This is a genomic window from Apibacter sp. HY039, assembly GCF_004023655.1.
GTDB classification, from domain to species: Bacteria; Bacteroidota; Bacteroidia; order Flavobacteriales; family Weeksellaceae; genus Apibacter; species Apibacter raozihei.
Map to the genome: position 1 here is coordinate 1 of NZ_SAYM01000003.1, position 230,686 is coordinate 230,686.

Genomic DNA, 230,686 nt, shown 5'->3' on the forward strand with positions numbered 1-230,686 from the left:
TGGGTGATTACGCCAATAAACTGACTCATCACCCGGCCGTACTGCCGGAAGGAAAATGTGATCCTCTTACCCAGATGGCGGCGGGAGTTTTCCAGCGGATAGGCTTTTGATTCGGAAAATTCGTCGGGGTCGGCGGTAAGCTCAAACTCGTGGTGTCCGCTAAAGGACTGCTTCAGCTCCAGCTTCAGGTTGGTCTGGTTGAAATAATCCACTCCCTGTATCTGTACGCTTATGCTGACCAGCGAGCTGTTGCCGTACTGGCTGTCTTTGTTTCCTCCGTAGCGGGCATAGTAGCTCCCTTTGTTTAACTGCTCTATCTCTTGCTGGGTATAGAGTTTAAAGTTTGAATATTCCTCTGAAGAATCTGTTTCTTTAAGACGTTTGCGTGAAATTTCATCTGAATTCATAAAGATACCGTATAAGTTACAACTTTTAAACAATAACAAAGCAAAAATACGAGAAATAATTACTAATTATATTAATAGGTGGTTAAAATTATCTATATTATTAAATTTATACTACTAAAATAGTATATTTTATGTTTATTGTGTTTAATCTGTTAAACAAACTAAAGGTTAGGTTTACCTAGAATTTCTACCTGCAAGGTGCCTCAGGGAATGTGTGGATAGATGGTTTCCATAAATCGAAACTTCTGGCATTTTTTTCGCAGTAAATAAATAAATAATTAGGTAACTTATGCCAGAAATTGTAGTAAAAAGGGTGTATGAGCCTTACGATCCGGAAGACGGGTACCGTATTTTGGTGGATCGTTTATGGCCCAGAGGAATAAAAAAAGAAAATTTGCCCTACGATATGTGGGCGAAAGAGGTAACTCCTTCGTCAGGATTGCGCAAATGGTTTCATTCAGATCCGGAGCATCACTGGCCGGTTTTTGTTTCTCATTACCGGGAAGAGCTCAGTCAGTCGGATGCGGTAGAGAAACTTATGCCTCTGCTGGCTTCTTATCCTAAGATAACCTTACTGTATGCTTCTAAAAATAAAGAGCAAAACCATGCTCTGATTCTCAAGGATTTTTTAGATAAAAAAATGAAAGTGTAATCAGTTTCTGAGCTGACGGGCAAACTTATAGGCATCGGAAATATCGATGTCCTCATCGTCATGATGAGAATTGCCACGAAATTTAAATTCCAGTATCTTATCATTTTTGATATAGGTGCGGGTTTCCAGAATACGGCTGATACGAGACGAATCCGGCTCCTGGGTTTTTTCGTTTATCTCAAAGGCTTTGTCGTAATTATAAATAAAGATAAGTTTACCTGAGAAGAAAAAATATTCGGTAATGTACCTGCCTATGAAGCTGTGCGTATCGGCTACTATCTTTTTAAGTTCTCCGTTTTTAAAGTAGCCGGATAAAAGAATCCCTTTGTAATGTTTTTTAATGATTTCGTACTCCTGATCTGCATTAATTTCTTTTACCAGCCTCTTAATTTCGGAAATTTTTTTCCTCTTTTTTTGTTCTTGTGTTGCAGAAATAAAAACGAGTCCGATCAGTATAGGTATAATAATTTTTTTTAAAGGTGTTTTACGATATTTCATACGGTTTGATATTAGTTATTCATTGATTCGGGTAGGAGTGTCTGCTCCGGAAATAATGGATTGCGCACTTAGGGCAATCGCTTTAACAATTTCACTCATATTGGAAAGATCCAGGGTATCGATTTCATCGTTTACCTGATGGTAGTAGGGTTCGTTATCCATTTTTGAGGTGCTGATAGTGTGGGCCGGTACTCCCAGATAGGCCAGAGTGGCATTGTCTGAACGGTAAAAAAGTTTTTCTTTTCTATATGGATCCGGGTAAAAACTAAAAGGGGTACCGGATAGGTTTTTTTGAAGAATTGTGCCGAAATCCGATTTTTCATAACCGGTAATAAAGGCTGAATTTTTCCCCCATTTGCTATCCGTTCCAATCATTTCAATATTAAACATAGCAGTAATTTGGTTAGGATCGTATTGTTTTGAAAAATACCGGGAACCTAATCCGCCTTCCTCTTCACCGGTAAAACAGACAAAAATAAGAGTTCTTTCGTTTTGGTTCAGTTTTTTAAAATATTCAGCAAGAAGCAGTACTGCAGCAACCCCGGAAGCATCGTCATTTGCTCCGTTGTAAATAGAATCAGTTCCCATTTGAGGGGAACGCATGCCCAGGTGATCATAATGAGCCGAAAAAATAACGTATTCATTTTTTCTGGATTTACCCTCCAGTATACCTATCACATTGGTAAGCGTTCCTTGCGGATAACGTTCATAACTGAATGTTTGAAAATAGGAGTCTGAGGTATAGGGAGTCAGTCCGGTTTTTTGAAAACGGGAAGCAATAAAAGCCGCGGCACTGTCAATTTCCGGAGTGAATATTTCCCGGCCTTTCATATCATCAGAAGCCAGTACTTTTATAATGGATTGTATCTTGCTAGCGGAAAACAGGGTGTCTGTAGTCTGCGCCTTTCCTAAAACCGACAGGCAGACCAAAAAAAGGATTTTCTTCATATAGAGTCTTTTACATCCATCTTTTTAATTAATATGAAATTCCGAAGGCTGTAAAATTTATCGGAAGCTGTCCAGTGGATGTCTTTTAGTTTATTTCCGAGCAATGGCCAGTCTTCATTATTTTTCAGCGATTCAATCATTTTTTCGTCTTTGGAAATATTAGCATAATAAATCCTGTACCAGTTAAGATCTTCAGTAAGGGTATCGTTTTTAATCTGTTCTTCAATGGTGGAAAACAGATCCTGAGGAATATTGTAATCTCCCTTGCAGCCGAAATTACCAATGTAAACTTTCCACATTTCACCATCAATTTCCCATTCTTCAATACCTATATGCTCATGTTCGTCCACCTGCCAGAAAGCAGATAAAAAAACATGCAGAGAGTTGGCAGCAAAATTCTGGAAAGCATCCTGAGTAGCGGAAAGCTCGTCTTTACCTACTCCTGCAAAGCTTTCGTATATCACTTTTTTATCTCCTAAGAGAAGAGTGATATCCAAACGTATGCTGGCTCCGTTTTCGTATTCTTTCAGATTTTGTGTAGCAGCACTCATGGCAGGCAGCTGTTCGTCAACCAAAAGCCATCCTTTGTACTCTAACGTATTCAAATCGTGAGCCTTTAATATGTTTCCTAAAATTTCCTGAGCCGTCATTTAATATATTTTTTTCAAAAATACGCATTTTCTTTGCCCTGAGTGCAAATTTTCCTTTCAAATAAATCTTAACCAAATCGCAACAAAACTGTAACAACATTGTTACGAAATACCTTTAGTATTGCATAAAAATTACATAATGAAAAAGATAATTCTTTTACTATCAGGAGCGGTTATGATGTTAACTGCCTGTAACCAAGACAAAGAAGGTAAGGCTAAGCTTTCAGGAGCAGGAGCAACCTTTCCGGCTCCTTTTTACAATATTGTTTTTAAAAATTATTCGGAACAATCGGGGAACGAAGTTACGTATGGAGCTACCGGAAGTGGAAGCGGAATACGGAGTTTGAAAGATCGTACAGTAGATTTTGGTGCTACGGACGTATTTTTATCCGATGATGAGCTTAAGGAAATGGGAGGAGAGATTGTTCATATCCCTACGGCTTTGGGTGCAGTGGTTTTATCTTACAACCTTCCGGACGTAAAAGGATTAAAACTTACCGCTGAACTTATTTCTGAAATATACAGAGGAAAAATAAAAAACTGGAATGATCCTAAAATAAAAGCCATCAATTCGGAAATCACTTTCCCTGATTTGGCAATTACTCCGGTATACCGTTCAGACGGAAGCGGAACAACCTATGTGTTTACCGACTATATGTCTAAAGCGGATGAGTTATGGAATAAAGAAATAGGAAAAGGAAAATCATTGGAATTTCCGGCAGGTATAGCTGCAAAAGGAAATCCGGGAGTTGCCGGAATCATATCAAAAACTAAAGGTTCTATCGGATATATCGGTTCTGAATATGCATTGGCACTCAACATACCTAGTGCTTCGTTAAAAAATTCTTCCGGTAAATTCGTGGAAGCTACTACTGAATCAATATCTGCGTCTGCAAATGTAGATTTACCAGCAGATACCCGTGTAATGATTACCAATTCTTCTTCAGCAGATGCATATCCTATCAGTACGTTTACCTGGATCATCCTGTTTAAAGAACAATCATATAACAACCGTACCGAAAATACCGCTAAAGCTTTAGTAGGACTTCTTGATTACGTAATCGGAGAAGAAGGTCAGAAAGTGGCGGCGAAAACTCATTATGCACCTCTTCCACAGAAAGCGGTTGAGTTAAATAAAACCAATATCAAATCTATCACTTTCAATAAAAAAGCAATTAATCCATAATAAAACAAAAACTATCTATAACTGTCAAGTTCTGATATAATGAAAGATAGATTATTTAAAATAGTATTATTTTTAGCCTCGTTTCTCATACTGCTGTTAACTGCGGGTATTGTATACGCTTTAATCAGCCAGAGTTTACGAACATTTTCCGAAATAGGATTTTTCAAATTTCTTACTTCAGATTCCTGGAATCCTAAAACAGATAAATATGGTGCTTTATCATTTATATCAGGAACCCTTATGACCTCTGTACTGGCTTTAGCTTTCTGTGTATTGTTTTCTTTACCGGTGGCTTTGTTTAACGGGGAATATTTCCGGGGAAAAAAGATATCGACAGTAGTCAGTTCAATAGTGGATCTGCTTGCAGGTATTCCCTCCATAGTTTACGGATTATGGGGGTTTTATGTAGTTTGTCCTGTTTTGGTTGATTTAGGGGTCAGCGATACCGGTTTTGGTGTGCTACTGGCATCTATTGTGCTGGCTATTATGATTATTCCTTATGCATCGTCTCTAAGTGCGGAATTTATTTCTATGGTTCCCAATGAACTTAAAGAAGCAGCTTACAGCCTTGGAGCCACCCGCCTGGAGGTAGTTACCCGGATAAGTCTTCCGGCTGCAGGTTCAGGCATTCTTACTTCCTATATATTGGCATTGGGAAGAGCCTTGGGGGAAACCATGGCCGTAACTATGCTGATTGGTAATACAAATGCCATTCCTACCGGAATAACAGGTACTGGAAATACCATGGCCAGTATTATTGCCAACCAGTTCGGTGAAGCAGACGGTCTTAAATTGAGCTCGCTGATTGCGATTGGCCTGTTATTGTTTTTGATAACGGCTGTCATCAATTTTATAGCTAAATACAGTATGAAATTAATTAACAAAGCTTAAACCATGTTTACATCCAGTATAAAATACAGGGAACTGAAAAGCAAATTTTTCTTTTATATTATTTGTATTTTCTCTTTTCTGGCTATGGTTCCTTTATTTTTAATTCTTTGGGAACTTTTAAAAAAAGGATACCGGCAATTTAACCTCAGCTTATTTACCGAAACGGCTCCGACTTCTATGGATGCCATGCTGGCAAAAATGAGCGATGATTTAATTCCCGGCGGTATATTAAATGGAATTACCGGGACACTTTTAATTTTAGGTATTGCCATTGTCATATCTATTCCTATAGGGATTTTTGCAGGGGTTTACCTGGCGGAAAAACAAAACAGTTTTTTTGCTAACCTGATTCGTAATTTAACAGATTTGCTTCAGGGAATACCCTCTATTGTTGTGGGTATTATCGTGTATATCTGGGTAGTACGTCCGATGCATTCCTATTCGGCATTAGCCGGGAGTGTGGCTCTGTCCATTATGATGCTCCCTATGATTATCCGTTCTACCGAAGAAAGTATCCGGATGCTTCCCGTTACTCTTAAAGAGGCAGCACTGGCCCTGGGTGGTTCGTATGTAAATGTGGTATTTAAAGTATTAATACCCTCTGCCTTTGGAGGCATGTTCACAGGGATATTGCTAGCTATTTCACGGGTAATGGGTGAAACGGCACCACTTTTGGTTACCGCATTAGGTGCCTCTATAGTAAACTGGGATTTTACTAAACCCACCAGCTCCATACCTCTGTTAATATGGGAATTTTATAATGATCCTAATTTATCAGACCTGGTCTGGTCTTCATCTTTATTGTTATTATTAATTATTTTGGTTATCAACCTAACAGCAAAAAGTATTTCTAAAAAATGGAAAATTCAGTAATTAATCATGATACGCCGATTCTGGAATTAAAAAATGTATGCGTTTCTTATGTTCCGGGAAAAAATGCCGTAGAAAATGTTAATGCCGTAGTGAACAAAAATACAATTACTGCAATCATGGGGCCTTCGGGATGCGGAAAAAGTACGCTTTTAAGAGCCATTAACAGAATGCATGAATTATATCCCAGCATAAAAACAACCGGAGAAATTATTCTTAAAGGTGAAAATATCTTTGATATGAATCCTATGAAAGTAAGGCGAATGGCCGGAATGGTTTTTCAAAGACCTAATCCATTTCCTACGATGAGCATTCTGGAAAATGTGCTGGCGGGATATAGTTTAAACGGTATTAAACTTAAAAAATCGGAAAAAGAAGAAATTGTTGAAAAAAGTTTGCAGGATGTGGCATTGTGGGATGAAGTTAAAGACTCCATTAATAAAAGGGGAACTTTTCTATCCGGTGGCCAGCAGCAGCGTTTGTGTATTGCCAGAGCACTGGCATTGAAACCGGAAGTTCTGTTGATGGATGAACCTACGTCTGCTCTTGATCCGATATCAACTAACCGTGTGGAAGAATTGGTGTTGGAACTTAAAAAAGAATATACTATATTGGTGGTTACTCACAATATGTCTCAGGCTGCCCGAATTTCCGATAATTCTATGTTCATGTATTTAGGTGAACTGGTAGAATACGATTCAACCAGACAAATGTTTACCAAGCCTAAACATAAAAGAACCGAAGATTATCTTACAGGAGTATTTAGTTAATTATAAAACAAGTTGATAGTATGCCGACAAATATAAAAATTAAACAGTTAGAAATTCTGCAAAACGATTTTGAATTGATATCCAAAACGGTATTAACTCAGATTCAGATTACCAAAAAACTTTTGGATAACCACCAGATCAATGAACTGTACGAAGAAGGACGGGAAAATGAAATTATTATTGACCGGCTGGAGATGAAAATACGTGAGGAAGTGGTATTCACGATATTTACTTTTAATCCGCTGGCGGAAGACCTTAGAAGAATTATAGCTTATCAGGATATGACTACCAATTTGGAACGAATCGGTGATATTCTTTTAAACATCATTCATTTTATCAAGGATTATAATGATAGTGCCGTTACCAATTTTTCGGAATTTAAAAAAGAGCTCAGCAAAATGCTGGAAATTGTGAGTGAAATGGTTCGGAATGCTCTGATTTCATTTACAGCTCATGACAATGTGTTGGCCTATAAAATTATTAGAGAGGATAAAAAGGTGAATACCTTATTTCATAAAATAAATAGTAACTTACAGGAAACTTTCTCCGATAAAATCCTGGCCAGAACCGATATTGAAAATCTTTTGATTATAAATTCTATTAATCAGAATCTTGAGCGTATCGGTGACGGTGCAACCAATATTGCCGAATCAGCCATTTATTTGACTGAAGGAAGAGATATAAGACATAAAAAATAACCTAGAAAGAGCATTATGGAAACTGTTCCCACTATACTGATTGTTGAAGACGAAACCGATATTCGTGAAATTTTACAGTTTAATCTGGAAAGTGAAGGTTTTAAGGTGGATTTAGCGGAATCTGCGGAAGAGGCTCTGGAAATATTTGATTCCAGTCATGAGCTGATTCTTCTGGATGTTATGATGGAAGGAATGTCCGGATATAAAATGGCCGAAAAATTAAGAAAATCTAAAAATCAGGTACCAATTATTTTTCTTACCGCAAAAAATACGGAAAATGATATGTTAACGGGTTTTTCAATCGGAGGTGATGACTACATTACCAAACCTTTTTCAATCAAAGAGGTAGTGGCCCGGATCAAAAGTGTGCTTAAAAGATCGGATAAGCCGGTACTTGTTGAAAAGGAGAGCAATATGGTAACGATTGATGGTCTGGAAGTAAATCTTGAAACTAAACAGGTTACAATTGATAAAAACACGGTTGATTTAACTAAAACAGAATTTGAAATTCTTGTTTTCCTGCTTAAAAATGAAAATAAGATTCATTCACGTGCAGAGATACTGAATAAAGTATGGAGGAACAATGAGTTTGTACTGGAACGTACTGTGGATGTGCATATTGCCAGACTCAGAAAAAAGATTGGTAGCTATGGTAAGCTGATCGTTAACAAAACGGGATACGGATATAGTTTTTCAATGAAATAAAATATTTTAATTGTACTTAAGAACCTAATTTAATGAAATTATCTTATAAACAGCGCATATTCTTTTACTTTTTTGCCATTTTTGCCCTATTCACTATAATTCTGGTGCTTTTTGAAAGAAAAAAAGAAAAAAATTATAAAACCCAGACAATCGAAACAACATTAGAGAGTTATGCTAATGTTATTAATTCGTATATTCTTCACGAAAAGCTTCTGGAAGGAAATTCAGACAGATTACAGGAATTGTCTCAATTGTTGCCCAAGCAGATAAGAATAACGGTGATCAGTAAAAAAGGAGATGTATTGTTCGACAATGATGTACAAAACGTTAAAACACTGGAAAACCATCTCAGAAGGCCCGAAATTCAAAAAGCTATTTTTCAGGGGAAGGGATCTAATGTACGCATGTCAACTTCTACACGGGAGGAGTATATGTACTATGCTTCATCATACAACCAGTATTTTGTTCGTGTAGCACTACCTTATAATATTCAGACGGAAAAATTTTTTAAAGCAGACAATGTTTTTTTATACCTGACACTGGGTATGTTTATCATTGTTCTTTTTTTATTGAATTTTGTATCTGATCGTTTTAACGAATCTATCATTCGCTTAAAGAATTATGTTATTGATGTTAAAAATGGAAAAAGCATTCCTGAAAATGTTCATTTTCCTGATGATGATTTGGGGGAAATAGGAACGGAACTTGCGGCTATTGTTAAACAGAAAGAACAAAGCAAACAGGAGATTGAACTGGAGAGAGAAAAATTAATCCTTCACTTTCAATATGTGAATGAAGGTGTCTGTATTTTTAATCCGGATTTAAAAAGTATATATTCAAATTCGCAGTTTATTCAATATTTAAATTTTATTGTAGATGATCCGATTCTTGATGTAAGTTTACTATTTGATCATGAACTATTTTTTCCAATCAAAGCCTTTATTTTAGACGAAAATAATAAGGAAAATCATTTTTTAGTACAGATTAATAAGGGTAAAAAAGTTTTTTCATTGCAAACCATTAAGTTTGAGGACCAAAGCTTTGAAATAATTATTAAAGATATTACCAAATCGGAAAAGACGCGTTTGATTAAGCAGGAAATGTCTAATAACATCACTCACGAACTTCGTACTCCTGTGGCGAGTATACGGGCTTATCTGGAAACTCTGGAAGAACAGGATCTTCCGTTGGATAAACAAAAACAATTTATAAACCGAGCATTTTTACAATCGGTTCGCTTATCTCATTTAATTGATGATATTAGTTTAATCAGTAAAATGGAAGAGGCTGGAAATTTGTTTAAAAAAGAATTTGTAAATATATCTCAGCTAATCAATGAAGTAAGAATAAATCTGATGGATGGCTTACTGAGACATAAGATAAAACTTAAAATTTCTATTGATGAACATTTGAAGGTTAATGGGAATTATACTTTGTTGTATTCTGTTTTTCAGAATCTTATGGAAAATACAATCAATTATGGTGGAGAAAATATTGAAATTCACATCAGTAATTATATGGAAGATTCCAATTTTGTGTATTTTTCTTATTATGATACCGGAGAGGGAGTGGAAGAAAAGCATTTAAATCGTCTTTTTGAAAGGTTTTACCGTGTTAATGAAGGGAGAACCCGTAATAGCGGGGGAACAGGATTGGGACTTTCTATAGTTAAGAATGCAATATTGTTGCATAACGGTGAAATTCACGTTAAAAAGCATAATCATGGAGGTTTGGAATTCTTATTCACATTGAAAAAGTAATTTTTTATTTGTTAAATTTATATTTTAAAAGGCTGTGTTTCACAGTCTTTTGTTTTTTAGTCAAAAAAATAGTATCTTATTTTTTGTAACCAAATCTTTATCTTTTTGTAATGACTAATTAATATAGTACGTATTTCTTTGCATAAAAATTTACAATGCAGAAGACAAAACCCATTCTTTCTTTTCTATTAATTATTTATTCAGTTTTTTTATATTCTCAACAAGGTGTACGTGGTAAAGTAACAGATAATACGAATCGTGCAGTTACCGATTGCAATATTTTTGTTCAGGGAACGGATTATTTTACACAAGTAGATGGTTCTGGTAATTATCAGCTGGAAATAGAGCCTGGAGAATATACACTGGAGTTTACATCTTCGACATTTAAAGAAGTAACGGAGAGAGTTACTGTTACTAAAGAACAATATACAATTCTTCCAGTAAAATTGGTTCAGGAAAGTCAGGAAAAAGTTCTTCAAAAAGTAGTGGTTACCGGTCAATCAGCATTAAATACGGAAACAGGTTTGGTTTCATTGCAAAAAAAGTCCGTTGAAATTACTGAGAATGTATCTTCTGCACAACTTAGCAAGCAAGGAGTTGGCGATGTTGCTTCTGCTGTGGCTAAAGCAACTGGTACGTTTAAACAGGAGGGCACAGGAACTATTTTTATCAGAGGGTTGGGAGACAGATATAATTCAACAACTTTAAACGGTCTTCCGATTCCCTCCGACAATCCGGATATGAAAAACATTGATTTGTCTATTTTTAAGACAGGTATTGTTGAATACATTAGTTTAGAAAAGGTTTTTTCATCACCCATGTTTGGAGACGTAGCTGGCGCTAATATCAATATTGTCTCTAAAGAGCCTAAAGCAAAAGGTTATGTAAAATTAGGACTGAACTCCGGAGTGAATACTCAGGCTATAGCTCAGGATAAATTCTGGCAAAAAGACGGAACTAATTTCTGGGGTTTTAAGAATACCCATATACCTTCTCAGGCTCTATCCGGTTATAATTTCTCAACTTCATGGAATTGGAAGAATATTAGAAATCCATTTGATTCAGGATTAAATCTGGAGGCAGGAAAAAGCTTTTCTTTAGGCTCGGAAGGTAAGTTATCTTTATCTGCAACTTTATCTTTTGATAATGATTATGTGTATAGTAAAGGTATAGAAAAAACCTTAAATGCTCAGGGAAATGCACTTAAAGATTTAACTTCCGAAAAGTATGAATATTCAACCAATACGACCGGTATGGCCAATATCATATATAAAATCAATCAAAGAAATAAAATCAGTTACCATTCATTATTTGTAAACTCTTCGGATCAGACCAACCGAGTTATGAAAGGGTATATTAAAGATCTGGCAGAAGATGCAACGGGAGTTATACGGAGAGCAGAATATAAATTATCGTCTTTATGGGTAAACCAATTGCTGGGTAGTCATAAATTTAAAGATAGAGTAGAGGCTGACTGGAATGTTGCATACAATATATTAGATAGTAAAAATCCGGACAGACAGCAAACAACAACGAAAACATCTGAATTATCAGGAAATCCCATATTTATCAGTAATTCAGATTCAGATCAGAACCGATATTTTGACAAGCTTAAAGATAATGAATTCACAGGCGGGGCATCACTTTATTATTTTTTTGGAAGTGATAGAGAAAACAAAATAAATCTGGGATATCAGGGGAAAAGCAAGGAAAGAAAATTTGAAGCTACACAAATTAATTTTAAAATTCCTACCATGGAAATGTTTGCTGATGTGAACAATTTTGATTCTTTTTTTAATCAGTCGGGATTTGAGTCCGGTTCTTTTATCATGAGAACATTCAGAGGAAATATATTTACCCCGGGAGCATTAAATCCCAGTGAGTTCAAAGGAACACAGATCACTCATGCAGGATTTGTTAATATTATTTATAAACTTTCAGATAGATTCACGGTTCAGGCAGGTGCAAGAGCTGAGAATGTTAATCAAAAGATTAACTGGGATACCAACCTAAGTGTGAGTACTGAAGATATGAAGCTAGAAAAGACCAAATTCCTGCCTTCTTTAAACTTAAAATACTCATTAACTCCCAATCATAATTTACGTATGGCTTTTTCGAAAACATATACTATGCCTCAGTTTATAGAGGTGGCACCATTTTATTATGAAGATGTTACTGAAATACGAATGGGAAATCCGTATTTATATCCATCGGATAATTATAATTTTGATTTGAAATGGGAACTTTTTCCTAAATCGGGAGAGGTGCTATCTTTAACTGCATTTGGAAAATATATTAAAAATCCAATAGCTAAGCTAACCTTATCATCTTCAGCTAATGAGATATCATATGCCAACGTTGGCGATAATGCCTATGTTTATGGAGCAGAGATAGAAATTCGAAAGGATCTTATAAAATTTTCAACAGGTAAAATATATAGTTTTCTAAATGCAACTGTAATGAAAACCCAATCTGATCTGAATTCGGAAAAAATTGAAAGGGAAACAAACGGTTTTATTAATGCGTCTTTTGATAAAAAAAAGGATGATTTACAGGGTGCAGCTAATTTTTTAGCTAATGTTAATCTGGGATATAACCAGCAAATGGGAAGAATGTCTATGGATATGGTTATTTCTTATGCTTATGTAGGAAGTAACATTTATGCCTTAAGCTATAATCTCACAGGAAATCTTGTTGAACAGGAGCTGCATTTACTGGACGCTACTCTTAAATTTAATTTATCTAAAGATACATCCTTAGGATTTACAGCTAAAAATCTGTTAAATCCTAAATATGAAAGAAAACAAAAAACCATTGCCGGAGATATAACTCAGAGATCATATGATAAAGGACGATATTTCGGATTAAGTTTATCACAACAATTTTAAGCTAATTAAATAAAAATAAATCAAAACATTATGGCAAGTAAAACTATTATCAAATTTTTATTGGGTTTAGGAGCAGTTTCGTCAACAATTATATCATGCGGAAGCGATGATAGTAAAAATGAAAACACTGCCACTCCACAATTGGTGACTATAGACCCATCTAATTTTAAAGGAGAACTAAAGTCCGGACAACAAGCAAAATTAGATCCATCTAAAGTTTATAAGCTGACCGGAGGATTTACGATAAGAGATGGTGCGTCTTTGGAAATACCAGCGGGTACTCGAATTGAAGCAACCGGAGGAACATCATCCTACCTTGCTGTTGCTCAGGGGGGTAAAATTTTTGTTAACGGAACGGCTTCTGCACCGGTAGTCTTTACTTCAGGTAATACGACTCCGGCAGGTGGTGACTGGGGAGGTCTGGTTTTATGTGGTAGAGCTCCTATCAATGTAGGTAATGGAACAGCAACTTCTGAGGTAGCTTCTTTGACATACGGAGGAACCAGTGTTAGTGATAACTCAGGCTCTATTAAATATTGCCGAATTGAATATTCGGGAGCTGCTTTTAATTCAGAAAAGGAATTTAATGGCTTATCTTTATTTGGAGTAGGTAACGGAACAACCATTGATTATGTACAAATCTATCAGGGAAATGATGACGGTATTGAATTTTTTGGTGGAACTGTTAATGCTTATCATATTGTTTCTAATGGTAATGAGGATGATGCTTTTGATTATACGGAAGGATGGACAGGTACCAGTGAATATATATATACGACCCGAAGAACCGATGGTACGGGTAATCGTGGAGTAGAAGCTGATAACAGTCAGGTTAATGAACTAGCGGCTCCCGTTTCAAATCCTACAATTAAAAATGCTACATTTATAGGGGCTACAGCAGGAAGTGAATCGCAAGCTTTAAAACTCAGATACGGTACTAAAGGAAGTTTCGAGAATATCGTTGTATCCGGATTTTCAACCGGAGTGGATATTGAACATGATTCTACTTTGGACAATGTAGCCAATGGCTCATTAAAAATAACCAAAATAAGATTTGATAATATTACAACAGAGTCCAGTGGAAAAAAATCAGACAAAACTGTAGTAAATGTTACGAATGCATATACTGTTGATAATACAGCAACCGGAGCCGGAAATGGAACAGCTATTCCTACCTGGGCGCAAGGATGGACAGCAAATTTATAATTTTCATAATACATACATTAATTCAAAAACATTAAAAGCGGTAATTTATTACCGCTTTTAATGTTTTTCGTACTAAAATTTATCTGTTAATTTTATTTTCAATATTTTCAATTTCTTTTAAAAGAATCATGTCCAATTCATTTATTCTATCTCTTACTTCATCCAATTTACCAAGCCTTAAATAATAAGTGATTAGAAATTCAATATATTTTCTTGTTTCGGAAACATAAATTTGAAGTTGAATATCATTTTTTACAGTTTTAGAAAATTCATATATAGCTTTTTTAAATACTTCGAATTCATCATCTAAATTATTATTATAATTATTCATAAAATAGTTTTTTTAATTTTTGTCAAAATTATAGAAGGTTAACCATATATGGTGACAATAATTATACCATATTAGGTTTATTGTTATTATTTTGATAATACTCAAATTTAAAAAAACTATGATTTTTTTAATGTTATAATATATTATTTATCATTAAAATCTAGTTAGTTTTGTCTTATACATAAAAATACATTATTTTTGCCGTTACTTAATAGTTTAATACTAATTAATGAATTTATTAAATAGCACCCCTGTTATAACTGATCAAACATATATAAGAAGTTATAAACTTTTTGTAGATTTTTTTTCAAAAAAAAATCTACATTCTTTGATATATTTACTAAAGTTAACAACTTAAATTATAAAAAATGAAAAAAAGTAACTTCTATTATATTGTTATTTTGTCTTTGTTTATTTTATCATCTTGTGCTTCCAAAAAAGAAATGTATTATTTTCAGGGAGATGAAATTTTGTTAAAAGATGTGTATAAATATACACCTACTTTAAAACCGGATGATTTACTCGTGATTACGGTTTCTGCATTGGATCTAGAATCAACATTACCATTCAATCAACAAAATGCATACAATTATAATAATGTGACCGAAAGTGTTACAACAACAAATCCTAGACTAAAAACCTACTTGATAGATGAAAATGGAGATATAGATTTTCCTGTATTAGGGAAATTAAAATTAGGAGGATTAACTAGAAATGAGGCTATGGATTTTATGAGAAATAAATTATCTAAGTACATAAAAGATCCATCAGTCAATATTTCTATAACAAACTTCAGAATAACTGTTTTGGGAGAAGTTACCAAGCCAGGAACTTATACATTAGCCAATGAAAAAATTACTATTTTAGAAGCTTTAGGGTTAGCTGGAGATTTAACTATTTATGGAAAAAGAAAGGATATTATAGTTGTAAGAGAGATTGATGGTAACAAAACATTTACACATGTCGATTTAACATCTAAAGATATATTTCGTTCTCCAGTCTATTATTTGTCACAAAATGATGTGGTGTATGTTCATCCCAACAGTGCAAAAAGGACATCTTCTGCTTATAGTGCAACAACATCAGTTTTTGTTTCATTGGCAGGTGTAATAATTTCAGTGATTTCCGTACTTACCCGTTAATAAAATTTATGAAAGACTCTAACACAGAATATCCAGAAGAAAGTAATATTGATATCAAAGAGGTTTTATATCAATATCTTATATATTGGAAATGGTTTGTCGTATCTATAGTATTAATGTTGTCAATATCATTTTTTTATCTGAAATTAACACCAAAAAAATATAAATCTGAATCTAAAATATTGTTAGATTTAGATTCAGACAATGGTTCATCCTTATTAGGATTACAAGATTTAACAGCTCTTACCGGAGCAAATGGTTCAAAAATAGAAGATCAAATAGAGGTGCTTAAATCCAGACGGTTAATGACAAAAGTTATAGATTCTTTGGACTTAAATGTTCATTATTTCCAGAGAAATAGCTTAATAACTAATGAAATTTATAAAGAAGAATCACCAGTTACAGTTCATTTTTTAGATTCTAAATCCAAATATTTGATAGATTCATTATATTCATTTAATATTAAAGTTAAAGATGCGAAAACTTTTACCTACGAAGTAAATGATTTATCAGATGAAAAAACAGCCTTTTTTGATAAGCCTATAAAATTTTCATTTGGACAGATTATTTTCCAGTATAATCCTTTGTTGAAAGAAGCAGTTGAGAAAAATAATAAGTTAAGAATATCTGTTTTCCCAATGAACTCAACAGCTTTACATTACATTAGTCAAATCAACGTTAAAGCTAATACTAAAAATGGTAATATAGTTAACTTGGAAATGGAAAATATACTTCCTAACAATTCAAATAAAATTATTGATTTGTTGGTTTCTCAGTATGAAAAAGATATTATTGAAGATAAAAATAAAGTTGGTATAAATACTATTAATTTTATTAATGATCGATTGGATTTAATCTCTAAAGATTTAAGTACAACGGATCAAAGTATGGAAAAGTTTAAATCCAAAAAAGCTATTACAGATATTGCTACAGAAGGTCAAATATCTGTTCAGCAATCTTCTAAAATTGATGATCAGCTAAAACAATATCTAATTCAGTTAAGTCTGGTTAACTATATGGATAACTTTATTAGAAATAATAGAAAGTCTTTGGTACCTAGTAATATTGGATTGACAGATCCTTCAATTGCACAAGCAACACAGCAATATAATCAATTAGTACTGGAAAGAGATAATCTTTTAAAAAGTTCAACAGAAGAAAATCCTATAATTGTAAATTTGGATAGCAGGTTAAAAGAATTTAATAATAATTTAATATCAAGTCTTAGAAACTATAAATCAACAACAGAGTTAGCTATAGGAAATTTAAAGTCTCAATTAGGAGAAGTAAAAGGAAGTATTTCTGAATTACCTTCAAAAGAACGTGGATTTAGAGATATAGCAAGAAAACAACAGACAATTGAAGCTCTATATCTTCTATTGTTACAAAAAAGGGAAGAAACTGAAATATCAACAGCTTCTACCCCAAATGTAGTAAAAGTGGTCGACAAATCTTTTTATACAGACAGAGCTGTTTCACCTAAAAAAAACTTAGTCATATTATTTAGCTTAGTTTTGGGAGTGCTTATACCTGTGTTTATACTTTATGTTAGATTTATATTAGATAATAAAGTTAAATTTAAGAAAGATATTGAGAAGGTAATTACTAATATTCCTATAAGTGGATATATACCTCATTCTAAAGATGAGCTGATTGATATTAATAGTGCAAACTCACCATCTGCAGAAGCTTTTAGAGTATTAAGAACTGACATAAATTTTTTACTTCCGGGTGATAAAAATAATTCAAAATGTATTTACATAACCTCTACTATTAGTGGAGAAGGTAAAACATATGTAGCTGTAAATTTAGCTTATACGTTAGCACTAACAAATAAAAAAGTACTAATTATAGAAGCAGACATAAGAAAGCCTAAGGTCAGAGAATATTTAAAAATTAAAGAAAATCCTAACGGTATAACTGAATATTTATCTGAAAATATATCTAATCTTAATGATAATATTATTGCAGTAAAATATCCTCAAAGTGAATCTATTAAAATAGATATCTTTCCCTCAGGAAGAAAGGCTCCTAATCCTTCTGAATTATTTATGAATGGACGTTTTAAAGATATTGTAGATTACGGACTTGAAAATTATGATTTTGTCATTGTTGATACAGCACCTGTTAGTGCAGTAACTGATACTTTACTAATTAATGATTACGCTAATCTGTTGCTTTATGTTGTAAGATCCAATTATTTAGATAAAAAATTACTCGAAATACCAGAACAATTATATAAAGATAAAAAGCTCAAAAATCATAAAACGGCTATACTCATTAATGATGTTGATATGAAAAATGGATTTAATTATGGATATGGATATGGGTATGGATATAGCGATGAGGATAAAGACGTTGTCTGGTATAAAAAAATATTTAATTTTAAAAATAAAAGTCGCTAATTAATATTTTTTACTACTATATATTATCTCAATGCAAAAAATATTAGTAACAGGAGCTGATGGTTTTATTGGTTCTCATTTAACTCAAAGTTTGTTAGATGAAGGATACGTAGTTGTTGCTTTATCTTATTATAATTCTTTTAATTATAGAGGATGGCTGGAACATATAGTACATCCTAATTTAACAATCATTAGCGGTGATATAAGAGATCCTAATTTTTGTAGAAATATAATGGTAGGAATTGATACTGTATTTCATTTAGCGGCATTAATAGGGATACCGTATTCCTATATATCTCCGGATAATTATGTAGATGTAAATATTAAAGGTACGTTGAATATTTGTCAGGCTGCCAAAGAAACAGGAGTGAATCGATTGTTAGTTACATCTACCTCAGAAGTATATGGCTCGGCAAAATATGTACCTATTGATGAAAATCACCCTAAACAGCCTCAATCTCCATATTCCGCTTCTAAAATAGGGGCAGATTCTCTGGCATTAAGTTTTTATTATTCGTATGACCTTCCTGTAACTGTTGTTAGACCTTTCAACGTATATGGTCCGAGACAATCAACCAGAGCCATAATTCCTACAATAATTACTCAAATCGCATATGGTAAAAGTACCATTCAATTGGGTGATTTATCTACGAGTCGTGATTTTAACTATGTAAAAGATACGTGTAAAGGATTTATACAATTAGCTAAATGTAATGAGGCCGTAGGTCAAGAGGTTAATATTTCCAGTAATACTGAAATAGTTATTAGAGATATCGTTTATTTGATTAGTACTATTATGGATTATAAAGGTACGATAACTGAAGATACTGAAAGACTAAGACCTAAAAATTCTGAAGTTTCAAGGTTGAAAGGCGATAATGGAAAAATACATTCATTGACGGGTTACACACCTGAATATGATATTCAATCAGGTATAAAAAAAACAATAGAATGGTTTTCCGATAAAAATAATTTAAAAATGTTCAATCCAAATATTTATAATGTTTGAAAGTTTTAAATATTTTATTAGAAAACTGTATGATTCAGATCAGTTTATACCTTTGCATCAGCCTGTTTTTTTTGGAAATGAAAAAAAATATCTAATTGATTGTGTTGACTCTACTTACGTATCTTCAGTAGGTAAATATGTAGATTTATTTGAAACAAAAATTAAAGAATATACGGGTTCTAACGAAGCTGTAGCATGTGTAAATGGCACAAGTGCCCTGCATTTAGCTTTAATTGTGGCAGGAGTTGAAAAAAATGATGAAGTACTAACTCAGGCATTAACTTTTGTTGCGGGTGTAAATGCCATTAAATATGTAAATGCAGATCCAGTATTTATAGATATTGATAAAGATACTTTAGGAATGTCTCCATTAAAACTGGAAGACTGGCTTTCAAAAAATACCTTATTTAAAAATAAAGTTTGCTATAATAAAAATTCAGGAAAGCGAATCAAAGCTTGTATTCCTATGCATACATTTGGGCATCCGGTTAAAATTGATGATATATATGATATTTGTAAGTCTTATAATATTGAGCTAATTGAGGATGCGGCAGAAAGTATTGGAAGTTTTTATAAGGGTAAACATACCGGAACTTTTGCAGAAATTGGAGTGATAAGCTTTAACGGAAATAAAACTATAACTACCGGAGGTGGCGGAATTCTTTTGCTTAAGAATACTGCATTAAGTAAATATGCAAAACATATGAGTACTCAGGCTAAAGTTTACCATCAGTGGAATTTTGAACACGATTCTATCGGATATAATTATAGATTACCAAATATAAATGCAGCTCTGGGATGTGCACAAATGGAAAACCTGGATAAAATTGTTTCTTATCAAAGACTGCTTGCTAATAAATATAAAGATTTTTGTAAACAAAATAATATTAATTTTGTAATTGAACCTAATAATAGTAAATCAAATTATTGGTTAAATGCATTTATTTTAAATAATATAAAGGAAAAAGAAGATTTTCTTAAATTTACAACTTCAGCCGGAATCATGACAAGATCAATATGGAAACCGATAAATCAGCTTGATATTTATAAAAATTGCCAATCAGGAGAATTAATCAATACTCTTTGGGCATACGAAAGAATTGTTAACGTTCCTAGTAGTATTAAGATTTAAAATATATTGATCTAAAAAAGATAAGATTATAATATAGTGAGTGTAAAAAAGAATGATAAAATTTTAAATATACCTGTTATTATTATGGCAGGGGGTGAAGGTTTACGTTTAAAACCTTTAACTAATATTTTACCTAAGCCTTTATTACCTTATGGAGATTCTACAATAATCGAAAATATTATGAATCGATTTATAAAATTTAATTGTAAAGAATTTTACTTATCGGTAAACTATAAAGCTGAGATAATTGAATTTTACTTTAGTAACCTAAAAAATAAAAATTATTCGATACATTTTGTATTTGAAGAGAAGCCTTTAGGTACTGCGGGAAGTTTGTCATTGTTAAAAAATCAATTTAAAACATCCATATTTGTTACCAATTGTGATGTATTGATAGATGAAGATTACTCTGAAATTTACAAATCTCATAAAAATAAAAACTATGAGTTGACAATAATTGCTACATCCAAATCAAATATCATTCCTTACGGAGTTGTTAATCTTGATTCAAATGGTAATTTTGCAAATATTATTGAAAAACCCCAGACAACATATATAATTAATTGTGGAATGTATATTCTGGAACCTCATTTATTGAATGAGATACCAGATAATATGTTTTATCACATTACAGAATTAATTCAAAATATAAAAAATCGTAACGGTAAAATAGGTGTTTTTTTAATCGATGAAAAAAACTGGATTGATGCCGGAAACATTGAAAATTTAAACTTTTCAAAAGTTTAAATTCATGAATAATAAACGATAATTAGAAACAAAAATAATAGTTATGCTAAATAATAAATCTATATTAATTACAGGAGGAACCGGATCTTTAGGAAAAAAACTTACAGAAAGAATTTTTAAACAATATCCGAATGTTAAAAGACTGGTTGTATTTTCGAGAGATGAACAGAAACAATTTCAAATGGCTCAGGAATACAGTGATTCCAAATATTCAGCCATACGATTTTTTATAGGAGATGTTAGAGATAGAGAAAGATTAGTAAGAGCAATGAATGGGGTAGATTACGTTATACATGCAGCAGCTATGAAACATGTCCCGATCGCAGAATATAATCCGGATGAATGTGTAAAGACTAATATAGGTGGTGCTGAAAATGTTATATATGCGTGTTTAGAAACTGGAGTTCAAAAAGTAGTAGCATTATCAACAGACAAAGCGTGTGCACCTATAAACCTATATGGAGCAACTAAACTTACTTCAGATAAATTATTTGTTGCTGCTAATAATATTAAAGGTACTAAAAATATTAAATTTTCTGTTGTACGATATGGAAATGTAATGGGTTCTAATGGCTCTGTAATACCATTTTTTTTAAATAAAAGAAAAGAAGGTTTTTTACCTATTACAGATGAAAATATGACAAGATTTAATATATCATTAGATCAAGGAGTTGATATGGTCTTACATGCATTAGAACATGCTTGGGGAGGTGAAATTTTCGTACCCAAAATTCCATCTTATAGAATAACTGATGTGGCAAAAGCTATAGCTCCTGATATTGAACACAGAACTATTGGTATAAGGCCTGGAGAGAAAGTACATGAAGAAATGATTACCTCTTCAGACTCATTTTATACCTATGATTTAGGGAAATATTATACTATTTTACCAAGTGTTCCTAATTGGAATTTAAATGACTTTATTTTAGCATTTAAGGCTGTAAAAGTAGCTGATGGTTTTAACTATAATTCTGGAAATAATACAGATTGGGAAACAGTTGAAAACTTAAGAAATTTGATAAAAGAACATGTTGATTCTGATTTTAAATTATAACTTCTATAATGATTCCGTTTTGTAAATCAAAAATTGGTATTCTAACTACATTTATTTTGCTTTGTCTTTGTTGCAAATCAAGTGATGACTTTCAAATTGAAAAATTGAAAAATTTTGAGATTACAGATATAGAGGTATTGCCTAATACTAAAGAATTAGTAATGCAGCAAACTGAACCTTGGGAAGATCTTTTGCTTGGCTATTATAAGGTTTTAAAAATATCAGATGATTTATGGTATATGTGGTATCAAGCATGGGAAAATTTAAAAAATACGGATTATGGAAGTAAATTGTGTTTTGCATATTCTACTGATGGAAAAAATTGGATTAAGAAAATTCCGGATGGGAACTTTGAAGACAACATTATTGTAGGCAGAAATAGTAGTTTAAAGCAAGGATGGGTGGAAATTGATGTTTTTTTTGATAAAAATGACAAAAAATACCCATTTCGGGCATTATATAACAAAAAAACAGATGTATTACAACAGACATTTATGTCAAAATCAAAAAATGGATGGGAATGGGTTGATGAAATAAAAGTTTTTGAAACATACCATGATTCACAATTTTCAGTTAAGGTTTTAAGTAACGGTAATTATTTGGTTTTATTAAGACTATGGAGTGGAGAATTATATACATCTAATAGAATTATAGGTTCAGCCATAATTACACCTGAAGGAGATATTTATAATAGTCCTAAAGAGTTACTATCATCTAATATTGAAAATTTTTCACATTTATATACTAGTTCTGCTCATTTTTTTAGTGATGATAATTTTATAATGATACCGACAGTTTATTCAAATAACGATAAAATTAGTATTCGTACAGCTTATTATCTTAATGGAAAAGCTTATCTGAATAAAACTGATATTACAGATGCGCTTTATCAGAAACAAGAGATAGGTTGGGGTAATGTTTGTCCAGGCCTTATAAGTACGGGAGAAGAAAATACATATTGGATGTATTATTATGGAAGAGTGGGAACACATAATAACGTTAAAAATTATACAACATATTATTATAGGATAAAAGTTAAAACAGTTAAAAAATAAAATAATTATAATAATGAATATAATTCCCTATGGAAGACAAAATATAACAGAAGATGATATACAGGAAGTTATAACAGCTTTAAAATCAGACTATCTAACTCAAGGTCCAAAAATTTTAGAATTTGAAAAAAAATTTGCAGATTACGTAGGTAGCAAATACGCTGTAGCTGTTTCTAATGGTACTGCTGCTTTACATTTATCCGTTATGGCATTAGGAGTCAATAAAAATGACAAAGTAATTACTACGCCAATAACTTTTGCGGCATCTGCCAATTGTATTCGATATTGTGAAGGAGAAGTAGTTTTTTCTGATATTGATCCAAAAACTTATTTGTTGGACTATGATAAGGTTGAAAAGCTTGTAAAAAGTTCCCCTAAAGGAACGTATAAAGGTATTATTCCTGTAGATTTTGCAGGCAGAGCTGTCGAATTGGAAAAATTCAGAAAACTAGCAGATGAATATGGATTATGGATTATTGAAGATGCTTGTCATGCACCTGGAGGATACTTTTCCAAAACTACCGGAAGTTTAGAAAAATGTGGTAATGGGTTAAATGCAGACGTAGCTATTTTTTCGTTTCACCCAGTTAAACATATAGCTTGTGGAGAGGGAGGTATGATTACAACAAATGATCTGGAAATTTACAATAAGCTATTAACTTTAAGAACTCATGGAATTACCAGAGATAGTAATTTATTTCAGAATTCTTTGCAATTTGCTAATGGTGAGCAAAAAAGTGAAAATTATCCGGGATGGTATATGGAGATGCAAACCTTAGGCTATAATTATCGATTAACTGACTTTCAGTCAGCATTGGGAATCAGCCAGCTTAATAGAGCAGATAAAGGTTTGGATAAAAGAAAAAAAATAGCAGAAATTTACCATAATGCTTTCAAAGATGAAAACTATATTTTGGGTCAGTCAGGACTTGTAGAAGGCCATGCTTATCATTTATACATTTTGGAGGTTAAAAACAGATTAGGATTGTACAATTATCTTAAAGAGAATAAGATTTTTGCACAAATTCATTATATTCCCTGTCATCTAATGCCTTACTATAAATCTTTAGGTTGGAAAGAAGGAGATATGCCTTATTCGGAAAACTATTATAAAAATTGTCTAAGTATACCTATGTATCCTACACTAACGGATGAAGAACAAAACTACGTGATAGATAAAATTAAAGAATTTTATAATGAGTAATTTGGCTATTATTCCTGCAAGAGGAGGAAGTAAAAGAATTCCGAGAAAAAATATCAAAAATTTTTTAGGAAAACCAATTATTTCTTATTCAATCAGGTCTGCAATAGATAGTAATTTATTTGACGAAATAATGGTTTCAACAGATGATAGCGAAATTGCTGAAGTTGCTCAAAAATACGGGGCTAAAGTACCTTTTATGAGATCTGAAGAAAACTCTAGCGATTATTCAACTACAATGGATGTGTTGAAAGAGGTACTCGATAATTATGAATTAATAGGAAAAAAATTTGATCATGCCTGTTGTATATATCCGACCGCTCCATTAATTAAAAAAGGTGATTTAATAAAAGGATATGAAACATTACAAAAAGGTATATTTGATTCAGTTTTCCCTATAGTATCTTTTAGTTATCCGGTTTGGAGAAGTGTGAAAATAATTGGTGGAAAAACTAAAATGATTTGGCCTGAATATAGTAACTCACGTTCACAAGATTTAGACTCTGTATACCATGACGCCGGACAATGGTATTGGTTTATAGTAAAGAAATTTTCTCATACTTTATTTATGGAAAATACAACTTCAATTATATTATCAGAATTAAGTGTTCAGGACATAGATAATGAAACAGATTGGAAACTAGCTGAACTTAAATATAAATTAAATAATGATAAGTAAGAAAATTTATATAAGAGTGGATGGTAATACTCAAATTGGTTTAGGACATTTATTTCGATGCTTAGCTTTAGGTGAAATTTTAAAACCTTATTTTGAAGTTACTTTTTTTTGTGAAAAAATTCCTGATTTATTAATCAGTCAAATAAAAAATAAAAATTTTCATTTTTTTTTAATAAAAAGCGAAAATGAATTTTTATCTAAACTTAATGGAAATGTAATAGCAGTTTTGGATAATTATTTTTTTAATACAGAATATCAAAAAAAAATTAAAAATTTTGGATCTAAACTAGTATGTATTGATGATGTTCATGATAAAGAGTTTTATTCGGATATTGTAATTAACCCATCTGAAGGTGTTTCTAAAAATGACTACTCCGTTCAAACTTATACAAAAATGTTTTTAGGATTTCAATATGCTTTATTAAGAAATGAATTTTTACAATTCTCTGGTGAAAAAAAGGCATTTCCTGATAATAATAATATATTTTTATGCTTAGGGGGAGGAGATATAAACAATATAACTTTAAAAATTTTAAAGAAACTTATCAGTTTTGAAAAAATTAATATTTGTGTTGGAGCAGCGTATCTATATTTAAATGAATTGGATGATTACATTAAACAAAATAATTTAGAAAATAGAGTTTTAATTTATTCAAATATTAGCTCGATTGAAATAATTAAAATAATGACTGAAAGCAAAATTTCAATTTGTTCTCCGAGTACGGTAGCCTTAGAATATTTATCTGTTTGTAAGGGCAAATTATATTTAGTCAAAACAGCAGATAATCAAAAGGATTTTTATGAATATTCGATAAGAAATAATTTAGCTGACTCAATTGATAATTATTTTATAGGGAACCATTTTGAACCCAATTATCAACTTCAAGATTATTTCTTTGATGGTAAACAGCAGGAAAGGTATTTTAATATATTTAATAATTTAATTCATGATTAATTTTAGGTTAGTTAATGAATCCGATATCGAACAAATCAGAAAATGGAGAAATTCGGATTTAATTAAAAATGTTTCTTATAATAGAGCCTATATATCTCAAGAAAATCAAAAACTTTGGTTTTCCAATTTAGAAAATAATAAATCTCAAATTCATTGGATAATAACTAATAATTTGAAATCAGTAGGTTATGCATGTCTGAAAAATATAGATTACAATAATCATCGTTGTGAGTTTGCTAGCTTATATATTGGAGAAACTGAATATTTACACTCAGGGATTGGAGCAATTGTTGAATTTAAAATTTTAAATTATATTTTTGAAGATCTGGAAATGAATAAAGTTTCATGCGAAGTCCTGAGTTTTAATAAAAAAGTTATACAATTACATAAAAGATTTGGATTTATTACTGAAGGAATTTTAAAAGAGCAATACATTTTAGATAATCAATTTGAAAATGTACATTTATTAGCATTATTTAAAAAAGATTGGGAAAATAAGAAGGCATATATAGGTAAATTATTAAAAATTTAAATAATAATCTAAATAATTATATTTGCAAAGTATTACTTTATTTTAAAATTTACCTTATTTAAGATTTAGAATATAATATTTTGAATAATTCTTAAAAATAATATTATAATTATTTAAACTTTAAGAAAATACGCTGAATCAAAATTTAATGAAAATATCAAAATTTAATAAACAATCAGTTTTTGTGATTGCTGAATTATCCGCTAATCATGGTAATGATATTAGTGTTGCTAAAGAAACTATTAGAGCGGCTAAACGAGCTGGAGCTGATGCGATTAAGCTTCAGACATATACTGCTGATACTATAACTTTAAATAGTAAAAAAGACGATTTTAGGATTAAAGGAACAATATGGCAAGACCAGTATTTATATGATTTATACAAAGAAGCATATACACCTTGGGAATGGCATAAAGAATTGTTTGATACGGCAAAACAGGAAGATTTACTATGTTTTTCTTCTCCCTTTGACTTTTCAGCAGTTGATTTTTTAGAGGAATTAGATTGTCCTATTTATAAAATTGCTTCTTTTGAAATAACTGATATACCATTAATAAAATATACAGCTTCTAAGGGTAAACCTATGATTATATCTACGGGAATTGCAGAGTACGAAGATATTAGATTAGCTATTGAAACTTGTCATTCGGTAGGGAATAATGATATAACTTTATTAAAATGTACCTCATCTTATCCGGCACCAATCGACGAAGCTAAACTTACTATGATTCCTAAGCTTGCTGAAGAATTCAATACAAATGTAGGACTATCTGATCATACTTTAGGAATTACTGTTCCTATAGTTTCCGTAGCACTTGGAGCCAAGGTCATTGAGAAACACTTTATATTAGATAAAAGCATAGGAGGCCCTGATGCCTCATTTTCTTTGGATGAAATTGAGTTCACTACAATGGTTAAATCAGTTAGAGAAGCAGAGTTATCTTTAGGCAATAGTGATTTCTCTTTGACTGACAAACAAATTAAAGGTAAAGATTTTTGTAGATCACTGTATGTGGTTGAAAATATGAAAAAAGGCGATGTTATCACAAATGATAATGTTAAATCCATACGGCCAGGATATGGTTTACATCCAAAATTTTTACCTGAAATTTTAGGTAAGACAGTTAATCAAGAGGTTGAAAAAGGTACGAGGTTTAGTATCAATCTAATATGATTTCAATGATTTTAAATTATTTAAAACGACATAAATCATTATTATATTTTATTTGTCTTAATTATTTGGATAAAGGATTAGCATTCTTACTTCCAATATTTATTTTATATTTCACAAAAAATATATCTGCTTACAATGATATAGAGTATATATTTTCTATTGCTAATATCTTAGTAGTACTGTTAGATTTAGGAGGGAAAATTTATATGATGTATGGCTATTCTAATCAAAAAGATAAAAATTGTTTTCTACAAGGAGTAAAAGGTTTTTATTACATTATAAATACAATTTATATTTTAATTGTTTTTGGTATTTTTATTACCTGTCAATTGACTGGTTTTATGAAAATTATTATATTTTTTATAAGTATTAGAAGTTTATTTTTATTATTTATAAATTATTTTTCTATTTATTTTAGATTAATTGATAAACCACAAAATATTATTTATTTTTCTTTAATTATAAATTTATTGACAATTTGTGTGCTAATTTTCTGTAATAAAATAATATCTGATACATATTTTTTATACTATTTTTTTTCGATTCAATTTTTGTTTGTTATTTCTTTAGCTTTTAACGGATGGAAATACCTCAATAAAAATATGATTAAATTTAGTGTTAATTATTTAAAAAATTCTTTAAAATTTGCTTGGCCGATTATCTTAAATCTACTTATAGTAACCATGATTAACAACTATGGTAAAATTTATATATTTAATCAGTTCTCAGAAAAGCAAATGTTTGTCTTTTCATATTTGTTACGAATATCAATGATTGTTCAGATGGTTCATAGTTCAATTGTTGCTTTTTATTCTAAAAGTATTTATTTAGATAAAAATAATAACATTAATTTTAAGATCTATAAATTATATACTTTTTGTTTAATTTTTTCATTTCTGTTTTGTTATATAATTATAATTACAATGAATAGCATTAAATCGTTACCTAATGTTCCATTAAATCATTTATCAATTATTTTGTTGATATATATATTTATTTGGTGTCAACAATCATATTTTGAGCAGTATTTAAATAAAAAGAATAAAAATAGATGGGTTCTTTACATTTCGGGAATAGCAATGCTATTTTATGCTATTATGTTATTTACAAATCCATTCAGATTTATTATTACAATTGATTATATAGCTACTTGTATGCTTTTATCATCAATTATTGCATTATTAGGAATGCTTTATTGTCTAAACAAATTAAAACTATTTAGAATATGAATATTTGTTTTATAGCTAATTATAACAAAACACAATTCTTTTTTGAAATAGCTAAAGTTCTTTCAGAGAAATATAATATTAATATATATTGGATTGTTGTTAATAAATCGAACAAAAAATATTTAGAGACGTATACTAATAATATTTTATATTTATCTAAAAGTGTAATTTTAGATACTAAAAATACTGCTATTGATGATTTCAAAGTTAACGAACTTGTATACGGAGATAGAATATTGAAATTCTCTACTAATAAAGGTATTGATTTTCTGACAAAAATACAAAAACCCGTTTATGATTTCATTAAAGATAATCGCATTCAATATATTTTTGGAGAATTAACATGGGCACATGAATTACTTATTTTTAGGATATCTAAATATTGCCAGGAATTGAAATGTAAATTTTTAAATCCACACACTATTAGAATTCCTGGAGGAAGGTTTGCCTTTTTTGAAGATGAATTTCAATCGAAAATATTTGAATTTGATTTAAACTATGAAAATAAACAATACCCAGTTGATACTTTTATTCCAAAAAAGCCCGATTATCTACAATTAAATGATAAAATATTAAAAAAGAAAAATTCTTTGAAAGGTCGAATTAAAAGGATTAAAAAGTTTATTACTTCAGAAAATTTAAATTCAGATGATATAACATTACCTGAAAAATGGAAGTTAAATAGATTTTTTACTCCTTTTATAGAAGAAGTAAATAAAGAAACATATAAATTTATACAAAAAGTTGATTTTGATTCTATTAAACAAAAAAAATTTATTTTATTGACCTTGCACAAACAGCCTGAAGCATCTGTAGATGTTTTGGGCAGATATATGGAAGATCAGTTTATTAACATAACTAATATATGGAAACAATTGCCAGAGGATTGGCTGTTGGTGATTAAAGAACATACCAACGCGATAGGGGATAGATCATGGAAGTTTTATAATAAATTGATAAAATATAAAAATCTGGTATTTATTGATGAAAAAACTGATTCGTATAAGTTATTAGAATATTGTCAGGCCGTTGTTACTGTTTCAGGAACCATTGCCTATGAAGCGGCTTTATTGCAAAAGAAAGCATTAGTTTTATGTGAGGTTTTTTTTTACTTATCGTATGTTAAAAAAATAACATTAGAAGATTTTAAGTACACTAAAAATATTTTAGATTTATTAAATACTATTCCCGATAACAAAGATGATGAAAGAATAAAAAAATTCATTTATGCTAATTCCTTTGTCGGAATTATAAGTGATCCTGTAAGTAATCCAAAATGTATGGAAAAAAATAATATTGATAATATTGTAAAAGCTATTAATATAATTTGTGAAAAAAATAATTAAATTATATTTATTTATTGTTTGTTTAGATTCAATAATTGTTTCAAATGCTTTTGGAAATATAAGATTAGCACATTTAATATTTCCAATTCTATTTTTTTGTTTATTACTAAAAACGAAAGTATTTATACCTAAAGTTTTTGTTCGGAATTTTATATACTTATTATTATTATTTTTAATAAGTATTTCTGTCAATTTTTATATTAATTTAGATATTTCTGTTAGCTTATTTTTTAGTCTTTTATTTAACATATTATCATTTTTTATATTAGTAATATCATTTTACAATTTGAATAAAAAAAATAGCATTGAAATTATAAAATCAACTATTGAATTTCAAATATATTTTTCATTTGTTATATGCTCAATACAATTTTTATTAACCTATTTAGGCTATTACAAAATGCAGGGATATGGGGAATTTGGTTTTATGAATTTAGGTAGAGCTGCTGCATTTTTTATTGATCCTAATTGGTTATGTAATTGGATCACAATATTATATTTGATATATTTTCTATTAGTAAAGAACAAAATTATTAATTCAAAAAAATTTAAAACCGTTACTTGTCTGTTAATTGCAATTTTATTATTAACTCAATCCAGAGTTGGTTTTCTATCTGTGATTTTAGGAGCTCTAGTTATCAACTATGGAGATCGAAGCTTAGGAAAGAAAATATTTTATAGTATAATTGCTCTATTTATTTTATATGTTTTCTTTTATTTTTTATTACCATATCTTCCTTTTAATATTTATTATGACTTAGTAGATCTCGAAAGAAATCCGAGATTGCATGATTTTTATATTGTGTCAGAAAATATGGAAAATAAAGAATGGTTTGGGCACGGTTTAGGTACTATTGGTCAGTTAAATGATTCTTATAATTATTTAGAATGGAGTAATGCAATTAATGTATTGCCTGTTCAAATTTATTATGAATTTGGTATTTTTGGTTTAGTAATTCTTTTATTAAATATTCTATTAATAATAAAATATTTATATTCAAATTCATTAAGAATAGTATTTTTATTTTTATTATTTTATACAATATTCCATAATCCTACATACAAGCAATATTATTGGGTATTGTTGTCTATCATAGTTTATATAGATATTAAATTTTTTAATAAAATTAATTTTATTAAATCTAAATAGCAATTTATTTTTGAAGTATTAATGATTATTGATCAATAAATTATTTATGAAAATAGCAATAGTAGAAGCAATAGGAGGACATGGTGGAATGGATTATTACGATTATGGTTTAGCTATGGGTTTAGCTGCAAACAATTGTCAAATTTGGATTTATACATGCGATAAAACAAAGCTAAGAAATTTTAAAAATGTCAATACAATTATAGAGTTTAAAGATTTATGGAGTAATAATTTTGTTGTTAAAGGCTTTAAATATCTAAAATATCATTTTAGCTCATTTCATAAATGTAAGTTGGATAAAATAGATATTGTACATCTTCATTTTTTTACTTTTAGAGTAATTGATTATTTAATATTACTGAAAGCTAAATATGATGGCTTTAAAGTTGTTGTGACTGTTCATGATGTAAACTCATTTGATAACAGCTCGAATAATTACATTGAAAAAAAGTGTTATAAATTAATAGATGGAGTAATTTTTCATAATAATTTTTCGTATGAAACATTTAAGAAAAAAAACATTTTAATTCATAATTATGCTATTATTCCACATGGAAATTATATCCCTTTCATTAATAGTATATCACATATTGAAAATAAAGTTTTTACAATTTTATTTTTTGGACAAATAAAAAAAGTGAAAGGACTTGATATATTATTAAATGCTGTGAAAAAAATTAAATCTAAAGGGTATAAATTAAATTTAATTATTGCAGGAAAGCCATGGAAAAGTGATTTAAATGATTATACAGAAATGATTAAAGATTTAGATATTAATGATATGGTAACTACTAACTTTCGTTATATTGAAGATAGTGAAGTAGCTGAATTTTATTCAAAGGCAGATTTGATAATTCTGCCTTATAGGAGAATTTTTCAGAGTGGAGTGTTATTATTATCTATGAGCTATGGAAAACCTGTATTATGCTCAAATTTGCAAGCGTTTAAAAACTTGATTAAAAATAAAGAAACTGGTTTTTTATTTAAAAATGAGGATTCAGATGATTTAGCCGATGCTATAATTTGTATTATGGATAATCCAAAACTTTTGAATGAAGTATCTATAAATGCTTATAATTACATAAAGAAGTATCATAATTGGGAAATAATAGGAGAAAATACATCAAGTTTTTATAAAGAATTACTAAATAAATGATTGAATGAATATAGCAATAATAGGAACGAGAGGAATACCTAATCATTATGGAGGATTTGAACAGTTTGCAGAATATTTATCATTAGGATTGGTAAAAGCATGCCATCAGGTTACAGTGTACAATTCACATAGCCATCCCTATCAAGGAAAAGAATGGCAGGGAGTAAGTATTGTTCATTGTTATGATCCAGAAGATAAAATGGGGACCGTCGGACAATTTATATATGATTTTAATTGTATTAAAGATACGCGAAAAAAGAATTTTGATATAATTTTACAGTTAGGATATACCAGCAGTTCTATTTGGGGGTGGATGTTGCCCAGAAGTAAAAGTGTTGTAACTACCAACATGGATGGCCTTGAATGGAAACGAACAAAGTATTCAAAAAAAGTTCAGAAATTTCTTCAGTTTGCCGAAAAGTTAGGTGTTAAATATAGTGATTTTTTAATATCAGATTCGATAGGTATACAAGATTATTTAAAAGAAAAGTATAATAAGAATTCATTATATATACCTTATGGAGCAGATTTATTTGATAGTCCAGATGATTCTTGCATAAGTCAATTTAATATTTCCAAATTTAATTACAATATGCTAATTGCTCGTTTAGAACCTGAAAATAGTGTAGATACAATTTTAGAAGGTGTAGCTAAAGCAAAAAATAATTATCCGTTTTTAGTAATTGGCAAACATGAAACCAAATATGGAGAATATTTAAAAAATAAATTTCAAGAGCACTCTAATATAAAATTTTTGGGAGGAATATATGATATTAATATTTTAAATAATTTAAGATATTTCTCGAATTTATATTTTCATGGTCACACAGTTGGAGGAACAAATCCATCATTATTAGAAGCAATGTCTTCAAAAGCTTTAATTTGTGCACATAAAAATATATTTAATTATTCAATATTGGATCAAGATGCAGTATATTTTGAAAATTCCGAAGATGTATGCCGTATTATTTTAACAATTAATAAAATAAATTATGAAGACAAAATAAAATCTAATGAACAAAAGATAAACGATAAATATAATTGGGATATTATAGTTGAAAAATATATTAACCATTTTAATCAAATTTTAAGATAAATTAATTAAATCTAATTAATATCCTATATTAGTAATTAAAAAAATTATTGCCAGATAAAGTATAGATTGATATTTTATGTTTTATGGAGATCAAATTAAATAAACAATTTATAAGCTTTTTAAGGCCTGAACTCATAATAGTTTATAGCTTTTTGTTTTGGATATTAATGTTTGTAATTGCTCCTGTTGATATTAAAGCTAGTATAGATAGTATTTCTTTAATTTACATGATAGTTTCTTATTTAGCTCTATTTTTAGGAACACAAATCATTTCAATACCTAAAAATGATGTAAAGAACCATAATAAATATTTAAAATGCTTCATTTCAATTAATAATCTAAAAAAAATATATTGGATTTCTTTTTGTTTGGGAATTACTGGATTTATTTTTTACTACATAGATTTATTTTTTTATAAGAATGTTTCTTTTCAAAATAATATTTTGCAAAATATTTACTTGAGAAGATCTTCTGATGGGTCAATTTTTTCTACATTGGCAAATCTTTCAATGTATTATTCCTATATTCCTATTACCATAGATATACTATGTAAAAATTTTCACTTATTTAAAATTAAAATTTTTTCATTTCTATTATTTATTTTGCTACCTGTTAGCAATTTATTTTTCGGTTCCAGGTTTGGTATTATAGTTCCATTTATCTATTTAATTATTGTATTTTTTAGTTCATATTCAAATTATAAGTTAAATTTATATAAATTGTTAATAGGGGGAATAATCATAACTTTTTCTTTTTTTTATGTAGTTGGCTTTTTTTTTATTAATCGTATTGAAAATATGAACAAGGAGCCTATTGACGCATTAAATGGAAAAGCATCAGCTTTTTCAGAAAAAGTTCCTGTTACAAAAAAATTTCAAAATCTAATTATTAAATCAAAAGGGACTTTATGGTATCCGTTCTTAGTAGGATATGTAAATTCTTCACAATATACTATTCATGCTGTATTCGAATTTTCTCAAGTAAAAAACAATGTAGATAACAATAATATACAATACATGTATGGGAAGGCTACTTTTCCAGTTTTTTACAAAATATATTATAAATTATTTAGAATTTCTGAAAATTATAAAGATATTAATACCGAAGTCAATAAGGCAAATGCGAGATTAGGTGTCTGGTCAACATTTTTCTTTTATTGGTATTTAGATTTTGGATGGTTTGGTATTATATTATTTATTTTTTTAGGAGTTATATTTAAAAAGTTTTGGTTTGAATTATATATTCATAATAATTTATTATATTTACCGCTGATTTGTCTAATATCTATTGTAGTTTTTTTAATGTTACAATTAAATTATATTTCTAATATAAATCAATATGTATTTATATCTTTCATATCTTTACCTTTATTTTTTAATGATAAATTTTTTATAATACTATCATATTTTTATAAAAAAATCATTTAAATTATTAATATTTTATAATTTATCTATTAATAAATAATTTGAAGACTTAAATAGAATTAGAATTTGCTATTGAATTATAAAACTTTTAATTTAAAATTATACAATTTAGTTTAATATAAATATTAATATGATACCTGCTCAAGAACAAAATTATAAAACTTGTTTTCCTAAAACCATTAAATATTTAATCTTATTTAACTCCCTAAATGCTTTGCTCGTCTATGTTTCAGATATAATATGCATTAATTAAAAATATTATTAATAAATATTATTTTAAATAGCTTAACTATACTATGAATAAAGGAACAAGATATTCTAAGTACATATCATTTATAATAAATATTATAGATAGTATTATTATTTTTATTCTTTTTTACTTATGTGTGAAAATTGATTATAAAGAACATGGTAGAACTGATTTTAACATTACACATTTTATTCTCTTACACTATAAAGCGATCATACTTTTTATTTTTAGCTGGTTTTTGATTTCAATTGACTATAGAGCATACAAAGAATTCAGGCCTATAACTTTTTTAGATATTTTAAAAAGAAATATTTTTCATATTTTCTTATTTTCAATTGTATTGTTTACTGTTTCAGGATTAAAAGATGTTCAATTATTTTCCAATAGATTGTCTTTATATTTTTTATTTATTATGTTTGTTTTAACGTCATTTTTACGTTTGGTTTTCTTTGAATTTTTACGACAGTACAGGATTTGGGGAGGGAATTTCAGACGTGTAGTGTTTGTTGATGAAAATAGCAATACAAGTTCTTTTGTAAGAATGTTAGAAAAGAGAAAAGACTATGGTTTTGTTAATTTTGGTATTTTTTTAAAAGAAATTGAAAGTCAAAATAAAGATAAGCTTTTTGAATTCAACATTAATCAATTAAAATATTATTTGCTCAAAAATAATATACAAATAGTGTTTTTTTCTTTAGATGGAAAACTATCCTGTGAAGTACAGGAAGAAATAATATATTTAGCTCAAAAGTTACATATCGAAATTAGATTTGTTCCTAGTACTATTTATGATTCTTTTAGCAGTTTAAAAATGGAATATTATGATACATTTCCAGTATTAGTATTTAAAGAGTTTCCGTTGGATAATTTTGGGAACCAATTTTTGAAAAGAATTTTTGATATAATATTTTCATTACTAGTTATTGTGTTTTTTCTTAGCTGGATGTTTCCAATCATAGCTTTAGGTATATTGTTGGACTCAGGAAAACCTATTTTTTATTTGCAAAAAAGAATAGGTTTAAAGGGAAAACCTTTTTATTGTTATAAATTTAGGACAATGAAATTCAGTAAAGATAATGATGTTAAAGCAACAGTTAAAGGAGATACAAGAATCACGAAATTCGGTTTAATACTCAGACGTACTAGTCTAGACGAACTCCCTCAGTTTTTTAATGTTCTTAAAGGTAATATGTCAATTGTTGGACCAAGACCTCATATGGTAGTTCAAGATGAATACTACAGTGAAATTATGTTAAAGTATAGTTTAAGACATTATGTAAAACCTGGAATAACAGGGCTTGCTCAGGTTAAAGGATTCAGAGGTGAGATAAATTCTAAAGAAGATATGCAAAAAAGAATTATAGCGGATATTTTTTATGTTAAAAACTGGTCTTTTTTGTTAGATATGTTTATAATTATAAGGACAGTTTTTAAAGCTATCGGAGGAGATGATAAAGCAATTTGAGTCTTTTATATTATCATGAAATAATTAAAATATATATCAAATATGCCCTGTAAAAGATTCTGTCTGCTCCAAAATTTATATTAAAATTCCGAATACAGTTTTATATTACTATTAAATAAAATATTTAGTTACTTATTAAGATGAATGTTATTATTAAATATTCAGATTACTATAAATTTTAATTAGCAGATGTACTATAAAATTATTATTAAACTAAATTAGTACAATAAAAAAAAGCTATCAATTATTTGATAGCTTTTTTTATTGTATGTGATGTGACTAAATTTATTCAGTAACAGTGATAACAACAACTCTATTCCAGTCATTATTAGGGTAAGGTTGCTCTGTGTCACCTTTCCAAGAAGTACTTATTCTATTTTTAGAAATACCATATTCTTTAACTAATTTGCTTTCTACAGCTTCAGCTCTTTTCTTAGATAAAGCTTTATTGTAAGCAGGAGTACCTGTTTTTTTATCAGCAAGACCTACAATTTGAACAGATGTATTTGAATTGTTTTTTAAGAACTCAGCTACATTGTAAATAACAGCCTCTTGTTTAGCTTCAATAGTGCTACTGTTAATTTCAAACTGTACTGGGTTTGGTACATTTAAAGCTACAGTTGCAGCAGGAGCTTGAACTGGTTTTTGATTATTCAACTGATTTTTAAGTCTTTCGTTTTCTGATGATAAATCATTTAATTGTCTGGTTAAATCATCAACCAAAGAATTATCAGTATTATCAATAACAGTTGTAACTGTTTCAGCTTTTTCAAATTTTTGTTTTCCTCCTAATCCGAAATTGAATCCTAGCATAACTGAACCTATTCCATCCCAGTCTTGTCTGTTATAACCTTTAGTAGTTTTTTCAATTCCTTTAGTAGTTCTTGTATCGAACCTTGCATCGTTAAATTTAGATTGTACTGCCTGACCAGAAATGTCTAAAGTAATAGCAAAACCATCAGTAACTCTAAAAGTATTTAAAAGTCCAGCTGCTACAACAGCACTTTTATATTTGTTAATTTTTTTATGATCAACAGCCATACCTACACCAAGATATGGAATTAGATTGTAAAATCTATTTTCTTTATATCCTGCAACTAAATTAGAAAAATTTAGCATAGCGTCTGCATGAGCAGAAATATAATTACCTGTAGCCATTTTATGTCCCGGATTACTAGCAGCTCCTTTCTCATTAAAAGTATGTTTTCTACCTCCTTGAACAGTAAATCTGGCACCTACTAGTGGTGAAAACCATTTACCTAAACTAGCTGAAGCTCCCCAAGTTAATCTTTCCGCAAGATTAGCTTCGTCTTGTTGAGTATCTCCAAAGTACATTGAAGCTCCTCCGCCTGCATTAGCGAACCAATTGTCCCAAAAACCGTTTGTTTTATAGCCTGCATTAGTTGCACCTTCTTGTGCATACATTCCTAAAGATGTCAGTGCTAAAGAAAAAACCAATATCGTCTTTTTCATATAAATTTAAATAAAAATTGTAGACAAATGTAAATGAAATATTAAATAAAAACAACTTTTTATCTGTAAAATTACTGTTTTTAAAAGAAGATGTTACATATTATAAAGTATCATTTTATTTTATTTAATATAAAAACAATTAAATAGAATAAATTATTTTGCAATAAATCTTTATTTATCAAAATATTAAAACTTAAGAATACTGAAACTTAGTTTTAATTAAATGTTTTATTTTATACTTTAGAATGATATCCAATAAAAGTTACATAATCAAAATAATATAATACCAAATTAATAAAATATCCCACAGGCGTAGAATATAAATAAGAAAGAAAATTCCAATGTACTAAAGATATTCCTGATAGTAAAAACAAAATATAGCAGTTTATTTTATTTAGATAAAGCTTAGAGCCAGTTTTTAGACAGAGATTTGAAAATTTAATAGTTTTTAAACTCAAAAATTCTAAAAACTTTATATCTGCTAAAAAATACATGATTAATGATGAACTAAACCATAAAAATATCCATCTCCCATAATCGCATCCCATTATGCATAGAAATAAAATCCCAGGAAGTTGAAGCAAAAATAGACTTAAAAATAATCTTCCATTTGAAAACTTTGAACTTCTATGAGGTGAAAGATTTAAGATTCTATAAATAAATGCTAATGATATGGAAACAGATAAAAAAATACCTAAAGGTACATAAACCCCAAATGAAAAATGATAGAATGAAGAAAAGAACATTTTTATTCCGGTTGAAAAAGGCCAGCCTAAAGCATTTATAGCCCATCCCTCTGTCATTTCTTTTGAATTATAAGGGAAATTTATTGAGCCCCAGGAGTCCCATATGATCATCCTAATTTTTTCATTACCTTTAAAATATAGACAAGCTAAAATAGAAATAAAATTAGGAAGTAGTAATATCAATGATTTTACCATTGAATTCAAAAACTTACTATTTTGATTAAAATTTATTCTAAATGCTAAAGAAATGATTATTGGAATTAATGCCCAAAAAATATAGCTTTCATGTATTAAGATAGCTAGAATTCCTAAAACGTTTATTAAAAGTAAATTTAATGTAAAATTTATTCTTGTGTTATAAATTAATTGAATGGTTGATATAAAAAACACTATTAATAAACAATCCTTTCTTATTACAAAATCAAAGATTATTGGTCCTCCTAATAAACAGGCGGATAATAACAATATAAATGGTATTTGAAATTTTTTCAAGTAATATAAAAAAAATAAACACACATATACATAAATAATTAAGCAAATCAAAATAACGGTATAATAGGGTTGAATAGAATATTTTTTACTCATAATCAGAAGTATGTGTCCTAATAGACCTCTTCTAACAAATCCTCCTTCATAATTTATTAAAAATTCTGAAATAACCCATGATTCTTTAGTATATCCACTTGATATATTAAAATATAGTGTTAATAATAAACACAAAAGAATTAAAAAATTAAATTTATTTGTAAGCAAGGCGTTTGTTTTATATAATAGTCTATACAAAATTACTAAAATATAACAATATTGAAATAATATATTACAATATTTGCATTAAATATATTATTTATATTCATAATTTAGATTAATTTAATGTGTTTATATCATTTATTTTCAAATAGTTGTACTTAGAATATAAAAGCTAAAAAAAAATATTTTTATATAAATAAATTATAAAAACCTACTATTATTGTTTCGTTCAAATGTTTATTTTATTGTTTAAAAGTTTCTTAATTGATATTTGAAGTTTCTAAAAAGTAAATTTTATTTAAACCTATATGAGTTTTACTTTTGCATATAATTTAAAAAATTGAATAAAGAGGAGTTAACTAAATTTATCAAATCAAAAGCCTTTGAATATTCTTTTTTAGACTGTGGAATATCGAAATCCGGTTTTCTCGAAGAAGAAGCACCTAATTTAGAATTATGGTTAAACAAAGGCTATCAAGGTAAAATGCATTACCTTGAAAAAAATTTTGATAAAAGGTTAAATCCCTCCTTATTAGTTGAAGGTGCAAAATCTGTTATTTCATTTTTATATAATTATTATCCTGAACATAAACAGAACTCAGATACATATAAAATTGCGAAATATGCGTATGGTAAAGATTATCATACAGTCATAAAAGAAAAACTTGGTCAGTTAGTCTTAGAAATTCAAAAACATATTGGAGAATTCACATATAGGGTTTTTACCGATTCAGCACCTGTAATGGAGAGAACTTGGGCAAAAAAGTCAGGTTTAGGTTGGATTGGGAAAAATTCACTGTTGCTATCTAAACAAAAAGGATCTTTTTTCTTTTTAGCTGAGATAATTTGTGATTTAGAGCTTGAGTATGATTATCCACTTAAAACAGATCATTGTGGGAGCTGCACCCGTTGCATAGATGCTTGTCCTACTCAGGCAATTGTTAAAAATGGAGTTATAGATGCAAATAAATGTATTTCATATCTTACCATTGAACTGAAAGACCAAATCCCAGAAGAATTTAAAGGTAAAATGCAGGATTGGATTTTTGGATGTGATGTATGTCAGGATGTTTGTCCTTGGAATAGATTTTCAAAACAGCATTCGGAGCCTCAATTTGAACCACCTCCGGAATTACTTCATTTTACTCGTAAAGATTGGCAGGATTTACAACAAGAAGCTTTTAGTAATCTTTTTAAAGGATCTGCTGTCAAAAGAACAAAATTTACAGGTTTTAAGAGAAATATTGATTTTAATAAAGATGAGTAATAGTTGGAAAAGCTTCTAACCGGAAGTTTAAAAACTACCTATAAAATTGTATCTTTGATCTCTTAAAAATTTAAAAATATTGAAATTTGCTAATGTTATCATTCCTTTATCCATAGATGGAGTTTTTACTTATCAGATACCTGATGAGTTAAAGGATGATATTTGCGTGGGACAACGAGTAGTGGTTCCTTTTGGAGGAAAAAAATTATATACTGCAATAGTTGAAGAAATACATAATCGAAAACCAGAACTTTACAAAACCAAGGAAATTTACTCTATATTAGAAGATTATCCCATGGTAATGTCTCAACAAATATCTTTTTGGAAATGGATTTCAGAATATTATTTATGTTCTTTAGGAGACGTGTACCGTAATGCATTTCCTTCAGCTCTTAAATTGGAAAGCGAAACATTTATAAGAAAGACTATAAAAGAGATTCCCTGGGAAGAATTAGATGAAAAAGAAACTTTTGTTATGCAGAGCCTGGAAATCAAAACCTCTATTAATTTAAAAGAGGTTGAAGCATTTCTTGCAAAAAAATATATCATACCAACTATAAGATCTTTATATGACAAAAATCTTTTAGAATTAGATGAACAGGTTATTGAAAAATACAAACCAAAAAAAATTACTTATCTTCAGCTAAACCCGGATTTTGATAATGCAGAAATATTTAAAAATGCACTTGCTGAAATTGATAGAGCCCCTAAACAAAGGGAAGCATTTTTGTTTTTTATCCAAATACAACAACAAAGAACCACTTATATTGAAAAAAAAGAATTAGTTGATAAATATTCACAAACAGTTGTAAAAGGTTTAGTTGAAAAACATTTTTTAGAAGAGTTTCAATTGCAAAAAGATAGAATGGAAGAATATGATGATAATATTGAAGATGCTTTCCAACTTTCTGAAGCGCAAACAAAATCATTACAGGAAATTGAGGAACAGTTTCAAAAATTTTCTACCGTAGTATTACATGGAATAACTGGTTCAGGTAAAACAGAACTATACTTTCAGCTGATTGAAAAACAAATTTCTGAAAATAAGAACTCTTTATTATTACTTCCTGAAATATCGATAACTACTCAGTTGGTAGGTAAAATACAGAAAAGATTTGGAGATGAAGTAGGTATTTATCATTCTAAACTTAGTCAGAACGAAAGGGTAGAAATTTGGAAAAATACCCTGAATAACAAATATAAAATTATTATAGGAGTTCGATCTGCAATTTTTTTACCTTTAAGTCAATTAGGTTTAATAATTGTTGATGAAGAACATGACAGTTCATATAAGCAAAACGATACAAGACCTTATTATCAAGCCAGAGATTGTGTTCAGATATTGGCAAAACAAAATAAATCAAAAATTCTTTTAGGCTCAGCAACTCCTTCAATGGAAAGTTTTTATAATCATGAGTTAGGGAAATTTGGTTGGGTTGAATTAAAAGAGCGTTTTGGTAAAATAAATTTACCGGAAACGGAAATGATTTCTTTAAAAAAACCGACTGTTTCTCCCAATATCTCATTAGAATTAAACGAAGAAATAAAAAAAAATCTGGAACAAAAACACCAGATTATATTATTTCACAATAGAAGAGGATTTTCTCCCATTTTGGAATGCAACAGTTGTGGTCATTCTCCAAGTTGCCCAAATTGTGATGTTTCACTGACTTACCATAAAGCAACTTCTGCATTAAGATGCCATTATTGTGGATATTCTATGGCATTACCCAATCGTTGTCCAAATTGTCACTCTCATTCGTTAGAAACAAAGGGTATTGGTACTCAGCAAATTGAGGAAGAAATTAAAATTCTTTTTCCTGAAGCGCGCGTAGCCAGAATGGATGTGGATACAATGAAGAAAAAACATGCGTATGAAATTTTATTTGAAAAAATGTTTTTGCATGAAATAGATATATTAATTGGTACTCAGATGGTTACCAAAGGTTTGGATTTTGCATCTGTACAACTGGTTGGAGTTATCCGAGCAGATTCTTTGCTTAATTTACCCAGTTTCAGAGCAGAAGAAAAAGCAATTCAGTTATTAACTCAGGTGAGTGGGAGAGCGGGTAGAAGAAAACAAGGGAAAGTACTTATACAGTCTTTTGAACCTGAAAATCCTTTTTATCTCTTTGTTAAAGAAAATAATTACGAGCTGGCAAAAGAAGCTATTTTACAGGATAGAAAAGAGTTTTTTTATCCACCCTATTTCAGGTTAATCGAAATAACATTTAAACATAAAAAACAGGAAAGAGTAAAAAATGTAGCTACGATTACAGGAGAATATTTAAGGAATTATATACAGGATCCATATATTTTGGGCCCGGAAGAAGGCCTTATACCTCGTATAAACAATCAATATATTTATAAATTATTAATTAAACATCCGTCAAATAAATCAACAAGAAATATTAAAACATATATTAAAGATATAATTGAAAAACTAATGCAGATTCAAGCATATCGATCCGTCAAAATTGATATAGATGTAGACCCTGTATAATTGGATTAATAGTTTTTTAGTATAAGTTAAATCATAAATTAATCATTTTTTATGGAGCTAGTCTGCTAACCACCCATTCACCATCCGTATTCAATTCATAAATAATTCGATCATGCAACCGATTGGGTCTTCCCTGCCAAAATTCTATTTGATTAGGTTTTACTAAGTATCCACCCCAATTTTCAGGACGTGTAAGTTCTTCTAAATGTTTTGTACTATTATCTAGATCTGAAAGTTTGTTTTCTAAGTATTCCCGATTGGGTATTACTTTGCTTTGCGGAGATGCCATAGCTCCCAATTGACTTCCGCGGGGGCGGGAATGAAAATAACCATCGGAAAGATTTTCAGCAAGTTTTTCTGCTTTACCATTAATAATAATTTGTTTTTCTAATACATCCCAAAAAAAATGCAAGCAGACTTGTGGGTTTTCAAGTATAGCTTTACCCTTTCTACTTAAATAATTGGTATAAAAAATAAACCCTTCCCAGGTAAATTGCTTTAAAAGAACCATTCGTGAACGAGGGATTAAATTATTTTCTATAGTGGTAATACACATGGCATTAGGTTCCGAGATTAAAGAACTGTTTTCAGCCATAAAATACCAGTCTCTAAACATTTCTATAGGGTTTTCTTTTAACTCAGATTCAAGCAAATAACCTGAATTATACACTTTTCTTTTATCAGATAGATCTTCCATAATGAAAAAATATGTAATTTTAGGATGTAAATTAAGTATACAATGAACTACAAAGGTAAATTATTAATTGCAAAACCTATTTTGAATGATTCCTTTTTTTCCAAAACTGTAATTTATATAACAGATTATGAAGAGAAAAGAGGGGCTGTAGGTTTTGTCCTTAATAAGACATACGAAAAAAAACTATCTGATTTAATTCCGGATGTTGAAACAGATATGACAGTATACGTAGGAGGGCCGGTTAATCAGGATCATTTATTTGTAATACATTCGCGTCCAGACGTAATACAAGGAGGAGTATCCATTAATGAGGATTTTTTCTGGTCAGGAGATTATGAGCAAATTAAAAATGCAGTTAACGACAAATTAATTAAAGAAGAAGAAATAAGATTTTTTCTGGGTTATTCCGGATGGGGGAAAAGACAATTAGAAGGAGAATTAAACAGAGAAGATTGGCTTGTAACAGATAGTGAAAAAGTTAATATACTAAAATGGGATGAGAATATTTGGAAAAATCAATTAATTAAGATTGATAAAACAAATATTATTTGGGTTAACTCACCCGCTAATCCTGAATTGAACTGAAATATTAATTTTTGATTAATTTTTTTATTGTAAATAATTGTCAAACAGATATCCTGAAATAAATCATAAGCATTTAATAAATAAGTTAAATTATTAACAAAAATAAATTTATATATTGCTACATAATAAGTATAACTATTATGAGAAATATATATTATGTAATTTTTTCTTTAATAATTCTGATTTCATCATCGGTGTATCAAAGTTGCTCATCAAGTGATGATGGACAAAATGAAACTGATAATTTTTCCATTTCATTATCTACTGTAAATATATCTTCTATTGCTACAACGGTAAAATTAAATATAACCACAACGCAACAGTGGTATATAACCGTTGATGAAAAAGACAGAACTTGGGTTTCATTTTCAGCAGATCAAGGGGTAGGTAACTCAACAGTTAATATATCAGTAGATGCAAACAGTACATCAGAAAGCAGGAGTGCTATTATATCAGTTTCAAACGGATCTAATGATTTAAAAGTACGTTTAACCCAAGAGCCGAATCCGGGAACAGATACGGGAAATTTAGGTTGGGTAGAATTGCCTGAAAGAAAAAATTTAACAAACACAATGTTTGTAAGGCATTCTTTACCAGATAATCCGACCATTCGTAACTATTCAATGTTATATGATACAGAACAAAAGGTTGCTTATTGGGTGGCATATCCCATGCACTCATCTTATATAGGAAGCTCTGGTCGAACAGATGCCTGGGATTTTGATCCAAATATATCTCAAAGTCAACAAGCTTCTTTGTTTAAAGGTATTTCTGGTTATGACAGAGGGCATCAGATACCGAGTGCAGATAGGACAAGTTCAAAAAATAATAACAAAACGACTTTTTATTTTTCAAATATGACTCCCCAAAATAAGGATCTTAATCAAAAGTTGTGGGCAAATCTTGAAAATAAAGTACGAACCTGGACTTACCAATGCGATACATTGTATGTAGTTACAGGTGCTATGATTACATCATCCACAGACTCAAAAATCAATTATGCGTATGATAATAATAAAAATAAAATAGCAATTCCCAAATATTATTTTAAAGCTTTACTCAAAAGAACCAAAAATAATTTTACTTCAATTGCATATAAAATGGATAATGTTTCACCAACAAATAACACAAATTTTAAACTTTATCAGCTCACAGTAAAAGAGTTAGAAGATTTAACAAATTTTGTATTCTTTCCAAAAATAGCAGAAGAAATTAAAAATTCCATAGATGAAAATCAATGGAAATAAAAAAAAGGAGCTGTAATAAGCTCCCTTTTATTTTTATAAGTATTTAAAACTTTGTTCGTTTTTAATATTTTTCAAAGAATAATAAATCATTTTAATAACGTTTTCCACATCATTTTTATGAACCATTTCTACTGTAGTGTGCATATAGCGCAAAGGAAGGGATATAAGAGCTGAAGGAATTCCACCGTTGGAATAGGCAAACGCATCAGTATCTGTTCCGGTTACACGGCTACAGGCATTCCTTTGAAAAGGAATATTATTTTTTTCAGAAGATTCAATAATCAGTTCCCGTAAATTATTTTGAATTGCTGGTGCATAAGATATTACAGGACCACTACCACATTTTATTTCCCCATGTTTCTTTTTATCTATCATAGGTGTTGTAGTATCATGAGTTACGTCTGTAACAATAGCAACATCGGGTTTAATTGTCTGAGTAATCATTTCAGCTCCTCTAAGTCCTACTTCTTCCTGAACTGAATTTGTTATATATAAACCGTAACTAAGTTTATCATTATTTTCTTTAAGTAAACGGGCTACTTCAGCAATCATAAATCCACCCACACGATTGTCTAATGCCCGGCAAACAAAATAGGAATCATTCAAAATGAAAAATTCATCTGGGTAAGTTATAATACACCCAACATGGATTCCTAAATCTTCCACTTCTTTTTTAGAAGAAGCACCGCAGTCAACCCATATAGTTTCTACCTTAGGAGCTTCCTCAACCCCAGTATAATTTCTTGTATGAATTGCTGGCCAACCAAAAACACCTTCAACCAATCCTTTTTTAGTATGTATGTTTACTTTTTTAGAAGGAGCTATCATATGATCAGAACCTCCATTTCTGACAACATAGATCAAACCTTCCTCAGTAATATAATTAACAAACCAGGATATTTCATCTGCATGAGCCTCTATAACTACTTTGTATTTTGCTTTAGGATTTATGACCCCATAAGCGGTACCATAATTATCTGTTTGAATAACATCTACATAAGGTTTGATGTAATCTATCCATACTTTTTGACCTTCACTTTCAGCACCGGTTGGAGATGGAGTATTGAGATATTTTTCTAAAAATTTTATCGATTTTTTATTTATTATACTATCTTTCATCAGAGTTGTAATAATTTATTTCTACAAAAATAGTAAATTTGGGAATAATTTTTGTGTATTTTCTTTTTAATGAAACTCACTGTATTAATAAAGGTTTTCTTTTTATTTATTTTCAGCTTATATAAAGCACAGGAAGTTTTACCGCTATCTGAAAATCAAGATTCAATATCTAATTATTCCTTCGATCCTGAAAAAATTATTAAAGAAGAAGCGACAGATTTTAAATCATATGAAGATAGTATATCTATTGATCTTAAATTAATTAATGTCTCAAGCCTTCCAAAATTTAACAATCAATTAGACAGATACCAGTATAATCGATTAAAAAAGAAAGTATACAATCTATACCCCTATTTGGAATTAGCCGTAAAAGAATACAATAACTTACAAGATTCAATTAAGTTAGATAATAATAGTTCTGATTTTAAAAAATATATAAAAAAAAGGCAGAAGGAACTTTCAGAAAAATACGAAATACAATTGAAGAAATTAACAAAGTCTGAAGGTAAAATTTTTTCTAAACTCATGTACAGATCTACAGGTAAAAGTGTTTATGACATTATTAAAGAATTAAAAAACGGATGGTCTGCATTTTGGTGGAATGCTAAAGCAGGAGCATTTGATATAGATTTAAAAGAACCTTTTGATCCTTATCATATCAGAGATGATGCTTATGTTGAATCTATACTGATAAGAGCCTACGAATTTGGTGATTTAAAACCAATTGTAGGATCAAAAAACCAAATTCAATAAAAGTAAGAATGACAGCTATAATTTAGAACAATCCTAACTTCCATCTTTTTTATTACAAACATTTTGCTATCGAATATACTTAATGTATTTTTGACAGATTTTAATTACAAGGGTAAATAAATTATGAAGAAAATTCTTGCTCTATTATTTTCTACGAAAACAACAGCAGTTATGCTTGTTATCTATGCGGTATCAATGGCTTGTGCCACCTTCGTTGAGAATGACTACGGTACACCTACAGCCAAAGCACTAATATATAATGCCAAATGGTTTGAGTTAGTAATGCTGATACTTATTTTAAATTTTATTGGAAATATGCAAAAATATCAGTTGTGGAAACTTAAAAAATGGCCGATTCTCGTTTTTCACCTTGCATTTATTTTCATTTTTATTGGCGGTGCAATTACTCGTTACATTAGCTATGAAGGAACTATGCACATTCGTCAAGGTGAGAAAAGTAATGAAGTAATTTCAGAGGCAACATTTTTTAAAGTTCAAATAGCCAATGCACAAGGAGAAACAAGAGCTTATCAAGATGTACCCTTTACACTGACCTCAAAAAATATTCCCATACTGTTAAAACCTTTTCAAAAAGATTTTAAAGCTCAATACGATTTTTACGGAAAGAAAGTCAGAGTTAAAACTATTGACTATATACCTAGGGCACAGGATTCCGTTCAATTTTCTAATACTGGAAAACCCATTCTTCACATTGTAACTATTGGTGAAGGGGGAAGAGAAAACGTGTATATAGAAGAAGGTTCAGCAAGACAGGTTCAAAATGCAACCATTAGTTTCAATGCACCCATGCCTCAAGCTATTAATATAACCATAAAAAATGGTGAGATGTCACTTACCTCGCCTATGATGGGTAGACGCTTAATTATGGCAACACAAGAAGAAGTAGCTGTTGATGGAGAAGATAAAATCCAACAGTTACATTTAGCGAGTTTATATCAGTTTCCCAATGCAAGTTTTGTTGTTCCCCAGCCACCCAAACAAGGTAAAATTATATATTTTGAAGGAGATAAAAATAAAAACCAGAGTTCCCCTGATTTAATATTTATGGAAGTTTCAACTGATAAAGAAACCCAAAATATTTCATTTTATGGTAAAAAAGGAATGACTGGAGTTCAAAAGCAGGTTTTATTAGACAACTTACTAGTTTCAGTAGGATATGGAGCTAAAATATATAAAACAGAACCATTCTATTTGAAACTGGATGAATTTATCATGGAACGATATCCGGGAAGTAATAGTCCCTCTTCTTACGAATCTAAAGTTTCAATAATTGATGAAGGTAAAGAAACTCCTTACAAAATATACATGAATCATATTCTTAATTATAAAGGATATCGTTTTTTCCAGTCTAGCTTTGATCAGGATTTAAAAGGAACCATTCTTTCCGTTAATCACGATTTCTGGGGGACTACTGTGACTTATATAGGATATGCTTTACTTATTTTAGGAATGTTTGTTACCCTATTTTGGAAAGGGACACGTTTCTGGAAATTAAATGATCAATTGAAAAAGATTTCACAAAATAAGAAAACATACCTAATTTTATTACTGTTAAGTAGTTTATTATTATCTTCTCAGACCATAGATATGCATGGAACAGAAGATGGAAAAATAAAAAAAGAAACAGTTATAAAAAATTCTAACGATACTCATGTTCATTCTGATGGAACCGTACATAGTAACAATGAAATTTATACTCCCGAAGTAGAACCTACAGCAGAAAATGCTCACAACCATCCTAAACAGGAAAAAAGTTCTTCAATTCCGGCAACACCGTTGGATCCGAAAATCTTTGCAGAAAGCATTAAAATACCCAAAGAACATTCGGATGAATTTGGTTCACTTTTAGTTCAGTCATTTGATGGAAGAATTGAACCTGTAAATACATTAGCACTTGAAATACTAAGAAAACTACATAAAAGCAATAATTTCTATAATCTGGATGCAAACCAGTTTTTAATATCTATATCTATAGATCCTATGAGTTGGGCGCAAGTTCCTTTAATAAAAATAGGTAACAGGGGCGGAGATGAGCTCAAAAAACGTGTTAAAGCTGATGATGAAGGGTATACAACTCTAATTAACTTATATCCTGCAGGTTCAGATGGAAATCCACGATTTATTTTAGAAGAAGATTTCAAAAAAGCCTTTGCTAAAAAACCGGCAGATCAATCCAATTATGATAAAGAAGTAATTGAAATTAATGATAAGTTACAAGTAATGGAAGCATTAATAGCTGGTTTGTACTTACGTTTTATTCCTCTACAAAATGATCCGAATCATACCTGGACTTCGTGGATAACTTCAGACTTTAAGGAAAATGATATTGCTTTAGATCTGATAGGAGGTTACTTCAAATCAGTAATTAGTGCTGAAGAAACAGGAAATTGGGGAACTGCAGATAAACAGCTTCAGGTTGTTTCAGAATATCAGCATAAATGGGGAGGACAAGTGATTCCTTCTGACGCTAAAGTGAAATGGGAGATTAGATACAACAACTGGGATGTATTTTTTAAGATGATGATTTTGTATGCTATCGTTGGTACATTGTTGCTAATAGTAGCTTTTGCAAAACTATTTTTGACAAAGCTGAAAACCATTTCAATTTTTGAGTACATATTGCTTGGAATTATATTTATAGGATTTATTATACATGGTCTTGGATTAGGAGTTCGGTGGTTTGTATCCGGACATGAACCTTGGTCTAATGGATATGAAGCTGTTATGTTTATAAGCTGGATAGGAGTATTAGCCGGATTTTTACTTTATAAAAACCGCAACGGATTTATTCCGGCTGCAGGATGTTTGGTAGCAGTAATTTTAATGGGATTTGCACATGGTGGAGACCAGATGAATCCGCAGATTACTCCGCTGGTTCCGGTATTAAAATCGTATTGGCTGATGATACACGTGGCAGTAATTACCTCTAGCTACGGTTTTTTTGGACTGAGTGCACTCATAGGAACTGTTGTATTACTCTTATTTATAATTAATAACAAGAGAATATCACACAAAGTAGAAGATTCAATAAGAGAATTAACTATTGTAAACGAAATATCTTTAACCATTGGTATATTTCTTTTAACTATAGGTACATTTTTAGGAGGTATTTGGGCAAATGAAAGTTGGGGGCGTTATTGGAGTTGGGATCCCAAAGAAACCTGGGCCTTTATTTCCGTTATTATTTATGCTGTTGTATTGCATTTAAGATTAGTTCCCGGTTGGAGAGGCAGATATATTTTCAACTTACTTTCCCTACTTGCATTTTCTTCAGTTATTATGACTTATTTTGGTGTTAACTATTATTTATCCGGTCTTCATTCCTATGCACAAGGTGATCCGGTTCCAATACCTTTATGGGTGTATATTGTTATAGTAATCGTAATTATTTTGGCTATAGTTTCATATATATTGCATAATCGAAACTTCAAAGAAGTAAAAAAAGTTTAATACAAATGCGTAATTTCAGTTCAGAAATAAAGTACAGGACAGCACGAAGCGGAGGAAAGGGAGGTCAAAACGTTAATAAAGTTGAGACAATGGTAGAAGCTATATGGATTGTAAAAAATTCCCTGTTTTTTTCCGAAGAAGAGAAAGAGCGTATTCATTTAAAATTGGTTAACCGCATTAATAAAGATGGCGAATTATTAGTAAGAAGCTCTGAAAGCAGATCGCAATTGGAGAATAAAGAAATAGCAACAAAAAAAATCATTGAGCTTGTAGATGTATCTCTTTATATACCTAAAAGCAGAAGACCTTCCAGAAGAACCAAATCATCTATTGAGAAAAGGCTTTCTTTCAAGAAAAAAGTTTCTGAAATAAAAAAGTTAAGAAATAAAAATAATTGGTAGTTGAATGCCTTTTACATAATTGCAGATAAAAAAAAATCTTTTTCAATAAATTCGGGAATTATCTTTACATTTGTAAGTTATGTACTGACAGATATAGCTCTTCAAAACTTACAAAAGTCAATACTATAAGACAGACTTTGTCTTTCTACTTGAAAGATATATTATAAAGTGAAACATAATTGATAAAATTCTACTGATAATTTTAATAGAGAATATTATCAGTTTTAAAATATTTATTTACTATACAGATTAAAAGAATGGAGTACAATACTCAAAGAAAAAAATTAATTATTCCGGAATACGGAAGACATATTCAACAGTTAGTCGATCATTGTCTGACTATTGAAAAAGATGAAGAGAGAAATAAATTCGCAAGATCTATAATAGAAGTAATGGGAGATTTAAATCCACATTTAAGGGATGTTCCCGATTTTCAACACAAGTTGTGGGATCAGCTCTTTATAATGTCTGAATTTAAGTTGCAAGTTGAATCTCCGTATCCCATACCTACACATGCCGAATTAAACGTTCCTCCAAAAAAAATGGAATATCCGGCAAACGAATCCAAATACAGATATTACGGAACAAATGTTAAAAAAATGATTGATGTTGCCAGAACATGGGAAGATGGTGATATGAAAGACGGGTTAAAATATGCCATTGCCAATCAAATGAAAAAAAATTACCTGAAGTGGAATAAAGATCAGGTAGAAGATGAAGTGATATTCAATCATTTAGAAGAATTATCAGATGGGAATCTTAAAGCCAATGAAGGAGAATCTTTAATGCATGTAGTTATTCAGAATAATCATAATAGCTATAGTAACAACAATTCCAGTTATTCTAATAATAAAAATAAGAACAGAAATAACAATAATAATAATAATAATAATAATAATAACAGGAATAATAACACTAATAACAATAACTACAAAAATAAAAACAAGAATAATAACAACAATTATTTAAAAAAAAATAATAAGTAATGAATACGTTTCAGATTGTCGGAGGTAAGAAACTTTCCGGCGATTTTTATCCTCAGGGTGCAAAAAACGAAGCTTTACAAGTAATCTGTGCAGTTTTATTAACATCCGAACCTGTTAGAATTAAAAATATTCCGGAAATTCAGGATGTTCTTAAACTGATTGAAATATTAAAAACTGTAGGTGTAAAAGTATCCCGAAATGCCAAAGGTGACTATACATTTTGTTCTAATGGAATAGACTTTGACTTTTTAAAAAGTAAAGAATTTCGTAAAAATGGTGCTCAGTTAAGAGGATCAATTATGTTGCTGGGACCATTATTGGGAAGATTCAAAGAAGCCTACATACCAATACCGGGAGGCGATAAAATTGGTCGTAGAAGACTGGACACACATTTTCAAGGTTTCATAAGTTTAGGAGCTAAGTTTGAATACGATGATGATGAAAAATTTTATTCAGTTACAGCCGATGAACTGAAAGGAAGTTATATGCTTTTAGAAGAAGCATCTGTAACAGGTACTGCAAACGTAGTTATGGCATCAATTTTAGCAAAAGGTCAAACGCAAATATACAATGCAGCCTGCGAACCCTATATACAGCAATTATGCAAAATGCTCAATTCAATGGGTGCAAAAATTGAAGGTATTGGTTCTAATCTTCTCACGATACAGGGAGTAACAGAACTTAAAGGTACCGAGCACACCATACTTCCTGATATGATAGAAATTGGAAGTATCATCGGTTTGGCAGCAATGACTAAATCTGAGATTACCATAAAAGATGTTAGCTGGGAAAACTTAGGGAACATACCAGATACATTCAGGCGGTTAGGGATTGAAATAAATAGGAAAGGCGATGATATGCATATCCCTGAACAAGAGCATTACAAAATCCAAAATTTTATTGATGGCTCTATACTTACCATTTCAGATGCCCCCTGGCCAGGTTTTACCCCAGATTTATTAAGCATTGTATTGGTAGTTGCTACTCAGGCTAAAGGTAGTGTTCTGATTCATCAGAAAATGTTTGAAAGCAGACTCTTTTTTGTAGATAAATTAATTGATATGGGAGCTCAGATAATACTATGTGATCCGCATAGAGCTACTGTTATAGGTTTAAATCAGGAAGCTCCTTTACGAGCAACTATGATGACATCTCCCGATATACGTGCCGGCATCGCTTTACTAATAGCTGCTATGTCAGCCAAAGGTACAAGTCAGATACATAATATTTATCAGATTGACAGAGGATATGAAAATATTGATGAACGCTTAAAAGCTTTAGGAGCAGATATTCAGAGAATAAAAGTCTAATAGTTAATATGCACGGTAGTTTTCGACTTAAACTTTCAATAATTATTGCAGTCTTCAATAGAAAAGATGAACTTCAGGACTTGTTAAATAGTCTTGTAAAACAGTCCGATAAAGATTTTGAAGTAGTAATTGTTGATGACGGTTCCTCAGAAAAATTAGAATCTTGTGCTTTAAAATATTCTGATAAACTGGATATAAAATATTTTTACAAAGAAAATTCCGGAGCAGGATTGGCTCGTAATTACGGTGTAAGACTTGCCTCCGGAAATTATTTTATTTTTTTGGATTCCGATTGTATTGCTCCAGATAATTACATATATAAAGTTCGGGCTAACCTCATATCAAAATATGTGGATGCTTTTGGAGGAGCAGATTCAGCGGATGCAAGTTTTAATAATTTACAAAAAGCAATTTCGTATTCTATGACTTCGCTTTTAACTACCGGAGGAATTAGAGGGAATAAAAAATCAGTGGATAAGTTTCAACCCAGAAGTTTTAATATGGGAATTTCAAAAGAAGCTTTTCAAGTAACCGGAGGTTTTTCAGAACTGAGGATTGGAGAAGATCCGGATTTAAGTTTAACTTTATGGGAAAAAGGGTTCCAAACACGTTTTTTCAACGATTGCAAAGTTTTTCACAAAAGAAGAACCTCATTAAAAAAATTTTCTAGGCAAGTGTATCATTTTGGAATAGCGCGTCCTATTTTAAATTTACGACATCCTGAATATGTCAAATTAACATTTTGGTTTCCCAGCTTGTTTTTTATCTATACTATAGTTTCTTTAAGTTTACTGTTTTCTTACTATACTAATTTACCTTTTTTAGTAAAAGTTTTAGCCACCGTTCCGTTTTTATTTTTAAGTATATATTATGCATTGATTTTTATAGACTCAACAATTAAAAATAAAAGTATTCAAGTCGGATTTTTGTCAATTGTTACAACATTTATACAATTTTTTTCCTACGGATTTGGCTTTCTAAGATCATATATTGCTTTAAATATTTTAAAAATTAGTCCGGAAAAAGCATTTCCTTCACATTATCATACCCAATCTTAGTTAAAAGAAGCTTTATTACTTAGTTTAACAAGCCTTCCTTCAGAAGTAATGATTTGTTTACCATCATTATAAGAAGTTTTATAGTATAAAGTTTTACCATCTGTTCTTTCCATAGTAACCGTTATTCCTCCGTTTTCATTAATAAATTTTTTAAATTTATCTTTTCGGGCTTCCTTGCTTGGAAAGAATAAAACATAGCTACAATCATCGAGCCATCGAACTTTCTTGTAACTTTCAGTTCCATTGGAAATTTCCAGTTGTTTTTCACCGTTTCTAATAATAATTGAAATGCTACCCGTGTTTGTATCAATATTTCGAAACTCACCTTTTGAGAAATCCAGACAATTTAAATTTTTTTGCTGAGAACTGGCAAAGCAAGATATCAACAAAAAGAGAAATAGTAAACGATTAATTTTCATAGTCCAAATATATTAATTTTTTCAATAAGAATCATGGATTTTCAAGCTATATTAAGAAGCTAAAACGTTGTTTATTCAATAAAAAAATAGTAATTTTACACACTTATACTATTTAAAAATAAATATATAAATATGACAGGAGAAGGGGAAAAATTAATTCCTATTAACATTGAAGATGAGATGAAATCATCTTATATAGATTATTCAATGTCTGTAATAGTTTCCAGAGCATTACCTGATGTAAGGGATGGATTAAAACCCGTACACAGAAGGGTTTTATTTGGAATGTATGAATTAGGTGTATCTTCAAACAGTGCCTACAAAAAATCTGCCAGAATTGTAGGGGAAGTAATGGGTAAATATCACCCGCACGGAGATTCCTCAGTGTACGATACCATGGTACGTTTAGCCCAGGAATGGTCTATGCGCTATCAGTTAGTAGACGGTCAGGGGAATTACGGTTCAGTAGACGGAGATCCACCTGCTGCAATGCGTTATACAGAAGCAAGATTAAAAAAGATTTCAGAAGAAATTCTTTCAGATATAGATAAAGATACGGTGGACACTCAACTTAATTTTGATGATACTTTAGAAGAACCTAAAGTAATGCCTACCCGTATACCCAATTTATTAATTAATGGAGCCTCAGGGATTGCTGTTGGTATGGCTACCAATATGGCACCGCACAATATTTCAGAATCCATTGATGCTATCTGTGCATACATTGATGATAAAGAAATAACCATTGAGGGACTGATGAAGCATATTAAGGCTCCTGATTTTCCTACCGGAGGTACTATTTACGGATATGAGGGAGTTAAATCTGCATTCGAAACCGGAAGGGGACGAATTGTTCTTAGAGGAAAAGCCAACTTTGAAGAAGTTCATGGCAGAGAAGCAATTATAGTGACAGAAATACCCTATCAGGTAAACAAAGCAGATATGATTTCCCGTACTGCCGAACTGATAAAAGAAGATAAACTTCAGGGTATTTCAGAAATCAGGGATGAATCGGATAGAAAAGGAATGAGAATCGTTTATATCCTAAAAAACGATGCAATTCCTAATGTTGTTTTAAATCTTTTGTATAAATATACAGCACTTCAGACATCATTCAGCGTTAATAATATAGCCCTGGTCAAAGGGAAACCGGTACAGCTGAATTTAAAAGATATAATTCATCATTTTGTAGATCACAGGCATGATGTAGTTGTTAGGCGTACCCAGTATTTATTAAGAAAAGCTGAAGAAAGAGCTCATATTCTCGAAGGATTTATGAAAGTAATCGCTTCGCAGGATACTTTGGATTTGGCAATCAAAATCATCAGAGAAAGTTCTAACCCGTCGGAAGCTAAATCTGGTTTAATTGAAGCATTTGAACTTTCTGAAATTCAAGCTCAGGCCATTTTGGATCTTCGTCTGGCTCGATTAACCGGTATGGAGTTAAACAAAATCAGAGATGAATATGAGGCCATAATGAAAGAAATAGAGTACTTAAAAAGTATTCTTAACGATGAAGTGTTACGTTACCAGATAATCAAAGAAGAGCTGGTAGAGGTTAAAGAAAAATATGGAGATGAAAGACGTACGGATATAGATTTTGCCGGCGGAGAAATGAGCATAGAAGATATAATTCCAGATGAAAAAGTTGTACTTACAATTTCAAAAATGGGTTATATTAAAAGAACTTCTTTATCAGAATACAGAACCCAATCAAGAGGTGGAGTAGGTAATCGTGCGGCTTCAACCAGAGATGAAGACTTTTTGGAATACGTTGTTTCTGCGACTGCTCACCAGTACATGCTGTTTTTTACCGAAAAAGGAAAATGCTTTTGGCTAAGAGTTTTTGAAATACCCGAAGGTTCCAAAGCAGCCAAAGGAAGACCTATTCAGAATTTAATAAATATTGAATCGGACGATAAAATTAAAGCTTACATTTTAACTCACGATTTGAAAAACGAGGAGTATACCAATAATACTTTCTTAGTTATGGTTACTCAAAAAGGAACAGTAAAAAAGACAACTCTTGAGGCCTATTCCCGACCAAGATCGAACGGTATCAATGCGATTAATGTTCGTGAAGGAGATACATTAGTAAGCGCCAGTCTTACCTCAGGAAATGATGAGATAATGATTGCTACCAAATATGGAAAAGCAATTCGTTTTCCTCAGGAAAAATTAAGATCCATAGGAAGAAATGCATCAGGTGTAAGAGGAATAACCTTAGGCGACGAGACAGATGAAGTTATCGGAATGGTTATTATTTCAGAACCTGAAAGCGATACCATATTGGTAGTTTCAGAACAAGGTTACGGTAAAAGAACTCATGCAGATGCCTATCGAATCACCAATCGGGGAGGAAAAGGAGTTATAACCTTAAATATTACAGATAAAACAGGTAATCTGATTGCTATTCAAAAAGTAACTGATGAAAATGATTTAATGATAATAAATAAATCAGGAGTTGCTATACGTATGTCTGTGGAAGAACTCAGAGTAATGAGTAGAAATACACAGGGAGTCCGATTAATAAATTTAAAGAAAAACGACGAAATTGCTGCCATAACGAAAATTGAAAAAGAAGAAGGAGTAGACGAAGATGAAAACGGTGAATATATTGATGAAGGTAATGTTAATCCTTCAGATGTAACCGAAGAAAATTCTTCTATACAGGATGATGCAAACACAGAAGTAACAGAATAATTTTTATAATTTATTATGATATGAAAAAAATTACAATATCATTACTTACTCTTATGGCTTTGTTCTCGTTTGGACAGGATAAAGAAATAAAAGATGCTTTTAATGCATTTGAAGGAGGTAACAAATCTCAGGCACAGACTCTTATTCAACAGGCTGACCCTTTAGTTAATACTAAAATTTCATCTATTGAACCAGAACTATATGCCAAATATCTTTATGTTAAAGGAGCTACTTATTTAGATCAGGGTAAAACGCTCGAAGCAGCAAAAGTTTTGGCAGAACTCTCTAAATATGAGAAGGGACCGATTTATTCCTTGAAAAATAAAAATACCAAAGAAAAAGCTTTTGTTTTATCTAAAGAACAAGCAGATAAATTAGTTTCTGAAGGATTTTCCGGTTTAAAAGAAACGAAATCAGGAACAGATTATTTAAATAAACTATTACCGGTATTAGAACAAAAAAGGCAAGCATCTGTAACCAAAGCAACGGATGAGTATAATTCAAAAGATTTTGAAAAATCTGCTGAAGATTTTCTTGAATCACATTATCTGACTAAAGCTGCGGGAGTAGATGATGATGTTTATAAATATTATGCTGCCGTTTCTTATCATGCTGCAAACAATAGTGCTAAAGCCTTGGAATTATATAAAGAGCTTATTAATGAAGGCTATACAGGTGTAAGAAATACTTATTCTGCTTTAAATAACAAAAAAGAAAGAGTAACATTATCCGAAAATGATTATAATCTACTGAAAAAAGCACCAAGTGCTGATTATACAGATTTAAAAATTGAATCTACTCCTTCTGTAGAGGCAGATTTGTATAATTATGCAGTTTCTTTACTTACAGCCGATAAAAAGTATTCAGAAGCCTTATCTTTAGCAGAAAAAGGACTGACTAAATTTCCTACAGATACCAATTTAAGTTCTCAGGTAGGAGAACTGTATTATCAGACCGGAAATACTCAGAAATATGTAGACAGGTTAAAAGAATCTGTGCAAAAAAATCCAAATGATTATGTTTCTTTATACAACTTAGGAGTTATATACAGTAAAGATGAAAAAACATATGATCTAGCAAAAGAATATTATAATAAAGCAGTTTCAGTTAAACCGGATTATACAGCAGCCTATTTCAATTTGGCAGCGTTAGCCCTTGAGCCGGATAAAGAGATTGTTAATAAATTAAATAATTTAACAACATCTAAGGAGGATCAACAGAAATACGATGCACTGACGGTTGAAAGAAAGAAAATGTTTTTTAAAGCTCTCCCTTTCCTGGAAAAAGCTCATGAACTGGAACCTAAAGACAAAGCAGTTTATCAGGCTTTAGAAAATGCTTATAAAGTTCTCCAGAAAAGAGATAAATTAGATCAGTTAAGAAAAGAAAATAATTAATAATTTTTCTTATTAATAAAAAGACAAAAGGCTATTTTAATAGCCTTTTGTCTTTTTTTCTATTTAAAAATTTGTGCACGATATTTGTACTTATTAAATTATAAATAAAATAAAGTAAAAAATATGAAAAAAGGTTGTATCATAGGAGGAGGAATATTTCTTGTATTGGCTGTAATAGGAATAGCTTTAGTAGGATACTGGATTTCTATGAGTAATCGTATTGTTGAGTTAGATAATGATTCTAAACAAAAATGGGGAAGCGTAGAAAGTGCTTATCAAAGAAGAGCAGATTTAATACCTAGTTTGGTTGCAACTGTCAATAAAGCTACCAATTATGAAAGAGAAACATTGACATCAGTTGTGGAAGCTAGAGCTAAAGCTACTTCTGTTCAAATAGATCCATCTAATCTTACTCCTGAAAAATTGGCAGAGTTTCAACAAGCTCAGGCAGGAGTTGGTTCAGCTTTAAGCAGGTTATTAGTATCTATTGAAAGATATCCTGATTTAAAAGCTAATCAAAGTATACTATCATTTCAAAACCAGTTGGAAGGTACTGAAAACAGAATTAAAATTGAAAGAGACAATTATAACGCTACTGTAACAACTTATAACAATTATATACAAAAATTTCCGGGAAGTATTATTGCCGGTATGAAAGGTTTAAAAGAAAAAGGAATGTTTAAAGCAGATGCAGGAGCAGAAAAAGCACCCAATGTTAATGAACTTTTAAACGGTAAATAATTTATTGAATAAAACATCACGATATGCTTTTTACTCCGGAAGATGAAAAACAAATAATCGAAGCCATTCGATTGGCTGAGACTATGTCGACCGGCGAAATACGGGTGCATTTAGATCAAAAACTTGAAGGAGATCCATTAGCTAAAGCCCAGGAGATTTTTTATAAAATAGGAATGGATAAAACGAAGGATAAAAACGGGATTTTATTTTATGTTTCCGAGAATAGGAAGCAAGTTGCTGTGATAGGAGATCAAAATATACATACTTACGTTAAACAGGCTTTTTGGGATCAGATTTTAAATGAAATTGTATCAGATTTTAAAAATGGATTTTATAAAGAAGGTCTGACTAAAGCTATTAATAAAACCGGAATTAAATTGAAAAAATATTTTCCACATAATGGAAAAACAATTAAAAACGAACTTCCTGATGAAATTTCACGATAAAATTAAGTTACTTTTATTAACTTTTTCTATTTTCTTAGGAACTTTTGTTTCTGCGCAGAGTGAATTTAAAATTCCAGATGCCCCTTCTAAAATTTATCCGGTTAATGATTATGCCAATGTTTTATCAGAACAGCAAAAAGATTTTATTAATAAGAAATTAATAGCATACAGTGATTCTACATCTACAGAAATCTTAGTTTGCACAGTAAAGACTATAAATGGAGACGATATAAATTTTGTAGGAGCTAGATGGGGTGAAAAGTGGAAAATAGGCCAAAAAAAATCTAATAATGGTATTGTGTTATTAATCGCTACGGATGATCATAAACTCACCATTCAGAACGGAAGAGGAACGGAAGATGCTATGACAGATATGATGTCGGGTATTATTATCAATCAGTATATGGTTCCTTATCTGAAAGAAAACAATTTTTATGAGGCTATTAATTCCGGGACTGATCAGATTATAAATGTGTTACAAGGTAAATTTAAAGCTAAAAAAAGTGCTGAAAATGAAGATGATTTTTCTGGATTAATGGTAGCTATTATTGTATTTGTAGTAATTATGTTTATAGTTTTTATAAGTTCTGGAGGAAACAATGGAGGAGGAACCTACTACGATAGAAATGGGAAAAGACGTAAAAATGATGATGATTTTTGGGGTGGAATTGGTGGCGGATTCTTAGGTGGCGGATTTGGAAGTAGTCGTGGAGGAAGTTCCGGAGGCGGATTTGGCGGATTTGGTGGCGGAGGAAGCTTTGGCGGTGGCGGATCAAGTGGAAGTTGGTAATTAATTAAAATATTAAAAAAAGAAGCGTAAGGCTTCTTTTTTTTGAACTATGAAATTGATAGTTATTTTTATTGAATATTGAGTTCCTAATGAATTAATACATTATGTTAAAACTTAAATATATATTTATATTATGCTTATTTTGCATAATTTCCGGTTGTGCTACAACTAAAAATAGAGAGAAAAATCGGGAGTATGAATTTCAGGATGAAATGGAAATTTATTATGAGTATGACTACGAACAATATGATTATGATGATTTTGATAGAGGATAATTTTATATCCTCTATCGATATATATATATTACTGTAACATTTGTTGCGCTTTAGCCAATCCTTCAATAAGTTTATCTATGTCTTCATAAGAAGTATATATAGCAAAAGATGCCCGCACAGTACCTGATATTTCGAAGCGTTTCATTATCGGCTGGGCACAGTGATGACCTGTTCTGACAGCTATACCTTGCTTATCAAGAATAAAACCAACATCAGAAGAATGAATGTTGTCTATATTAAAATTGAAAGAGACTGCACCTGCTCTTTGATTTGCTTCTGAGGCATACACAGTAAGATTTTCTATAGATTTCAATTGATCTGTTGTATAGTTCAATATATCTTCTTCATGCTTTCTGATATTTTCAACTCCTATATTCTGCATAAATTCAATTGCTTTTTTCAAAACTATATTGCCGGCAATATTAGGAGTTCCTGCTTCAAATTTAAAAGGAAGACCAGCGTAAGTAGTTTTTTCAAAAGTGACTTCTTTAATCATTTCTCCCCCTCCTTGGTAAGGTCTCATTTGCTCAAGCAGGTTTTCTTTTCCGTATAAAATACCAACGCCGGTTGGGCCATACATTTTATGAGAAGAAAACACATAAAAATCAGTGTTTAATTCCTGAACATCTATTTCCATATGAGGAATTGACTGTGCGCCGTCAATAAGGACAATCGCACCATACTGGTGTGCTTTATCAATGATTTCTCTAACAGGATTAACTACACCCAGAGCATTAGAAATATGATTTACAGATACAATCTTAGTTTTTTCTGTCAATAAATTATCATATTCATGCATTAGCAAATCGCCATGGTCATTAACAGGAATAATTTTTAAAATTAATCCTTTGCGCTCAGCTAGCATTTGCCATGGTACGATATTAGAGTGGTGTTCTAAATTGGAAATAATTATTTCGTCTCCTTCATTTATAAGAGTTTCAATACCATTGGCTACTAAATTAATACCATCAGTAGTACCTTTAGTAAAAATTATTTCGTAATCTTTTTTTGCATTTATAAAGGTTTGAACCGATTTTCGTGTTTCTTCCATTTCTACAGTTGCAAGCTGACTTAATGTATGAATACCACGGTGAACATTGGAATTTATGGTTTTGTAATAATCTTCTTCAGCATTAATAACAGAATATGGTTTTTGTGATGTTGCTGCATTATCAAGGTAGACCAGTTTATTTCCATTTACAGACTGTTCCAAAATAGGAAACTGACTTCGTATATATTTTAAATCTATGTTCATAAGGTAAATTTAAACAAATATGAATTAATATTATTTATTCTAACATTGAAAATCGTAATGAGTTAATTAAATTTTTTTTACAAATGACTGATTAGGATCTGCAATCTCTTTGATTAGAGACGTAATCTCTTTAAATAATTCACAAGCCTGAGGATAGGTAAAAATAGTATTGTTATCAAAATTTAAAAGTTCAATTCCTTTAAATGGTTTCTTAAAACTCCAGATTCCTACCTGTATAGTTGAAGCTGATTTTTCATTTAAAACTATGTAAGCATAAAAAATTAATTGAATAAAAAATTTAAAATTCTTGTTATTCTTAATCTCAGATAATTGATCAGCTTTAAAATTAAGTGATCCAACAGAAGAAGTTTTATAATCAATAATTCGGTCTTGTCCGTCAAATATATCCCAGCGATCTGCAAAGCCTTTAAGTTGAATTTTTCCTAAAGATTCAATTGATACATGAGAGGTCAGTTTTTTTTCAATATCATTTAAAAATATACTATGGCCGTTTCGGATATCGTTTAAATCTCGAAGTATAATTTTTTCGACAGTTTTTTCAGCTAATAATTTTTGCAGATAATTTTGTCCCCGATCAAACAAATCAGCATTTAGTTCTTTAGCTATATACTCATTCAGATGATCTTTATATGTGTCTAGAAGAATTAATAAAGATTTTTCTTCTAAATATTGACTTTTTAAAGGAGAATATAAAGATTCTAAAGTATGGTGAATCAAATTCCCATAATTCAAAGGCGAAATTTCCTCTTCAATTTCAGATTTTTCACCCAATTCAAGAATTTTCTGCAAGTAAAAACTAATAGGATCATAATGATAACTCGTTAAATGAGTTGGAGAAACAGGGTTTTTTAACCAGTTTTTAATTGCTTTGATCAGTGCTGGAGTTTTTTCAATAGTAAGTTCTTTTTCGCTTTCCAATTCCCCTGAATAAGATGCTGTAATTTCGTGAATAGTGTGTGGAGATTCAAATTCTAATTGGCTGATAAACCTGCTTTTTTCTCCTGAATTTAATCCTTCTGTAAAATTATTATATATTAAATGAATTGAATTTGCATGTTGTAATAAGCGGTAAAAATGATAGGCATAAATAGCATCGTTTTCTAAAAAAGTATGAATATCATAGTTTTTTTTAACATCAAATGGAATAAAAGAATTATCAGATCTTCCTGCTGGAATAACACCTTCATTTACCCCAAGCATAATAATATTTTCAAATCCCAACAGACGAGTTTCCAATACACCCATTAATTGAAGACCCTCTAAAGGTTCACCTATAAAATCAATCTTTTCATTAGTAAGAATATGCTGGTAAAAAGAATATAAAAGAGTAAAATTATCAATATAAAAATTTTGAGATAATTGTGATATTAGTATTGAAAAGACATTTTTAAATTTCAGAAAATTTTCTTTTAATATAGCTTGCTGTTCTGAATATGTCCAAAATTTTTCGTTACAAAAATCATATAATTTCTGAAGTAAATCAATAGGATGTTCAAAATTGGTGAAGATAAAAAATAATTCCCATGTGCTTAATTTATCATATAATAAAGAGTTTGATATAAATACCAGATTGTAAGTATTTATTTCTTCACATAACTCATATACGTCTGAATTATTTTCTAATAATGGATGGTTAAGGATTGATAAAACATCTTTGTAATAATATCCTTTAGCTTTATTTTTTTCCCTGAATATATGTAATTGAAATATCTGTTTAAAAAAAGAGGCCAGAATTGAATTTTTAAGTGAATATCCCATAGTAATGTTAACCCTTTTTACATTTTCAGGTAAACTTTCCATTACAGAAGGAAGAATAGTTTCATCGCACAAAACCAAAGCGGTTTTTTGTAATTCATATTCCGTGAGGTTTTCCAGAAGTTTTCCGGCATACTTTGCCTGGGCAACATCTTGAGAAGTGCTAACTACATGTATATTTTTTTTTTGAGAGAAATTATTTTCAGTCCAAAGGAACTCTCTGTTAGCATAATAATTCCATTGAACAAATTTTCTTAAAAAATAACCCGACTCCTGATTATTTTTTTTCATATAATACTCATCAGAGTCCCAATAGAGTAGCGTATGATAATTAGCAACAAAATGTTTAATCAATATTTCTTCATTGGGTGTTATAGCATTGAATCCGGCAAATACAAAAGTTTGATCCGCAGATAATTTAGTGTTTTTCAGATGTTGAATTGCAGAATGTAAAATCATACCCTGAGTACCTAAGCCTTTATTTAGTAAGGATGCTTTTAATTCTTTATATAATACAACATTGTTTTCCCAAAATTTGATGTTTTTATAAAATAATTTTTCTTTATCGCCGGTATCGAGTATTTCACTCCAATTTTCAAGTCTTTCAATTGAAGTAAGATGCTCTAAAACTTTCATCGGATCCTTGGAAAAAATATCAATATCATTAAAATCTTTCAAAAGTGTAGGAACCCATTTCAAAAAGTCTTCGAGATTTTCTTCAGGATTAATAAATTGTTTTTGAATAGTATAAGCTTCAAACCAAAGAGGTATATTTTCAATTTTTACCAAATCACTATACAAGGCAACAAAATCTTCAATAGTTATAAATTTAGGTAAGAATCCTGTATACTCTTTTTCTGAAAAATACCTTTTAAAAAATATAATAGGTCGTTTACCTGGTAATATAATTTGAGTTTTGGATAAATCAATTTGATTATCCAGTAAATTAGTAACTACATTTTCAATAAAAGACATTTTCGTGTTCAACTCAATTATAAACAAATGTAGTAAAAAGTATTTTATAAGTTAATGATTTTAAAATGCGTTTAATTCCCTAAGATTTTCGACAATCTCTTTAATAATTTGGTTAAGTTTTATCTAATCGGATTACAATTATATATTCAGGTTTTCCATAAAATCATTCTTGAAAAAAGTAAAGTAAAAATAAATTTTGTATATAAAATCTTAATTTTATATTTTTGCTTATATATTGATGTAAAATTTTGTATTTATATATATTTTTAATATATAAATCTAAATTAATTTTTTTTAAAAATAATTTTCTATGAGTATTCTTAAGATGAATAAAAATTTTCTACTGGTCTTTTTTCTAATTTTTATAAACAATTTTACAGGCTTCTGCCAGATGAGTGTTTCAGGATATATAATGGACGAAACATACAATCCTGTAAATAAAGCTAAAATAATTATAGATGAAGCTGAACAATCATCAATAATTTATTCGGATAGTACAGGATATTTCTATATTGATAAAATTAATGCAGATAAAATTATTGTAACAATAAGTGCATTAGGATATTATACACAAAATCAAACATTAGATTTAAATAGAGTTCAATCTTTAGATGTTATACTTAAATCTGACTTAAAGCATAAAAATAATGATTCAAAATACACCGAACTATCTTCGATCAATGTTACGGGTAAAAATGAAAGTTATATCAACAATTATAGTTCCAGTGCAACAAGATTATCAATGCTGGCTAGAGAAGTTCCACAATCAATAAATTCTATAAATCATAATATTATCGAAGACCGGCAGACATTTCAATTGGCAGATGCAGTTAAAATTGTTCCCGGTGTAGAATCTAGCAGTTTTTACAATCAGTATACCATACGAGGGATAAGTCAGAATGAAGAAGGACAAATAATTAACGGAATGCGTACCAGACAATATTATTTTTTACAGCCATTAACAACTAACATAGAAAAAATTGAAGTAATTAAAGGTCCGGCAAGTGCTACTTTTGCAAGTGTAGATCCGGGAGGAAGTATAAATTTAATTACTAAAAAACCTTTAGTTACAAGTAGTAAAACCATAACATTGAATACGGGAAGCTATAATACAATACGGGGCGCTTTAGATTTTACCGGACCGTTAAACGAAAATAAAACATTATTATATAGATTAAATGCAGCATTTCAAAAAGCGAGAAGTTACAGGGATTTAGTGCATAACGATGCTCTGCTGCTATCACCTTCATTCACGTATAAATTGAACAACAAAACAAAAGTCAATATAGAGACCATATATACTAATCAAACAGGTAATTTAGATAGGGGACAGCCTATATTCGGAGCAGTTTCCGGAATAACAAATTTAAAAAGTACACCCATTAGCCTTAATTTAGGTAAAGAAGGAGATTATTATAAATCTGAGAATTTAATACTTATGGGTACATTTACACATGCATTCAATAAACAAATAAGTATGAATGCTGCTTATATGAAACAAACTTGGAAAGAAGATCTTCAAGAACACAGAACAACTAATGCATTTGCTGTAGATGTAAATAATAATCCGGTTAATTCTTTAGTGGGAATGCAATACGTAAAACGTAAACAAAACTGGAGTGTAGATAATTTTAACGCTTATATTAGTTATAATTTCAAGACAGGACCCATTTCTCATGATCTAATTACAGGTTTTGATTTTAGCGCATGGAAAAAAATTAAAGGAGGTAACCAAAGTGCAGCACGAGGGTATATATTGAAAGATGGAAGTGTTACCAGTCGTTATGATCCTACAAAGGCAGAACAATATGAAACCGTGACAATAAATAATGTTACTTTACCGAAGCCGAATGTTAATTATTTTGATTTAATAAATTTGAATCATACATCCTCGGAGAGCAATTACATAATGAATTCACAAATTACTATTCCTCCAACTTTATCTATAAATCAAGCTATTTATATACAAGAACAATTGAGATGGAAAAGAGTCATAGTTATAGCCGGAATTCGTCAGGATTGGTTTGAAGATAAAACAAATTATGATGAAAAAAATGAAAAATCCTTTAAAAATAATAAATTACTTCCCCGATTAGGTATCACTTTGATTTTAAGTGATAACATAAACATTTATTCAACCTATTTAGAAGGATATCAACCACAAAGTAACACGGCAAGTTTATTACCCAGTACAGGTAACTATAATTGGAGTACGGAATCTGCAGCAAGATTCAAACCTTTGATCAGCGATTTAAAAGAAGCTGGTATTAAAACCAATTTTTTCAATAATAAGTTGGTAGCCAATCTCTCTGTTTATGAAATAAATCAAAAAAATTTATTAATGAATGCTAATCTCGCTCAATATCCCGATTCATTAATCACCAGAGGAGCTGAAAGAAGTAAAGGTTTAGAACTAGAAATATCACTTAATATAGCTGCCTATTGGCATTTATATGCATCTTACTCTTACAATGATGCAAGAATTACCAAGGATAACAATCCCGATTTAATTGGTGCCAGAAAACAGAATAGCCCCTATAACAGTGCCAGTTTCTGGACAAGGTATAACTTTCAGAATATTGATATTATAAAAGACTGGGGGATTGGTGCAGGCTTTCAGTATAATAGTAATCGTATTCCTTGGTTTGACAGAACATTCAAAGTACCTTCTTATTTTTTAGTTGATTTAGCTTTATATTATGCTCCCAAAAATACAAATATGCAATTTACGTTCAATGTTAACAATGTAATGAACAAAACCTATTGGATTGGAGCACAAAATTATCTGAGACTGTTTCCCGGAGCTCCACGTAATGCTTTAGCTACAGCCACTATAAAATTTTAATACTATTTATGATTTTTCAGATACTTATTTAAAAAAGTAATAATAATAGTAACCGATAAACTCTCTGAGCAAAGTTCCCGGATGATATTCTTTATTATAATAATGTGAGCTGGCTGAACCAAAATTATAAAATCTTTTTTTATAATACATAAGCTTAATGCGTGATATATGATAATATTGAGAAATAATAATAAGTTTTTTAAAATTATTATCCTCCATAATTTTTAATGAATTTTCAACATTTTCTTCTGTATTAATAGCTTCCGTATCAGCAATAATATCGCCCAACCGAACTCCGTTTTTTAATAAATAAATCATCATTAAATCAGCTTCACAATAACCTTTATGAGCAATACCTCCGGTAACTATCAACTTTTGAACCTGACCCGCTTTGTATAATTTTAATCCAATGTTTAAGCGTCTTTCCATAGATTTAGATAAAGAACCGTCTTTCCGGTTTTTTGAACCGAAAATAACACCTACATCTGCATCTCTTATATCTTCCTGAATACCATCTGTAACAATTATAACAGTGTGTACAATAAACCAGAAGAAAACCAGTGAAATAAATACAAGTGTATACTTGAATATTTTCTTATAATAAGACATTCAGTCAAGTTTTAAACGGTTGTAAATTTATAAATGATTTCTAATTAAAAACTACTAAAACAAAGTTAAAAAAGTTAAAAAATAACGGAAAATTATAATAACAATAAGCTACAGCCTCTGATATCAGAATTATCCATTCTTCCTAAAACCTGAAAAGAATCAAAAACAGTTAATTTTCCCAAATCTTGAGTGGATATAAAGGAACAGCTATGATAATTTGCTAAATCAATAATATTAATTCCACCTGTTTTTCCATTAGTTTCATAAGCAAAAGGATCCTCTGCATCTCTAATTAAAATTTTCATCCAGGGAGGGCATTTATAAACATTTTCACCTAAAGAGTATGCTTGTGATAATAATTCAGTCATACTGTATTCAGAAAAAATATTTTGTGTGTTGAAAGCATTCTGAAGTTCTTTAAGCAGCTCATCTTTAGTAATTTCTTCTTTTCTCCCTTTCATGCCTCCAGTCTCTATTACATAAGTATTTTTTAAGTTTTGAGGAAACATATTAGCAAAGTCAAGCAAAGCGTATGACACACCAAATAATATAATTTTTTGATTTTTAGATTCCAGTTTTTTAATAAGTGAATTAAGATCTTCAAAATTATATAGAAAATAACCGTTTTCTTTTTTAGACGATTGCTTCATTAGAAAATCAACCATATAAATCAATGAAGAATTTTTCTTTTCCAGATAAGAAGGTAATAAACCTAAGTAAATATATTCAGAAGGTTCCCCAAAAAATATTTTAAAAGATTCCAAAATACTTTTTTGATAAATCTTAGCATCTCCAATTAAGTGTTTGGAGAGATTTTCAGAAGTAGTTCCGCTACTTTGAAAATAAAATACATCAGAATTAATATTATTATCGAGTATTTTATGCTTTTTAAAAAATTCAATTGGTAAAAATGGTATTTCTGTATAATGTTTAATTTTATTACTATCAATTTTCAAAAAATCTACAAATCTTTTATATACATAAACATTGGTATACTGATAATTGAATATTGAAACTGCCGCATTATTAAATTCTTCTTCAGAATTTATAGTAAATATATCGTTTGGATTTATCATTAGAATTTTAATCACTAAAATTTGAATGTGTAAATTTACTAAGATTGATTGAAATATTTAAAAATATGATCTTACGTCGATTTGACAGTAAATTTAAATTGGCAGTAAAATTGATATTTAATGAATAATAATTTTAAAAAGGAATTCAATCATGTCAAAACATAACGAAAACGAAGAAAATGAGTTAATTGAAGAGCCTAACAATAATCAAAATTCTCAGGAGGAAACTGAAAATGTTGAAAATTTGTCAGATATTAAAAAAGATTCCGGACTAGAGGAAAAATTGGCACAAGAGAAAGATAAATTCATTCGGTTATTTGCAGAATTTGATAATTATAAAAAACGTGTAACCAAAGAGAGACAGGATTTAATAAAATATTCGAATAAAGATTTACTTGAATCTTTATTACCTGTATTAGATGATTTTGACAGAGCAATGAAAGAACTGGAAAAGGATGATACTAATGCAGCTGTTTTGGAAGGTGTAAAACTTATATATAATAAATTGTATAACACGCTGAAGGATAAAGGATTATCTCCTATAGAAGTAAAGCCCGGAGATGATTTTAATCTGGATTTACATGAAGCTATTACGCAGATTCAAGCTCCGGATGAAAGCTTAAAAGATAAAATCGTAGATGTTGTGCAGCAGGGGTATTTATTGCACGATAAAGTTATTAGATATGCTAAAGTAGTTATCGGAAAATAAAATTAATCATAGTTCTTATTATTAGTAGTTGTAAACATGTCAAAAAGAGATTATTACGAGGTTTTAGAAGTTTCCAAAACTGTTACTGAAATTGAGTTAAAAAAGGCTTACAGAAAGAAGGCAATAAAATTTCATCCGGATAAAAATCCTGGAGATAAAGAAGCCGAAGAAAAATTTAAAGAAGCAGCGGAAGCTTATGAAGTATTGAGTGATCCGCAGAAAAGGGCTCGTTATGATCAATATGGTCATGCTGGTGTAGGAGGTGCTGCCGGAGGAGGTTTTGGTGGCGGAGGAATGAATATGGAAGATATTTTTTCTCATTTCGGTGATATATTTGGTGGAGCCTTTGGTGGCGGAGGTTTTGGAGGATTTTCTTCACGGCCACAGCAGGTACAGGGTTCTAATTTAAGAATACGATTATCACTAACTCTCAAAGAAATTATTAATGGAGTAGAAAAAACCATAAAAGTTAAAAGGTTTAAATTAGCACCAGGTGCAACCTCTAAAACTTGTCCTACTTGTCACGGTTCAGGTCAAACCCGAAGAGTAATGAACACTCCTTTTGGACAAATGCAGACACAGACCGTTTGTGGTACTTGCAACGGAACTGGAAAAGTTGCCGATCATATACCTCCGGGTGCCAATAATATGGGACTTATAAAAGTTGAAGAAGAAGTTACTATCAAAATACCGGCTGGTGTTAGAGAAGGAATACAAATTCAGGCTCGCGGAAAAGGAAATGACGCCCCGTTTGGAGGTATTCCCGGAGATTTAATTGTTGTCATTGAAGAAATTGAAGACGAACACCTGAAAAGAGAAGGAGATAACCTTCATTATGAATTATACATTTCAATGCCTGAGGCTGTTTTAGGAGCCAAAAAAGAAATACCAACAGTAAATGGTAAAGTCAAAATTACTGTTGATGCTGGAACTCAATCGGGTAAAATACTTCGATTAAAAGGTAAGGGACTTCCACAAATGCAGGCTTATGGTCATGGAGATTTGTTTATTCATATTAACGTTTGGACACCTAATCCTGGTAAATTAACTAAAGATCAAAAAGAGTTTTTTGAAAAGATGGTAGAAGACGAGCATTTTTCTCCTAAACCGACTAAAAATGATAAAACATTTTTTGAAAAAATAAAAGATATGTTTTCTTAATTAGGTAATAAATAAGATAAAAAAACCTTAAGCAATAGTTTAAGGTTTTTTTATCTCACTATATATTTTAATATGCTAGGCTTAGTAATTAAATTTCTATTGATTCAACCCAATAGACTTATTTTTCAAAAGCTTTAGCATCATTCCAAAGTTTATCCATTTCGTTAATAGTTAATTGAGAAAGTTCTTTATTAAATTCATTGGCTAGTTGTTCCATCTTTTGAAATCTTGAAATGAATTTTCGGTTAGTTTTTTCCAGTGCATTCTCTGGATTAATCTGATTATAGCGCGCATAATTAATTAAAGAAAACAAAACGTCACCAAATTCAATTTCTTTATTTTCTAAATCATCTTCATTTTCAAATTCATTAATTTCTTCTTTAATTTTGTTAAGTATCTGACTATTATTTTCAAATTCAAAACCGATACCTTTTACTTTTTCCTGTATTCTGTAAGCTTTAATTAAGGCAGGTAGAGAAGAAGGAACTCCTTCCAGCACCGATTTTCTTCCTTCTTTTAATTTTAATTTTTCCCAATTCTGTTTTACTTCTTCTTCATTTTCTACTTTTACATCACCATAAATATGCGGATGCCGATATACTAATTTATCACATATACCATTTAAAACATCTCCAATATCAAATAATTGAGATTCAGAAGCAATTTTAGAATAAAAGATTAGATGCAGCATTAAATCCCCTAATTCATTTTTAATCTCAGGAATATCATTGTTTTGAATGGCATCCGCTAATTCAAAGGTCTCTTCAATAGTGTTATTTTTTAAAGATTGCATCGTCTGTTTTTTATCCCAGGGACATTTTTCCCGGAGTTCATCCATAATATCAAGTAGTCGATTAAATGCCTTTAAATTATTTTGTCTTGAATTCATAGTCTAAAGATAATAAAAAAAGGAACTGTTTCAAAAACAGTTCCTTTTTAAATAATTAATTGTAAACTTACTTATCTGTTTTCTTTTTAGATGCAGCTTTAGTAGTTTTAGCTGTTTTATTTTCTTCTATACTATCTTTATCGTCTTTTTCAATTTTTTTCTTGGTAGCTTTTGCAGGTTTAGAAGTTTTTTCTTCACTTGTTTCAGCAGTAATTTCTTTTTGAGCTTCTGCTTTCTCCATTTCTTCTTTAGCTTTAGCTAGATTTTCCTGATATGTAGCTACAGATTTTTCAGTAATAATCTTATTCTTAACTAATATGTTATACCAGGAAAATAATTTTTTCAAATCAGAATCATATACTCTGTCGGCAGCATAATCTGGCTGAACTTCTTCCATTAAAGCTCTTAGCTTCTGAGAATCGCTTTTGTTAAAATCAATTTCCTTATAATCATGCTTAGCTGAAATTGTAATTAATACAGTTACTAAAGGAACTTCAGAATCTTGAGTATAAATAGAAATATTTTGTAATAAACTTACCTGACTGTTCGAGTTAATAGATAATTTCTTTTGAGAGGTAAGGTCTTTTACAATAAATCCACCTTTTGCCTGAGATACTAATTCAAATAAACCGGGTTTTCCAGTAATTGCAATTATTTTCGTAAGATCCATAATGTGTGTTATGCTAATATTATATTTATTTAATAATTAATGAGAAGGAAATTTCATTCGATATGCAACATCAATATTTCCTTTACTAATATTGTTTAGTTTTCCTTTAACCAATTTTTTCTTTAATGGTGATAAGTGGTCAGTAAATAAAATTCCTTCGATATGATCATATTCATGTTGAATTATTCGAGCTCTTATATCTCCGAAAGTTTCTATTTTTTTATTCCAGTCCTGATCAAAATATTCAATTTTAATTATTTCAGGTCTGCTTACATCTTCTCTTATATCGGGAATGCTTAAACAACCTTCATTGAATTTCCAGGGCTCACCACTTCTTTCAATGATTCTAGGGTTGATAAATACTTTTTTACAATCCAGTAATTCATCTTTAATAGATTCATATTCTTCATCTTCTGCCAATGGAGAAGCGTCTATGATAAACAGGCGAATATTAAGACCAATTTGTGGGGCAGCTAAGCCAATACCATAGGCTTTGTACATGGTTTCATACATATTGGAGATCAATTGATCCAATTCAGGATAATTTTGATCGATATCTTCTGTCTTTTTTCTTAATATAGGATCGCCGTAAGCGAAAATAGGTAAAATCATCTTATTGTTTTTTATCTAAATAAGTTTGAAGTATAAGCGTAGCACTTACTTCATCCAATAAATGTTTATCTTCTCTTTTCTTTTTATTTTTGCCACTCATACTTATTGAATGTGCTGCTATTTTGGATGTAAATCTTTCATCAATTCTATCAACCGGAATATCCGGATATAAAGTATTGATTTTTAAAATACATTTTTGAATTAAATTTTCAATTTCCGATAGTTCCCCGTTAAGACGTACAGGTAAACCTATAACTATTTTCTCAACGGAATTTTTGAGAATATATTTTTCTAAAAAAGAAAATAAATCTTTAGTGAAAATGCCTGCTAATCCACTTGCAATAATTTGCATATCATCAGTTTCTGCTAATCCGCTTCTTTTTTCTCCGAAGTCTATTGCTAGTATTTTAGGCATAAATATTAATATAATTAATAAAGAGATTTACAGATTAAATTCTTTTTTAAGAGTTTGAACAAAATCAAGTTTTTCCCAAGTGAAAAGTTCAACTTCAATTTCTTTAACTTCTACATTTCCACCGTCACTGTTTCTTTCGAAACGTTTAACAATTGTTTCATTTCTTCTTCCCATATGACCATAAGCTGCTGTTTCAGCATAAATAGGGTTTCGAAGTTTTAATCTTTTTTCAATGGCATAGGGACGTAAATCAAATATTTTTTCAATCTTTGCAGCAATTTCTCCATCGGTTAGATTAACTTTAGAACTGCCATAAGTATTTACATACAAACCACAAGGTTCGGTAACCCCGATAGCATAGGATACCTGTACAAGTACCTCATCAGCGATTCCAGCTGCTACTAAATTTTTTGCAATATGACGTGTTGCATAGGCTGCGGAACGGTCTACTTTTGAAGGATCTTTTCCTGAAAAAGCACCTCCTCCGTGAGCTCCTTTACCACCGTAAGTATCTACAATTATTTTGCGTCCCGTTAAACCAGTATCACCATGAGGACCTCCAATTTCAAATTTTCCTGTAGGATTGATATGATATATGATATCACCATCAAAAAGTGCTTTGATTTCTTCTTTCGATTCTGCTTTAACTTCAGGAATTACAATATTTTTTACATCGTTAGCAATTTGTTCCAACACTACTTCTTCATCCTGATGAAACATATCATGCTGAGTAGAAAGAACAATAGTGTCAATTCTAACCGGTTTATTATTATCGTCATACTCTATAGTAACCTGAGCCTTAGCATCCGGTCTCAGATAAGTCATTACTTTACCTTCTTTTCTTATTTTAGCAAGAACTTTTAGAATGCTATGTGAAATATCTAATGCCATAGGCATAAAATTATCAGTTTCATTGGTTGCATATCCAAACATCATTCCCTGATCACCAGCCCCTTGCTCTTCCTTATTTACTTTATCAACTCCACGGTTAATGTCTTGAGATTGTTCATGTAATGCCGATAATATACCACAAGATTCAGCTTCAAATTTATATTCACTTTTGGTATAACCTATTTTTCGGATAACATCCCGGGTAATATGTTGTAAATCAATATAGGTATTTGATTTTATCTCTCCCGCAAGAATTACCTGCCCCGTTGTAACTAAAGTTTCACAAGCTACTTTAGATTCGGGGTCGAAAGCTAAGAAGTTATCAAGTATAGCATCAGATATTTGATCTGCTATTTTATCTGGGTGGCCTTCCGATACCGATTCGGATGTAAATAAGTAAGGCATATTTTTTGATTTTATGTTGTTTTTAAATCTTTGCAAATTTAATAACATTAATTAATAAATTTACTATATAGCTAATATAAATTATATAAATCTATGAAAGCGAATAAATTAATAGCAGCTTCTGCCGTTGCTTTGCTTACAGTTGCTTGTGCAACTAACCCTCTCACAGGAAGAAAATCATTAAATTTTGTTTCAAACTCTCAAATTTTGCCTTTATCCTTCCAGCAGTATACTCAAGTTTTGTCATCGAGCAAATTAATTACCGGTACTGCTCAGGCCAGACAAGTATCTGAAGTTGGTAGTCGTATAAAAAATGCAGCTGAAGCATATTATAAATCCATAGGGCAGGAGGCTGCCTTAAATGGTTATGAGTGGCAATTTGTATTGATAGACGATCCAAAAACAATTAATGCCTGGTGTATGCCTGGAGGAAAAGTTGCTGTATATTCAGGAATTTTGCCCGTTACAAAAACCGATGCAGGACTGGCTGTTGTTTTGGGTCACGAAATTGCTCATGCACTGGCAGGTCATGGAGCTGAAAAAATTTCCCAGTCTTATGTTTCCCAGGTGGGGGGGCAATTGTTAAGTGGTGTTACAAGCAATCAACAATTAAAAGGAGTGATTAACGATTATTATCCAATAGCCAGTAATATTACTTTATTAAGATATGGCAGAAAACAAGAGACTGATGCTGATGCTATGGGACTTTATATAATGTCAATGGCGGGATATGATCCCAGAGAAGCACCTTTATTCTGGGAAAGAATGATAAAAGCAACTGAAGCTTCAGGGGGAAATAATACTCCTGAATTTTTATCAACCCACCCTAATCCGGAAAACAGAATCGCAGATCTTAACAAAGACATGTCAAAAGCGATGGAATATTATAATTCCAGTCCTTATAAGAATAGTTCAGTAAAAAGTTATTCGGAAACTAAGAACACATCGACGTCTAAAAGTTCAAATGCTACTAACAATAAAGGAAGTAACAAAACAAATCAAAAACAAAATAAGGCGTATATGTATAAATAATATCATTTATGTATTAATAAATAAAAAGACTTAACTTATTAGGTTAAGTCTTTTTTTATCAGATATTAGAGTGATTTTTTTATTTCTAAATCTTTAACCGCTATTTGAGACCCTAAAGTAACGTATCCCATAATAGTGGTAGAAAATTCTATCCTATCTATAGCTATAACAGATTTGCTGTTAAGAAGAAACTGTAATTTTGAGTTTGATATATGTATTGAGAATGTATTATAGTCATCTAATTTTAAGTTCTCATTTTTATGCATATAATAAGTCTGAGCTTTGGAAGGGTTGAGACTTTCTCTTGAAATACAGACTTCTTTCTTATCATTAATTCCAAAAAACAAATATTCTTTCGGATCTTTTAGATTATCCGCTAAAATAATCAAACCACCTAAAGAACCTGCTTTGTAAAACTTATTAAATTTAATTGATGATTCGATCCATAAATTTTTTTCTTTAATTTGAGGCTCTATTAAAGAGAAGTTTATGACATTATCAAATTCATTGGTAGAAATAAATTGCCTGTCAACAATTTTATTTGACAAATAAGAAGTTGTAAGAGTATCCCATCTGTTATGGTTATTTTGAAAATCTTCTTTAAATAAAATTTTATTTTTTTGACAGGAAAATGCTAAACTTACGAATAAAGTTATAAGAATACTATGCTTGAACAAATTTTTTATCATACGTATTTGCTATTAAATTTTATATCTTGCTGTTGCAGCTACAGATAAATCTGAAAAAACATTATACTCATATTTTATACTTCCTACAACAGCAATCATTGCGGCATTATCCGTGGTATATTCAAATTTTGGTATAAAAGTTTTACAATTAAAAGTTTCTTCCAGCTTTAGGATTTCAGATCTCAATCTGGAATTTGCAGATACTCCTCCGGCAATCGCAATTTTATTTATTCCGGTTAATTTAACAGCTTCTTTAATTTTAATAAGTAGAGCATCCACAATTGTTTTTTGTACAGAAGCACATAAATCATGTAAGTTTTCCTGAATAAAGTCTGGATTTTTCTGTATTTCTTTTTGTATAAAATACAATACAGATGTTTTAATCCCACTAAATGAAAATTTTATTCCATCCAGCTTTGGCTGTGAAAATTTAAATTTATTTTCGTCTCCCAGCTGTGCCATTTTATCTAAAAGCGGACCCGCGGGATAATTCAATCCCAATAATTTTCCTATTTTATCAAAAGCTTCGCCTGCAGCATCATCCAAAGTTTCTCCGAGAACAGAAAGAGTAAAATAATTATCGACTTTAACAATTTGAGTATGACCTCCGCTTACCGTTAAGCATAGAAAAGGAAAATTTATGGAATTAGCATTAGCGTCTTCAATAAAATGCGCAAAAATATGACCTTGCATATGGTTTACCTCAATCAAAGGAATTTGTAAAGACATAGCTAAAGATTTAGCAAAGCTGGTACCTACAAGCAAAGAACCTAATAATCCGGGACCACGTGTAAACGCGATTGCATCTATATCTTTTTTGGTTATATTTGCTTGTTGAATAGCTTGCTGAACAACAGGTACTATATTTTGCTGGTGTGCTCTTGATGCTAATTCAGGAACGACACCTCCGTAATTTTGGTGTACTTTTTGTGCAGAAACAATATTGGAAAGAATAGTTTTTCCTTTAATAATAGCTGCTGATGTATCATCGCAAGAAGATTCTATTCCTAAAATAATGGGTGTTTTCATTTATGGCAAAGTTAAAAATTAAAAAGATATTCAGAAGAATACTAAATACAGTATTATTTGCATTTTACATAATACTCTTTGTATTTCTGGCATTTATAGTAATAATCAATCTTCCTCCGGTTAAAGAAAAAATTGCGCAGGCAGGTATTGAATTTCTTAATAATCAATTTAAGACTCAAATATCTGTTAAAAGTGTTGAAGTAGATTATTTTGGTAATCTGGTTTTAAATGAGACAGCAGTCAAAGATCATCATAATTTCGATTTTATTAAAGTTAAAGAAGCAAAAGCTTTTTTTAGCACTTATTCATTAATAAAAAATTTATTGATTGATAAGAAAAACAGTCTTAAAATAAATCAGATTCGATTAAAAGAACCAGTAGTAAGAGTTATTACTTATAAAGGAGAAGATCGAGATAATTTTTCACTATTCATAGATAAATTTAAATCAGATAAACAACCATCGGATCAACCTTTTAAGCTTGAAGGAAGAGCAGATATTGTAAATGGTCAGTTTTCAATTGTCAGTCAAAATCAACCTAAAGAAGATCAGACCTGGCTGGATGCTAAAAATTTAAACCTGAAAGTCTCGAAAGTTAAAATTAACGGTTCTGATATAAATGTTTGGGTTGATTTATTTAATTTTAAAGGTAAGAGATATAATGACAATTATATTGTCAATCAGATTTCAGGACTTGTTCATTATTCTGAAACGGAATTATCGTTTAAAAATTTAATTTTGGAATCTGATACTTCCTTATTACTGGGCAGCCTTTACTTCAGACATACTAAAGAAAACGGATTAGCAAATTTTAGTGATCAGGTAAGTTGGGATTTGGATTTAAAAACAGGTAGTAAAATTTCCGGAAAAGATATAAGGTATTTCGTAAAAGATTGGAATTCGAATGCTATCATGCAAATATCTTCAACGGCAAAAGGACCGCTTAATAATCTGGTTTTAACAAATCCTATATTTTCATCAGAAAACACCTTTTTTACAGCTCCTTCTCTGAAATTAAAGGATTTAGTTCCATCTGAATCTGGTAAATCTTTTGCAATAAACACTCAGGGAGCTAAATTACAAACTTCTTATCCATCATTAAAAAATTGGTTACCAAAATTCATATCTGCTAAAATTCCGGATATACTCACTAAATTTGGTACGGCAAATTATACGGGTGATTTTTCAATTGATAAAAATTCCATTGTTACGAAAGGTAGTCTGATAAGTGCTTTAGGGCTGGTAAAAGCAGATGCTAAGTTACATGATTACTCATCTGATCTTCCTAAGTATGAAGGAGAGGTGGAAACTACCGGTTTAAATCTGGCTCCGTTTACACAGTCATCTACAATTGGTCCTATAACTTCAAAAGTATATTTTGACGGCAAAGGTTTTAAATTAAACCATATGGATACCAAGTTTGACGGTAAACTCGAACAGATTGAGATTAACGGTAAAGTACTACATAATATAGCTGCCGTAGGTAATTTGAAAAATAAAGTTTTCAGGGGCAAAATAAATACCGAAGACAGCCATGCCAACTTTAACTTTGAGGGAAATCTTGACTTTTCCAGTAAAACTGTTAAAACTGAATTTTTAGCCGATATTAAAAAGTTAGATTTAAGTTATTTTACCACAGTGGTAGACAAAAATACTTCTTTTAAAGGTTTGGTAAATACTAACATATCTTTTAGTACTATCGATGATTTAATAGGGGAAATTAATCTTTCTCAAATAAAGGTAACCAAAGATACGGTTACTACCGCCTACAATGATATTCAAATAAAGACAACCTCAGACAACGGTAACAGGAATTTTGATGTATTTTCTCCTAATATGATAACTGCTAACATTTATGGAAAATACAAACTTAATGATGTTCCAGCCATGTTGCAGGAGGGAATCGGTAACTTATTAGTAAACTATAAGCCTAAAAAGCGATTTGTTAATCAGGAATTTTCTTTTATTCTGGATATTCAAAAAGATTTATTTGACTTATTGATGCTGGATGTTAATATTTCTCCCGGAACTACTATTATTGGCAGATATATTGGTGAGGGAAATCAGTTGCAGACACAGGTTATTTCACAATACATTTATTACAAAAACATAAAGCTAACTAATCCTAATCTTTTTCTGAATACGGCTGATTCGCTACGTCAATTTATGGGATCGCTATCTTCTTTTGAAATAGATAAAAATAAAATAGATAATATTAATTTTTCCGGTTTCAAAAGAAATGATACCTTATTTGCGTCTACGAACTTTTACCATGGAAAATACAAAGGAAAACAAACTAATTTCGACCTTAATTTATATCAGACACGTAGAGGTAATGATATGATTTATGGTTTCAGACCATCAGATATAAAATTAAACAAAGGAAAATGGACGTTAAATCCCGATTTTAAACCAGATGAAGCTATTGTAAAGTATAATGTAATCACCAATAAGCTATCGCTGGAAAACATTGTAGTAAAATCAGGAGAATCAGAAGTGAACTTATCCGGAGAGTATGAATCCAAAGATAAATTTAATTTTGATTTAAATTTAAAGGAGGTAGAGCTTTCGAAAGTTATTCCTGAAAGCTTTTTAAAGGACATGACATTTGAAGGGATTGCTACGGGATCAGCCAAAATAACAAAAACTCCGCAGGAATTTAAACCGTTGGTAGATCTGGATGTCAGCGGATTGAAGTTTAATAACCAGCCTTTAGGAGATCTGATTATGGATGCTTCTTATGATGCTTCAGAAGATAAATACGTTCTGGATACTAAATTAATGAATAATGGAGTTAAGAATTTTTCTGCTGAAGGATTTATCAAAAACGAGACAGGAAAGCCCGCTCAAGTAGATATATCTTTAACTGCAAATAAGTTTAATGTAGCTCCTATAGGTACATTTTTGCAGGCAGTTTTTTCTAAATTCAGAGGAGAAGCAACCGGAGATGTTCATATTACCGGCGATTTGACTAATCCACAATATCAGGGAGTACTGGCAATGAATAACGTAGGTTTTACGGTAAATTTTTTAGGTGTTGATTACCAATTGACCAAAGAACAGGATTTACAAATTTCCAATGGTGTTTTTTATCTGGATAATATTGAATTAATGGATACGGTAAATGGTTCAAAAGGAACGGTTTATGGGGCATTGTTGACAAAAAATTTCCAGGAATGGGGATTGAACTTAGACTTTTCTACAGAAAAGCTGTTAGTTTTGAATACGACCATGAAGGAAAATGATTTGTTTTACGGGACTGTATATGCTTCGGGTACATTTTCAATTACAGGTTCCACAGTTTCCGGAATTGAAATTGCAGCCAAAGCAAGAGCTTTAAGTGGAAGTAACCTTACTATAAACAGTAGCAGTACAACAAACGCTACTGATATAAGTTTTATAAAATTCCTTCCTGATCAGCCGAAAGAAGGAGAAGAAATGGAAGTAAAACCACCTTTAGGCCTTACAATAAGTGCTGATGTCACCGCTGACAGTAATTCGGTAGTAAATCTTATCATCAGTCAGGAAACCGGAGATAGGATACAGGTGAGAGGTGACGCTAAAAACTTAAAATTTAATATGTCGCGTGCAGGAACCATAACAATGGAAGGTACGTATACAATTACCGGTGATAGTAAATATTACTATAATATGTTTGTAAATAAAGATTTTACAATTGTACCCGGTAGTAAGATACAATGGGAAAACAGAGGGCCTACAGAGGCTAATCTGGATATTACAGCTACCTATACCCGATTAGTTAGTAATATAGGAGACTATCTGGGTATATCTACAGTTCCAGCTACCAATGTCATAGTAAAAGCATTATTAACAGGTTATTTATCCAAGCCAAGCATCAATTTCGATATTGATGTCGAAGGAGCTTCTTCAATAAGGGATCAGTTAAGAAGTAAGATTAATAATAACGAAGGAGAAAAATATAATCAAGTTGCAGGAATAGTTGTTTTCGGAAGTTTCTTATCCGATAAAATGGGAGGGAGCAGTTATGCTTCTTCTGCATATGATATTGTTTTAAAACAATTAACCTCTGTTATCAATAACATTAGTGGTGTATTTTCTTTAGATGCTAACTTTAATGCAGGTTCTAGAGTGGATAATACAAGCGATAGAATATCTATAGATCCTACCTTCAAACTAAACAACCGATTATCAATAGTCGGCTCTGTCAATATGCCACTGGAACAAAAGAGTGCAGCGGATGTTTGGACATATGGAGCTAAAATAAATTATGATATTTCAAAAAACAGTGATAAATCTTTAGTATTGAGCGGATTTTCCAAACCATCTACTTTTGGATTGGAGACTTCTTTACTAGGAAATTCAGGAGCCAATAATCAGGCTTATGGAGCAGGTATTGTCTATAAACGTTCATTTAACCGATTGAGTGACATTATAGGAAGAAAAAAGAAAGATAAAAAAAATAAATCAGACTCAATACAAGTAGCGCCTACTGAAGGAAAAAAATAAAAATATATCCCGATTTTTCGGGATATAATTTTTTATAATTGTTTAATACTTAAAAATATTAAAATAGTCCGATATTTGTAAAATCTTAACACTAAATTTGTAAAATGTCTTTAGAGCTTCAACTTAAAACGTTACCTAACAAGCCCGGTGTATATCAGTTTTTTGATGAGGAAAATAAAATTCTGTATGTAGGGAAAGCAAAAAATCTAAAAAAAAGAGTTATTTCTTATTTTAATAAAGAAAATTTCGGAAAGACTAAAGTTCTGGTTTCCAAAATTCGTAATATTAAAACGACAATTGTAGATACGGAATATGATGCATTGCTTCTGGAAAATAATTTGATTAAAGAATATCTGCCACGATACAACATCAGGTTAAAAGATGATAAAACCTATCCCTGGATTTGTATTAGAAAGGAGCCTTTTCCCAGAATATTTTTGACCCGTAAACTGGTATATGAAGGTTCGGAATATTATGGCCCTTATACATCTGTTATAGTTGCCAGAACCTTGCTGGAATTAATTAAAAGTATATATCCGCTACGAACCTGTAATCTGGATTTGAAAAAAGATAAAATTGAAGCTAATAAGTATTCAGTCTGTCTGGAATATCATATTCATAATTGTTTGGGTCCATGTGAAGAACACCAATCGCTAGAAAATTATCTGGACAATGTTCAGGAAATTCGTGAGATTATAAAGGGAAACATTACGGAACCCTTGAATTCTTTACGAAAAAAAATGATGACCTTTGCTGGTGACATGGAATTTGAGAAGGCTCAGCTAATTAAAGAAAAGCTGGATTTGCTTGAAAAATACCAGGCAAAATCAACAGTAATTTCACCCACTATTTCAAATGTAGATGTATTTGGAATAACTACAGATGAAACAGCAGCTTACGTAAATTATTTTAAAATTGTTAAAGGTAGAATTATTCAATCGTATACTACAGAAATAAAGAAAAAACTGGATGAATCTCCGGAAGAAATTCTGGAAAAAACCTTAGTGGAAATTAGAAAAAAATTTCAATCTTTTTCTAAAGAAATTTATTTGCCTTTTCCTATTGATTTGGATATACCTAATGTTAAATTATCTATTCCCAAGATAGGAGATAAGAAAAAAATTCTTGATTTATCGGAAAGAAATGCTAAAGAATACAGACTGGAAAAGCTTAAACAAGTTAAAATTATTGATCCTGAGCGCCATTCCAATAGAATAATGGCAGAAATGAAAATGTTACTTCATTTGCCTCAGGAACCACGCCTTATTGAAGGTTTTGATAATTCCAACATTCAAGGTACCAATCCGGTTTCTGCTTGTGTTGTTTTTCGAAATGGTAAGCCCAGTAAAGGAGAATATAGAATATTTAATGTTAAATCAGTGGAAGGGCCTAACGATTTTGCAACAATGGAAGAAGTCATTTTCCGCAGATACAGAAGACAGCTTGATGAAGGAAATGAACTACCTCAGCTAATATTAATTGATGGAGGAAAAGGTCAATTGAGTTCTGCCTATAAATCTTTGGAATTATTAGGACTGGCTGGAAAAATTCCCATTATTGGTATAGCAAAAAGACTGGAAGAAATTTATTTTCCTCACGATTCTATTCCGCTATATTTAGATAAAACTTCAGAAACTCTAAAAGTTTTGCAAAAGGTAAGGGATGAGGCTCACAGATATGGAATTACCCTTCACAGAAATAAAAGAAGTAAAAATACATTTACTACAGAATTAGATAATATAAGCGGAATTGGAGAAAAAACCATCCAGCAGCTATTAAGCCATTTTAAATCTGTGCAAGCCATTAAAAAGGCATCACCAGCTGAAATTGAAGAACTGATTGGTAAAAAAAGAGGAGATCTTTTGCAGGAATATTTTAGGTTAGATCATTCAAAATAGTAAATCCTGAAACTTTATTGTAGTAGAAAAATTAATATAGATAGATATTTTAGGTCTATTCATCTATAAAATAAGAGTTTATATAGATGTAGTGTAATTACTATAAAAAATGGTACCTTTTTTGTAAAGTAGTAAGCAAAAATATTGATGAAATGAAAATAAGTACAATTTCTAAACTAATTTTAGCCTCTACTTTTGTTATAAGTTTACAATCGTGTTATACACAAGGTTCTTCTACTTCTACAACCTCTACTGCAGGTTTAAATACAGTCAAACAGATGATGACCTCGAGTACTAATCAGGGTTTTTCTGTGTTAGGTAATTCAAATTCATTTATTACCAATGCTTTAATTGAAGCTGTTATGCCTGCTGAGCTCAAAAAAATTAATACAAAACTTGAAAATTTAGGTCTAAGCAGTCTGGTGACTAAAGAAAAAGAATATATTGGAAAGGCAGCAGAATCTTCTGTAAATGTAGCTAAGCCTATAATAACTTCCGCTATACAGGAAATGACTATTTCAGATGCTGTATCTATTTTATCCGGAGGTAAAGGAGCTGCTACGGAATATTTAAAAAATAAAACTCAATCTAAATTGATTGCTGCTATTCAACCTCAGGTAGAAAGTCAGTTAAATTCAAATGGATTAACCTCTTTAATTAATAATGCAACTAAAGATAAAAGCGTAAAAAGTGCAATTGATGCGTTATTAGGAAATAAACAATCTTCAACAAATTCGAATGTAAGTTCTTCCATAAGCCAATATGCATCACAACAAATTGTAGATGGCCTTTTTGAAGTTGCTAAAGATTATGAAATGAAAAATTCAATTTCAAAAAGTATACTTGGAACTTTGCTCGGAGGTAGTTCGAATTAATAATATTCAGTTAATATTAATATAAAAAAAGCCACTTAAATAAAAAGTGGCTTTTTTACGTTTACATATAAATATGCTATTTGATCATTTCAAAACTACGTTTGATAAAATCAGTTAAATCTTTACCTTTAAGAATATTTTGAGACAGTTTTGCCAAATCAAGAGCTTGTCTAATAACTTTGGCTTTCTCCTCTTTATTATCTTTGGATAAAATTTCTGAAGCCAGCGGACTATTAGTGTTTACTACCAGATTATACATTTCAGGGAAATTACCCATCATTCCGTACATACCACCTCCCAATTGCTGCATATCCTTCATTCTTCTCATAAATTCGGGCTGTGTTAACATAAAAGGTGCATCATTTTTGCCTAGATTTTCCAGCTCAATTGTATAAATTTTAGAATCAATAGCTTCTTCCAGTTCTTTTTTCAGGTTTTCTTTTTCTTCATCTGAAAGAACAGATACTGTTACTTTTTCTTTTTTAATCAAGTTGTTAATGTGATCTGCATCAACACGAACAAAAGATATATTTTCTTTAGAAGTTTCCAGTTTCTGAATTAAGTGAGATGTAATAGGAGAATCTAGAAGTAAAACTTCATATCCTTTATCTTTTGCTGTTTGAATATATTGATCCTGTTCATGGATGTTGGAAGCATAAAGTATGATTAATTTTCCGTCTTTATCAGTTTGAAAATCTTTAATTTTATCTTTAAGCTCATCAAATGTATAATAAGTACCATCAACAGTAGGATATAATGCAAATTTGTCTGATTTTTCAAAGAATTTTTCTTCTGAAATCATTCCATATTCAATAACAACCTTTATATCATTCCATTTTTTCTCATAGTCTTCACGGTTTTCATTCATTAATGAAACCATTTTATCAGCCACTTTTTTCGTGATGTAAGAAGATATTTTTTTCACAGCACCGTCAGCCTGAAGGTAGGAACGGGAAACATTCAACGGAATATCCGGAGAATCAATAACTCCTCGTAGTAACATTAAAAAGTCTGGAACAATTCCTTTAACTTCATCGGTTACAAATACTTGATTTTGATATAATTGTATTTTATCTTTATCAATATTTATATTGTTACCAAGTTTGGGGAAAAATAATATTCCGGTTAAATGAAAGGGGTAGTCAACATTTAAATGTATGTTGAATAATGGCTCATCAAACTGCATTGGATACAGCTCATGATAAAAAGCTTTGTAATCTTCCTCTTTTAATTCAGAAGGAGCTTTGGTCCAAGCAGGGTTGGGATTGTTAATGATATCATCTACAACTACTTTTTCTGGAGTAGCATCTTTATCTGCATCCTCTGGTAAAGGTAAAGTTTCTTCCTTAGTTCCAAATTTAATTGGAATAGGCATAAAACGATTATATTTTTGCAGTAATTCCCGTATTTTATATTCCTCTAAAAACTCCTGAGAATCTTCAGCTATATGAAGAATAATTTCAGTTCCACGATTAGTTTTATCTGAAGGGCCTAAATCAAATTGAGGGCTACCGTCACATACCCAATGAACCGCAGGTGCATATGTAAATGATTTGGTTATAATTTCCACTTTATCCGCGACCATAAAAGATGAATAAAAACCTAGACCAAAATGTCCGATAATACCTTCTTTTTCAGCATCTTTATGTTTAGATATAAAATCTTCTGCACCCGAGAAAGCTACTTCATTAATATATTTCTGCACTTCTTCTTCTGTCATACCGATACCCTGATCGATAATATGCAGTGTTTTATTTTCTTTATCTATTTTAATTTCAATGATAGGACTACCATATTCAACCTTAGCTTCACCAATATTGGTTAAATGTTTAAGTTTTAGAGTAGCATCTGTTGCATTTGAAACTAATTCACGTAAAAATATCTCATGATCACTATATAAAAACTTTTTTATCAGAGGAAAAATGTTTTCTACTGATACATTGATATTACCTTTTGCCATATGTGTTATATCTTTTATTAAAATTTATTTTCCATTAAAAATCAAAAAAAATACCAACTCATTAATAGTGACAAATTGACGTTTTCGAAATTTTAGATGCTTACGTATTAGTATTAATTAGTAACTTTGGTATAAAGTAAAATAAAGAAAATACATGATCATAAGAAAAGCAAAAAAAGAAGATTGTCCGAGATTATTAGAGTTAGTAAGAGAATTAGCGGAATTTGAAAAGGCACCTGAAGAGGTTACAATCAAAATTGATCAATTTGAAAAAAGCGGATTTGGTGAACATCCTGTTTGGTGGGCTTTTGTTGCAGAAGATACAAAATCCGGAAGGGTGGTAGGTTTTGCTTTATATTATATTCGATTTTCAACATGGAAAGGTGAACGTATGTATCTGGAAGATATTATTGTGAGTAAGGACTGGAGAGGGAAGGGAGTAGGTAGTAAGCTTTTTGATTCTTTGCTTAAAGAAGTGAAAAGTAATAATTTTTCGGGTATGACCTGGCAGGTATTGGAATGGAATGAACCGGCAATTAAATTTTATAAAAAATGTAAAGCCTCTTTTGATCCTGAGTGGATTAATTGTACTATTGAAAATAATTAAAAAATAATTAAATACGAATATTATGACTTTAGAAGTAATTTATCAAGGAGATCTTCACACAGATTCTGTTCATATTCAAAGTGGAGCAAAAATAGCCACAGATGCACCGGTAGATAATCATGGGAAAGGGGAAAGTTTCTCGCCTACCGATTTAGTGGCAAGTGCTTTGGCTAGCTGTATATTGTCGATTATGGGTATAAAATCACGTGAAATGAACATTGATTTAATAGGTACTCGTGCAGAAGTGACCAAGATAATGAATTCTTCTCCCAGAAGGATTGGTGAAATCAAGATAGATATTTATTTCCCCAATCTGAATTTAGATGAAAAGCAAAAAACTATTTTAGAGCGTGTGGCCCATACTTGCCCGGTATCCTTATCGCTTTCACCAGAGGTAGCTCAAACCATTTCGTTTATTTGGTAATCTCTTTACTTCAATAGTTGGTTTGCTGCATTTATTCCCTGTTGGAAGGCTTCTTCAAATAATGAATATCCTGTTAAATCAGTATGGGCAAAATATATTTTGTCGTTTATTGTTTTTGAAGCCTCCTTTTTTTCTTTACCAAAAATAAATCCTGGAACTGGAGCTATCATTCCATGACCTATTCGGTAAATTTCCATATTTTCAATGAAATTTTCAATATCAGGATGTGCTTTTTTTAGATCGTTAAGAATATAATTTCTCCAATAGTTTTCTGTTTTATTAAAAAGTTTTTTGCGTTCTAAATTTAAATCTGGACCTGAAAGGCATAAATAATAACTTATCACTTTTTTATCGTTTATCTGGTTTAAATTTTGATTCTGATTGTATATATACCCTAAGCCTTTTCCTTTATAAATCACATTATCCCATGAAAGAGGGAATTCACTATCGTGTAAGGCCGAATTGACAGTAAAAGTTGCAACAATCCAGGGACTATAATTAAAGTTTTTGGTAAATACATGTCTGTCTTTAATTAAATACTTGTTTATAAACTGAGGAGAGGAAACAATGACTTTTTCTGACTTTATAAGTGTAGATTGATTATTTTTTGAGTTAAATGCATGTACATGAACCTTATCTTTTTCCAAACCTACTTTGTAAGCCAAATGATTTTTATAGATATGGTTTATACAGCGTTTTTTAAGATGGGCTGCTAATCTTGCATTTCCTTCAGGCCATGTAAGAACAGCATCTGTCGCATATAAGTTTGCATTATTTTTTCTAGATGCAAAATAATGGATTCCAGCCCAAGCAGATACCGAATCTATACCTAAACCATAATCATCTTTACAACAATAATCGACATACCATAGCAATTCTTCAGCAGAAAAATTATTTTTTATCAACCAGTCTTTCATCGTAAGTTTATCGAGTGATTGTAGTGTTGTGTCCAGGCTAATAAATGAAAAAGGGATAGCAAAGAAAAATTTTCCATCAGCTCCTTTCATATTTCGGAATATATCCATTTCTTTTAAAAAACGTTTAAATTCCAATTCAGAATCTTTACTACGCGTTGACTTAGGAATAAGTCCTTCTTGCCAAGAATTATTTATAAATAACCGTTCGTGAGGAGCAAAAGATAATTGTTCTTCATCATAAACCGGAATTCCTTCTTTGTAATTAATTATTATATTAGATTCATAAAGGAAATTAAGTAACTCCTTATTTTCCTTATCTGGTAGAGGTAAATAATGCGCACCTCTGGGATATGAAGAAATATTATTTCTGCCTGATGATGCATTTCCACCAATTTCATCACTCATTTCAAGTAGTGCAAAATCTGTAATACCTTTACTAATTAATTGTCTTGCAGCGGAAAGCCCTGAAATACCTCCTCCAATAATTAAATATTTTACTTCTTTAATACCGGAAACCTCTGGAAAATTTTTACTCCATAGCCGATGTCCTAAAATATGATTAGTGCCGGTAAGGTTTATGAGTAATTTTTTTGCTTTTTGCTTACATTGAAGTAAAAAAGGAGTTATGAACAATCCGATAAATGAAAGTTTGAAAAATTCTCTTCGATTATAATTTTCTTTATTCATTTTAGCAGTTCTTTATTGAATCTTTCCCCATTCTTCATCAAAATACCTTACTAAAACCTGATTGTCTAAACGATTTACTTCAATATCCTTAGCTAACATGTCTTTGGTAAATAAGGTAAAATCATAAAAATTATATGTGTAGAATCGTAAATTACTTATTTTCCTTTGTATTTTATGAAAATCAGTTTTAGAAGATTTAGCAGATAAAGTAAATCCCCATTCTCCAAAAGAAGGAACATATACGTGATAAGCTTCAACTTTAGGAAAAACCTGTTTTATAGTTTCAGCGATGCACCAAAATGACCTTGGCGCAAAATATGGTGAAGTAGTTTGTATTGCAACTATAGCTTCTGGAGTAATTTTATTATATAAAGCTTTGTAAAAACCCACGGAATATAATTTACCTAAACTATAGTTAGAAGGATCCGGAAAATCGACAATTACAACATCAAATTTTTTATCGCAATTTTTAATCCAAATGTAAGCATCAGAATTAATAATTTTAACTTTTTCATTCCAAAGAGAATTGAGGTTTAGTTTCGTTAACAATGAGTTATTTTTAAATAATTTAGTCATCCCTTCGTCTAAATCAACCAAAGTGATATTTTTAACATCTCTATATTTAAGAACTTCTCTCACGGCAAGTCCGTCTCCTCCTCCCAGAATAAGTACATTTTCAACATTTGAGGCCAGAGACATGGCTGGATGAACAAGTGCTTCATGATATCTATATTCATCGGCAGAACTGAATTGCAGGTTATTGTTTAAATATAATCTGTATTCGTTGTGGTTATGAGTTAGAACAATTCTTTGATAAGAAGTAGAATGAGTATATACTATTGTTTCACCATACATTTTTTCTTCTGAAAAAGATAAAATTTTCTCAGAAAAGATAAAAGCAACCAGTAAAATTACAAAAGAACTTACAGCTTTAATTTGCAAAATAATAACATTTTTTAGCTCTCTTTTTAAGTGGAAAGCAAGAAAAATAGCAATACTGACATTTATCATTCCAAAAAACAAGGAAGTTTTCATTAATCCCAATTTAGGAACTAGTATAAGTGGAAAAAGTATAGAAGCGATCAATGCTCCTATATAATCAAAGGTAAAAACATTGGAAACTAAATCTTTAAAACCTATTCTACCTTTAAGAATGTTCATAAGAATTGGAATCTCTAAGCCTACTAAACAGCCGGTAAGAAACACAAGTAAGTAAAGTGTAAACTGAAAAAAACTAGCAATATTGAAGAGTAAAAAAAGTATAACTGAACTTAATCCTCCAATGAGTCCAACCAAAATTTCTACTTCAACAAATACATTTAGTAAATTTTTATTAAAGAATTTTGAAAAATATGAACCTATTCCCATGGAAAATAAGTAAACCCCTATAATAAATGAAAATTGTTTTACTGAATCACCTAATAAATAGCTAGCTAAAGCACCAGCAACCAATTCATATACCAGCCCACAGGTAGCGATTATAAAAACGGAAAAAAGAAGTAAATATTCGAACTTAATTTTATCCATGTATTGCTGCACTTATTATAAGTGAAATGCCTAATATAGATGCAGCTAATACAATAGCTAAAGCTATGTTGCCATTTTCTGATATTTCTTTCCAGGTTTTTTCAGGTGTAAGTTTTTCAATGATGTAATAGGATATAATTAAGATTAATAATCCTAAACCTGAAAATACTAATGAATTGATTATAACTTTTAATGATATGTCCATACTTATATTTTTATATATTTATTTATGATAAAAGAAAGATCTCGAATGATTTCTGTTTTGACTATTGCTTGTACTGGATTTTTCTGTTTTTGTACAATCACATATCCGGTTACCCGTGAATGTGTAAAGGAAATAAAAAAGTAATGCTAAGCAACCAATAATAAGTGATGTTTTATTGTTTTTAATAAAATGTAATAATTTCATAACTTAATTATTTTGATTAAACTTAATTCTATTATATAAAACGTTTACGACGAAAATAAGTACTAAAATAACAACTAAACTTCCAATAATTATCAATAGATTCCAATATGAAGGTTTTATCCATAATACTTCAATTTTCATTGAGTGTCTGCTTACACTTGATTTATCTGCAGACATGGTAAATTCCATGTGATACTTTCCTTTACCTACTCCACACAGTTTTACAATACCTTCACGGTTTCCTTCAGACCACGTTTCACCTTCGCTATATCCGTAATAATATTCAATATCTTTAAATGCATACTCTTTATTATTATTAGATTCATTTACCAAGACCATATCGCAACTAGTCCAAGAATTAGAAACGGAGGAATACAGTTTAATTATTAAATTTCCAACTCTATCTTCAACTTCAAATGATGGTGTAATAAAAACCTCATTATTATAATATTCAACATTAGTATCTAGAATTTCCTGATTTTTTTCTTTTGAATATGCCCAATAATGAAAACCAGCTAGAAATAAAGATATAAATATAAAGATTAAAGACATATTTTTCACATTAATTAAAAATGGCTGAAGGAGGCCATAACCTTTTTTAGGAGGTAATGACAAGCTTCCAAAAGCTATTTTCATTTCTTTGTGAGTAAAATATTTACCTACATAAATCGACTTTTCTAATGATTCCTCAATAGATAACAAATAGGGGGTGTTATCATATTCCAGAGTCTTATAAGGTAAAGATGGGTTGAAGTCGAAAAAGCCTAAAGCTGAAACTAATTTTACATTATTTTCTTTAAATTTTGAAGAAATAGAAGAGGGTAATTTATTTTTAGATAATTTTCTAACTTCTTTTAAATCTTCGACCTCTTTTAGTATAGTCCAATGACCTTTATATTCTGAAAGATAAATAAAATCTAATGTTTCCGATTGTAAAATATATTCCGTCCACTCATAAAATTCATCGTCTTTTTTGATTAGAATACCTGTTACAGTGTATTCTTGACTATCAAAAATACCTTTCTGGCCTAAAACTAAAATAGTATGGATATTTTTACGCAAAGATTTTAATAATTGCCAATTATTGGATTTAAAAACAAAGAGTCTTTTGCATTTGGCACATGCAAAATATAAGTAATTGTTTCCAAAACTTGAGGAGTTATTTTTAGAACATTTTGGGCAGCGAACAATCATAGGTTATCTATAAATTTCATGTTTAGAGATTATGTCAGCATTAAAGAAATATATATATTCTTCTGAAATATCTTTTACTTTTTGATTATTGTTTTGAAAATAATTACATAAATAAATATCAAGGGTCAATGTGCTAAGTTCCGGCCATGTATGAATGCAAATATGAGATTCTTTAAGACAAAATGCAGAAGTAAAACCACCGTTGTCAAAAACAAATGATGAGCAACCTACTTTTTCGAGCTCATACTTAACTAGTATTTTTTTCGTAAAAAATAAAAATTCATCTAAAGATAGCAGTTTGTTACTTTCATTAACTTTTAAAGTTAATAAAGAGTGAAGACCAAGGTAATTCATAAGAACTATACAACAAATTAAGTTTTGCAAATATATAAAATACGTTTTTATTTTTATTATATTTATAATGTTGAAAAATTAGTATAAAATAATTAACATAACTTTAACTTGATGGCTAATGAGATACTCTTTAATTTTGCATAAATTAAAATATTACACTAAATGAAAAATAAATTATTTCTTATCGGATGTTTAGCTTTTTCTTTTGTTTTTTCACAAAACCACCATTGGGGGTATGACGGAGAAGGTTCGCCGGAACACTGGGGGGAAATGCAAGGTGGTGAACAATGCGGAAAAGGTAAGTATCAATCACCTATTAATATTACCAAGTCTAAGCTTGATAAAAAATTACCTAAGATCATTTTTAATTATGGTTCTGGTGAAATTGATGAAATAGAGGATAATGGTCACTCTTTGCAATTCGATTTTAAAGAAGGTAGTACTATAACGTACAATAACAAAGTATATACTTTAGCTCAGTTTCATGCTCATGAAGAGTCAGAACATAAAATTGACGGTATCAGATATCCTTTAGAACTTCACTTTGTTCACAGAGCTCAAGACGGTTCTGTATTGGTAATAGCAGTTATGGTAAAAGACGGACCTGAAAATTCATATTTTGAAAAACTGGATGTATTTAAAAAATTAGGTAAACACAGTAAAGAAGAGACTCATATAGTATTTAATCCTGAAAAAATGTATCCAAAAAAGAAATCGTATTATACCTACGTAGGATCTTTAACTACACCCCCTTGTGCTGAAAATGTTACCTGGATAGTGTTTAAAAATCCTATTGATATGACTGAGCAAGAAATTGATGAAATAGCAGACCACTTACCTAAAAGTAATAATCGTCCTATTCAACCACTTCACGACAGAATTATTTTAAATAATTAATAATTAATGAGAAGCTATTGATTTTGACTGACAAAAAAATATATTAATTTTGCAATATGTTAGACAATACAAAATCAGTAGCTTTTCACACTTTAGGGTGTAAATTAAACTTTGCAGAAACTTCTACAATAGCCAGACAATTGCTTGAGTTAGGTTTTAAAAAAGTTCTTTTTGATGATAGTGCAGATGTGTATATTATTAATACATGCTCAGTTACAGATAATGCTGACAAAGAATGCAAAACCATAGTTAAAAGGGCTTTAAATAAAAATCCGGAAGCATTAATTTGCGTTATCGGATGCTATGCTCAGCTAAAACCTAAAGAAATTGCAGAGATAGAAGGCGTAGATTTAGTATTGGGAGCTAAGGAAAAGTTTAATATATATAAATACATACTTGAATTAAAAAAAGATTCGGACGCTCAAATTCATTCATGTGAAATTGATGAGGCTGATTTTTTTGTAGGTTCTTACTCGATAGGCGATCGAACACGTGCATTTCTTAAAGTACAGGATGGTTGTGATTATAAATGTACTTACTGCACAATTCCATTAGCAAGAGGAATTTCCAGATCATCCACACTTGAAAATGTTTTAATTCAGGCTCAGGAGATCTCTAAGAAGAATATTAAAGAGATTGTTTTGACAGGGGTAAATATAGGAGACTATGGAAAAGGAGAATTTGGAAATAAAAAGCATGAACACACTTTTTTTGAATTAGTAAAAGAATTAGACAAAGTTCCCGGTATTGAAAGAATACGCATATCTTCCATAGAGCCTAACCTGTTAAAAAATGAAACCATTGACTTTGTTAGTCAGTCAAAAGTATTTGTACCTCACTTTCATATACCCTTACAATCGGGCTCAGATGATATATTAAAGAAAATGAAACGCCGGTACTTGTCCGGACTATACAAAGAAAGAGTATCTAAGATACGTTCAGTTATTGCAGATGCTTGTATTGGAGTAGATGTTATTGTAGGATTTCCTGGAGAAACGGAAGAAAAGTTTATGGAAACCTATAATTTTATACAAAGCTTACCTATTAGTTATTTACATGTATTTACTTACTCTGAAAGGGAAAACACTGAAGCTATAGCTATGGAGGGAGTAGTTTCAATAAGTGAAAGAAAAAGAAGAAATAAGATGCTTAAAATTTTATCTGAGAAAAAACGTCATGCATTTTATGAATCTCAATTAGGTAAAATTAAAACAGTATTATGGGAACATGAAAACAAAAATGGAATGATGTTTGGTTATACAGAAAATTATGTGAGAGTAACTCAGCCATATAATGAAAAATTAATAAATCAGTTAGAGGAAATTTATCTGGATTCTATTGATGCGTCAGGTAATGTATTAGTGAAGTCAGCAATATTTCATAATACATTTGTTATTGGTTAGAGTTAATTTACTCATTAAAAACTGTTTTTGCTATATATGAAAGAAGAATAGAGAGATTTGCATATATCGAGCCTCTAACCAATAAACAAATTCTACATACACACTATTTACTAATTAGTATTTTAACTAATCGTATTTCAAAGGTCTAAAAACTAAGGTGAAATATACAGATCAATATTTCTCTAAAAGTGTTCTAAAAGTCGAATACATAAGTTTTAGATAAGTACAATTTATTAATAATTAGTAAAACTATCATTTTTCTGAGTTATGAACGGACAAGATGAAAAAATTCATAAAATAACATTAAGTAATTATCCTGTCAGTAACACTGAAACTACTATTAAAAATTTATTAATTCCGGATAATTCTTTTCCGGTTGTAATCCATCAGTTATATATAGTTGAAGGCATAATTATTTGTATATGTAAAGAGGGTAGAGGTAAGGTTAAAATAAACATGAACGAACATGAAATTGTTCCTGATAAAATTATATTTTTTATGCCAGGGCAGGTGATAGAGCCTCTTGTCTGGGGAGAAAATATTAAATTACAATCTTTATTTTTTTCAATCGATTTTTTGCTGGAATTTAATCCTGTATTTGACATAAAAACCATAAATAAAATAAGGAATATTCCTTGTTTAAGTATTAGTAAGGATATAATTCATAATCTTAGTGATTTTCATTCTTTAATTGTTAAATATTATGAAAAAGATACTCATATTTTTCAGGAAAAAATTATCAAAACAATATTGCTAGCGTTTTTAACGGAGCTTGCCGGGATATATTATTCAGTCGAAATTGAAAAAAACTTTGTTTCTATAAGAAAAGATGAATTGTATAATAAATTCATTCAATTATTATTAAAGTTTCATAAAAAAGAGCGAAGCGTAGGGTTTTATGCCGAGAAAATGTTTTTAACACCCAAGTATCTGTCTAAGATTATTAAGGATATAAGTGGAGTATCTGCCACGGAGTGGATAAACAGAATGGTCATGATTACAGCCAAAAATTTATTAAAAACCTCTAATTTAACTGTTCTGCAAATTTCAGAGGAATTAAATTTTCCAAATCCCTCTTTTTTTAGTAAATTTTTTAAAAAAAACAGAGGTTTATCTCCAATAGAATATAGAAAAAAATAAATTTAGCAAACTTATCTTTAAAAATATTTACCAGAATTTTGCTATAAATACTATGAAATATTAGTCATTTCAATGTCCTCAGAAGAATCCTTATATCCTAAGAAATACAATATTCCATCTAATCCGACGGTTGATAAAGCATGATTAGCATTTTTCTTAACAGTAGGTTTTGCATGGAATGCAATTCCCAGACCAGCTATGGAAAGCATAGGGAGATCATTGGCACCATCGCCTACAGCTACAGTTTGTTGTATGTCTATATTCTCAATCTTAGATAAAAGTTTTAAATATTCTGCTTTTTTCTTACCATCCACAATATCACCTAAATAATTACCGGTCAATTTTCCATCAATTATTTCGAGGGAATTAGCAAATACATAATCAAAACCAAATTTATCTTTTAAATAATCTCCAAAATATGTAAATCCTCCGGAAATGATTGCAGTTTTATAACCGCTCTTTTTTAAAATGCTCATCAATCTTTCCAGCCCCTCGGTAATGGGTAAATTTTCAGCAATTTCCCTTAAGACACTCTGATCTAACCCTTTTAACAGTTTGATACGTCTTTTAAAACTTTCTGAAAAATCAATTTCACCGTTCATTGCAGATTCAGTTATGGCTTTCACTTCTTTGCCTACTCCAGCTTTTTCTGCAAGCTCATCTATGACTTCTGTTTGTATTAACGTAGAATCCATATCAAAACAAATCAGTCGACGCATACGTCTGTATTTGTTTTCTTCCTGTAAAGCAATATCTATAGTTAATTCTGAAGATAAAGTTAAGAATCGGTTCTGTATTTCTTTAATTTTAGATAAGTTGCCACGTACTGCAAATTCAAAGCAAGTTCGGTTAATATGTCTGTCTAAAGGTATTCGTTGGGTAAGACGAATAATTCTTTCAATATTTAATTCGAATTCCAATAAAACCTGAGACACTTTTGATATTTGTAAAGCACTCAGTTCTTTTCCTAAAATATGAATAATATATCTGTTTTTTCCTTGAACTTTCACCCAGTTATTATATTCATCTTCAGATAAAGCACGAAAACGAATACCGATTTCAAGGGTATTAGCTTTAAAGAGCATTTCTTTTAAAATGTTTCCGGAACTTCCGTTTTCCGATTTAAATATGATAGCTAAGGATAAAGATTTATGTATGTTAGCCTGACCAATATCAAGAATTGTAGCATTATATTTTCCTAGAATTTCTGTTAAAGCCGTTGTAATACCGGGTTTATCCATACCCGTAATACTAACTAAAATTATTTCTGAATTTTGCATATTGTAATTGAAGGGATAAAAGTAAGAAGTTTTTTAATTTATTTCAACAAATTCCATAATTTTATAACTTGTTTAGCCTCTTTTACATCATGAACTCTTAGAATATTTGCTCCTTTTTGTAAGGCATATAAATTTACGGCCGCGGTTCCGGTTAACGCTTCTTCTGCTGTAGCATTCAAAGGCTGATAGATCATTTTCTTTCTGGAAATACCTACATATATAGGTAAATTAAATACGGCCAGTTTATCAAGGTTTTTCATTAGTTCAAAATTTTGATCTATATTTTTACTAAATCCAAAGCCCGGATCCAATAATATATCAGTTACTCCTTGATTTCTTAATTCATTAAGTTTTTCTGAAAAATAAAAATTGATGTCCAGAATTAGGTTGTTGTAATTAGTAAAACTGTTCATAGTTTGAGGTGTCCCTCTCATATGCATCAATACATAAGGAACATTTAAACGTCCCATAGTTGGAAACATTCGAGAATCAATGGTTCCTCCGGATATATCATTTATCATCGCTGCTCCTTCATTAACAGTTTGTTCCGCTACGCGAGACCAAAAAGTATCAATAGATATTTTTATATCAGGAAACCTTCTCACTAGCTCCTTAACTACAGGTAAAATCCGATCAATTTCTTCCTTATCAGAAACTAATTTAGAACCTGGACGTGTAGATTGACCTCCGATATCAATTAAATCAGCTCCTTCATCTAAAAGTTTTTCCACCTGAATTATAGCATGATCGATAGTTTTGTATTTACCCCCATCAAAAAATGAGTCAGGAGTTAAGTTCAATATACCAGCAATTTTTGGAACATCAAAATTGATGAGTTGACCGTTAAGGTTAATTGTCATTTTTTAAGTTAAATATTTAAATAAAGGTTAAAATTAATAATTTTGTACATATAATAAAAGATGGAAAAAAATAAAGATAATAAAATACCACTGATTTGGATTGAAAATTTACGTGCTATTGCTGCAATGGCAGTAGTCTTACTACATGTTTCCGCCCAAATGATATATTCTTTTGGCAATGTCCCTGACTCTCAATGGTGGGCTGCTAATCTTTATGAAAGTTTTACTCGTTTTTGCGTACCTGTATTCCTGATGATAACCGGAGCGTTAACTTTAGGTAAACCCTATAAATTAACTGATTTTCTAAAAAAACGATTTACAAGGATACTAATTCCGTTTCTGTTTTGGAGTTTAATTTATATAATGTATAATTTATCAAGGGAATTTTTTAAATTTCATAGAACGTTTGACCTAGAATTTGTAAAATATTCATTGGAATATGGCTGGAATAAATTAGCATTCGGTGCTGGCTATCATATGTGGTATATATACTTATTAATTAGTTTATATTTGATTCATCCGGTCATAAACAGGTGGTTATTAAATAGTAACAGAAAAGAACAAATTTATTTTTTATGTATTTGTGCATTTGCTGTTTTGATTAATTATTTTCCGTTTGTATATTTAAAAACATCTGTTGATTTATCTTTTTTTTCACAATTTTTAGGATTTTTTGTACTAGGTTATTTTCTATTTACAACTAAGCTAAATATTAATAATAGAAATAAAATTATTTTATTTTTTGTATACTTTTTTTCATGTCTTCTTATTAGCTTAGACACCTATTTATCTTCTGTAAAAAACGGGGTTCTCACAGAAAATTATAAGCCTTGGGATATTATACAAGCAATTTCAATTTTTATTATTTTTAAAACAGTTTCATTTTTCAACAAAAAAAACAGATTTTTAAGTTTTATCAGTAAATATAGTTATGGTATATATCTGATTCATGTTCTTATGATAGATATCTCTGCAAAGATAGGTTTGGCTCATTATACATTTAACCCTTATCTATCTATACCAGCAACTTTTCTCTTTACCTTATTTTTATCAGTTTTAATATTATGGATAATTGATAGATTACCTTTAGGAAAATATGTTGTGAAATAGTATTTTTGTAGTGAATAAAAAAAACATGAAAAATACTTCCCAACAATTTGATTCTGTAATTTCAATATGTAGAAAATTATTTGAAAATAAATTGTCCGATTATGGAGCTGCATGGAGAATTTTGAGATTACCTTCTTTAACAGATCAAATTTATATAAAAGCTAACCGTATACGTACTATTCAGCAAAAAGGAGAGCAAAAAATTGATGAAAATATAGAGGGTGAATTTATAGCTATAATTAATTATTCAGCTATAGCTCTTATTCAACTTGAAAAAGGTGTGGTAGAGCAACCGGATATAAACTCTACAAAAGCTCTTGAATTTTATGATATTAAAATTTCTGAAGCAAAGGAATTAATGAATAATAAAAACCATGATTATGGTGAAGCCTGGAGAGAAATGCGTATTAGCTCAATAACAGATATGATTCTGCAAAAGTTGCTCAGAATTAAACAAATCGAAGATAATGAAGGGAAAACATTAGTTTCAGAAGGTTTAGAAGCAAATTATAATGACATACTAAATTATGCAGTATTTGCTTTAATATTGATAGACGAAAAAAACCAAAAATAAGTGTATGAAATATATAACAAATTTAGTAAGAATTGTGGTGGGAATAATATTTATTATCTCCGGCTTCGTTAAAGTAATAGATCCCATTGGATTTTCCTATAAATTAGAAGAGTATTTTGGACCGAGCGTATTCGATATATCGGTATTGCATAATTTAGCCCTACCTATGTCCATAGTTTTTGTTATATTAGAAGTAATGTTAGGTGTATTTTTATTGCTGGGCATTTTAAAAAAGTTAACTATATACTCATTGCTTATTTTAATCGTTTTCTTTTCTTTTTTAACGTTTTATTCGGCTTATTATAATGTAGTTACAGATTGCGGATGCTTTGGAGACGCTCTGAAATTAAAGCCCTGGACATCTTTTTATAAAGATATTGCCCTACTTGTAATGATATTATTGATAATTTCAGGATCCAAATATATAACACCTTTATTCAGTACTAAAATAAACGGTACTTTAGTTGTGGTTTCATTATTATTTTTAGGTTGGGTAGTCTATCAGGGCATTGCTCATCTACCGATCATAGATTTTAGACCTTATGCTGTAGGAAAAAATTTAATATCAGGGATGAACGATGGAATACCGGAAGTAAACAATACGGTGTATACTCTTAGAAATTTGAAAAATAATGAAGAAAAGAATTATACAGCTGATGAATATATTAATACAGAAATATGGAAAGATACTTTAAATTGGGCTATTAAAGATACTAAAGTTGAAATTATAAAAGAAGCAATACCTAATTCTGTTCACGATTTTATAGTAGATTGTCAGAATAATGATCGCACAGAGGAAATTTTGAATTCAGATAAAATAGCTGTATTTACAGTCCCATTTGCAAATAAACTGACTTTAATAGAAAAAGCAAAGCTAAGAAAAATCACTAATGAACTAAACCAGAAAAAAGTTAAATTTGTAATCTTGTCTAATGATCCTGGAGCTTTAACTCCTGTAGGTTCCTGCTCAATGGATCAGACTACTTTAAAAACAATTAACAGAAGTAACCCAGGATTAATGGTTCTGAAAAAAGGAATAGTGGTAGCCAAATATCATGCTAACGATTTTCCGGAAGTTAAAGAAATGGTAAAACTTTAATTAAAAATAAAAAAATAAAAATTAACATAAATTTTAACCTAATGAGAAAAAAAATTGTAGCTGGTAACTGGAAAATGAATAAAACTTTGCCGGAAGCCAAAGCTTTATTATCTGAAATAGACGCATATTTAAACTCAAATAATGCTAAATGTGAAGTTGTGGTGGGTATACCCTATATATATTTGGAAAATGCTAAATCTAACTTTAAAAATTTAAATATTTATTCAGAAGATATATCCGAGCATAAATCCGGAGCTTATACAGGAGAAATTTCTGCTGAAATGTTAGCCTCAATTCAGGCTGATGGAGCTATCATCGGGCATTCGGAAAGAAGACAATATCATAATGAAACGGATGAGCAAATAGGCAAAAAAGTTAAGATTGCTTTAGATAATGGATTAACACCTATTTTTTGTAATGGGGAAGTGTTAGAGGAAAGAAAAGCGGGTAAACATTTCGAAGTTGTTAAAAGACAAACCGAAGTTGCTTTATTTAACTTATCTTCAGAAGAAATCTCAAAAGTGGTTATTGCCTATGAACCCGTTTGGGCTATAGGTACAGGGGAAACAGCTACACCCGATCAGGCACAGGAAATTCATGCATATATTCGAAGTTTATTGGCAGAAAAATATGGAAAAGAAATAGCTGATTCAGTTTCCATTTTATATGGAGGAAGTGTAAAACCGGAGAATGCAAAAGATATATTTTCAAAACCGGATGTTGACGGCGGATTAATAGGAGGAGCTTCTTTAAACAGTAAAGATTTTGGATCCTTAATTCAAACGTATTCAGAAATTTAATTATATAAATACAAAATAGTTGTAGCCTGATTAAATATTAATCAGGCTTTTCTGTTTATATTCACTCAGCTTAAAATAAATTAATATGTAAATTATCTATTAGTAAACAATTGATAGCTGTTAATTCAATTTTATAAATAAAAAAATAAGTAAAAATAAAATGGTAAAATTATCCCGAAACAGGATCAATATAAGCCAATTTAGAGCTGGAAAAAACAATAAAAATTCGTATCTTTGTAAGTCGATTTTAAATAGTAAAAGAACCGATAGAATATAATATGAGTGAACAAAAATATACGGCTGACAGTATTCAGGCCTTAGAAGGAATTGAACACGTACGTATGCGTCCTTCCATGTATATTGGAGATGTGGGTGTCAGAGGCTTGCATCATTTAGTATATGAGGTGGTAGATAACTCAATAGATGAAGCTTTAGCTGGCTATTGTGATGATATAGATGTAATTATTGGTAAAGATAATTCCATTACCGTTAAAGACAATGGACGAGGTATTCCCGTAGATGTTAATACAAAAACCGGTTTATCTGCTTTAGAATTAGTAATGACCAAAATAGGAGCGGGAGGGAAGTTTGATAAAGATTCTTATAAAGTATCGGGAGGTCTCCACGGAGTAGGAGTTTCCTGTGTAAATGCACTATCAACCCTGTTAGTTGCTACGGTTAATCGAAACGGAAAAAAATACGAACAAAGATATTCAAAAGGGGTTGCCTTAAACCCTGTTGAAGTTGTCGGAACCTCTGAAAAGACCGGTACAGAAGTAACTTTCTCACCAGATCCGTCAATTTTTAATGATACGGTTTACAGCTACGATACACTAGCTACTCGTTTAAGAGAGCTTTCTTTCTTAAACAAAGGAATTACAATAACTATCACAGATGAACGTGAAACGGAAGAAGATGGAAGTTTTAAAAATGAAACCTTTCATTCAGATCGTGGACTTGAAGAATTTGTTGAGTTTGTAGATGGGAACCGTGAGCCTCTTATGGACGAAATTATTCATATGGAAGGTGAAATTGAAGATATTCCTGTAGAAGTAGCTATGCGTTACAATACTTCATACACAGAAAATATCCATTCCTACGTTAATAATATTAATACCCACGAAGGAGGTACACATTTAACAGGATTTAGAAGAGCATTGACCCGTACATTAAAAAAATATGCGGATGAAAATATAAATCTGGCTAAAGAAAAAGTTGAAATTACAGGAGATGATTTCCGTGAAGGTTTAACAGCTGTTGTATCTGTTAAAGTTATGGAACCTCAGTTTGAAGGCCAAACCAAAACTAAATTGGGAAATTCAGAGGTAAGTTCTGCGGTTGATAAACTAGTAGCAGAAATGTTAACTAATTATTTAGAAGAGCATCCGAATGAAGCAAAGCAAATAGTACAAAAAGTTTTATTAGCAGCAAAAGCAAGACAGGCAGCTAAAAAAGCACGTGAATTGGTTCAGAGAAAATCACCTTTAGGAGGAAGCGGTCTTCCCGGAAAACTGGCTGACTGTTCTTCGAGAAAAGCTGAGGACAGTGAATTGTTCCTTGTCGAGGGAGATTCAGCAGGTGGAACTGCTAAGCAGGGGAGAGATCGTATGTTTCAGGCTATACTTCCACTAAGAGGTAAAATTCTTAACGTGGAAAAAGCAATGAGCTACAAGGTTTTCGAAAGTGAAGAAATAAAAAATATTTATACGGCTCTAGGTGTTTCCGTAGGTACAGAAGAGGATTCCAAAGCTTTAAATATGGCTAAATTGAGGTATCATAAAGTGGTTATTATGACCGATGCCGATGTGGATGGTTCGCACATTACAACTCTGATTCTTACTTTCTTTTTCCGCTATATGAAAGAAATGATTGAAAAAGGATACATTTATATTGCAACTCCACCGTTATATTTATTAAAAAAAGGCAGCAAAGAATATTATGCCTGGGATGATAAGCACAGAGAAGAAATTGCTGCTCAGATTGGAAATGCTCAAGGAAAAGGATTTTCTGTACAGAGGTATAAAGGTCTTGGGGAAATGAATGCAGAACAACTTTGGGATACAACTATGAATCCGGAGCAAAGAACTCTACGTCAGGTTACCATAAACAATGCATCTGAAGCAGATAGAATCTTTTCTATGTTGATGGGAGATGATGTTCCGCCAAGAAGAGAATTTATTGAAAAAAATGCTGCATATGCTAAAATTGATGTTTAAATCATCAATAGCTGTAGAATAAAATAAAAAAGACTATCTCTGCAGATAGTCTTTTTTTATTATATAGAATATACGTTATGTATAGTTTCAATCACAGATTTGTGATCTTTTTCAATATCTAATTCACCGACTGACATTATTCTCATGGGATAAGAAATTCCTTTTGATTCATACGAAGGCTGTCTATACTTGATTTTATCCCATAATTTAAATCCTAATCTTTCATAAAAACCTATTCTTCTTTGGGAAATTTCTGTTTCCGGTGGTTCTACCTCCAGTACTATAGGTTTAGATATATTTTCCATAAAAACTTTCATAACTCTGCTTCCATATCCGCCACTTCTAAAATCTGAAGAAATAGCAAAATGTTCTGCAAAAATAAATTTATCAAAATCCCAAAAATTAAAAAAGCCAACATTTTTACTCTCAGTCACAGCCAATAATATTGAAAATTTATTTTGTGAATTTTCGTAAGCTTTAAACATTCTTTCAGTAGGTCTTTGCTCTTCTTTAGGAAAAGAATCCAAATAAAGTTTTTCCATAAAATTTACTTCATTAAGATTCATTAAATTCAATTTTTTTAGTTTCATATGTAAATGAATTAAGGTCCAAAATCATACGCTAATACGAATGATCTATAAATTTATTTTAAATATATACTATAAATATAGTGGATTTTTTTTAACGATCAAAGTAATCTCTTGTATTTTCATCTGTTTTTTTAACAGTTTCAGAAGTATCCGCATTGTCACTGGAACTTAATTCAATTCCTTTTTCTAAATGATCTTTTCTTGTTTCAAATCTTTGTATTACTAAGCTTTGCGATTTTATTTGTTCATCCAGTATTCTATTTTTGTCCCTCAAAAGTTGAATTTCTGTTATATTGGATATTATTCGTTGCTTTACTTTCTCAATACTAACTTTTTCCTTTTCAGTCAGATCTTTTCCTTCACTCAGGGTAACCTTTTGTTTATCAGACTGATTGCTTTTTTCAAGGTATAAAATACGATCAGAATTTCGTATTTTTTCTTTACTGAGCGTATTGCTATAGGCTCTGGCTCGATTTAGGTCATCCAAATTACACTCTTTAAGAATAGAATCTCTGTAACCGCTTAAAATGGTTACCAGCGAGTCATATTCATTTTTATAGTTTTTAGAAGTTAAAAAGTCGCCCTGCATATCTTGAAAAGAAGTATATATAGTCAGGGTGTTATCTTCATTAAAACTATATGCAAAATATCCGCTCCATGTATTTCCCTCCTGTAGAAACTGAATTTCACTGCCCGTTACTTTATTGATGACACCCCCTTTCACTTTTCCTCCATTCTTTTTTATAAAGGTTTTCCACGTATTTACTAAAACGTCTTTGTTGCAAACAGGGGCTTTAAAACCAAAACCTTCTAATGGCTTATTTTTTTCAGTGAATGTAACCTCCTCAATTTTTTGTGCAGGAAGTAAAGATATTGTTAGACAAACCCAGCAGGACAGTAATGTTTTTTTCATTTTTGAAAAGTTTTAAGATAATGTAGGGCTATTTCCTCACCGGAACTAACCGATTTAATCGCCCATTTTATTTTTAATTCCAATTTTTCTTCTTCAGATAATTTCCAGTCTAAACTTGATTTTTCAAGTTTATTTCTCATTTCATAAAATGAAATACCTGCAGCTACCGATACATTTAAACTTTCAGTAAATCCAAGCATAGGAATTTTAATACAGATGTCTGCAAGACTAAGAGTTTCCTCAGTTACTCCTTTAAATTCTGTACCATATATTAAAGCTACCGGTTGTTTTATTTGAAAGTCCTGAATATTTATTGCATTTTTTTCAGGTGAAATGGCAGCCAATTGATAACCTTTATTTTTTATATTTTGTAAAGCCCCTAAGCCTGCATGCATATAAATAATATCTACCCACTTATCAGCACCTTTAGATACAGTAGCCTCCGGAATAAATGAATTTCTGTTCTCCAGAGCATATACGGACTGAAATCCAAAAGCTTCCATACTTCGGACAATAGCTCCGGCATTACGATACTGATAAATATCTTCTAAAACAGGAGCAATATAATTTGTTCTGTAAGATACCAGTTTTTCAATTTTATCTAATTTAACAGTAGAAATAAAACCTTTTAAATACTCATAAAGACTCAGCTTTTCTTCAAAACCTTTTGGAATCATAGCTCAAAAATAATAATTTAAGCTGTTAATTAATTCATAAATTAGCCTTAAAAAATAAAATTTTCTTATGAAGAGAAGAATTTTACTTATTTATACGGGAGGAACTATAGGTATGATGAAAAAATACGGATCAGAAGTACTGATTCCTTTTGATTTCAGTAATATTATTAATCACATTCCCGAAATAAAATTAATCAATGCGAATATTGATTTTTATGAATTTGAAAATCCTATTGATTCCTCAGATATAGAAATCAAAGATTGGAAATTTCTGGCATTGCTCTTAAAAGAAAAATACGAATATTATGACGGATTTGTAGTATTACATGGTACAGATACAATGTCTTATACAGCATCTATGATGAGCTTTATGCTACAGGGAATAAAAAAGCCGGTAATATTCACAGGCTCTCAGTTACCGATTGGAGAGCTTCGTACAGACTCAAAAGAAAACTTAATTACGAGCATATACTATGCTAGTTTATATCAAAATTCGCAATCCGTTATTCAGGAAGTTTGTTTATATTTTGAACATAAATTATATAGAGCCAACAGAACCACTAAATTTTCTTCTGAACATTTTGATGCATTTATTTCTCCGAATTATCCTATTTTAGGTGAATCTGGAGTTAATCTTGAAATTTTTAATGAAAACCTATTTAAGCCGTCCTCTAAATTTAATCTTAATACAGATATTGAACCTAATATTGATGTAGTTAGTTTTTTTCCAGGAAGAAACAAACGTTTATTGGAATATTCATTGCTAAATTCGGAAATAAAAGGATTAATACTAAGAACCTTTGGTTCCGGTAATATTCCATCGGATAAAGAAACGATAGACTATTTGAAAAAAGCTAAAGATTTGGGTAAAGAAATAGTAGTTATTACCCAATGTGTGAGAGGAAGTGTAAGTATTGGTAAATATCATAACAGTACTATTTTTACTGACTTAAATGTTTGTAACGGATTTGATATTACTTTAGAAGCTGCTACAACAAAGCTGATGTGGCTTTTAGGACAAAAATACAAATCAGAAGACCTCAAAAAAGAATTTGAATCACAGATAGCAGGTGAAATATCTGTTTATTAACAATAAAAATGCCTGACTAATTTTAGTCAGGCTGAATATTCTAATTTCTAATGTCCTTTAATTTATTTTGAATATCTGTGATATCCTGAGACTTGGTATTTAGCTCTTGTTCAATTTCAATATTCCTGTTTTGCAGGTTTTGAATTTGTAATTCGTTGGATGATTGTTTATTTTTTTGTTTCTGTATTTTATTAAAATCTTTTTTTGTAATATCAGAAGCAGTATAATCTTTTTTCAGATCATTTTGGATTTTAGCATTTTCTTTAGTTAAATTTTTAATTTTAGCATTATTGTTATTTAACTCTTTAGTAAGATTATCCTTAACAGATAAGGAAGTTTTCAAATCAGAGGTTGTACAATTCAGATTAACCGTATTACTGAATTTTTGTAATTTGCTTTTAACTATTTCTATATCCTGAGGAGAATTAGAAGTGCTCAAAAAATTACCCTCAGCATTTTTAAAGTACATATATACCTCTATATTAGGGTTATTCTTTTCAATGGTATAAAATATACCTGCGTCCCATAAATTTTCAGAATTAAATTGAAGATGGGTACCGGAAATCTTTGCCGTTAAATCACCGCCGATTTTACCTTTATTTTCTTTAATGAAGTTTTTCCATGCGTCATTAATAATATTTTTATTACAAGTACTTTGGGTAAAGTGAAATGCATCTACAGAATTTTTATTAAGAAGATAAGTTATTTCATTAACTTCCTGAGCCTGAAAAAAACCTAAAGTAAGGGTTCCTAAGATAATAACTAGTTTTTTTTTCATAATTACATTATATTTTCATTTTAAACTTTTTGTGAATGTCAACAATCATACCTTTTTATAAATCGGTAATATTTTCCGTTTTTTCAAGTAGTGCGAGATTGTTATGGAAAATTAAAGAATAGTTTTTGCTGTTTGGAAAAAAAATTCTACATTTGTCAACCTAATTCAGAGAGGTGCTCGAGTGGTTGAAGAGGCTACCCTGGAAAGGTAGTATACGGGTGACCGTATCGTGGGTTCGAATCCCATCCTCTCTGCAAAAAAAATCTTAACTATATTAATAGTTAAGATTTTTTTTGCAAAATATTATAATACATCATAAGCTTCATTGATAAATAGATAAATAAGAGATATAAAAAAAAGAGATAGTTTAAGCTATCTCTTTTTTTTATATTGATATCATTTCTATAATAGCGAAGCAGCTTTTTCATCCAGAAACCAATATAAGTATCCTTGTTCCGGATTAACTAGAGCTGCGGGATATTTAGATTTAGCAACCGATCTGTTTTCGATCATTTCTTTTATTTTTTCTGCTTTATTTTCTCCCGTTACAAGAAAAGCAACATGCTGTGCTTTATTAATAACGGTTCCTGTAAGGCTGATTCTTTGCTTTCCGGTTTCTGGGTGTGAAGCGACCACGCAACTGGACTTTTCATTCCAAAGCTGGATCTGATTGGGAAAAATTGATGCTGTATGACCATCATCTCCCATTCCGAGTATGACTAGCTCAAAACTAGGAATAGAATTTTTGGTTAATAATTCTGTAGCAAGAATTTTACTGTATCTTACGGCTTCCTCATCAGGATTGGATTCTCCTTTAATTCTGAAAATTGAATTATCTTTAATTTGGGGTAATTGATCAAATAAATGTTCTTTAGTCATTTTAAAATTACTCATTTCATCATCAGGAGAAACACAGCGTTCGTCTCCCCAGAAAAAAGAAATTTTATTCCAGTCGATTTTTTCTTTACAATGCTCAGCCCAATAGTCAAACAAGACTTTAGGAGTAGAGCCCCCTGACAATGAAATATTTACATGCGGATAAACCTCCAGTAATTTGAGTAAAAACAGAGTGAATCCTTCACTCAGATCTTGTGTATCTTTATAAACGTTTATATTTTCTTTTATCATAATTCACAATATATACCATCATCGGATAAATTTTTACAAGGATATCTCCATCCGTATCCACAAGCTTCAATTAGGTCATCAGCTTGTACAGGCCCCCAGGAACCTGCAGGATAGCCGTATAGCGGAGCATCCGGAGTTTTATCCCAGAAATCCAGAATCGGTTGCACGTATTTCCAGGTAGCTTCCACAGCATCTCCTCTTATATATAGGGTAGAATCACCTGTCATACAATCCAGGAGCAGTCTTTCATAAGCATCGGGAACATACGTATTTTGTAAATCCGAATAATGAAAATTAATATTTACATTTTTAACCTGATATCCGTTTCCGGGAACTTTCATTCGGGTTTTCAAAAGTATTCCTTCATCGGGTTGAATTCGTAGAATCAGCTGATTACTGTCACTACTGGAATCTGCAATTTCAGGGAATAACCTTTGCGGAGCCGGACGAAAATGAATGACTATTTCAGATGCCCGGGTGGGTAATCTTTTTCCGGTTCTTAAATAAAAAGGTACATCTGCCCATCGCCAATTGTCTATAAATAGTTTCATGGCAATATAGGTTTCTGTTCGGGAATCGGGAGCTACATCTTTTTCTTCCCTGTATCCTTTAACATATTGTCCCTTGATATTAGCAGACGTGTATTGACCCCGAATCACATTTTTAAACAAATCATCATCCTTTAAGGGACGTAAAGCCTGAAAAACCTTTAATTTTTCGTTTCTGACGGCTTCAGATTCAATGGACATCGGAGGCTCCATAGCCACCAGAGCCAATAATTGCATTAAATGGTTTTGAACCATATCCCGTAAAGCTCCGGAATGATCGTAATAACTTCCTCTGTTTTCGATACCTAAACTTTCGGCAGCGGTAATTTCTACATGATGAATATAATTTCGATTCCAGAGCGGTTCATAGATACCATTGGCAAAACGCGTAACCAACAAATTCTGAACCGTTTCCTTACCCAGATAATGATCAATTCTATAGATTTGATCTTCTCTGTAATCTTCCTTTAATAATTCATTTAAATCAACAGCTGATTTATAATCCGTACCAAAAGGTTTTTCAATGATTATTCTTCGGAAAAATTCCTCTTCTTTATTTAACCCCTGATTTGCTAAAAATTTAGGTATCAGTGGGTATAAGGTAGGGGGAGTAGATAAATAAAAGATGTAGTTTCCTTCAGTAAATTCCGTTTTGTCGAGACTTTCAAGCCTCTCTTTCAGTTTTACATATTCTTCTTCCTGATCAGTATTGATAGAAAGATAATGCAGTTTATTTAAAAAAGATGAAATATCTTCTTCTGGATCCTGTTTTCCGTTGGCAAACTGAATAATTCCATCTTTCATTTTTTCACGGAACGATTCATCCGTAAATGCACTTCTGGCAACCCCTAAAATAGCAAATTTTTCAGGTAGTGATTTTTGCTTATAAAGATCAAACAAAGCAGGAATTAGTTTTCTGTATGTAAGATCTCCGGAGGCTCCAAAAATCACTAATATTTGGTTTTTAATATTTTTTTGAGACATTTATAAATAGTAATTTATACTAAATTTTAATCTTTTTTTACTTCATGTCCACCAAACTGGTTTCTCATAGCAGCCAATAATTTCATGGCAAATGATGATTCCTGTCTGGATTCGAAACGGGTAAATAAAGAAGCTGTAATTACATGCGCAGGAACATCAAAGTCCATAGCTGTCTGTACGGTCCATCTACCTTCTCCACTATCAGCAACATAATCTTTGATACCCTCCAGATTTTCGTTACCGTCTAAGGCATTTCCAATCAGTTCCAATAACCAGGAACGAACCACCGAACCCTGCATCCATACTTTAGATATTTTTTCCAAATCTACATCGTAAGGAGAATTTTTCATAATTTCAAATCCTTCGGCATAGGCCTGCATCATTCCGTATTCAATACCGTTATGAACCATTTTTACCATGTGCCCGGAACCGCTTTCACCGCATCGTAAATAGCCATTATCGGGGGCAAGACTTTTAAATATAGGTTCAGCAAAATCGCAAGCATCCTTATCTCCTCCATACATAAGACAATAACCGTTTTGAAGTCCCCAAACACCCCCACTGGTACCACAGTCCAGATAGTGTATTCCGGATTCCTTAACTTTTTTCCCACGTTCTACAGTTTCTCTCCAATAGCTGTTTCCACCATCTACGATAATATCTCCTTTGCCCAGTAGTTTTGTTAATTCCGCAATATTTTCATCCACAGGCTTACCTGCGGGAACCATAAGCCAGATAAGCTTTCTTCCTTCAAGCTTTCCAACCAGATCTTGTAGGTCGGAAGCAGGAATTGCGCCTTTTGCAGCAGCTTCTTCCACTTCCTTAGCTGTTAAATTATAAACTACAACTTCATGTCCATGATCTAAAAGGCGTTCTACCATTTTACCGCCCATTTTTCCTAATCCTACAAATCCAATTTTCATATTTATAAATTATAATTTTAGTTTAATGGTATTAGTAACCATTGTTTCTCATTAAAATTCACCAATAACCATGCCTCATATCTTAAAATATATAGATGATTTCTATGTTCATATTAGAATTGTTATAAACCTATGCTATTATGTAAATAAAGAAGCTATAAATGAATAAGATAGTGTTGAATATTCCATTACTATTTTTCTGAAAATAAATATTTAAAAATATGAAGTAGAAAGAATGTCAAAATGGCATTAATTGTAAGGATGGTTTGGCGGTTGATTTTATTTCTTTTTAAATACAAATAATTAGGAACGATCCCTTGTGTATTTCACCGTGAAATATTGCTTACCGATAGTCAACAAACGCATATTCCTTATAAAATATAATTATACTTTTTAATAAAGTAATATCCTTATTATTTTGTTTAATTTGTATAACATTGTTTTTATTTTTAATAAAAATCTAATTTTATTTTTATTATTATCTTGAAAATAATTTTTATTTTTGGTATTTAAATAATTCGATTTTTTATAAATGTAAATAAACTGATTTCATGAAAACGTATGATCCCGAAGATTTTAACGGTCTTCCGTTTCGCCTTTTACCGCAAGAAGAAGAAAAAAAATATTACGCCCGTTACGGAGGCAGTAAAGACAATCGTTATGGAGATTCGCATCTGGTTCATATAAGAGTTCATATTAAGAGCCAACCATTTTTTACTCACACACATATTGAACTGAGGTTAGTGGAACGAATCAAGGGGGAACATGAATTTACCCTTACAGCGGATCCGGATGAATTCGGAGAATCGGACGGATATCTTTTAGAGAATTCGCGTGAGTATTTAGGGAGTCACATAACCTTTGAATTTCGACAGTTCGGGAAAACGGCATCTGTATGGACGGGTGTTATTTCTAGCATTTCCAGCAGGAAAAATAAGGGAATCCGCCATGTGATACTTCAGGGAACATCCCCCTCAGTGCTTATGGAAAATGGCCTTCATTGCCGTAGTTTTGAAGACAAAACCTTTGAAGAGATAATACAAGAAGTCACCCGAAGGTATCCTCAGGATTTAATTCGCTTTAAAGTAAACCCTAATTTTAAAGAAAGCTTAAGCTATGTTGTACAGTATAATCAGAGCGATTTTGAGTTTTTATGCCATCTGTCGGAAAGGTTTGGAGAATATTTTTATTATTCAGGAGAAGAATACCACTTCAGTAGCTGGGGGAGCCGTATAGTGGAAGTATTGGAAGGAGAAGATGTTTACGATTACGATGTTCAGCTCAAAACCCTGCCTCAGAAATTCAGTTATACAGGTTACGATCCCCAACAAAATTCATCTTATACGATAGACTCTTCTCACTCAAGAGTACAAAGTTCGGAAAATCCATTCCAGCGTTCAGCCTCCAATACCAGCGAAGGTTTGTTTACGGTTTCTCCCACCGGACATTATCTGGGGAGTCTTATGCATCAACACCAGCTGGAAATAGAGCGTCAGGTACTTAGGGAAAGGCAGCATAAACAAAACCTAGTGTATGTAGAAGCTACGAGCAATAACCCTCACTTACGGGTGGGCGACATCGCAAAGATGAATGCTTGGATGCCGGGTCACAAAGTGTTTAAAACAGGAAAAACTCCGATAGAATCGTACCGGATTCTGGAAATAATTCATGAATTTTCGGATGGCGGGGGCTATATCAACAGTTTTACCGGTGTACCTAAAGATTTAAGTGTCCCTCCTTACTACAATGCTGCCTGCTTCCCTAAAGCCGAGTTGCAACATGCCACGGTAACGGATAATCAGGATCCGTTAAAGATGGGTAGGGTACGGGTACAGTTTGTCTGGCAGAAGCCGAATAATCAGCAATCTCCCTGGATACAGTTGATACAGCCCCATGCCGGAACAGGCAAGGGTACCTATATGAATCCGGAGATAGGAGAAACAGTGTTATGTGCGTTTCAGGGGGGTAATGCGGAGTGTCCTATTGTATTAGGAACCGCCTATAACGGAGGGGAGATTGCCGCTTATTATACCCAAGGAAACGATATAAAAGTGATACAAACGAGAAGCGGAGCCAAGATTGTATTTAATGATGCCGAAGGTCAGGGCTCTATAATGATAGAAGATCCCAGCGGAAATAAAATGTTCATGGATGGAGAGGGAAATATTAAAGTAAATGCACCCAAAGATATAGAAATAACAGCCGGAGAGAATATGAAAATGCAGGTAGGAAATGACCTGCATTTTACGGTAGGGAACCAGGCTACGCTGGATATTATGCAAAAGATGCTGGTAAACACTCCGTTTATGCAGCAGCTGGTGAGTAACTATTACCATACCCAGGCAGGAAAAGCCTTACTATCCTCTGCAAATGAAATAAAAATTGAAAGCCCGGAAACTTTTGTACAAGGAGGACAGAAACTATTTTTACATTCCGACGAGCTGGCTACGTTAAATTCTCAGGGCATTGCCGAAATGAAAGGAGAAACTAAAAATTCTTTGAGTAATATAAGTAGTGACTACGAACCCCAGCGGGAAGAAATAAAGGCTAAATGTGTGGTAATGTTTAGACCACATGATAAATGGAATGGAGAATTTGGTTTTGACTGGATTAGAATGGGGGATAATGATACAGGCCGTCGCGGTGATAAATTTTGGTATAGAGATATTATAGGAAATTATAGAGATTCAACAGGAAACTTACATCAAATATATTCTGGAGGAGTATTTAAAAAGGATAATGCGAAATATACTGCTTTAATGAAAGAGTTTACCGTATTTTCTATTCCTTGGAAAAAAGATTTTTATATTGTTCCCATATTAACGGTAATGCCCAATAATAGTGCTAAGTTTACATTGAAAGTAATAATAGAAGAAGAACCTGAAAGTATAATATATGAATTGGATAGAAAGTATTATACTCTGAATAAATATAAGCTTTCAAAAAAGACTAAAGGAAAGCATACTATTTACAATGACTTGCAAATAACAAATGTGAAAGAACACGAAAATCCTATTTTTCTAAATGTAAAGTGTATTTCAAAAAGCGGAGAAGATTGTAAAGTAGGGCAAATTAAAATATTACCTAATGGTGTAAAAAATAGAAAAAAAGTAAATATTGCTTTAATAAAAGTTAAAAGAGGTGTAGCTAATGAATTTCGCTCGTTAGATATTAATTCAAGAAAAGATGAATTGCAAAAATATTTAAATCAAGCTTTGATAGAGCCTATTTTTGAAAATTGGAATATAGCTATAAATAGTTTAAATAGTACGGAAAGAGAACTATTTAATAATAATTATAGAAATAAAGGTGCTAGTAGCAATGAAGTTATAGAAATATTAAATAGAATAATGATTAGAACAGACTCTAAATTTTCATCGTATTTTAAAATATATTTTATAGATGATTCTCTAGGAGGATTATATGGAAGATCTTATGGTATTGGTACCTCTCATCGTGCTGTAATTATTTTAACTAATGGTTTCTCAGATAGTACAGTAGCTCACGAAACATTACATTCAATGAGTTTATATCATACGTTTGATAATGATGGTAAATATACCTTCATTAAGTCTGAATTAGATAATATTATGGATTATTCAGATATTGAAAATAGAATATTTCCTGTCATAAGTACTGCTGTATGGCAATGGAAAAGATTGTGGAACTTTATAACATAAACAAATGAAAAAATTATTTTTAATGAGCCTTAGCATTTTTTATTTGGGGTGTAATGGGCAGAATAACAACAATTTAAATAAAAACGTAGGGAGCAATATAAAGATGGGAAAAACAATAGAAAAGTTAGATCTTGATTATATAAAAAATCATGCACAAAAAATATCATATCGAGTACAGGGAGCCGTTTCTAGTGAAGTGCTTAGCGACGAAAAACCTAATATGATATATTATAAGCTAGATGAGGTTAAAAATGGAAAAAAAATTTATATTGAGGGAGATGAGGAAAATGGCTTTACCTCTGAAATTAAATACTTAAATAGTGATTATTTAGAATATATATCATATGATGGTAAAGGAAATCTTTTAACTAAGATAAAACAATCTGTTTATGGTTTTTTAATAGAAGAACAAGAATATAATGAGAGAAGAAAATTAATAAAATCTATTGATTATGATAATGAATTTAAGTTTAAATGGGAAGGAGTAAAAGAATACTTAAAAACTCTAAATGTGAAAACAGATATAAATTCTTTTAATAATCATCCTTATCCCAATAAAGATATTCCCATCCCTATAATTAAAAGAGAATTTATTAAAGATACTAATCAAACACAACAATACCCAGTTGGAACAAAAAAAATATGGTGTTTGGAAAATGTTGAAGGAATTTATGATAATAAAAAAGGTATATATTCTATTATATTAGATGGGGACTCAGGTGAAGTGCTTATAGTCAAAGAGTTTAAAGGCAAAAAATCCGGCTCTGAAGGGTTTGGAACATATGCTGATTATGAATTGATCTATTCTAAATTAGCAAACAAAAAACAATCTTCTACATACAAAACCTATGAAGGGAAAGATTATACCCGGTCAGAATGGGAAGAATTTGAGCAAAAACAATTTGAAGACTATGCCCGTAAGCACAATATTTCTATTGCAAAAAATGATAAGAAAGATACGAACGGATTTACCTCCCGTTTTTTATTGGATGATTAAGTCTATGAATTGTATTTTAGATAAAAAAAATCTCTATAAACTGTTAGCATTTTTTTCTATTAGTGGGTTTGTTATTTCTTGTAGCGGACAGGAACAAAAAGAAAGTAAACCCAATACAAAAAATATTACAATGATAGAAAAATTTAATATAGAAGAATTTAACAAACATCAAAAAAATGGCAGTTGGTTATACACAAAAGATAATCAAGAATACTTTTTAAGAAAAGTACAAGATGAGTACTGGGTAGAAATTTAAAAAAAGATGATCCTTTTATTTTAAGATGTAATTATTATCTGAATGGAAATATAAAGATAAAAGCTCTAATATTTCACGGTAATGCTTTTACAAAAGGAATTATAGTTGATTATGATGAATATGGAAATATAACTAAACAAACTGATTCTGATGCTCCTTATAAAGAGTTCTCTTGGGGAAAGGTGAAAATTTGGATGGAAAATCGTAAGGTAGATTTATTAGATCCTTTTACCCGAGTGTGGCGTGAAAACGAAAATAACCATCCAATCTGGTACCTAAGTTGGGATACTAAAGAGATAGATAAATACGGAAACCAAATTATACAGGATGTGGAACTGGATGGAAGAACAGGAAAAGTGTTAAAAGAATCTACCCATACTTTTGGAGAGTATATACCAGAAGAATACAAAGACAATTCAGATAAGGAAAAAGATAAAAAAACTTCTAGTATTTATAAAACTTATGAAGGAAAAAACTATACCCGGTCAGAGTGGGAAGAGTTTGAGCAAAAACAATTTGAAGACTATGCCCGTAAGCACAATATTTCTATTGCAAAAAATGATAAAAAAGATACGAACGGATTTACCTCCCGTTTTTTATTGGATGATTAAAACCTAATTTTAAAAAATAAAAAAATGGCGCAAAAAATAACAGAAAAAGCTTTGTTACAATGTAATCAGGGAACTATTGAGACGGAATTACATGTAACCAGCCAGAATTTTTTCTTTATTGAAAATAAGGCCATAGCTACAGAACAAGATAAAGAATCCCAGACTCATATAAAGCCTTTCGGTTTATGTAAATTAAAACCTGTACCCGGAGGATTTCTTCCTTGTAAAGCAGTTCCGATTTCCTGGCAGCAAACCACAACGAAAGACGAGCTGAACGGATATAAAGTTTTATTAGACACTTCTGTTTGCCACTGTGCTACAGGGGGAATTATCAAAGTAACAGACAAAGGACATATAGAGAATCATGAGGCAGACTAATTTTTATTGCTTTAGAAGATATTGCTACGTGGAGTTTTACGATTGTATCAGACCTTTCAGACACTAAAAAATTTTATATACCAGTACTTAGCCGTTATACTATATATGAGTTATAAAATTAGTATTGAATAGCTTTTATCTGAGTTGATCCTAAAAGTTTGTCAGATAAATTTTGTTGAAAAGCTAAGAAAAACACTTGGTGCTACGATTTAATTTTTCCTTATATTTGTCTTTATGTTTAATGAGCTAGGAAAAATAATAAAACTTACGACATTTGGAGAGAGTCATGGACCCGCTATTGGTGGAATTATTGATGGATTTCCGGCAGGGTTGACTGTAAATTTTGAATGTATACAAAAAGAACTGGACAGAAGACGTCCGGGTCAGTCTAAAATTGTTACTCAAAGGAAAGAAGATGATGTAGTGGAATTTTTTTCCGGTATTTTTGAAGGAAAAACAACCGGTCAATCCATTGGTTTTTTAATAAAAAATACCAATCAAAAATCTAAGGATTACGAACATAACACTCAGGTTTTCAGGCCTTCACATGCTGATTATACGTACTTTCAAAAATATGGAATCAGAGATCATCGGGGAGGAGGGAGAACTTCAGCCCGTGAAACAGCCAACTGGGTAGCAGCAGGAGCTTTGTGCAAGCAATTAATTGCAGATATTGAGATAAATGCTTATGTTTCTTCTGTGGGAACCATTAAGTTGGAAAAACCATACAATGAATTAGATTTGTCAGAAGCAGAAAATAATATTGTCCGCTGTCCGGATAACGATACCGCTGAGAAAATGATTCAGCGTATATCAGAAATAAAAAAGAATGGAGATACCATAGGAGGAGTAGTAACCTGTGTTATAAAAAATGTGCCTGTTGGTTTTGGTGAACCTATTTTTGATAAATTATCAGCCCGCCTGGCCCATGCCATGATGAGCATTAATGCCGCAAAAGGTTTTGAAATAGGAAGTGGTTTTAACGGAACTGAGCATACAGGTTCCGAACTCAATGATGCTTTTATAGAAGGAGGCAAAACGATAACCAATAATTCGGGAGGAATTCAGGGAGGAATATCAAACGGTATGGATATAATTTTTAATGTAGCCTTCAAGCCGGTTGCTACCATAATGAAAGAACAGTCTACTATAGACGAACACGGAAAAGCCACAGTTATTCATGGAAAAGGAAGGCATGATCCTTGTGTAGTTCCCAGAGCCGTGCCTATTGTAGAAGCATTAGCTGCGATGATACTTGCAGACTTTTCATTACTTAATAAAGTTAGGAAGCTATAACATTGTATCAGGCAATTATAAGTTCTTTAATGTTTACTAATCAATGAAATAAAATTAAGATACATAAACTAATAAAATAATAATGGAAAATACTATAGATTTACACTATTTCTGGAATCAATCGGTTACTTATCAAGAATATAAAGAGTTAATTACTCAGCAGGAAGAGCAGGATAAAAACTCTGAAGACGAAGAAAAAAGAAAACTTGCGGACTATATTCATTTGAATTTAAGCAGAATTCACAGAAATGATAAAACTATCAAGTTAGATGAGGCTACAGTGGCCGGATTAAAATCTATTTCCAAAAAAATAAATATACTTGTTATTTCTGAGGGATGGTGTGGCGATGCTGCACAAAGTGTACCTGTAGTAAACAAGCTCGCTGAGTCTTCTGATAAGATAGAATTAAAAATATTTTTCAGGGACAAGGATGAACGTTTAATAAATCAATATCTTACCCGGGGAGGAAAAGCAATACCTATCGTTATTATATTAGATCAGGATTTTAAAGAAATTGCTCATTGGGGACCACGCCCCAAACCTTTACAGCCTTTTCTGGATAAGTATAAAGCTCAGCCGGAAACTTATACACATGATGATTTTGCCAAAGATTTACAAAATTTTTACAATACTGATAAAGGACAAACTATCTCTCATGAGATCTTGCATCTTATTCAAGGACTATAATAAACTGCTTTTATGAAAATAAAACCTATTTATATAGTAAATTTTTTATTTATTATCATTGTTATTGCTTTACTTTTCTCTCCCTTAAGAAAAGTATTGGAAAAAATGCAGTCAACCAATGCTCAAAGTCAGTTTTCAACAATAGATAAACTTTCGGATCAGCAATATTCGATTGATTTAAAAGGGGTTAATACTCAAGATGTTAATTTTAAAGAATTTAAGGGTAAAAAAATATTTTTAAATTACTGGGGTACCTGGTGTCCTGTCTGTGTGGAAGAAATGCCGGAAATACAAAAGCTTTATGAGAAGAAAAAGAATGAAATACAGTTTGTATTGATATATATGAAAGATGACAGGGCTTCGGTTGAACAATATTTAAGAAAAAATAACTATTCATTTCCTGTCTACGAGGCAGTAAGTCCTATAGATGCAGCACTTCTTGCAAGAGCTTTTCCTACTACTTTTTTAATTGATGAAAAAGGAAACGTAAAAGAGAAAATTGAAGGCGCCAGAGATTGGGCCCAATTAAACTTTTAAGTTAAATTTTTTACTCCGTAAGTTTTTTAACGGATGTATAATCACTTAGAGATAATAGTTAGATTTTTGCTTTGTCCCTTTCTATTATGAAGAATTATAGTTTGCCGGGTGGTTCCGTCATCAAAAGTAAGCCCGGCTGTATTAGGATATATTCTTCCTTCATTTTCCGCTTTAATAATGATGTTATTTTTTCCTTTTTCCAGTGTAAATTTCAAAATAGTACCCGATTTTAAGACATTAACATCAGGATATACCAGCTGATCATTCAAATAAACGGATATGATGTCTCCGTCTTCTTCTGCATTATCAAATACAAGAAGTTCAATCTCCTCTTTTTCTACAATGATGGGTTGATGAAAATCATTCAAAATTATGTCTTTAGGTCGTATTTCCTGAATTTCAGCATTTTTATGTTCCCAAGCATTCATTCCGTTATGTATAAGTAACGGGCAAGGAGGGTTTTCACCTGATTTTAAATTAGTAAATCCATCTTTAATTAGGCTTGCCAGGCTTACGTCCCAGCCACGAGCCATCATAATAGGTATAAAATATGCCTTTTTATTGGATACAGATAAAGTATGAAGGTGTAAATCGGATAGTTCGAGAGTAGCAGTTGATAAAGAGGTATCAGCACTAAACGTTTTCCAATCTACAGATAAGGGGGTATTATCTAATAATAAATAATCTGTCATGTCACTTCTCATTATAACCTTTATATCTTTGGAATAAATCATATATTCTGGAAAAGAGAACTGTGCGAGATTAACTGCTTGATTTTCAGAAGGAATGAAGTAAATAGATGGATCCAGGGAATATTCCGGAGAACCTAAAGCCCTTTTGTCAAATATAGAATAAGCCAGTACCGGAGATGAAGATTCTATTGTATGTGGATTTTCATGAGTATACTGATAAAATTCTCCCTTATTTAGCGTTTTAGTTTGTGATTTATCAATTTGTACAGTTGTTTGATTTTTTGACGCGACTATTCTATGGATAGTAGTAGAACTAAAAAATGAACTTCCGGGATTATAAAATTTTTTATCTAAATGCGTATTATCTTTTAACATTAATGCAGTATGATCGCAGGCAGCAGATATTCGCAAACAATGATTACCACTGATTACTCCTACGATATCTGATGCTTCTACCGAATAACCGGTAAGATCCTCGATACTGTTAAATTCATAGTTTTGTCCTGCCTTTAAACTAATTTTTTCAACAATTGCACCGTTTGAATCTTTTATAGTTACCTGTGTTTTCTTTTTATTTATAGAAAAAATATCTATGAAACTTTGTACTTTATATTTTTTCGATTGATCCGGATATCCGGGAACTAAATAATCTTTCCCCCACATCGATTTAGGTATCAGCGTAAAGCTGCTGTTACTGTAGGGATTGTTTCTTTCAACCCGAATAAATGTATTAGGGTTATCAGATTTGATTTTTACAATTTTATCTGAATATTCATGAGTAGCTATCGGAAACTTTTCAGTAACTAATAAATATCCGGAATCAGGAATAGTATATTCTTTGCTGCCGATAAGGATATTTGAACCGGGAACTCCCTGAATATGTAATTTATCATTCATTATTATTTCTTCAACCCCGCCTGCGTCACGTAGTGAGTTTGATCCCGAAAACACAGTGGCAAATTCTTCCTTTATAGGATCACAACGGTTTGTATTTTGGGCTTGAACATTGACTGAGAGTAAGAAAATATAAAAATTAATCTTCGAATTCTTGAGTATAGCTTTAACATTCATTATCATAATATATAGTAAGTAAACAGCTTAAATTCTGTGGTTTAACCTGAAAGGCTGTTTTTTTGTTGCCTCTATCTGTCTTTTTAAGAAATAAGTATGTAAAACAGAAACTTTAGCCTAAATTACAAATATTAAAAATAGTAAAAATTTATTATTAAAGATTCGATAAGATATACTATTCGGTAAGAATAAAATATTTCTATCTTTGCACAAATTTTTCAAGATATGAAATGTGGAATTGTTGGTTTACCCAATGTAGGAAAGTCTACTTTATTTAATTGTTTATCTAATGCAAAAGCGCAATCGGCAAATTATCCGTTTTGTACTATTGAACCTAATGTAGGAACAGTATCGGTTCCGGATCCCCGCTTAAATAAACTGGAAGAGCTTGTAAATCCGGAGAGAGTACTTCCGGCGGTTGTTGAGATTGTGGACATTGCAGGTTTGGTTAAAGGAGCCAGTAAAGGAGAGGGATTAGGGAATCAGTTTCTTGCAAATATTAGAGAAACCAATGCCATTATACATGTATTGAGATGTTTTCAAGATGACAATATTACCCATGTAGAGGGCTCTATCAATCCGGTAAGAGATAAAGAGATTATTGATATAGAGTTACAGCTTAAAGACTTGGATACGATAGAAAAAAGACTGGATAAATCTAAAAGAGCAGCTAAAGCAGGTAACAAAGAAGAACAGATTGTAGTTTCCGTACTGGAAAAATTAATCGTATTTATTGAACAAGGAAAAAATGCCAGGGAATTTGAAACTGATGATACTACTTATTCCGTTATATCAGAACTTCAATTACTTACATTCAAACCTATCTTATATGTCTGCAATGTAGATGAAAAGTCAGCCAAAGATGGCAATGAGTTTGTGGATCAGGTAAAAGAAAAAGTTAAAGATGAAAAAGCCGAAGTCATTGTATTAGCTGCACAAATCGAAGCAGATATTTCCGAACTGGATACCTATGAGGAAAGACAGATATTTTTGGAAGAACTAGGACTTGAAGAACCAGGAGTTAACCGCTTAATACGTCAGGCATATAGATTGTTGGATTTACAAACCTATTTTACTGCGGGAGTAAAAGAAGTAAGAGCCTGGACTATTCAAAAAGGATGGACAGCACCTCAGGCAGCCGGAGTTATTCATACAGATTTTGAAAAAGGATTTATTCGGGCAGAAGTAATTGCTTATGAAGATTTTGTTACCTATGGCTCTGAAGCAAAAGTAAAAGAAGCAGGAAAATTATCCGTTGAAGGAAAAGAATATATTGTAAAAGATGGTGACGTGATGCATTTCAGATTTAATGTCTAGCATTTTCAAAAAATAAAAATATTTTAAAACAACCGCTTAAAGAGTAATTTTTAAGCGGTTGTTTATTTATACTCATATATTCATAGAAGAAATTTAATTTTTTTTAAGTGTCATTCAATAGAATTTTATTCATTAAGTATTTAGATTAATTAGGGAAAAATTATTAATGTATACTAATTAATATAAAAAAAAATGCCATATTTGTTTTATTAAACAAATAAATAATTTTACTTATTATGAAAAAAGTTTTATTTACATTATCGGTTGCCTGTTTACTGTGTTCTGGTATCAGTGCTCAAATTAAAATAGGAAAAACTAGCATAGGGAAGGGAAAGATAGATGCAGTGAAAAATGTTTCTAAAGCTCTTACCGTTTCAGATGAAGAAATAGCAAGCGCAGCTGCAAAATCTGTTAAGTATATGGATGAAAACAATCCGGTTTGTTCGACTAAGGATAAAGATAAAAAAAAGAAAGCTTATGCAGAGCGTTTGGAAAGGATATTCGGACCCTATAAAAATTATGATGGGCTGAATTTAAATTATAAAGTTTATTATGTAACTGATATTAATGCTTTTGCTTGTCCGGATGGCAGTGTTCGTGTTTTTTCATCTCTTATGGATATAATGACAGATGATGAACTATTAGGAATTATAGGACACGAAATAGGTCATGTTAAATTAGAACATTCTAAAAAAGCATTCAAACAAGCCCTTTTAACTGAAGCTGCAGCCAAATATGCGGGAGATACTCAAGGTTCTGTATCTGCTATGGTTAATTCTGATATTGGAACCGTTGCCCAAAATTTAACAGGAGCTCAGTTTTCGCAGACTCAGGAATCTGCTGCGGACGATTACGCATACAAATTTTTAGTTTCTATAGGAAAAGATCCACAGGCTCTGGTAACTGGATTTACCAAATTTGCTGAAATGGAAAAAAAGGCTGGTTCTGATAAAAGTTTGCAATCTAAAATGTTTTCCAGTCACCCTGACAGTGAAAAAAGAGCAAAGAAAATCAGTGAAAAAATAAAAAAGTCCAAGAAGTAAGATAGATAATAAAAAGTATTTGTAGGTTAAAATTAATTGCTTAATTTTGCAACCTGATTGATTAACCTCTGACGAAGTACGTGAATGTTATTCAACTTTAAACTAATTTATATTTTTATAAATGGAACCATTAATTAAGTACGTACAGGATAAGTACATTACAAAAAAAGAATTTCCTGAGTTTAACGCAGGGGATACTATTACTGTTTATTATGAAATTAAAGAGGGTAACAAAACCAGAACTCAGTTCTTTAAAGGTGTTGTTATTCAGGTTAAAGGTACGGGAGCTACTAAAACTTTTACCATCAGAAAAATGAGTGGTGAGGTTGGTGTGGAAAGAGTATTCCCTATTAATATGCCTGCTCTTCAAAAAATTGAAGTTAACCGTAAAGGTAAAGTTAGAAGAGCAAGAATTTATTACTTCAGAAATCTTAGAGGTAAGAAAGCAAGAATTAAAGACGCCAGATTCGGGTCTTAATAATTTTCGGCTTTATACAAAAAATAAAAGAGCAACATTAGAAATGTTGCTCTTTTTTTATTTATAATAATTTTAGTTGTCATACACTTCAAAACTATGATCTGAATATAAAATTATTATTTTTTTAATCTTCTTGTCTTCTTTATTTATTTCCTTGCTGTCTTCTCTGACATTCTCGTCAGGAGAAATTTCTTTTTTTTCTTTTGAAATATTGAATGTAGAGGAAGGTATGATGGTTTGCGAAAAAAGATCAGGATTATGCACGGTATCATTATCCTCAAATAAAACGGAAGGTGATTTTTTAGATTCTTTCAATTCTTCATCAGTATTCAATGAAGAAAAAATTTCAGTATCTCTATTTTTTACAGGAGAACCTTTCCCTAAAATCAACCAATCAGAATTAACCTCAGGAAATACTTTTAATGTCCTTTCTAAAAAATCTAAAGAAGGTTTATTTCTTCCGGAAGTTATATGGGAAATTCCGGATCTCTGAACATTAATTTTATCAGCAAATTCACCAGGTGACAAACCTAGTATATTTATTAAATAAGTTATACGTTTAGAAATATCCATGTTTTACAAATGTTAATTATTTACAAATGTAAATAATTATATATAAATACAAATTTAAGAATAATTTTTAAGTTCACAACTGCATACAACTTAAACTTAACTTAAACCTATAGTTAATATATAATATCTTAAATAATTAGTATATAGTAATTTAAGTTATTTAAATTATATAGTTGCTATAAAATCATGTACAACAAGACATATTGTCATACATGCTTGTTTACAAATGTGAAATAACATTAAGTCTATGATTACATTTGTGTATTACAAATGTAACGAGGCTGTAGCTTTATTTTAATTTATATTTGTAAAAAATTAGATATGAAATCAGATTTTGATATTAAAGATTTAGACAATAACTTTCAATATGAAGATAGTTTTAATACTAGATATGTCAATCCTAAAAAGCTGAATGAATTTTTAAATGCAAATTATAAAAACCAACTGGTGCAGGTTGGAAAATCTGTTTTAAATAAACCCATTTACAAACTTACTTTGGGTAAAGGCAAAAGATTTGCTATCATGTGGACTCAAATGCACGGTAATGAAACAACCGGAACTTTAAGCGCTCTAGATTTGCTTAAATTTTTATCGTCCGAAGGAAATATCGTACACGCAATTCTCAGCGAGTTTACAGTAGATATTATTTTTATGCTTAATCCGGATGGATCAGAGGTTTGGACCCGAAGAAATATAGAAGGTATTGATATAAACAGGGATTATATTGCTGAATCTTCCATAGAAATGCATGTATTAAAACAAATAATAAGTGAAAAAAATTATCATTTAGCATTTAATCTGCACGACCAAAGATCAATATTTGGTGTAAAAGGGAAAAAAGAACCTGCTACATTAGCGTTTTTATCTCCTTCAGTATCAGAAGGTAGGGAAATAACAGATGTACGAAAAAAATCTATGGGAATTATTGCTCATATTTACCGTGAATTGACCTGTATTTTACCAGATAAAATTTCAAGGTTTACCGATGAGTTTTATCCACGTTCCTCGGGGGACAATATTCAAAAATCAGGAATTCCTACCTTATTATTTGAAGCAGGCCACTATCCTGATGATTATCAAAGAAAAAAAACAAGAAAATATTTTTCATTGGCATTGATAACTGCTTTATATTACGCATCTACTGAATATAAATGGGAAGATCAACATGAAGAATATTTAAAAATTCCTGAAAATTCAATTTCTTATTATGATATTATATATCGAAATGTACGATTAAGCACCAACAGCAACCGGGTAGCAGATTTAGGCATTCAATATGCAGAATCGATTAAATCTGGAGATGAAGAAATATCCTTTAGTGCTAAAATTGAAGAAATAGGTGATTTATCTCATTTTTATGCACACAGCGAATACGATGCAGAAGGAAGAAGCTTTTATTCTAAAATATCAGATTTTCCTAAGCTGGGTCTTATGGCAGATTTTCAGTTGGATGAATGGATTATTGTTAACGGTAAAAAACTCGATTCTTTTGTATAAAAATTTTCTGGTTAAATCTTAGAAGTAAGTAAATAATAAATCAGATTAAACTTTTTTGAATATCTATTGTCTATAAGTTAGGTTAAAAAATGGAAGAAAAAGAATTACTACTGCTGATAGAAAAAGATATTGAGAAAGGCTTTTCCATATTGGTTAAACAATATAGTAAGCCGGTATATTGGCATATAAGGAAGATTTTGCTTAATCACGACGACTCGGATGATGTTACTCAAAATGTTTTTATTAAAATTTTTCAGAATTTAAAATCTTTTAAAGGAGATTCAAGCTTTAAAACATGGATTTACAGAATAGCGACTAATGAATCAATTAATTTTTTAAATAGTGCAGCTAAAAAGAAAAATGTTAATAGTGAAGAATTAGTAGCCCAATTATCTTCTAATCTGGAAGACGATAATTATTTTACAGGAGATGATATTCAATTAAAATTACAATTGGCCGTTGCTAAACTTCCTGAAAAACAAAGAATTGTATTTAATATGAAATATTATGATGATATGAAGTACGAAGAAATATCTGAAATATTGGAAACTTCTGTTGGAGCATTAAAAGCTTCCTATCATCATGCAACAAAAAAAATTGAAGAATATCTTTTAAAAAACGTTGAAAAATGAAAGATTATTTAAATAAACCAACAGGTTCACAACCATTTAAAACTCCGGAAGGATATTTTTCTGAGTTAGAAAATAAAATTTTACATTCAACTATAAATAAAAAAAACGGTAATCCCTTTACAGTTCCAGATCGATATTTTGATGAGTTGGAGAGTTCAATTGCAGATAAAATAGTGCCTGTTCAAAAATCAATAAATCATAAGAAAATAATTCCATTATTTAATAAAAAAATATATTGGACATCTATAGCTGCATGTCTTGTTATATTTATAGGTTTAGGAATTCTTTATTTTAATCAAACGGAACAAGCTGATAACACTAAAATAGTTAAATTAAACAAAACAAATAACGATTCATCTGTTAACAACTCTATAGACAATAAATATATAAATATGGAGACAAAGGAAAAAGAAGAATCAGATAATTTGAAAGCATCCTATATTGATCAACCGATTGTAAGCGGTAAGCAGATAAAAAAAACATCTAAAACTTTGCAGAATAAGTCAGAAATGAAAAATAATTACGAAGAAAAAACATCGGAAGTTATTTACAGTTTATATTTTGAAGATACTTCTGATGATACGTATTTGACTTCGGAAGATGAATTTTTTTTATAATTTAATTGGTATAACAAATATAACTACCGAAATAATTACCGGTAATTATCATAATTAAGTTTTTTAATGAATGAATGATCAATGTGTATATTCAAAAAACGCTTCTTCCAGATTAGAATAAGTATCTTTAAATTCTTCAATACTTTTATCTTGGATAATTGTTCCTTTATTTAAAAGTATAACTCTTGAACATAGAGCTTCTACTTCCTGCATAATATGAGTGGATAAAATGACTGTTTTTTCTTTACCCAGTTCATGAATAAGTTGTCTGATTTCTATAATCTGATTAGGATCCAATCCGTTAGTCGGTTCATCAAGTATCAATATTTCCGGATCAAAAATTATTGCTTGTGCTAAGCCAACCCTTTGTTTATAGCCCTTAGATAACTGACTGATTTTTTTATTTTGTTCCTGATTAAGGCCTACTTTTTCAATAATTCCATTAATTTTACTTTTGTTAGTCTTATGAATATCAGCAACAAAACGAAGATATTCCTTAACATACATATCCGGATACAGAGGGTTATTTTCAGGAAGATATCCCACCATTGCTTTGGTTTTGTCAGGTTGAAGGCAGTTATCAATACCATTTATTAAAATAGTTCCCTCATCCCAGGATAGTGATCCAACGATAGAACGCATCATTGTCGTTTTACCCGCTCCATTAGGACCCAGTAACCCTACAATTTCCCCCTTTTTTATTTCCAGCGAAATAGCATTTAAAGCAACTTGCTTCTTATATTTTTTAGTAAGATTTTGTACTTTTACAGACATTTTTATCCTGTGTATAAATGTATTATTTTCTGTAAAGATATTAATAAAACGAAAAAGATTAAACATAATTTATGAAATCAGTAGTTATTCAAGGAATTAAAGGATCCTTTCATCACGAAGCAGTAGTTAAATTTTTTAAAGAGGAAGCTGTAGAAGTGGTAGATAGCCCTACTTTTAATTCTTTGGTAAAATCTGTAACAAGCAATCAAGTAGATTATGGTATGATGGCCATTGAAAATTCAATTGCAGGTACCATTCTTCCCAACTACAATTTAATAACTAAAAATAATTTGCATATTGTTGGAGAAATAGCCCTACCAATAAAACACAACCTGTTAGCATTGCAATCAGAGACCTTAGAATCCATTTCTGAAGTTCAAACACATCCCATGGCGTTATTACAATGCGAAAATTTTCTGGAATTACATCCCGATTGGAAATTATTGGCAAAAGATGATACAGCTACCTGTGCAAAGAATATTCAAATAAATCAATTAAAAGGTATAGCTTCGATAGGTTCAATATTAGCAGCAGAAATGTATAACCTGAAAATATTACAAGAAAATATTCACGATATAACTGATAATTTTACTCGTTTTTACCTATTATCTAAAAAGCCGGAAAAAATAAAACATTTTAACAAAGCATCTTTATATTTTACGGTTAAACATGAAATGGGAAGTTTGGCTAAAGTGTTGAATATTTTAGCTGAAAATGAAATGAATATGACAAAAATACAATCAGTACCCTTAACAGGTTCAGTCTTTGAGTACTCATTTCATGTAGATGTAGTATCTGAAAAAAAAGGATATGATCATTATTATAAATCATTAGAGGAAATTAGAAAAGAAACTGGTTTTTTATATATTTTAGGAGAATATATACAGCATAAAATAGAAATATGAGTTTTCCCGAATATATATTAATAGGGTTTACATTTCTTGGAGTGATATTTGGCTATATACGAGGCTTTTTAAAACAAATTTCTTCACTTCTAGGCTTAATTTTAGGTTATTTAATTGCTTTATTTTTTTTAGGTAAAACGCAGGCTTTCTTTATAGAATATAACTTAGTATCATCCCAATCTTCAACCTGGATAAGTTTCTCATTGACTCTTACCCTGGTATTTTTATCTGTAAAATTTATATCCCGTATGATAGAACAGGCTCTTAGAGCCATAGGACTGGATTTTACCAATAAACTCGCAGGAATGTTTCTGGGAGGCTTAAAATACTTTTTGGTTATCATGCTTGTTTATTGTTTTTTACAATCTATAGGTATATTGTCTGAAAAAAATTGCACTCAAAATTTATTAGACTTTATATCTCTTTTTAAAACAGTAATTTTTCTTTATATCATATAATTTAAAGCTTTAACGATAAATATCACAGCACAGTTCCTGCTTGATTAAATACACGAATATTTTCGTACATTTGCACACTTAGTAAATAATAGATATGTCAGATTTAGTACCCAAATTAGAAGCCATTAAACAGAGATTTGATGAAGTTTCCGATTTAATTATACAACCGGATATCATATCCGATCAAAAAAGATATGCGCAACTTAATAAAGAATATAAAGATTTAGGTAAAATTGTAGATATTTACAAACAATATCAATCACTTTTAAATACAATATCCGAAGCAGATCAGATTATTAAAGATGGAGGAGATCCTGAAATGACAGAGTTGGCAAAAGAGGAAAAAAATCAAGCCATAAGTCAAATTCCGGAGATGGAAGATAATATAAAATTCATGTTGATACCTAAAGATCCGGAAGATGATAAAAATATAACAGTTGAACTTAGAGCAGGAACCGGAGGTGATGAATCAGCCATATTTGTTGAAGATATTTTCCGTATGTATACCATGTACTGGAGGCAAAAAGGCTGGAATTTTGAGGTAGCTGATGCTACAGAAGGCAGTGTGAAAGGCTATAAGGAAATGATTATCAATGTAAGTGGGGAAGGCGCATACGGAATTATGAAATTTGAATCCGGTGTTCATCGGGTACAAAGAGTTCCTGAAACTGAATCTCAGGGGAGGGTACATACTTCGGCCATTACGGTAGCTGTACTTCCGGAAGCAGAGGAAGTTGACGTTGAAATTAATCCTGCAGATTTAGAATTTCAAACTGCACGATCAAGCGGAGCAGGAGGACAAAATGTAAATAAGGTAGAAACTAAAGTTCAGCTATTTCATAAACCTACAGGAATTATGATTCAATGTCAGGTTGCCCGATCTCAACATGCGAACAGGGAAATGGCTTTGCAGATGCTTCGTAATAAATTATATGATATGAAATTGCAGGAACATCTCGATAAAATATCAGCTCACAGAAAAACGATGGTTTCAACCGGAGACAGATCTGCTAAAATCAGAACCTACAATTATCCACAAGGAAGGGTGACCGATCACAGAATTAACAAATCTATCTATAATTTGGATAATTTTATGAATGGTGATATTGATGAAATGATAGAATCTGTAAAAATTGCAGACAATGCTGAAAAATTAAAAGGACAGGAAGATTAAAAATTAAAAAATATCATTTTTATAAATTAAAAATCAGTTAATATATTATTAACTGATTTTTTATATTTTTATATTTAATAAAAAATTATCTATAATTGACTGATGAGTAAATATTTAAAAATAATAATTCTATGGTTAAGTTTTATCAGTATGTTTTTAATTAAAGCACAGGAAATAACCCCCATACTGGAATTTTATTCAGATACCATGTATGTGTTTTCTGATGTAGCAAATATAAGAGAAGGACTCGGCATAAATTTTAAAATAAAAGATAAGCTATTAACAGCTGAGAAAGTTTTTATAATAAATGATTCGGACCAAAAATATAATAAAGCAGTGTATACATCTGATGGTTTAACTGCTGAATGGTTACCAATAAAGTATTATAAACAATCTAAAGAATTGTTTGGATATGTATGGAGGGGAAATTTAAGTACATATTTAATAAAAAAAGGAGACATTCAGTTTATGATGGGAATAAGTGCTAAAGAGAAAATACTGGAAAGAGACTCAGAAGGTACATTGTATGAAAATGAAAAGTATAGAGTGGAACTGAAAGTAATAAAAAATAATCAACAAGTGGCTAAAAAAATTTTCACAACAGATACATTACAAAATTTTATCTCTTTTAAAGCCTTTGGAAATTTGGGACTTACCCACATACATACGATAGTATGTCTTGAGTTTTTAGGTGGAGCCTGCGCTATTCCTACTAATTATTACTATCTTGCCTGGAATGGAAGACAATTACTGGATTTGCCTTCCCGGTATACAGTCAGCGATGCTGGAGTTTATTCATATGAAGAAAAATTTATTTTCCCCAATGAAAAAGGTGGAAAGCCTAATCAAATAATAAAAAAAACTGAAATAATTCAGGTTAACGATGAAAGTGCTTCCGAAAATACATCTAATAATATTTTTTCTAAAAGCACTAAAAAACAAATATACATCTGGAATGGGAAAAATTATATAATTAAATAACAAAAAACCTTAAACTATGCAATCTAAAGAATTAAGAAAACAAATAGCTGAAGCCTGTGACCAATTTCCTGCACAGTATGCTCAGCTGGTTAAGCCTATTAATGAAATACTTCTGAAAATAGATGGAGGGATTTCTGAAGAAACAGCTGACATGATTATAAATAATATTCGCTTGTATTATTTAGGAGATAAATATATAGCAGACTGTCACTTAGAAGAAAGTAATAACTTTTTAGAAGATGCTTTGCAAAATCTTAAAAATGGTGATCTGTCAAACGGAGCTTTATCTTTATTCGGTGCCGGTTTAAATTTTGCAAGTTTTGCCTCTAAAGCTTCTGGATCTAAAGAATTTGATGCACACAAAATGCTGGAAGAAAGATTTAAAAAAATAAAAGATACGTTGAAATAATTTACTAATATTTATTAAAAGTATAAACATTTTGTAAGATTACGTGCATATAATTAAAATATTTTTAATAAAGTAATACACTTTTTTGATTTTGTTTACGTTATTACTTTTAATTATATTCATATTTATAAATATGATAATATGTCATTTTTTTAAATATTAATTGATGATAAACTAACTCTTAAAACAAAATAAATTTAAAAATATGAAAAAATCACTCTTAATACTATTATTACTTCCAGCTTTAATAATAGCCCAACAAGAAAAAATAAATTTCACACACAAATTAAGTTATGAATTCAATGAAGAATATGGTACAAAAGACATTGATCTATATTTTTCTCCTAATGGAAGTGTACTAGAAATATATGACGTTAATATATTACTCAAAGATCAGCTATCCTTATTAGTAAAGATTGGTCTTGATGGAGTTGCAACTTTTCCAGTTAATGTTTTTGCTGACTCTATTTCTTCCTTTACCTTACAAAAAACAAATAAAGGAGATAATGCCAATGGTATATCCTGCAATTATTATGATTTTTTAGTAGTAAAACAAAAAAGAGAGCAAATAAAAATGTGTATTGCTGAAAACAATCCAATAGATATGCTGGCTTCATTACCAGTTATTAATAAAAATATAAAGGGATTAATAGTAAAGATAATTGTTGGAGAAAAAGAGAGTTATGAGTTAAAATCTATAAATAAAATAAATTCATCTATTTCTATTGATTGGCAAAAAACTTCAGCTAGAGTAAAAGAACAATTAAATGAAAGAAAAACTTATGTAGTTGATTCAATAGATACGTCAATTGATTATGAAGATTATGAAGATTATGAAGATGAAGACTATGAAGATGAAGATTATGATATCAATATTCCTGATTATAATTCTGAATATAAAATTTCAAATTTAGAAAATACGAATTTAGCAGTAGACCAATTAGAGATTGATTCGCCTTACTGGGATGGACTTCCGGTTTATTGTAAAGAATTAGATCAAAAAGTATCTATATTTAAAAATAGTTCTCTAAGAGAACACGCTAGAAATTATGCGGGCCAGCTCTGTGATTTATATTTATCAGAAATAATAGAATACTCCTTTGATGTAAAAGGAACGTTAGACCAGATACGTTATGAAGAAAACTATTTTAGAAATACGGTTTTTGATAAAACAGATCGAAAAATACTTGATAGTTTTCTTAATGAATTAGATTAATTTAAAATATATTTACAAAAAAGTTTGTTATATATTGGGAAATTTAAAATTTAATATTAAGAAATAGCAAATAACTGAAAGATATAACTATGAAAAAAATATTATTTGCCTTACTACTTCCAATTTTTTCTATGGCTCAGCAAGAAAAAATAAATTTCACTCATAAATTAGTATATGAGCTGAATTTTGATGAAGATTCAATAGAGCTAAATCTATATTATTCTCCTAATGGGAATGTAGTGGATATGGGATATAAAAAAATGTTATTAAAAGATCAATTATTCGTTCCTTTAGAAGTCGATTTAGATGGAACAGCAAATTTTCAGCAAAGATATAGTATAGCAGATTCCATACCTTCTTTTACATTAAGTAAAACTATTGATAAAGATAAAATAAACGGAATATCTTGCAATTATTATGATGTACAAATTAAAGATAAAAATGAATCAGAATTTAGAATGTGTATATCAGAAAATAACCAGATAGATTTACTAGGAATATTACCAGTTACTAATAGAAATATAAAAGGACTAATAGTAAAATTAGAATCTAAAAATGAAGGACTATTTTATGTGTTAAAATCCATAAATAAAACAAATTCATCCATTTCTCTGGATTGGAAAAAAATCGTAACCAAGATAAAGGAAGATTTAGATGAACGGAATATCTCTATGGCTGCTGATTCGGTAGCCATACCTTATGATGGATACGATGAAGATTCAGTAGCTGTTGATTCTGCATCTGTAGGATTTACACACTATAATTCTCAATACAAAACTTTAAAAATAGAAAGTGCAAATTTAGCAGTTGATCAATTAGAAAAAGATTCTCCCTATTGGGAAGGACTCCCGGTTTATTGCAAAGAACTAGATCAAAAAGTATCTGTATTTAAAAATAGTTTACTAAAAAAACATGCTAGAGATTATGCCGGCCAGCTTTGTGATTTATATTTATCAGAGATTAAAGAGTATTCTGTAGATATAAAAGGTACTTTAGACCAGATACGATACGAGGAAAATTATTTTAGAAATACGGTTTTTGATAAAGCAGATCGAAAAATATTAGATATCTTTTTAAATGGACTGGATTAACTTAATCCATTTCAATATTTATATAGTAAAAAATTTAAACTTACTTTTTTTAAAGTAAGTTTTTTTGCTTTTAGTTAGGAAAATCTGAGTTTTATTAACTGTAGAAAACCTATTTTTTTTATAAATATCTTATATTTGAATTGAAATATAAAGATATATACGAATGACGACTCAGGACTGCGAAAAAAAACTTTTTCTTCTGGACGCTTATGCATTAATATTCAGAGCCTATTATGCTTTTATTAAAAATCCAAGAATAAATTCTAAAGGAATAAATACATCCGCTATTTTCGGATTCACCAATACCCTGTTTGATTTACTAAAAAAAGAGAAACCAACACACTTGGCGGTTGTTTTTGATGTAGGTGAAACATTTCGCCATCAGGAATATAAAGAATACAAAGCAAACAGAGAAGAAACTCCTGAAGCCATACGTATAGCTGTTCCCTATATACAACAACTTCTTAAAGCACTGCATATTCCTTGTATGTGGAAAGAAGGCTATGAAGCCGATGATGTAATTGGAACTTTAGCTAAAATGGCTGAAAAAGAAGGCTATACGACCTATATGATGACTTCGGATAAAGATTATGCCCAATTAGTTTCCGAAAATATATTTGTCTATAAACCAGCCTCTCGTGGAAATGATATAGAAATTTGGGATATTGAAAAAGTAAAAGAGAAATTTGAAGTAACAGACCCGTTACAAGTGATCGACTTTTTGGGTATGATGGGAGATAGTGTGGATAATATACCGGGGCTTCCCGGAGTAGGAGAAAAAACGGCAAAGCAGTTTATTAAAGAATACGGCAGCATGGAAAACCTTTTTGCTCATACTTCTGAACTAAAAGGAAAAATAAAAGAAAAAATAGAAGAAAATAAAGAACTAGGCATACTATCCAAACGATTGGCTACCATTGAAACCAATGTACCTATTGAATTTCATTACGAAGAATTTACAGTGGATAATCCTAACGTTGAAGAAGTGATAAACATATTTGAAAATCTTGAATTCAGAAACATGATTCAAAATTTTCAAAAAACATACAACCTGATGTCTGGCCAAGAAACTGAAACTGTTTCCAATTCCAAAAAGAATTCTAATCCACAGCAAACCTCACTTTTCGATTCAGTAGAAAATGAAGAACAAACAGCTGAAAACTCTCATTGGAAAACTATTGAAAATACAGAACATTTTTATCAGTTAGTTGAAACTCCAATGGCAGTAAAGCTGCTTACAGATAAACTGTTAAAACAACCGGTGGTTTGTTTTGATACTGAAACCACATCTACCGATTCCATGATTGCCCGATTAGTAGGAATTTCTTTTTCTTACGAACAGGCCAAAGGTTATTATATTCCTTTTGATCCCGAAAACGAAGATAAAACTGCTGAATTTATAGAAATATTACGACCATTTTTCGAAATGGAAACCGTCATTAAAGTGGGACAAAACCTGAAATATGATTGCAAAGTATTGCGCAGGTATCATCTTGAGGTAAAAGGCACGCTTTTCGATACCATGATTGCCCACTATCTTATTAATCCGGACGGACGTCATGGAATGGATATTTTAGCAGAAACAGAGCTTGGATACAAACCTGTCCCTATAGAAACACTTATTGGTAAAAAAGGAAAAAATCAAAAAATATTTTCCTCAGTTCCTTTGGAAGAGCAAAAAGAATATGCCGTTGAAGATTCCGATATAACGTTGCAATTAAAAAACAAATTCGATCCACAGCTCGATAAAGATAATTTAAAAAAACTTTTTGGAGAAATTGAAATGCCACTAATGAGAGTTTTGGCAGATATGGAGTGGCAGGGAATTAACCTGGATATAGAAGCATTAAATGAAATGTCCAAAGGTTTGGAAGGAGATTTGGTCAGGCTTGAAAAGGAAATTTATACCCTTGCCGGAGAAGAATTTAATATAAATTCACCTAAGCAGCTGGGAGATATAATTTTTGATAAACTGAAACTAGGAGACAAACCTAAAAAAACCAAGACCGGTCAATACGCTACCGGTGAAGATGTTTTACTAAAATTAGCACATAAGCATACAATTATTGATTTATTGCTGGAATATCGGCAGCTCCAAAAGCTAAAATCGACCTATGTGGATGCATTACCCGGAGAAGTAAATCCGGTAACCGGACGTGTGCATACAACTTTTGCCCAAACCGTAGCTGCCACCGGACGGCTAGCTTCCAATAATCCTAACCTTCAGAATATTCCTATCCGTACACAACGCGGACAGGAGGTAAGAAAAGCTTTTATAGCAAAGGATTTGGGTCATAAAATTATTTCTGCTGACTACTCGCAAATTGAACTTCGGATTATAGCTGCCATGAGTAAAGATCCGGCGATGATAGCCTCCTTTAACAATGGAGAAGATTTTCACAGGTCTACTGCTGCCAAAGTCTTTAACACTCCTATGGAGCAGGTAACCCGCGAACAACGCTCACATGCTAAAACGGTCAATTTCGGAATTATTTACGGAGTATCCGCCTTTGGATTAAGTGAACAGACAGGACTCTCCAGAAGCGAATCTAAAACGCTGATTGATGCCTATTATGAAGCGTATCCGGTATTAAAAAAATATATGGTAGAACAGGTAGAAGTAGCAAGGAAAAACGGTTATGTAGAAACACTTCTCGGTCGGAGAAGATATTTACCGGACATTCATTCCGGTAATGCTATTGTCAGATCACATGCAGAACGAAATGCTGTCAATGCTCCTATACAGGGCACAGCAGCCGATATAATAAAAATAGCCATGATTCAAATACATGAGCTGTTAAATCAAAGGAAACTACAAACTAAATTACTGCTTCAGGTACATGATGAACTCGTGTTTGACGCACCAGATGAAGAAGTAACGGAAGTTTCCGTACTGATTAAAAATACCATGGAAAATGCAATTAAAATTGAAGTTCCATTATTAGTAGAAGTCGGGAATGGACAGAATTGGCTGGAAGCACACTAATATAGCATTGATTTATAACATTTAACATTCACTTTATTAGTAAAAAAATTAAAGATTTTAAGCAGCCAAAACGTTATAAATCAGTATATAAATGTAAAAACTTTCGATTTTTTTTTCAATTTGAAGAAAATAGAATAATTATTGTAAGTAGTAAGATGATATAAAGAACTATGAATATAATTTCGGACAAAAGTTTTTATACATATTCCAGTTTCTCAGGGTATAAATCCCTGATACATTTTACAACTACGCTATGGGGCGGAGTAAGCTCAGGAAATTATTCCTCATTCAATTTTGGAATATCATCTGGAGATGAACCGAACAATATAGAAAAAAATAAAAAAATTCTATCCGATAAATTAAAAATTTCAGTAGATCAAATTTTTATACCGCAGCTTACTCATAGTAATAAGGTAGCAGTTATAGATAAAAAACTTTTATTAGATAAAAATGCGAAATCTTTGGAAATTCTGAAGGGAGTTGACGCATTAGTAACTAATCAAAAAGGAATATGTATAGGAATTACTACTGCAGATTGTGTTCCTGTATTGCTATACGATCCTGTAAACAAAACGCTGGGTACTGTTCATGCAGGCTGGAGGGGTACAGTTTCCAATATAGCGGGAGAAACCGTGAAATTGATGGTCGAAAAATTTAATTGTAAACCGGAAAATATCCTAGCCGCTATAGGTCCGTCTATCTCTATAGAACATTTTGAAGTAGGCAGTGAAGTAGTTGAAGAATTTGTATCTGCAAATTTCAATCTGTCCCTAATAAGTAAAATAAACAAAGAATCAGAAAAACATCATATAGATTTATGGAAAGCTAACCGTTTTCTACTTTTAGAAGCCGGACTTTTAGATTCACATATAGAAATATCCGGTATATGTACATACAAAGATTCAGAAAGGTTTTTTTCAGCCAGAAGACAGACATTAAACTCCGGAAGAATGCTTACGGGAGGATTTTTGCTATAATTTTAAAATTTTAATTACTAACGATATTTATTAAATACATAATATGAAAAAGATAGGTTTTGATAAAAAAAGAATAGAAGATTCCTGGAATTCAGGAAAAGAGAAAGTAAATGAAGAATTAGCACACATAAAAAGTAAAAATTATGGAAATACCAAAGCTTACTTTTTTGCATTTGTTGTAATTGTACTTATTGTATTAGGCTTTTACTTTCATGTAATTCAGAATGTATTTTACAGCTTACTTTCCATCATAGGTATATTAATAGTGTTGGGAATTGGAGTAGGATGGGAATATCTGGTGTTTACATATATGAATAAAACATCTGCCTCAGTAAAAAAACATGCAGGAGAAAGCAACTGGGAAAAATTAGAATGGGAGTTTGAACATTATATTACCGAAAGCAAATACAGGATAGATCAATTAAATAAATATTCAATTATTCATTATATGGCAGCAATTGGCTTATTAATTTTGTCCTGTGCCGTTATGTTTGCCGATTGGATTTATGGGAATAATTTTTCACAACTGCCTTATTCTCAAGATATAAATCCATCTGTTTTATTAGCAGTTGTTTTGGTAATATTTTCTATATTATTCATGGTATTATATTATTTAAACCAGATGAATGTAAAAAAATACCAGGAAGAACTATCGTCTGCTCAAAAATATATACTGAATCTCAAATCTGCCTATCTGTTAGGTAAAGAAAATCTAATTGATTCTATAATTGCAGATAAAATAAATCCAACAAATAAACAAATTTCAAATTCAGAGAGCAACAATTAATTCAGATTTCGATACTCATTAGGAGATACGCCGACCTTTTGCTTAAATAAGCGGGTAAAGTGCTGTGGGTACTTAAAGCCTAGTTCATAAGCCACTTCACTGATCGATTTACCCACATTGAATATTTTTTCTTTAGCTAAATCAATAACCTTAAGATGTATATATTCCTGTGCAGATTTTCCGGTTTCTTTTTTAATCAGATCACCAAAATAATTAGCAGACAAGTGTAGCTCATCAGCACAATAGCCTACGGAGGGTAATCCGATATTGAGAGGTTTGTCAGATTCAAAATATTGGTTTAATACTCTTTCAAACCTTTCCAAAATTCCTTTATTAGCATTATCTCGGGTAATAAACTGCCTGTCATAAAATCGGGTACAGTAATTAAGGAATAGCTCAATATTAGAAGCTATTAATGTCTTGCTGTGCTTATCTATAGACTGTTCAATTTCATATTGAATATTTCCCATGCAATCCAATACTATCTGCCTTTCTTTATCGGAAAGATGTAAAGCTTCATTAACATCATAAGAAAAGAAAGAATAATTTTGAATATGCTTTCCTAAAGAAGTTCCTTTAATCAGTTCCGGATGAAAAATCAAAGCCCAGCCCTTAGGCTCATACTTAGTAGTGTTAGGTTGTATACCCATTACCTGACCCGGAGCAACAAAAACCAAAGTTCCTTCCTGATAATCATAATGACTTCTACCATATTTCAGCTCTCCACAATTAAGTTCTTTCAGATATATGGCATACAATCCGAAATTATACGTTTGAGCCGGAATAGACTTAGCTTGAGATAAATCTATAACACTGATTAGCGGATGCAGGGTTTTAATACCTCTCAATTTATTATATGCATCTACACTGTTTAAATTAACTATTTCACCCATGGTCAACTATTTTTTACTGATACAAATGTAGGTATTAGAAAACACATAATTATCCCAATCAGTGATATGGGTATGAAAAGCAGTAATTCGTATAAGGATAAAAATGCTAACTCTCCTGAAATTTGTAACCAGAAATAAAAGTACTAAATATAACTAATATAATTCGATAAAAATATATTATGAAAATAAGAAGATTAGGAAACAGCGGTTTAACAGTGTCAGAAATCGGAATGGGGTGTATGAATCTTAGTTTTGGAACCGGAGAAGCAGCAAATATTAACGAAGGTATTCAGATAATCAGAGATGCCTATGACCAGGGAATAACCTTTTTTGATACCGCTGAAGCTTATGGACCATTCACCAATGAAGAACTTGTAGGAAAAGCATTGGAACCTATTAGGAAAAAAGTGGTAATTGCAACAAAGTTTGGTATGATATCAGAAAACGGAGGTTTAAACAGCCGGCCGGATCATATAAGAAAAGTAGTGGAAGCTTCTTTAAAAAGATTAAAAACAGATTATATCGACCTTTTATATCAACACAGGGTAGATCCTAATGTACCAATTGAAGACGTAGCTGGTACTGTAAAAGATTTGGTTCAGGAAGGAAAAGTCATCTATTTCGGCTTATCAGAAGCCGGTACGAATACGATTGAAAAAGCACATGCAGTTCACCCTGTTACAGCAGTACAGAATCAATATTCTATCTGGACTCGTGAGCCGGAAAAGCAAGTTTTGCCTTTATGTGAAAAATTAGGTATTGGTTTTGTTCCATGGGGACCTTTGGGAACGGGTTTTTTGACAGGTAAAATTACACCCGAAACTACATTTAATCCGGAAAATGACCTAAGAGCTTCCTTTCCCAGATTTACGCCAGAGGCTATTAAAAACAATATGCCATTAGTAGCTATGTTGAATGATATTGCTTCCAATAAAGGATGTTCTACCGTACAGATTGCTTTAGCCTGGCTATTGGCTCAAAAAGAATGGATAGTACCAATTCCGGGAATGGATAAAATAGAGTATATCAATGATAATATTAAATCTGCGGATATAATATTAAGCAAAAAAGATTTGGATGAAATTGATGAAAAGCTGTCCTCAATACAAATACAAGGAGAGAGATTGTCTGAAGATTTGCTATCCATTTCAGAAGAATAAATAAAAAATCTAAAAATCTAAAAATTTAAAAATATGAAAACAAGAAAATTAGGAGCTAACGGACCAGAAGTTTCATCCTTAGGATTAGGATGTATGGGTTTAAGTTTCGGATATGGACCTGCAACAAATCAAAGTGAAGCGGTAAAACTTTTGCAAACGGCCTTTCACTCAGGAATAACTTTCTTTGATACTGCAGAAGCTTATGGCCCGTACAAAAATGAAGAATTATTGGGAGAAGCTTTACAACCATATAGAAGTCAAATTGTTTTAGCTACAAAATTCGGATTTAAAGAAGGTCGGCCTGATAAGGGGTTGGATAGTCGTCCGGAAACAATAAGAGCGGTAGCAGAAGCATCTTTAAAAAGGTTGAAAACCGATTATATAGATTTATTTTATCAGCATCGTGTAGATCCGGATGTTCCTATCGAAGATGTAGCAGGTACAGTAAAAGAATTGATACAGGAAGGAAAAGTTAACTATTTCGGTTTATCCGAAGCTGGAGCAGCAACTATCCGCAAAGCGCATGCCGTACAGCCGGTAACTGCTTTACAGAGTGAGTATTCACTATGGTGGAGAGAACCGGAAGAAGAAATTATTCCATTGCTGGAAGAACTGGGAATAGGTTTTGTACCTTTCAGTCCTTTAGGTAAAGGTTTTTTGACCGGAGCTATTAGTGAATCTACTCAATTTGATCCAACAGATTTCAGGAATAAAGTACCTCGTTTTTCAGAAGAAAACAGGAAAGCTAATCAAGCTATGGTAGATTTGTTAAAAAGTATGGGTGAAGAAAAAAATGCAACCCCGGCACAAATAGCTTTAGGATGGCTGTTGGCACAAAAACCTTGGATTGTACCTATTCCGGGAACAACCAAAATACACCGTCTGGAAGAAAATATAGAGGCAGTCTCTGTTCAATTGTCTACCGGAGATGTACAAAAAATTGAAGAGGCAGCATCTAAAATATCAGTTGCAGGAGCACGTTATCCTGAAAATCTTCAGAAGATTGTTGGTAAGTGATTTGCAACTTTTGCCTTTCAAGCTGTTTCATAACAAATTTATAATTTATTTAGTAACGTTAACATGCCTAAAATTTTAATCATAGGAGCAACGGGGAGCCTGGCTCGGCCAGTCATTCAAGCTTTAAAAAAAGATAAGTTCAATACGATTACTCTCTTTGCCCGAAATCCTGAAAAACTTTCAGTTAAAGAAACTGAAAATTGCACGCTAATCAAAGGCGATGCAATGAATTATCCGGATATCGAAAAAGCAATGATTGGTCAGGATATCGTATATGTAAATCTTTCCGGAGATTTGGAAGCCATGATAAACAATTGTATCAGAGCAATGAAAGCATCAGGTGTGTATCGAATTGTAGCAGTAAGCTCAATAGGTATTTATGATCAACCATTAAAGTCTATACTATTGCCTTATAGAATATTAGCTGATTTGATTGAAAGTTCTGGTTTAAAGTATACGATCCTTCGTCCCAATTGGTTTACAAATGAAGATGAAATAAATTACCAAATTACTCGTAAAGGTGAACCCGAAACAGGAAACGCTTTATCAAGAAAAAGCATAGCAGATTTTATTAGTCGTATAATAAAGGATCCGGGTTTATATGTAAATGAGAATTTAGGAATAAGTAAGCCTGATTAAACTTAATAATAGTAAATAATTAGTTTATAATGAGCAAGAATAAAAAGAAAATAAATATAACATCACAAGCAATTATCAATTATGAGGAGTTATGGCCTGGTTATGAATCGGATATGCTTCAAACAGATCCAGAACTTGCAGAAATAGTCGCCAATTTTGCTTTTGATGAAATACTGGAACATGATAAGCTGGGAACTAAAAAACGGGTGCTCATGATACTGGCATCCACATTGGGAACCAATTCACCCACCGAGTTTAAACATTTTGTTCACGCAGCCTTAAATACCGATACTCAACCAGCTGAAATTAAAGAAATTTTATATCAAGCGGTACCTTATCTAGGAATATCCAAAATTATTGAGTATATTTATATAACCAATACTATTTTTGAAGAATTGGAAATACCGCTTCCTTTAGAGAAACGAGCGGAAACTGTAAGTGAAAATTGCTTTGAAAAAGGATTGGCTCTGCAAAAGAAAATTTTTGGAGCAACGATAGAGAAAATGTATGAAAATTCTCCTGCTGACTTACTCCATATACAAAGATTTTTATCATCTAATTGTTTTGGAGATTTTGTGTCCCGGGGTGGACTAGATTTAAAAACGCGTGAAATGGCAACTTTTACTTTTTTGCTGGCTATGGGAGGGACAGAAAATCAAATGAAAGGTCATATTTTAGGTAATGTTGAAGTAGGAAACGACCGTGCTGTTTTAATCAGTTTGATAACCCAGCTTATTCCTTATGTTGGATACCCCCGTGCTTTAAATGCAATAAGTTGTCTGAATGAAATTTTACCCCCTAAATAATTTATATGAAAACAATCCTATTAATAATCAGTGTAATTATGAGCTCATTAGCATACTCACAAAATAATGATCACCCTATATTACGTATTTCTGAACTGGAAATTTATCCGGAATACCTTTCTCAGTACAAAATTATTTTGAAAGAAGAATCGGCAGCGTCGGTAAAGTTGGAAAAAGGTGTTATTTCCATATTTCCCTTATATATGAAAGAAGATAGCACTCAGTTCAGAATACTTGAAATTTATGCGAATAAAGCTGAGTATGAAAAACATCTGAAAACTGAGCATTTTATTAAATACAAGACATCCACACTAAAAATGGTTAAATCATTAAAGCTAGTGGATATGTATGCCTTGGATGAGACGATGATGAATATACTTTTTAAAAAATATCCCTATCAAAATTAAACAGCAATGAAAACAATACAATTAAATAATGGAATAGAAATGCCTATGTTAGGACTGGGCGTTTATCAGATACCTGAATACGAACAATGTAAAAATACTGTACTGGATGCGCTTCAAACCGGTTACCGTTCTATAGATACAGCAGCTGCATATCATAACGAAGAAGCAGTAGGACAGGCTATTAAAGAAAGCGGAATTGAACGTAATCAGTTATTTCTGACTACCAAATTATGGATTTCCCATACCGGATATGAAAAAACCAAAGAAGCATTTGAAGAATCCATCAATAAATTACAGACAGATTATCTGGATTTATATTTAATACATCAACCTTATGGTGATGTTCATGGATCCTGGAGAGCTATGGAAGAATTATATAAAAGTGGAAAGATTAAAGCCATAGGTGTGAGTAATTTTCATCCGGACAGAGTAATGGATATAATAGTAAATCATACGGTTGTTCCTGCAGTAAACCAGATTGAGACTCATCCTTTTTATCAACGTATAAGTGATCAGGAATTTTTAAAAGAAAACGGTATACAGATAGAATCCTGGGCCTCATTTGCTGAAGGAAGAAATGATATGTTCACCCAGCCGGTTCTTGTGAAAATAGCGGATAAATATAACAAATCTGTAGCCCAGGTCGTATTAAGATGGTTAATTCAGCGAGAAGTAGTGGTAATACCTAAATCCGTAAAAAAAGAACGACTGAAAGAAAATATCCAGCTTTTTGATTTTGAACTGTCAGGAGAAGATATGGAAGCTATAAAAACGATAGATACTCATAAAAGCCTATTTTTTGATCATAGGGATCCGGCAATGATTAAATGGTTTTCTACCATGATAAAAAAGAATTAAAACAATATAATATATGGACACTAAACAAGTAAAAGCTTTTGGAACAGAAGCATCAATAGAGCCTTTAAAAGGCATGAAAATAGAACGAAGAGAAGTTGACGTAAAAGACGTGGAGATAGAAATTTTGTACTGTGGTATTTGTCATTCCGATCTGCACAGCGTACATAATGATTGGGGAGGAACCTTATATCCGGTTGTACCCGGGCATGAAATAGTCGGGAGAGTAAAAAAAGTAGGAGAAGGCGTAAGCAAGTTTAAGGTAGGTGATTTGGCAGGTGTAGGTTGTATTGTGGACAGTTGCCGGGAATGTGACCATTGTCATGAGGGAGAAGAACAATTTTGTGATAACGGCTGGACTGTCGTATTTAATTCTCCGGATAAAAAACATGGAGGAATAACCTATGGAGGATTTTCCGAAAGTATCGTCGTAGATGAAAATTATGTAGTACATATTCCCGAAAATCTAGATTTACCAAGTGCAGCGCCCATTCTTTGTGCAGGAATTACAGTTTATTCACCTTTAAAACATTGGAAAACAGGTCCGGGTAAAAATGTAGGAATAATTGGTATTGGCGGTCTGGGGCATATGGCTATTAAAATAGCAAAGGCAATGGGAGCTAAGGTTACCGTTTTTACAACTTCACAGGCTAAAGCAGAAGATGCAAAGCGTCTGGGGGCAGACGAGGTAGTTTTATCTACAGACAAGGAGCAAATGAAAAATTGTCCGAAACAAGATATGATTCTGGATACGGTATCTGCAAGCCATGACGTAAATGAGTACATTAACCTGCTTAAAGTAGACGGATCTCTTGTGTTGGTAGGTTTACCCAATGCACCTTTGGAAATAGGAGCCTTTAATGTAGTAAACGGAAGGAAAAGTTTTTCCGGCTCCAATATCGGGGGAATAGCCGAAACTCAGGAGGTAATTAATTTTTGTGCCGAACATAATATAAAGGCAGATATTGAAATGATTTCCATTGATGAGGTAAATACAGCATTTGAGCGCTTGGAAAAAGGAGATGTAAAATACCGTTTCGTTATAGATATGTCTTCTTTAGCACAAGCTAATTAATATTGTAATAATGAGCTATATGAAAAGAATAAAATGAATACACAAAACGAAAATATATCACAACAACCATTTCCTAAGGGATCTCCGCTGGAAAATGATAATTTTAGCGGAACGGCCTGGCTGGAGATGTTAATGGAAAACGGAAAAGATTTTGATATAACTATAGGTAACGTAACTTTTGAAGCAGGAGTAAGAAACAGCTGGCATTCTCACCCTGGCGGACAGATTTTGTTGTGTACGGCAGGAGAGGGTTATTATCAGGAAAAAGGTAAATCAGCACAGAAATTAAAAAAAGGAGATGTTGTTGAAATTCAACCCGATATTATTCACTGGCACGGAGCCACTCCCAATAGTGAGTTTACACATATAGCCATTAGCACTTGCATCAGTAAAGGACCGGCTGTTTGGCTGAGCCCCGTTACTGATGAAGAATATTTAGCTGTTCAACAATAGTTAATTTAAAATTTGCTGTTTAAAGTAGATCATGATTTACTTTTGGCGGGTAAATAGATAAAAAAGTCAAAAAGAAAAGAGTTTCTTTTTGACTTTTTTTATGTTTAAGTTTTTAAATATCTTATTATCAGACTATACTTCTTTAAAAAAAGTAATTATTTTTAGGCTTTGAACCACGTTTTTAACAATATAATTGCATGATTTTTACCTGAATTTTGTTTTTACAATATTTATTTTAGTTTTTTTAATATATTTGTGTCAGAGGGACACATCTTTGTGTTACTTGCTAAAACTAACCATAAATAAAGAAATTACTATGAATTTAGACATTAAAAAATCAAAACCCCATTACGTAATACTTGACGGACTTAGGGGAGTAGCAGCCATTTTAGTAGTGTTTTTTCACGTTCTTGAAATTTATTCGGGAGGTGATCATGCTTTACAAATGATCAATCACGGATATTTAGCTGTTGACTTTTTCTTTCTTTTATCCGGATTTGTTATAGGCTATGCATATGATGACCGATGGCAAAAAATGAGTTTGCTGGACTTTTTTAAGCGTAGGATTATACGTTTGCAACCCATGATTATTATTGGTTCTATTATTGGAGCATTACTTTTTTATTTTCAGGATTCGCCGGCATTGCACTGGGTAGGTATATCACAGACACCTTGGTGGCGTTTAATTCTTATTACTATACTAGGATGTTTATTAATTCCCGTTGGTAAAGGTGGAGACATTCGTGGCTGGAATGAAATGTATCCGTTAAACGGACCGGCCTGGTCTTTATTTTTTGAATATATAGCAAACATAGCTTATGCATTAGTTCTTCGCAGGGTTTCTAAAATGGTACTTGGCCTTCTGGTGATTATTGCTGCCGGATTTACCATCCATTACGCTTTTACCAATGAAATCGGAGATATTATAGGCGGATGGGCAATAGACGATCCTGTTCAGCTCAAAATTGGCTTTATACGTTTATCATTTCCATTTTTAGCCGGACTTTTATTGTCACGTACAGCTAAACTTAAATATATTCCCAATGCATTTCTTATTTCATCTATTTTATTAGTTGCTTTACTTTCTGTTCCAAGATTAGGAGATATACCTAACAGGATTTATGAATGTTTATGTTTAATGGTTATGTTTCCTTTTATTATTTGGTTAGGAGCCGGAGGAAAGGTAATTGGTGCAAAATCTTCTGCTGTTTGTAAATTTTTGGGAGATATTTCATACCCCGTTTATATTACTCATTTCCCGTTGATTAATATATACATGGCCTGGGTGGCAAATAACAAATTGAGTTTTGAAGAATCCTGGCCTTACGGTTTACTAGTTGTAGTATTATCCATCATTTTGGGTTATGTTACTATGAAGTTATTTGATATTCCTATGAGAAATTGGTTAAAGAAAAAATTTCTTTAGAAATATAGTTGTTACAATTTATTTATTAGCATGCCCGGATGATATAATCATCCGGGTTTATTATTTCAATATATTTTTAAAATTTTATGAAAACCTGAAACTTAAAAATTAATTCTATTTACTTTAATTATTTGATCTGATAAATTTTATTTAAATATTATAATATATAAATTAAGTTATTTTATACTTTAAAATATTAAATTAATCTATATTATTATAGATTTAATATATAATATGTATTTTTATATGATTTTTTAATCATGTAAAAAAATGTATTACAAAAAAAATATAAGTATGAAAAATAAAATTATTTCAAAGTTTGTACTTTCAATTTTGGGTTTTATTTATATACCTTGTTTATCTCAAAACGTTGTAGATTTAGACTCAAATATCGAAATTACGCAAACCATTAATCAAAAAGGAGCAGTCGTTATTACAGGCAATTTTACCAAACCTGTGACTTCCGACCAGGTTGTTATTACAATTAAATATAAGAATTCTTCAGGAAACTGGGTTTCAGCATGGGATAAAACATTTGCAGCGACTAATGAATTTAATCAAAATTTAACTGCTAGTTTCGAATTGCCCGCATCTAATATTAACAAGCAGAATGTTAAAATTGAATTGAGCTCTAATACCAATCTTTCAAATTGGCAGTCTATAATTTGGCAAAAGACAGTATATCATTACAAACAATCAGATTATACAACAGGGCAATGTCAGCTCAACGAAAATGATTATACTTATTTGTTTACCCCCAAAACAAACGAAACTGTTGTGTTAAATCAAGATGGCACTGTAAAAAGTATAAAAGATAGAGTAACCTCTCTGCACTTACACAAAAAATTAGATAATATAGCTTTGTCAATTAATGCTACCGGAACATTAAATACCTCTAACCCTAAAGCACCGGTAATCAACATTGAAAATCCTAATAACCTTACAATATTGGCGAACACTCAAAAGTATATTTATCAGGGAAGCGAATTAAGTCCTTTCGAATATTCTTATCATGACCCTGTTTATATGTTTGCAGGTAAATTTTCTGATGCAGGTTTTTTTGTTAACTTTAGTAATTGGGCATTACCTTTGGAAGAAGGAGGGGAACAGGCTGGAAGAGGCTATTTAGACTTTACTAATCCTAATGCTTTAATCAACAGATACTATAATCTATACAACTATATTAATCAAAAACTTACAGATATAATTACTAATCAGGAACCTGTAGTGATTGTTATAAGTAAATCAACCGGTTTAAGAATATATAAATCCAACAGTAGTTATATTACTATCAATGCAATCAGCAACTATAATACAGTAAATCATTATGGATATCCACGTTTATATGAAAAAGACAGGGGGCCTGGATCTGAAAATTTCTTTTTAAGTAATACTTCAAAAGCATCCATTTATGGAATAGGAGCTATTAGAAACAGAAAGGTAACAGCTGGCTGGAACGGAACTTCCTATCCTTTGACAGAAATTGAAAAGGAAATAAAAAAGTTTATTAACTATGTAGGTATTTTTGGAGATTTGAATAATTCCGATGAAACTAGCTGTATTACAATCAATCCGGGAGCAAAGAGCGATCTTGTGGATTGGAAAAAAGCACCCAATAGTTATATTTTTACGGGTAAAGATAAAAATGGAATTAGTGTAAACGGATTTTACATTCCCGTAAAAAAAGCCTATGAAATGTGGAAAAACGGAAATTACATGAAAGGTATCGACATTCCTACTGGAGAAATAACTGCTGATGTTTTATGGGAAGACACTATGGGACTTATAAGATCTAAAGAGAATTACAAGCTGGATATTATAGGCAGTGGAGAAGAAGCAGAAATAAAAGTACCTGTAAATAATGTAAAAAAAGGAAATGCTGTTATTGCTTATAAAGTAAATGGGGAAATTTATTGGTCGTGGCACGTGTGGGTAACAAATGACCCAACGAATGGCTCGACATATAAAAGTTTTGATGATGTAAAAAGAGAATTAAGTGATGGAACTATAGAAACGATTCCTGATTCTGAATGGGGGTGGATGGATAGAAACCTAGGAGCTCTGGGAAATTCATTTACAGGAGAAGGATGGAATAGGAATGGTGGACTCATGTACCAGTGGGGAAGAAAGGATCCTTTCCCTCCATTAACCACAATTGATGCTAATTATTATCAAGTATCCGGAAGTTTAGGGAAATTTGTTTATGATGAGGGTTTGGCTGTAATAAAGTTTCCTAACAGTCCATTTAACGATTACAAAAGCTTGACCAACTCTACAAAATTTATTTATAAAACAGTAGCAAATATTACAGATAATATCAGACTATCCGTTAAAAATCCCTTGAGCTTAATTTATGTTACTGATGATGGTACTGTCTCACCATCTGTTTATGGTACATATTATTCAGTTCCTTACTATTATAATTGGTTTGGGATAGTTCCGGGACTACAAACTCATGAATTAAGTAAAGTTAATTTATGGTCTGACAACTCTTTTGGAGTGCAGGCAACAGATATTACAGTGCCTCAGCCTTACCGTAATAAATCTTCTTATGATCCATGTCCCAATGGGTGGAGGCTTCCTTCTGTACTGGTGGCTTCTGCAACAAAAAATGTAAGAATGGATTTTACTCCATTTGGACCTAAGTCAAGCAATTCTTTATCAAATTTAAACACTTCAAAATCTAATATTAGTCCAGGATTATCTAATTTGAAACCTTATCTTGCTGGTATAAAAATATACCCTCAATACGGTTTTGATATGACCAATGTAGCAGGTAACAATATGGGAATTTTTCCAGGAACTGGTTGGATAGGAAGGGGTGCAAGTGGAGATGGCAGATACCATACAAAAGCATCACATACAGACCATCTTGAAACTTATTTATGGACTTCAACCATGACAACTTTCGGGGAAATTTCTTCTGTAGCCAGTGCTTTGAGATTAATTCCTTCTTCCGATCAAATTGTAAATAAATATCAGCCAGACTCTTTAAATTATCCTAATGTTTACGGACTCTATCGCTATAAGCCAGCAGATGATTATCCTACCAATAATGCACATGCTTGCAGATGTATAAAAGATCCTTTATTTGAAAAAAACAATTATAATTTTGAAACGAGATTCTTCAGTGAAAATGAAACGTATACAGCGGGTCTGGATAATCCTAATGCTTACATGATTACAAAATCACCAACAGATCAGCTCATTTCAATACCTGTAAGTAAGGCTTTTTCGGTGCAAAGTAACTATTTAGGCAACACACAGATTTTAAATCCAGTAAGTTTTAATAATCTGAAAGCAAATGTACTTTGGGCAGACAATAATGAATTAATAACTCAATTGACTGTTGATAATCCGGCTTCTAAAGAAGCCAATATAAATGTAAAAATCAATGCCAACAAATCCGGTAATGCGTTAATTACATTGCACAATGGCTCCATTGATAATCCTGTTTACTGGAGTTGGCACATATGGGTTACTAACAGTGAGGTTAGTTCTCTTACCTATGTAAATGATGAACCCATAACTACGGACAACTACGTAAATTATACACAATATGGTACCATTATGAAAACGAAAATTATGGATAGGAATCTGGGAGCTATTGATGTTATGCCAACAGTTTATAATCAATTTCAGTCTGGTTCCAATGCATTATTACAATTAAATAATTCTCAAGGTTTACATTACCAATGGGGAAGAAAAGATCCTTTACCGACTTTTACTAAAATAGCTCCAAGTAATAGCAAATTTAACGTGTATTTAGGAAGAAACAATAATGGAACCGTAACTTATTCAACTTTAACAGAAAACATGTATAATTCCAGCCAGATTGTTAATTACAACACCTATAAAAACAATATAAATTCCAGTGACAAGATAGATGTAAGAATAGAAAAAATTCTTGGATATTCCGTGGCAAATCCTTTAAAGTTCATGATGCCTAATGTAGTATATCCAACTCGCCCAAATAATAATTATATGCTGGGTTCGGATTGGTTGTTAGACACAGGATATCACGGTCTGTATCCTGAAAGATGGGGATTGGGAGGAAACAAATCTGTATTTGATCCTTGTCCTAATGGATGGAGAATTCCAGAGACCGTAACGGGTCTTATAAAATCCTCTCCCTGGAGCTTAAAAAATAATCCTGAATATGTTACTTATTCAAGTAAAGAAGGACAACCGGTAGGAAACTTTGAAAAAGGTTATTACGGTTCTGTTATTTCCCACCTACTCAGTCCGGGAACTAGTATTTATGGCAAAACAGTAGGTTTTGTCTTTAATAATAGTGAATATAATACAGGAAATTATCCGAAAGGATATATCAGAGGTAAAAGATCAGTACTTTATAAAGATGGTCTGAGTAGTATCATTAATCCTGCTTTAGGAAGTGGAATCTGGTATGCTAATTTACATGAGATATTTACGGGTAGGGGAACTTACATGCATTTTGATCATTTTTCCCGGATTCTTGTTAAATACACAAATGTAGATCCTTATGCTGCAATGAATTGTAGATGTATAAAACAGGAAGACAATGGTGTATCAAGAGGCCCGCTGCCGGGAATTCCCGTATCAAGAAACGCTACTTATGAAGCTAAAGCCTATTTTACACAAGAAGCAGTACAAGAAGATATAAAGAACGAGAAACTTGTTTTATATCCTAATCCTGTTAAAGACATTCTTAATATTGAGGTAAATGATAGTAAAGATTATTACTATCAGATTTATAATTTGTCCGGACAGCTTGTAAAAGAAGGAAAATTTCAAAACAAACAAACAGATATATCTTCTTTAAAAACAGGTTATTATTTAATTAGAGTTAATAATTCTGAGATTATGGTTAAAATTTTGAAGCAATAAATAGTAGTAAAATAAATTCACAAACAAAACCATGCCATATGCATGGTTTTGTTTGTTGTAAGAAGTTGTCTTATAATATACGTAGAGAGATAGAAATTCAAATTATCTATTTAACATAATATAAATTATAGGAAAATAATTCATTTCAAAATTAAGGCAGTATTTACACATTTTCCTATAATTTGCCATTATGTGTAAATAGCCGCTTGACCAAACCGGTTTGTTTAAAAAATTTACAGCCTTTACAATAAAAAATTATGCTGTAAATTTTTCTGCACAAATCCCACACACGCCAACTTTGCTATTTAATTTTTTTGGCCAACACCTGATAAAAGAAATTTTATTTTTTGATGTGATATTGATATGTCGAAAAATAAATGTTTAAGCGATAGCGAGTTTTTATTTTTCTTGAATTTTTGTTTCTTTTATTTCAAGACAAAAGAAAGAAATTAATAACTATTTTGTTTCTTTTTTTCACAGCTTTAATAAATTATTAAGGAGTTCAAGAATGCAAAACATTTGTATCAAGACAAAAGAATAATTTAAAAAGAAAGAATGATAAACCCCTTTACTATTATCAATAACTTTTTTCTTTTTCCTATTTAACATAATATTCCCCCATTCAAACCTTAGTAATATCATCATAATTGTTGTCTGGATTTTGAAAATTATTAATTAACTTAAGGATTATAATTTTATCGTTAACTTTATGATATATCAAATAATTGTGTTTGGTCAAAAGGAATTTACTGTATTTTGTATCTTCATATTTTTCAAATTCTACATTTCCACTTATTAAAATTTCTGCTGCTTTATCTAATATATTTAAAAAATTTTCCAAGACTTTGTAATTCCAGTTTTCCAGTAAATAATCTTCAACTTTTAAAAGATCATTTTCTGCTTCACGCGTCCATTCTATCTGCATTTTTTCTGTTTTCAATTCTTTGTCTTGCTTCCTTCATTATTTCATTATGAGGTTTTACCCTACCCTCCTCAATATCTTTCAATGCTTTATCAATAGATTCCTTTATCTCTATTTTCTGATTCTCCAAAGGATCAATAATTTTTGCTATTTCTAATAATTCTTCAGGGGAAAACCTTTTATCTTTTAACTTTTTAAAAAAAGTAGGTTTTTTTATTCCCACTTTTTCAATTATATAATTCAATTTATAAGGAGTTTCTTTAAGAATAATATCTATTGAATTGGTAATTTCTATATATTTTTTTATTTCTGCTATCATAATATGGTATTTATGAATATAAGTTTTATATACAAATTTAGTAAAAATAATATATTATTAAATATAATTTTGTGAGTTTCCATCTAAATAATAACAATCCTTTTTTTGGAGAGATTGATTTGTATTTGGTTTCCGGTTCTGAAATCAGAATCCTGCAACCACTTGCCCGCCATTCGTATTTCAGGAAAAGAAACATAACGATAACTGGTTCTTTTAAAATCCCTTTCATATACCTTTATAGTGCGTATTTTAGCTTTACTCTTATATTTACGAACTTCCATATTTCTGATTTTTTCTTTTTGCAAAGGAAGTCATTATTTTATTAAAACGTTTTGTAAAGCAAATTTTAACCTTAGTCTTCTAATATTTTAAGAGCCTGGATGAACAAATCAACGATTTATTTATAAAAGCTATTCTAGCAAAAAGAAAATAGTTTAAGATCAAAATTGATCTCTGGATTAAGACAGTTAGTAGAAATTTTCCAATTAATATATATCATACAAGGTTAATGCAAAGGCTCTGTTTTTGTCTGAATAGTTAAATTCTCAGACTATATTCCATATTGAAAAAAGGTTTTCCTTTTTTTTTAAAAAAATATATGTAAATATTTGTATTACAGTAATTTAAAAACAAATTCATAATTCATAAATTCAATAAATATGAATGCTTTGACTTTTTAAGTAAGCTACTCGCATGTAATTTTGCATCGCAAGAAAATCAAAAAACAAGTTTTATTTAAAATAAGAACAAGATAAAAATCATGAAAATTAAATAATCATGGTTTTTACTTCAATCCATTTTTTATACAACAATAATTTATGTAAATAATATGAAGATGAATATTTTTAAGATTGTAAGTTTTATTTCAACTACTTTTCTTTATTCCCAGGTGGGAATAAATACGGAAACTCCTGCAGCTACTTTAGACATAACAGCTTTAAATAGTACAGGAACAAGTACAAAGACAGAGGGATTGTTGATTCCCAGAATAGACAGGCAGAAAGCGCAAAGTATGTCTTCAGTACCTGTTTCGACATTGGTTTACATTAATAGTATAGCTACAGGCACACAAACGGGTTCAACTGCTACCATGAACACTATAGGCTACTATTATTACAACGGAACTGCCTGGGTAAAACTTAATACTAGCATTTATAACAATAACGGAAGTCTTACAGAAGATCGTATTGTAACTTTGGGAAGTAAGACTCTTTCTTTTTCCGGAGGAACTACGCTTAATGCTTTTTCAGTAAACGGGAATACTTTTTCAGTGGATGCTCAGAATAACAGAGTAGGTATAGGTACAACTAATCCGACTTCTAAATTACAGGTAGAAGGAAGTTTATTTTTAAATGCATCCAGAACAAAAAAAGACACAAATAACGCATTAGGAATAAATATCGGTCAGGATGGATATTCCTACGGAAACCGTACCGATAATTTTGGTATACATATACAAAGTACCTCATCCGTACATGGCGGATCAGTAGCGCGAATAAACTTTGGAGACGTATCTACAGGAACAGCAATCGGAAACCGCTATCTGTCTTTTAGTGTTGGCAAAAATCTATCGGAAATACTTAGCATTACAGATGCCAATGGAGGAAGAACAGGAATAAACACCTCTGCTCCTACGGCTACTTTAGATGTAATAGGGACAGCTAGAATTGGACAGTCTGTTGGTACTTCTGATATTAATTCGGCTGTAGAACTTGAAATTTCTTCAAATGATAAAGGGATTTTATTACCCAGAATAGCTAAAAATTCATTATCTACAGCAGTAGATGGACTTTTATATTACAACACCGATAATGGATGTTTCCAATATTACAGCGAAAAATCGAAAAAATGGTTATCCCTTTGTGGAAGCTTATAAATAATTAATATAATTTTTAGAATTTAACATGATTACTAAGTACATATTTATAATAATATTCTTGTTTTTAAGCATTTCAGGTTACTCTCAGCTAGGGATTAATACGGAAACACCTGCAGCTACTATAGATATAGCAGCCTTAAATAGTACAGGAACAAGTACAAAGACAGAGGGATTATTGATACCCAGAATAGACAGGCAGAGAGCGCAAAGTATGTCTTCAGTACCTGCTTCGACTTTGGTTTATATTAATAGTATAGCTACAGGCGCACAAACGGGTTCGGCTGTTAACATAAATGCTATAGGCTATTATTATCACAACGGAACTGCCTGGGTTAGGACCACCCCTAATATTTATAACAATAACGGAAGCCTTACAGAAGATCGTATTGTAACTTTGGGAAGTAAGGCTCTTTCTTTTTCCGGAGGAACCACGCTTAATGCTTTTTCAGTAAACGGGAATACTTTTTCAGTAGATGCTCAAAATAACAGAGTAGGTATAGGTACAACTAATCCGACTTCTAAATTGCAGGTAGAAGGAAATTTATTTTTAAATGCATCCAGAACAAAAAAAGAAACAAATAATGCATTAGGAATTAATATTGGTCAGGATGGATATTCTTATGGAAACCGTACCGATAATTTTGGTATACATATACAAAGTACCTCATCCGTACATGGCGGATCAGTAGCGCGAATAAACTTTGGAGACGTATCTACAGGAACAGCAATCGGAAACCGCTATCTGTCTTTTAGTGTTGGCAAAAATCTATCGGAAATACTTAGCATTACAGATGCCAATGGAGGAAGAACAGGAATAAACACCTCTGCTCCTACGGCTACTTTAGATGTAATCGGGACCATGAAAATTGGAAAAAATTCCAGCATGAGTGAAGGAGCACAATTAGAGGTAGCTTCTGATGACAAAGGAGTATTATTACCAAAAATCACTAAAAATTTATTACCGGTTACCATAGACGGACTTGTCTTTTATAATCCTGATACCGGTTGTTTCAGATACTACAGTGAAAAATCAAAAAACTGGTTGTCTCTTTGTGGAGATCCGGGTAATGCCGATTTTGAATTAGTTGATTGTAATGCCCCCACTGGTGGTATAGTTACAAATGCAGTCGATACTCCTCTTATTAAAGGAGAATCTTTAAACGGTAATACGCAGGCAACATATACTGTAAAAATTAATGTTACCAGTATAGGAAGGTATGCTATAAAATTATCTACTTCCAATGGTTATTACTTTTACAAATCCGGAAATTTTGATCAAACGGGGGTTTATCAAGTGAAATTAGAAGGACAGGGAATACCGATAAATCATAATGAAACAGTTGCTCCGGATACAAGCGTAGATGCAATAACGGATATCCGGTTTAATGATATAAGTACTGTAATTGGATGTATTCTACCAGGAATTCATGTAAAATCAGATGCTGCAAAAATAACTAATGTTGATTGTAGTTCAATAACTTATGGCCCGGGTAAATATATTACCAAACAAACTGAATTTTCAACTACTCAGCATTATATAGATATTCCGGTTACAATTACAGGACAAGGAGACTTGGTTTTGGAAACAACAACTGAGAATGGATTTAAATTTTCTTCCGGAACACTGGCTGTAGATTCTTCTACATTGACTATTCGTTTATATGCCCAAGGGACTATAGGTAATACAACCGGCATTATAAGTTTTAACTTAATCGATGTTACACCTGATTGTTCCGGAATAATAAATGTAAAAGTGGATAGTTCTAAAGGATCGTTTACAGATCCGGCTAATCGTTGTACGGAAATATTAGATGCAAATCCGGATTCTCAAAATGGATATTATTGGGTAAGAGATACCAGTAATAATAAATTTAAAACCTATTGTGATATGAAAGGCGGAGGATGGACTTTAGTAAAATCTTTATCTGAAAGGCAAATATTAGTTGTTGAAAGAACACAGGCAGAATCGATAGCAACTCAGGGACAAAGAAATCCGGTAAAAACTGAAACAGGAGTTTTCAATGAATATGCTTTTTCTGTACCTAGTGCTGTGGTTAACAATATAGGTAATATAAATAATCAGTACAGGTTTACAATTAAAGAAAAAGGACATCAAAATACAGGAACCTTAACACCTGAAATTGTAGAAAGTACAACCGTAGCGCCTTCAGATGATGTATGGGGAAAAGATAATTACTGGAATGTTAAAATTTTTGGAGGTGGTAATCCTGCAACGGGAAACTATGTGTCAGATGAATATACATCAGAAGGTAAAGTTTTTGGAATTTCTCTTGTAAAAGCTTCTGCATCAAATGCTGTTTATACATTTGGCGGAATACCATTTGCTGCAACTCCTCCGGGATTTTATAGTTTTGCATATTTTTTTACCGGATTTTACGGAGGTGTCAATCTTGCGGGTACGGGTACTCTTTCCTATACTTCGAGCAATGGACAAACTGTTTCTTTTGATAAGAGGTATATTAATGATTTATTTGGTTTATATATGAATAGTGAAATGCAGGTAAATCATCATATCGGTACTTGTTCAAACAGTAATGATGATTTTGGCGGACAAAGTTATTGTATGGCTGGCTGGGCAAACTGGCGACCTCACAAATTTAATAATGGAGAAGGAAGAATAGTACAATATTGGGTAAAATAAACAGCTAAATCATAGTATTAATGAAATAAAATCTAATAGTAAATATTTTTAACTTTTTTGAATTTGTTAAGCCTGTAAATAATTTACAGGCTTAATTTTTTGTGAAGATTTATAATTTAAGAAAGTTTTATGATTGAAGGTTTTTAAACATTTAAAAATATATTATAAATTCGCAAGATTATAATAGCATGAAAAAACTTTTTTCTTTATTCTGTATTTTAATACTAATGCAAATATCTAATGCAGAAATAAATAAATCCTCCATTGATTCCATAGAGCAGGTTATTAAGGAAACTACCAAAGTAGATTTTTCTAATACTATTAAAGTTGAACAAGCTATTGAAAATTTAAAAAAAATCTATTTATTTTCCGAAAAAATACATTATGATAAAGGAATGCTGGAAAGCGGTAATTATTTAATGACTTTTTATTACCGTAAAGGACAGTATGAAAAATTAATTCATTTTGCAACTGAATTGGAGACTGATATGGATTTAAAGAAATCAACTCACTTTTATCTGGTAAGTTCATTCTATCGTTTATTAGCTCTATCATACAGAAAATTAGGTTTTGATGAAGAAGGTGATAAAAAATATCAAAATACGTTTAAATCAGCACAAAAAATCCAAGATAAAGAAGAAGCTCATTTACTTTTAGCTTTGATCTATAAAGATCAGGCTTCATATTTTTCAGAAATTCATAAATATCCGGATTCTGTAGGTTATTATTTATTTAAAAGCCTTAAAGAAATTGAATCAATTAAAGATAAAGAAAAACTTATAAGGTTTGCTAATAAAATATTTATTTATAACAGTATTGCAGTTTATTATTTAAAGGTTGCCCAACCTAAAGATACTGTACTGGCAAGAGAGTATTTTATGAAATCAGAAAAAATATATGAAAATACATCCCCTCCAATGCTGGCCATTAATGAAGTTGAATACCTGCTCACTTTAAGTGATTTTTATTTGTCCGAAAAAAATTATGATAAAGCTATTGAGCTTACAGAAAAAGCTTTAGATATAGAAAAAAACAATCCTACCAACGCATATAAAAGAAAAAGAATGTATGAGATTCTTACCAAGTCCTACCTGGAAAAAGGAGATCATGAACAGTCAAAAAAATATATGCATTTATTTACTCTCACCAGTGATAGTATCGCTTTAGAAGGTGCTAACAGTATACAAAAACCGTTAACTAAAATTATAGAAAACAACAAAATAGCTAATCAGAAACAAACTCAAAAAATTTTAGTTTTTCTGGCAGTAATTCTTATACTGGTTTCTATTATTGTTTATATAAAAGTTAGAAATAATCAGAAAAAAACACATGAAAATTATAAAAAGCTTATTCAAAAGTTAAAAGATAATAAAGACGTATTGTCACAGCAGATTCCAGAGAATAAAAATCCCGAAGAAAATACAATAATTCGAACTACAGCAAAAATATCTGATGAAACATTAAACCATCTCATGGCTAAACTAGATAAGTTTGAACAATATAACGGATTTTTAAAAAAGGATCTTACCCTAACGTCTCTGGCTCATTCTCTGAACACTAACCCTAAATATTTATCTGAAATTATCAAAGAAAATAAGTTTAAATCTTTTAATAATTATATCAATGGTTTACGAATTAAATATATTACTCATAAATTATATGAAGAGCCTGTATACAGGCAATATAAAATAAAGTATTTATCGGAAGAATGCGGATATGCTTCACACCAGGTATTTATTTTAGCATTTAAAAAAGAGAACGGAGTAACTCCTTCTTATTATATAGAAAGGTTAAAAAAAGAAGCTGTCCATCCTGGGGAAACTGTATAAAATAAGAAATGTATTTTCAATAAAGTTATGATTTATTTATACTCTTATTGAGATAATATATTACTATTATTTTATGCGTAAATAGAGAAATGATCTTGTATATGATAAAGTTTAAGGCTGCTGGAAAAAGCGTAAACTAATGATGTATGTCTCAATAAAAAATAGTAATAACATCTTTTACTAATTGTTCAAAACGTAATCTTTAATTAAATTTTGATCCATAGATTTAATTTTTAATAAATATTTGTCTTATTTTTTCTTTTATAAATTAAATAATTGAAAATTACTTTAAATACTTTTTTTTACAAATTTTATTGCGAAATTATAATTTTTTAAGATAAATATATTGCGATCTACTTATGATTAATCATATCAAAAATATAAATATGTATGAGAATACTCTGTTTACTTATAATTATTATTAATTAGTCAGTATTTTTAAACATTTAAAAATAATATCATAATTTTATAAAATAATAAATGCATAGATATGAAATTTCTTTTCTTTATTTTCTTCTTTATATTTATAATAAAATTTTCTTACACACAAAAAAATAAAGACTCCATTGATAATCTAATTGAACAAACTGGAAAACTGGATTTTTCAAATACCATAAAAGCAGATCAGGCAATAATTAAACTCAAAAATATTTACAATTACTCAAAAAATATCCATTATGATAATGGAATTATAGAAAGTGGTAATTATATTATGATCTTTTATTATAGAAAAGGACAATACGAACAAGTCATTAATTTATCGTCAGATATTGAGCAAAATATTAATTTTAATAAAATTAAAAATAATTATTCAATAAGTAAATTTTACCGCTTTTTATCGTTGTCATATATGAAGTTAGGATTTAATGATGAAAGTTTGAAGCAATATAATAACTCGGTTATATATGCCAAGAAAATAAAAGACAAGGAGTTTTCTCATTTTTCATTAGCTCTTTTATATTATGATAAAAGTAAATATTTGGATCAGAATAATATACATTCGGATTCTGTCGGATATTATTTATTCAGAACTTTAGATGAAGTTGAACAAATTGAAGATACGGATTTATTAAATAAGTTTGGAAATAAAATATTTATTTATAATGCTTTAGCACAATATTTTTTATATAATGTAGAACCTAGTGATACTGCTATGGCTAATAAATATTTGACCAAAGCAAAAATTATTTATGAAAATGAGAGACCTTCAATGTTAGCTATTAACAGAGTCGAGATGCTTATAAACGAAAGTAAACTTAATTATCTGGATAAAAAATACAAGAAAGCTGTAGCCTTAGCCATAGAATGTTTGGAAATAGAGAAAAAACAGCCAACAAATTCTTACCAAAGAAAAAGAATATATGAAATTCTGGCAAAATCCTATTTAGAAACAGGTAATATTAAAGAATCAAAAAAATATATGGATTTGTTTACACAGGTTAGTGATAGCTTAGATATACTGGAAAAAACAAATATTAAAATACCAATAGACAAAATTATTCAAAATAAACAAAAAGAACATTTAGCAAAGAATAAACAAGTTATTATAATTTTGAGTGTGATTTTAATTATTACTTTTATCTTAATATACATAAAATTCAAACAAAATCAGAAAAAAACACATGAAAATTATAAAAAACTTATAATTAAATTGAAAGAAAGTAATTTTAATACAATAGATATAAAAGTTAAAAATAATGCTAGTAATGAAAACCTTGTTGAAAGGTCGGTAACCAAAATTGCTGATGAAACAGCAAATCAGATAATTTTAAAACTGGACAGGTTTGAGCAATCGTTAAAATTTTTAAAAAATGATATTTCACTGACTTCATTGGCTCATTCATTAAACACAAATCCTAAATATTTATCAGAACTTATAAAAGAAAATAAATCTAAATCATTTAACAAGTATATAAATGGTTTAAGAATTAATTATATAACTAAAAAGCTTTTTGAATCTACTGTTTACAGACAATATAAAATTAAATACCTGGCAGAAGAATGTGGCTATTCCTCACCACAGGTTTTTGTTATAGCATTTAAAAATGAAAATGGAGTTACTCCCTCCTACTATATAGAACAATTGAAAAAAGATAATTAGAATATTAAATAAAAATATTTTAATATGCTGGTTAAATTTTGATAAAATAGTTCTCAGTTTTTTAACGGGTAAATAATGTAAAAAGTCAATAAATTTTCATAGCTGAACTTTTTAGCATAAATAGGTCATTTCAAGTTTGCTGTATTTTTTAGGCAATTAAATTTAGAAAAATTTTAGCTAAAACATGAATAATTTCCGAAATTATTCCTACTAGTTATGCGTGTTAAGTATTTGTATATTAATATTTTATATAAAATTTAATGGTTGCAGCATTTACACAGGTAATTCTTGATTTGTTAGCTACCTAAATTTGTAGAAAAATTAATTTATGAAAAAATCATTTTTATTATTGCTAATTGTATTATTTCAATTTTCTTTTTGTCAGGTAGGAATTAATACAGATACTCCGAACAGTACTTTATCTATAAACGGATCTTTACAAGCCGGTTATAAAGAAATCTCAGGTTCATATAATTTAACTTCTACAGACTACTATATAACGTATAATGGTACATCTGAAGCAACAGTAATACTTCCGGTAGTACAGACCGGAAACACAAGTTTCACAGGTAGAATTTATAAAATTAAAAACATCTCAGGATTTTCAATTGATCTGGTAACTAATGACAGTAACTTACGAATTGATGGACAAATTTCAAAAAGCATAACTATAAAACCTGGTTCTTATGTTGAGATTGTCAATAATAATAATCTTACTTCCGGATGGGACGTTTCATTTCTAGGAGCAAATAATATCAATCAGGTAATAAATAATGTTCAGATCTATGGAACACAATTAAAAATTCCACCTCATTCAAGATTTATTGCCGATTTTTCAAATCATTCAAATACAACTTACGACACCACCGATTGGTTTGTTATTTCGAAATCTTCATCAAGTTTTGAATATCAGGGTGCTTATTCTAAATCGAGTAGAATGATTATAATTTACGAATACCAGGGAGATCCTATGGATATAACAAACTTGTATCCTATTTTAACAACAGGTAATGATCAGTCATATCCTGATATTTTTGTTGCATCTTTTATAAAATTAACGAATGACGGAACAAATGGAAAAACAAGATTAACTGTTTCTGTTAGTAGAAGTGACTTTGTAGGTACAGATCAAACAACAACAACATCAAACTGGCAAGGAACATTTTTATTAAACGTTTTACTCGCTAAATTAAAATAAATATTGAAACTCTCTAAATAAACAGGTTAAACAATAAGTCCATAAATTCATACTAGTCTTTGGACTTATTGTTTATAATTTCTTAGTCAGGTTTTAATAATTATAGCTAGAATTTATGTTAAAAATCAAATAAACTATTAATAAACGTTGTAGATTTTTTCAGAACTAATTCAGGAATTTCTTTATGAGGTGTATGACCTACATTGGGAATAATATATTTTTCTGCCTTTCCATTTACATTACGAACAGTTTCATCAACCTGTGTCAATGTTCCGTATTCATCTTCTTCGCCCTGTATAAATAAGAGCGGACAGCTTACAGAAGGTAGTAGATGTTTAATATTCCAATCTCTGAAATCATTACGGATCCAAGTTTCAGTCCACGATTTGAAAACCATTTCTGCTTTGTTTCCATGATACTTTTGTAAACGCTCTGCAAGATTTGAGTTTTTGTATATTTCTTGTATAAGGTAAATGCCTGAAAGTGTAATATCTTCAACAAATATATGTGCCGCTTCAACAATAACGGCCTTAATTTTTTTAGCATATATACCTGCTGTAATAAGAGCCAGGCTTCCTCCATCGCTGTGACCAAATAAAATTGCCTGATCAATTTTAAAAAAATTCAACACATGGTTCAAGATATCGGCTTCATATTCAAGATACTTTACAGGCCTGTGGTGTGTAGGCATTGGTTCTGATTTTCCATAGCCCAGCCGGTCGTAAATAAGTACATTGCATGATACAGCTTGGGCCAAATCAAATGGAAATCTACGCCAAAGTTCTACACAGCCCAAACTATCATGTAAAAATACAAGTACAGGACGATTTTCATATACAAACCTCCATTCTGCATAAAGTTTCTTACCTTTTATTTCAAATAATTCGCTTCCGGTTTTATGTATCATCGTATTACTTTTAATAATTTTGTTTTTCCTTTAGTAATATTCAGTCCTGTAATTGCCATCATCATATAAAAGATTCCCTATACCTGTAAATTCGTTGGGAGGAAAAGCTTCGTATGTTATAACCGCTTCTCAATTTTACAAATAATATCAGTTCATCATTTAAATAAGATTATTTAAGCAATAAGCTGTCCAAAAATTTGGGATTTTTTCTCATTTGAAATATAGGCTGGTGTTTAATTATTCGTAAAATAAATGGTTCTTAGTTACATTTAGATAAAATTAAATATAATTTATAAATATCAAGATACTTGTTTATAAATACATTAGATGCTTATAAACTCAGTTGAAAAAAACAAAAACCTGCTTGCTGGTTTTTTAGGAATTTTACTAGCAATAAAGATAAAAAAATTAAATAGTTTATCTAAAATTAGGAAATTGTTTCCAAATAAAAATTTTATATCCATTTACGCTAATACACCTTTCTTTATAGAAACAGAACTATAAAAGCTGATTAAAAGTAAGTTGCAATAACGCATTTTTATCGTGTAATTAGTAATTTTAAACAAAAAATAGTTTATATATGAAGATTACTTTAAGGTTAGAAGAAGAGGCAGAATATCGTATTGTTGAGGAAATTACAAGAGAAGCATTTTGGAATGTATATTCACCAGGGTGTAGTGAACACCTGATTATTCATAAATTAAGAATGTGGCCTCAGTTTATTAAAGAACTGGATTATGTAGCTGTTAGTGATGATAAAATAGTTGGAAACATAGCTTATGTCAAATCCCAAATAATAGATACAAAAAAAAATAAAAAACATGAAATTGTTGTATTGGGGCCTGTAAGTGTTTTGCCTGACTATCAAAATAAAGGTATAGGAAGCAAGCTAATTTTGCATACTATTCAAAGAGCAAAAGAGCTAGGATACAAAGCTATTCTTTTATGTGGAGATCCAGATTATTATAAGAAATTTGGTTTTAAAGAATCAAAAAAATATAATATTACAAATGCTGAGGGAAAATTCCCGGTAGCATTACTTATTTTAGAACTTTTTCCAAAAGCTCTTAATGATGTAGAAGGCATGTATCTTGAAGATGATATTTATAATATATCTGAATATGAACTTGAAGATTTTGATAAAAAATTCAAAAAAAAAGAAAAAAAAGTAACTCAATCTCAAAATAAATTCCGACAAATAATAAATAAATATTTATAAGATAAGTATAATCTGCAATTAAAAAGAGTTAAAAAATAGCACTGCATTTAATAGCAATATTACAAGCGGAAAGTGAGGTTTAAAAGGTTTTTTTTATAAAAATATTTATGTGAAAATCCTGACAAGGTAGGAATATCATTCACACAAACAAATACCATATTTTTACAGGCTCATGTTATGAAATAAATATTAGTATTTATGCCTTTTTTGTTAGTTTTAACATAGTAAATATATGATGGCTATAGGTTTAACAGAACATTTAAATTATAAATCCATCACAAGAGCAACCTTTGTTTAATTTTTGCAGTCAACACCTGAAAAAAGAAATTTTATTTTCTGATGAGATAATTGATATGTCGAATAATAAATGTTTGAGCGATAGCGAGTTTTTACTTTTCTTGAATTTTTGTTTCTTTTTCACGGCATTGATAAATGATTAATGAGCTCTAAAATACAAATCTATATAGTGAGTTAAAAAAAGTTCGATATATTATATCGAACTTTTTTATCATACTAAAGAAAAATTATTAAATGTTAATTTTCAAATGCATTAAAAATTTACTTTTTAATAAAACGTAGAGTTAATTGTTGGGTATTTGTTTTAATAGTAAGCAAATAAATACCGGAAGATAATAATCGTACATCAATACGGTTATTTTTAATATTTTTCTCTTGTTTAATTAATTTACCGTCAAAGTTATAAATCTCTATACTTTGAATTTCATTGAATGTATCAAAGTGTAGTATATCAATAACCGGATTTGGATAAATTGAAATATCGGAAGAAACAATATCTGAAGAATACAGAGTTGTTGGATTATTAATGTAAATAGTATATTCCAGAGTAAACCTTGGAAATTTTAAATTAGTCATCTTACAGGTTAATGTAGTATTTACGTATTTAGGATCTGCAATGAATTTTCCATTTCCGTTAGATGCCAAAGAAATTTCTGTACTCCCATTATACCATTTATATTGGGTAAGAGTGTTGTCAACACTGTATTCTGAGCTCAGGTCTATGGTTTTACCTGCGGAAATGGTTCCATCTTCAATTCTGGCCTGTGCGTCATAGGAATACTTGGCTATCGATTTCAAAGGTAAGGTAGAGAACCGGAACTTATTATTATAAACATAAAGTGTAGTAACGGAATTCCAGTTAGTTACGTTTATTTTTTCCAGTCGGTTAAAATGAACCAGTAAAGTGTTTACTGCTGTACAGTTGTTTACCGTCACTTCGGTCATATTATTGTACCCGGCATCAATCGTTTTAAGTTTAGAATTATCAGAGGCTCTAAAAGCTGTAACGGAATTAAAAGGAAAAATAGCTTCTTCAATTTCCGGGAATGGAGTTATATCAATAGTTCCGGTTATTTTTATAGGATGATTCCACCAATATATTCTGGATATTCTTTTTCCCTGCTCACTATCTTTCCAGGTAACCCCTCTTACTTTGGAAACCCATTCTTCAGATATGTTCCAATTTTTCAGATCATCATCCGATAATCCTACTGAAGCATAATTACTTCCCTGATTTAATATATTTCTTAACCCTTCTTTATCGCTTTCATTATAGATTCCTTGTGATTTTTCAATCTTGACTGTATATTCCAGAGTAAACCTTGGAAATTTAGAATTAGTCATCTTACAGGTCAATGTAGTATTTACGTATTTAGGATCTGCAATGAATTTTCCATTTCCGTTAGATGCCAAAGAAATTTCTGTATTTCCATTATACCATTTATATTGGGTAAGAGTGTTGTCAACACTGTATTCTGAGCTCAGGTCTATGGTTTTACCTGCGGAAATGGTTCCACCTTCAATTCTGGCCTGTGCGCCATAGGAATACTTGGCTATCGATTTCAAAGGTAAGGTAGAGAACCGGAACTTATTATTATAAACATAAAGTGTAGTAACGGAATTCCAGTTAGTTACGTTTATTTTTTCCAGTCGGTTAAAATGAACCAGTAAAGTGTTTACTGCTGTACAGTTGTTTACCGTCACTTCGGTCATATTATTATATCCGGCATCAATCTTTTTAAGTTTAGAATTATCAGAGGCTATAAAAGCTGTAACGGCATTAAAAGGAAAAATAACTTCTTCAATTTCCGGGAATGGAGTTATATCAATAGTTCCGGTTAATTTGGGAAATTGGCTCCACCAATATATTCTGGATATTCTTTTTCCCTGCTCACTATCTTTCCAGGTTACCCCTTTTACTTTAGCTACCCATTCTTCGGATTTTTCCCAGCTGAGAGTATCCGAAGCAGTAAGCCCCAATCCTGAGAGGTTTCTTCCCTGTCGCAAAACTTTGCGTAATCCTTCTTTATCTACTTTGTTATAAGTCGATACGAATAAGGGTTTTATATTATGTACTATATTCTGATCCATCGTAAAACCTAAAGTAGCATCAATTGAATAGTAACCGTTTCTGTAGCCATTCCATCCCCAATTGAAATGAAAAAGTCCTTGAGCATCATAGCCGTCACAAATAAAAACATGACCTGAATTTGATGAGGATCCTGCATAAGATATCGGCAGATTATTATCTAAATTACTTTTTAAAATAGAAATCCACTCATCATCAGTTTTTGTTCGTCTATTAAGATACTGAATTTTAGGATTATATCCAAAATAAGTTTTTAAAACCCAAGCCACATCATTAGCGTATGCATTGCTACCTCCATAATTGTAATCCATATGCAATGCGGCACCACAATGGTACATTAGATCAGCTACTGCTTTTTCCTGTGCAGCATTACTTAATCCGGGGTTATATCCGGTAAGCATATTATCCCAATCATAAGTATATTGGGTAATATCTATTGAAGGAATTTTAATCTCCAACGTACGCGTTGTATAACTTGAAGTTGCCAAAATTCCTTTTGAAGGAAATTTATGATATTTCATAATCTGAGCCATAGCAGTAGCTACACATCCGGTAAGTGCTGGTTTTCCGGACTGATTTTTAACAGGAATGGAATTCCAGAAAGGATGGGCTTGGCTCCAAGCTGTTTTTATTAAGGGACTGACACTTTTTTCCAAACGAAATGCAGCTGTGGCAAAATTTAGGTAGGACTGCCATTGTTTTTTCACCTTTTCTGTAGTTTTTTTTTCTTTTAGAATAGCTTCTTCAATACCTTGCTGAACTTTTTCCATCCACTCGATGTAATTAGGTGGAAGATCTTCTTCATTATATGTACCTTCAGTAGTATAACCTATAACAGGAGTACATACATCATCAGCTGCTATAATGATATATCCATGGTTGTTGCCCTTGTCAAATACATAGTATAAATTGGGGGCTTTCTGAGTTTTTTTTGATTTAGAATTTCCTTGCACGGTTTTTACCAGCTGAATGTCCGCTGACCTGAATAATACAGAGCTGTTTTGGCTTTGATGAACCCGAGCAATCTGGGTAGCTTCATTTACAGTTATTTGCTTCCCAAATATTGGTAAAGAACATACTGTCAGTAAGAACAATAATAATTTTTTTTTCATATGTAGTTAATTTTAATATGTTTAAATATGAGCAATGGTAGCTTATTACTTATAATGTTTATAATCAGTAATCTATATATTATTTAGTTATAAAAAATTTATCTCAACATTTGTACATTTTTTGTTTCATTATGTAAAAGAACTTTTTCATATTCTATCTGTCAAATACAGATGTCAATACGTTGACTATTTTCAATAACCTTCTAGTTTATTGATGATTACAGGCATTTTTTTTGTCATCTATAATTTTTTGTTATAGTAATAGCATACTAATAAATTTCCTTATAACTAAAATTTATAATAAGAAGTAAAAAATCAAGAAATAATATTTATTATATTAAAATAAGAAAAAATTTATCTTTCAAAGATAGTTATTTTTGTTTTTTATTAAATAAAAATAATTATTTATTTCTAATTTGTAATTTTGTAAATTGATACTCAGGTTCTTTCGTTTGATTGCATTCAATTTTAATATTTTAATTGGCATTAAACATATCTATATCAGTTCTGTTGTACTCTCCTAATAAAATAGTATTTATTAAAACTTTAGCATGTTTTCTTGTGCATTTTTATATTACTAATTAATGTAGAATAAAGAAATATTATATAAAAATTACTTAATTATTTCTATTTAACTTTGCAAAAGTTTTCAATAATAAAAATTAATCAATTATATAACGTAATGATGACAAATAACAAATTTCCATATTCAGGACAAATATTTTTATTAACCATGGATAACGGATTAAAAGTAACTAATAATTATTTAGCAGATGGAATTAATCTAGAAGTCGAATTTATTTCAGGTGAATTAAAAGGTGTAAAGATGCAAATGCCTTATACATGGAAAGAAATATCAAAAAATTGTTTTTTAATATCATGGCAAGAAAATGATAAATCAACAGTTGTTCATTATGATGATTTTAATCAAAATAAATCCCATGCATTTTATACTACAATGAAAGGAGAATTTTATAAAATGGAAGGTATCATTGAAAAATATCAATAAAATTTTTATTTCCATGTATATTATATTTTTTAATGATCATAAAAATTTAAAATTTAATCTAAAATATAATTAAATTCTAAAACTAACTTTTTATATATAAAAGCATTTGTTTCAAGACAAAAGAATATTCTCTTTCCTATTTAACATAATATTTTCCATTGAAACCTTAGCCCTACCCTGCCCGATATTCAATTTAGAATGCTGATATTTTACCAAACATCTTTAATTTTTTACCTTATATTTTATTTCATTTTTTTGTATCTTGCCCCAAAAATAAATTAGTACATTTGTTTTATGACAGCAGAAAATACTACACCTAAAAAAATACACCAAGGCAGAAATATTAAACGTTTTCGTGAAATATTAGGCATTAAACAGGAAGCGTTGGCTTTTGAGCTGGATATTACCCAAGCCACTATGTCTAAATTGGAAGCAAAAGAAGTAATTGAAGATCAAACCTTACAAAAAATTGCTGAAATTTTAAAAGTTCCCGCAGAAGCTATTAAAAATTTTGACGAAGAACAAGCGGTAAATATTATATCAAATACATTTAATGACCAATCAAATGGTTATAACTATTTCCCTACTTTCAATATAAATCCGGTTGAAAAATGGATAGAAACTTTAGAAGAAAATAAAAAACTTTTTGAACGTTTACTTGAAAGCGAAAAAGAGAAAACTCAATTAATGAAGGATATTTTGGATAAGATGAAGTGATGATAATACTTAGGACATGAGACAATCTTTACTTGATCTTATTGAAAAAACAATAATTCATCAATATGATTTACCCAATACTGCAACTGGAGTTTCAAAAACTATATTTTCAATTGATAATGATAAATGTTTTAAGACAACCAATAACAATGATTTTTCTGAAATAATCTATAATTCTATCTTAGAATATTCTTTTAATGAGTTTGAAATTGAAAATGAAGATTATAATAAGCTACATTATATAGCCTTACTAACAAAATTAAAGTACAACCCTACTGCTGACTTAAAATATAAAATAAGGTATGGCTTTTTAGGGGAAGTTGTTTTATTTAGTGTTTTGTATACACTTTTCAAATCCAAGCCCCTCATAGCAAGAGGATATTTCTACAATCCTTTGGAAAGCTCAGAAACAAAAGGTTATGATTCCTATCATTTAATTGAAAATGGTAGTCAAACCGAATTATGGTTTGGAGAAGTAAAATTTCATAATAGTTATAAAACTGGAATCAAAAGTGTATTTAAAAATATAGATAAAGCAATTTCAGATAATTATCTGCAAACAAATGTTTTTTCTATTTCTAATGAACTAAACAACCTACAATGGAAAGGTTCAAAAATTGAAACCGTTATAAAAAAGTGGAAAGATAATCCATATTTATCAATAATAGATGAAATAAAGAAACATAAAATGAAATTAATTTATCCAGTTATGCTTTTATACGAAGAAGACGATGCCGGATATGATGAAAGTATAAAAAATATTCCAACACATATTCAAGAAGAATATTCGTCAACTAAATATACCCTTTCAATTCCATACTCTATATTTTTTATTTTAATTCCTATGAAAGATGTTAAGTTAATTAAAGAAGATGTAATTAAATGGATAGAATCAAAGAAACCACTGATGTCATAATACAACTTAATAAATTTAAGTCGAAACAGATTACTGATGATGTTTTTGTAAAGTCTGTGTGTGATTATTTTGATGCTATTAAGTCGGAGAATTTGAATCAATCTGATTTAAAGTTTCTTAAATACATCTCAAACATAGCAGGAATTCCCCATTACTATGATCAGTTAAACAGTTTTAACAAAATTACAGAAATAGAGGATTTTAATTTAAATACATTTTCTTCACTACTGTACGAAAGTACGTTACATACATCAGAAATAAGAAAAGTCCATAGATATCAGATGGATATTTTAAATCTATTTGCTCTAAATCAAAGAAACAGATATTTTCTTTCTGCGAGTACATCTTTTGGAAAAACGCATATAGTTTTTGAAATTATCAAAAAGATGAACTATGAAAATGTAGTTTTGATTTTTCCAACAATTGCATTATTATCTGAAAATTTAGAAAGACTAATTTCCGAGGAAGCTTACACATATTTTAGAGAAAAGTATAAAATTCATACATTAAGTGAAGTAACTGAGTTTGGAGTCAATAATCTATTCATTTATACGCCAGAACGCTTTCTATCATTTAAGGAAAAAAATCCAAGCACAATAATCTTCAATTTTGCTTTTATTGACGAAATCTATAAAATCGACAACGAGTATATTTTAGACGAAGAAGTTCGAGAAAACGAAAGAGATGTTGCATATAGACTATCTGTTTTTTATGCATTAGAAGACAATGTAGATGTACTTCTAGCAGGGCCATATATTGATTTCTATAAACAGAAACAAGGTAATTATAATGGCTCTTTTGACAATTTTCTTTCCAAAAATGGAATAACTCTTTTAAACTATAATCAATTTGAGATTGTAAATAAGGCGTATAGTGATATAAAAATCAAAAAACATATTGAAGTTGACAACGAACTACAATTTGATTTTCAAACAAATAGTAAGAAAGAAAGGTTAATTGAAATAATTAGAAACATAATCTCTCTCAAAGAGAACACAATTATTTACTGTTCTACAAGAGCATATACAGAGAATTACGCAAAAAGTATTTTAGAATCGGGAGTTCTTAACAACCATTCAAGCGAAAGTTATTCAGATTTTATCACACATATTTCTAATAATTTTGATGAAGATTGGGTAGTGGTAAAAGCCTTGCAAAAAGGTATTGGTATCCATCACGGGTTAGTTCCAAAATATATACAAAAGGAGATTATTTCACTTTTTAATAATGATAAGTTAAGCGTTCTTTTGTCTACAACAACAATAACGGAAGGAGTTAATACTTCAGCAAAAAATTTAATTGTACTTCATAGTAAAAAAGGCGACAAAGAGCTTAAAAAATTTGATGCTAAAAACATAGCAGGACGAGCAGGACGATTTTTATATCATTATTCTGGTAGAGTAATTGTATTACAAAATGATTTCATGAAAGCAATAAATGCAGAGCCTCAAGGTATTAAACATAAAAATTATGACTTACAGGCACCTAAAGATGAAATTGATTTATTTTATTCCAACGATGAATATCTATCAGAAACAGATAAAAAGAAAAAAATAGATATTAAGACAGAACAAGAAGAAAGAGGAATTCCTGATGAAATTTTTAATCTATACAAAGTAGTTAGTCGATTCGATAAGATTATAATTTATGATGAAATTATAAAACTAAATACAGTTAAAAATGAGAGTATTAAAAACTTAATTAGGGTGTTTAATTATAAGATGGACATTGATTATGATGGCTTTCAAACCATTTTAAAAGTAATTCGTCCAATCGTGAAAAATTCAAAACTACAATTCTTAATCGACCATGTAGGAACTAATAAATATTCAACTTTAACTCATCTAACCCACTTTTATTTGATTGATGGATTTTTAGGCTCAGTTAGATTTAAGATGGATAACGATATGCATGTAGATAAAGCAATTTCTGAAACGGCAGAATTTGTATATAATACTCTAAAATATCAGCTTGTTAAATATTTAGGGGTTTTTAATATTATATATCGTTTTATCCAATCTCAAATAAAAAATAAATCATTTGATGAAATTATAGGAATTGATAGGTTATTAGTTAAACTTGAATATAACGCTTTAACTGATAATGGCCGTATAGCTAGCGACTTTGGAGTGCCTTCAAACGTGCTAGATTATTATGAAAATATTGACAATAAAATAAAATCAGATAAAATTAAGTCAATTTTTGATAATTACGAAAAGAGTATATTTAATAAAGTTGAAAAAATTATAAATAGTTCTAAGTAGGATAATTTCTTTTCCCTTCCCTATTAAATTAATAAACTTAAAGCTAGAAACTTCGCCTAAATAGAACTTTTAAAAGCCGATTACCCAAAATTTTTATAAGTAAAAGAACTATGCAGTTCTTTTACTTATTAGATTAAAAATTCTCTCCTATCAATAATTTAGATAAGTTTTCAAAGCCCAGTTGTTCGTTGGTATTCATATAATTCAATTTTTTGGCAAATGAATGAAGTTCTTTCACCACCTGATTCACCGCTAGTTTCAACGCCAAACGGTCAATTTCAAATTCGTCTTTGGGAGGTGTGGGAACAAACGATTCGCCCTGTGGTAGCTCAGATCTGAGATTAAACCGTATCCTGTCTTGAGTTATATTAATTGCCGGACAAGGATGCCCCTGCCAGAATGAATGATTATTACCATTAGAAAGATCAATCCAGCCTTCAATATCTGCCAAATCACCACAACATTGTGGGTATAATACATCTTCTCCATTTACATTCAGAATATATCCTCCATCCAACGGATATATTTCTTCTAAACTATAGTTTTTAGTCTTGTATTCTATCTGATGTAATAGATGAGCATCGTTAATCTTGGCTATTTCGTAGAAACTGCAACCCTTTGCATACGGTCTTAATTCAGAAAATCCATGCTCTGCAAGGCATTGGTTGCTATACCTCTCCCATTCGTCCGGATATAACCAGTAGGGCCCTTTTTCGGGGCTTTTTATATTATCCGAAGAACGAAATATTTCAATAACCGGGATTAGTTTTATATTCATGTTAGTTGTTTTTTTTATATAATTCTACTAATGTATCTACTACTTTGAATGAAGCATCCTTAGATATAAAGGATAACAAGGTAATGGATTTTTTTTCACGGGCGGCAGCCTGTATTTTATGATGCCCGTCTAATAGGTAATTAGCATACGTCCAATGGCTGACAATGCCATCTTCCGGTATTTCCATGTAAGTCATACATTCTTTAGCATCCACCACTGCCAGGGCCAGAGCTGTGGGCTGTTTTCCTTCTCTAATCTGTTCCTGATAAAACCGTACTCTATTTTCCTCTAAAGAAGAAGGTGGGTATAAGGGAATAAAAAACTCAAACAGTTTTTCGTGCTCTGAAATCACTCTGTCCGTACCCCGATAATATATACCGCCGGTTTCATCCGTTTCATCTTCATAATCCCACAAAGGATTTTGCTCTTCCTTAAAATAGTCTCTTTTGCCGTTGTAGCAGGTTTGATAAGGCTGTATTTCCAGTAATAAACATTCATATTCACCCTCAGGTATAATCGCAGATAATTGATTCGATATATCATCAGATATAGTTTCAATACCGTTGGCCAGATTATTTCTTACACTATCAACGGTATAGCTGCCCGCCAGGTCTGTTTTAATCTGAGTGAAAAAAAATGCGCAAGTACCGCAAATATTGCCGATATGAAATAAAGGCTCATTGTCGTAAGAAATAAACCGGTCCCACACTTCCCAATTTCCACCTCCGGTGGTAGTAAAGCTTAGTTTTGAATCAGACTTTGTAATTTTTAAATATATATGATCTAATAGCATACTATAATTTATTGTACCCTTGATGAGATTCGAACTCACATTCTCCGTATATCAGGGCAGTATGGCTCTAAATGCGCTTCCCTACTTATATTACTACTTTCGGTGCTTCTGCAAAGTCTACCCGTTGCAGCGCACAGGCCGGCAACGGGAATATCCATACACTTCACGGTGACGTTACAACTTTTTCCGCAGCTTTATCCTTTTAAGCTACAAGGGTGTTTGGGTTATCGTTGTTGAATGATTATGCAAAATAAGAGTTTAAGTACGCAGTGCTTATGCGTAATATGAAGTATTTTTATTTATTTTGAAATTAATTAAAACATTTGAATTTAAACATAGCTGATAAATAATAAACACGGTGTCTTTTTTAAATCAAAAAATTCTGCGAAATTTTCTGTCGGATATTACATCCTGGAGGAATTTATGATCTGATTTTCAACATGCAAAACAGCCTGATTCTTTTTATTTATACGGTTTCTATGGATCAGTAAAGACTTTACACCATTGTAAACCCCTATAAATACTCATCTTTTTTAAAATGAGGTATAAACACTGAATCCATTACTTGTTTACAAATAGAATCAGTAAGAATCTTTTCCAATCTTCGGGAAGTAGCAATAGCTATCAAACGACGCTTTTTGCTTATAGCAATCACTAGTTTTTTCATATTCCGGTTGATTGCCCAAATTTGCAGCATAACTGAGTATGTTCTTGTAAGGTACAATACTTTCCGTGGTACTACTGAAACAAAAAAATGCTGGCGGCTGCTGTAGGCTTTTAATTGAATTTCCAGTTTATTTTTTTCGCTGTCCGTAAAAACACCTTCCTGATCCTGAACCTGATTTAAATGCAAAGGCATCTGCGGACAAAAGCCTGTAAAAAGGAACATACATACTGTAAGAAATAAAACCTGATTGTTAAACATCTGACAAATATATTCATAAAAAATAACAGGCTTTTAGTATTACTGAGCTTACAAACAAAAAACATTGAGCTTTATAACAAAGCCTTTACCTGTAACAATTTATACTTTTACCCTGTAAATAAGTAAATAGATAATGAAGAAACTGATATTCGTATTGGCAGCTGTAATACAAACATTTGGAGCCTGCCAGCAAAACAAACAAAAAGAAATTATGAAACAGACAGAAGAAAAAGAACATTATACTTTTACATTGAGTGATCAAGTAACACGTAAAAAAGTAACTTTTAAAAACCGTTACGGAATCAGTCTGACAGGTGATTTATATTTACCTAAAGAATATAATTCCGGCAAAAAGCTGCCTGCTCTGGCAATTAGCGGGCCGTTTGGAGCCGTCAAAGAACAATCGTCCGGGCTGTATGCAAATCAGATGGCAGAGCGAGGATTTGCCGTATTGGCATTTGATCCCTCGTACACAGGAGAAAGCGGTGGCGAACCCCGCAATGTAGCTTCACCGGATATCAATACGGAAGATTTTAGTGCTGCGGTAGATTTTCTGGGTATCCAGAAAATGGTTGATCGAAATAGAGTCGGAATTATCGGCATTTGCGGATTCGGAGGTTTTGCCCTGAATGCCACTGCGGTAGATAAACGGATAAAGGCAGTAGCTACCACCAGCATGTATGATATGTCAAGAGTTATGTCTAACGGATATTATGATCAAATGACTGAGCAGGAACATACCCTACTTTTAGAACAAATGAGCAGGCAACGCTGGGAAGATGCAGAATCCGGAACTTATAAATTGGCACCTCGTGCCAATGCAGAAAAGTTAAATGGAGACGAACCTCAATTTGTTAAAGAGTATTTTGACTATTATCGCACACCCCGAGGTTTTCATGAGCGTTCTATTAATTCCAACGGAGCCTGGACAGCTACGAATGCATTTTCCTTTATGAACTTTCCATTGTTAACCTATAGTAAAGAAATAGCCCCGCGACCGGTGCTGCTTATAGCAGGAGAAAATGCACACTCCCGTTATTTCAGCGAAGATGCTTACAAGAACCTTAAGGACCCCAAAAAGCTTATGATTATTCCTAATGCGGTTCATGTGGACTTATACGATAGAGTAGATATTATTCCTTTTGATGTATTAGCTACCTTTTTTAAAACTAATTTAAAATAAACAAATTGTTTACTTTGGTTGATATGTGATATATAAAGCCTTTATCATGCCGCTAAAAGTTAAATAAGAAAGTTCTTGAATCTTGTATAGTTCAAGAACTTTTTTTAAATATAAAAGTTTACAGATCAATTGATTCATTTAAATAATGATTTTAATTTCTGAAATTAGATCCTCTTTACATTATACATATTTTTTCACCCTCTATTTTGTTTATATTTGTTAAAATGTAAATACTATGCTACACAAAGAAAAGTTCTTTATAATACTGGAAGAAAAAAAAGTTTTTGAAATTATTCCTTTTTTAAAAAGTTTAACCCTTGAAGAACGTAAAACATTAGCTAAACCTGTCAGGCAGAGTATTAAAAATGCACAGGAAGAAACTGATAAAAGAAATAACGATACTTTTGTTATACTTTCCATTGCTGCATTTGTTTGTTTCAATTATAGTGATTATGTTAGCAACTACATATACCTGAGTTACCTTTCGTCCGGGTTCATTAAATTTCATGAGTATACGCAGGGCGAGTTAATGAAAAAGATCAGAATTGAGGATGTTTTATGCTGGTACTGTCCCGACTGGATAGATACATATCTGAATAAAACGGATAATTTTGAAGCAGTTACTTACGATGAGATAATACACTGGACGGACAAAGGATATATAAAACCTTCACCTGAGCTTATTTCTCATAATCTGGTTCGTTATATCTATCAGTATCATCCCAACCAAACTATTCAACATACTTTTCACCCCGAACGTTTATTACAATATCCAAATACTCTGAAAGAACATATCTGGTATTTATTTCAATACAAAACTGATATTAACCATCCAGAAATATATTATGGAATGGAGAATCCTGAAAATGATTGGATAAAAGCTATTCAGCTGCTAGTGGAAAATAAGCAAACGGACAGACTAAGAATATTAGCAGAATGTGTAAAGACGGCCAACCAGGGATTTAATAAAACCTTATCCGGATGGTTTTTCAAACTTTTTAATGCATTACATCCTACTCCTTCAGAATTGATACAGCTTCAGGAACATTTATGGCCGGCATTAAGCTCTCCACAGACAAGTGTCGTTGGAATAGTGCTTAATTATAGTAAAAGCATCAAAGAATATTCTGAATTTGATTTCGATGCATTTCTTTTTTATCTTCCCAATTTATTGTCCTCTCCAACCAAAGCTATCGTAAAAAGTTCTCTGGATCTTGCCGAATATTTGTTAAAAAATAAAAAAGGCTGTTCAGAAAAAATTTGTGAGGCCTTGGGAAACGGATTCATTTCCCGGGATGAAAGCATTCAGAAGCGTTTGGCCAAGCTACTTATCAGCTATGGTAACCCTACAGTTCTTAAAACAAAATTATCTCCAAATACCGATTATATTTTGTCATCAGTCAAACCTCAACTTCAGGAATTGTTAGAAATAACATCAGTCAACCCGGACGATGAAGAGAATGTTGAAATTCAACCTTCCGGAATGCCTATATTCATAAGTCATCATTCACAAATTGAAGAAATAACAACTTTAGATGAATTTCAGTTTTTCATCAATCAGGTTTTTGAAAATAATGAACCCTGGCATATCTTTTGGTTACCCGTATATATACAAAAATTTAAGGATGAGATAATTAAAGATCCTGATTTGTTAGCTTCGGCATTAAAAATAGCTGTAAAAGCTTTTATGAACCAAAACTATGGACGAATAGATAATGTAGCTGCTTCATTTTTAATTAGCTATGCGAAATATTTGATAGAACAGTATCCGGAAAATACTGGTAAAATTAAAGCTATAGTAGTAAATTCAAAGGTTCCGGATTTAACTAGTCTGAAAACCAGATTCGTACAATCATATTTAACTCCCTTGATTCATATCTATATGCGGGTATACGAACAACTTAAAAAAGGAATTGTTCTGCCCCTGTTATCAACACCAACTCATACTCCTCATTGGATTGAACCTTCTGCACTGATCAGTCGTCTGGCAGAATATCAGCACAAAAAAGAAGAACCGTTTAGTTTTGATTTGCAGCTGGCTATTCAGCGTTGCTGCCTCGAAAATGCTTCTGCATATATAGAAATGGCTCAGAAAAAACTTACCGGTGAATTGAAAGATCTGATACTTTTTTTATTGGATTCTACCCTGGATGAACCTAATCAGGTAGAATATTCAGCCTGGTGGATGACAGTTGCCCTTACACGAAATCCGAATAAAATTCCTAAAATGAAATCTGAATGGGGATATGATTATTTAAATGATGACTATTTTACAGATCACCTGAAGTGGGAAGTACTTGTTAAAGAAAAAAAATATAAAATAAAACTTCCCTATTATACCCTATCTGCCGGTAAATCTACCTTATACATGGAATATTTAATCCCTAAAAAAATATGCGATCCTTTACGCAAAAATGATGCATACCATTTAGGGTTGTCAATGCCGCATAACAAGACCTTACTCGAGGTACATATTTTAAACTCTTTAAATGATCCTACCTCTTCATCATCCGATGTTTTAGTAGATGTATGTTCGATGCTACAGATCTTACAAACTACAGGTATTAATGATTCTGATTTTAATTATCATTTCCTGGCTCACAGTTGGCTATATCCAAATAAAACAGCGCGGGACATTGTTTCTTCTCTGTGGGTTGAATATGTACAGCAACAGAAGCTGGACAGTAGTAAATTAGGAAAAGAATTAGGCAGGTTAAATACAAACGGATGGTTACCGGTAAAGCGTTTAACAGATGCACTAGACATGCTTCTAAATATTAGTTCCGTACATGATAAAGAATTAATCTGTTTAATCGAAAATATATTGTTGGAAACTTCAGAACCTTATACTAACATGAGAAAATTACTGGAAATATATAAAGAGTTGTTATTGATTGCCAATCAAAAATCAGGTATAACCGAAAAGCTGGAAGCCTGGAAAGATGAAAAAAACTGTAAGAAGGTAATACTGGAAATTTTAAAACAATAAACGCATGGATGATAGTTTAATATATAAATATGCATTTCCCTCCAGCGTTATACAAAAATCGGGTAAGGATGAACTTTTCCTTTCAAAATATAGTGAAATACAAAAAAACAGCGAGGCTCCCTGTTATTTCTGGGGTACTATCCGAAACCCTTTTATCATCTCCCGCTGCCTGGTCACTCTGTCTAACGTTGTAAAATCAAACTATAGTTTAACGCCTGCACAACTGTCCCTTATCAAAGATCCTATAGTAACAGCCGGTAATGAACGTATACGTTTTGAAGGTTTCTCACAATGTGCAGGTGTATATGCGCGGGTAGATGTTTTGCCCGATGCACTGGATGGAGAATTTCTGGAAAACGGCACTACTAATGTTGATTTTAACCCGCCCGTACTTACCGCTTTAAACAGTCTTCGGGCAGATGCTAAATTGATGATGTCTGTAGGCCAAAAGGAAGTAGGAATACATATAGACAATGAGCAGATAGTAGAGCGTAAGGTACCACTGCCTGACAAGTGGATCCGAGGATTGAGCTCAGTTCAGATCTACCTTTCGAAATCAGAAAAATCGTTTACTTTAAACCGGGTACAGGCTCAGCAATTATTTCGCGATATTCCTAAAGGAATAATAAAAACAGATTATTATCTTAGTATAAGAGGTAATTTACCTGTTTTTTCTCCTGCAAAATCTATCAGCGGAGTCTGTGTTGGTGGCTTGCACCGTTTGCGATTGTTGGAACCGCTTCTTCCCTATATTGATTGTTTACAGATATTTTCCCACCCCAGAATGCAGTCTACTACCTGGCAGCTTTATTTTGGATCCATACGCTTCAGCTTAACCTTATCCCGAATTTCCTGGCGGGGATTTTCGGGTGAAGGAGCAGTGCTTGATTTTTTGCTGAATGATTTGCCGGAACATTGGATACAGGCTATGGATAATTATTCATATGCCAACCAATCTTTTAATCCTGTACAATTTGCGATTGCAGAAAATTTAGATTTCGATAAGGTAGACAGCCTTACAGGTAAATTGACCGCTATGGGTTTACTAGGATTTGATCTTGACGAAAACCAATTCTTTTACCGACGTCTGCCCTTCAACCCTGACCGCATAATCAAATTAAATCCGAGAATAAAAGGAGCTGAAAAGTTAATTGCCGATCAAAAAGTAGAAATAATAAGCAATGTAGAAGGAAAAATTAAGGCATATGTTGAAGGAAGTGATATAAGACATACGATATTACTGGATAAGAGCAGTGAACGATGTACCTGCGAGTGGTATACTAAATATCAGGGAGAAAGAGGGCCTTGTAAACATGTTCTGGCAGTAAAAAAAATGATCAATTACAAGTAATGTTCTGTCATAAAGAGCAACTACTTCTGGAATATGATTAATTATTAAAGTAAAGTGCAATAATATAACAACCTATAATTACAATCAACGGAATTTTTTATATTATATTTCAAAATATTTAGAAATTAATACCTTTGTATTCTTAATTTTTATCTGACATGAATATACATTTTATACAGCACGAAACTTTTGAAGCTCCCGGAGCATATTTACAATGGGCGCAAGATAAAAATCATACGTTTCAATTCTCAAAAGTATTTGAAAAGGATCTGCTTCCTGAATCTGCTGAAAATATAGATATGTTAATTGTTTTGGGCGGACCTCAGGATCCGACAACTACTCTTGAAGAATGTTCTCATTTTGACTCAAAAGCTGAAATATCTTTTATAAGAAAATGTATAGATGCAGGCAAGGCTGTTGTAGGCATATGCTTAGGTTCTCAGCTTATAGGTGAAGCTTTAGGAGCTCGTTTTGAACATAGTCCGGAAAAAGAAATAGGTGTATTTCCTATTCAACTTACAGAGGATGGAAAAAAAGATCAAAAAGTAGCTCATTTCGGAGACTCTCTTCCGGTAGGACACTGGCATAATGATATGCCCGGATTAACCGCTCAAAGTAAAATACTTGCAATTAGTAACGGATGTCCCCGACAAATTGTTTCTTATACTCCTTTAGTGTATGGATTTCAATGCCATATGGAATTTACTCCTGAAGTAATGGAGCTTCTTATTGCTGAAGAAAAAGACTTTTTAGAAACACAAAATACTTATGCCTGGGTTCAAAAGCCAGAAGAAATTCGAAGTTATAATTACAATGAAATGAATGAAAAACTTTGTATATTTTTAGATAAGCTGCAAAATGCATATCAACAAAGTCTTTCTTAAACTATTTTACATAAATAAAAAACGTATCACCTCCTTTAAAAAAAGAGAAGTAATACGTTTTTTATTCGCCGGGTTATTTATTTACATTTTAAATCCGGGCATATAATCAAAACGGATCTAGTTTTTAAGAGCTTCTTTTATCAGTTCTCCTACACGGGTAGCAGATTGCGGATTTTGACCAGTAATCAGTCGTTGATCAGAAACGGCCTGAACTTTCCAGGGATCCGCTTTTTCAAAAATAGCTCCACGTTCTTTCATCTTGTCTTCTAACAGAAAAGGTACCACTTTCGTTAATCCTACTTTATCTTCTTCTTCATTGGTAAACCCACTTACCTTTTTACCGTTCAGTAAGTAAGAGCCGTTGTCCAGTTTTACATTTATCAATCCAGCAGGGCCATGACATACAGCAGCTACAATACCATTATTTTCATACATTTTTGATGCTATACGCGCAATATCTTTATTATCTGGCAAATCCCACATAGCCCCATGTCCCCCAGCATAATAAATAGCATAATAATCCTCAGTATTCACCTGGGAAGGTTGTAAGCTATGACTGATTTTATTATTATAAACTGGATTTTCCCAGAATTCTTTATTAACAGGATCGTTTAAATCAAAACCATCTACCGGTGGATTTCCTCCCTTAGGACTGACAAAATCAATTTCATAACCCGCTTGGGTCAATACTTTCCACGGATGAGAAACTTCACTTAAAAAATAACCTGTTTTTTTTCCTGTGTTTCCTTTTTCGCTGTGACTGGTAACAACAAATAAAATTTTCTTTTTCATTGCATTTTTTTTAGCTTGTTGTGAGAATAAAAATATAGGGCCTAAGACAGCGATTAATAGTAAAAATCTGAATGTTAATTTCATTATGTTAAGAATTTTTGATTGGGTGGTAATTCAATCAGTGCAATAATTAAACCAGTCAGTTAAAATGCTTTTATTTATAATACTGGTTATTTATTACATATAAGACTAATCCAGTTGAACAATTCATTTAAATCATAATCGCCACTATGAGGAGTTTCCCAAGGAAAAGCTAAATCTACGTCATAACCTGAATTCTGCAATTTTGTAGCTAAAATTACCGGTATGGCCAGCGATCCGTCTTTATCTATAGTACCATGACGAATGCGCCAGTGAGGAGCTACCTTTACTTTAGAATCCATGATAAAATACATAGGATTCATCATTTTAATAATGGTTTTATCTGCCATTTTTGCTTTTTTAGTCCCATGTTTTAAAGAATAAGGTGTGAAATGCCTTGCACTATCTGATTCTGTACCAAAAAGATCATTTTCTCCATTTTCAAGATTTAACCCGTCAAAAGCAGGCGGTAGTTTCATTCGTTGAGTATATTTTACATAAGCTTTAAAATCTAATCCGGTAACTTTTTTTTCCTGAATAGTAAGCCATTTAAATGAGCTTAAATCAGCACCTTTATCCAGCTCTTTTTGTGCTGAAGCCTGTATATAAGAGGCTACCAGATTTCTGAAACTTCCCTCTCCATTTTGATTTAGTTTTACTATATTTCCTTTCTTGTCTTTTAAATTTAATGAATTAATATAGGCTGGAAATAAAGATTTTAATTGAGCTGAAATAGCTATTTCTTTTTCAGAGAGAACTCCTTCCACCATTTTTCTCTCCATCCGAAAATCAATCATCTGCGAAATTTGCATTTTTTTATATTCTTTGACGTCGCCAAACTGCCATTCATAAGCGGCATCGGCATGATCTAAATTTGTTATCGGACAGTAAGCAGACACGGCAAAAATAGCATCGGAAGCATCCGCAGCCCCAAGATCTTTAAGATAGGGTATAAATTCAATAGCATCTCCTGTCCCTCCCAACAGTACAGACATGGCTCCACCGGCGCTGGTTCCATTGGAAATAATTTTGCGTGCATCTCCAGGCATATTCTTGTCATTATACGCCAGATATCGAACTGCTGCTTTTAAATCCACAATATCAGCCGGTGCTTTTCCATAGTATTTTCCCTGTTCATTTTTTAATGTTCTTCCTCTTGCTCCGGGGTAGGCAACAATCAGTCCATGAGATAATGCAGTTAAAGCAGCATTGGGTTTACCACTCCGTTGATCTATTGATGGATTTCCTGGTTTAGCCGGCATATACCCTCCTACATTGTTGGGAAAAAAAATAGGAGCATTGTTTTGATTATACTCTCCCACCGATTTTCCTTTATAATATTCTATCGGAACATAAAAATTAAGACTTTGGTAAGTTATATCTACCGGATTTTTAACATAAACAATATTTTTATAAGCTCTGAAATACAAAGTTTTGCCTTCAACTTTTGCGGAATCCAAGGTGTAATTTTGGGAATTAAATTCCAAAGAATATGTTTTTTGCTGTGCATTAGCCGTAATTAAAGCTAAAGGTAATATAGCGAGTATATTAAATAATTTTTTCATTGATTGATTTTTTATTATTTCAACATTTCCTGTAAAAACATGATTGTATGCAACCAGGCACGATGAGCCATTACTGGATTATAGTCTTGAGATGCTGGATTGGTAAAAGTATGCTTACTGTGGGCATAGTATATCATCTGCCAATCGGCTTGCGCTTCATTCATTTCTTTCATAAGATTCTTAATATCTTCTTGTGAAACGGATTCATCGTCTGCCGGATGCTCGATGAGTATGGAAGCTGATAATGCTCCGTTAGGTCTGTCGGGAGACTTTCCTAATCCCCCGTGGATAGAAACCACTCCTTTTACCGGAAGCTGAGCACGTGCTGCTTCCAGAGCTCCTGTACCACCAAAGCAGTATCCGATTACTGCCAGACGGGAAGCATCTGCACCTGCCTTTTTTAGCTGTTCCAAAGCCAATTGAATTCTTGTTTGATAAGCTAAAAAATTGGTTTTATAACTGCTGCTTATTTTTGCTGCCTCAGCAAATGAAGAAGGAGTATTTCCTTCACCGTAAATATCAGCAATAAACACTTTAAAACCTTTTCGAGCCAGATCTAAGGCTGCAGTTTTTGCTTCCTCATCTATTCCCATCCATGCAGGAAGTATAAGTACACCCGGTTGATGAGCACCCGTATTATCTGTTATTAATCCTTTAAGCTTCTGATTACCATCTTGATAATAAATGGGTTTTAATTCCTGTGATTGTGCTGTATGCAATAAAAAAAGACTACTTACAGCTATTAGCATAGCTCTTATTTTCATAATTAAGGTTGTATAGGTTGATATTATAAACTAAAGAAGTTGTAATTATATTACTATTTGAAAGATAAAAGTTACAATTTAAAAATATAACTAAAAAATATTTTTTTTTATGCTGGTATTAGTATTATCTGGATTACCCTAATTTTTATGAATAGTATTATTTTAATTTGTTTAAAAATCAGTCTCTTATCTTTTTTAAGTAAATTAAATTTAAATCGGTTGTATGAATTGCTTAATTTATTTATGGTTGCTTGAGTGAAAAAATTAAAATATTTATATATTTGCATAACTGGTTATGTAATTAATTATATAGTTATGAATTTATTTGAAAAAACAGGAAAAATGGCACTTAGCAGCCGATTACGATTATTGACTTCTCAGATTACCGAAGATGCTTCCCGGGTATATCAGCTTTATGACATCGGGTTTTCACCTAAATGGTTTCCTATTTTTTTCATACTTGTTGAAGAGGGTGAAAAAACAATTACTGAGATAGCTCAGGAAGTTGGTCATTCTCAACCCTCAGTTACTAAAATTGTAAAAGAAATGGCCATAGCCGGATTAGTTGAGGATAACAGAAATTCAGCAGATAAAAGAAAAAATATGGTAGCACTTACTGAGTTGGGAAAAGAAACTTCTGAAAAAATCAAACCTTTGTATGAAGATGTGGGAGCTGCGGTTGAAAGTCTGATCAATGAAGCAAACCATAACTTATGGGAAGCTATGGAAGAATGGGAGTTTTTACTAAAGCAAAAAACATTGCTGAGAAGAGTTCAGGAATTTAAGAAAAAACGTGAAAGCCTCAAAGTACAGGTAGTTTCTTATGAACCCAAGTATCAAAGGGCATTTAAAGAATTAAATGAAGAGTGGATATCCCAATATTTTAAAATGGAAGCAAATGATTATAAATCGCTGGATCATCCGGAGGAATATATTATTAATAAAGGGGGAAAAATTTTAGTGGCTCTTTATGAAGGTAAACCTTTGGGGGTATGTGCACTAATTAAAATGGATGATCCTGAGTATGACTATGAAATGGCAAAAATGGCAGTATCGCCTTCTGCACAAGGTAAAAACCTGGGCTGGCTTCTGGGACAGGAAATTATACGTACTGCCATAGAACTGGGCGCTTCCCATCTTTTTCTGGAAAGCAACACCCTGCTTAAACCAGCTATTAATTTATACTATAAAATGGGATTTCAAAAAATAGTCGGGCGACCTTCCCCGTATGAACGAGCTAATATTCAAATGGTTTTAGATTTAAAAAATTTTACCAGTAAATAAATAGCATGGAATTAAAACAAAAATACACGATTGATAATACTACTTTTCAAGATTGGGATCTAATTTTAGAATTGTTTGATAAAGCTATAAAAAATAAGAGAAAAGACGGGTATAAAGTTTGGAATCAGATAGATGAGTCGGGAATAAAAAATGATATAGCAAAAAAATTACAATATAAAGTAAAAATAAAAGAACAAGTATCAGGAATATTTTCAATTCAGTTTAATGATCCTTTTATCTGGAGAGAAAGAGATTGTGATAAGGCCATATACTTACATCGTATTGTGGCAAATCCTGATGTCAGTGGTCAAAAATTTTTTAAAACAGTACTAAACTGGGTCATGCTGTATGCTAAAAATAATAAAATTGATTATATCCGAATGGATACGTGGGCTGATAATCAAAGATTAATTGAATATTATAAGTCTTATGGTTTCCAATTTGTTGAAAACCATAAAACACCAAATGAACCTGAATTACCTATCCAAAATCGTAATTTAGAGATTATCCTTTTAGAAATAGATTTAACAAAAATTGATGAAAGTTTATAAAATAATTAGATAGATTTATTTATATTCTGAATATTTGTATTAATTATAAATATGCTCTGAAAAAATCAGTTAGCTTTTCTGTTACCTGTTCCACATATATTTCCTGATCGTATAAATCTACATGGCTGGCACCTTCAACAATATAGAGTTCTTTGGGTTCATTGGCGTTTTCGTAAGCGTTTTCGCTAAAATATATGGTATCAGCTAAACTGCCAACAATTAATAATAAAGGTCGCGGTGACAGGGTATCTAATAAATTAAATGCCTCCCAGGCTATAAATCTGTCGTTACCCGTATAGAGATATTTGTTGTGTGAATTAGGATGTGCTGCTCTGGATGTACAGTAATATTCATAGGCTTCCCTCTGAATTATAGGAGTGTCATCGTCAAAATCTGCTTCAGAATCGGGTACATATCCAACAAGAAGTGGCTTTTCTCCACGGGCTTCGCGTGTTCTTTGCAGGGCTACCTCTTGAAGAATTTCATTCCGCTGTTGTTTTGTCCATTTTCTGGCAAAACCATTTCTCTGACTATCTCCTACATCCCAGGTACTGATTCCTGCAACTGCTTGTATTCTGTACTCGGTTTGTGCAGTGTTGATAGCATATCCAGCTCCTGCACAAATTCCCATAGCCCCTATTTTATTTTCATCTATATAGGGTAAAGTGACTAAAAAATCTACTGCACAACGGATATCTTCTACTCTTTTTGCCGGATCATCCAGATATCGTGGCAACCCTTCACTTTCTCCCTGATGGGATGCATCAAAAGCTAAACTTATAAATCCATTTTCAGCTAGTTTTTTTGCATATAAACCGGCAACCTGCTCCTTTACTCCGTTTCCCGGATGAGATATAATAATTGCTGCAAATTTTTGATTGTTGTCAAAATCTAAGGGAAAATAAAGTTCTCCAGCTAATTTTAAAGTTTGATTTTTAAAAAAAATTTTTTCTTTGTTTATGGTTTCCATTTTTTCCATTTGTTAGATTGGTATTTTTGAATTAGTTTAATTTAATAAATTTGTTTATTCATTATCCAGCATGGTTTTTCAAAATTAGTAAGACTCTTAAAATAATATTTTGCTGCTTAGCTCAATTTTTTTGATTCTAAAGTTCATTTAGGTAAGTAATATTATAATTTTAAATGGTTATTGATTTTTGAGCAGCTCGTTGATCTGTCAACTTTTAAAATAGTTTTTTTTGACTCACAGATATAATAAAGAAAATAAAGTTTTTTATAATCAGTATTTAAATATCCCGGATATAATATATATTTGCAAAGGATATTAAAATATTTACTCATGTACCAACAATTTGCTTCCAACACTCCCCCGCCATCAGCATAAAGGCTGAATAACTCATATATAATAATACTTACCTTACAGTTGCATGATTGTGCAAGCTTAGAAGTTCGTTATTCTCAATTCTCAAGGTTGTTTAGCCTCTTATCAGACTCAAATTTATAAAATTTTAAATTACAATCTTGAAATGAAAAATTTTAAATATATCGCTTTGGTACTGGCAGGAGCCTCTATGTACGGTACTATGTCTTCTTTTGTTAAATTATTTTACTTACGTGGTTATTCAATTGCAGAAATGTCTTTTTTACAGGCTTTATTTGCAGCGATTTTTCTGGGATTTGCTCTTATATTTTCTTCTGATAAAAGAAAATTAAAATTATCCAGAAAAGAATTGATTTCTTTAGCTGCTACCGGAGCAACCATTGGGTTAACTACATTTTTATATTATCAATCGGTGAAGTATATTTCTGCATCACTTGCTATCGTATTGCTTATGCAGTTTACTTGGATAAGCCTGTTATTGGAATGGTTATTTTTCAAAAAAAAACCTGCCGGAGCTGAAATAATAACCATTTTATTTGTTTTAGCAGGTACTGTATTAGCAGGAAATCTTTTAAAAGCAGAGAAGATAGATTTTTCCTGGATCGGAATAATTTTAGTATTAATATCTTCATTTACCTATGCTGTTTACATTGTAGCAAACAGTCGGGCGGGTGTAAATGTTAACTGGCTTCCAAAAAGCACACTTTTGATGGTAGGTTCTGCAATTACGATATTTTTAATTAATGCCCGCCAGATTTGTGTTGAAACTCATTGGAGTTCTGAATTGTTACTTATAGCTCTTTTTCTTGCTGTAATAGGAACAACTCTTCCTACTGCTTTTTTTGCAGCCGGAATTCCAAAAATTGGAGCAGGAATAAGTGCTGTGTTAATGACAGTTGAACTTCCGGTTGCTGTTATTTGTTCTTCATTATTGTTAAAAGAACCTATCAGCTTTCTGCAAATTATTGGAATTTTAATTATGTTAGGCTCTATAGCTTTCATGAATTATTTTAAGTACATGAAAAATAAAAGAAATCATTTAACCTGAAATTAATTTTCTAATTTCTTTATAAAAAAAGCGGGTTGAAAATTCAACCCGCTTTTTTTATAGCTTAAATTTTATTTATTCACCAAATATTTTTACTAATTCAGCATCTAAAGTCTCTGGCTCTTCACCTACCAGACGTGCAATAATTTTTCCTTCGGGATTGATGAGAATCTTGGTTGGAAAGGCTATAATACTGTATAAATTAACAACATCATATTTATTTTGATCTTCATTATTTAATATCTGAGTCCATACCAACCGATCTTCTTTAATAGCATTCAGCCAATCATTTTTACCTGTACTGCTTTCCTGAGCAATGTTAATAAATTGTAATCCTTTAGGGGAATATTTTTCATAAAGTTTAACTAAATGTGGGTGAGATTGTCTGCATGGCATACACCAGCTACCCCAAAAATCAATCAAGATATATTTTCCTTTATAATCACTTAGTTTAACAAGCTTTCCATCTTTATCTTTTTTCTCAAAATAAGGAGCCTGCTGATTAATCGCTGTTTTTTTACTGTTCTCTATATATTCGGATATTGATTTTCCTAATTCTGAATTTTTTATAGAGGAATCTAATTGATTATACTTTTGCTCAAATTCCTCAAAAGAAAGTTCGCCGATTAAATTTTGCAAAAGGAAAAGTGAAACATAGCTGGAAGGATTTGCTTTGATAAAGTTACTTTGTTTATCTGTTATCTTCGATAGAATATCTTCCTGTTCTTTATTAAGTTGAGTTAATTGAACAGAATCTTTAGTACTTAGAAATTTATCGTGTTTTTCCATTAAATCTTTTTCCAGAGTACCCTTGTCAGTCAAATACTTCATATATTCAGTATTGGTTTTACCTCCTGATAATTTAACTATTGGCCATTCTTTGTTGTCAAAACTTAAAGAAACTCTTTCTCCGTTTTCTGCAAAAAAATAAAAAGGTGATGAAGGTATAACACCATCCCCTACTTTTAGTGATTTACTTTCATCCAGATTCATTAATGATAATACTGAATATTCAGGAACTTTAATATCAATTTCTCCTTTTCCGTTTTTCAAAATTATAGTTTCCTGTTTAAATTCATCTCCTTTATTCCAAACCAATACCAATGAATCTGAAGGATAATTTTTTGCCTCAATTATTATTTTGCATGTATCTTTTGCTACAGGTTCCTTAGGCGAACATCCTGTAATGATAAGCATGATCAGTAGTGTAAGTGATACTAGATTTCTCATAAATTTTTTACTTCTTTTGAATTATTTCTTATTATTTATTTTTCTTCTAAACTATTATTTAAGTATTTTATTGTTTCAGTTAATTTGACTTTTTGTAAGAATAATTCTTGATATTATATATTATGTTCTGGGTGAATAATAAATAATGCAAACTCCAATCAATGATACTAATGCACCTATAATATCATATTTTGTTGGTGTATACTTATCAAAAATATAAGCCCATAGTAAAGATAAAACAATGAAAAAACCTCCATATGTAGCATAAACCTTAGCAAAATTTGATTCTTGAAATGTAGCTACAATACCGTAAAGGACTAGTATGATTCCTCCTGCTAATGCCCAAATCAATGATTTTCCTTCCTTTAAACTTTGCCATATAAGATAACCACCACCAATTTCACAAATTCCGGCTAATATAAATATAAGAACAGATTTTAAAACCATACTTTATTTTAAATTTAATTTCATCATTATATCTGTCTGTTCATCGTCACCTAAACGAAAAATGTGTTTATCAAATTCTATAAAACCATTTTTTTTGTAAAAAGCAATGGCTTTTGGATTTTCTTCCCATACACCCAACCATATATATTCGTAGTTTTCTGTTTTTGCAATTGATAAAGCCTTTTCAAAAAGTAACTGACCAATTTTCATTTTCTGATATCCCTGTAAGATATAAATTCTTTCAATTTCAAGACTATTAGTGTTTTTAATTTCTGTTTGTGCTTTTGAACTATTAATTTTCAGGTAGCCGACCATCTTATGTTCAAATTCTGCAAAATAGAACTCAGATAAAGGATTTTCAAGTTCACTACGTAATTTATCTATACTAAAGTTTTCATTTAAATAATTTTGCATATCTTCTTTAGTATTAAAACTTTCAAATGTTTCATAAAAAGTTTTTTTTGCTAAATCCTGTAGTATTTCAATATCCGTTAGCTCAACTTTTCTAAGGGAAACTGTATTCATATTTTTGGTATTTTATAATTTCAAATTTAATAATTAATATATACAATAAGCTAAAATTATTGATTAACATTTTTTTACGTTTTATAAATAGAGAAAAGCTGTTATTTTTGATAACAGCTTTAAATATAAATAGTTAATGTAATTTTATTTTATGGTTTTTCTTCAGCAATAATAATTTCAATGCCTAAGTCTTTGATGTTATGATAATCATTGTCACTAATGTGAGCATCCGTTATTAATACATCTATACATTCTATATCAACAATTTTGCTAAAACCTCGTTTTCCTATTTTAGAAGAATCTGCTAATAATATAACTTTTTCCGAATTTTCTATCATCATTCTATTCAATTCCACTTCCACAGTTGTAGAAGTGGAAATTCCAAATTGTAGATCAATTCCGTCAGCACCAAAAAACAATTTTCCTGAGAAATAATTTTTAATCATTTGTTCGGAATAAATACCAACGGCTGCTCCCGAAGATAACCTGATATCTCCTCCAACCTGCATAAGATTTATGTCGGATTTATTTTGTAGAATGACTGAGGTATTGATAGTAGCAGATAATACGGAAAGGTTCTGAATTTCTGAATTTACAATTTCAGTTGCGAGGTACTGAGTCGTTGTACCCGGCGCCAGGCTTACAAAATCCTGATCATTAATTAAATTAAGAGCAGCCTGGGCAATAAGCTGTTTTTCGGATATATGAATTTTTTCCTTGCTTAAATTATGAGTTTCTCCTACAATAATACTATCCTGACAACCTACAACTCCTCCATGTTTACGACTAACGAGACCTAAATTTTCCAGATATCGTAAGTCTTTTCTTATAGTTGCTTCAGTAACCTGAAAGGTGTTAGCCAAATCAATTACAGATAAGTAACTATTTGAAGAAAGAACTTTAAGTATTTTTTGCTGCCTCAGATTATGTATATTATTATCTTCCATGGAACAAATATAAATTATATATAGGAAAGTCTTATTTTACTCTATAATTTGTTTAACATTTTCTAATTTTCTGTATTTATCATACGCTTTTAAATAAAACTCACGGTTTTCGTTTCTTGGTGTATAAATTTTATAATCTTTTACACCTAATTGATCCTGAGCTGTTTCTAGATCAGGATAATATCCGGCAGCAACTGCTGCACACATAACTTCTCCCAATGCAGGACCCTGAATAACATTTAAGACTTTGATGGGCATTTGTAAAACATCTGACATGATCTGCATTACAAATGGTGATTTTTGAGAAATTCCCCCGACAGCAATAATTTCCTCCACTTCAATTCCGTGTTTTATAAATTGATCAGCTATAGCTTTAGTGCCGAAAATAGTAGCTTCTACTAAGGATTTATAGATTAAAGGCGCTGTACTTGATAATGTAATTCCTGCTAATGTCCCCTTAAGATTGTAATCTACATCAGGTGTTCTTCTACCATTTATCCAATCAGTAGCAATCAGGCAACTTTCATCATTGTCCGACAATTTTGCCTGTCTGGCCAGATTGGGAATAAGTTCATCATAAACATCTTTATAAATTTTTTCTTTCAAATCATCATCAATATAAGGCAGTTTATTAAAAATTTCAACAAATGGCCACAAAAGAACCCTTCGGAACCAGGCATACAAATCTCCGAAAGCGGCTTGCCCTGCTTCGTACCCAACTAAACCAGGAATAACTGCATCATCTGCCTGTCCTGTAATTCCAGGAATACTCCGGTTGTGTTTTTTTCCTGCCAGTACTGCACACGTTGAAGTTCCAACAATTTCGACCATTACTTTTTCCCTTACTCCTGCTCCTATAGCTCCTGCAGTAGCATCCATATGGCCTGCGGCAACAATTACATCTGTGTTAAGGTTTAGTCTAGATGCCCATTCTTCACTTAAAGTTCCTATAGGTGAGACACATAAATATACTTCTTTAGAAAAAGTATCAACTATTCCATCTAATACAGGATCTATAGATTTAAAATATTCGTTGGGTGGATAGCCACCCCATTCTTTATTCCATAAAGCTTTAAATCCTGCTATTGATATATTTCGTTTGAGTTCTTCCGGCTTTTTTATACCCACTAATAAATTAGGTAGCCAATCGCAATTTTCAACAAAAGAATGAGCTTCTTTCTTTATTTTGGGATTTCTGAAGATATGAAGGCATTTGGCCCAAAAATGTTCAGCTGAATAGTTAGCTCCTCCACCACTATATTTTGTGTAATCTAATTTTGAAGTTTTTGCATGACGGTTAATATCATCACAATCCTTTATAGCAGTATGATCTTTCCATAAAATAAACATAGCATCCGGATCTTCTTCAAAACCTGGTTTCATAGACAACGGAGTGCCTTCTTTATCAACCGCAATTGGTGTACAGTTTGTTGCATCAATACCCAGTGCTTTTATTTTTGTACGAGCTTCAGGTACTTTTTTAACAATGTCATTAACTACAAATTCAAGAACTTCAAGATAATCCAACGGATGCTGTCTGAATTGAGACTGTGCCGGATTACAATATAATTTTTTTTTCCATCTTGGATATATCATTGAAGATTCTGCAATTTCTTTCTTAGTTTCAATATCTACTAGGATGGCTCTCATGGATTCTGTTCCATAGTCAATGCCTAAGATTAAATGATCGGATAATTTCATGATTTATAATTTTTGAGTTTTAGTTTTTATTGCTAAGATAACCGGAATCAAAAAGTTCATCTACCCATTGTTCCAAAAGTCCTATACGATACGCAAGATCTAAAATAGTATATCTGCTACGTATTTTTTGTCCCCTAAAAAAGGTTTCTTTTAATTTTTTTCTAGTTATTCCTATTTCTTCGCACTCTGTAGGAGCACCTACTTTTAGTAAACGTATTTTAGATTCCTGATAAGGAATCAACTGTTTTTTTAATTTTTCCTTAGTTGTCGGCCAGCTGTTTTTTAGTCGTATAAGCTGATCTTTTAGTTCTTCTTTGGTTACATGTTTGTCTGTAACCTGTTGTATAACAAAGTCTAGTATATCAGAGTTTTCATACATTTCTTTTACTCTGTTAATTTCTTCATCTAATGAATGCCATTGTTCAGTTAAAGAATCAATATTTAAATTTTCAACCGGAGTTTCTAACAATTTTTCATAAAGTGCTATAACACATAAAGTATTAATTCCTACTTTAAATCCGTGCGAAGGAGCTTGTGTATCTTTGTTGGGATATAAACCAAATTTTTGAGCCATATTTCCGCTAAAAGTATGATGTTCATTATCCCAAAGGTGACTGAATTGATGATCTGCTCCCGATCCCGGACGCGTCGATTTCATGTATTGTATGGCTAGTCCTCCAAGCATTAATCCGTTTGTTAATGATTCTATTGCTTTTCTATCACCGTTTTTAGCACCTTCAGGGTCAGATAACGCTTCATGTAGTCCATTTTGAACAATACCCCATGCTATTTCGTCAATTGGTTCTACCCCTATTTTGGGATGATCGGGATTACTGATAGCATCTGCCAGAATCCAGTCAGCACCACCGGCGACTTTGGCAAATAAATCTCCGTAACCGGAGGCTGTTAATAAACTAGGAGCTTTTCTGATAATTTCTATATCTGCAAACAGTGCTTTCGGGGCAGGACAGGAAAATGTTACTTTAGAACCGTTTTGAGTTATTGATGCACCATAGGCAGAATAACCATCCATTGAATCTGCCGTGGCTACGCATACATATTCACGTTCCAGCTCAAAACTTGCTCTTTTAACTAAATCGTTTATTACTCCCGAACCTACGGCGATAGGAATCAGATCGTCTTTTTTCAAAAAATCTCTGATTTGATCGACAAATCGATACTCAGCATACAAATCCGGATCTGTAATAATATAAGATTGGCTTCCTTTTAAATTATTTTTTTCCAGTATTTGTTCAATTTCACTACCCGCAGCTTTAAAGGTATTGGGATCTGCGATTATAACAGCTTTTTTTTCTGGAAAAAGTTGTTTTATAATTTCCGGAATTTTCGGAAGAATGTCTGAGCCGATTACCAGACTTTGGGTTTGTGTTGCATAAGCAAGTGCAGAATTTATTTTATTTAGGTTCATTTTGTTAAAATATTTTTTCGTTTACGAAACAAATTTAAAAAAATATATGTAATTTTGAATAAATAATTTCGATTTTTAAAAATAAAATTTCATAAATGAAAAATACTTCATACTATATTGAAAAAATTTTGTTGGAACTTGAAACCAACCGTTATAAAATAAATGATGAAGAAATTAATCAATTTATTCGTTATATACTTAACGCAAATCGTATTTTTTTATCTGGATCCGGAAGATCGGGTCTAGTTGCCAGGGCTTTTGCCAATAGGCTCATGCATTTAGGACTTGAAGTAAGTTTTATTGGAGACATAAATACACCCCATACAAAAGAGGGAGATATTTTGATTATAAATTCAGGATCCGGGGAAACTTCCAGTCTGGTTATGCTTGCACAAAAGGCTAAAAAGTTAAATATGGCTGTTTTATTAAATACTGTAAATCCAAAATCATCTTTATTTGACTTATCGGATGCAGCTATTGTTTTACCGGGATCTAAGAAAGACTCAGATACAGAAGCATCATTACAGCCTATGGGATCTTCATTTGAACAACTGAGTTTTATTTTGTTTGATGCTATTGTTTTGAATTTGATGAAAAAATTGAATGAAACGGGAAAAACTATGTATGAGCGACATGCAAATTTGGAGTAGCAGGTATATATTGTGTAATTTTTTTTAGCTGATAAGTACTTTTATGCATAAAAGTACTTATATTTGCTAGAGATAAAATTACAATGAAAATAACTGTCGTATTTTTTACTGTTGTATTTAATTTACTATTTCAAAATTTTGTTTTTTCACAAAATATTATCAAAGGAAAGGTTATCGATCATAAAAATCTTCCTCTTGTTGGTGCTAATGTTTTTATTGAGGGTACGTTAGATGGTTCAACCACAGATTCAGACGGAAAATTTACATTTTCTACCTTACTTACCGGTGATACGATATTAGTTGTTAAGCATCTTTCAAAAGAGGATATCTGGCAACCGGTATTTATTGAAAAAAATATGCCTCCGTTTTTATTAAAAATGAAAGATCCTATTTTGTCATTAGATGAAATAGTTGTTACTGCAGGGAGTTTTGGTATAGGGGATAAAAATAAATCGGCAGTATTAAATACTATGGATGTAGAAACTACTGCAGGTACAGACGGAGATATTACAGGCGCCTTACGCACTCTTCCAGGTACTCAGGTAGTTGGAGAAAGCGGACAGCTGTTTGTGAGAGGAGGAAGCGGTGATGAAAGTAAAGTGATGATAGACGGATTGAATATTCCTAACCCTTATACATCTGGAGTTCCTGATATAGCTCAAAAGAGCAGGTTTTCTCCTCATTTATTTAAAGGGATTATTTTTAATACCGGCGGTTATTCTTCCCAATACGGCGGCGCTTTATCGTCTGTACTAAATCTCGAAACCAAAGATCATCCATCTAAATCTTCCTCCGTAATCGCTTTAGTTCCCTATGCGATTCAAGGCGGACATACTTTTTTAAATAAAAATAAAGACTTTTCAGGAGGAATTGATATCAGCTATTCAAATTTTTCTACTTATTATTCCATAGTTTCTCAGTATACAGACTGGATAAAATCACCTGAGGGGGCAACGGTTACTGCTAATCTTAGAAAAAGTACAAAAAATAATGAAATGTTCAAATGGTACGGCTATGGAAGTATACAAAAACAATCTCTTTTAAGTCCGGATTATGATTTGCCGGATCATTTCATTCCATATAGTATTAAAAATGCAAATGCCATCTCTTTATTGACCTACAAAAAGAAATTAAATAATTTATGGGACATTAATGCCGGTTATGGATTTAATTTTAATAGAGACAAAATTAATAACAATCAAACTCTGATTGAAAACTCAACTTACCAACATCAGCTCCGGTTTTCTGTAAGTGGAAAAATATCAGATAGGTTTAAACCTAGTTTCGGGGCTGAAGGATTCTATTTTAGTGTACATCTTGATACGACGAATATAGGACAAAAAATACATCATTCTAATTATAGTTCAGGTATCTGGGCAGAAACTGATATAGTTATAATGCGTAATTTTATTTCCCGCCCGGGAATACGAGCAGAATATGATGAAACTTTACATAAATTTATATTTTTACCCCGTCTATCGTTTGCTTATCGTACAAGTAAATTTAGTCAGATAAATATTTCTGCAGGTGAATATTCACAAACTCCTGAGTTTTTATACTCATATTATGGAAAAGAATTAACTTTTACAAGAGCTTTTCATTATATCGCTAATTATCAGTACACTAATCAAAAGAGAATTTTAAGAATGGAAGGGTATTATAAAGATTATCGTAAATTAATAACTACCGCTCCGGAAATTGGAAATCATGGATTTGGATATGCGGGTGGTCTGGATCTTTTCTGGAGAGACGGTAAATCCATTAAAGGTCTGGATTACTGGATTTCATATACCTGGCTGAATACGGAAAGAAAGTACCTGAATTATCCCAACAAAGCCATGCCTACTTTTGCCTCGTCTCATACGGGGCATTTGGTGGTCAAATATTTTATTGAAAAACTGGGTCTGTTTGTGGGTACTTCTTATTCTATAGCTTCCGGAAGACCTTACTATAATCCATCCAGTCCAATTTTTTTAAATGATCGAACTCCTTTTTATCATAATGCAAATTTTAATATAGCCTTACTAAGAAAATGGGGGAAAACTTTTAACACTTTTGTTTTTGCTGTGAATAACATATTGGGAAATGAGCAGGTTTTCGGATACAGGTATTCAAATGACGGCACAAACAGACAAAGCGTTACCCTTCCTTATAAAAGAAGTTTTTTATTAGGCTGGTTCATCAGTATTGGGCAAAACCGATCAGATGAAATTCTTAATCAATTACCTTAACGTAAATTTTAAAATAACCCTATATAAAATGAAAAGAAAAATTTTTATTACTCTGATTTTATCCCTGTTTTTGTTTAATGCTCATTCGCAAAGCAAAATGGAAACTATGATTGAAGAACGAATTGCTATTCTGGATACTGTGCGCACAAAAGAAACTTTGGTTAAAGTAGCTAATGAGTTTGAGCGGATGTCTCTGATAGACAAGACCGATTGGTTAATCCCTTATTATACAGCTTATTCCTATATTAATATAGCCAGCCTTAGTAAACCATCTGAAATTGAAGCTTATTGTAATCGGGCAGAAAATTATATAGCTCTAGCTGAAAAACTAAATCCTGATGCTTCAGAAATATATGCATTGTATGCTTATCTTTACGGGATAAAAGTTAATATTGATCCAATGGTTTTAGGTGCTGAATTAGGCAAAAAAAGTGCTGATTATGTAAATTTAGCTTTAAAAGCCAACCCAGAAAATCCTCGTCCTTATCTGATTCGTGCATTTGGTATTTATTATACGCCTAAAGCTTTCGGAGGTGGAGAGGAAAGAGCTATTCCGGTACTGAAGGAAGCCTTACAAAAATTTTCAGATTTTAAGCCTGTAAACAGTATAGCTCCTCACTGGGGAGAAAATACTGCTCAGGAACTATTAAACAGTTGTTTAAATAAGTAAATGATGCAAAATAAAAAACAGGAAGCCAAAGAAAAAATAAATTATATATACCAGGTACTGCATAACGTAAGCTATGCTGAAAGAAAAAACGGATTTCATTATATAGTATGGGGTACAGCTATATCTATAGCAATGATTTTACATTTTATTTTTTTAGTGAGCGGATATTCTGATTTTGCTTTATATTTCTGGATTATTATTACCGTAATTGCAACATTTCTTTCCATCTCATTTTATTTAAAAGAAAAAAAGAGTAAGAAAGAAAATTCTCAATGGGAAAAAAATACGCATTTTATTTCTCTTATATTTCATTTTTTCCTGTTTCTTGTTCTGGTTATACTTCAACAAACTCATATACCTCCTTTACCTATGATATTTATGGTTTACGGTTCGTGGCTATTAATTAGTGGTAATTATTTGAAATTCAAGCCTCTGATATTAGGAGGAATGCTAAATTGGATCATGGCTTTAGCTGCAGTTTATATTGCTCTTCCCTATCAGCTGCTTGCGGGAGGTATCGTTTGTTTGTTTAGTTATACATTACCAGGATATTTATTAAACAGAAGAATTATTAAGAATGTTTAAAGACTTAGATCCTTTATTACATAATTCTCAACTTCGCTTGGGGATTGTTTCTATATTGGTAGCGCTAAAACAGGCTGATTTTTCTTATTTATGTGAACAAACTCATGCCAGTGAAGGAAATTTGAGTATACAATTAAAAAAATTAAAAGATGCGGGCTGTATAGAGATACATAAGGGATATAAGGGCAATTTCCCGTTAACAACCTGCAAAATTACGGATATCGGTATTCAAAGATTTAAAATGTATATTGATTCATTAAACAGCTATATAGATTTTAAAGAAAATTAGCATCCAAAATTAATAATTCATCAGGTAAAATTATATTCTTTCCCAGTTTATAATTTTACCTGTTTTTATTGTTTTTTTTATGTCTATTATGCGTTGATTGCTACTTCCTTTAAACATTAATTTTTTATCTTTGTATTCATCCACGTATTTACCGTCAACTAAAACATCTATAAATGGAAGTATCTGAGCTAATTTTTTAGATTTAGCTATTTGTTCGTAAACAAATCCTGTATAACACCAGATATTCTTATTCGTTTCTAATTTTATTTTTTCACTCAGCTCTCTAAATCCCTGAACCTGAATTAACGGGTCGCCACCTGTTAATGTAACGTGTGCAAATTCATTTTTTTTAATAATATCAATTAAATAATCAATTGAGTAGCGTGTACCTTCATTTTTATTCCATGATTGAGGATTATGGCAGTTATAGCATTGGTGTATACATCCAGCTGCATAAATTGCCGTACGAAATCCAGGCCCGTCAACGGTGGTGTCGTATACAATGTCTAAAACTAATAAATCAGTCATGAATAACCCGGTCTTTTAGCTCTGATAATTTAGCATGATTCCATCTATTGGTTGTACCAACCAGATATCCTGTTATACGTTGTAAACAGTCTATGTGAATGCTTCCACATTCCGGACATTTTTCAAGTTTGTCATCTGCATTTTCATGACCGCAATCCAGACAACGGTTTCTATTATGATTGACAGAGACATATCCCATATTATATTTATCCATCATATCTACAACAGTCATTATTGCTTCTGGATTATGAGTGGCATCTCCATCGATTTCTACATAAAATATATGTCCTCCCCGTGTCATTTCATGATAGGGCGCCTCAACTGTCGCTTTGTGATGAGCACTGCATTTATAATATACGGGAACATGATTGGAATTTGTATAATATTCTCTGTCTGTAACCCCGCAGATGATTCCAAACTGTTCTTTATCTTTACGGGTAAAACGTCCGGACAATCCTTCGGCCGGAGTAGCAAGAACGCTATAATTATGTTGATATTTTTGAGAATATTCCTCAACTTTTTTCCGCATATGTGAAATAATTTCCAATCCTAATTTTTGTGCGTTTTCATCTTCAGCGTGATGCTTTCCTATTAAAGCAACTAAAGCTTCTGCGAGTCCAATAAAGCCAATTCCTAATGTTCCTTGATTAATTACGTCTTCAATGGTATTTTGGTCTTTTAGTTTTTCAGTATCTTTCCATAAAACAGACATTAATAAAGGGAATTGACGTGGTGCTGCTGTTTTTTGAAATTCGAATCTTTGATGAAGCTGAAGAGCTGTTAAATCTAATATTCGGTTTAAAAATGAGTAGAAATAAGTTATTCTTTCCGGTATATCTTGAATATTTTTACTTTCTAATGCTATTTTTACCAGATTGACTGTTGAAAAAGATATGTTTCCCCGTCCTATTGATGTCTTTTCACCGTATAAATTTTCAAAAACACGTGTTCTGCAACCCATGGTTGCCGTTTCATATTTGTATCGTTCGGGATCATCTTCTTTCCATTTTTGATGTTGATTAAAGGTAGCATCTAAATTGAGAAAATTAGGAAAAAAACGTCTAGCACTTACTTTACAAGCTAGCGTATAGAGATCGTAATTCTTATCCTCCGGTAAATAACTAACTCCCCTTTTTTTCTTCCAGATCTGAATGGGAAATATAGCCGTAGCTCCATTTCCAACGCCTTCATAAGTACTGTTCAACAATTCACGAATAATACATCTGCCTTCTGCCGAGGTGTCTGTTCCATAATTTATGGAACTGAAAACTACCTGATTTCCTCCTCTTGAATGTATTGTATTCATGTTGTGTATAAAAGCTTCCATTGATTGGTGAACTCTTCCTACTGTTTTATTGATAGCATACTGAACTATTTTTAATTCACCTTCTAAACTTTCTAAATCTTTTTTAATATACTCACTGATGGGATAAGAATATAGATGTTTATAATCTTTTGTATTTAATTGTTCTATATTTTTAATTTCTTCAATATAACTTTTACGGACATATGGTGCCAGATAAAAATCAAAAGCAGGAATAGCCTGTCCACCGTGCATTTCATTTTGTGCTGTTTCTAATGATATACAGCTAAGCATACTTGCGGTTTCAATGCGTTTTGCAGGTCTGGACTCTCCGTGACCTGCAAAAAAACCATATTTGAGTATTTTATCTAACGGATGCTGTACGCATGTTAAGCTTTTTGTGGGGTAGTAATCTTTATCGTGTATATGTAAGTAATTAGACTCTACAGCTTCTTTAACTTCCTGATTTAAAAGATATGAATCTGTAAATGGCTTGGTTGATTCACTTGCAAATTTCATCATCATACCTGCTGGTGTGTCAGCATTCATATTAGCATTTTCTCTGGTTATATCATTTGATTTTGCTTCTATGATTTCAAGAAAAATTTGCTGAGTTTTTGCTTTTCTGACTATACTCCGCTGATTTCTATATGAAATAAATTTTTTTGCAACATCTTTTCTCGAACTTTTCATTAGTTCAATTTCAACTATATCCTGAATTTGTTCTACAGATATTTCTTCTTGTTTCAATTGAGATATAGAATTTGCAATTTCTTCTATCAAGGAATAATTTACACCTTTTTCTGTCTTTAGCATTGCCTTTCTTATAGCCTCAACTATCTTTTCTTTATTAAAATCTACCATCTTACCATTTCGCTTAACTACTTGCTGAATCATAATAAAATTTTATATTACTAACTGGATTAATAATTTTAAAATAGATACTTAAAAGAGATTTTTATTCTGAAACTATTTGAACTTGTTACGGACTCCTATTTATAAATATGTTCTTATAATTAATCCATAATTATGTAAACATATTCAATAATAAATATCTATTTTACTATAGGTGATTACAAATGTACTCTGTTTAGAATTATGAAAATCTTTATGTAGTATAGAGTTATTAACTAATTTTTAACTGCTTGTTAAAATTTAATAATTTTGAAATATATTGATAATTAGATATAAAATATTATTTATAGATATATAGTTGAAATAAAACATTTATTATTTAAAGATAGATAAATTTTTACCTAAAAAAAAACATAATATTCTAATATTCAATTAGATATATATATGTAAATAAATTTATTGAATTTTAGCATAAATAATAATAATATTTTAAGTTAACAACATAAATCATTATTTTAAATAACTATTATATATAAAGAAATAATATTTATGTATATTTTAGTAATAAATTTGCAAAAATAAATAGAATTACTACTTTTACAACGGAAAAATACAATGTAGAACTTATCAAAAAATTAATTATGCAACAATTATCTTTCAAACCCGCTCATTTTAACTCATTGATCTACTTATTTCAATCAATACTAATCTAATTTTTTAAATAGCTGCGTCCTTTTTATTGATATTAATTAAAATAAGAATATAAGATAAATTACTTTTTTATATTAGAATAAAAGAAAAAAAATATTAATATAAAAAATATTAATATACATTAATTTATTATCACTCTCTATTTTTATTTTATTAGAAAATATTCAGCTTATTCCTTTATTTTATTTCAAAAATTAGTGGATCTATTTCTATATCTAATTAAATTAAGGTTGATATAAAAACAATCTGCTCGTACGAAATATTTGATTAAAAGTGAAAATATACATTTTTAAAAGATTAATCTTGATATATCATTCTCTCTTCATCAATTATTAACACAAGTACAAAAACAATTTAGGGTTTTTCACAATTAAAAGCTGGAACTTTTAAAAAAATCAAACAAAAATGACAAAAAATCAGTTTTATAATTTCATCTAAAAAATAAGGATTCAAAAGAAAATTTAAATCTTTTAATACAATTAAATCAACTTATAATCAAGAATATATTTATCAATGAAATACTTACAATTATTGGGGAGTATAGCCGTACTATGCTGGTTATCTCCACCCGCTCAATCGCAAATGACAATTGGTACAAGTACTAAAGCTGCCAGCGGATCTCTTTTACAGTTAAAATCATCTGAAGTTAATGATGGTTCCTCAAATGCTGAAAAAGGGTTACTTCTACCACGTGTAGAGTTGGTTGAAGTAGATAAGGCCATTATGAAAACGGCTAATTCTCAAACGGATTTCAGCACTGCTAAAGATTCTCACACTGGCACCATCGTATATAACCTTACTGATAATACAGATACGCAAGAGGATAGTAGCAAACAATTATGTGTGGGTCCTTATGTATGGGAAGGTTCAGTATGGACACGTTTATGGAGTCCTTGTACTCAAGCCAATCAATTTCATATAGACTGTCAAAATCTTTCAGTTACAGTTTCTACTGAAATAGCTACTCAACTATCCGAACAAATAAGTTACAGTCAGTCCGGAAACCCTGTATCTTTAACCAATAATCAAAGTATTTTGGTTTCTCCGGATGATGGTAAAGGATTAGACGTACAGATTGATGGAGATCAGATATTAAATGGTACCGGAACAGTTTCCATTAAAATTGTTGGTACTTCTAATTCTACTACAGACTATATTATCCCTGTAAAAATTGAAAATTCACTATGTGAAATTCGCATTGTTATATCTAAAGTACAGGAATCTTTACGTGTTAATCCAACCTTAATAGAATTAGCCAGTGGACAGGATTTAAGAACGGTAAATAATCAAATATTTACTATTACCTGGCAGTCTGATACAAATACACCTACTATGGCTATGCCGACTGCTCCGTTTAAATTATCTACTGACCAAATTGGAAGTTCACCTTCTTCCATACAGGTTTCGGCTGATTCTATGACAGACAAAGAAATAGAAAATAATCCGTTTTTATATAAAAACTCATCTTCCTTAATTCAGTTAGGAAGTAATTCAGAAACGGTTAAATTTATTCAGCAAAACTATGCGATAGTTCCTAGTTTAACCAGCTATACGGTAACTATTGTCAATGCTACTAAATCTTTAACTATTCCTGTTGCTTCAAATGTTGTCTGGAATTCATCGGTAACCAGTGAGTCAGCCTCTGTAAAAAGTATTACGGTCAGTGGTGGTACAGAACTTACCGGAGGTACTTCAGCAACAAGTAACTTAATTGTTGAGTTAAATCGTCCTTCAGCAGATAAAAATGTAATTATAACTTTAACTGATGCAAATGCTGATCCAAAAGCGAAACCGGTTACTATCACCATAAAAATTATTAATGGTTCAGAAAGTAAAAATCTGGGAACTGCTGGCTGGTGGACAGCTGCTAACACTGTAGATGATGGAGGTGCTAATTGTAGTTCTGGATCTAGTCATCCGCAATCTGATCCTCCTTTGGCCGGATCCTGCAGATCTATAGGATCAGGATGGAGATTGCCTACTTTAGCTGAGCTAAAGGCTATGAATATCCCTAAAGATAACTGGAGTTTTATTATAGACGGATACTGGTCAAATCAATCCGGACCTGGTTGTACTTCTGCTATTTCATGGGAACGTGATAATAATGGGGCCGGAGGTACTCCAAGTGGAGAATTTAAGCAAGGTGTAAGAGTTAAATCTAACCGATTAAAAGTACGATGTGTATACGATGCTTCGCTGGATAAGTAGCAGTTAGCAATGAAATAATTATTTTATATATACTTTTGAATTAGAAAAAGGATAAAAACTGTAAATGTTTTTATCCTTTTTTTTAATTGAATTTTACCAATAAATCTAATTCACTTTCTTTTTTGTGATTGATTTTAGTAACTATCTGCTCCATATATATTTCTTCTGCTTTGCTAACCCAATTATGATAACTTGTATCGTGAGTTGAATAAGTATTTATAAAATTCAACAGTTTTGAAATGTCAAATGTATTGGCTGAAATACATTTTCCTGTTGATACTGCATCGCGCGCATTTATTTCCTGCTCTATATGTACAGGTATGACCATTACCGGTTTTTTCAGATAAAAAGATTCACAGATTGATTCAAATCCGGCTGTAGATATATAGCCTACACATTCTGTCATATATTGTATAAACTTCTGATCATTTAAAGTGTAAAATGTTAAGGTTTGGTCAATTTTCACTTCTTCTGGAACGTTTTTTTTATCCCAAAATATTTTAAGGTTTACCTCGGGATTTTTTTCATGCCAGCTCCGTATCTCTTTTTCAAACCCTTCGTTTAACAGATATCCGAGAATAAAAGTTCCCTTAGTGCTTCTTCCATTCCTGACCTCTTTTCTTAGTAAAGGGGGAACTACTTTAATCTTTTTATTACCCATTCTATCATCTACGGGATAAAATGATAAAGCCAGGATTTTATCTGCTTGTAAACCTGTCATCCAAGCATGAAAACGAAGAAAAATAAAATTTGACTTTAATTTATTTTCTTTGTATTTGTCACTTAAATAATTAAATAAATATTGATGCCCAATAGTAACTAATTGATTGTTTTTCCCGTAAATCAAGTGAGTAAACCCGGTAAGCATTTCATAAAAATTAATAACCACATCGGGCTGAAACTCCTGAATACTTTTACGTATTTTTTTTATACTTCGTATATATTCCATCGTTTTTAGTGGATTTGCATTGAAAAGTACAGTTTTTAACCAATTAACCTTTTTTTTATCTTTTTTAAAAATAAACGAAGGACTTTCTATAACTTCAACTTCACTACCTATTTTACGAATGAAATATTCAGGGACTTCTCTCTGACGACTCATACCTATGATTACTTTACCAATTTCATGTCCGTTTTTTCTAAGCATTTCAGATAAGACCAAAGCCTGTGTCATATGCCCTCTACCCTCTCCTTGTATTGTAAATAAGTATTTCATATTATTTGCAAATAGTATTCTTCTTCAAATTCATTTACAGGATCTTCTAGATTTATATAATCTTCCGGCTTATAATAATATAAACTCCAATTGCCCTGATAATCTTCTGTTAATGCTGATAATGATTCTACCCAGTCACCAGAATTGAGATACAATATTTCATTATATTTTTTTATTTCAGGGTGATGAATATGTCCACAGATTACTCCTTTGCATTTTTTTGCTCTTGCAATATCTACTATATGTTTTTCAAAATCACTGATATATGAAACAGAGAGTTTTATTTTATTTTTTATTTCCTTAGATAAAGAATAATAGGGTAATCCTTTTTTTAATCTCTTTTGATTATAAACTTTATTTACCCATAATAAAAACGTATAGCCTACATCTCCTAATTTAGCCAGCCAGCTAAAACGTGAAGTTACTTTATCGAAAACATCACCATGTAGAATATAATATGAGTTTTCGCCACTAGTGTATAGGTAATCCCTTACAATTTCGATATTCTGAAATTTCATGGGAACTACTTTATCCAGAAAATCGTCGTGATTTCCTCGTAGGTATATTATTTTGGTTTCATGCTGAATATCTAATATAAGCTTAATAAAATCAGTGTATTTTCTTTTCCATTTACCTTTTTTTCCTCTCATTATATTCCATCCATCAATAATATCACCACATAAGATAAGAGTGTCGCAGGTATTGTGTTTCAGATAACAAATTACTTCATCGGACTTACACCATTTTGAACCTAAGTGTAAATCAGAAATAACAATTGTTTTATGATGTTTCTTTTTATTCATTTATTAGTGCTTTGTATCTTCATCAAAGAAATAAAAGAATAATTAAAAAGTTGTTACTTACTGATTAAGAATAAATTAAATATTATAAAAAATTATTGAGCTGTGAGATTAGTAACCGGAGTTTTTAAGTCATGATAAAAAAGTATTTTCCAGTTATATTGTAATGCTTCCTGCTTCCAGTTTATCCGTTGTTGTTTGGCTTTTTTTCCATCATAATCAGATTTATAAGCAATGTCATAATTTAAATAAGCTGAAGCAGGTAAATTATCAGCACCGTAAAATGCTATAGTATCTGAATTTTTAATCCAAAATGCCTGGTGATAAGGAGTATGTCCTCCGGTTACCTGATATTTTATATAATCATTTATATGTCCTGAGTCAGCATTAAGCCAATGCACTGCAGAATTGTTTTTTAATGCTTCTATTAGTTTAAAATCATATGACAAGCTTTGTTTTTGTGAATTTGCATATTCAAATTCTCTTTGCTGAACATATATTGTAGCTTGGGGAAAATTTAATAAAAAATAATTGTTTTGTATTATACCTAATCCTCCGATGTGATCTTTATGTAAGTGAGAAATTAGTATCCTGGAAATTTCAGTTGGCTGTATGTTTATCTTTTCCAAGAGATGCAAAAGAACCGGTTTATCGTTACATAACCATCCTAAGCCACAATCCAGCATAATATATTCATTATGTACTTTAATTAAAAAAGGCTGAATCGCAATCTTTAAATCATTAGAGATTTCCCCCTCTTCTAATAAACGAAATTCTTTTTTCTTATTTACGAAAAAATCTCCTTCTTTCAATGGTATAATTTCCATAACATTAAGAAATTTTATTTGTTATTATTTTAAAATAGCTTATTATCAATTTTTTATAATAAGCTATTTACTAATTTATTTATTTTTTTTACGTGTAGAAAAATACGTTTGAAGGGCTACTGATAAAATAACAAAGAGTAATCCTAAATAAAAAGCAAAATTAACCTCTTTGCTTTCATTGAAAAACATAAAAGCCATTACTATTGCATATATTGGCTCTAAATTGAAACTTAAGTTTACTGTAAATGCAGGAATGTTCCTTAATGACTCGGCAAATAATACATATAAACCTACAGTACAGAATAAAGATAATAATAATAAATAAAACGTATCTTTAAAATTCGGTATAAGACTATCAACAGGAAAAAAGTAAAGGTAAAGTGGTAATATTAATCCTAAACCTATGGTGCCTCCCATCATTTGATAGTAGTTTATTATTTTACTGTCGTATATTTTTACTAATTTTTCATTATATATAGTATATAAGGCTGCAAAAGAAGAAGAAATTATTCCTAAGATTATTCCCGTCTGGTAGGATGTATCAAAATGAAAAATCAGGCTTATACCTAAAAGAGTGACGGCACTTAATAGTAATTCTGTTATATTAAACTTTTTACGGTTAATTATAGGTTCAAAAATAGCGGTAAAAAAGCTGGTCAAACAATAGCAAACGACCCCTATGGATATGTTAGAATATTTAATGCTGGCATAAAAAAATACCCAGTGTATTGTTATAAACATTCCTACTCTTGCTATTTTAAACCTTTCCTTGAAATTATGTGTTGTATCAACAACTTTGAATATCTTTAAAATAAAAAATAAAATTAAAAAGGAAAAAAATACGCGGTACCATACCAGTAATCCTTCATTTAATGAAATTAATTTACCGAAAACTCCGGTAAAACCAGCTAGTAATACGGCTAAATGTAATATTAAATATGATTTTTTCATAAAAAATTATCTTCCTGCCTTTTTAATAAGGCAATTGTTATACTTATTAATAATTATGGTTCTCCGGATAATCTTTTAATACCGGATTGTTGAAAAACATTCTTAAATTATTAAAATCATAGTGGTGGAGGAAGACAACTTTCTCTGTTCATATATCGGATTTTAAACAAATATAAAAGTTTTATCAGATAATTTGTTATTTATTTTTATGTTAACTTACTGTAAGATATTTTTTATAAATTCAACCATTTATCTTTTTTTAGTTCATAAACAAAATTAGGATTTACAGGTTCTTTTGAATGGTATGCAATATTCTCTTCACTTATTTTTTCAGCCCCTAAACGTGTAACTGCAATTTGAGAACGAATGTTGGTGGCTCCGACCTGAAAGTATATTTTATCAACATATTGAAATATATAGTTAATCATTAATTTCTTTACTGAGGGATTAATTCCTTTACCCCAATATTTTACCGCATAAAAAGTAAAACCTATCATAATGCTGTTCTCATTCTCTATATAATTATAAAAACGTGTACTTCCTATAAACTCGCCGGATAATTTATCAATTATTACATATGCTCCTCCACTTTCCATTCCGCCTTTAAAAAATAACTCGAAAACTTCTTTTTTCCATCTGTCATTTACCGGGTGTTGTTTCCATATAGCAGGATCTGAGGCTACTTTATAAAGTAAATCAAAATCCTTTTCGTCCAATGGATTTAATAATATTTCATTATTCTCTAAGGGGGTTTGTATTGAAAAATTCATAACCTGTGTTTTTAATTTTTCAAATTTACTCTTAATTTGGACTACCTTTATATACCAATTTTATTAAAATGGATAGTCCAATAATTATTTCGTTATTTTCACAGTTAAAATTAGATAAATACGCAAATACGTCTTTATATATTCAACTGAGTGATTATATTATAGATGGCATTAAACAGGGAAAATTATTACCCGGATATAAACTTCCAAGTACAAGAAGACTCTCAGAGCTACTTAATATTAACAGAATAACTGTTAGTAAAGCTTTTCAGGAATTGGAACAACAGGGTTGGATGGAAAGCTTTATTGGAAAAGGTAGTTTTATTTCATCTTCTTTACCTCAATTATCTAACTATGAGTTCAGTCCGGGTAATTCAGATTTTTTAAAACATTCAGGTTTTAAAATTTCAAAAAATATTTCCATTGATTCTCATTATCCGGTTATAAATTCTCGTTTACGTTTAGATGATGGTTTTCCCGACTTGAGACTCAGCCCAATTAAAGAATTAACTAAAGCGTATCAAAATCAAAGCAACAGTCGTAAATTTTATTTTCAATACGGAACATATAGTACTCCTTCAGGTTCACGAATTTTAAGAAAATCGTTATCTGAATATTTAAATTATTCTAGAGCTTTGCAAACTACGGAAAATAATATTTTAACTGTAAAAGGCACTACTATGGGTATACATCTTGTATGCAGTGGTTTACTTGAACCCGGAGACTGTGTTGTAATGGAAAATCCCGGGTGGAAACGAGCGGAAGATAATTTTAAATTTTTTAAGGCCGAAATATTGAAAGTCTCTGTTGATACTTACGGGTTATCAACTGAGGAATTGGAAAATATATGCATAAGAAAAAAAATACGTTTAGTCTACGTAACTTCTCATCATCAATATCCAACTACTGTTACTTTGCGGATGGATCGTAGGTTAGAATTAATTAGGTTATCTGAAAAATATAAATTTATACTCTTTGAGGATGATTATGATTTTGATTTTCATTATAAGCAAAAACCGTTACAACCACTAGCAAGCTTAGACAAACATGGAATGGTTATTTATTGTGGTTCTTTTAGTAAAATTCTTGCCCCTGTTTTTCGATTAGGTTATTTGGTTGCTTCCGAAAATGTAATTGAACATTTAACTAAAATACGTTTGATAACCGACAGACAGGGTGATTATGTGTTAGAAAATGCAATGGCTGAACTAATAGATGAAGGTATTATTCAAAGATATTTACGAAAAGCTGTGAAAATATATAAGGAAAGAAGAGATTACTTTTGTTTTCTTCTTAACAGAGATCTTACGGATCAGATAGAGTTTTCTATTCCTGAAGGAGGCTTGGCGGTATGGTGTCAGTTTAATATTAAAACGAATTTGATTAATTTGTCTAAAAAAGCACTTATTCATGAGTTAGATATTTCGAATAGTCATATAGTACATAATCAACCTTTGCATTCAAATTTTATTCGTTTAGGATTTGCCTCCAGCACATTAGAAGAATTAGAGGAAAATGTATCAATTTTAAAGCAAATAATGTAAAGCAAAATAAAGAGATAATAAGTTACTTCTTTATTTTGCTTTATATATTTTAAATCAAAGTAAAGGTCCGCCTACGGGTAAAACTGATTTTCCAAAGTATCCTGACAAATATTTTGCAAATAATGCATAAAAAGTCAATAATGAAATGGTTAGTTCTGAGTATGAGGCTACATCGTGCCAAACATCTCCCATTCCAAATGAATCCATACTTAGTGCAAAAAACAGCAGACAAATATCAGCCATTAACAAAAACATTACTACTGACATTTTTAATGAAGAAATGGTTAATACAATACTTAAGAGTAAATAGGAAATAAATGCGAATCCTAATTGTTTGGTATCGGTTGTTGAAGCTAATGTATCTCCAAAACATCCTAATTTTATCAGCCAGCTGAAACAGACGGTTATCCAAAAAAGACCATAGGCGCAAAAGGCGGTAGCTCCAAATAGATTATTATGTTTGAAATCGTAAAATCCTGCAATCAGTTGAGCAATCCCTCCTAAAAAGAGAGCCCAGGGTATTACTAATGATAACCCTTCTGTTATTCCCATTTTTTGAGAAGATGCTACTAATGTTACCAAAGCAAGGCCAAATAAGCCGAGAGGTGTAGGATCTGCTACCTGAATTTTCATTGCTCTTATTTCCATATTATTACAATTTTGTGGTTTATATTTTATTTTGAATATAGTTTTTATAATTTATCAACCATTATTTATAATGTTTTTATTTTATTATCTAAATTATATAAAATTTTGATTTTCAATATTAACATATATTAATATAATTGCAAATACCTAGTTATAGGAAAAAAATACCTAAGAAGTCTTATAATTTATTAATTAAAATATAAACAGTCCCGTTTAAAATATATAAACAGGACTGCTTTCATAATTAAAAAAAATTAGATCTATTAATTTATATATTCTGATCTACTGGTTCTTTTACCATCTTTAGATCGACTACGAATCATAACATTTTGTGCGTTATCTGGTAATCGTACGGGTTTATCATAGGCAATCCAGGTTTGACCTTTATCTGTTGAGTATTCAATATTTAAAGAAGGTAATATAATATTGGCAGTTAAAACCTGATTATTAATTTTTGCACCTGGTACAGGTAGTCTGTAAAGAATTTCTGAATTTTCAAGTTTAGAAAGTTCTTTTTGACCTACATAATTAGCAAATTTAATCCAGTCTTTTTTTAGTAAATCTGTATTCACCCAATGGGTTTCTCCTTTTTTGTAATTTCTGTCCTTCTGATAATCTAATTCCCAGTCAGACTTATGCCATGCGCGTTCAGCAACTGCTAATAATCGTGGAAAAAGCATATATTCCATTTCTTCTGGTGTACGAATGGTTTCTTCCCAGATATGTGCTGAAATTCCGGCTATACCTTTCCACTCTCCAACTGATTTTCCTTCAAAAACGTTTCCGTCTCTGTCTACGGATGTTTCGGCATTTTGTGGTAAATTTTCAGGAGCAAAAGAAAAGACTTTTTGAATGTTATTAGAGCGGGTAGCCCAATAATATCCAGGTTCTTTTGTATTAACTTCGTTGGGCATATCCAGATAAACATAATCCGGATTGGAAATAATAACCTGATATCCTTTGTTTCTCCATTCGTTAACAGATTCACTTCCTCCCCAATATAAAGGATCCCAAAAGTTAACATATACTTTATCAGTTGCAAAATCTTTGCTGTTATCTACATGTTTTAGTCCATCCTGCCAGGCCTGCATGGAATTAATATTTAAATTTTTTAAAATTTTACTTACTTCTACGGCAAATACTCCTGGTAAATGTTCAAAATTCTGAGCTTTTCCCTGAGCTATAAAATTTTTACAAACCTGAGATTTTTCAAAAGGATGATCTTCTTTACTTTGATCGATCGTTCCTTTCCACGTCACTTTATCTGCTGCATTAATATCCTGAAATCCAGCTCCGAATTTAATATTTTTAGCCTCATCTCCTCCGAAATGCCAGGTAGTTATCGGATGGCCTGCTTCTTTATGCATGGCAGCCATTTCTTCAATAATTTTAGTAACAAACTTTTTTGAAGAATCCATACATAGATTCAGATATCCTGTACGATCATAATATTGTACAGAAGTAGTATTTGAAAGATCTGTCGGATCTTTAAGCCTGAATTCTTCAGCTTCTTTAAGCTTTCCTTGATTTTTTAAGCGGTTATATCTTGCTTCCATAGATACGACTGCTGCTCTTGCATGAGCCGGCATATTAATTTCCGGAATTACATCAATATATCTTGCTTTGGCATATTTGAGAATGTCAATATAATCAGACTTAGTGTAAAATCCTGTACCCGCATTATCTGAAAATGGACCGGATCCCAGTTGTGGCAAAAGACAATTTTGCTCACTTAAATCATGACATCGTTTTCCACCAACTTCGGTAAGTTCAGGAAGACCTTGAATTTCAATTCTCCAACCTTCATCATCTGTAAGGTGAAAATGAAATTTATTCATTTTATATTTAGACATCTGATCCAATACTTTTAAAATAGCTTCTTTACTTTTAAAGTTTCTTCCCACATCTATCATTAAACCTCTGTAGTCAAATCTTGGATAATCTTCAATTTTCAAAGCCGGAAGAACGGCAGGTGTTTCCTGAGGTAATAAAGATATTACTGATTGTACTGCATAGAACAGGCCTCTTTCATCATAGGCAACTATATCAGTTCCATTATCTTTAATTTCTAATTTGTAAGCACCTGAAATTTTATTTAAAAATTCTTTAGGTTTGATATTTCCAACTATTTTATATCCTTGAGTACTGACAGGTATGTTACATCTTTTAAATTGATTTTCCAAGACAAGTTTACTTTCACTATCCAAACCTTTTATATCCAGATTTATCCCTTTATCTGTTAAAAGAATATTGGTCTTATATATTTCCGCTTTAACCGGAGTTGGCAATATATGACCGCGTAAATCCTGAGGTGATAGTAGGGTAATTGTTTGATCCTGTTCAAATCTACTTTCAGGGTTCATTAAAATGTTGTGATCTTCTGGAGTTCTCTTCCATAAATCTCCAGTAATCGGGCTTACATAAAAAGAGGTATCTTCCGTATCTGTATTTGTCATAATTTTGGGTTGAGCCTGTCCAGAAGTGACATACCATCTGGGCATTACATCTGTTTCCTGCAATTGCCAGTATTCTCCAATAATGGGTATATCAGTTACTTTGTTCGATTGAAAACCTGTAAATAGATTTGTTGGTTCCAATTTATGTAAATCACCGGTTATATGACTAATTTTGAATTGAGGATTATCTACTTTTAATATTCTTCTTATGCTGTGAAAATATATGGTCCAGTTTTTATCATTTATATCTTTACCTTTGTTATAAAATGATATAAGAGCTTTATTACACGATCCCCAATCAGCTCCCAGAGCAGAACAATCCACTCCGTGAGAAGCTGCGAAATTGTCAACGATTTTATAATTCAATTGTAATTGGCTACTCATTACATCTACAATCATCTGCTCTGAAGTATGGTTGTTTGTTTGTGCCACAATGTATGGAGACATACATATAAAAAAAGCAGTAATTAAAGAAATTTTTAAGGTTCTCATAATTTATTATTTTAGTGAGCTAAAGAGTTTATTTTTGTGGTGATAAAACCGTAAAAGGCAAAATCACAAATATTTTAAGGTCATGTTCATCCTGGAAAATGTTTCCATATCCACCAGACCATGGAGCGTTTTTCGAATTATTATTGTAATTGGTATAATGTATTTGAAACAAAGTACCTTTGAAACTACCTTTGGGAATAACATAACCTAAATCCAGATTCCAGGCTCTTTCCCAAATTTTCTGTGTTTGATCATATATTGGATTTTTGCTGGGTCGTGCATCCCAACCGTAAGCATAAGATGCTGCAATTTTAAAACCTTCAAGGAAAGAAAACAGATTTTTTAAATCATAACTTATTTCTCCAAAAATCGCTTTTTCATCATGAGCATCAAAATCAGAACGAGAATTCCACCAGATATCTAACCTTCCTTGCGTAGATGCATAAGCTGAAGTCATTCTTTGTAGGAAAAATCCTTGTTCACCTTTTGCCTGTACAGCTGTTCCTTCTAATTTCCATCCAACAGGGCCCGTTTGATAAAATAATGTAATTCCCTGTAACCAAGCCAATCCGTCATATACTTTTGTTCCTGAATGATCTTGATCCTGTGAACCGTAAAACTGGTAACTCATGCTTAGCGGATTGTTTGCAATATTTGTTTTATAAGATATTTTACCTAAATATTGATTGAGATAATGTGCACTTTGTCCGAAAGCAGCTTCCAATACCAAATTATTTTTAAAATCGTACTTTGCTCCTAAGGAATGCAAATAATTTACTCTTTCTGAATCAGGACCCATTCTGTAAAATTTATCCAGTTTTCTATACCAAGGAGTTTTATATCGATCGGTCCACATATAGGAGGCAGAAAGAACCCCTGATTTTCCAAAGTCTAATACTGTTCCAACTTCGAAGCCTTCATAAGTTCCAGGTAATAAACTCCAGTGCGGAGCTAACAAAGTCTGACCAGAGGGTTGAATATACCCTACTTTTGCCCAAAGATAATTTTTTAATCTAAAATCGATTAAGGCTTTATAGAAGCTTACTCCGTCAGAATCTTCATCCCAGGTTTCTCTCCATCGCGATTTATGGTTACTGAAAGCTATTTCACTAGGTAAGGTACTTCCTCCGCTATGTGGCTGCCAAACTCCATAACCACCCAGTTCAACTGAAAACATTTTGGCTATAGGTGCCGATTTAAAATTTAATTCGGCAGTAAATGTTGTTTGTATAATGTCATTTACATAGTCTTTGGTGATTACGTTTTTACGCTCTCTGTTTCTATCCCAAAAATATAATGTACCACCCAATGAAGATTTTTTTAAAATTCCTTTTTTACTATTTTGGGTAGTGAGATCATCTGCAGCATAAATTTCATTTTGTAATAAAGAATCGGGAGGTGTGTTAAGTCTCTCTTTTAATTTTGTGCTATCTGTGTCTATTTTAATATTCTGCTCTATTGAATAAAATATGTAATTAACCGCATTTAGATTTATTCTAGCTTTAATATCAGAGTTACAATATTCTGAGATTGCACAGATATTACCGGATAAAAATATTGGAGAAAGCAGAATGAGTGATAATGAATATATATATCTCATTATTTTATGGTTAAAATGTTAATATATATCTGGCATTCACATGTAAATTAATAATATAAAGAATCTCACCCTATATTATCTTATTAAATAAATGCCAGATAACCAATAATTTACTGTTTAATCTATATTTATAAGATTATCTTTCTCCAATTGTTTAAAATATCTGTAGGTGCCTACAGTTATTTCATAAACAGCCTGTTCATCACAAACAATAATTCCTTTAGGATGCAACTGTAATGCTGAAACAGTCCATCTTTGGCTTATTCCTCCTTCAATCACTTTTGCAAGCGCCCTGGCTTTGCTGTGTCCGTTGGCTATAATTATAACTTCTTTAGCACTAAGAATAGTTTCAACTCCTACAGTCAAAGCCGTTTTAGGTACTTTGGTCATGTCATTGTCAAAAAATCTGGAATTAGCAACTATCGTATCTTCTGTTAGTGTTTTAATACGTGTTTTAGATGTAAATGAAGATCCAGGCTCGTTAAATGCAATATGTCCGTCAGGACCAATTCCACCTAAAAAAAGATCTATTCCTCCAACACTTTTTATTTTTTCTTCGTAATCATTACACTCTTTTTCCAGATCTTCGGCATTACCATTTAGAATATTTATATTTTCCTGCTGAATGTCAATGTGATCAAAAAAGTTTTTTCTCATAAAAAAGTGATAACTCTCCGGGTGGTCTTCAGCAATACCAACATATTCATCCATGTTAAAAGTAATCACATCTTTAAATGAAACTCTTTTATCATTATATGCATTGATTAAATATTGGTAGGTTCCTAACGGCGTAGATCCTGTGGGTAATCCTAATACAAATTTTTTGTCCTTTTGTTGAGCTTTGTTAATTTCTTTTATGATATATTCTGCTGTCCAGTAAGATACAGAATTATAGTTGGGTTGAATTAGTAATCTCATAAATTTAGTGTTATAAAAGTTTATATTCTACAAACGCTTCAATGGCTTCATAGCTTGCTAATCCCAGCTGATGATACTTTTCTGCTGTAGTCCTGTTTCTTTCTTCAGATCTTTGCCAGAAAAGACGTTCATCTGATCCTAAAAATGGAGCATTTTCCATTTGAGACTGATGTTTTAAAATAGCATTTCTTTTAAATCTAAGTTCTTCGGGTGACATAGGAACAGCCATTTCAATATGTTCAATTTCCCATTCCTGCCAGGCTCCTCTGTACATCCATATCCGGCAGTCATTAAGCCACTCTTCTCCCTTTAATTCATCAAAAGCAGCTAAAATTGCATCTAAACATACCTTATGCGTTCCGTGGGGATCTGCTAAATCTCCTGCCACAAAAACCTGATGAGGCTTTACTTCTTGTAATAAATTTTTAATGATTTTTACATCTGCTTCAGAAATCGGATTTTTCTTAATCTTTCCGGTTTCATAAAATGGAAGATCTAAAAATTTAGCTTTATTTAAATCTGCACCAACGTACCGACATCCATTTAAAGCTTCTTGTCTTCTTATATGTCCTTTAATGAATAAAATATCAGGGGTATCAGAATCTCCTTCCTTTTTTTCATGCAAAACATAATTTAAAATTTCTTCATATTTTTTTTGCAGTGCTATATTTTCAGAATCATATTTTTTCCTGACATCTTCCAACAAAGAAACATATCTGATAAGATCTTCATCTCCTACTGCAATATTTCCTGAAGTCTGGTAAGCTACGTGAACATCATGTCCTTGTTCTACTAAACGCCTGAATGTTCCCCCCATAGAAATAACATCATCATCGGGATGTGGGCTAAAAAGTATAATCCTTTTAGGATAGGGCTCTGAACGTTCCGGCCGATTAGTATCATCAGCGTTTGGTTTTCCACCCGGCCATCCGGTTATGGTGTGTTGTAAATCATTAAAAACTTTAATATTTACATTATATGCTGAATTATAAAGCGATAAAAGTTCTTCCAATCCATGATCCTGATAGTCTTTATTAGTAAGCTTCAAAATTGGTTTATCCAATTTTTCACATAGCCAGACAATAGCTCTTCTAATAAGTTTATTAGTCCAATTGCAACTGGACACTAACCAGGGTCTGTTAATTCTTGTTAGTCCGTATGCTGCGCTCAGGTCTGTGTAAATAGATGCATTGGAATGATTTTGAAGACAAGTTGCCGGAACTGTATCGGTTATACTTCCTTCTACGGATTCATATACACTTTTAGATTTATCTTCACCCCAGGCCACTAGAGCTATTTCTTTGGACTTCATCAGGCTTGAAATACCCAATGTTATAGCACTTGACGGCACTTTTTCAATTGTTCCAAAAAAATTGATAGCTTCCTTTCTAGCTTGCAAATTTAAGAGTACTAAACGGGTAGACGAATTAATACTTGCTCCAGAAAAATTCAGGCCTACTCCTCCCCCTTGGCTTAAATTAACTAAAATATAATCTAGTCCTCCTTTTTCTTTGATTAATCTTTCATAGTTTTTGCAGTAGTCTAATATTTCTTCTTTAGGAATATTTCCTTCCGGAGAATGCACATTACTTTTTTTAATATCTACCTGATCAAGTAATAACTCATTTAAAAGGCTTAAACATACAAGTGTTTGGTTTTGAGGTTGATAAAATTCATAAGTATTAAAAACAATTACATTTTCAAAACTAAGACCTTCTTCTTTATGTTTTCTTACCAATTCACTATATATAGTTTGAAGCGCATAATCACCACATAATCCCAATACAAAAACTTCATTTAATTGTTGTTTTGATTTAATACCGTCGGCAATGGTATTTGCTATACCAACGGAGGCTTCTACCTGAGATTCAAAAATATGGGTAGGTATTTTTTCGTATCGGGTTAATACCGATAGCTCATATTCATTTTCGGGTTTGTAAAATTGTTTAGGAACTGTATTTAATACAATTTTAGAGCTTAAATTAAATTTCATACGATTATTGTATTTAAAATTCAGATATTAAAGTTAAACAAGTTTAGATACTTCATTTTTGACCAAGGAAGCAGCTCCTAAAACACTGATATCTTTAACTTCTGAAAGACGAATAACCAGTTTTTCAACATTTTTAGGAAATAAAAAACCTTCTAAATACTTATGCATAGAAGGTGAGAAAAATTCAAAAGATTTGGAAACGCTTCCTCCAAATACAATGGCCTGTGGGTCATATGTAAATAATACGAAGGAAACTAAAGCTCCTACATGTTTACCGAATTCTTCCCAAATTTGTAAAGCTTCTGTATTTCCTTCTTTTGCCTGATTAAACAAATCAAAACTGGTAGTATGACTGTGGAAACGTTTGAAAAAATGACTACTGCAATATCCTTCGTACGTAGAATCTAAATAAGGTACGCACCCAATTTCTCCAGCGGCAGTATTTGCCCCTATATATAGTTCTTCATTGAATATTAGTCCTGAACCTAATCCGGTTCCCATAGCAATGCAAACAATATTACTATATTCTTTTGCTAAACCGTAATGTTTATGTCCCAGCGCAAAGCAATTAGCATCATTATTTACATAAGTGGGTACTGAAAATTCTTGTTCAAGTTTTTCTTTAAGATGTACTTCTTTCCAGGAAGGTATATTATTTAAATTATATACAATTCCTAATTTTACATCAACAGTAGAGGGTACTCCAATCCCAATCCCAACTACATCAGGTGTAATAATTTCATGTATCATATTTTTAACCTGATCCACAATTACATCTTCCGGCTGATCTGCTTTGCAAGGCTCTTTCAGAATTTTAATTATTCCAGAATCATCTACTAATGCCACACGAATATTAGTACCACCAATATCGATGCCAATTTTTTTAAAGTTGTTCATAATTAATTTTTTTATTAATATATTATAAAATAAATTTAAATTTATATAATAAGTATAAAGAGTTTAATGAAATCAATACTGTTTGTATAGCAAACAAATATAGGTTAAAATCTTAATCTATCAAAATATTTTAGATTAGATATCTGCATATTTCAATACATTTATCTTTAAATGTAAATATCAAAGAATAAATTATGATATATTCTTAATAAATTATTTTTTTTTGATAATGTGATTAAATTTAAATTAATATTAGCCTTAATTTTATGTATATTATTATAAGATAAAAAAACTAATAAAATAAATTTAGATCAATTTTAAATTAAATATAAAGGTTACGGTTAGCATCAAAATTTGTGTGCAGGTATTAAAGAAAATATAAATATAGTTTTTAGTGTACTGTAAAAAATTTGGAGTATGTAATTTATTTTTACATACTCCAAAAAAATATAATTAAATACTTAGTTTCTTCCTGATGGTTTTAGGTATTGCCGCCTTATTAATTAACAAGGCTGTAGTTTTGTATTGTACATAGGGTTTTGTTACATATATATATCCTTGAAAATCGTTAGTAATTCCCCATGAGTTTTTTACAATATAATAATTTTTTCCGGTCTGATCTGTAGCTGTACCTACTATATGCATACCATGATCGTCTGTAGTAGTTCTATTATTAAATGCATCCTGACGCATTTGCTCCGTTATTAATTTATCAGGTTGAGGCTGAGTAAATAAATTCGCTTTTTGTTCAGCTGAAAGATTATACAAGTCTAAATCGGGTACGTAAGCAACTCCATTTTTCCAGCTGAAATAAGGTTCACTTACATCTGTTGCCCACCCAACGGTATAGCCATGGTCTAATGCAAAATCTATAATTTGTGTTAATTCATTCATGGGAACATTATATGCATGATCTCCACTCCAGTTATCCGGTAAGGGTAAAAAATTTTGTGTATAATATGGATAATCTTTGTACGAAGCTATTTCTACATAATCATTAGGATCTAATGCTATAATTTCATTGGCAAAGGTTTGTGGAGTATACGTTTTCCCGTTGTAAACAAATGAATTAGGAACTGCTCCTAAATATTTATCTAAAATATCAGAAAAATTCTTGGTCCAGTTTATATCTATGGGAGGAGTTTGATTCTTTAAAGACACCAAATATTCTTCCAATTCACTCTGCATTGCAGTAAAATTATTTTTTGTAGCCCCATTAATTAAACCTGTATATGCTTCTTGTGGAACAATACCATACTTTTTATACATATTAATAACATCGTGAAGTTCACCGCCATCGCCGTAATTAATTGATCCATCCATTAAAATATACATTTTGGCCTTATCTTCATAAGTCATTCTTGCTGTATAGATTTCCGCAATATCAACTACCTTATTGTATTTTTTATAAACTTCGGATTCTAAAAATGAATTTCCGGAATAACTCCAACAGGTCCCTGATGAACCTTGATTTTTAACTGATGTGTTATCAAGCTGTTTTATTATGGTAAACTGAAAATTAGTTTGTTCCGATTTATTATCTTTAATTCTATTAATTAAATCATCCTGTGCAAAAATTCCTGAACAAGTGAAAAGCAACATTGCAGATACAATCAATCTTCTCATATTTTTAATTTTTAGATTTTAGTTTTTCTTTTTTTGATCTTTCTTTTTCTTTTTTCCTTTATAATAATCATATGTAAAATAGATACCTAAAAGGATAAGGAAATAAGGAAGATAATTGGTTTTTTCATTTAAAGGAGTATCAGTATTAGGAATTTTAAACATTCTATCCCATCGTATTTTTTTCTTAGCCGGATGTCCAAAAGGATCATTTTCAAATAAACCTTGTACACTCAACCATGTAAATATTGGAGTTCCTATAATATGATCTTCCGGAACATAACCGAAATATCTACTATCTAAGGAGTTATCTCTATTATCTCCCATCATCCAATAATAGTTCTGAAGAAAAGTATATTGATTTGTTTCTTTTCCATTAATATAAAATTTACCTCCTTCTTCCTTCAATTCATTATGCTCGTAATTTTTAATAATCCTTCTGTATTGATCTATATTTTCTTTTGTAAGCGTAATTGTTTCTCCTTTCGAAGGAATTGTTAAAGGACCATATTGGGAGCCATTCCAACCGCTGTTAAGTGGAAATACAGAATTAGTTGTATCGATTTTAGTTTTTGCAGCATCTCTATATACAAGTCCGGGCTCTCCTTTTTTCTGAAAGGCTAAAACTAGAGAATCAACAGTGTTAAGTTCTTTTAATTTTGCTGCATTTTCTTTAGTTAGACCTCTGAAAAAATAGATTCTTTTTCCAAATTCATCCTGACCTTCCTGATAGGTAGCATAACCAAACATCTCTTCTATTTTTTTAGAGCTTATTCCTGCTTCTGTTGTATAAACAAAATAATTTCTTTGTTGTTCTTCGTCTTTCTTTATTACTTCAGGTTTACCATTTACAAATAAATTACCATCTTCCAACTTTATTATATCCCCCGGCAATCCCACACATCTTTTTACGTAAGGGTCTTTACGATCAATAGCTGTATGTAACGAATCTGTAGGGTAATTAAATACCACTATATCTCCTCTTTTAACATGAGTCCACCCAGGTAATCTCATATAAGGTAGTCTGATTTGATCTACATAAGAATTTGTTTGCTTTTGTGGCTGCTGACTATCACCTATAGGAATTTTGTTTTGAAGAAACGGAAGTGCAACCGGAGTCATAGGAATTCTTATTCCGTAATTCATTTTACTTACAAATAAAAAGTCACCTACCAAAAGAGTTCTTTCCATAGATGCTGTTGGTATAGTAAACGGCTGAATAATAAATGCATGAATTATTGTTGCAAAAACGACAGCAAATAAAACCGCTGAAATGAATGTTTCTTTCCTTTCTTCTTTTCCTGTATATTTAGTTTGAGGGGAATAGTTTATATAACCTAAAAATATTACTGAAAGAAATAATACTAAAAGTGCATCTGTATTGGTTCTTCTATTAAAGTGTCTGATAAAATCAACCAATATGACCGCACACATGATAGGTCCCACGATAGGTATAAAAACTATAAATATCCACCACCAGGGACGGTGTATAATCTGTAGAGTTATTACGATATTATAAAATGGGATTAGTGATTGCCAGGCCTTTTTTCCTGCTTTTTGAAATAATTTCCACGTAGTTGCAAAATATAACAGGTTTGAAACTACAGCGAATAATAAATAATATTGTAATAAATGCATGTAATATCCTTTTAAGGTTTAATTATTGGTTGTTTATGTTTGGATTATTTAAATCCTAATACGTCTTTCATGGTAAAAATACCATTTTTTCCGATAAGCCACTGTGCAGCTAAAATAGCTCCTGAAGCAAAACCTTTTCTTGAATGTGCCACATGTTTAATTTCAATTTCATCGACTTCAGAACTATAAGTAACTGTATGAGTTCCCGGCACATCCTGTAATCTTTTAGCTTCAATTCCTAATTTATTATTTTCAGTTTTATAGGATAAATTCCATCCATCAAAACCATAAACGGGAATAATTTCTTCTGCAACAGTGATAGCCGTTCCACTGGGTGCATCCTTTTTTTGAGTATGATGTATTTCTTCTAAATGAACGGAATATTCCTGATGTTTTTGCATAATTTCAGCTACTTTTTTATTTATTTCAAAAAATAAATTAACACCTAAACTGTAATTAGAAGCATATATAAATGCTCCATTTTGTTTTTTACAAAATTCTTCAGCTTTAGCTAGTTGATCCAGCCAGGCTGTAGTTCCGCATACAACAGGAATTCCAATTTCCAGACAAGCCATTACGTTATCAAAAGCCGTGGCTGGTGTTGAAAATTCTATAGCTACTTCTGCTCCGTTTAAATTATCCTTAGTTGGTTTTTCTTCTAACTTTGCAACTATATGATGTCCTTGGGAGGTAGCTATCTCATCTATAGCTTTTCCCATTTTTCCGTAACCTACTAATGCTATTTTCATAAAATAATTGTTTTTAAAATGTAAAACTAAACGATAATCCTAATTTCTGGTTCGCAACTATCGAATTAGGATCTTCAATTATGATAGGTTTTACAGCTAAATCTTTATCTTTATCAAATATTGACAAGTGAGCATCTACTGCCGCATCTACAATATTTAACAGATAGGCTAAAGCTGTTAATACCACTGCATAATCCCTATATCTTCTTTCTGAATCTTCAGCATTTGCTAATACTTGAGGAGTAATTCCCTGTATACCTGAAAATTCATGTGTCTGTCCGTTAAGTTCTGCTAAATAAGCTCTGTGATATTTTTTATATCGGTTATCGTAATACTTAATAAATCCAATCCCAGTTCCTATAATTCCCAAAACAAGAGGAGCTTTAATATATTTTTTATTATAAAACTGCCCTAAACCAGGTAAAATGGCTGAATAAAGAGAAGCTTTGAGCGGACTTCTGGTTAAAGAAAGTGCAACTGAATCGGCAACTATCTGGGGTACTGTATTTGAAATGACTATAGAATCGTTATTACCCAGTAAATGATCTTCATTAGTTTTCTCATTTTGAGCTGAAAGCATACAGCTAAAAATAAGTATAAAAATATATGTGAATGTTTTTTTTATCATTCTAATAATTTCTGAATTCTATCGAATTCATCAGATGATTCAAAATTGATGATAATTTTACCTTTACCTTTTTTATCAGCTTTTATTTCTACTCCTGTTTCAAAATAGTCCTCAAAGCTTTTTAATCCTTTTTTTAAATAGTTCGGTAATTCTTTTTCTTTCTTTTCTTTTTTATCTTTAGGATTTTTAAAAGTTCGTATGAAGCTCTCGGTTTGCCTTACAGATAATTGTTCTCTGACTATTTTTTCATAAACAAATAATTGTTGTTCTGTATCTTCTAATGAAATTAAAGCTCTTCCGTGGCCCATAGAAATAATACCATCTCTGATTCCCGTTTGTATAATTGGAGATAGTTTTAGTAGACGCAAATAATTGGTAATGGTACTTCTGTCTTTTCCTACTCTATTACTTAAATTTTCCTGTGTAATATGAATTTCTTCAATTAATTTTTCGAAGGATAATGCAACCTCAATAGGATCTAAATCTTTTCTCTGAATATTTTCAACTAAAGCCATTTCGAGAAGCTCCTGATCGTTAGCCAACCTTACAAAAGCAGGTAATTTTTCTAATCCTGCAATTCGGGAAGCTCGATATCTTCTTTCTCCGGAAATCAAATCGAATTTGTCTTCGTTTTTTCTTACAGTAATAGGCTGTATTAGGCCTAACTGTTTGATTGAAGCTGCTAATTCTTCTAAAGCTTTAGGATCAAAATTAGTACGAGGCTGGTTGGGATTAGTTATAATATCATCTAATGATATTTCTACTATGTTACCTACCAGTTCTTCAGCTCCTTGCTCTTCTGCCGAATTAACTTTTACCGTATTTTCACTTAATATTGCAGATAGTCCTCTGCCCATTGCTCTTTTTTTTGCTGAAGCCATGCTATTACTTTACTTCTACTTTATTCTTGTTTAAAACTTCTTCTGCCAATAATATATAGTTTATCGCTCCTTTGCTCTCAGCATCATATTTTAGTATTGATTCTCCAAAACTAGGAGCTTCACTTAATCTTACATTTCTTTGAATTAAAGTGTCAAAAACCATTTCGGGAAAATGTGTTTTTACTTCTTCAACCACTTGATTAGATAATCTTAATCTTGGATCATACATGGTTAATAATAATCCTTCAATTGTTAACTCAGGATTATGTAATTTCTGAACACTGTTAATTGTATTCAATAATTTACCAAGTCCTTCCAAGGCAAAATATTCACATTGAATGGGTATAATCACAGAATCAGCGGCTGTAAGTGCATTAAGAGTTATTAAACCTAAAGACGGAGCACAATCTATAATAATAAAATCATAGTCCGATTTCAGATCTTTTAATGCTTCTTTTAACATATATTCTCTGTTATCTTTATCTACCAGCTCGATTTCAGCAGCAACCAAATCAATATGTGCAGGTATCAATACAACATTGGGAGAAGTGGTTGGCTGAATTGTATCTTTAGCTAAAGCACTATGCTCAAGAACTTCGTAAGTGCCTATTTCAACTTCTTCAACGTTAACTCCTAAACCTGAACTGGCATTGGCCTGAGGATCTGCATCAATAAGCAGAACTTTCTTTTCCAGTACACCAATTGCTGCCGCCAGATTAACTGCAGTGGTTGTTTTACCAACACCTCCTTTTTGATTCGCAATTGCAATAATTTTTCCCATCGGTCTATAAAATTTCAAGGTGTAAAAATACAATTTAAAAACGGTATTTTAGGAAAAAAATTATTAACATTAACAGTATTAACAATCCTTTAGGGTAAATGAATGCAGCTTATATTTCTAATATATAGGAATCTTACATAGATGACTTGTTTATAATTGATTCATAAAAATAATAAAACCATCATTTTATATTATTGCTTCCCGATTATATTTTTAAATTTGAGGCAAATTCGAATTTAATTATGAATATAACCCTATTATTAATTATCATTTTTGCCTATTTTATTGTTTT

198 protein-coding genes, 1 tRNA gene and 1 pseudogene (1 of these 200 cut by a window edge) are annotated in these 230,686 nt (G+C 31.1%); 123 read left to right on the top strand and 77 right to left on the bottom strand.

Annotated elements, in window-relative coordinates; all coding sequences use genetic code 11:
• Nucleotides 1-407: pseudogene (locus tag EQ921_RS07425) on the bottom strand (hypothetical protein); the annotation flags it as partial.
• 289 nt (nt 408-696) lie between these two features.
• Between EQ921_RS07425 and EQ921_RS07430 the strand changes: the two are divergent.
• On the top strand, nt 697-1,059 hold the full coding sequence (locus tag EQ921_RS07430; protein ID WP_128331168.1) for a DUF488 domain-containing protein: 363 nt from the start codon (nt 697-699) through the stop codon (nt 1,057-1,059).
• On the opposite strand, the gene EQ921_RS07435 is transcribed toward EQ921_RS07430, so the two are convergent.
• Genes EQ921_RS07435 through EQ921_RS07445 form a run of 3 tightly spaced genes read right to left on the bottom strand, consistent with a single transcriptional unit; the run spans nt 1,060 to nt 3,155 of the window.
• Nucleotides 1,060-1,557 (bottom strand): hypothetical protein, encoded by a 498-nt coding sequence (locus EQ921_RS07435; RefSeq protein ID WP_128152873.1) that lies wholly within the window; start codon nt 1,555-1,557, stop codon nt 1,060-1,062.
• 15 nt (nt 1,558-1,572) lie between these two features.
• Entirely contained in the window at nt 1,573-2,505 is a 933-nt protein-coding gene (locus EQ921_RS07440; protein WP_128331169.1) for a M28 family metallopeptidase, read from the bottom strand.
• Nucleotides 2,502-3,155, bottom strand: coding sequence for a DUF6348 family protein (locus tag EQ921_RS07445; RefSeq protein WP_128331170.1), 654 nt, complete (start codon nt 3,153-3,155; stop codon nt 2,502-2,504). The genes EQ921_RS07440 and EQ921_RS07445 overlap by 4 nt, the downstream gene beginning before the upstream one ends.
• Before the next feature lie 139 nt (nt 3,156-3,294).
• Here EQ921_RS07445 and pstS point away from each other — a divergent pair, with 139 nt between their 5' ends.
• From pstS to EQ921_RS07490, 9 genes are all read left to right on the top strand, one after another.
• A complete protein-coding gene (pstS, locus tag EQ921_RS07450; protein ID WP_128152870.1) occupies nt 3,295-4,341 on the top strand; it encodes a phosphate ABC transporter substrate-binding protein PstS in 1,047 nt (348 codons plus the stop codon).
• A 39-nt stretch (nt 4,342-4,380) separates the two neighbouring features.
• The gene (pstC, locus tag EQ921_RS07455) at nt 4,381-5,232 is read left to right on the top strand and encodes a phosphate ABC transporter permease subunit PstC (RefSeq protein WP_128331171.1); all 852 of its coding nucleotides are present in this window, start codon (nt 4,381-4,383) and stop codon (nt 5,230-5,232) included.
• Nucleotides 5,233-5,235: 3 nt separating this feature from the next.
• The gene (pstA, locus tag EQ921_RS07460) at nt 5,236-6,105 is read left to right on the top strand and encodes a phosphate ABC transporter permease PstA (RefSeq protein ID WP_128331172.1); all 870 of its coding nucleotides are present in this window, start codon (nt 5,236-5,238) and stop codon (nt 6,103-6,105) included.
• A complete protein-coding gene (pstB, locus tag EQ921_RS07465) occupies nt 6,090-6,872 on the top strand; it encodes a phosphate ABC transporter ATP-binding protein PstB (RefSeq protein WP_128152867.1) in 783 nt (260 codons plus the stop codon). Before pstA ends, pstB begins: the two co-directional genes overlap by 16 nt.
• 20 nt (nt 6,873-6,892) lie before the next feature.
• Nucleotides 6,893-7,570: a PhoU domain-containing protein gene (locus tag EQ921_RS07470; protein WP_128152866.1), complete on the top strand. Its 678-nt coding sequence runs from the start codon at nt 6,893-6,895 to the stop codon at nt 7,568-7,570.
• A 15-nt stretch (nt 7,571-7,585) separates the two neighbouring features.
• Nucleotides 7,586-8,275: a response regulator transcription factor gene (locus tag EQ921_RS07475; protein ID WP_128152865.1), complete on the top strand. Its 690-nt coding sequence runs from the start codon at nt 7,586-7,588 to the stop codon at nt 8,273-8,275.
• 32 nt (nt 8,276-8,307) lie between these two features.
• Nucleotides 8,308-10,035 (top strand): cell wall metabolism sensor histidine kinase WalK, encoded by a 1,728-nt coding sequence (locus tag EQ921_RS07480; RefSeq protein ID WP_128152864.1) that lies wholly within the window; start codon nt 8,308-8,310, stop codon nt 10,033-10,035.
• Between the two features lie 155 nt (nt 10,036-10,190).
• A complete protein-coding gene (locus EQ921_RS07485) occupies nt 10,191-12,923 on the top strand; it encodes a TonB-dependent receptor (protein WP_128331173.1) in 2,733 nt (910 codons plus the stop codon).
• 30 nt (nt 12,924-12,953) lie between these two features.
• Complete coding sequence (locus tag EQ921_RS07490; protein ID WP_128331174.1) at nt 12,954-14,129, top strand: hypothetical protein; 1,176 nt, start codon at nt 12,954-12,956, stop codon at nt 14,127-14,129.
• 79 nt (nt 14,130-14,208) lie between these two features.
• Here the strand turns inward: EQ921_RS07490 and EQ921_RS07495 are convergent, their stop codons facing one another.
• Nucleotides 14,209-14,460 (bottom strand): hypothetical protein, encoded by a 252-nt coding sequence (locus EQ921_RS07495; RefSeq protein WP_128331175.1) that lies wholly within the window; start codon nt 14,458-14,460, stop codon nt 14,209-14,211.
• A 368-nt stretch (nt 14,461-14,828) separates the two neighbouring features.
• Between EQ921_RS07495 and EQ921_RS07500 the strand changes: the two genes are divergently transcribed.
• The 18 genes from EQ921_RS07500 (at nt 14,829) to EQ921_RS07585 (ending at nt 36,661) form a co-directional block, all read left to right on the top strand.
• Nucleotides 14,829-15,602: a polysaccharide biosynthesis/export family protein gene (locus tag EQ921_RS07500; protein ID WP_128152860.1), complete on the top strand. Its 774-nt coding sequence runs from the start codon at nt 14,829-14,831 to the stop codon at nt 15,600-15,602.
• 8 nt (nt 15,603-15,610) lie between these two features.
• The gene (locus EQ921_RS07505; protein WP_128331176.1) at nt 15,611-18,007 is read left to right on the top strand and encodes a polysaccharide biosynthesis tyrosine autokinase; all 2,397 of its coding nucleotides are present in this window, start codon (nt 15,611-15,613) and stop codon (nt 18,005-18,007) included.
• Between the two features lie 31 nt (nt 18,008-18,038).
• Nucleotides 18,039-19,016: a GDP-mannose 4,6-dehydratase gene (locus tag EQ921_RS07510; RefSeq protein WP_128331177.1), complete on the top strand. Its 978-nt coding sequence runs from the start codon at nt 18,039-18,041 to the stop codon at nt 19,014-19,016.
• On the top strand, nt 19,009-20,148 hold the full coding sequence (locus tag EQ921_RS07515) for a LegC family aminotransferase (RefSeq protein WP_128331178.1): 1,140 nt from the start codon (nt 19,009-19,011) through the stop codon (nt 20,146-20,148). Before EQ921_RS07510 ends, EQ921_RS07515 begins: the two co-directional genes overlap by 8 nt.
• Nucleotides 20,149-20,184: 36 nt before the next feature.
• Nucleotides 20,185-20,895 carry a sugar phosphate nucleotidyltransferase gene (locus tag EQ921_RS07520; RefSeq protein ID WP_128331179.1) on the top strand — a complete coding sequence of 237 codons (711 nt, stop codon included), beginning with the start codon at nt 20,185-20,187 and terminating at the stop codon, nt 20,893-20,895.
• A 43-nt stretch (nt 20,896-20,938) separates the two neighbouring features.
• Nucleotides 20,939-21,949 (top strand): UDP-N-acetylglucosamine 4,6-dehydratase (inverting), encoded by a 1,011-nt coding sequence (pseB, locus tag EQ921_RS07525; RefSeq protein WP_128331180.1) that lies wholly within the window; start codon nt 20,939-20,941, stop codon nt 21,947-21,949.
• A gap of 104 nt (nt 21,950-22,053) precedes the next feature.
• Complete coding sequence (locus EQ921_RS07530; protein WP_128331181.1) at nt 22,054-23,004, top strand: hypothetical protein; 951 nt, start codon at nt 22,054-22,056, stop codon at nt 23,002-23,004.
• Between the two features lie 13 nt (nt 23,005-23,017).
• A complete protein-coding gene (gene pseC / locus EQ921_RS07535; protein ID WP_128331182.1) occupies nt 23,018-24,208 on the top strand; it encodes a UDP-4-amino-4,6-dideoxy-N-acetyl-beta-L-altrosamine transaminase in 1,191 nt (396 codons plus the stop codon).
• A complete protein-coding gene (gene pseF, locus EQ921_RS07540; protein WP_128331183.1) occupies nt 24,201-24,884 on the top strand; it encodes a pseudaminic acid cytidylyltransferase in 684 nt (227 codons plus the stop codon). The genes pseC and pseF overlap by 8 nt, the downstream gene beginning before the upstream one ends.
• Entirely contained in the window at nt 24,874-25,839 is a 966-nt protein-coding gene (pseG, locus tag EQ921_RS07545; protein WP_128331184.1) for a UDP-2,4-diacetamido-2,4,6-trideoxy-beta-L-altropyranose hydrolase, read from the top strand. Before pseF ends, pseG begins: the two co-directional genes overlap by 11 nt.
• Complete coding sequence (gene pseH, locus EQ921_RS07550) at nt 25,832-26,371, top strand: UDP-4-amino-4,6-dideoxy-N-acetyl-beta-L-altrosamine N-acetyltransferase (RefSeq protein WP_128331185.1); 540 nt, start codon at nt 25,832-25,834, stop codon at nt 26,369-26,371. Before pseG ends, pseH begins: the two co-directional genes overlap by 8 nt.
• Before the next feature lie 148 nt (nt 26,372-26,519).
• Nucleotides 26,520-27,545 (top strand): pseudaminic acid synthase, encoded by a 1,026-nt coding sequence (gene pseI, locus EQ921_RS07555; protein WP_128331186.1) that lies wholly within the window; start codon nt 26,520-26,522, stop codon nt 27,543-27,545.
• A gap of 1,225 nt (nt 27,546-28,770) precedes the next feature.
• Nucleotides 28,771-30,120, top strand: a complete 1,350-nt coding sequence (locus EQ921_RS07560; protein WP_128331187.1) for a hypothetical protein — start codon at nt 28,771-28,773, stop codon at nt 30,118-30,120.
• 400 nt (nt 30,121-30,520) lie between these two features.
• Nucleotides 30,521-31,270 carry an O-antigen ligase family protein gene (locus EQ921_RS07565; protein ID WP_128331188.1) on the top strand — a complete coding sequence of 250 codons (750 nt, stop codon included), beginning with the start codon at nt 30,521-30,523 and terminating at the stop codon, nt 31,268-31,270.
• Between the two features lie 46 nt (nt 31,271-31,316).
• Nucleotides 31,317-32,426: a glycosyltransferase family 4 protein gene (locus EQ921_RS07570; protein WP_128331189.1), complete on the top strand. Its 1,110-nt coding sequence runs from the start codon at nt 31,317-31,319 to the stop codon at nt 32,424-32,426.
• A gap of 4 nt (nt 32,427-32,430) precedes the next feature.
• On the top strand, nt 32,431-33,522 hold the full coding sequence (locus tag EQ921_RS07575) for a DUF1972 domain-containing protein (RefSeq protein ID WP_128331190.1): 1,092 nt from the start codon (nt 32,431-32,433) through the stop codon (nt 33,520-33,522).
• Nucleotides 33,523-34,319: 797 nt separating this feature from the next.
• The gene (locus EQ921_RS07580) at nt 34,320-34,949 is read left to right on the top strand and encodes an oligosaccharide repeat unit polymerase (protein ID WP_128152843.1); all 630 of its coding nucleotides are present in this window, start codon (nt 34,320-34,322) and stop codon (nt 34,947-34,949) included.
• 293 nt (nt 34,950-35,242) lie between these two features.
• Nucleotides 35,243-36,661 carry an exopolysaccharide biosynthesis polyprenyl glycosylphosphotransferase gene (locus tag EQ921_RS07585; protein ID WP_128331191.1) on the top strand — a complete coding sequence of 473 codons (1,419 nt, stop codon included), beginning with the start codon at nt 35,243-35,245 and terminating at the stop codon, nt 36,659-36,661.
• Nucleotides 36,662-36,946: 285 nt separating this feature from the next.
• On the opposite strand, the gene EQ921_RS07590 is transcribed toward EQ921_RS07585, so the two are convergent.
• The gene (locus tag EQ921_RS07590) at nt 36,947-38,134 is read right to left on the bottom strand and encodes an OmpA family protein (RefSeq protein ID WP_128152841.1); all 1,188 of its coding nucleotides are present in this window, start codon (nt 38,132-38,134) and stop codon (nt 36,947-36,949) included.
• A 233-nt stretch (nt 38,135-38,367) separates the two neighbouring features.
• Entirely contained in the window at nt 38,368-39,084 is a 717-nt protein-coding gene (locus EQ921_RS07595; protein ID WP_128152840.1) for a hypothetical protein, read from the bottom strand.
• An 883-nt stretch (nt 39,085-39,967) separates the two neighbouring features.
• Between EQ921_RS07595 and queG the strand changes: the two genes are divergently transcribed.
• Entirely contained in the window at nt 39,968-40,894 is a 927-nt protein-coding gene (gene queG / locus EQ921_RS07600) for a tRNA epoxyqueuosine(34) reductase QueG (RefSeq protein WP_128331192.1), read from the top strand.
• A 79-nt stretch (nt 40,895-40,973) separates the two neighbouring features.
• Nucleotides 40,974-43,397 (top strand): primosomal protein N', encoded by a 2,424-nt coding sequence (gene priA, locus EQ921_RS07605; RefSeq protein ID WP_255424456.1) that lies wholly within the window; start codon nt 40,974-40,976, stop codon nt 43,395-43,397.
• A 49-nt stretch (nt 43,398-43,446) separates the two neighbouring features.
• On the opposite strand, the gene pdxH is transcribed toward priA, so the two are convergent.
• Complete coding sequence (pdxH, locus tag EQ921_RS07610; protein ID WP_128331194.1) at nt 43,447-44,094, bottom strand: pyridoxamine 5'-phosphate oxidase; 648 nt, start codon at nt 44,092-44,094, stop codon at nt 43,447-43,449.
• Between the two features lie 42 nt (nt 44,095-44,136).
• Between pdxH and EQ921_RS07615 the strand changes: the two genes are divergently transcribed.
• Nucleotides 44,137-44,679, top strand: a complete 543-nt coding sequence (locus tag EQ921_RS07615) for a YqgE/AlgH family protein (protein ID WP_128152836.1) — start codon at nt 44,137-44,139, stop codon at nt 44,677-44,679.
• A 140-nt stretch (nt 44,680-44,819) separates the two neighbouring features.
• On the top strand, nt 44,820-45,926 hold the full coding sequence (locus EQ921_RS07620) for a DNA/RNA non-specific endonuclease (protein WP_128152835.1): 1,107 nt from the start codon (nt 44,820-44,822) through the stop codon (nt 45,924-45,926).
• Between the two features lie 33 nt (nt 45,927-45,959).
• On the opposite strand, the gene EQ921_RS07625 is transcribed toward EQ921_RS07620, so the two are convergent.
• Nucleotides 45,960-47,045: a M42 family metallopeptidase gene (locus EQ921_RS07625; protein ID WP_128152834.1), complete on the bottom strand. Its 1,086-nt coding sequence runs from the start codon at nt 47,043-47,045 to the stop codon at nt 45,960-45,962.
• A 69-nt stretch (nt 47,046-47,114) separates the two neighbouring features.
• Here EQ921_RS07625 and EQ921_RS07630 point away from each other — a divergent pair, with 69 nt between their 5' ends.
• The 6 genes from EQ921_RS07630 to EQ921_RS07655 all read left to right on the top strand — a co-directional run bounded on the left by EQ921_RS07630 (nt 47,115) and on the right by EQ921_RS07655 (nt 55,024).
• Complete coding sequence (locus tag EQ921_RS07630) at nt 47,115-47,798, top strand: DUF4294 domain-containing protein (protein ID WP_128331195.1); 684 nt, start codon at nt 47,115-47,117, stop codon at nt 47,796-47,798.
• A gap of 123 nt (nt 47,799-47,921) precedes the next feature.
• On the top strand, nt 47,922-51,269 hold the full coding sequence (ccsB, locus tag EQ921_RS07635; protein ID WP_128331196.1) for a c-type cytochrome biogenesis protein CcsB: 3,348 nt from the start codon (nt 47,922-47,924) through the stop codon (nt 51,267-51,269).
• Nucleotides 51,270-51,274: 5 nt separating this feature from the next.
• Complete coding sequence (arfB, locus tag EQ921_RS07640) at nt 51,275-51,670, top strand: alternative ribosome rescue aminoacyl-tRNA hydrolase ArfB (protein WP_128152831.1); 396 nt, start codon at nt 51,275-51,277, stop codon at nt 51,668-51,670.
• Between the two features lie 257 nt (nt 51,671-51,927).
• The gene (locus EQ921_RS07645; RefSeq protein ID WP_128331197.1) at nt 51,928-52,656 is read left to right on the top strand and encodes a DUF4290 domain-containing protein; all 729 of its coding nucleotides are present in this window, start codon (nt 51,928-51,930) and stop codon (nt 52,654-52,656) included.
• Nucleotides 52,656-53,966 carry a UDP-N-acetylglucosamine 1-carboxyvinyltransferase gene (gene murA / locus EQ921_RS07650; protein ID WP_128152829.1) on the top strand — a complete coding sequence of 437 codons (1,311 nt, stop codon included), beginning with the start codon at nt 52,656-52,658 and terminating at the stop codon, nt 53,964-53,966. Before EQ921_RS07645 ends, murA begins: the two co-directional genes overlap by 1 nt.
• Nucleotides 53,967-53,974: 8 nt before the next feature.
• Nucleotides 53,975-55,024, top strand: a complete 1,050-nt coding sequence (locus EQ921_RS07655) for a glycosyltransferase family 2 protein (protein ID WP_128331198.1) — start codon at nt 53,975-53,977, stop codon at nt 55,022-55,024.
• On the opposite strand, the gene EQ921_RS07660 is transcribed toward EQ921_RS07655, so the two are convergent.
• Nucleotides 55,021-55,443: a hypothetical protein gene (locus tag EQ921_RS07660; protein ID WP_128331199.1), complete on the bottom strand. Its 423-nt coding sequence runs from the start codon at nt 55,441-55,443 to the stop codon at nt 55,021-55,023. The genes EQ921_RS07655 and EQ921_RS07660 overlap by 4 nt on opposite strands.
• Before the next feature lie 132 nt (nt 55,444-55,575).
• Here EQ921_RS07660 and gyrA point away from each other — a divergent pair, with 132 nt between their 5' ends.
• The 6 genes from gyrA to EQ921_RS14745 all read left to right on the top strand — a co-directional run bounded on the left by gyrA (nt 55,576) and on the right by EQ921_RS14745 (nt 61,795).
• Nucleotides 55,576-58,146, top strand: a complete 2,571-nt coding sequence (gene gyrA, locus EQ921_RS07665; protein ID WP_128331200.1) for a DNA gyrase subunit A — start codon at nt 55,576-55,578, stop codon at nt 58,144-58,146.
• 20 nt (nt 58,147-58,166) lie between these two features.
• On the top strand, nt 58,167-59,543 hold the full coding sequence (locus tag EQ921_RS07670) for a tetratricopeptide repeat protein (protein WP_128331201.1): 1,377 nt from the start codon (nt 58,167-58,169) through the stop codon (nt 59,541-59,543).
• Between the two features lie 123 nt (nt 59,544-59,666).
• On the top strand, nt 59,667-60,284 hold the full coding sequence (locus tag EQ921_RS07675) for a LemA family protein (RefSeq protein WP_128152824.1): 618 nt from the start codon (nt 59,667-59,669) through the stop codon (nt 60,282-60,284).
• A 23-nt stretch (nt 60,285-60,307) separates the two neighbouring features.
• Nucleotides 60,308-60,730 (top strand): TPM domain-containing protein, encoded by a 423-nt coding sequence (locus EQ921_RS07680; RefSeq protein ID WP_128152823.1) that lies wholly within the window; start codon nt 60,308-60,310, stop codon nt 60,728-60,730.
• On the top strand, nt 60,684-61,520 hold the full coding sequence (locus EQ921_RS07685; protein ID WP_255424457.1) for a YgcG family protein: 837 nt from the start codon (nt 60,684-60,686) through the stop codon (nt 61,518-61,520). Before EQ921_RS07680 ends, EQ921_RS07685 begins: the two co-directional genes overlap by 47 nt.
• A 104-nt stretch (nt 61,521-61,624) precedes the next feature.
• Complete coding sequence (locus tag EQ921_RS14745) at nt 61,625-61,795, top strand: hypothetical protein (RefSeq protein ID WP_164875606.1); 171 nt, start codon at nt 61,625-61,627, stop codon at nt 61,793-61,795.
• A 28-nt stretch (nt 61,796-61,823) separates the two neighbouring features.
• On the opposite strand, the gene EQ921_RS07690 is transcribed toward EQ921_RS14745, so the two are convergent.
• Entirely contained in the window at nt 61,824-63,050 is a 1,227-nt protein-coding gene (locus EQ921_RS07690) for an aminotransferase class V-fold PLP-dependent enzyme (RefSeq protein WP_128331202.1), read from the bottom strand.
• A 66-nt stretch (nt 63,051-63,116) separates the two neighbouring features.
• On the bottom strand, nt 63,117-65,801 hold the full coding sequence (locus EQ921_RS07695) for a PD-(D/E)XK nuclease family protein (RefSeq protein ID WP_128331203.1): 2,685 nt from the start codon (nt 65,799-65,801) through the stop codon (nt 63,117-63,119).
• 310 nt (nt 65,802-66,111) lie between these two features.
• Here EQ921_RS07695 and EQ921_RS07700 point away from each other — a divergent pair, with 310 nt between their 5' ends.
• Entirely contained in the window at nt 66,112-68,646 is a 2,535-nt protein-coding gene (locus EQ921_RS07700) for a TonB-dependent siderophore receptor (RefSeq protein WP_255424458.1), read from the top strand.
• Nucleotides 68,647-68,670: 24 nt separating this feature from the next.
• Here the strand turns inward: EQ921_RS07700 and EQ921_RS07705 are convergent, their stop codons facing one another.
• Together EQ921_RS07705 and EQ921_RS07710 are read right to left on the bottom strand one after the other, a co-directional pair.
• Nucleotides 68,671-69,255: a YdcF family protein gene (locus tag EQ921_RS07705; RefSeq protein ID WP_128331204.1), complete on the bottom strand. Its 585-nt coding sequence runs from the start codon at nt 69,253-69,255 to the stop codon at nt 68,671-68,673.
• Between the two features lie 92 nt (nt 69,256-69,347).
• The gene (locus tag EQ921_RS07710) at nt 69,348-70,331 is read right to left on the bottom strand and encodes an acyl transferase (RefSeq protein WP_128331205.1); all 984 of its coding nucleotides are present in this window, start codon (nt 70,329-70,331) and stop codon (nt 69,348-69,350) included.
• A gap of 151 nt (nt 70,332-70,482) precedes the next feature.
• Between EQ921_RS07710 and EQ921_RS07715 the strand changes: the two genes are divergently transcribed.
• Together EQ921_RS07715 and dnaJ are read left to right on the top strand one after the other, a co-directional pair.
• Nucleotides 70,483-71,040 carry a nucleotide exchange factor GrpE gene (locus tag EQ921_RS07715; RefSeq protein ID WP_128331206.1) on the top strand — a complete coding sequence of 186 codons (558 nt, stop codon included), beginning with the start codon at nt 70,483-70,485 and terminating at the stop codon, nt 71,038-71,040.
• A gap of 36 nt (nt 71,041-71,076) precedes the next feature.
• Nucleotides 71,077-72,201 (top strand): molecular chaperone DnaJ, encoded by a 1,125-nt coding sequence (gene dnaJ, locus EQ921_RS07720; RefSeq protein ID WP_128152816.1) that lies wholly within the window; start codon nt 71,077-71,079, stop codon nt 72,199-72,201.
• A 118-nt stretch (nt 72,202-72,319) separates the two neighbouring features.
• Here dnaJ and mazG read toward each other — a convergent pair whose 3' ends face one another.
• The 5 genes from mazG to metK form a co-directional block, all read right to left on the bottom strand.
• The gene (gene mazG / locus EQ921_RS07725) at nt 72,320-73,090 is read right to left on the bottom strand and encodes a nucleoside triphosphate pyrophosphohydrolase (RefSeq protein ID WP_128331207.1); all 771 of its coding nucleotides are present in this window, start codon (nt 73,088-73,090) and stop codon (nt 72,320-72,322) included.
• A gap of 67 nt (nt 73,091-73,157) precedes the next feature.
• Nucleotides 73,158-73,760 carry a DUF5606 domain-containing protein gene (locus tag EQ921_RS07730; protein WP_128152814.1) on the bottom strand — a complete coding sequence of 201 codons (603 nt, stop codon included), beginning with the start codon at nt 73,758-73,760 and terminating at the stop codon, nt 73,158-73,160.
• 36 nt (nt 73,761-73,796) lie between these two features.
• Nucleotides 73,797-74,372 carry a peptide deformylase gene (gene def / locus EQ921_RS07735; protein ID WP_128152813.1) on the bottom strand — a complete coding sequence of 192 codons (576 nt, stop codon included), beginning with the start codon at nt 74,370-74,372 and terminating at the stop codon, nt 73,797-73,799.
• A 1-nt stretch (nt 74,373) separates the two neighbouring features.
• A complete protein-coding gene (gene ruvX / locus EQ921_RS07740) occupies nt 74,374-74,787 on the bottom strand; it encodes a Holliday junction resolvase RuvX (protein ID WP_128152812.1) in 414 nt (137 codons plus the stop codon).
• 27 nt (nt 74,788-74,814) lie between these two features.
• A complete protein-coding gene (gene metK / locus EQ921_RS07745; protein WP_128152811.1) occupies nt 74,815-76,083 on the bottom strand; it encodes a methionine adenosyltransferase in 1,269 nt (422 codons plus the stop codon).
• A gap of 93 nt (nt 76,084-76,176) precedes the next feature.
• Here metK and EQ921_RS07750 point away from each other — a divergent pair, with 93 nt between their 5' ends.
• Nucleotides 76,177-77,115 (top strand): M48 family metallopeptidase, encoded by a 939-nt coding sequence (locus tag EQ921_RS07750; RefSeq protein ID WP_128331208.1) that lies wholly within the window; start codon nt 76,177-76,179, stop codon nt 77,113-77,115.
• 65 nt (nt 77,116-77,180) lie between these two features.
• Here the strand turns inward: EQ921_RS07750 and EQ921_RS07755 are convergent, their stop codons facing one another.
• Both EQ921_RS07755 and tsaD read right to left on the bottom strand, forming a co-directional pair.
• Nucleotides 77,181-77,804 carry a hypothetical protein gene (locus EQ921_RS07755; protein ID WP_128331209.1) on the bottom strand — a complete coding sequence of 208 codons (624 nt, stop codon included), beginning with the start codon at nt 77,802-77,804 and terminating at the stop codon, nt 77,181-77,183.
• 12 nt (nt 77,805-77,816) lie between these two features.
• Entirely contained in the window at nt 77,817-78,833 is a 1,017-nt protein-coding gene (gene tsaD / locus EQ921_RS07760; protein WP_128152808.1) for a tRNA (adenosine(37)-N6)-threonylcarbamoyltransferase complex transferase subunit TsaD, read from the bottom strand.
• A 2-nt stretch (nt 78,834-78,835) separates the two neighbouring features.
• Between tsaD and EQ921_RS07765 the strand changes: the two genes are divergently transcribed.
• From EQ921_RS07765 to EQ921_RS07775, 3 genes are all read left to right on the top strand, one after another.
• Complete coding sequence (locus EQ921_RS07765; protein WP_128331210.1) at nt 78,836-83,320, top strand: hypothetical protein; 4,485 nt, start codon at nt 78,836-78,838, stop codon at nt 83,318-83,320.
• 104 nt (nt 83,321-83,424) lie between these two features.
• Nucleotides 83,425-85,218: an excinuclease ABC subunit UvrC gene (gene uvrC / locus EQ921_RS07770; RefSeq protein ID WP_128331211.1), complete on the top strand. Its 1,794-nt coding sequence runs from the start codon at nt 83,425-83,427 to the stop codon at nt 85,216-85,218.
• Between the two features lie 152 nt (nt 85,219-85,370).
• Nucleotides 85,371-86,093: a DUF4197 family protein gene (locus EQ921_RS07775; RefSeq protein ID WP_128331212.1), complete on the top strand. Its 723-nt coding sequence runs from the start codon at nt 85,371-85,373 to the stop codon at nt 86,091-86,093.
• Nucleotides 86,094-86,169: 76 nt separating this feature from the next.
• Here the strand turns inward: EQ921_RS07775 and htpG are convergent, their stop codons facing one another.
• Nucleotides 86,170-88,053, bottom strand: a complete 1,884-nt coding sequence (gene htpG / locus EQ921_RS07780; RefSeq protein ID WP_128331213.1) for a molecular chaperone HtpG — start codon at nt 88,051-88,053, stop codon at nt 86,170-86,172.
• A gap of 154 nt (nt 88,054-88,207) precedes the next feature.
• On the opposite strand from htpG, the gene EQ921_RS07785 reads away from it, so the two are divergent.
• Both EQ921_RS07785 and EQ921_RS07790 read left to right on the top strand, forming a co-directional pair.
• Nucleotides 88,208-88,660, top strand: coding sequence for a GNAT family N-acetyltransferase (locus EQ921_RS07785; protein ID WP_128331214.1), 453 nt, complete (start codon nt 88,208-88,210; stop codon nt 88,658-88,660).
• Nucleotides 88,661-88,682: 22 nt separating this feature from the next.
• Complete coding sequence (locus tag EQ921_RS07790; RefSeq protein ID WP_128331215.1) at nt 88,683-89,084, top strand: OsmC family protein; 402 nt, start codon at nt 88,683-88,685, stop codon at nt 89,082-89,084.
• A gap of 5 nt (nt 89,085-89,089) precedes the next feature.
• Here the strand turns inward: EQ921_RS07790 and EQ921_RS07795 are convergent, their stop codons facing one another.
• The 5 genes from EQ921_RS07795 to EQ921_RS07820 form a co-directional block, all read right to left on the bottom strand.
• A complete protein-coding gene (locus tag EQ921_RS07795) occupies nt 89,090-90,688 on the bottom strand; it encodes an NAD(P)/FAD-dependent oxidoreductase (RefSeq protein ID WP_128152801.1) in 1,599 nt (532 codons plus the stop codon).
• Between the two features lie 12 nt (nt 90,689-90,700).
• Complete coding sequence (locus EQ921_RS07800) at nt 90,701-92,215, bottom strand: polyamine aminopropyltransferase (protein ID WP_128331216.1); 1,515 nt, start codon at nt 92,213-92,215, stop codon at nt 90,701-90,703.
• Nucleotides 92,208-92,420, bottom strand: a complete 213-nt coding sequence (locus EQ921_RS07805) for a DUF350 domain-containing protein (protein ID WP_128152799.1) — start codon at nt 92,418-92,420, stop codon at nt 92,208-92,210. Before EQ921_RS07805 ends, EQ921_RS07800 begins: the two co-directional genes overlap by 8 nt.
• A gap of 207 nt (nt 92,421-92,627) precedes the next feature.
• Complete coding sequence (locus EQ921_RS07815; RefSeq protein WP_164875607.1) at nt 92,628-93,686, bottom strand: DUF4178 domain-containing protein; 1,059 nt, start codon at nt 93,684-93,686, stop codon at nt 92,628-92,630.
• Between the two features lie 135 nt (nt 93,687-93,821).
• The gene (locus EQ921_RS07820) at nt 93,822-94,172 is read right to left on the bottom strand and encodes an S-adenosylmethionine decarboxylase family protein (RefSeq protein WP_128152796.1); all 351 of its coding nucleotides are present in this window, start codon (nt 94,170-94,172) and stop codon (nt 93,822-93,824) included.
• A 162-nt stretch (nt 94,173-94,334) separates the two neighbouring features.
• On the opposite strand from EQ921_RS07820, the gene EQ921_RS07825 reads away from it, so the two are divergent.
• The 3 genes from EQ921_RS07825 to EQ921_RS07835 all read left to right on the top strand — a co-directional run bounded on the left by EQ921_RS07825 (nt 94,335) and on the right by EQ921_RS07835 (nt 97,612).
• On the top strand, nt 94,335-95,069 hold the full coding sequence (locus EQ921_RS07825) for a carbonic anhydrase (protein ID WP_128152795.1): 735 nt from the start codon (nt 94,335-94,337) through the stop codon (nt 95,067-95,069).
• 56 nt (nt 95,070-95,125) lie between these two features.
• Nucleotides 95,126-96,472 (top strand): tRNA (N(6)-L-threonylcarbamoyladenosine(37)-C(2))-methylthiotransferase MtaB, encoded by a 1,347-nt coding sequence (gene mtaB / locus EQ921_RS07830; RefSeq protein WP_128331218.1) that lies wholly within the window; start codon nt 95,126-95,128, stop codon nt 96,470-96,472.
• Between the two features lie 267 nt (nt 96,473-96,739).
• On the top strand, nt 96,740-97,612 hold the full coding sequence (locus tag EQ921_RS07835; protein WP_128331219.1) for an AraC family transcriptional regulator: 873 nt from the start codon (nt 96,740-96,742) through the stop codon (nt 97,610-97,612).
• Between the two features lie 50 nt (nt 97,613-97,662).
• Here EQ921_RS07835 and serB read toward each other — a convergent pair whose 3' ends face one another.
• Both serB and folP read right to left on the bottom strand, forming a co-directional pair.
• Nucleotides 97,663-98,892: a phosphoserine phosphatase SerB gene (gene serB / locus EQ921_RS07840; protein WP_128331220.1), complete on the bottom strand. Its 1,230-nt coding sequence runs from the start codon at nt 98,890-98,892 to the stop codon at nt 97,663-97,665.
• A 38-nt stretch (nt 98,893-98,930) separates the two neighbouring features.
• Nucleotides 98,931-99,752 carry a dihydropteroate synthase gene (gene folP / locus EQ921_RS07845; RefSeq protein ID WP_128331221.1) on the bottom strand — a complete coding sequence of 274 codons (822 nt, stop codon included), beginning with the start codon at nt 99,750-99,752 and terminating at the stop codon, nt 98,931-98,933.
• Nucleotides 99,753-99,812: 60 nt separating this feature from the next.
• Here folP and EQ921_RS07850 point away from each other — a divergent pair, with 60 nt between their 5' ends.
• From EQ921_RS07850 to gyrB, 5 genes are all read left to right on the top strand, one after another.
• Nucleotides 99,813-100,862, top strand: a complete 1,050-nt coding sequence (locus EQ921_RS07850) for an acyltransferase (RefSeq protein WP_128331222.1) — start codon at nt 99,813-99,815, stop codon at nt 100,860-100,862.
• Between the two features lie 25 nt (nt 100,863-100,887).
• Nucleotides 100,888-101,436, top strand: coding sequence for a DUF1599 domain-containing protein (locus tag EQ921_RS07855; protein ID WP_128331223.1), 549 nt, complete (start codon nt 100,888-100,890; stop codon nt 101,434-101,436).
• A gap of 4 nt (nt 101,437-101,440) precedes the next feature.
• Nucleotides 101,441-102,535: a BT_3928 family protein gene (locus EQ921_RS07860; RefSeq protein ID WP_128331224.1), complete on the top strand. Its 1,095-nt coding sequence runs from the start codon at nt 101,441-101,443 to the stop codon at nt 102,533-102,535.
• Between the two features lie 41 nt (nt 102,536-102,576).
• Nucleotides 102,577-103,335, top strand: coding sequence for a triose-phosphate isomerase (tpiA, locus tag EQ921_RS07865; protein WP_128152787.1), 759 nt, complete (start codon nt 102,577-102,579; stop codon nt 103,333-103,335).
• Nucleotides 103,336-103,613: 278 nt separating this feature from the next.
• The gene (gyrB, locus tag EQ921_RS07870; protein WP_128152786.1) at nt 103,614-105,551 is read left to right on the top strand and encodes a DNA topoisomerase (ATP-hydrolyzing) subunit B; all 1,938 of its coding nucleotides are present in this window, start codon (nt 103,614-103,616) and stop codon (nt 105,549-105,551) included.
• 59 nt (nt 105,552-105,610) lie between these two features.
• Here the strand turns inward: gyrB and EQ921_RS07875 are convergent, their stop codons facing one another.
• The 3 genes from EQ921_RS07875 to EQ921_RS07885 form a co-directional block, all read right to left on the bottom strand.
• Nucleotides 105,611-106,141, bottom strand: a complete 531-nt coding sequence (locus EQ921_RS07875; RefSeq protein WP_128152785.1) for a GNAT family N-acetyltransferase — start codon at nt 106,139-106,141, stop codon at nt 105,611-105,613.
• 91 nt (nt 106,142-106,232) lie between these two features.
• Nucleotides 106,233-107,054 carry a hypothetical protein gene (locus EQ921_RS07880; RefSeq protein ID WP_128331225.1) on the bottom strand — a complete coding sequence of 274 codons (822 nt, stop codon included), beginning with the start codon at nt 107,052-107,054 and terminating at the stop codon, nt 106,233-106,235.
• Nucleotides 107,051-107,731 carry an RNA methyltransferase gene (locus tag EQ921_RS07885; RefSeq protein ID WP_128152783.1) on the bottom strand — a complete coding sequence of 227 codons (681 nt, stop codon included), beginning with the start codon at nt 107,729-107,731 and terminating at the stop codon, nt 107,051-107,053. The genes EQ921_RS07880 and EQ921_RS07885 overlap by 4 nt, the downstream gene beginning before the upstream one ends.
• Nucleotides 107,732-107,798: 67 nt before the next feature.
• Here EQ921_RS07885 and EQ921_RS07890 point away from each other — a divergent pair, with 67 nt between their 5' ends.
• Nucleotides 107,799-108,821, top strand: a complete 1,023-nt coding sequence (locus EQ921_RS07890) for an asparaginase (RefSeq protein WP_128331226.1) — start codon at nt 107,799-107,801, stop codon at nt 108,819-108,821.
• Between the two features lie 40 nt (nt 108,822-108,861).
• Here the strand turns inward: EQ921_RS07890 and EQ921_RS07895 are convergent, their stop codons facing one another.
• Nucleotides 108,862-109,599: a hypothetical protein gene (locus EQ921_RS07895; RefSeq protein ID WP_128331227.1), complete on the bottom strand. Its 738-nt coding sequence runs from the start codon at nt 109,597-109,599 to the stop codon at nt 108,862-108,864.
• Nucleotides 109,600-109,766: 167 nt separating this feature from the next.
• Between EQ921_RS07895 and EQ921_RS07900 the strand changes: the two genes are divergently transcribed.
• Nucleotides 109,767-109,853: transfer RNA gene (locus tag EQ921_RS07900), tRNA-Ser, on the top strand.
• 148 nt (nt 109,854-110,001) lie between these two features.
• Here the strand turns inward: EQ921_RS07900 and pgl are convergent.
• The 3 genes from pgl to gnd are packed head-to-tail and all read right to left on the bottom strand — an operon-like array spanning nt 110,002 to nt 113,182.
• Complete coding sequence (gene pgl, locus EQ921_RS07905; RefSeq protein ID WP_128331228.1) at nt 110,002-110,727, bottom strand: 6-phosphogluconolactonase; 726 nt, start codon at nt 110,725-110,727, stop codon at nt 110,002-110,004.
• On the bottom strand, nt 110,724-112,259 hold the full coding sequence (gene zwf, locus EQ921_RS07910; RefSeq protein WP_128152769.1) for a glucose-6-phosphate dehydrogenase: 1,536 nt from the start codon (nt 112,257-112,259) through the stop codon (nt 110,724-110,726). The genes pgl and zwf overlap by 4 nt, the downstream gene beginning before the upstream one ends.
• A gap of 26 nt (nt 112,260-112,285) precedes the next feature.
• On the bottom strand, nt 112,286-113,182 hold the full coding sequence (gene gnd, locus EQ921_RS07915; protein ID WP_128331229.1) for a phosphogluconate dehydrogenase (NAD(+)-dependent, decarboxylating): 897 nt from the start codon (nt 113,180-113,182) through the stop codon (nt 112,286-112,288).
• 551 nt (nt 113,183-113,733) lie between these two features.
• Here gnd and EQ921_RS07920 point away from each other — a divergent pair.
• The 8 genes from EQ921_RS07920 to EQ921_RS07955 all read left to right on the top strand — a co-directional run bounded on the left by EQ921_RS07920 (nt 113,734) and on the right by EQ921_RS07955 (nt 121,625).
• Nucleotides 113,734-116,862 (top strand): type VI secretion system Vgr family protein, encoded by a 3,129-nt coding sequence (locus EQ921_RS07920; protein WP_128331230.1) that lies wholly within the window; start codon nt 113,734-113,736, stop codon nt 116,860-116,862.
• A 4-nt stretch (nt 116,863-116,866) separates the two neighbouring features.
• Nucleotides 116,867-117,859 carry a hypothetical protein gene (locus EQ921_RS07925; protein WP_128331231.1) on the top strand — a complete coding sequence of 331 codons (993 nt, stop codon included), beginning with the start codon at nt 116,867-116,869 and terminating at the stop codon, nt 117,857-117,859.
• 4 nt (nt 117,860-117,863) lie between these two features.
• Nucleotides 117,864-118,115 carry a hypothetical protein gene (locus tag EQ921_RS07930; RefSeq protein ID WP_128331232.1) on the top strand — a complete coding sequence of 84 codons (252 nt, stop codon included), beginning with the start codon at nt 117,864-117,866 and terminating at the stop codon, nt 118,113-118,115.
• A gap of 194 nt (nt 118,116-118,309) precedes the next feature.
• Nucleotides 118,310-118,726 (top strand): hypothetical protein, encoded by a 417-nt coding sequence (locus EQ921_RS07935; RefSeq protein WP_128331233.1) that lies wholly within the window; start codon nt 118,310-118,312, stop codon nt 118,724-118,726.
• Nucleotides 118,727-118,750: 24 nt separating this feature from the next.
• Entirely contained in the window at nt 118,751-119,104 is a 354-nt protein-coding gene (locus tag EQ921_RS07940) for a DUF4280 domain-containing protein (protein WP_128331234.1), read from the top strand.
• Between the two features lie 234 nt (nt 119,105-119,338).
• Nucleotides 119,339-120,400, top strand: a complete 1,062-nt coding sequence (aroC, locus tag EQ921_RS07945) for a chorismate synthase (RefSeq protein ID WP_128152764.1) — start codon at nt 119,339-119,341, stop codon at nt 120,398-120,400.
• 82 nt (nt 120,401-120,482) lie between these two features.
• Nucleotides 120,483-121,088, top strand: coding sequence for a thioredoxin family protein (locus EQ921_RS07950; protein ID WP_128331235.1), 606 nt, complete (start codon nt 120,483-120,485; stop codon nt 121,086-121,088).
• Between the two features lie 12 nt (nt 121,089-121,100).
• Entirely contained in the window at nt 121,101-121,625 is a 525-nt protein-coding gene (locus EQ921_RS07955; protein ID WP_128331236.1) for a TlpA disulfide reductase family protein, read from the top strand.
• Between the two features lie 41 nt (nt 121,626-121,666).
• On the opposite strand, the gene EQ921_RS07960 is transcribed toward EQ921_RS07955, so the two are convergent.
• Nucleotides 121,667-123,388, bottom strand: coding sequence for an IgGFc-binding protein (locus EQ921_RS07960; protein ID WP_128331237.1), 1,722 nt, complete (start codon nt 123,386-123,388; stop codon nt 121,667-121,669).
• Between the two features lie 225 nt (nt 123,389-123,613).
• Here EQ921_RS07960 and ychF point away from each other — a divergent pair, with 225 nt between their 5' ends.
• The 3 genes from ychF to rplS all read left to right on the top strand — a co-directional run bounded on the left by ychF (nt 123,614) and on the right by rplS (nt 126,226).
• A complete protein-coding gene (ychF, locus tag EQ921_RS07965) occupies nt 123,614-124,705 on the top strand; it encodes a redox-regulated ATPase YchF (RefSeq protein ID WP_128152760.1) in 1,092 nt (363 codons plus the stop codon).
• A 236-nt stretch (nt 124,706-124,941) separates the two neighbouring features.
• The gene (locus tag EQ921_RS07970) at nt 124,942-125,748 is read left to right on the top strand and encodes a M48 family metallopeptidase (RefSeq protein WP_128152759.1); all 807 of its coding nucleotides are present in this window, start codon (nt 124,942-124,944) and stop codon (nt 125,746-125,748) included.
• A gap of 121 nt (nt 125,749-125,869) precedes the next feature.
• Nucleotides 125,870-126,226, top strand: coding sequence for a 50S ribosomal protein L19 (gene rplS, locus EQ921_RS07975; RefSeq protein WP_128152758.1), 357 nt, complete (start codon nt 125,870-125,872; stop codon nt 126,224-126,226).
• 72 nt (nt 126,227-126,298) lie between these two features.
• Here the strand turns inward: rplS and EQ921_RS07980 are convergent, their stop codons facing one another.
• Complete coding sequence (locus tag EQ921_RS07980) at nt 126,299-126,799, bottom strand: helix-turn-helix domain-containing protein (protein ID WP_128331238.1); 501 nt, start codon at nt 126,797-126,799, stop codon at nt 126,299-126,301.
• Nucleotides 126,800-127,120: 321 nt separating this feature from the next.
• Between EQ921_RS07980 and EQ921_RS07985 the strand changes: the two genes are divergently transcribed.
• The 3 genes from EQ921_RS07985 to EQ921_RS07995 all read left to right on the top strand — a co-directional run bounded on the left by EQ921_RS07985 (nt 127,121) and on the right by EQ921_RS07995 (nt 129,545).
• Nucleotides 127,121-128,296, top strand: coding sequence for a M14 family zinc carboxypeptidase (locus EQ921_RS07985; protein ID WP_128331239.1), 1,176 nt, complete (start codon nt 127,121-127,123; stop codon nt 128,294-128,296).
• An 89-nt stretch (nt 128,297-128,385) separates the two neighbouring features.
• Nucleotides 128,386-128,928 carry an RNA polymerase sigma factor gene (locus EQ921_RS07990; protein WP_128331240.1) on the top strand — a complete coding sequence of 181 codons (543 nt, stop codon included), beginning with the start codon at nt 128,386-128,388 and terminating at the stop codon, nt 128,926-128,928.
• Complete coding sequence (locus EQ921_RS07995; RefSeq protein WP_128331241.1) at nt 128,925-129,545, top strand: hypothetical protein; 621 nt, start codon at nt 128,925-128,927, stop codon at nt 129,543-129,545. The genes EQ921_RS07990 and EQ921_RS07995 overlap by 4 nt, the downstream gene beginning before the upstream one ends.
• A gap of 78 nt (nt 129,546-129,623) precedes the next feature.
• Here EQ921_RS07995 and EQ921_RS08000 read toward each other — a convergent pair whose 3' ends face one another.
• Complete coding sequence (locus EQ921_RS08000) at nt 129,624-130,319, bottom strand: ABC transporter ATP-binding protein (RefSeq protein ID WP_128152753.1); 696 nt, start codon at nt 130,317-130,319, stop codon at nt 129,624-129,626.
• A gap of 71 nt (nt 130,320-130,390) precedes the next feature.
• On the opposite strand from EQ921_RS08000, the gene EQ921_RS08005 reads away from it, so the two are divergent.
• The 10 genes from EQ921_RS08005 to EQ921_RS08050 all read left to right on the top strand — a co-directional run bounded on the left by EQ921_RS08005 (nt 130,391) and on the right by EQ921_RS08050 (nt 141,303).
• Nucleotides 130,391-131,224 (top strand): prephenate dehydratase, encoded by an 834-nt coding sequence (locus EQ921_RS08005; RefSeq protein ID WP_128331242.1) that lies wholly within the window; start codon nt 130,391-130,393, stop codon nt 131,222-131,224.
• Nucleotides 131,221-131,682, top strand: coding sequence for a CvpA family protein (locus EQ921_RS08010; protein WP_128331243.1), 462 nt, complete (start codon nt 131,221-131,223; stop codon nt 131,680-131,682). The genes EQ921_RS08005 and EQ921_RS08010 overlap by 4 nt, the downstream gene beginning before the upstream one ends.
• Before the next feature lie 94 nt (nt 131,683-131,776).
• Nucleotides 131,777-132,856, top strand: a complete 1,080-nt coding sequence (gene prfA / locus EQ921_RS08015; RefSeq protein WP_128331244.1) for a peptide chain release factor 1 — start codon at nt 131,777-131,779, stop codon at nt 132,854-132,856.
• A gap of 150 nt (nt 132,857-133,006) precedes the next feature.
• Nucleotides 133,007-133,837, top strand: a complete 831-nt coding sequence (locus EQ921_RS08020) for a hypothetical protein (RefSeq protein ID WP_128331245.1) — start codon at nt 133,007-133,009, stop codon at nt 133,835-133,837.
• Nucleotides 133,838-133,853: 16 nt separating this feature from the next.
• Nucleotides 133,854-134,246, top strand: a complete 393-nt coding sequence (locus tag EQ921_RS08025) for a hypothetical protein (RefSeq protein ID WP_128331246.1) — start codon at nt 133,854-133,856, stop codon at nt 134,244-134,246.
• 205 nt (nt 134,247-134,451) lie between these two features.
• The gene (locus tag EQ921_RS08030) at nt 134,452-135,462 is read left to right on the top strand and encodes a hypothetical protein (protein ID WP_128331247.1); all 1,011 of its coding nucleotides are present in this window, start codon (nt 134,452-134,454) and stop codon (nt 135,460-135,462) included.
• 89 nt (nt 135,463-135,551) lie between these two features.
• Nucleotides 135,552-136,553 (top strand): hypothetical protein, encoded by a 1,002-nt coding sequence (locus tag EQ921_RS08035; protein WP_128331248.1) that lies wholly within the window; start codon nt 135,552-135,554, stop codon nt 136,551-136,553.
• 163 nt (nt 136,554-136,716) lie between these two features.
• A complete protein-coding gene (polA, locus tag EQ921_RS08040) occupies nt 136,717-139,539 on the top strand; it encodes a DNA polymerase I (protein WP_128331249.1) in 2,823 nt (940 codons plus the stop codon).
• 170 nt (nt 139,540-139,709) lie between these two features.
• A complete protein-coding gene (gene pgeF / locus EQ921_RS08045; RefSeq protein ID WP_128331250.1) occupies nt 139,710-140,516 on the top strand; it encodes a peptidoglycan editing factor PgeF in 807 nt (268 codons plus the stop codon).
• A 43-nt stretch (nt 140,517-140,559) separates the two neighbouring features.
• Complete coding sequence (locus tag EQ921_RS08050; RefSeq protein WP_128331251.1) at nt 140,560-141,303, top strand: hypothetical protein; 744 nt, start codon at nt 140,560-140,562, stop codon at nt 141,301-141,303.
• Here the strand turns inward: EQ921_RS08050 and EQ921_RS08055 are convergent.
• Entirely contained in the window at nt 141,300-142,196 is an 897-nt protein-coding gene (locus EQ921_RS08055; RefSeq protein ID WP_128152741.1) for an AraC family transcriptional regulator, read from the bottom strand. The two genes, EQ921_RS08050 and EQ921_RS08055, sit on opposite strands and share 4 nt — an antisense overlap.
• Before the next feature lie 179 nt (nt 142,197-142,375).
• Here EQ921_RS08055 and EQ921_RS08060 point away from each other — a divergent pair, with 179 nt between their 5' ends.
• The 10 genes from EQ921_RS08060 (at nt 142,376) to EQ921_RS08105 (ending at nt 154,903) form a co-directional block, all read left to right on the top strand.
• Nucleotides 142,376-143,356 carry an aldo/keto reductase gene (locus EQ921_RS08060; protein ID WP_128331252.1) on the top strand — a complete coding sequence of 327 codons (981 nt, stop codon included), beginning with the start codon at nt 142,376-142,378 and terminating at the stop codon, nt 143,354-143,356.
• 33 nt (nt 143,357-143,389) lie between these two features.
• Nucleotides 143,390-144,373 (top strand): aldo/keto reductase, encoded by a 984-nt coding sequence (locus EQ921_RS08065; RefSeq protein ID WP_128331253.1) that lies wholly within the window; start codon nt 143,390-143,392, stop codon nt 144,371-144,373.
• A 63-nt stretch (nt 144,374-144,436) separates the two neighbouring features.
• Nucleotides 144,437-145,012: an NAD(P)H-binding protein gene (locus EQ921_RS08070; protein WP_128331254.1), complete on the top strand. Its 576-nt coding sequence runs from the start codon at nt 144,437-144,439 to the stop codon at nt 145,010-145,012.
• Nucleotides 145,013-145,041: 29 nt separating this feature from the next.
• Complete coding sequence (locus EQ921_RS08075) at nt 145,042-145,818, top strand: carboxymuconolactone decarboxylase family protein (protein WP_128331255.1); 777 nt, start codon at nt 145,042-145,044, stop codon at nt 145,816-145,818.
• 5 nt (nt 145,819-145,823) lie between these two features.
• Nucleotides 145,824-146,225, top strand: coding sequence for a putative quinol monooxygenase (locus tag EQ921_RS08080; protein WP_128331256.1), 402 nt, complete (start codon nt 145,824-145,826; stop codon nt 146,223-146,225).
• A 6-nt stretch (nt 146,226-146,231) separates the two neighbouring features.
• Nucleotides 146,232-147,083: an aldo/keto reductase gene (locus tag EQ921_RS08085; RefSeq protein ID WP_128331257.1), complete on the top strand. Its 852-nt coding sequence runs from the start codon at nt 146,232-146,234 to the stop codon at nt 147,081-147,083.
• Between the two features lie 13 nt (nt 147,084-147,096).
• A complete protein-coding gene (locus EQ921_RS08090) occupies nt 147,097-148,155 on the top strand; it encodes an NAD(P)-dependent alcohol dehydrogenase (RefSeq protein ID WP_128331258.1) in 1,059 nt (352 codons plus the stop codon).
• Between the two features lie 33 nt (nt 148,156-148,188).
• Nucleotides 148,189-148,608 (top strand): cupin domain-containing protein, encoded by a 420-nt coding sequence (locus tag EQ921_RS08095; RefSeq protein WP_128331259.1) that lies wholly within the window; start codon nt 148,189-148,191, stop codon nt 148,606-148,608.
• A gap of 316 nt (nt 148,609-148,924) precedes the next feature.
• Nucleotides 148,925-150,034 (top strand): acyltransferase, encoded by a 1,110-nt coding sequence (locus tag EQ921_RS08100; protein ID WP_128152733.1) that lies wholly within the window; start codon nt 148,925-148,927, stop codon nt 150,032-150,034.
• A gap of 294 nt (nt 150,035-150,328) precedes the next feature.
• Nucleotides 150,329-154,903 (top strand): T9SS type A sorting domain-containing protein, encoded by a 4,575-nt coding sequence (locus EQ921_RS08105; protein ID WP_164875608.1) that lies wholly within the window; start codon nt 150,329-150,331, stop codon nt 154,901-154,903.
• Between the two features lie 622 nt (nt 154,904-155,525).
• Here the strand turns inward: EQ921_RS08105 and EQ921_RS08110 are convergent.
• From EQ921_RS08110 to EQ921_RS08120, 3 genes are all read right to left on the bottom strand, one after another.
• Nucleotides 155,526-155,828, bottom strand: a complete 303-nt coding sequence (locus tag EQ921_RS08110) for a type II toxin-antitoxin system RelE/ParE family toxin (RefSeq protein ID WP_128331261.1) — start codon at nt 155,826-155,828, stop codon at nt 155,526-155,528.
• Nucleotides 155,806-156,144: a hypothetical protein gene (locus EQ921_RS08115; protein WP_128331262.1), complete on the bottom strand. Its 339-nt coding sequence runs from the start codon at nt 156,142-156,144 to the stop codon at nt 155,806-155,808. The genes EQ921_RS08110 and EQ921_RS08115 overlap by 23 nt, the downstream gene beginning before the upstream one ends.
• Before the next feature lie 83 nt (nt 156,145-156,227).
• The gene (locus EQ921_RS08120) at nt 156,228-156,425 is read right to left on the bottom strand and encodes a SymE family type I addiction module toxin (protein ID WP_128331263.1); all 198 of its coding nucleotides are present in this window, start codon (nt 156,423-156,425) and stop codon (nt 156,228-156,230) included.
• Between the two features lie 554 nt (nt 156,426-156,979).
• Between EQ921_RS08120 and EQ921_RS08125 the strand changes: the two genes are divergently transcribed.
• The 5 genes from EQ921_RS08125 to EQ921_RS08145 all read left to right on the top strand — a co-directional run bounded on the left by EQ921_RS08125 (nt 156,980) and on the right by EQ921_RS08145 (nt 165,813).
• The gene (locus EQ921_RS08125; protein ID WP_128331264.1) at nt 156,980-158,020 is read left to right on the top strand and encodes a hypothetical protein; all 1,041 of its coding nucleotides are present in this window, start codon (nt 156,980-156,982) and stop codon (nt 158,018-158,020) included.
• Nucleotides 158,021-158,081: 61 nt separating this feature from the next.
• Nucleotides 158,082-160,685, top strand: coding sequence for a fibrinogen-like YCDxxxxGGGW domain-containing protein (locus EQ921_RS08130; protein WP_128331265.1), 2,604 nt, complete (start codon nt 158,082-158,084; stop codon nt 160,683-160,685).
• A gap of 188 nt (nt 160,686-160,873) precedes the next feature.
• On the top strand, nt 160,874-162,514 hold the full coding sequence (locus EQ921_RS08135) for an AraC family transcriptional regulator (RefSeq protein ID WP_128331266.1): 1,641 nt from the start codon (nt 160,874-160,876) through the stop codon (nt 162,512-162,514).
• Nucleotides 162,515-163,004: 490 nt separating this feature from the next.
• Complete coding sequence (locus tag EQ921_RS08140; RefSeq protein ID WP_128331267.1) at nt 163,005-164,615, top strand: response regulator transcription factor; 1,611 nt, start codon at nt 163,005-163,007, stop codon at nt 164,613-164,615.
• A 328-nt stretch (nt 164,616-164,943) separates the two neighbouring features.
• Nucleotides 164,944-165,813, top strand: coding sequence for a hypothetical protein (locus EQ921_RS08145; RefSeq protein ID WP_128331268.1), 870 nt, complete (start codon nt 164,944-164,946; stop codon nt 165,811-165,813).
• A 118-nt stretch (nt 165,814-165,931) separates the two neighbouring features.
• Here the strand turns inward: EQ921_RS08145 and EQ921_RS08150 are convergent, their stop codons facing one another.
• On the bottom strand, nt 165,932-166,720 hold the full coding sequence (locus tag EQ921_RS08150; RefSeq protein WP_128331269.1) for an alpha/beta fold hydrolase: 789 nt from the start codon (nt 166,718-166,720) through the stop codon (nt 165,932-165,934).
• A 580-nt stretch (nt 166,721-167,300) separates the two neighbouring features.
• Between EQ921_RS08150 and EQ921_RS08155 the strand changes: the two genes are divergently transcribed.
• Nucleotides 167,301-167,939 carry a GNAT family N-acetyltransferase gene (locus EQ921_RS08155; protein ID WP_128331270.1) on the top strand — a complete coding sequence of 213 codons (639 nt, stop codon included), beginning with the start codon at nt 167,301-167,303 and terminating at the stop codon, nt 167,937-167,939.
• A 558-nt stretch (nt 167,940-168,497) separates the two neighbouring features.
• Here the strand turns inward: EQ921_RS08155 and EQ921_RS08160 are convergent.
• Complete coding sequence (locus EQ921_RS08160; protein ID WP_128331271.1) at nt 168,498-171,437, bottom strand: thiol protease/hemagglutinin PrtT; 2,940 nt, start codon at nt 171,435-171,437, stop codon at nt 168,498-168,500.
• A 682-nt stretch (nt 171,438-172,119) separates the two neighbouring features.
• Here EQ921_RS08160 and EQ921_RS08165 point away from each other — a divergent pair.
• The 4 genes from EQ921_RS08165 (at nt 172,120) to EQ921_RS08180 (ending at nt 176,343) form a co-directional block, all read left to right on the top strand.
• A complete protein-coding gene (locus tag EQ921_RS08165) occupies nt 172,120-172,446 on the top strand; it encodes a hypothetical protein (RefSeq protein WP_221410481.1) in 327 nt (108 codons plus the stop codon).
• A 294-nt stretch (nt 172,447-172,740) separates the two neighbouring features.
• Entirely contained in the window at nt 172,741-173,163 is a 423-nt protein-coding gene (locus EQ921_RS08170; protein WP_128331273.1) for a helix-turn-helix transcriptional regulator, read from the top strand.
• Nucleotides 173,164-173,179: 16 nt separating this feature from the next.
• Nucleotides 173,180-174,079, top strand: coding sequence for a Hachiman antiphage defense system protein HamA (locus EQ921_RS08175; RefSeq protein ID WP_128331274.1), 900 nt, complete (start codon nt 173,180-173,182; stop codon nt 174,077-174,079).
• Nucleotides 174,046-176,343: a helicase-related protein gene (locus EQ921_RS08180; protein ID WP_128331275.1), complete on the top strand. Its 2,298-nt coding sequence runs from the start codon at nt 174,046-174,048 to the stop codon at nt 176,341-176,343. Before EQ921_RS08175 ends, EQ921_RS08180 begins: the two co-directional genes overlap by 34 nt.
• 133 nt (nt 176,344-176,476) lie before the next feature.
• On the opposite strand, the gene EQ921_RS08185 is transcribed toward EQ921_RS08180, so the two are convergent.
• Nucleotides 176,477-177,121: a hypothetical protein gene (locus tag EQ921_RS08185; RefSeq protein ID WP_128331276.1), complete on the bottom strand. Its 645-nt coding sequence runs from the start codon at nt 177,119-177,121 to the stop codon at nt 176,477-176,479.
• Between the two features lies 1 nt (nt 177,122).
• Complete coding sequence (locus EQ921_RS08190; protein ID WP_128331277.1) at nt 177,123-177,914, bottom strand: hypothetical protein; 792 nt, start codon at nt 177,912-177,914, stop codon at nt 177,123-177,125.
• A gap of 71 nt (nt 177,915-177,985) precedes the next feature.
• On the opposite strand from EQ921_RS08190, the gene EQ921_RS14920 reads away from it, so the two are divergent.
• The gene (locus tag EQ921_RS14920; RefSeq protein ID WP_255424461.1) at nt 177,986-178,120 is read left to right on the top strand and encodes a hypothetical protein; all 135 of its coding nucleotides are present in this window, start codon (nt 177,986-177,988) and stop codon (nt 178,118-178,120) included.
• A gap of 308 nt (nt 178,121-178,428) precedes the next feature.
• On the opposite strand, the gene EQ921_RS08195 is transcribed toward EQ921_RS14920, so the two are convergent.
• Entirely contained in the window at nt 178,429-178,839 is a 411-nt protein-coding gene (locus EQ921_RS08195; RefSeq protein ID WP_128331278.1) for a YgcG family protein, read from the bottom strand.
• Between the two features lie 133 nt (nt 178,840-178,972).
• Here EQ921_RS08195 and EQ921_RS08200 point away from each other — a divergent pair, with 133 nt between their 5' ends.
• The 4 genes from EQ921_RS08200 (at nt 178,973) to EQ921_RS08215 (ending at nt 185,246) form a co-directional block, all read left to right on the top strand.
• Nucleotides 178,973-180,022: an alpha/beta hydrolase gene (locus EQ921_RS08200; RefSeq protein ID WP_128331279.1), complete on the top strand. Its 1,050-nt coding sequence runs from the start codon at nt 178,973-178,975 to the stop codon at nt 180,020-180,022.
• A 235-nt stretch (nt 180,023-180,257) separates the two neighbouring features.
• Nucleotides 180,258-183,011: a DUF6493 family protein gene (locus EQ921_RS08205; protein WP_128331280.1), complete on the top strand. Its 2,754-nt coding sequence runs from the start codon at nt 180,258-180,260 to the stop codon at nt 183,009-183,011.
• A 4-nt stretch (nt 183,012-183,015) separates the two neighbouring features.
• On the top strand, nt 183,016-184,362 hold the full coding sequence (locus tag EQ921_RS08210) for an SWIM zinc finger family protein (RefSeq protein ID WP_128331281.1): 1,347 nt from the start codon (nt 183,016-183,018) through the stop codon (nt 184,360-184,362).
• 158 nt (nt 184,363-184,520) lie between these two features.
• Complete coding sequence (locus EQ921_RS08215) at nt 184,521-185,246, top strand: type 1 glutamine amidotransferase (RefSeq protein ID WP_128331282.1); 726 nt, start codon at nt 184,521-184,523, stop codon at nt 185,244-185,246.
• Between the two features lie 117 nt (nt 185,247-185,363).
• On the opposite strand, the gene EQ921_RS08220 is transcribed toward EQ921_RS08215, so the two are convergent.
• From EQ921_RS08220 to EQ921_RS08230, 3 genes are all read right to left on the bottom strand, one after another.
• Complete coding sequence (locus EQ921_RS08220) at nt 185,364-186,038, bottom strand: type 1 glutamine amidotransferase domain-containing protein (protein WP_128331283.1); 675 nt, start codon at nt 186,036-186,038, stop codon at nt 185,364-185,366.
• Between the two features lie 170 nt (nt 186,039-186,208).
• Complete coding sequence (locus EQ921_RS08225; RefSeq protein WP_128331284.1) at nt 186,209-187,684, bottom strand: subtype B tannase; 1,476 nt, start codon at nt 187,682-187,684, stop codon at nt 186,209-186,211.
• A gap of 14 nt (nt 187,685-187,698) precedes the next feature.
• Nucleotides 187,699-188,448, bottom strand: coding sequence for a dienelactone hydrolase family protein (locus tag EQ921_RS08230; RefSeq protein WP_181951001.1), 750 nt, complete (start codon nt 188,446-188,448; stop codon nt 187,699-187,701).
• 315 nt (nt 188,449-188,763) lie between these two features.
• Here EQ921_RS08230 and EQ921_RS08235 point away from each other — a divergent pair, with 315 nt between their 5' ends.
• Nucleotides 188,764-189,732, top strand: coding sequence for a helix-turn-helix domain-containing GNAT family N-acetyltransferase (locus tag EQ921_RS08235; protein WP_128152704.1), 969 nt, complete (start codon nt 188,764-188,766; stop codon nt 189,730-189,732).
• 5 nt (nt 189,733-189,737) lie between these two features.
• Nucleotides 189,738-190,283, top strand: a complete 546-nt coding sequence (locus EQ921_RS08240) for an N-acetyltransferase (RefSeq protein WP_128331285.1) — start codon at nt 189,738-189,740, stop codon at nt 190,281-190,283.
• A 43-nt stretch (nt 190,284-190,326) separates the two neighbouring features.
• Here EQ921_RS08240 and EQ921_RS08245 read toward each other — a convergent pair whose 3' ends face one another.
• Entirely contained in the window at nt 190,327-191,262 is a 936-nt protein-coding gene (locus EQ921_RS08245) for an alpha/beta hydrolase (protein WP_128331286.1), read from the bottom strand.
• A 508-nt stretch (nt 191,263-191,770) separates the two neighbouring features.
• Between EQ921_RS08245 and EQ921_RS08250 the strand changes: the two genes are divergently transcribed.
• Complete coding sequence (locus EQ921_RS08250; protein WP_128331287.1) at nt 191,771-192,673, top strand: DMT family transporter; 903 nt, start codon at nt 191,771-191,773, stop codon at nt 192,671-192,673.
• A 75-nt stretch (nt 192,674-192,748) separates the two neighbouring features.
• On the opposite strand, the gene EQ921_RS08255 is transcribed toward EQ921_RS08250, so the two are convergent.
• The 6 genes from EQ921_RS08255 to EQ921_RS08280 all read right to left on the bottom strand — a co-directional run bounded on the left by EQ921_RS08255 (nt 192,749) and on the right by EQ921_RS08280 (nt 198,952).
• Nucleotides 192,749-193,903 (bottom strand): TlpA disulfide reductase family protein, encoded by a 1,155-nt coding sequence (locus EQ921_RS08255; protein WP_128331288.1) that lies wholly within the window; start codon nt 193,901-193,903, stop codon nt 192,749-192,751.
• Nucleotides 193,904-194,023: 120 nt separating this feature from the next.
• Entirely contained in the window at nt 194,024-194,350 is a 327-nt protein-coding gene (locus EQ921_RS08260; RefSeq protein WP_128152698.1) for a YnfA family protein, read from the bottom strand.
• A gap of 3 nt (nt 194,351-194,353) precedes the next feature.
• Nucleotides 194,354-194,875 (bottom strand): GNAT family N-acetyltransferase, encoded by a 522-nt coding sequence (locus EQ921_RS08265; RefSeq protein WP_128331289.1) that lies wholly within the window; start codon nt 194,873-194,875, stop codon nt 194,354-194,356.
• Between the two features lie 149 nt (nt 194,876-195,024).
• Nucleotides 195,025-195,822 (bottom strand): DeoR/GlpR family DNA-binding transcription regulator, encoded by a 798-nt coding sequence (locus tag EQ921_RS08270; protein ID WP_128152696.1) that lies wholly within the window; start codon nt 195,820-195,822, stop codon nt 195,025-195,027.
• 36 nt (nt 195,823-195,858) lie between these two features.
• Nucleotides 195,859-197,523 (bottom strand): ribulokinase, encoded by a 1,665-nt coding sequence (locus EQ921_RS08275; protein ID WP_128331290.1) that lies wholly within the window; start codon nt 197,521-197,523, stop codon nt 195,859-195,861.
• 19 nt (nt 197,524-197,542) lie between these two features.
• A complete protein-coding gene (locus EQ921_RS08280) occupies nt 197,543-198,952 on the bottom strand; it encodes a sn-glycerol-1-phosphate dehydrogenase (protein ID WP_128331291.1) in 1,410 nt (469 codons plus the stop codon).
• Between the two features lie 95 nt (nt 198,953-199,047).
• Here EQ921_RS08280 and hxlB point away from each other — a divergent pair, with 95 nt between their 5' ends.
• The 5 genes from hxlB to EQ921_RS08305 all read left to right on the top strand — a co-directional run bounded on the left by hxlB (nt 199,048) and on the right by EQ921_RS08305 (nt 203,377).
• Complete coding sequence (gene hxlB, locus EQ921_RS08285) at nt 199,048-199,602, top strand: 6-phospho-3-hexuloisomerase (protein ID WP_128331292.1); 555 nt, start codon at nt 199,048-199,050, stop codon at nt 199,600-199,602.
• 83 nt (nt 199,603-199,685) lie between these two features.
• Nucleotides 199,686-201,833, top strand: a complete 2,148-nt coding sequence (locus tag EQ921_RS08290) for a TonB-dependent receptor (protein WP_128331293.1) — start codon at nt 199,686-199,688, stop codon at nt 201,831-201,833.
• A gap of 28 nt (nt 201,834-201,861) precedes the next feature.
• Complete coding sequence (locus EQ921_RS08295; protein WP_128331294.1) at nt 201,862-202,503, top strand: hypothetical protein; 642 nt, start codon at nt 201,862-201,864, stop codon at nt 202,501-202,503.
• The gene (locus EQ921_RS08300; protein ID WP_164875609.1) at nt 202,504-203,088 is read left to right on the top strand and encodes a hypothetical protein; all 585 of its coding nucleotides are present in this window, start codon (nt 202,504-202,506) and stop codon (nt 203,086-203,088) included.
• Nucleotides 203,081-203,377 (top strand): transcriptional regulator, encoded by a 297-nt coding sequence (locus tag EQ921_RS08305; RefSeq protein ID WP_128331296.1) that lies wholly within the window; start codon nt 203,081-203,083, stop codon nt 203,375-203,377. The genes EQ921_RS08300 and EQ921_RS08305 overlap by 8 nt, the downstream gene beginning before the upstream one ends.
• Nucleotides 203,378-203,407: 30 nt before the next feature.
• Here the strand turns inward: EQ921_RS08305 and nrdG are convergent, their stop codons facing one another.
• Both nrdG and EQ921_RS08315 read right to left on the bottom strand, forming a co-directional pair.
• Nucleotides 203,408-203,905, bottom strand: a complete 498-nt coding sequence (gene nrdG / locus EQ921_RS08310) for an anaerobic ribonucleoside-triphosphate reductase activating protein (RefSeq protein ID WP_128331297.1) — start codon at nt 203,903-203,905, stop codon at nt 203,408-203,410.
• The gene (locus tag EQ921_RS08315) at nt 203,898-206,105 is read right to left on the bottom strand and encodes an anaerobic ribonucleoside triphosphate reductase (RefSeq protein ID WP_128331298.1); all 2,208 of its coding nucleotides are present in this window, start codon (nt 206,103-206,105) and stop codon (nt 203,898-203,900) included. The genes nrdG and EQ921_RS08315 overlap by 8 nt, the downstream gene beginning before the upstream one ends.
• A gap of 1,182 nt (nt 206,106-207,287) precedes the next feature.
• Between EQ921_RS08315 and EQ921_RS08320 the strand changes: the two genes are divergently transcribed.
• Entirely contained in the window at nt 207,288-208,982 is a 1,695-nt protein-coding gene (locus tag EQ921_RS08320; protein WP_128331299.1) for a hypothetical protein, read from the top strand.
• An 82-nt stretch (nt 208,983-209,064) separates the two neighbouring features.
• Here EQ921_RS08320 and EQ921_RS08325 read toward each other — a convergent pair whose 3' ends face one another.
• From EQ921_RS08325 to EQ921_RS08345, 5 genes are all read right to left on the bottom strand, one after another.
• On the bottom strand, nt 209,065-210,198 hold the full coding sequence (locus EQ921_RS08325; RefSeq protein WP_128331300.1) for a glycosyltransferase family protein: 1,134 nt from the start codon (nt 210,196-210,198) through the stop codon (nt 209,065-209,067).
• A complete protein-coding gene (locus EQ921_RS08330) occupies nt 210,195-211,001 on the bottom strand; it encodes a UDP-2,3-diacylglucosamine diphosphatase (RefSeq protein ID WP_128152684.1) in 807 nt (268 codons plus the stop codon). Before EQ921_RS08330 ends, EQ921_RS08325 begins: the two co-directional genes overlap by 4 nt.
• Nucleotides 211,002-211,093: 92 nt before the next feature.
• Nucleotides 211,094-211,825 (bottom strand): MBL fold metallo-hydrolase, encoded by a 732-nt coding sequence (locus tag EQ921_RS08335; RefSeq protein ID WP_128331301.1) that lies wholly within the window; start codon nt 211,823-211,825, stop codon nt 211,094-211,096.
• 75 nt (nt 211,826-211,900) lie between these two features.
• Nucleotides 211,901-212,776: a DMT family transporter gene (locus EQ921_RS08340; RefSeq protein WP_128331302.1), complete on the bottom strand. Its 876-nt coding sequence runs from the start codon at nt 212,774-212,776 to the stop codon at nt 211,901-211,903.
• Between the two features lie 233 nt (nt 212,777-213,009).
• A complete protein-coding gene (locus tag EQ921_RS08345) occupies nt 213,010-213,546 on the bottom strand; it encodes a GNAT family N-acetyltransferase (protein ID WP_128331303.1) in 537 nt (178 codons plus the stop codon).
• Nucleotides 213,547-213,614: 68 nt separating this feature from the next.
• On the opposite strand from EQ921_RS08345, the gene EQ921_RS08350 reads away from it, so the two are divergent.
• Complete coding sequence (locus EQ921_RS08350; protein ID WP_128331304.1) at nt 213,615-215,090, top strand: PLP-dependent aminotransferase family protein; 1,476 nt, start codon at nt 213,615-213,617, stop codon at nt 215,088-215,090.
• A 54-nt stretch (nt 215,091-215,144) separates the two neighbouring features.
• Here the strand turns inward: EQ921_RS08350 and EQ921_RS08355 are convergent, their stop codons facing one another.
• The 12 genes from EQ921_RS08355 to EQ921_RS08410 form a co-directional block, all read right to left on the bottom strand.
• A complete protein-coding gene (locus tag EQ921_RS08355) occupies nt 215,145-215,738 on the bottom strand; it encodes an acetate uptake transporter family protein (RefSeq protein ID WP_128152680.1) in 594 nt (197 codons plus the stop codon).
• 263 nt (nt 215,739-216,001) lie between these two features.
• Nucleotides 216,002-218,686 (bottom strand): beta-N-acetylhexosaminidase, encoded by a 2,685-nt coding sequence (locus tag EQ921_RS08360; RefSeq protein WP_128331305.1) that lies wholly within the window; start codon nt 218,684-218,686, stop codon nt 216,002-216,004.
• 28 nt (nt 218,687-218,714) lie between these two features.
• Nucleotides 218,715-220,286: an OprD family outer membrane porin gene (locus EQ921_RS08365; protein ID WP_128331306.1), complete on the bottom strand. Its 1,572-nt coding sequence runs from the start codon at nt 220,284-220,286 to the stop codon at nt 218,715-218,717.
• Between the two features lie 117 nt (nt 220,287-220,403).
• The gene (gene nagB / locus EQ921_RS08370; protein ID WP_128331307.1) at nt 220,404-221,204 is read right to left on the bottom strand and encodes a glucosamine-6-phosphate deaminase; all 801 of its coding nucleotides are present in this window, start codon (nt 221,202-221,204) and stop codon (nt 220,404-220,406) included.
• Between the two features lie 10 nt (nt 221,205-221,214).
• Nucleotides 221,215-223,197: a glucosamine-6-phosphate deaminase gene (locus EQ921_RS08375; protein WP_128331308.1), complete on the bottom strand. Its 1,983-nt coding sequence runs from the start codon at nt 223,195-223,197 to the stop codon at nt 221,215-221,217.
• A gap of 33 nt (nt 223,198-223,230) precedes the next feature.
• Complete coding sequence (locus EQ921_RS08380) at nt 223,231-224,094, bottom strand: ROK family protein (RefSeq protein ID WP_128331309.1); 864 nt, start codon at nt 224,092-224,094, stop codon at nt 223,231-223,233.
• A gap of 453 nt (nt 224,095-224,547) precedes the next feature.
• Complete coding sequence (locus EQ921_RS08385) at nt 224,548-225,720, bottom strand: aminopeptidase C (protein WP_128331310.1); 1,173 nt, start codon at nt 225,718-225,720, stop codon at nt 224,548-224,550.
• A gap of 18 nt (nt 225,721-225,738) precedes the next feature.
• A complete protein-coding gene (lepB, locus tag EQ921_RS08390; RefSeq protein ID WP_128331311.1) occupies nt 225,739-227,355 on the bottom strand; it encodes a signal peptidase I in 1,617 nt (538 codons plus the stop codon).
• A gap of 44 nt (nt 227,356-227,399) precedes the next feature.
• On the bottom strand, nt 227,400-228,104 hold the full coding sequence (dapB, locus tag EQ921_RS08395; RefSeq protein ID WP_128152672.1) for a 4-hydroxy-tetrahydrodipicolinate reductase: 705 nt from the start codon (nt 228,102-228,104) through the stop codon (nt 227,400-227,402).
• 13 nt (nt 228,105-228,117) lie between these two features.
• Entirely contained in the window at nt 228,118-228,732 is a 615-nt protein-coding gene (locus EQ921_RS08400; RefSeq protein ID WP_128331312.1) for a DUF5683 domain-containing protein, read from the bottom strand.
• Nucleotides 228,729-229,613 (bottom strand): ParB/RepB/Spo0J family partition protein, encoded by an 885-nt coding sequence (locus tag EQ921_RS08405; protein WP_128152670.1) that lies wholly within the window; start codon nt 229,611-229,613, stop codon nt 228,729-228,731. Before EQ921_RS08405 ends, EQ921_RS08400 begins: the two co-directional genes overlap by 4 nt.
• A 4-nt stretch (nt 229,614-229,617) precedes the next feature.
• On the bottom strand, nt 229,618-230,394 hold the full coding sequence (locus EQ921_RS08410) for a ParA family protein (protein ID WP_128152669.1): 777 nt from the start codon (nt 230,392-230,394) through the stop codon (nt 229,618-229,620).
• A 242-nt stretch (nt 230,395-230,636) separates the two neighbouring features.
• Here EQ921_RS08410 and EQ921_RS08415 point away from each other — a divergent pair, with 242 nt between their 5' ends.
• Nucleotides 230,637-230,686: the beginning of a sodium:solute symporter gene (locus EQ921_RS08415; RefSeq protein WP_128331313.1), read on the top strand. It continues 1,504 nt past the right edge of the window; only the first 50 of its 1,554 coding nucleotides appear in the window; its start codon is at nt 230,637-230,639; its stop codon lies off the right edge, out of view.

What these genes read in the sequence shown, in the direction of transcription:
- EQ921_RS07430 (WP_128331168.1), top strand. Translation starts at nt 697, where the DNA reads ATGCCAGAAATTGTAGTAAAAAGGGTGTATGAGCCTTACGATCCGGAA.
- EQ921_RS07435 (WP_128152873.1), bottom strand. Translation starts at nt 1,557, where the DNA reads ATGAAATATCGTAAAACACCTTTAAAAAAAATTATTATACCTATACTG.
- EQ921_RS07440 (WP_128331169.1), bottom strand. Translation starts at nt 2,505, where the DNA reads ATGAAGAAAATCCTTTTTTTGGTCTGCCTGTCGGTTTTAGGAAAGGCG.
- EQ921_RS07445 (WP_128331170.1), bottom strand. Translation starts at nt 3,155, where the DNA reads ATGACGGCTCAGGAAATTTTAGGAAACATATTAAAGGCTCACGATTTG.
- pstS (WP_128152870.1), top strand. Translation starts at nt 3,295, where the DNA reads ATGAAAAAGATAATTCTTTTACTATCAGGAGCGGTTATGATGTTAACT.
- pstC (WP_128331171.1), top strand. Translation starts at nt 4,381, where the DNA reads ATGAAAGATAGATTATTTAAAATAGTATTATTTTTAGCCTCGTTTCTC.
- pstA (WP_128331172.1), top strand. Translation starts at nt 5,236, where the DNA reads ATGTTTACATCCAGTATAAAATACAGGGAACTGAAAAGCAAATTTTTC.
- pstB (WP_128152867.1), top strand. Translation starts at nt 6,090, where the DNA reads ATGGAAAATTCAGTAATTAATCATGATACGCCGATTCTGGAATTAAAA.
- EQ921_RS07470 (WP_128152866.1), top strand. Translation starts at nt 6,893, where the DNA reads ATGCCGACAAATATAAAAATTAAACAGTTAGAAATTCTGCAAAACGAT.
- EQ921_RS07475 (WP_128152865.1), top strand. Translation starts at nt 7,586, where the DNA reads ATGGAAACTGTTCCCACTATACTGATTGTTGAAGACGAAACCGATATT.
- EQ921_RS07480 (WP_128152864.1), top strand. Translation starts at nt 8,308, where the DNA reads ATGAAATTATCTTATAAACAGCGCATATTCTTTTACTTTTTTGCCATT.
- EQ921_RS07485 (WP_128331173.1), top strand. Translation starts at nt 10,191, where the DNA reads ATGCAGAAGACAAAACCCATTCTTTCTTTTCTATTAATTATTTATTCA.
- EQ921_RS07490 (WP_128331174.1), top strand. Translation starts at nt 12,954, where the DNA reads ATGGCAAGTAAAACTATTATCAAATTTTTATTGGGTTTAGGAGCAGTT.
- EQ921_RS07495 (WP_128331175.1), bottom strand. Translation starts at nt 14,460, where the DNA reads ATGAATAATTATAATAATAATTTAGATGATGAATTCGAAGTATTTAAA.
- EQ921_RS07500 (WP_128152860.1), top strand. Translation starts at nt 14,829, where the DNA reads ATGAAAAAAAGTAACTTCTATTATATTGTTATTTTGTCTTTGTTTATT.
- EQ921_RS07505 (WP_128331176.1), top strand. Translation starts at nt 15,611, where the DNA reads ATGAAAGACTCTAACACAGAATATCCAGAAGAAAGTAATATTGATATC.
- EQ921_RS07510 (WP_128331177.1), top strand. Translation starts at nt 18,039, where the DNA reads ATGCAAAAAATATTAGTAACAGGAGCTGATGGTTTTATTGGTTCTCAT.
- EQ921_RS07515 (WP_128331178.1), top strand. Translation starts at nt 19,009, where the DNA reads ATGTTTGAAAGTTTTAAATATTTTATTAGAAAACTGTATGATTCAGAT.
- pseB (WP_128331180.1), top strand. Translation starts at nt 20,939, where the DNA reads ATGCTAAATAATAAATCTATATTAATTACAGGAGGAACCGGATCTTTA.
- pseC (WP_128331182.1), top strand. Translation starts at nt 23,018, where the DNA reads ATGAATATAATTCCCTATGGAAGACAAAATATAACAGAAGATGATATA.
- pseF (WP_128331183.1), top strand. Translation starts at nt 24,201, where the DNA reads ATGAGTAATTTGGCTATTATTCCTGCAAGAGGAGGAAGTAAAAGAATT.
- pseG (WP_128331184.1), top strand. Translation starts at nt 24,874, where the DNA reads ATGATAAGTAAGAAAATTTATATAAGAGTGGATGGTAATACTCAAATT.
- pseH (WP_128331185.1), top strand. Translation starts at nt 25,832, where the DNA reads ATGATTAATTTTAGGTTAGTTAATGAATCCGATATCGAACAAATCAGA.
- pseI (WP_128331186.1), top strand. Translation starts at nt 26,520, where the DNA reads ATGAAAATATCAAAATTTAATAAACAATCAGTTTTTGTGATTGCTGAA.
- EQ921_RS07560 (WP_128331187.1), top strand. Translation starts at nt 28,771, where the DNA reads ATGAATATTTGTTTTATAGCTAATTATAACAAAACACAATTCTTTTTT.
- EQ921_RS07565 (WP_128331188.1), top strand. Translation starts at nt 30,521, where the DNA reads ATGCAGGGATATGGGGAATTTGGTTTTATGAATTTAGGTAGAGCTGCT.
- EQ921_RS07570 (WP_128331189.1), top strand. Translation starts at nt 31,317, where the DNA reads ATGAAAATAGCAATAGTAGAAGCAATAGGAGGACATGGTGGAATGGAT.
- EQ921_RS07575 (WP_128331190.1), top strand. Translation starts at nt 32,431, where the DNA reads ATGAATATAGCAATAATAGGAACGAGAGGAATACCTAATCATTATGGA.
- EQ921_RS07580 (WP_128152843.1), top strand. Translation starts at nt 34,320, where the DNA reads ATGAACAAGGAGCCTATTGACGCATTAAATGGAAAAGCATCAGCTTTT.
- EQ921_RS07585 (WP_128331191.1), top strand. Translation starts at nt 35,243, where the DNA reads ATGAATAAAGGAACAAGATATTCTAAGTACATATCATTTATAATAAAT.
- EQ921_RS07590 (WP_128152841.1), bottom strand. Translation starts at nt 38,134, where the DNA reads ATGAAAAAGACGATATTGGTTTTTTCTTTAGCACTGACATCTTTAGGA.
- pdxH (WP_128331194.1), bottom strand. Translation starts at nt 44,094, where the DNA reads ATGGAAGATCTATCTGATAAAAGAAAAGTGTATAATTCAGGTTATTTG.
- EQ921_RS07615 (WP_128152836.1), top strand. Translation starts at nt 44,137, where the DNA reads ATGAACTACAAAGGTAAATTATTAATTGCAAAACCTATTTTGAATGAT.
- EQ921_RS07620 (WP_128152835.1), top strand. Translation starts at nt 44,820, where the DNA reads ATGAGAAATATATATTATGTAATTTTTTCTTTAATAATTCTGATTTCA.
- EQ921_RS07625 (WP_128152834.1), bottom strand. Translation starts at nt 47,045, where the DNA reads ATGAAAGATAGTATAATAAATAAAAAATCGATAAAATTTTTAGAAAAA.
- EQ921_RS07630 (WP_128331195.1), top strand. Translation starts at nt 47,115, where the DNA reads ATGAAACTCACTGTATTAATAAAGGTTTTCTTTTTATTTATTTTCAGC.
- ccsB (WP_128331196.1), top strand. Translation starts at nt 47,922, where the DNA reads ATGAAGAAAATTCTTGCTCTATTATTTTCTACGAAAACAACAGCAGTT.
- arfB (WP_128152831.1), top strand. Translation starts at nt 51,275, where the DNA reads ATGCGTAATTTCAGTTCAGAAATAAAGTACAGGACAGCACGAAGCGGA.
- EQ921_RS07645 (WP_128331197.1), top strand. Translation starts at nt 51,928, where the DNA reads ATGGAGTACAATACTCAAAGAAAAAAATTAATTATTCCGGAATACGGA.
- murA (WP_128152829.1), top strand. Translation starts at nt 52,656, where the DNA reads ATGAATACGTTTCAGATTGTCGGAGGTAAGAAACTTTCCGGCGATTTT.
- EQ921_RS07655 (WP_128331198.1), top strand. Translation starts at nt 53,975, where the DNA reads ATGCACGGTAGTTTTCGACTTAAACTTTCAATAATTATTGCAGTCTTC.
- EQ921_RS07660 (WP_128331199.1), bottom strand. Translation starts at nt 55,443, where the DNA reads ATGAAAATTAATCGTTTACTATTTCTCTTTTTGTTGATATCTTGCTTT.
- gyrA (WP_128331200.1), top strand. Translation starts at nt 55,576, where the DNA reads ATGACAGGAGAAGGGGAAAAATTAATTCCTATTAACATTGAAGATGAG.
- EQ921_RS07670 (WP_128331201.1), top strand. Translation starts at nt 58,167, where the DNA reads ATGAAAAAAATTACAATATCATTACTTACTCTTATGGCTTTGTTCTCG.
- EQ921_RS07675 (WP_128152824.1), top strand. Translation starts at nt 59,667, where the DNA reads ATGAAAAAAGGTTGTATCATAGGAGGAGGAATATTTCTTGTATTGGCT.
- EQ921_RS07680 (WP_128152823.1), top strand. Translation starts at nt 60,308, where the DNA reads ATGCTTTTTACTCCGGAAGATGAAAAACAAATAATCGAAGCCATTCGA.
- EQ921_RS07685 (WP_255424457.1), top strand. Translation starts at nt 60,684, where the DNA reads ATGGAAAAACAATTAAAAACGAACTTCCTGATGAAATTTCACGATAAA.
- EQ921_RS14745 (WP_164875606.1), top strand. Translation starts at nt 61,625, where the DNA reads ATGTTAAAACTTAAATATATATTTATATTATGCTTATTTTGCATAATT.
- EQ921_RS07690 (WP_128331202.1), bottom strand. Translation starts at nt 63,050, where the DNA reads ATGAACATAGATTTAAAATATATACGAAGTCAGTTTCCTATTTTGGAA.
- EQ921_RS07695 (WP_128331203.1), bottom strand. Translation starts at nt 65,801, where the DNA reads ATGTCTTTTATTGAAAATGTAGTTACTAATTTACTGGATAATCAAATT.
- EQ921_RS07700 (WP_255424458.1), top strand. Translation starts at nt 66,112, where the DNA reads ATGAGTATTCTTAAGATGAATAAAAATTTTCTACTGGTCTTTTTTCTA.
- EQ921_RS07705 (WP_128331204.1), bottom strand. Translation starts at nt 69,255, where the DNA reads ATGTCTTATTATAAGAAAATATTCAAGTATACACTTGTATTTATTTCA.
- EQ921_RS07710 (WP_128331205.1), bottom strand. Translation starts at nt 70,331, where the DNA reads ATGATAAATCCAAACGATATATTTACTATAAATTCTGAAGAAGAATTT.
- EQ921_RS07715 (WP_128331206.1), top strand. Translation starts at nt 70,483, where the DNA reads ATGTCAAAACATAACGAAAACGAAGAAAATGAGTTAATTGAAGAGCCT.
- dnaJ (WP_128152816.1), top strand. Translation starts at nt 71,077, where the DNA reads ATGTCAAAAAGAGATTATTACGAGGTTTTAGAAGTTTCCAAAACTGTT.
- mazG (WP_128331207.1), bottom strand. Translation starts at nt 73,090, where the DNA reads ATGAATTCAAGACAAAATAATTTAAAGGCATTTAATCGACTACTTGAT.
- EQ921_RS07730 (WP_128152814.1), bottom strand. Translation starts at nt 73,760, where the DNA reads ATGGATCTTACGAAAATAATTGCAATTACTGGAAAACCCGGTTTATTT.
- def (WP_128152813.1), bottom strand. Translation starts at nt 74,372, where the DNA reads ATGATTTTACCTATTTTCGCTTACGGCGATCCTATATTAAGAAAAAAG.
- ruvX (WP_128152812.1), bottom strand. Translation starts at nt 74,787, where the DNA reads ATGCCTAAAATACTAGCAATAGACTTCGGAGAAAAAAGAAGCGGATTA.
- metK (WP_128152811.1), bottom strand. Translation starts at nt 76,083, where the DNA reads ATGCCTTACTTATTTACATCCGAATCGGTATCGGAAGGCCACCCAGAT.
- EQ921_RS07750 (WP_128331208.1), top strand. Translation starts at nt 76,177, where the DNA reads ATGAAAGCGAATAAATTAATAGCAGCTTCTGCCGTTGCTTTGCTTACA.
- EQ921_RS07755 (WP_128331209.1), bottom strand. Translation starts at nt 77,804, where the DNA reads ATGATAAAAAATTTGTTCAAGCATAGTATTCTTATAACTTTATTCGTA.
- tsaD (WP_128152808.1), bottom strand. Translation starts at nt 78,833, where the DNA reads ATGAAAACACCCATTATTTTAGGAATAGAATCTTCTTGCGATGATACA.
- EQ921_RS07765 (WP_128331210.1), top strand. Translation starts at nt 78,836, where the DNA reads ATGGCAAAGTTAAAAATTAAAAAGATATTCAGAAGAATACTAAATACA.
- uvrC (WP_128331211.1), top strand. Translation starts at nt 83,425, where the DNA reads ATGTCTTTAGAGCTTCAACTTAAAACGTTACCTAACAAGCCCGGTGTA.
- EQ921_RS07775 (WP_128331212.1), top strand. Translation starts at nt 85,371, where the DNA reads ATGAAAATAAGTACAATTTCTAAACTAATTTTAGCCTCTACTTTTGTT.
- htpG (WP_128331213.1), bottom strand. Translation starts at nt 88,053, where the DNA reads ATGGCAAAAGGTAATATCAATGTATCAGTAGAAAACATTTTTCCTCTG.
- EQ921_RS07785 (WP_128331214.1), top strand. Translation starts at nt 88,208, where the DNA reads ATGATCATAAGAAAAGCAAAAAAAGAAGATTGTCCGAGATTATTAGAG.
- EQ921_RS07790 (WP_128331215.1), top strand. Translation starts at nt 88,683, where the DNA reads ATGACTTTAGAAGTAATTTATCAAGGAGATCTTCACACAGATTCTGTT.
- EQ921_RS07795 (WP_128152801.1), bottom strand. Translation starts at nt 90,688, where the DNA reads ATGAATAAAGAAAATTATAATCGAAGAGAATTTTTCAAACTTTCATTT.
- EQ921_RS07800 (WP_128331216.1), bottom strand. Translation starts at nt 92,215, where the DNA reads ATGGATAAAATTAAGTTCGAATATTTACTTCTTTTTTCCGTTTTTATA.
- EQ921_RS07805 (WP_128152799.1), bottom strand. Translation starts at nt 92,420, where the DNA reads ATGGACATATCATTAAAAGTTATAATCAATTCATTAGTATTTTCAGGT.
- EQ921_RS07820 (WP_128152796.1), bottom strand. Translation starts at nt 94,172, where the DNA reads ATGAATTACCTTGGTCTTCACTCTTTATTAACTTTAAAAGTTAATGAA.
- EQ921_RS07825 (WP_128152795.1), top strand. Translation starts at nt 94,335, where the DNA reads ATGAAAAATAAATTATTTCTTATCGGATGTTTAGCTTTTTCTTTTGTT.
- mtaB (WP_128331218.1), top strand. Translation starts at nt 95,126, where the DNA reads ATGTTAGACAATACAAAATCAGTAGCTTTTCACACTTTAGGGTGTAAA.
- EQ921_RS07835 (WP_128331219.1), top strand. Translation starts at nt 96,740, where the DNA reads ATGAACGGACAAGATGAAAAAATTCATAAAATAACATTAAGTAATTAT.
- serB (WP_128331220.1), bottom strand. Translation starts at nt 98,892, where the DNA reads ATGCAAAATTCAGAAATAATTTTAGTTAGTATTACGGGTATGGATAAA.
- folP (WP_128331221.1), bottom strand. Translation starts at nt 99,752, where the DNA reads ATGACAATTAACCTTAACGGTCAACTCATCAATTTTGATGTTCCAAAA.
- EQ921_RS07850 (WP_128331222.1), top strand. Translation starts at nt 99,813, where the DNA reads ATGGAAAAAAATAAAGATAATAAAATACCACTGATTTGGATTGAAAAT.
- EQ921_RS07855 (WP_128331223.1), top strand. Translation starts at nt 100,888, where the DNA reads ATGAAAAATACTTCCCAACAATTTGATTCTGTAATTTCAATATGTAGA.
- EQ921_RS07860 (WP_128331224.1), top strand. Translation starts at nt 101,441, where the DNA reads ATGAAATATATAACAAATTTAGTAAGAATTGTGGTGGGAATAATATTT.
- tpiA (WP_128152787.1), top strand. Translation starts at nt 102,577, where the DNA reads ATGAGAAAAAAAATTGTAGCTGGTAACTGGAAAATGAATAAAACTTTG.
- gyrB (WP_128152786.1), top strand. Translation starts at nt 103,614, where the DNA reads ATGAGTGAACAAAAATATACGGCTGACAGTATTCAGGCCTTAGAAGGA.
- EQ921_RS07875 (WP_128152785.1), bottom strand. Translation starts at nt 106,141, where the DNA reads ATGAAACTAAAAAAATTGAATTTAATGAATCTTAATGAAGTAAATTTT.
- EQ921_RS07880 (WP_128331225.1), bottom strand. Translation starts at nt 107,054, where the DNA reads ATGAAAAAAACATTACTGTCCTGCTGGGTTTGTCTAACAATATCTTTA.
- EQ921_RS07885 (WP_128152783.1), bottom strand. Translation starts at nt 107,731, where the DNA reads ATGATTCCAAAAGGTTTTGAAGAAAAGCTGAGTCTTTATGAGTATTTA.
- EQ921_RS07890 (WP_128331226.1), top strand. Translation starts at nt 107,799, where the DNA reads ATGAAGAGAAGAATTTTACTTATTTATACGGGAGGAACTATAGGTATG.
- EQ921_RS07895 (WP_128331227.1), bottom strand. Translation starts at nt 109,599, where the DNA reads ATGAAAAAAAAACTAGTTATTATCTTAGGAACCCTTACTTTAGGTTTT.
- pgl (WP_128331228.1), bottom strand. Translation starts at nt 110,727, where the DNA reads ATGATAAAAGAAAATATAAACGTTTATAAAGATACACAAGATCTGAGT.
- zwf (WP_128152769.1), bottom strand. Translation starts at nt 112,259, where the DNA reads ATGTCTCAAAAAAATATTAAAAACCAAATATTAGTGATTTTTGGAGCC.
- gnd (WP_128331229.1), bottom strand. Translation starts at nt 113,182, where the DNA reads ATGAAAATTGGATTTGTAGGATTAGGAAAAATGGGCGGTAAAATGGTA.
- EQ921_RS07920 (WP_128331230.1), top strand. Translation starts at nt 113,734, where the DNA reads ATGAAAACGTATGATCCCGAAGATTTTAACGGTCTTCCGTTTCGCCTT.
- EQ921_RS07925 (WP_128331231.1), top strand. Translation starts at nt 116,867, where the DNA reads ATGAAAAAATTATTTTTAATGAGCCTTAGCATTTTTTATTTGGGGTGT.
- EQ921_RS07930 (WP_128331232.1), top strand. Translation starts at nt 117,864, where the DNA reads ATGAATTGTATTTTAGATAAAAAAAATCTCTATAAACTGTTAGCATTT.
- EQ921_RS07935 (WP_128331233.1), top strand. Translation starts at nt 118,310, where the DNA reads ATGGAAAATCGTAAGGTAGATTTATTAGATCCTTTTACCCGAGTGTGG.
- EQ921_RS07940 (WP_128331234.1), top strand. Translation starts at nt 118,751, where the DNA reads ATGGCGCAAAAAATAACAGAAAAAGCTTTGTTACAATGTAATCAGGGA.
- aroC (WP_128152764.1), top strand. Translation starts at nt 119,339, where the DNA reads ATGTTTAATGAGCTAGGAAAAATAATAAAACTTACGACATTTGGAGAG.
- EQ921_RS07950 (WP_128331235.1), top strand. Translation starts at nt 120,483, where the DNA reads ATGGAAAATACTATAGATTTACACTATTTCTGGAATCAATCGGTTACT.
- EQ921_RS07955 (WP_128331236.1), top strand. Translation starts at nt 121,101, where the DNA reads ATGAAAATAAAACCTATTTATATAGTAAATTTTTTATTTATTATCATT.
- EQ921_RS07960 (WP_128331237.1), bottom strand. Translation starts at nt 123,388, where the DNA reads ATGAATGTTAAAGCTATACTCAAGAATTCGAAGATTAATTTTTATATT.
- ychF (WP_128152760.1), top strand. Translation starts at nt 123,614, where the DNA reads ATGAAATGTGGAATTGTTGGTTTACCCAATGTAGGAAAGTCTACTTTA.
- EQ921_RS07970 (WP_128152759.1), top strand. Translation starts at nt 124,942, where the DNA reads ATGAAAAAAGTTTTATTTACATTATCGGTTGCCTGTTTACTGTGTTCT.
- rplS (WP_128152758.1), top strand. Translation starts at nt 125,870, where the DNA reads ATGGAACCATTAATTAAGTACGTACAGGATAAGTACATTACAAAAAAA.
- EQ921_RS07980 (WP_128331238.1), bottom strand. Translation starts at nt 126,799, where the DNA reads ATGGATATTTCTAAACGTATAACTTATTTAATAAATATACTAGGTTTG.
- EQ921_RS07985 (WP_128331239.1), top strand. Translation starts at nt 127,121, where the DNA reads ATGAAATCAGATTTTGATATTAAAGATTTAGACAATAACTTTCAATAT.
- EQ921_RS07990 (WP_128331240.1), top strand. Translation starts at nt 128,386, where the DNA reads ATGGAAGAAAAAGAATTACTACTGCTGATAGAAAAAGATATTGAGAAA.
- EQ921_RS07995 (WP_128331241.1), top strand. Translation starts at nt 128,925, where the DNA reads ATGAAAGATTATTTAAATAAACCAACAGGTTCACAACCATTTAAAACT.
- EQ921_RS08000 (WP_128152753.1), bottom strand. Translation starts at nt 130,319, where the DNA reads ATGTCTGTAAAAGTACAAAATCTTACTAAAAAATATAAGAAGCAAGTT.
- EQ921_RS08005 (WP_128331242.1), top strand. Translation starts at nt 130,391, where the DNA reads ATGAAATCAGTAGTTATTCAAGGAATTAAAGGATCCTTTCATCACGAA.
- EQ921_RS08010 (WP_128331243.1), top strand. Translation starts at nt 131,221, where the DNA reads ATGAGTTTTCCCGAATATATATTAATAGGGTTTACATTTCTTGGAGTG.
- prfA (WP_128331244.1), top strand. Translation starts at nt 131,777, where the DNA reads ATGTCAGATTTAGTACCCAAATTAGAAGCCATTAAACAGAGATTTGAT.
- EQ921_RS08020 (WP_128331245.1), top strand. Translation starts at nt 133,007, where the DNA reads ATGTTTTTAATTAAAGCACAGGAAATAACCCCCATACTGGAATTTTAT.
- EQ921_RS08025 (WP_128331246.1), top strand. Translation starts at nt 133,854, where the DNA reads ATGCAATCTAAAGAATTAAGAAAACAAATAGCTGAAGCCTGTGACCAA.
- EQ921_RS08030 (WP_128331247.1), top strand. Translation starts at nt 134,452, where the DNA reads ATGAAAAAATCACTCTTAATACTATTATTACTTCCAGCTTTAATAATA.
- EQ921_RS08035 (WP_128331248.1), top strand. Translation starts at nt 135,552, where the DNA reads ATGAAAAAAATATTATTTGCCTTACTACTTCCAATTTTTTCTATGGCT.
- polA (WP_128331249.1), top strand. Translation starts at nt 136,717, where the DNA reads ATGACGACTCAGGACTGCGAAAAAAAACTTTTTCTTCTGGACGCTTAT.
- pgeF (WP_128331250.1), top strand. Translation starts at nt 139,710, where the DNA reads ATGAATATAATTTCGGACAAAAGTTTTTATACATATTCCAGTTTCTCA.
- EQ921_RS08050 (WP_128331251.1), top strand. Translation starts at nt 140,560, where the DNA reads ATGAAAAAGATAGGTTTTGATAAAAAAAGAATAGAAGATTCCTGGAAT.
- EQ921_RS08055 (WP_128152741.1), bottom strand. Translation starts at nt 142,196, where the DNA reads ATGGGTGAAATAGTTAATTTAAACAGTGTAGATGCATATAATAAATTG.
- EQ921_RS08060 (WP_128331252.1), top strand. Translation starts at nt 142,376, where the DNA reads ATGAAAATAAGAAGATTAGGAAACAGCGGTTTAACAGTGTCAGAAATC.
- EQ921_RS08065 (WP_128331253.1), top strand. Translation starts at nt 143,390, where the DNA reads ATGAAAACAAGAAAATTAGGAGCTAACGGACCAGAAGTTTCATCCTTA.
- EQ921_RS08070 (WP_128331254.1), top strand. Translation starts at nt 144,437, where the DNA reads ATGCCTAAAATTTTAATCATAGGAGCAACGGGGAGCCTGGCTCGGCCA.
- EQ921_RS08075 (WP_128331255.1), top strand. Translation starts at nt 145,042, where the DNA reads ATGAGCAAGAATAAAAAGAAAATAAATATAACATCACAAGCAATTATC.
- EQ921_RS08080 (WP_128331256.1), top strand. Translation starts at nt 145,824, where the DNA reads ATGAAAACAATCCTATTAATAATCAGTGTAATTATGAGCTCATTAGCA.
- EQ921_RS08085 (WP_128331257.1), top strand. Translation starts at nt 146,232, where the DNA reads ATGAAAACAATACAATTAAATAATGGAATAGAAATGCCTATGTTAGGA.
- EQ921_RS08090 (WP_128331258.1), top strand. Translation starts at nt 147,097, where the DNA reads ATGGACACTAAACAAGTAAAAGCTTTTGGAACAGAAGCATCAATAGAG.
- EQ921_RS08095 (WP_128331259.1), top strand. Translation starts at nt 148,189, where the DNA reads ATGAATACACAAAACGAAAATATATCACAACAACCATTTCCTAAGGGA.
- EQ921_RS08100 (WP_128152733.1), top strand. Translation starts at nt 148,925, where the DNA reads ATGAATTTAGACATTAAAAAATCAAAACCCCATTACGTAATACTTGAC.
- EQ921_RS08105 (WP_164875608.1), top strand. Translation starts at nt 150,329, where the DNA reads ATGAAAAATAAAATTATTTCAAAGTTTGTACTTTCAATTTTGGGTTTT.
- EQ921_RS08110 (WP_128331261.1), bottom strand. Translation starts at nt 155,828, where the DNA reads ATGCAGATAGAATGGACGCGTGAAGCAGAAAATGATCTTTTAAAAGTT.
- EQ921_RS08115 (WP_128331262.1), bottom strand. Translation starts at nt 156,144, where the DNA reads ATGATAGCAGAAATAAAAAAATATATAGAAATTACCAATTCAATAGAT.
- EQ921_RS08120 (WP_128331263.1), bottom strand. Translation starts at nt 156,425, where the DNA reads ATGGAAGTTCGTAAATATAAGAGTAAAGCTAAAATACGCACTATAAAG.
- EQ921_RS08125 (WP_128331264.1), top strand. Translation starts at nt 156,980, where the DNA reads ATGAATATTTTTAAGATTGTAAGTTTTATTTCAACTACTTTTCTTTAT.
- EQ921_RS08135 (WP_128331266.1), top strand. Translation starts at nt 160,874, where the DNA reads ATGAAAAAACTTTTTTCTTTATTCTGTATTTTAATACTAATGCAAATA.
- EQ921_RS08140 (WP_128331267.1), top strand. Translation starts at nt 163,005, where the DNA reads ATGAAATTTCTTTTCTTTATTTTCTTCTTTATATTTATAATAAAATTT.
- EQ921_RS08145 (WP_128331268.1), top strand. Translation starts at nt 164,944, where the DNA reads ATGAAAAAATCATTTTTATTATTGCTAATTGTATTATTTCAATTTTCT.
- EQ921_RS08150 (WP_128331269.1), bottom strand. Translation starts at nt 166,720, where the DNA reads ATGATACATAAAACCGGAAGCGAATTATTTGAAATAAAAGGTAAGAAA.
- EQ921_RS08155 (WP_128331270.1), top strand. Translation starts at nt 167,301, where the DNA reads ATGAAGATTACTTTAAGGTTAGAAGAAGAGGCAGAATATCGTATTGTT.
- EQ921_RS08160 (WP_128331271.1), bottom strand. Translation starts at nt 171,437, where the DNA reads ATGAAAAAAAAATTATTATTGTTCTTACTGACAGTATGTTCTTTACCA.
- EQ921_RS08165 (WP_221410481.1), top strand. Translation starts at nt 172,120, where the DNA reads ATGATGACAAATAACAAATTTCCATATTCAGGACAAATATTTTTATTA.
- EQ921_RS08170 (WP_128331273.1), top strand. Translation starts at nt 172,741, where the DNA reads ATGACAGCAGAAAATACTACACCTAAAAAAATACACCAAGGCAGAAAT.
- EQ921_RS08175 (WP_128331274.1), top strand. Translation starts at nt 173,180, where the DNA reads ATGAGACAATCTTTACTTGATCTTATTGAAAAAACAATAATTCATCAA.
- EQ921_RS08180 (WP_128331275.1), top strand. Translation starts at nt 174,046, where the DNA reads ATGGATAGAATCAAAGAAACCACTGATGTCATAATACAACTTAATAAA.
- EQ921_RS08185 (WP_128331276.1), bottom strand. Translation starts at nt 177,121, where the DNA reads ATGAATATAAAACTAATCCCGGTTATTGAAATATTTCGTTCTTCGGAT.
- EQ921_RS08190 (WP_128331277.1), bottom strand. Translation starts at nt 177,914, where the DNA reads ATGCTATTAGATCATATATATTTAAAAATTACAAAGTCTGATTCAAAA.
- EQ921_RS14920 (WP_255424461.1), top strand. Translation starts at nt 177,986, where the DNA reads ATGCGCTTCCCTACTTATATTACTACTTTCGGTGCTTCTGCAAAGTCT.
- EQ921_RS08195 (WP_128331278.1), bottom strand. Translation starts at nt 178,839, where the DNA reads ATGTTTAACAATCAGGTTTTATTTCTTACAGTATGTATGTTCCTTTTT.
- EQ921_RS08200 (WP_128331279.1), top strand. Translation starts at nt 178,973, where the DNA reads ATGAAGAAACTGATATTCGTATTGGCAGCTGTAATACAAACATTTGGA.
- EQ921_RS08205 (WP_128331280.1), top strand. Translation starts at nt 180,258, where the DNA reads ATGCTACACAAAGAAAAGTTCTTTATAATACTGGAAGAAAAAAAAGTT.
- EQ921_RS08210 (WP_128331281.1), top strand. Translation starts at nt 183,016, where the DNA reads ATGGATGATAGTTTAATATATAAATATGCATTTCCCTCCAGCGTTATA.
- EQ921_RS08215 (WP_128331282.1), top strand. Translation starts at nt 184,521, where the DNA reads ATGAATATACATTTTATACAGCACGAAACTTTTGAAGCTCCCGGAGCA.
- EQ921_RS08220 (WP_128331283.1), bottom strand. Translation starts at nt 186,038, where the DNA reads ATGAAAAAGAAAATTTTATTTGTTGTTACCAGTCACAGCGAAAAAGGA.
- EQ921_RS08225 (WP_128331284.1), bottom strand. Translation starts at nt 187,684, where the DNA reads ATGAAAAAATTATTTAATATACTCGCTATATTACCTTTAGCTTTAATT.
- EQ921_RS08230 (WP_181951001.1), bottom strand. Translation starts at nt 188,448, where the DNA reads ATGAAAATAAGAGCTATGCTAATAGCTGTAAGTAGTCTTTTTTTATTG.
- EQ921_RS08235 (WP_128152704.1), top strand. Translation starts at nt 188,764, where the DNA reads ATGAATTTATTTGAAAAAACAGGAAAAATGGCACTTAGCAGCCGATTA.
- EQ921_RS08240 (WP_128331285.1), top strand. Translation starts at nt 189,738, where the DNA reads ATGGAATTAAAACAAAAATACACGATTGATAATACTACTTTTCAAGAT.
- EQ921_RS08245 (WP_128331286.1), bottom strand. Translation starts at nt 191,262, where the DNA reads ATGGAAAAAATGGAAACCATAAACAAAGAAAAAATTTTTTTTAAAAAT.
- EQ921_RS08250 (WP_128331287.1), top strand. Translation starts at nt 191,771, where the DNA reads ATGAAAAATTTTAAATATATCGCTTTGGTACTGGCAGGAGCCTCTATG.
- EQ921_RS08255 (WP_128331288.1), bottom strand. Translation starts at nt 193,903, where the DNA reads ATGAGAAATCTAGTATCACTTACACTACTGATCATGCTTATCATTACA.
- EQ921_RS08260 (WP_128152698.1), bottom strand. Translation starts at nt 194,350, where the DNA reads ATGGTTTTAAAATCTGTTCTTATATTTATATTAGCCGGAATTTGTGAA.
- EQ921_RS08265 (WP_128331289.1), bottom strand. Translation starts at nt 194,875, where the DNA reads ATGAATACAGTTTCCCTTAGAAAAGTTGAGCTAACGGATATTGAAATA.
- EQ921_RS08270 (WP_128152696.1), bottom strand. Translation starts at nt 195,822, where the DNA reads ATGGAAGATAATAATATACATAATCTGAGGCAGCAAAAAATACTTAAA.
- EQ921_RS08275 (WP_128331290.1), bottom strand. Translation starts at nt 197,523, where the DNA reads ATGAAATTATCCGATCATTTAATCTTAGGCATTGACTATGGAACAGAA.
- EQ921_RS08280 (WP_128331291.1), bottom strand. Translation starts at nt 198,952, where the DNA reads ATGAACCTAAATAAAATAAATTCTGCACTTGCTTATGCAACACAAACC.
- hxlB (WP_128331292.1), top strand. Translation starts at nt 199,048, where the DNA reads ATGAAAAATACTTCATACTATATTGAAAAAATTTTGTTGGAACTTGAA.
- EQ921_RS08290 (WP_128331293.1), top strand. Translation starts at nt 199,686, where the DNA reads ATGAAAATAACTGTCGTATTTTTTACTGTTGTATTTAATTTACTATTT.
- EQ921_RS08295 (WP_128331294.1), top strand. Translation starts at nt 201,862, where the DNA reads ATGAAAAGAAAAATTTTTATTACTCTGATTTTATCCCTGTTTTTGTTT.
- EQ921_RS08300 (WP_164875609.1), top strand. Translation starts at nt 202,504, where the DNA reads ATGATGCAAAATAAAAAACAGGAAGCCAAAGAAAAAATAAATTATATA.
- EQ921_RS08305 (WP_128331296.1), top strand. Translation starts at nt 203,081, where the DNA reads ATGTTTAAAGACTTAGATCCTTTATTACATAATTCTCAACTTCGCTTG.
- nrdG (WP_128331297.1), bottom strand. Translation starts at nt 203,905, where the DNA reads ATGACTGATTTATTAGTTTTAGACATTGTATACGACACCACCGTTGAC.
- EQ921_RS08315 (WP_128331298.1), bottom strand. Translation starts at nt 206,105, where the DNA reads ATGATTCAGCAAGTAGTTAAGCGAAATGGTAAGATGGTAGATTTTAAT.
- EQ921_RS08320 (WP_128331299.1), top strand. Translation starts at nt 207,288, where the DNA reads ATGAAATACTTACAATTATTGGGGAGTATAGCCGTACTATGCTGGTTA.
- EQ921_RS08325 (WP_128331300.1), bottom strand. Translation starts at nt 210,198, where the DNA reads ATGAAATACTTATTTACAATACAAGGAGAGGGTAGAGGGCATATGACA.
- EQ921_RS08330 (WP_128152684.1), bottom strand. Translation starts at nt 211,001, where the DNA reads ATGAATAAAAAGAAACATCATAAAACAATTGTTATTTCTGATTTACAC.
- EQ921_RS08335 (WP_128331301.1), bottom strand. Translation starts at nt 211,825, where the DNA reads ATGGAAATTATACCATTGAAAGAAGGAGATTTTTTCGTAAATAAGAAA.
- EQ921_RS08340 (WP_128331302.1), bottom strand. Translation starts at nt 212,776, where the DNA reads ATGAAAAAATCATATTTAATATTACATTTAGCCGTATTACTAGCTGGT.
- EQ921_RS08345 (WP_128331303.1), bottom strand. Translation starts at nt 213,546, where the DNA reads ATGAATTTTTCAATACAAACCCCCTTAGAGAATAATGAAATATTATTA.
- EQ921_RS08350 (WP_128331304.1), top strand. Translation starts at nt 213,615, where the DNA reads ATGGATAGTCCAATAATTATTTCGTTATTTTCACAGTTAAAATTAGAT.
- EQ921_RS08355 (WP_128152680.1), bottom strand. Translation starts at nt 215,738, where the DNA reads ATGGAAATAAGAGCAATGAAAATTCAGGTAGCAGATCCTACACCTCTC.
- EQ921_RS08360 (WP_128331305.1), bottom strand. Translation starts at nt 218,686, where the DNA reads ATGAGAACCTTAAAAATTTCTTTAATTACTGCTTTTTTTATATGTATG.
- EQ921_RS08365 (WP_128331306.1), bottom strand. Translation starts at nt 220,286, where the DNA reads ATGAGATATATATATTCATTATCACTCATTCTGCTTTCTCCAATATTT.
- nagB (WP_128331307.1), bottom strand. Translation starts at nt 221,204, where the DNA reads ATGAGATTACTAATTCAACCCAACTATAATTCTGTATCTTACTGGACA.
- EQ921_RS08375 (WP_128331308.1), bottom strand. Translation starts at nt 223,197, where the DNA reads ATGAAATTTAATTTAAGCTCTAAAATTGTATTAAATACAGTTCCTAAA.
- EQ921_RS08380 (WP_128331309.1), bottom strand. Translation starts at nt 224,094, where the DNA reads ATGAACAACTTTAAAAAAATTGGCATCGATATTGGTGGTACTAATATT.
- EQ921_RS08385 (WP_128331310.1), bottom strand. Translation starts at nt 225,720, where the DNA reads ATGAGAAGATTGATTGTATCTGCAATGTTGCTTTTCACTTGTTCAGGA.
- lepB (WP_128331311.1), bottom strand. Translation starts at nt 227,355, where the DNA reads ATGCATTTATTACAATATTATTTATTATTCGCTGTAGTTTCAAACCTG.
- dapB (WP_128152672.1), bottom strand. Translation starts at nt 228,104, where the DNA reads ATGAAAATAGCATTAGTAGGTTACGGAAAAATGGGAAAAGCTATAGAT.
- EQ921_RS08400 (WP_128331312.1), bottom strand. Translation starts at nt 228,732, where the DNA reads ATGATAAAAAAAACATTCACATATATTTTTATACTTATTTTTAGCTGT.
- EQ921_RS08405 (WP_128152670.1), bottom strand. Translation starts at nt 229,613, where the DNA reads ATGGCTTCAGCAAAAAAAAGAGCAATGGGCAGAGGACTATCTGCAATA.
- EQ921_RS08410 (WP_128152669.1), bottom strand. Translation starts at nt 230,394, where the DNA reads ATGGGAAAAATTATTGCAATTGCGAATCAAAAAGGAGGTGTTGGTAAA.